The following is a 223,337-nucleotide window of genomic DNA, read 5'->3' as shown; positions in this document are numbered from 1 at the left end:
GGTCGCCCACCATCTTCTTCCCAGACAATCTGCACCGTTTCGGACCGCTGCCCAGGCTATTTTGTGACCGGCGCGAAAGACAGCGACATCGTCTCGTCCTTGGCAAACCGGTAAGGGGCGGTAAACGTGACGATGCGGGCCGGATCAACGTCTTTCGGGGCTTTCCGGTCCGCCTCCCACACGCGCAGGACCGGGGCCGACGGCTGCATTCCGCGTTCGTTATAGATCGCCCAGTCGGGGGCCAAATAGGCCATGTTTCCCGCCAGCCAGTTATGGGCAACGATGGCGCTGCCGGGTGGGGCGTGATCCAGAATCTGAGGAGTCAGCGCGGCGAAGGGTGCGGCGCGCTTGGCGTCGGCGGCAAGGTTGTGGTGCAGCATGGCGGCGATGATCAGAGCGGCAAAAGCGGCGCTGATCTGGGCAAAGCGGCGCGCGCCGATGGCCCCGGTCTTGGGCAGCAGCCAGAGGGTCAGGGCCGGACCTGCGAATATGAGAACCGGCTGCAGCCAGCGATCCTTGAAATTGGTGCTTCCGCTGGCGACCACCAGAACCGCCAGCAGGACCACCGCCCAGAACAGAAGCCGTTGCATGAAACGCAGCAGGTCTTTTTCAGCCACAACCGCGCCATGATGCCGATAGAGCAGCCAGAGCGCGCCCAGAACCAAGGCCAGCAACGACACGAAACCAAGCGCGGCCAACGCCAGTTCGGCAAGGCCCTGCGCCACAATCAGCGCTGCGGGGCCGTCGCTGGTCATGTCCAGCTTATGGGCGCTGCCAAACGCCATATCCGGGTGATTTACGATCCAAAGCACAGGCCCCGCCAGCAGAACCGCCGCGATCCCGAGCGAGATCAGCAACTGCGGCGACCAGATCGATGCGCGCGTTTCCGCATTGCTGAAGACGGCCAGCAGCATCGCCGCAAGCGCGATGAGGTAATTGTATTTCGACAGCCCTCCCATCGCGATCACGATACCCAGCAGGACAAAACCCGCTGTGGTCGGCTTGCGGATCAGACCCCACAGAACCGCAAAGGTCAGGACCGAGCACAGATTGGCCAGAACCGTATGGGTCAGAGCGCGCTGCGCCTCCCAACTGATCTGATAGAGCATTAGCAGCGACAGGACCGACAGCCCGGCCAGTACCGGTGTCCATCGGCTGCGGAGTGTCCCGTAGAGCGTCAGCGCCGTCGCCAGCAGCAACCCGTTCTTCAGCAGCGACAGGCCCAGAATTCCGGGGCCGGTGATCTGAAACACCGCCCATTGCAGCCAGGCATAAAGCGGCAGTTGCGGGCCGTAGCCCCAGTCGAGGTGACGGGCATCCAGCAGGATCTCGGCCTCGTCCAGACCCAGCGCGCCGCCGGTGGCAAGCCGCAGGGCGACGTGCAGAAGGAAATATCCGGTAAAGAGCCACAGCCAAAACCGATCGGTCGCCGCCAGCCCCTGCACATCGGATAGGGGAGAAGGGTACGGACCCGTCTGGATGTGGTTCATGGCGCGCCCCGATCCGACCGGCGCGCCCTCTTCCCGCAGGGCCGCCGGATTGCTTCACTGGGCGACTCTAGACCCCATGCGGGGAAACGAGTCCAGCTTTTTCACAATTCCGTGAGCCCACGAGGGTCGGTCGCGGTGTGGCTTATGCGGTGCGCTGTGCGCCGGTCTGCGCGACGGTGTCCAGCCAGTCGGTCAAGCTGCCGAGGTCAGGCGCGAGCGCATCCGCCATACCGCCGGCGAAGTCCTGAAACCGGTCGATGTTCAGTTGGTTGAGGCCGACGAGTACGGGAATGCCACGCTCCAGCGCGTCGGCGATCAGGGGGCGGAAACCGCGGCCGTCGGCCTCGTGCTTGCCGAACTTGTTGATGATCAGCAGGTGCGGGCCTTTGTCCAGCGATTGCGTGACCAGCCCCACGGCGCGCTCCAGTTCACCCGTGTCCAGACGGCAGCCGCGCGCGTTTTTGCCCAGCGATTGCGATATCCGGATGGTCTCGCCCGAGGGCAGCACCTTAAGGTCCATATCGCATTTGTAGCCTTCAGCGCATTCGGTATTGGTTTGCACCACGCCGGCCAGCGGGGTGCCCGCATCCGTCAGAGCCTCGGCAAAGGCGCTGAGCAGGCGGTCGGTCGCGCCGCGATCGGTGGTTGTGACATAGGCCAGATGCATTTTGGGACCTCAGTTCTTCGGTTATGACGTTTCAGATAGCACGGGTTTGCTGGTTCGACCACTCTGCCCGCCTATGGCAGCGGGGACAGTCCGATCACAGCTTCGTGCAGGGACAGGAGAGCCGCCCAGACGGCGATGGTTGCAAGCCAGACCCAAAGGCGCGGCCATGGGCGTGGTGCGTGCAGAGACAAGCGAGCGGTGTTTTGGGACAGGCGATGCCATTGCGCCCCCATCTGCCGCGCGGTGCGGCGGTCGATCAGGGCCATGCCCATCGCGGCGAACCCTGCGAACAGGCCAAACAGGATGACATGCGACAGGCTGCCATTGGCCAGAAGATGCGCGACGGCCCACAGCATCAGCGCCACAAGGATCGGATGGCGGGTGGTACGCAGGATGCCGGGGTTGTCGGGATCAAAGGGGCGGTTCCCCAGTCCGCCGAAGGAAAACGGGTTCTGGATCGACAGGCCCGCAATCACCAGCCAGCATACGATGGGCATGATCAGCAGCGGGGCCCAGCGGAAGATTGTGAGCGGTGGGATAACCTCGACATAAGGCGCGTTGGCGGCGGCGATGATCAGCCAGCCCAGCACGGCCAGTGAAACCAGCGAATAGGTGGCGAAATAGCCGGTGCGGCCCAAAGTGCCGATCAGCCAGCCGCGCACCACCGGGCGGGCCGGGATCATGTGGCTCAGCAGGAACGTGGCGAGTGCAGCGAGGAAGAGGCCCCAACCGGTCATGAGTGTCTCCGAACGTGTTGCGTCCGGTTTAGGCCTTGGATCGGCGTTGGTCTTTGTCCGAAATCAAGTGAGGGCACAGGGGCGGCTGCCCGCCCCTGCTCTGTTTCATAGGCCCAGCGCCTTGCGGCGTTCCTCGGCAAAGCCCTGCACCATGCGATCGGCGATCAGCGCCAGAATCGCCATCGCTGCCCCGGCAGAAATGCCCAAGCCCACATCCGCCTGACCCAGCGCCAGATAGATCGACTGGCCCAGACCAGTCGTGCCGATCAGCGCGGCGATCACCAGCATCGCAAAAGCGTATAGGATAGTCTGGTTCAGCCCCAGCAGGATGGTCGGCGCGGCATAGGGCGCGCGGACGTCGCGCATGATCTGCCACTCGGTCGCGCCGCTGGAGATTGCAGCCTCCATCATCTCATCCGGCGTGTTAACCAGCCCATGCCGCGTGTAGCGGATCATCGGGACAATGGCGTAAGCGCAGATGGCGAGGAAGGCCGAGAACTCGCCGATCTGAAAGACCATCAGCACCGGGATTAGGAACACGAACAGAGGGATGGTCTGCAGCATGTCGCAGATCGGGCGCACGATGGTCCAGACCGGTTTCCAGACCGCGCTGGCCAGACCGATCAGCCCGCCGACCACAGCGCAGGAAAACACCGCCGCACCGCTGAGGTAGAGCGACAGCAAGGCGCGTTCCCACAGGCCCGAGACAAGGATGGTGCAAAGCAGACCCACCGACAGCGCCGCCAGACGCCAGCCGCCCGCGACCCAGCCTAAAGCGGCAGCGCCGGTCAGGACGAAGGGCCATGGCAGGTTGGCGATACCGGTTTCCAGCATGCCGATCAGGATCAGAACGATCAGCCCTCCGGTCAGATGCCCGCGCCATGCCATCAGCAGCGCGATGGTAGCACCGGCGGCAAAAAGGCCGTAGCTCATTGCCGGCGTCCACGCAAAACCCCAAGTGAAGGGCAGCACCGCCTGATCCAGCCCGATCCTTAGCGGCAGCAGCACGTAGAACAGCGAGTTGTTCTTAAGCGCATCCAGCCACGGCCCGTTAGCCTGCGTAAAGGCGGTCAGGCCGCTGTCGATGGCCGCAGCCATCGGGTCGAGCACAGTCAGCTCGGACGGGTTCGGCAGCCACGCCCAGAAGGCGGCGGTGAACAGCACCGCAAAGCCCAGCATCGCCCAAACGACACGTTGGTCATAGCGTTTGCGCTCGGTCGCCAGTGTGCCGCTCATCCGGTCGATCACCACCGCAAAGACCACGATGACCAAACCCGCCATCAGAGATTCGCCGAACTGCGCCTTGCGCATGGTCAGCAGGACCTCCCACCCGATATCGTTGAACCCCCCGATGACGGCAGCGATGATCACCATCGACAGGGCGGCCATCAGGCATTGGTTCACGCCGACCATGATCTGCGTCGTGGCGGCGGGGATTTCGACCTGAAACAGCTGTTGGAACCGGGTGCCGCCGGACATGATGGCGGCCTCTTTGATCTCGGGCTCGACCCGTTCCAGCCCCAGCATCACGTTGCGCGCCATCGGCGGGGCGGCATAGATGGCCGAGGCGATCAGGCCAACCACCGGACCAAAGCCAAAGAGCAGCAACAGCGGTGTCAGATAGGCAAATGTCGGCACGGTTTGCATGATGTCCAGCACCGCCTGCACGAACGCTTTCACCCGCGGCACTTCGTTTGCGAGAATGCCAATCGCGCCGCCCATGATCAGCGCCACGGGCACGGACACGGCGACGAGGGCCAGGGTGTTCATGCTCTCGGCCCAATAGCCCGAGGCCAGCACAAAGCTGAGCCCCAGAAAGCCCAGCGCCGCCATCGGCAGCCCGCCCAGATACCAGCCCAGCGCGGTGACGATGCCGATCAGGATCGGCCAGGGCGTGTTGCCCAGCACATAGTTGGCGGCATTCATCGGATAAGTCATCAGATCCGAGAACAGCCGCATCGCCGGTTTGATGCCGTTCAGGAACCAGTCGAGAAACGCTCCGACCCATTGAGTTGCGGGCAGTTCCCATGCGGCGGGCCATTTGACCAGCCACGGGGCGACACCCTCCAGCGCGAGGCAAACCGCACCAACGATCAGGGTGATCAGTGCCGCCTGCGCCCCTGCGGTCAGGCGCGCTTGCTGCGCAGGGATATCCAACGCCGTCATGCGTCGTCCACCTGCAACGCAGCCGCCAGATCAGAGGGGTGCACGGTACCGACAACATTACCCTCGGCATCCCGAACCGGCACGGGTTCATACAATTCCATGCAATGGGCCAATGCCGCGTCCAGCGTCATTGAGGTCGTCAGACCGGGATCATCCGGGCCGCATTCGGCCTCATCCCGCATCACCGAGGCAACTTTGGCGTGCTGACCTTTGGCCACGTCCTTCGAGAATTCACGCACATAGTCGTCCACCGGGCGCAGCACGATATCCGTGGGCGTGCCGATCTGAACGATCTTGCCGTCGCGCATGATGGCGATGCGGTCGGCCAGTTTGAGCGCCTCTTGAATGTCATGTGTGATGAACACGATGGACTTCTTCAGCGTCGCCTGAATGCGCAGGAATTCATCCTGCAATTGGCGGCGGATCAGGGGATCCAGGGCCGAAAACGGCTCGTCCAGAAACCAGATGTCCGGGTTTACGGCAAGGCTGCGGGCGATCCCCACGCGTTGCCGCTGACCACCCGAAAGCTGCCGGGGAAAGCTGTCTTCACGGCCTTCAAGCCCGACCAGTGAGATCACTTCTTGCGCGCGAGCCAGACGTTCTTTTTTGCCAACACCTTGCACGCGCAGCGGATAGGCCACGTTTTCGGCCACCGTCATATGCGGGAACAGGCCGAAATGCTGGAACACCATGCCCAGCTTTTTGCGCCGCAGATCGGTCAGTACCTTTTTGGACGCACCCATGACATTCTCGCCATCGACACGAATCTCGCCACCCGTACCCGGCAGCAGTTGCGAGATGCAGCGGATCAGCGTCGATTTGCCCGAGCCGGACAGGCCCATGATGACGAACAACTCGCCTTCCTGCACCTCGAAATTCGCATCCTGAACGGCAGGGATAAACCCACCTTCACGCAGATTGGCGGCGGCTTGGTCGGCATCATTCCCTGACCGAGACAGCGCGTCGGTCAAGGCCTTCTCTGCGCCGGGGCCAAACACCTGCCAGAGATTCCGGCAGGCGATGGCTGGCGTGTTTGCGTCAGTCACTGATGTCAGCTCACTGGGTTGCCGCGTCAACGACGGGGCGCCATTTGCCCTCGTTCTCGGCCATCCAAGCCGCCACGACTTCCTCGACCTTGCCACCGTCGACATCAATCGCGCCCATCATCGGCTGCTGGTCTTCGACCGCCAGTTGGTAGTTCGACAGGATTTCATACGCAGCAGGCCATTTATCTGCCATACCGCTCCAACCGGCCTTGAAGATGCGCGAGGGCGAAAAGTCGCAATCGTTCACCGCGTTCGGGTTCGGGCCCCAGGCCGGATCATTGAAACACGCCTCTTCGCCAACGGGCAGATCCACGAACTGCACATCATAAGCCGACATCGCCCAATGCGGCTGCCAGAAGGTGATCAGCAGCGGCGACTTGCGCTCGGTCGAGGCGCGGAGTTCAGCGATCAAAGCGCCCTCAGAACCCGCGGGAACTGCTTTGAACGGCAGCTCAAGGCCGGTCATACGGTCCGCTCCGGGCGTGCCCCAATCGGCGGGGTAATCGACCAGACGGCCTCCGGGCAGGGTTTCCGCCGTGGCGAAGACCTGCGCGCAGTCTTTCAGCGCTTCCCATGCGGGCAGGCCCGGGCACAGGTCGGCCACGTGCGCCGGGTAGGCAATGCCTTCCTTGGCGTCGAGGCCCAGATCACCAATCTCGACCACGGTGCCTTCGTCGATCTTCTTGGCATACTCATCGGAGACGTTGGACGACCAGATTTCCAGCGTCGCGTCGATGTCGCCATCGGCCAGCGCCTGGAACTGGTTCATCATCCCGGCGGTGACATATTCGACGTTGTAACCTGCGGCCTTCAGCATCTCACCCGCGACATGGGTGGTGACGTGCTGACCGGTCCACTCGTTGATCGCCAGTTTGATCGGCTCGTCCACCGCGCCCATGTCGGCGGCGTGGGCCGGCCCGGCAACGGCGAGGGCCAAAAGGCTTACGCTTAACTTTTTCATGATTTTACTCCCTGTTTTATTCTGCTTGTCCCTGCCCGGACGCGACGGCCTAGGTGGGGAAATTCATGGTGACGGCACCTGTCGCAACATGCACACATTCGGACGGAAAGGAAAAGGGAACCGTCTCTCCGGCCGCGACATTCCGCGCCGGTTCTGGTTCTGCCCTCCCTCCCGGTCCTGTTTGCGGCGTGTCCTCAGCGCCCGGTACCGTTCATCCGGTTAGGTTAGAGATATTGATTGACCAGTCAATTATAAAACACCGCCACCGCAGCAACGTCACGTTCGCCCTTGCCAGACAGGCCCAAACCAGCCCAACCTTGCACAACGGAAGGATCAGACAATGCATCACTTCGACGATATCTTTGCGATGGCAGCCAAACGCCATGGCGGTGCCGAGCCACTGGAGGCCAAGCTAGAGCGACCCAAACCAGTCGCCGAGCTGGCCGAAATGCCCGAAGATCGGTGGCTGTCGACCATCACCAAAACCGTATTTCAGGCGGGCTTCAACTGGAAGGTCATCGAGGCGAAATGGGACGGTTTCGAAACCGCCTTTGACGGGTTCGATGTCGGGCGCTGCGCCTTTATGGATGACGAGAAATTCGACGCTCTGCTGCAGGACACACGAATCGTGCGCAACGGCACCAAGATCGCTGCCGTGCGCGACAACGCCGCCTTTCTGCTGGAACTGCGCGAAGAAGGCGGCGCAGGGCAGGTTCTGGGCGGATGGCCCTCGTCTGATTACATCGGCCTGCTGGCGATGCTGGGCAAGCGCGGGTCGCGGCTGGGCGGGGCCTCGGCGCAATATGCGATGCGCTTTGCCGGGCGGGACAGTTTCATCCTGTCGCGCGACGTGACCGCGCGGCTGATCGCCGAAGGGGTGATCGACAAGCCTGCGACCTCGAAAAAGGCGATGGCGGCGGTTCAGGACGCGTTCAACACGTGGATGGATCAGTCCGAGCGTTCGTTGACGGAAATCAGCCGGGTTCTGGCGATGAGCCTCTGAAAACGGGTTGCAGAGCGCAGCGGGCGCTTTAGGTTTTGAGATATGGCCCGACCTCTGCTGATTTTGATCCTGTTGTTTTTTGCATCCTGCGGTCGCCCCCTGACCGAGCATGAACGCGCTTTTGCCACGAGGCTGCATGGAGACACGTTGAACCTTGATCGGGTGCGTCTGGTCGAGGGGGCTCCGGTTGCGGCGATCACCTATACGCGCAAGGCCCGGCCCCGGCTGGCATGCCGGGAACGCATCCTGCCGCCGGTGAAAGAGGAAACGGTGACCGGCAAACCCGCCGGTGTGGCGCTGTTCAACCGGGTCTATTTCACCCGCGACTGGTATCTGGACGATTACATGGCGCAGTACCCCGAGCGGGTGAATCTGATCGCAGCCATGCTGCTGGCGCATGAACTGACCCATGTGTGGCAGTGGCAGAACCGCAAGACCACCGGCTATCACCCGCTGCGCGCAGCGGCCGAGCACGGCCGCACGGACGATCCCTATTTGTTTGATCTCAGCACCTCGCCCGACTTTCTGGCCTACGGGTTCGAACAGCAGGGCGCGATTGTCGAGGAATATGTCTGCTGCCGCGCGCTGGACCCCGACGCGCCGCGCACCAAGCGCCTGCACGATATGCTGAACGTGCATTTTGATGTGGCGACCCTGCCGGGCAGCCGACGCGAAAACGAAGTGCTGCTGCCCTGGGCGGGGGCCGAGGTCGAGGGGATTTGCCGCTGAGGCTCAGCCCTGTTGCAGGGTTTTCAGATAGGCGACCAGATCGGCGATCGGCTTGCTGGTCAGGATCGGCTGCCCGGCAGGCGTCTTGATCGCGGTGTCGTCGCCTTCGAAATACGGCCCATAGACCGGCATCGGGCTGCCATGGCTGACCAGAGGGTCGCGCCCGTCGATCCGCGCCACCACGCGGGCGGTGGGGAAGACACCATCCGCGTCCGCCAGCGCCTTGAGGTTCGAGGGTTGGATCACCAGCACTCCGGCCATTGGCCCGTGCCCCGTGGCATCCAACCCGTGACAGGTGGCGCAATAGTGTTGATACAACTCGGCCCCGGTTTCGACATCCTGCGCCGCTGCGTTCTGCGGCAGAATGCAAACGGCCAGCCAGACTGCGCCAAGTATCGACCGTAACATCGCTTTTCTCCCTTCCGCCTTGCAGATCAAGACTTGCCCGAAGGGCCTGCGGGCGCAATGATCCAGATCAACGGAACCGGCGCAGGGGTACACGTCCATGACACAATATGCAGCCATCATGCTGGCCGCCGGGATCGGCGTGCCCATCCTCGCCGCGCTGAACGCAGCACTTGGTCGGCTGATCGGATCGCCCAACGCAGCGGCGGTCATTCTGTTTGCCATCGCTTTTGCCGCCTCGGCCCTTGCGCTGTTGGTGCTGGGCGGAGGTGATGCGTTCGCAAAACTCGCTGAGGCCCCCAGGCATCTGCTGTTGGGCGGGGTTCTGATTGCGTTTTACGTGCTGTCGATCACCCATGTCGCCCCGCATTTCGGGGTCGGCAATGCGGTGTTCTTCGTGCTGTTGGGTCAGTTGATCAGCACGGCAGCGATCGACCATTTCGGCCTGTTCGGCGCGCAGGTCACACCGCTGACGCTGATGCGCGCGGGCGGCATCGCAGTAATGGCGCTTGGCGTGGCGATCACGCAACTGGCCTGAGCACGCCCCCGTCCAGCCTCACCACACGGTCCATCCGCGCCGCCAGATCAAGGTTGTGCGTGGCGATCAGCGCTGACAGCCCCTCATCGCGCACCAGCGCCATCAGCGCGGCAAACACCTGATCCGAGGTTTCGGGGTCCAGATTGCCCGTCGGCTCATCCGCCAGCAGAACACGCGGTCTGTTGGCAAGCGCCCGGCAAAAGGCAACGCGCTGCTGTTCACCGCCGGACAGAGCAGCCGGTCGATGACCTGAGCGCGCAGCGACGCCCACCCGGTCAAGCAACTGCATCGCGCGGTCCTGTGCGGCTTTCTCTGGGGTGCCATTCGCCAGTTGTGGCAATACGATATTTTCCAGCGCGGTGAACTCGGGCAGCAGGTGGTGAAACTGATAGACGAACCCGACATCGCGCCGCCGGATCGCCGTGCGGGTGCGGTCACCTTTGTCGGTTGCGCCCTGCCCCGCGATCTCGACCGTTCCCGTGTCGGGCGTATCCAGCAGGCCCGCGATATGCAGCAGCGTGGACTTGCCCGCACCCGAGGGGGCGACCAGCGCCACGGCCTCACCTGCGCGCAGTTCCAGATCGGCCCCGCGCAACACCTGAACCTCGCCCGGAGTGCCCTGCAGGTAGGTCTTGGTCAGGCCGTCGAGCTTCAGTGTCACATCACTCATAGCGCAGCGCCTCAACCGGGTTCAGCCGCGCCGCGCGGCGGGCTGGGAAATAGGTGACAAGGAAGGACAGGCCCAGCGAGAGGGCGATGGCCTTGAGGACGTCGGACAGGTGCAATTCGGCTGGCAGGGCATAGATGCCGCGAATGGACGGGTCCCAGACGCCGCCGCCCATGACGTAGTTCACGAACGAGAAAATCGGGTCGATGTAGATCGCGAAGAGGCAGCCCAGAATGACGCCCATCGCCGTCCCGATGATGCCGGTGAAGGCCCCGCAGATGAAGAACACACGCAGCACGGACCCTTCGCTCAGGCCAATGGTTCGCAGGATGCCGATATCGCGCCCCTTGTTCTTCACCAGCATGATCAGGCCGGAAACGATGTTCATCGCCGCGATCAGCACAAGGATCGACAGGATGATGAACATCACGTTGTCCTCGACCTCCAACGCGCGCAGGAACCCGCCCGAGGCGTCCTGCCATGTCCAGATCTGACTGCGTTCACCAGCGGCTTCAAGGATCGGGATCAGGATCGGCGACAGATCCTCGGGGCGCTCGACCATGACTTCGATTTCGTCAGCCACGCCTTCGCGGTTGAAGAAACTCTGCGCCTCAGCGAACGGCATATAGACGCGGGTGCGGTCGATGTCATAGCGCCCGGCGGAAAAGACATAGACCACCTCATACGCGTTCACGCGCGGGGACGTCCCGAAGGCGGTCTTGACCCCGTTAGGCGAGGTCAGCTTGACCCGATCCCCCACCGTCGCCCCGATGGACCGCGCAACGCCCGAGCCGATGGCGATGCCATCCGCGAACCGCGACAGGTCGCCATAAGCCTCATCACTTTCCGCAATACCCGGCAGATCGGCCAGATCGTCGGGGCGGATGCCGAACACCTGCACCCCGGCGCTGCGGTCGGCATTAGTGATCAGCACCTGCCCTTTGACCAAAGGCGCGGCACGTTCGATCCCCGGCACCTGCGCGATCCGATCCGCCATGCCGTCGAAATCGGCGATGGTGCGATCCAGTCGTCCTTGCGCGTTGACCTCTCCGGCTGAGAACACGGTGACATGAGCGTTGGCGCCCAGAATGGTGCCCACGAATTCCGAGCGGAACCCGGACCGGACCGCAAGTGTGGCGATCAGCGCAAACACCGCCAGCGTGATCCCGATCAGCGAGATCCATGTCATCACGCTGACACCGCCCTCGACGCGGCGGGCGCGCAAATAGCGCCAGGCGATCTTCCATTCGAATGGAGCAAAGGGCGGGGGTGTTTTGGCCATGGTGCCTCGGGGGTATCGGTTTGGCGCGACCCTTTCGGCATTTCGCCCGAGGGTCAAGCCGGTTATCGCGCTTGGGGCCGGTGTCGGCAGATCAGCGGGTCATGAGGCCGCGGGCGCGCACCGAATCGATCAGCCAGCTCTGTCAATGCGCGAATGGCAGAAACCACAGCACCACCAAGGGTTGTGATGCGTTTCACAGACACGGCCTTATTGTTTCAGCTATGAAGTCAATGTGAATGGTTAGCGTCCCAACTGAGTCACAACGGCAACATTAGGTGCGCAATATTATTTCGCAAATTGATTAGTGCAGGAAATATTGTACCCTGTTTTTGGGGGACACATTTTGTGAGTAAGAGCGGAGGTACGCTCAATGGGTATTCAGGAACACATGGAAGGGTCGGGCCCTATTTTGGCCCGTCAGGCATCAACGGAACTGGATTGCGAAAGCGCTGCATTGTTGCGCGCAGCGATCCGGCCCTTGTTCAGCAGCGCAGTCAGCTGGGCCAATCTGGCAGATATTCTGAAGGACAAAGGCTATCACCTGGCCTTTCGTCAGGGACGGCTGTGCATCACGGACCACACGACCGGAGAACGCATCTGCGGATTGCGCTTCCTCGGCTTCGAACTGCGCGACCTTGTCCGGCGCATGGGACGCCCCATCGTTGTCGCACGTGGCAGCGACGCAGACGGGGACATCCTGACCGCACGTCCGACATCCTGATTTCAAGGTGCCAAAGCTGCATCGCCCGGATCAGGCGATGCCCTCATAGATTTCTGCGACTTTAGTCACGGCGGCCTCGGGGCTGAGTTCCTCGCTTTCGCCGGTGCGACGGCAGGTCAACTCGACCACACCGTTCTTCAAACCGCGCGGGCCGACAGTGATCCGCCACGGCAGGCCGATCAGGTCCATGGTGGCGAACTTGCCCCCTGCCCGTTCGTTGCGATCGTCATACAGCGGCTCCAGCCCCAGCGCGGTCAGCGCGGCGTAGAGCTTGTCGCAGGCCGCATCCGCCTCATCATCGCCCTGCTTCAGGTTGACGATCCCACAGTGGAAGGGCGTCACGCCTTCGGGCCAGATGATGCCCTTGTCGTCATGGCTGGCTTCGATGATCGCACCGATCAGACGGCTGACGCCGATGCCGTGGCTGCCCATATGGACCGGAACCGGCTTACCATCGGGGCCTTGGACCGTTGCGCCCAGAGGTTCGGAATACTTGGTGCCAAAGTAGAATATCTGCCCCACTTCGATCCCGCGCGCGACGCGACGACGGTCCTCGGGGATCTGGTTGAACAGCGCCTCGTCGTGGGTTTCGTCGGTGCGCGCGTATTTCGAGGTGAACTCTTCGAGGATCGCCTGACATTGCGCGCGGTCATCATAGTCGATCTCGCGGTCGCCGAAGGTCAGGTCGGTGACAGCGCTGTCATAGAAGACCTCGGATTCACCGGTATCGGCGAGCACAAGGAATTCATGCGTGTTGTCGCCGCCAATGGCACCTGAATCGGCGCGCATCGGGATGGCTTGCAGCCCCATGCGTTCGTACGTCCGCAGATAGCTGACCAGGTGGCGGTTGTAGGCGTGCAGCGCATCCTCTTCGGTCAGATCGAAATTATAGCCGTCCTTCATGTAGAACTCGCGGCCGCGCATCACGCCGAAACGCGGGCGGATTTCATCGCGGAACTTCCACTGGATTTGGTAGAGCGTCAGCGGCAGGTCTTTGTAGCTGCTGACATGACCCCGGAAGATATCGGTCACAAGTTCCTCGGCGGTCGGTGTATACAGCATCTCGCGCCCGTGGCGGTCCTCCATGCGCAACATTTCCTGACCGAAGGCGTCATACCGCCCGGATTCGCGCCACAGGTCCGCCGATTGCAGGATCGGCATCTGGATCGCGATGTGACCGGCCTTGGCCTGTTCCTCGTGCACGATGTTTTCCAGCTTGCGCAGAACTTTGAAGCCCAGCGGCAGCCAGGAATAAATACCGGCTGCGGCCTGCTTGATCATACCCGCGCGCAGCATCAGCCGGTGGCTGACGATCTGAGCCTCTGAGGGGTTTTCCTTGAGAACGGGCAGAAAGTAACGGCTAAGGCGCATGGTTTAACCTTCAAAGGTGAATTTGGACGTCGAAAGGTGATTATGCCAAAGCCCCGCCGGGGGCAATCATGCTTTGGCGTTTTTGCGACGGCTGGCACGTCGCAATTTTTGTTGACCCGTCAGTCAGGAAAATAAAATGTGTCGGAAACTTAGAAACCTGAGGCGTCGATGCAAACTATATCCGAACCCGCCCGGCAAATCCCGGTTGTTCACCAAACCGATATTCTGGTCGTGGGCTCCGGCCCTGCCGGACTCGCTGCTGCGTTGGCCGCCGCCCGCGCAGGGGCCGAGGTGACGATCATGGACCGTTTCGGCTGCATGGGCGGCAACATCACCGCCGTCGGCGTCGAAGGCTTTGCCTGGTATCGCCACGAGCAGACGGTCGAGGCGGGCGGCATCGGTATGGAGTTCGAGACCCGCGCCAAGGAGATGGGCGCGGCGGTGCCGGAAAGCCAATCACTCAGCTATGAGCTGGACAGCGAAGGGTTCAAGCTGGTCGCCGACCGTCTGATCGAAGAGGCTGGCGTGCATCCCATGCTGCACCGTCAGTTCGTCGCTCCGATTATGGAAGGGGATCGGATCACCGGCGTCATTACCGAATCCAAAGCCGGACGCGAGGCGATTTTGGCCCGCGTTGTGATCGACGCCACAGGCGATGCCGATGTGGCCCACCGCGCGGGCGCCCCGACGCATATGACTGCGCCGGAACAGATGATGGCGGCCTCGGTCATGTTCCATCTGGCCGGTGTCGACAAGCGCGCCTTTATGGAGGGCGTCAAGGCTGATCCGCAAACCTACAAGGACTGGGGTGGCGGGGGCGAGTGGAATATCGAGACCTCGGGCAAAGAGGACGATATGTTCTCGCCCTTCGTCCACAAGCCGTTCCAGCAGGCCATCGATCAGGGCCTGATCCCGCCGCATCTGAACACCATCGCGGGGACTTGGGGCGCGATGCATGATACCGGAGAGCTGACCTATATGAACCTGATCCATCTGGATCAGATCGACGGCACCGATCCCGACAGCATGACGCGCGGCGAGATCGAAGGGCGGCGTCAGTCCATGCTGGCCATCGAGGCCTTGCGCCGCTTTATGCCCGGCTGCGAAAATGCGCGTCTGCGGAATTTCGGGATGACCATCGGCATCCGCGATACCCGCAAGATCGACGCCGTTTACAACATGACCGAAGATGACGCCCGCCATCAGGGCCGGTTCGAGGATACGATCGGCATCTACCCCGAATTCATCGACGGCTATGGCATCCTGATCCTGCCGACGACGGGGCGGTACATGCAGATACCGTACCGCTCAATGCTGCCCAAGGGCATCAAGGGGCTGCTGGTCGCGGGGCGTTCGCACGGGGCGGATCGGGTGGCCCACGCGGCGACGCGCAACATGGCCTGTTGCGCGGTCATGGGTCAGGGTGCGGGCATCGCTGCTGCCGTGTCGCTGCACAGCAATCAGGAGCTCGACCGCATGAACCTTGCCCCGGTGCATCGGGAACTTGAACGCCAAGGGGTCAGGATCGCCTGATGCAGCATATCCCGACCATCGACATCTCGCCGCTGGCCGATCCCGCTGGCGCATCCTATGACCAGACCGTCCGGCAGATCATGGAGGCCTGCACCGGCATGGGGTTTCTGTCGATCACCGGTACCAGCATATCTCGGCAGACTGCAGATCAGGTCCGGCAGGTCGTCCGCGCGATCTTCGATGTCGAAGAGGCGCGCAAATGGGATCAGGCGATCACCCGCGAGAATTATCGTGGCTATATCCCGATGGGGTTTTTCTCGCCCAATGATGGCTCGGGTACGGCGGATAAATACGAAGGCTACAAACTGCATCATGAGGTGGCCGAGGATGCGCCGATCCGGCAGGACTGTGCACTCTATGGCCCGAACCTCTGGCCCGCCGAGGTACCGCAGGCCCGCGAGACCATCCTTGAGTATTGGCAACGGTTGGACGGGGTCGCCGATCTGTTGTTGGGCGCGCTTGAGGCCGGATTGGGCCTGACGCCGCGCACGCTGCGCGATGCGTTCCGGGACCCGATGACCAACATGACGCTGCTGCACTACCCTCCGCAGGCCCCGGATGAACGCGGCTATGGCATTCACCCGCACAAGGACACCGACGCCCTGACCATTATCGCTCCCGACCCTGTGGGCGGGCTTGAAGTGCAAACGCGCGAGGGCGGCTGGATCACGCCCGACTGCCCGCCCGGAGGCTTCGTCGTCAATATCGGCGACATGCTCGAGCTGTGGTCCGGCGGGCGGTTGAAATCGACGCCGCATCGCGTGGTCAATCGCTCGGGGCGCGAGCGCTATTCCTTCCCCTATTTCGCCGTGCCCCGCCATGACGTGGTGGTCGCGCCTTTGCTGCCCGCCCTGCCCGGCTTTGACCGGCCATCGGTGCATTGCGGCCATTGGTCGGCCGAGATCTGGCGCACCAACTGGCCCGACGAGGCCGCCGACCGCAACACGCCGGAACTGGGAACGCTGCACGATTGAGGCGCAAAAACCCGCAGCCCATGAACCGCTTGCATCGCGCGCTGTCATGGGCCAAGAACGCGGCAACGCTGTGCAACAAGGGAACGCGCCATGGCTTTGCCGGTGAAGGATCAGCTCAGATACTGGGGCATTGCCGCCGCGGTTTTTGTGGTGCTTCTCTACCTGTTGGGCGACGTGCTGCTGCCCTTTGTCATCGGCGGGGCGATTGCCTATTTCCTCGACCCCGTCGCCGACCGTTTGGAAAAGCTGGGCCTGTCGCGCATGGCCGCCACCGGCATCATCACCGTGATCGGCGTGCTGGGCTTTGTGCTGATGATCCTGATGGTCGTGCCCGCTCTGATCACGCAGCTGCTGGATCTGATCGATGTCTTGCCAAGCCTTTTCAAGGAATTGCGTGCGTTTGTTGAGAAACAATTCCCCGCACTTCTGGACCGCGAATCCAATACGCACCAGATGCTGGTCTCTTTCGGAGATACGCTGAAATCCAAGACCGGAGATGTGCTGCAAGGCGTCCTGGCCTCGCTCGGCTCAGCCATCAACGTGGTCGTGCTGCTGGTCATTGTGCCGGTTGTCGCGGTTTATATGCTGATGGACTGGGACCGCATGATCGCCCGCATCGGAGAACTGCTGCCCCGCGACCACGCCCCCACGATCAAGCGTCTGGCCGGTGAGATCGACGCGGTTCTGGCCTCATTCGTGCGCGGCATGGGCACGGTCTGCCTGATCCTCGGCACCTATTATGCCGTGGCGCTGATGCTGGTCGGCCTGCAATTTGGCCTGATCGTCGGCTTCATCGCCGGGCTGGTCACCTTCATCCCCTATCTGGGCGCGCTGATCGGGGGCACGCTGGCCATCGGTCTGGCGCTGTTTCAGTTCTGGGGCGATTGGGCGCATGTGGGGATGGTCGCGGGTATCTTCGCCATCGGACAGGTGACCGAGGGCAATTTCCTGACCCCGAAACTGGTGGGCAGTTCGGTTGGCCTGCACCCGGTCTGGCTGCTGCTGGCGCTGTCGGTGTTTGGCGCGCTGTTCGGTTTTGTCGGTATGCTGGTCGCCGTTCCGGTTGCCGCCGCTCTGGGCGTCTTGGCGCGGTTCGCGACCGAGCAATATCTGGGCAGCCGGCTGTATACCGGGCTGGAAGGGCTGCAGCAGGACGACGAATAAATGGCCACGCAGCTAAGCTTTGACCTGCCATCCATCACCGCGCTGGGGCGCGAGGATTTCTTTGTCTCGCCCGCCAATGCGCTGGCGGTTGCGATGATCTCGGCCACGTCGTGGCCCGGCAACAAGCTGGTGCTGAGCGGCCCTGCGGGGTCGGGCAAGACCCATCTGGCCCATGTCTGGGCGGCTGAAACCGGGGGGCGGATCGTGCAGGCCGCAGCCCTGCGCTATGACGATGTGCCCGATCTGGCGCACGGGCCGGTCGCGGTCGAGGACGTGCCGGTGATCGCCGCCGATCCCGAGCAGCAGAAAACCCTGTTTCACCTGCACAATCTGGTTCTGGCCGAGGGGCACACCCTGCTGATGACCGGGCGCGGCGCGCCTCGGCACTGGGGCCTGCCGCTGGCCGATCTGCAAAGCCGGGTCGAGGGCGCGCATCACGTGGCGCTTGAGGGGCCGGATGATGCGCTGCTGGGGGCGGTGCTGGCAAAGCTCTTTACCGACCGGCAGCTGAGCCCGGGGCCGGATGTGATCGCCTATCTGGTCAAGCACATGGATCGCAGTTTCGAGACCGCCGCGCAGGTTGTGGCGCAACTGGACACGATCGCGCTGACCGAAAAGCGCGACATCACCCGGGCGCTGGCCGTGCGCCTGCTGAACACGGAACCTGAACATTCGGATGCCTGCAATTGACCGCACAGGGGGTGATCCCGCATCCTGTGGCGCAAAACATCTGGGGACACCATGACCGAGACCGCCGATACTGATTTCCCCAACCAGGGACTTTTGGGCACGCCCCTGTTTCAGGATCCCGGGGCCCGGGCGCTGTCGCGTGTGGGGGTGGTCGATATCGGCTCGAACTCGGTCCGGATGGTGATCTTTGACGGCGCGGCGCGGTCGCCTGCCTATTTCTACAATGAAAAGGTGATGTGCGAGCTGGGCGCGGGCCTGTCCGAGACCGGGCGCCTGAACCCGCAGGGGCGCAAGCGGGCGTTGTCGGCGTTGCAGCGGTTTCAGTATCTGGCGCGAAATCTGGGCCTCCCCGCGCTACACGCGGTCGCCACCGCAGCGGTACGCGAGGCCAGCGACGGCCCCGAGTTCTGCGCCAAGGTCAAAGCGGAAACCGGCCTGACCATCAACGTCGTCAATGGCGAGGAAGAGGCACGGCTGTCCGCGCAGGGCGTTCTGCTGGGCTGGCCGGGTGCCTACGGCCTAATGTGCGACATCGGCGGGTCCTCGGTCGAGCTGGCCGAAATCGGCGGTGGCGAGGTCGGCAAGCGCATGACGTCTCCGCTGGGGCCGCTCAAGCTGCGCGACATCAAGGGCGGGCGGCGCGCACGCAAGGCGCATATCAAGGCGGCGCTGGAAGAGATGTGTACCAAGATGGGGCCCCAGCGCGACCGTCTGTTTCTGGTTGGCGGCAGCTGGCGCGCCTTTGCGCGGCTGGACATGCTGCGCCGGGGCTATCCGCTGAATGTTCTCCATGAATACCGCATGAGCCATACTCAGATCCACGAAACCATCCGCTTTGTCGAAAAGAACGACCCCGAAGAGCTGCGGGTGCTGGCCGGGGTATCGGGATCGCGGATGGCGCTGATCCCTTATGCGATGGATGTGCTGTCGCGGCTGATCCGCACCTTCAAACCCAAGGACATCGCCGTCTCGAGCTATGGCATCCGCGAGGGGTTGTTGTACGAGCAGATGCCGCAACGCCTGCGCGACCGCGATCCGCTGATCGAGGCCTGCCGCTTTGCCGAGGCCAAGGATGCGCGCCTGCCCGGGTTCGGTCGACATCTGTTCGATTTCGTCACGCCCCTGTTCCGCTCGGCCCCCGGCTATCGCGTGCGGCTGATCAAGGCGGCCTGTCTGCTGCACGACGTCAGCTGGCGCGCGCATCCCGATTACCGGGCCGAGGCCTGTTTCGAATATGTCACCCGCGCCAATATGAGCGGTATCAAGCATTCCGAACGAATTTTCATCGGGCTTGCCCTGCAGCACCGGTATCGCAACAAGCGCGAGGGGAACCGGTTCACGGACCTTTATGATCTGCTGGACGAAAAGAGCCAGATACAGGCCGAGGTTCTGGGCAAGGCCCTGCGGTTCGGCGCGATGTTGTGGATGCAGAATGACGCGCCGATGGGCAAGCTGCGCCTTTATCCCAAGAAACACCTGATCGAACTGCGCCTGCCCAAAGCCGCCAAACCGCTGTTCAACGAGGTCGCCGAGGCCCGATTCAACTCGCTGGCCGCCACGCTTGAGGCCACGCCGCGCGTCATCCTGCGCGGCTGAACCTGCCCCGGTCAGATATCGGTATACCCCTCGGGCGGGGTCTCTTGCGGATCGGGTGTATCGGGTTGGTCATGCCGGGGTTTTCTACGGATGATGATGTCGCCATTCGGCAGTATCTCGGGCGGTTCATAAACGCTCCAGTCCTGAACCTGATCTGCCAGTTCCGCCAGCGCCGGGCCCATTTCCTGCATAAACGTCTGCAGGGCCGGGCCGAACTGGTCGACCATAGCGCGCAGGTCATCCATGGTCGGCTCCATCTCTTGCCGCAGACCTTCGAGGAAAAGCTCGGCCCCCCGCTCCATCAGCGATTTGCCATTGTCCTCCTGCGCTTGGACAGGCAGGGCCGTTGCGGCGCAGACCGCGCAGATCAGCATCAGGTGTCGCATGATCAAAGTATAGGCGATGGCCGCCCTGGTTGGAAGGTTACAGGTCGATATCCAGCGTCACCGGAAAGTGGTCGGATGCGGTCAGCAGCGCCTCGCGCAGCTCGGGGTTGCCCCAGCAAGCGGTGTCACGAAACGGATGCCAAATGCGCCAGGTCGGGCCATGCGCGCGCAGGTCGTCGCTGATCATGATGTAATCCAGCAGCGCCTCGAGATAGCGCCCCTCCTTGGGGCGGGCAAAGCGGGCGGTGGCCGGAACCGAACCGGCGCGCGGTTCTAGCGCCCGCGCGGCATGGGGATCGTAAAGCCCCGCCTGCAGCAAAATCTCGACCGAAGAGCGCCCGAACAGATGTTCGAATTCATCCAGCCCCGGCCCGTCATTCAGATCACCCAGCAGGATCACGGGCTGTTGCGCCGCAATATGATGCCCGATCCGCCGAGACAGCCAGATCGCCTGCGCCAGTTGCTTGCGGCGGTTGGCGATCGAAATCCGTATCATCTCGTCCCGCGACCCGGCCCCGTGGGGCGCTTTGGATTTCAGATGCGCCCCGATCAGGCGAAATGCTTGCCCCGAGGCCGTTTCGACCGCCAGTTCCATCGGTGGTTTAGAGAACCTCACCTGATCCTCGGTCGCGTCTACATCCAGATCAATGCGGAATTCACCATCAAAACGCGGTGCATCGGCGGCCTGCTGCGGGTCATGACGGACCTTCAGCACCCCGGGATCATAGAGCAGCGCAAGCTCCTGATGGGTGTCGTTCGCAAAGCCCATCGCGGCATGATTGGTGCGCAGATCAAACGCCTCGGCAAAGCGTTGCAGGGCGCGGACGGTGTTTTGGACCTTGCCGGTATTGGGGGCTTCGACGATCAGGATCGCTTCGGCATCCAGCGCGGTCAGAACCTTGGCAATCGCTTCGATCTGCTGCACCTTTGTGACGTCATGACGCCCTGACCAGCTGTCATCGGCGATCAGGGTGTCATCCCGATCGAACAGGTTGGCGAACCATTCGATATTGTAGGTCGCCAGCCGCATGGATCAGACTTTGGCGCCGTTGATCTCGTCCCAGGCGCGGTTGATGTCGATCATCTTCTTCTCGGCGAGGCGCACCGCCTCTTCCGGGACGCCGCGGGCCATCATCGAGTCCGGGTGGGTGTCACGCACCAATTGCCGCCAGACCTTGCGAATCTCGGGCAGCGGCATATCGCGCGCCACGCCCAGCACGGTATAGGGGTCCTTGGGCGCATCGGGCACAAAGCGTGCGCGCAGGGCCATGAACTGCGCATCGGTCTGGCCGAAGATGCGGCTGACCTCTTCGAGGAATTCGTTTTCGTTGGGGTGATAGAACCCGTCCGCCATGGCGATGTGAAACAGCCCCTCCATCAGATCGCAGAGCGTGGTGCTGTCGTCGGCGAACATGCGGGCGATGCGGCGGGCATAATCCTGATACCCGGCAACATCGGTGCGGGCCATGTCAAAGACCTTGGCCGCGCCGTCCTCATCCTCGGGCGCGATCTGAAAGACCTCGCGGAAGGCGGTGACCTCGTCCCGGGTCACCTGACCGTCGGCCTTGGCCATCTTCGCCCCCAGCGCCACAACGGCAATCGCAAACGCCACCGAGCGTTCGGGCGGCGTGCGCAGTTTCTCGAACACTGCGGTCAGGCTTTCGCCTTGGGCGAGCGCGTTCAGCGCATCGGCTATTCTGGTCCAGATCGACATGGGCGCACCCTAGCGCGCCCCGGCCCGCCTGTCAGGTGCGACAGATCACAGCGGGGTCAAAATTTTCTGCATCAGCACCAGGTCCAGCCGCTGATCCCATTTGAAACCGACCTCGGGCATCAGGCCAACCCGAGCGAAGCCGATTGCGGAATGAAACGCGATGGCCGCCGGGTTGGCCGACGAGATACCGGCGACCAGAACATGCAGGTTCTCGGCCCTTGCATTGGCCTCCAAGGCTTGCATCAGCGCACGGCCCAGCCCCTGCCCCTGCGCCTGTGGCGTCAAAAGGATCGAATGCTCGCGGCATTGCGCATATCCGGGGCCCGTGCGAAAGGGGGCATAGGTTGCAAAGCCCGTGACGGTGCCTTCGCTCTCGGCCACCAGAAAGGCGGGGCCGCGGGTTTGGATATCAGCGGCAACGCTTTCGATGCTGCGTTCGTCGGTGGTGAAGGTGACCAGCGTATCGCGAATGATCGCGTTGGTGATCGCGGCAACTGCGGGTGCGTCTTCGACTCTGGCCCGCCGGATGGTCATTCCAGCACACGCAGCCCATGAGGTGTTTCAATTTCCGCGCGCAGCGCCGCCGGGCCGCTGTCGAACACCACATGATCCAGCGCGCCCAGCCCCTTGGCCAGTTCCAGCGCGTCCGGGTGACACACAACCAGACGCCGCAGACGGCAACCACTGTCCTGCAGCATCTGCGCCGGATGCAGATCGCCCTGCCACTGGATCAGCGCAGGAAACAGATTGTCAAACGGCAGCCGCCCGCTGGGCGGCACCGCCATCCGCCAGCGCAGAGCCCCGCGGGTCAGGTCAATCGGCTGGCCCACGCCGTCGGGAAAGACGGTCAGCGCGGCCTCGATATCCGGGACGCGGCAAATCCAGTTGGTCAGGCGCGGCGTACCTTTGAACCGGTCCAGATCAAACCAGCGGGTGCGCTGCGGGTTGGGGGCATCGGGATCAATGGCGATGGCCTCGAGATACAGCCCGTCGCGCAGGCCCAGAAGCCGGTTATGGGTGCCGAAGGTCTCGTGCTTGCCACCGGCTTGCAGGTGCACACCCAGCGCCTGTTCGAGATGGGCCGAGGCTTCTTCCAGCGTTTTGCCTGCGACCGCTAGATGATCCAGTTTCATACGCATCCTCCCGGCTAGAAAATCTTCATCGAAGATTTTCTAGCACAAGATTTTTCGACGAAAAATCTCGGGTTCACGCCCGGGCTTCGCCGATCAGACGCAGGATGTCCTGCGCGGCTTCGGGGATGTTGGTTCCGGGGCCGAAGATCGCCTTAACGCCGTGATCATAGAGGAACTGGTAATCCTGCTGGGGGATAACGCCGCCGCAGATGACGATGATATCCTCGGCTCCTGCCTTTTTCAGTTCTTCAACCAGTTGCGGAGCCAGTGTCTTGTGGCCCGCCGCCTGCGAAGAAATTCCGACCACATGCACATCGTTATCCACCGCATCCTGAGCGGCCTCGGCAGGCGTCTGGAACAGCGGGCCGACATCCACGTCAAACCCGATATCGGCAAAGGCCGTGGCGATCACCTTGGCCCCCCGGTCATGCCCGTCCTGACCCATTTTCACGACCAGCAGACGCGGGCGGCGGCCTTCGGCCTCGGCGAAACCCTCGATGGATTTCTGGATCGCCGCGAACCCCTCGTCGCCCTCATAGGCCGCGCCATAGACGCCGGCCAGCGTTTTGACCTCGGCGCGGTGGCGACCGAATTCTTTCTCCATTGCCATGCTGATCTCTCCTACGGATGCGCGGGCGCGGGCGGCCTCGACGGCGGCGGCCAGAAGGTTGCCGCCCTCGCGGGCGGTGGTGGTCAGTTCGTCCAGAGCCCGTTGGCAGGCCGCATCATCACGGGTCGCGCGGATACGCTCCAATCGAGCAACCTGCGCCTCGCGCACGGCGACGTTGTCGACATCCAGAATATCGATCGGGTCTTCCTGTTCCTTGCGGTATTTGTTGACGCCGACGATCACCTCATCGCCTTTGTCGATCATGGCCTGACGGCGTGCGGCGCTTTCTTCGATCCGCAGCTTGGGCATACCCGAGGCAACGGCCTTGGTCATGCCGCCCATCTCCTCGACCTCTTCCATCAGGGCCCAGGCCTTCTCGACCAGTTCATTGGTCAGGCTTTCGATGTAGTAGGAACCGGCCAGCGGATCGACCACATCGGTCACGCCGGTTTCCTCCTGCAAAACCAACTGCGTGTTCCGCGCGATACGGGCCGAGAAATCGGTGGGCAGCGCAATCGCCTCGTCCAGAGCGTTGGTGTGCAGGCTTTGCGTACCGCCCAGAACCGCGCTCATCGCCTCATAGGCGGTACGGATCACGTTGTTATAGGGGTCCTGTTCTTGCAGAGACACGCCAGACGTTTGGCAATGCGTCCGCAACATCTTGGACCGCTCGGATTTTGCCCCGAAATCCGTCATCACCCGGTGCCAGAGGGTGCGTGCCGCGCGCAGCTTGGCGATTTCCATGAAGAAGTTCATGCCGATAGCAAAGAAGAAAGACAGACGCCCTGCGAACTTGTCCACATCCATCCCGGCCTGCGTCGCGGCGCGGACATATTCGCGCCCATCGGCCAGCGTATAGGCCAGCTCCTGCACCAGGTTCGCCCCGGCCTCTTGCATGTGATAGCCCGAGATCGAGATCGAGTTAAACTTGGGCATCTCGTTCGAGGTATAGTCGATGATGTCCGAGATGATCTTCATCGACGGCTCAGGCGGATAGATATAGGTGTTGCGCACCATGAACTCTTTCAGAATGTCGTTCTGAATGGTGCCAGACAGGACAGATTTGTCGTGCCCCTGCTCCTCACCCGCCACGATGAAATTCGCCAGAATCGGGATCACCGCACCGTTCATCGTCATCGAGACCGAGACCTTGTCCAGCGGGATGCCGTCAAACAGGATCTTCATGTCCTCGACACTGTCGATGGCCACGCCTGCCTTGCCGACATCGCCCACAACGCGCGGGTGATCACTGTCATAGCCGCGGTGCGTCGCCAGATCGAAGGCCACCGAAACCCCCTGCTGGCCGGCGGCCAGATTGCGGCGGTAGAAGGCGTTCGATTCCTCGGCTGTGGAAAAGCCCGCATATTGACGGATCGTCCACGGACGCCCCGCATACATCGTGGCCTTGACCCCGCGTGTGAACGGACCAAACCCCGGCAGCGAGCCCATATGCGGCAGATCAGCGGTATCGGCCTGCGTATAGAGCGGTTTGACGTCGATGCCTTCCAGCGTTTCCTTGGTCAGATCGTCAAGGGGGCGTCCGCGCAGCTCTTTTTCAGCAAGCGCTTGCCAGTCCTTTGTGTCGGTCATTTCGATGTCCTCTCGTCCATTCGGATTTCGGCGGGGCGTACCCCGTCAACATAGGTGTTGGTTTGTTGCAGAAGCCGCGCCAGCCCGTCGGCCCCCGACGCAAGCCAGGTCAGGTCATCCGCATAATCACCCCACAGCTTGAGGGAATGACTGGCGGTGAAGCTGTGCTTTCGGGACCCGCGCACCGCGTTTTTCCACGTGTCGCTGTGGTCGTGCGGGGCAATGCATCCGGTTGTCAGATGCAGTTGATCGTCGGGGCGTCCGGCAAAATCCTCGAACGGGAAGACCAGCAGCGAGGCGTCGGGAAACGCGCCCGCGATATCGTTGATGACATCCTGCCAGCGCCGTCCGCTGCGGACGATCTGGTTCCAAACTGCAGGCGAAACCGGCGCGTGGCCGCGTTTGTTCAGATAGGCCCCGGCCGAACTCCAATAGGTATCCAGCGCCCTGATATTGATTATGATCTTGACCACGCGCGCGCCCAAAGCGTCCGCCAGAAACTGCGCCCGCTCGCGCGCCTTGGGATAAAGCGCCTTGTGGCGGAAATTCCCGCTCATGGTGCCGACGAAGTTTTCCTGGCTGATGATCAACTGACTGATCCCGCGTTGTTCGTACCGGGACAGGTCGTCAAAAATCCGCTCGCAGACTTCCGGCGTCAGGTTGCGCAGGCTGTCCAACCCGATCTCGCGCGTGCGCTTCGGCCCCCAATAGCCGATCCCTTGCTGTTCAAGGCTTGCGACATTGGACATCATGTAGTCCTGAAAACTCGACGAGGCACAGCGATGCGCGCCGAAATGGAGGATCACGTCCAAAGGCCCGCCCTCCTGATCCGGCTTATGCCCGATGCCAACGGGGCGCGCATTTTTTTGATGATCAGAGGCATTTCGCCGGTCGCATTCATCAGCACAGCAGCTATATTCAATGATACAGGAGGCCACATGACACGCACGCTTGCCCTTGTTTTCTTGGCACTATTCCCGCTGGCCGCGCTGGCCGCGGACGGGTCTGCCCCTGCGGACGATGCCTTTGTGCGCTCCGCAGGCGACAGCACGCTGGACGAGTTTTTGTGGGTCAACCGGCCCATTGTGGTCTTTGCCGACACCCCCGCAGACCCCCGGTTCCAGCAGCAGATCGACATGCTGACCGAAGGCGAGGCGGCCATGCGTGATCGCGATGTGGTCGTTCTGACCGATACCGATCCTTCGGCACGGTCCCCGATCCGGTCACAGTTGCGCCCACGCGGGTTCCAGATGGTGTTTGTGGACAAGGACGGGGTGGTCAAGCTGCGCAAACCCAGCCCCTGGAGCGTGCGCGAGATTGGCCGATCCATCGACAAGACCCCCCTGCGCGAACGCGAGATTCGCGAACGGCGCGAGGGCGGCTGAGCGCTTTCGTCACGCCCCCGGCCCCCGGCGACATGCGCCGGGAAACAACAGGGATATGACAAAAGCGCGGTCATGATCACTCGAACTCGATGATCACATCGTCCACGGCAAGACTGTCGCCTGCACCGGCGTTGATCTTGGCGACCTTGCCCTTCTTCTCGGCGCGTAGGATGTTTTCCATCTTCATCGCCTCGATGGTGCAAAGCGCCTGCCCTTCCTGCACTTCCTGACCGACTTCGACATCGACCTTCACAACAAGGCCGGGCATCGGGCAGAGCAGCATTTTCGAGGTATCGGGCGGCAGTTTCTCGGGCATCAGCCGAGCCAGTTCGGCCTGACGCGGGGTGCGTACATGCACTTTCATATCCGCGCCCCGGTTGCGGATGCGGAACCCGCCGGAGACCTTGCCCACCTTCAGAACCAGCGGGCTGCCATCGACATCCAGAACGGCCAGTTGATCACCGGGCGTCCAGTCGGACGCGACGCGCGAGGTACTGCCATCCGCAAACGTGACCGTTGAACCATCCTTGTCGGCGTCGATGGCCACCGCGAACTCATGCCCTTGCAGGGTCACGACCCAGTCTTCGCCAACCTTGCGTTCGTGGTTATCCATGCGCCCCGACACACGGGTGCGACGGATTTCTGCCACCCGGTGCATGGCCGCGCATGAGGCGGCGATACGGCGCAGATCACCCTCGGGCAGTTCAACGCCTTCGAACCCGTCGGGATATTCTTCGGCGATGAAAGCGGTGGTCATGTCGCCCTTGATGAAAATCGGGTGGTCCATCACCGCCGACAGGAAGGGCAAGTTGTGGCCGATGCCTTCGACCTCGAAACTATCCAGCGCGACACGCATCGCCTCAATCGCCTGCTCGCGGGTCGGGGCCCACGTACACAATTTGGCGATCATCGGGTCATAATACATGCTGATCTCGCCGCCCTCATAGACGCCGGTATCGTTGCGCACCGCCGCAGGCCCTTCGGGCGCATCGCCCTGCCATTTGCCATTGACCAGCATCGGGCCAGCGGCAGTTTCCTGCGGCGGGCGATAGCGGGTCAGACGACCGATTGAGGGCAGGAAGCCGCGATAGGGGTCCTCGGCATACAGACGGTTTTCGATGGCCCAGCCGGTCAGGGTCACGTCGTCCTGCGTGATGGTCAGCTTTTCGCCAGCGGCCACCCGGATCATCTGTTCGACCAGATCGACACCGGTGATCAGTTCAGTGACAGGGTGTTCCACCTGAAGGCGGGTGTTCATTTCAAGGAAGTAGAAGTTCTTTTCGCCATCGACGATAAACTCGACCGTCCCGGCGCTGGCGTAATCCACCGCCTTGGCAAGCGCGACCGCCTGTTCGCCCATTGCCTTGCGGGTCTCGGGGTCAAGGAATGGCGAAGGGGCCTCCTCGACAACTTTCTGGTTCCGGCGCTGGATCGAGCATTCGCGCTCGCCCAGATAGATGCCGTTGCCATGGCTGTCGCACAGAACCTGAATTTCGATATGTCGCGGCTGGGTTACGAATTTCTCGATGAAAATCCGGTCGTCACCGAACGAGTTCGCGGCCTCGTTCTTGGATGACTGGAAGCCTTCGCGCGCTTCGTCATCGTTCCACGCGATCCGCATCCCCTTGCCGCCGCCGCCAGCGCTGGCCTTGATCATCACGGGATAACCGATGTCGTTGGAGATTTTCACGGCCTCATCGGCATCCTCGATCAGACCCATATAGCCGGGCACGGTCGAAACCCCTGCATCCTGCGCGATCTTCTTCGAGGTGATCTTGTCCCCCATGCTTTCAATCGCACCGACAGGCGGACCAACAAAGGCAACGCCCTCGGCGTCCAAAGCCTCGGCGAATTTCGAGTTCTCGGACAGGAAGCCGTAGCCGGGATGCACCGCCTGCGCGCCGCTTTGGCGGATGGCATCCATGACCTTGTCGATCACGATATACGACTGGTTGGCGGGCGGTGGGCCGATATGCACGGCCTCATCCGCCATCGAGACATGCAGGGCGTTCTTGTCCGCATCCGAATAGATTGCGACGGTGCCGATACCCATCTTGCGGGCGGTCTTGATGACCCGGCAGGCGATCTCGCCCCGGTTGGCGATCAGGATCTTGTTGAACATGGAACGTCCTTTGTCTTGGTGTTCTGGAAACGCATCACGCCGCCGCGGGGCGGTGACCCCACGACGGCGTGATGCGCGATGGCGGACGGGGCTTTGGCGGCCCCGATAAATTCAGCGTTAGTTACAGTTGTTCTGCGTCTTGCAATACAGCACGTTGCCCGCAGCCCCGACCGCAGCCCCGAACAACGGGTCGGCATTGAGGACCGCAGCCCCGATGGCCCCGGCACCGCCGCCCAGGATGGCCTGTTCGCCGGTCGAGTCGCCGCAGGCCGCAAGGCCCGCGCAGGTCGCAAGCGCGAGAAGAATTCGTGAGTTTCGCATGGGTACTGCCCTTCCAGGTTTCTTGACGTCTTTGCCGCCAAATGCCGAATACCGGGTTTGATATGCAATAACACAGGCACAAAATCCGCAATATGCGCAGCTTTTTGCCGTTTTTCGACCGCAGGGGCCGAAAAGAAAAACGCGGGCAGGACCATGTGGGGAACACAAGCCTGCCCGCGGAAGGAAGGGGTACGGAATAGTAGGTGCTTGTGCGACGCAGGCAAAGTAGAGCCGCACGGCCCATTCACCATGCACGTTACAATTCCGCGCGCAAACCCAACATTGTTTCCATTTGAATTTCCGGCTGAAACCTGCCCATTCGGCAAAAAACCGCGCAGATTCGCGCCCATATCCGGGCCGCTGCGAACGCCGGGTGCGGCCCGCAAATCTGTCACGATACCGTTACAAATTGTGCCCTTCCGACTGTGTCCGGCGTCGGATTGATCACAGCCCCCCCTGCCCGCACACGGAAAGTTGTGTCCAGTGTTCAGCGCATTAGAGAGGCCGATCACCGGCCCGTGAAAATGCGGCTGCAGAGGCACACATTTGCTTGAGGAATCCGGGCAGTTTCCTCCCGATTTGGTGATTTCCCTCACACACGCTGGCGTGAAACGGTGTGCCTGCACACTCGCACACAAGGAAGTATCCCCATGATATTTAAGGGTAAAAGAGCCAGCCTGCTTGCTGCCAGCGCGCTTTGCGTCAGCGGTTTGCCAGCCTTGGCGCAAGATGCACAAACTCAGGCCGAACTGGACGCGCTGCGCGCTCGGGTCGAAGCGCTGGAGGCCTCCACGCCCGGATCGGGCACCGGAGATCTGCAGATCGGAAACACGTCGCTGGACGTTTACGGTTATGTCAAAGCCGACTTCTTTTATGATTTCGACTTTGATCAGGGCGACACCGCGTTCGTGAACGTGGTGGGTGAGCCCTCGGCAGCCACCAGCGGCACCTTCGGTGCCACGGTCCGTCAGTCGCGGATCGGATTGCGCACCAATACGCCCTCGGGAATCGGTGACATTCAGGGCCAGATCGAGGTCGACGCGTTCGGCTCGAACGGCACGGCTGAATTCCGCATCCGCCACGCGAACATCAGAATCGGTGAAGAGTGGCTGATCGGTCAGTTCTGGACCAACTTCCAGCCGCTGGACACCTATCCGACCTCGGTGGAATTCAACGGCCCCGTTGGTATCGCCTTCGCGCGTGTTCCGCAGGTCCGCTACACCAACAACTCGGTCCAGAACACCAGCTTTGCGGTCTCGATCGAAGAGAATGTCGGCGGGTCGAATTCTGACGATCCGGTTTTCACCGCGTCGGCCGAGTATAACGACGGCAAATACATCGCCCGCGGCGCTCTGCTTTACGGTAAGGCCGAAAGCGGCGGAACCGAGGTTGACCAGACCGGTCTGACTCTGTCCGGTTCGGCCCGTCTTTGGGAAGGTGGCCTGTTTCAGGTCAACTATGTCACCGGCGAAGCGCTCGGCCCCTGGCTGATCGGTCTGGGTGACGCGGTTGTCGGCGGCGAAGCGAATGACGTTGACGGTTTCACCGTCGAACTGCGTCAGCAGCTGGGCGCCAAATGGAATGTCGGCGTGGCCTATGGTTACGAAGACTATGACCTGCCCACCTCGACCGGCACGTTGTCGTTCACTGAGCTTGAGACGATCCACGTCAACGCCTTCTATCAGGCGACCGACAGCCTGACGCTGAGCGCCGAATACATCTATGGCGAGCGGAACGACACGATCTCTGGCGACGATTTCGACGCCAGCCGTATTCAGGTTGCCGCGCAGCTGAACTTCTGAATCATGCACCGACCCCTGCCCGTTCGCGGGCAGGGTCACACCGCCATGACCCGGCAGGGCGTTATGTGCGGCAGCGCCAAACACGATCAGCCCGCACCATCAAAAATGTCCGGAAACGACTGACGCGCCGCGTCCAGGTCAATCACCAGCAAAGCGTCATAGCTTGCCGGATCGAACGGATCCTCTGCCGCCACAACCTCGCGCCCGAACAGCCAGCTGAGCCGCCCCGCATCCAGATTGCCGCGCTCGAACGGCTGGTCGCCAAAATGTGCCCACAGCGCCTCGATAAAGGCGGCGTCTGCGCGCTTGTCGGCAGGTTTCCGGTCACGGAACCGTTCCCGCCGAGTCAGCGGCGTCACGCCCTTGGGATTGGCGCGGCGGATGGTGAACTGAAAATCGGTACCGGCCAGACGGCCGGGAAAACCACGATGTTTTAACATGGTCGACCCCTTTGCGTCAGGGTGTTGAAAAGACAGGGAAACCGGCGATCCTGCCGGGGCAGAGCAATCATGTGCGCCTCCGAAACCGTGGGGTTGGATTGGGATGCCCTGAGGGGATGTGTCATGCTCAGAGCGCCTCCCAGATACACATGGATTGCTCCAGCCGGTAGACCTCGAAATACTGGGTGGCGTCGGGTTCCGAGGTGCCGAATTCCAAGGGCCGGTCCGAGAATGAAATCACCACGCGGGCCGGATCCAGCGCGTGCCGGGCCACGTAAGGCACGGCCAGCGTCTTGCACAAATGCTCCATGTCGATCACGGCGACATCGTGGCTGATGCGCCCCGCCGTCGACCCGATCCGGGGCGCAACGAAGCGGAACCGCAACCAAAGCTCGCCCGGATTGTTGTCGAGCAGCACATTGCTGAGTTCCACCGGCTGGCCCGAAGGCACCGGCAACAGGTTATCAGCCTGCGCAGGGTTGATCATGCCCGCGGCCACGGCAGAAAGGGCCAGACCCCGGACCCGCCAATGGCGGGCTCCTCCCTCCGGGGTTGGCCGCACGGAGCGAAGGGTCCGTGCAATCTTATGTCTGGCGACGTGCATCATGAAACACCGGCAGTTGGCAGTCTCTTGTTCTTACAGCGGAATATTGTCGTGCTTTTTCCACGGGTTCTTCAACTGCTTGCCCCGCAGGCTCGCAAAGGCGCGCGACACCCGGCGGCGGGTGGATTGCGGCATGATGACCTCGTCGATGAAGCCGCGTTCGGCTGCAACGAATGGATTGGCGAAACGGTCCTCATAATCCTGCGTGTGCTGCGCGATCTTCTCGGCATCGCCCAGATCGGCGCGATGGATGATCTCGGTCGCGCCCTTGGCTCCCATCACCGCAATCTCGGCGGTGGGCCAGGCATAGTTGAAATCTCCGCGCAGGTGCTTCGAGGCCATCACGTCATAGGCCCCGCCATAGGCTTTGCGGGTGATCACGGTGACCTTGGGCACAGTTGCCTCGCCATAGGCAAACAGCAGCTTCGCACCGTGCTTGATGACACCGCCATATTCCTGGCTGGTCCCCGGCAGGAAGCCCGGCACGTCCACCAGCGTCAGGATCGGAATTTCAAAGCAATCGCAGAACCGCACGAACCGCGCCGCCTTGCGCGAACTGTCGATATCCAGACACCCCGCCAGAACCATCGGCTGATTGGCCACAATGCCCACCGTCTGGCCTTCAAGCCGGATAAAACCGGTGATGATGTTCTTGGCATAATCCTCTTGGATCTCATAGAAATCACCCTCATCCGCGACCTTGGTGATGAGCTCTTTCATGTCGTAGGGCGTGTTCGGATTGTCCGGGATCAGCGTATCCAGCGAGGTTTCCACCCGGTTCGGTTCGTCGAAGAACGGGCGCACGGGCGGCTTTTCACGGTTGTTGAGCGGCAGAAAGTCGACCAGACGGCGGACCTCGGCCAGCGCCTCGACATCGTTTTCGAACGCACCATCCGCGACCGAGGATTTCTTGGTATGGGTCGAGGCCCCGCCCAGTTCCTCGGCGGTGACAACCTCGTTGGTGACGGTCTTCACCACGTCGGGGCCGGTGACGAACATATAAGACGTGTCCTTGACCATGAAGATAAAGTCGGTCATCGCCGGGCTATAGACCGCGCCACCCGCACAAGGCCCCATGATCACGCTGATCTGCGGCACCACGCCCGAGGCCATGATGTTGCGCTGGAACACCTCGGCATATCCGGCCAGCGAGGCGACGCCTTCCTGAATCCGCGCCCCGCCCGAGTCGTTGATCCCGATCACAGGCGCGCCGTTCTGCACCGCCATATCCATGATCTTGCAGATCTTCTGCGCATGGGTTTCCGACAGTGAGCCGCCGAAGACGGTGAAATCCTGACTGAACACATAGACCATGCGGCCATTGATCGTGCCCCAGCCGGTAACGACGCCATCACCCGCAGGCTTTTGATTTTCCATCCCGAAATCGGTGCAGCGGTGGCTGACGAACATATCGAACTCTTCGAAACTGCCTTCATCGACCAGCAGCTCGATCCGCTCGCGCGCGGTCAGCTTGCCGCGGGCGTGCTGCGCGTCGATCCGTTTCTGCCCACCGCCAAGCCGGGCGTTGGTGCGGCGGTCTTCTAGCTCGGAAAGGATATCTTTCATGACGGTCGTCCCCTATGGAATTTTGCGGGACCATAGCGGGGGTGGGCCACAGGCCAAAGACATTTTCGGCAAATTTGCAAATCTTCCGCAACACATCTTGCAAAAAATGCAAAATTGCTAATTAACACAACAAACCAAAACAGCCGATGGATATTTGAGCGCGCAGGCTCTAAGGGTGAACCATGCAGTTCAGATCATCTTCAATCGGGCGCACGCCGCCCACGCTTGCAACCCTTGTGTTGCTGTCGGGCCTGTCGGCGCTGAGCATGAACCTGTACTTGCCCAGCCTGCCTTTCATGGCGACCTATTTCCAGACCGACTACAAAATAATGCAGCTGTCGATTGCGCTGTATCTGCTGGTCAACGCGGTGCTGCAAATCCTGATCGGCCCGCTTGCCGACAAGGCCGGGCGCAGGCCTGTCCTGCTGTGGGGGTTGGCCCTGTTCCTGCTGGCCACGCTGGGCTGCATCTATGCCCCAACGATCGAGATTTTCCTGGCCTTCCGCATGAGTCAGGCGGTGATCGTGGTGGGCATCGTCCTCAGCCGCGCCGCCGTGCGGGATATGTATGCTCAGGACAAGGCGGCCTCGATGCTGGGGTATGTGACCATGGGCATGGCCGTGGTTCCGATGATCGGGCCGGCGGTCGGCGGCTTGCTGGAGGAAGCGTTCGGCTGGAAAGCCAATTTCTGGCTACCCTTCGGGCTTGCGATTCTGGCCCTATGGCTGACCTATCAGGATTTCGGCGAAACCGCCGCTACCAGCGGCAAGACATTGGTGCAGCAATTCCGCGAATACCCCGAATTGCTGACCTCCCCGCGCTTTTGGGGCTATTCGCTGTCGTCGGCCCTGTCCTCGGGGGCCTTCTTTGCCTATCTCGGCGGCGCGCCCTTCATCGGCACCGAGGTGTTCGGCATGACCGCGGCGGAGGTCGGTATATATTTCGGCGCCCCCGCACTAGGGTACTTTTTTGGTAACTTCATCAGCGGGCGCTATTCGGTGCGCTTTGGCGTGAACCGGATGGTCCTGTGGGGCTGCTGGCTAAACGCCGCCGGAGTGATGATCTCGGCCATCCTGTTCCTGATCGGCTGGGGCACGGCCCTCAGCTTTTTCGGGCTGATGACCTTTGTCGGGCTGGGCAATGGGATGTCGATCCCCAATGCCACCGCGGGGGCCTTGTCGGTGCGCCCGCATCTGGCCGCCACAGCGTCGGGGCTGAGCGGGGCGATCATGCTGGGCGGCGGCGCGGCCCTCAGCGCCTGGGCGGGTGCCTTGCTGACGCGTGACACCGGGGCCATGCCTCTGCTGTGGCTGATGCTGGCAACCTCGATTCTGGCGATCTGCGCCATCAGCAGCGTAATCTGGCGCGAGAAGCAACTGGGCCTCTAGGCGCTTGCACAGACGGGTTTGCAAAGTTAGCCTGCGATTTCAGGAAACCTGCAAAGAACCACCATGGCCACCCAAAAACTCTATGCGGGCGCCAAGCTGCGCGAAGTGCGTACGCGCCTGACCCTGACGCAAAAGGAATTCGCCACAAAGCTGGGCGTGTCACTCCCGTATCTGAACCAGATGGAGAACAACAACCGCCCGATCTCGACGACGGTTGTTCTGGCGCTGGCGCAGGAATTCGGCATGGACGTCACCGAGCTCAGCACCGGTGACAGCGAACGGCTGGTCTCGGACATGCGCGAGGCGCTGGCCGATCCGGTCTTCGCCGACATGATACCGCCACTGGCCGACTTGCGCCTGACCGCGTCAAACGCCCCCGCGCTGGCCCGGGCCTTTATCGAACTGCATCGCAGCTATCGACAGACCCATGAACGGCTCGCCTCGCTGGACGAAGCTCTGGGTCGCGAAGACGCCCGCATTCAGGCCAGCCCATGGGAAGAGGTCCGTGACTTCTTCCACTATTGCGACAACTATATCGACGCCGTGGACCGCGCCGCAGAACGCTTTGCCAGCCGGGCGGAAGAGGTCGGCAGCATCCGCCAGGCCGCCCTGAACAGCCTGTCGGAACGCGGCATTCACGTGACTTTTGCCGATACCGAAACCCTGCGCAGCTACAGCGCCCCGGACAAGACCCTGCGCCTGTCTTCGCGCGCGGCACCGCAGACACAGGTGTTTCAACTGCTGTTGCAGGTGGCGCTGATCAGCCAGGACAAGCTGCTTGAGGCCACGCTCGACTTCGCCCGTTTCCAAAGCGACGAGGCCCGCGCAATCGCCAAGATCGGCCTAGCCAACTACTTCGCCGGGGCCTCGCTGATGCCCTATGCCGCGTTCCTGTCAGCTGCGCAGGACTATCGCCACGATCTGGAACTGCTCAGCAACCGGTTCGGGGCCTCCATCGAACAGATCGCCCACCGCCTGTCGACCCTGCAACGCCCCGGGGCCAAAGGCATCCCGTTCTTCTTTGTCCGCGTCGATCAGGCGGGAACCATCACCAAACGCCACTCGGCCACGCGGCTGCAATTCGCCCGCTTCGGCGGGGCCTGCCCGCTGTGGAACGTCCACCGCGCGTTTGAAACGCCAGGTCATTTCCTGCAACAACTGGCGGAAACGCCCGATGGCGTCCGCTATATCTCACTGGCCCGCGATGTCTCAAAATCCGGCGGCTCGTTCGGCGCACCGGTGCGCCGCTACGCCATCGCTCTGGGCTGCGAAATCCGCCATGCCGAGGCGCTGGTCTACGCCGACAACCTCGACATCACCAACGCCAGCGCGTTCGAGCCCATCGGCATCTCGTGCCGCATCTGCGAGCGCCAGACCTGCCACCAGCGCTCAGTCCCGCCACTTGAACGCCGCCTAACCATCGACGCCCATACCCGCGGCACCCTGCCTTACGAGGTCACCTGATCTTCTTCTGTTCAAAAATACTTCGGGGGAGTCGCCAAAGGCGACGGGGGCAGAGCCCCCGCCCAGCCCTCAGCTTTTTGTCAAAATCGTCCAGATTTCGTCCTTGAGTGCCGCCCGCTTTTTCCGCAACTCGATCTCCGCCAGACCATCAATCGGATCGACATTGATTTCGGCCCGGTGCACGGTACGGTTAACCTCGTGATATTCGTCTGAAAGCCGTGCGAAATGCGCATCGGTTTGCTTGAGCCGGCTCATCAAATCAATCTTGTCGGGGAACTCTTCAGCCAGCTCATGCGGGGTGTGGGTCATCCTGTGCGCTCCTTTGTTGGCGTTACGCCCGAAGACTAAAGAAAGCGGCCGGAAATTGCATTGACAGCGATCAAGTCCGCGGCGAAATACGCCTGTAATTCAAGCTCTTTTGCCGACCCCCGGCCTCAGCGTTGCGCCACCGCCCAGTCCGGGTGAATCCATGGCCGGTCATTGGCTTTGGGCAGCGCGTCATTGCCCAAAAGATGATCCGACATCTTCTCGCCCACCATGATCGAAGGCGCATTCAGATTGCCATTGGTAATCTGTGGAAAGATCGAGCTGTCTGCGACGCGCAACCCGTTCACCCCGATCACGCGCCCGGTCGGATCGACCACCGCATGTTTGTCATCCGCCCGCCCCATCCGGCAGGTTCCGCAGGGATGATATGCGCTTTCGGCATGTTCGGCGATGAAAGCGTCCAATTCCTCGTCGGTCTGGGCCGCGTCGCCGGGCTGGATTTCCTTGCCTGCGAAGGGCTTGAACGCCTCCTGCCCAAAAATCTCACGGGTCAGGCGGATACAGGTCCGGAAATCCTCCCAATCCGTTTCATGGCTCATGTAGTTGAACCGGATCACCGGCGCGTCCTCGGCCCGCGCCGAGCGCAAGGTCACCGCGCCGCGTGACGGGGATCGCATCGGTCCCACATGCGCTTGAAACCCGTGCCCCTCGGCCGCCGCCTGCCCGTCATAGCGCACCGCCATGGGCAGGAAGTGATACTGAATATCGGGATATTCCACACCCGGCTTCGAGCGAATGAAAGCCGCGCTTTCGAATTGGTTCGAGGCCCCGAGACCCGTCTTGGTAAACAGCCACTGGGCCCCGATCATCCCCTTGCTGAGCAGGTTCCAGTGTTTGTAGAGGGTGATAGGCTGCAACGAAGCCTGCTGAATATAGAGCTCCAGATGGTCCTGAAGGTTCGCCCCAACACCGGGCCGATCCGCGACCACCTCAATCCCATGCTCGGCCAGATGCGCCGCCGGTCCGATGCCCGACAGCATCAGCAGCTTGGGCGAATTGATCGACGAGGCCGCCAGAACGACCTCGCGCCGCGCCCGAATGAGCTCGCGCTTGCCGCTGCGGATCAGCTCGACTCCGGTGGCCCGCCCATCTTCTATGACGACACGCGACGCCAAGCCCCGGACAACCTCGCAATTGTCCCGCTTGAGCGCGGGCTTGAGATAAGCATTGGCCGCTGACCAGCGCCGCCCTTTCCAGACGGTCTGCTCCATCGGGCCAAAGCCCTCCTGCTTTTCACCGTTATAGTCGCCGGTCACCTCATATCCGGCCTGCTGCCCGGCATCGACAAAGGCCTTGAACAGAGGATTCTCGCGCGGACCGCGAGAAACATGCAACGGTCCGTCGGTCCCGCGCCACGTGGCATCGCCCCCGTGGCCGCCATCGTGCCAGGTCTCCATCCGTTTGTAGTAGGGCAGCACGTCGGCATAAGACCATCCATCCGCGCCCATCTCAGCCCAGGTGTCAAAGTCGCGCGCGTGACCACGCACATAGACCATCCCGTTGATCGAGGATGACCCGCCGATCACCTTCCCCCGGGGACAGGCCAGACGACGGTTATTCAGATGCGGTTCGGGCTCGGATTTATAGCCCCAGTCATAGCGTGACATATTCATCGGATAACTGAGCGCGGCGGGCATCTGGATGAACGGCCCCGCGTCGGTGCCACCATGTTCGACCACCAGAACCGAGGCACCGGCCTCGCTCAGCCGATAGGCCATCGCGCAGCCAGCGGACCCTGCGCCTACGATGACAAAATCTGCTTCCATGCTCGTGTCTCCGGTTCCGCGCGGGGCAAGATTTTTCGTCGAAAAATCTCTGCGCCTCCGGCGGGAGTATTTTTAAAAAGATGAAGAAGTTATTCGCCACGCGGAAAGCGCTGGCTTTCCTCGACGGTGTTCAGGTCCATGTGGTTGCGCATGTAGCGTTCCGACGCTTTCTGCAGCGGCTGGTAGTCCCACGGGTAATAGCCCCCTTGCCGCAGCGCCTCGTAGACCACCCAACGTCGGGCCTGGCTGGCGCGGACCTCAGCATCAAAGCGGTCAAGGTCCCAACGGGCTTCAGACTTGGCGCGCAGGGTTTGCAGGGTGCCTGCGTGTTCGGGGTGGTCTGCAAGGTTGGTCAGTTCATGCGGATCGGTCTCGAGGTCGAACAGTTGATCCGGGTCCAGCGCGCAGCGGTTGTATTTCCACTTGCCATAACGCAGCGAGACCAGCGGGGCATAGGATGCCTCGGCGGCATATTCCATGGCCACCGGCGCGGTGCGTTCCACGCCCTGCGCCAGCGGCACAAGGTCTTCGCCATCCGTCCAGGGGGCGATTTCCCCCATGTCGACACGGGCCAGCGACCCAAGCGTGGGCGTTACGTCGATAGTGGACACCGGCGTATCGACGCGACCCGCTGGCAGGTTCGGGGCCGAGATCATCAGGGGCACCCGCGCCGAACCTTCATAGAAGGTCATCTTGAACCACAAACCGCGCTCCCCCAGCATGTCGCCATGATCCGAGACGAAGAGGATGATCGCCTCTTGCCGCGTGGTCTCCAGCACCTCGAGTATCTCTCCGATCTTGTCATCCAGATACGAGATATTGGCGAAATAGGCGCGGCGGGATTTGCGGATGTCTTCCCTTGTGATGTCAAAGCTGCGCCAGTCATTGGCATCGAAAATCCGCTTGGAATGCGGGTCCTGATTGTCATAGCCGAGGTCCGCGACCTCAGGCTCCAGATGCGCGCACTCCTCATAGAGGTCCCAGTATTTGCGCCGCGCCACGTATGGGTCATGCGGATGGGTGAAGCTGACCGTCATGCTCCACGGGCGACCGTCCTTGCCGCGCGCCAGATCATAGAGCTTGGCCTTGGCGTGATAGGCGACCTCGTCATCATATTCCATCTGGTTCGAGATTTCGGCAACACCCGCGCCGGTGACCGAACCCATGTTGTGATACCACCAGTCGATCCGCTCACCCGGCTTGCGGTAGTCGGGCGTCCAGCCAAAATCGGCGGGATAGATGTCGGTGGTCAGGCGATCCTCAAACCCATGCATCTGGTCGGGGCCGACGAAATGCATCTTGCCGCTGAGGCAGGTGTAGTATCCCGCACGACGCAGGTGGTGGGCGTAGGTAGGGATATCGCTGCGAAACTCGGCCGCGTTGTCATAGACCCCGGTGCGCGAGGGCAGCTGGCCGGACATGAAACTGGCCCGACCGGGCGCGCACAGGGGCGACGCGGTGTAGGCGTTGACAAAACGGGTCGATCGCTCGGCCAGCTTCTTCAGGTTCGGCGCATGCAGCCAGTCTGCGGGACCGTCGGGGAAAAGGGTTCCGTTCAGCTGATCCACCATCAGGATCAGAATGTTTGGTTGTGTCATTTTTCGGCCTCGAGAAAGGTCGTCAGGACGCGCAGGGCGTGGTTTACGGCCAGTTGCGGCTCTTGCGGGGCGTTCAGGGCGGCATGGATATAGAGCCCATCGATCAGCGCGATCATGTCTTCCGCCGCCTCGACCGGATCCCGCATCAGCGGGCGCAGGGCGTGGATCAGGTTCGACCGGATGCGGCCCTGATAAATCTGCCAAAGGCGCAGCGCGTCGTCGTTGGTTTGCGCCAGCACGTAAAAGGTCATCCACGCGGCGATTACGTCTGGCGTGAAGCAGGACGGGGCAAAACAGGCGCGGATGATCGCCTGTGCGCGCTCCTTCGGTTCGGCGGCATCAAGCTGAACCCGCGCCTCGGCCCCGAAATCCGACAGGATACGGCGCATTGCGGCCAGAAAAATCTGCTCTTTCCCGCCGAAATAGTGATGGGCCAGCGCGCTGGACATGCCTGCGCGTTTGGCGATCTGGCTGACGGTCACGTCGAGGGATTTCTGCACGCCAAGCTCGGCAATCGTCGCCTTGACGATCGCATCGCGCCGGATCGGTTCCATTCCCAGTTTCGGCATCTCTGCCCCTCTGCCACATCTGTTGATGCAGAAAAGCTAAGGCGTTTTTATTGACCCGTCAATCAATAACCTTTTTCAACGCGCAGCGGGCGGGCTTTCAGACCCTTGCGCGGGTGTCGGGGGCCTGCGCATGATCCGGGCTTCGCGCCAGGTGATGAAGCTGAGCGCGCCCAGGATCAGCGTACCTCCGGCGATCACCCAGATGTCGATACGTTCGTGGAACACCAGCGTGCCCAGCAGCGTCGCCCAGATCAGTTGCAGGAAGGTCACCGGCTGCGTCACCGCCACCGGAGCCGCCTGCAGGGCCAGCGTCATGAAGTAATGCCCGGCGGTCGCAAAACTGGCGACGACGAACAAAATCCCCATGTCGCGCAGGCTGGGCGGCTGCCACACGGCGATGGCGAAGGGGATCAGCGCAAGCGTCACCCAGATCGACAGATGCGCCACCACGACCGAAGGCCGGATGTCGCGCACCAGCACCTTGGCCAGCAGGTAGGACCCGCCCAGCGCCAGCGTTGTACCCAGCATCGCAAGATGGCCGGGCAGCACCTCTTTGAAACCGGGGCGCAGGATAATGAGCACTCCGATCAGGGCCACACCGATGGCGGCGATCCGGCGAAAGGCCAGTTTTTCGCCCAGAAACAAAGCCGCGCCCAGCGTCACGTAAACCGGGGTCAGGTAGTTCATCGCCGTCACCTCGGCCAGAGGGATGCGGGTCATGGCGAAGAACCACAGCATGACGGCAATGGCGTGGATCACCCCGCGCAGGCCGAACAGCGCCAGGCTGCGGCGCGTCAGAGGGGTGTCGAGGATCGCGCGCAGGGCGGGCAGCAAGAAGACCAGCCCGAACACATAGCGCAGGAACGCCGCTTGTATCGGGTTCATGCTGGTCCCGAGGATTTTCACCAGCGCATTCATGCCCACAAAAGACAGACCTGCCGCCAGCATCCAGAACATGCCGGTCAGGGGGCGATAGCTATGGTCGGGTGACGTCATACAGAAGGTTGAACACCGGATTCCTGCCGGGAACAACCCTTCACATGATAACAAGTTTCGCAGCGATCAGCAGCATGACCACGCCGATCACCACATCCAGCACCTGCCACGCGCGCGGGCGGGTGAACACAGGCGACAGAATCCGCGCGCCGTAGCCCAGCGAGAAGAAAAACACAAAGCTTGAGGTCACCGCCCCAATTCCAAAGGCCAGCCGGTCATCATATTGCGCCGAGATCGAGCCGATCAGCACAACCGTATCCAGATAGACATGCGGGTTCAGCCAGGTGAAGGCCAGCACAGTCAGCAGTGCCGCGCGCAGGCTGGTGACTTGCCCCCCGCCCAGCTCCATCGCCGCGCCCCCCTGCAGTGCGGACCGGAAGCTGCGCAGGGCGTACCATGTCAGAAACAGTGCACCGCCATAGCGCATCACGGTCTCAAACCACGGCACCGCCTGCGCCAGCGTCCCAAAGCCCGAGACCCCGGCGGCGATCAGGATCGCATCCGAGACCGCGCAGGTCAGGCACAGCACAAAGACATGCTCGCGCCGCAGCCCCTGCCGCAGAACAAAGGCGTTCTGGGCCCCGATGGCAAGGATCAGGCTGAAGCCCAGGGCGAACCCCGCGATCATGGATGGGAACATGCGACCTCCTTATGTGTCTGCACCGTTGACTACAGGCCGCGGGAAGCCCTATCAAATTAAAGATATTAACTGATATTAAGCTTTGCTAATGCTGCTCGACCCGCATCACCTGTCCGCCCTGTCCGCCATCCTGCGCAATGGCAGCTTTGACGCGGCGGCGGCAGAACTGGCGGTGACGCCCTCGGCCATCTCGCAACGGATCAAGGCGCTCGAGGATCGGGTGGGTGCCGCCTTGATCAATCGCGGCACGCCCTGCACCGGGACCCCTGTGGGGTTGCGCATTGCCCGGCACGCCGAGGATATCGGCCTGCTTGAAGCGCAACTGTCGCGCGAGATCACGTTGGATCAGCGCGCGGGCTCGGCGCGCGTGCGGGTGGCGGTTCCGGCTGATGTTCTGGCCACGTGGTTCGTCTATGCCATGGCGCAGACCGACGAAATGCTGTTCGATCTGGTCATCGACGATCAGGACCATTCCGCCGACTGGTTGCGGCGGGGTGAGGTCAGCGCCGCGATCACGGTCGGCGGCCAGCCGGTCACGGGATGCGACGCGCTGGCGCTTGGAACGTTGCGCTACCTGCCAACCGCAAGCCCGGACTTCATGCGTAGGTGGTTTGCCTACGGTGTCTCGGACCACACCCTGTCCCGTGCGCCGTGCCTGATTTTCAACCGCAAGGACAATCTGCAAAAGACATGGCTGGCGGCGCATACGGGCAGCCGGATCTCTTCGCCCTCGCATTTCCTGCCCTCATCGCAGGGCTTTGTCGAAGCCGCCATCGCCGGGCTGGGATGGGGCATGAACCCCGAGGGGCTGGTGCGTGCCGCAATCGCGGATGGGCGGCTGGTCGAGGTCCTCCCCAACGCCCCGCTGGATGTCGCGCTGACATGGCAGATTGGCCGTGTGCTGGCCCCGGCGCTGGCCCCGCTGACACAGGCGGTGCGGCGCGCGGCGGCTGACGCGCTGATCCCGCCGGGTTAGGCCTGCGACACCGCAGGTTTTGGCGGCTGCACGATGCGATAGCAGGCAAAGGCCGCCCAGAAACTGACCAGCACGATGAACACGATGGCCGAGGCGACCTCGTGCAGATGCGCCACGCCCGCCATCGCCGCCGACAGGATCACCCCGGCCAGCCGGCAGATCGCCTTGATCGCCGCCGCCCCCTGCACGCGCTGATCCTTTGGGGCCACGTCCAGAAAATACAGCTTGCGCGCGCTGGCGATCCCGGTGGCCGCGACCGAAACTACGAACAGCGAGATGGCGTGCAGATGGATCGCGTGATCGAGGTTCAGATAGTGAAAACTCAACAATACGATCCCAGTCACGGCGACCATCAGGTTGCCAGTCACCATCACCGCACGATGGGATTTCAGGTTCACGACCTGCCACAACGGGGCCGAGACCAGATAACCCGACGCGGATGAGATGATCATCGCGGTCAACCCTTTGGCTGACGTGTGATGCGCCTCGGCCGCGATCAATGCGAAGAACGGAACGGATAGGGCGACAACGACCAGCGGCAGGCGCATCACCATATAGCGCCGGAACCACTGCTGTTCGAACATGCTGACGATGCCCGAGATGATTTCGCGCAGGGATTGGCGGGGTCTCTTATCCGGTTGCGAGCTTTTGTCCTTGGGCGCGATTTCGGCCATGCCCAGAATGCACAGCGCCGAGAACAGGAAGAACACAACCGATGCGATGATCACTGCCGAATGACGCGAGAAGGGCGGGTTCTCTTTGGTGATCTCGTGCAGCAGCAACGCCAGCCCGATCGCACCCAGCCCCCCTGCCCCAAGCTGGACGTAATGGATGATCATCCGGGATTTCGACTTCAGGTGATCTCCGAACAGGTCGGACAGCATCAGGGATTGGCTTTCTTCGATCAACCCGATCAGGAAGAAGGCGGCCACAAAGGCAATCGCCGTTAGTGTCACGCTGCCCGTGGCCGCGATCAGCAGGGCCATCAATAGGCAGCCCCCAATGCCTATTTCAGTCAGTGCAATGCCGCGTTTCTTGCGCGCCTGCGCGGCGATGGGGCGGGCAAAGACTACGTCCGAGATCATGCTGCCGACCATGCGGATCGACACCAGCGCCCCGGCCAGAAACATCGGCAATTCCAGAGACACCGCCAGAAACGGCAGCACGACCGAGGGGCTGCCCAGCGTCCACGCCACCTGCGACAGGATGCTTTGCCCGGCCAGAACCGGCACATTGCGCCGCCCCGGATCAGTTGTTTTGGATGCCATCTGCGTTTGCCCTATGCCGCGTGGATCGCGGTGTTTTCCCTGTTGGAAAGAACTGTATAGGGGCAAACTTTGCGGGCCAAGCCCCCCTGAAAACGCAAAAACCCGGCTCGGGGGCCGGGTTTTCTGGTTTAGGTCTGGCGCCACATCAAAGCTGCGCCATGACCTCGTCCGTGGCCTCGAAGTTCGTGGTCACGCGCTGCACGTCATCGTCATCTTCCAGCGCGTCGACCAGCTTCATCAGCTTTTGCATGTCTTCCAGACCCAACTCGGTCGTGGTGGTGGGTTTCCAGACCAGTTTGGTGGATTCGGATTCGCCCAGCGCCTCTTCAAGCGCGTTGGACACATCGTTCAGGTCGGTATCCGCACACCAGATAATGTGACCATCTTCCGAGCTTTCGACATCTTCGGCCCCGGCCTCGATCGCGGCTTCGAAAATCGTGTCCGCGTCACCGGCATCCGCCTGATAGACAACCTCTCCCTTCCGGTCGAACATGAACCCGACCGAGCCTGTCTCACCCAGATTGCCGCCATTCTTGGAAAAGGTAGACCGTACGGTCGAGGCCGTCCGGTTGCGGTTGTCGGTCATCGTCTCGACGATCACGGCGACGCCGTTGGGGCCATAGCCCTCATACCGGATTTCTTCGTATTCGTCGCCTTCGCCCGCAACCGATTTCTTGATCGCACGGTCGATCACGTCCTTGGGGACCGAGTTCGACTTGGCCTCTTTCACCGCCAGACGCAGGCGCGGGTTCTTGTCGGGATCGGGGTCGCCCATCTTGGCGGCCACAGTGATCTCTTTCGACAGCTTGGAAAACAGTTTGGACCGCGCGGCGTCCTGACGTCCCTTGCGGTGCTGGATATTGGCCCATTTGGAGTGGCCTGCCATGGTGCGTCCTCGTCATCATGTTTGCGTGTTCGGCGCTCATATAGACGTTTGCAGGGGATGGGATCAAGAGACCGGCTTGCCCGACCCGCGCCGGAGGCTATGGTGGCGGTATGACGACAGATCAGATCATTCTTTTTTCCCTTTTCATCGCTGTGTTCGGAATGCTCCTGTGGGGGCGCTTCAGGTACGACCTTGTGGCCTTCACCGCACTGATGATCGCGGTGACGCTGGGCGTGGTGCCCGTAGACAGTGCCTTTGCCGGGTTTGGACACCCCGCCACGATCATTGTCGCCTTGGTGCTGGTGGTTTCGGCCGGTCTGGTGCGCTCGGGCGCGGTGTTCATGATCACACGAACGCTGGTCGATGCCTCGCGGGGGCTCGGCGCCCACATCGCGCTGATGGGCGGGATCGGAGCGGTTCTGTCGGCCTTCATGAACAACGTCGCGGCGCTGGCTCTGTTGATGCCGGTCGATATCCAGACCGCGCGCAAGGCGGCCCGCCCGGTCGGGCTGTCGCTGATGCCGCTCAGCTTTGCGACGATCCTTGGGGGGATGGCGACGCTGATCGGGACGCCGCCGAACATCATCATCGCCTCGATCCGGGCGGAAACGCTGGGTGAGCCGTTTCATATGTTCGATTTCGCCCCTGTAGGCGGGATTGCGGCCATCTCCGGTCTGGCCTTCGTCGCGCTGATCGGCTGGCGTCTGATCCCTAATCGCGGCGTGCAGCAGGAAACATCCGAGGTGCTCGCCGAGTACATTGCCGAGTTGACCATCCCGCCCGAGTCGCCCCATATCGGCAAGCGGGTCAGCGAACTCTATGAGGCTGCCGAGAAATCCGACGTCGCGATCATCGGCCTGATCCGGGACGGCAAGCGCCGTTATGGGCGCTCGACCCACGCCACGTTGCACGAAGGCGACGCGCTGGTGCTTGAGGCGCGGCCCGAGGCGCTGGATGAATTCCGGGCCGCTTTGAACCTCAATTTCTCAGACACCCGCAGACAGGAAGTTCTGACCGCCGAGGGCGACGGGCTTGAGGTGATCGAAGTCGTCGTCCCCGAAAGCGCCCGCATCACCGGGCGCACGGCGCAGGCGCTTGGGCTGGCATGGCGGCAAAGCACCGTGCTGATGGGCATCTCGCGTCAAGGGCAGCGCATCACCAAACAGGTCCGCAAGACCGAGGTTGAGGCCGGGGACATCCTGCTGCTGCTCTGCCCACGCGACCGAAGCGCCGATGTGACCGAGTGGCTGGGCTGTTTGCCGCTGGCCGAACGGGGCCTGAACGTGACGGCCAATGACAAGGCGTGGCTGGCGATTGGCCTGTTCGCCGCCGCCGTACTGGCCGCCAGTATCGGGCTGATTTATCTGCCCATCGCTTTGGGTCTGGTGGTGGTGGCCTATGTGCTGACCAAGATCATGCCCATCGCCGATATCTACAATCACATCGAATGGCCCGTGGTGGTTCTGCTTGGGTCCATGATCCCACTGGGCAGCGCCTTGGAGACCTCGGGCGGGACCGAGCTGATCGCCAACGCGCTGATCCAACTGACAAACGGCCTACCCGCATGGGCCATCCTGACCGTGCTGATGGTGGTCACCATGACCCTGTCGGATGTGCTTAACAACACCGCAACCGCCATCGTCGCTGCCCCCGTGGGAATCCAGATGGCCCGCACGCTTGAGGTTTCACCCGATCCGTTCCTGATGACGGTGGCCGTGGCGGCTTCGGCGGCGTTCCTCACGCCCATCGGGCATAAGAACAACACGCTGGTGCTTGGTCCCGGAGGCTATCATTTCGGTGACTACTGGCGCATGGGCCTTCCGCTTGAGGTTCTGATCATCGCGGTCTCGATCCCCTCGATCCTTGTGTTCTGGCCGCTTTGATGGGTAAAGGCAGCGCATGAAACGCTTTCTGATCCTGCAACTACGTCCGGAAACCGATGCCTCGGATGCCGAATATGCCTCGATTCTGGACAAGACCGGCCTGACGCCTGCGCAAACCCACCGCATCCGACTGGATTGCGAGGACCTGCCCGAGAGGCTGGACGTCACCGACTATGCCGGTGTCATCGTGGGAGGCGGGCCGGGCTGCGTCAGTGACGATCCGGCCGGCAAATCTGCGCTGGACGCAAAAATCGAAGGAGCGATCATGGGGCTGATGCCGCAGATCACTGGGCAAGATCATCCATTCATGGGCTGCTGTTATGGTTTGGGCATCCTGACCGCGCATCTGGGTGGCGACGTGAGCAAGCGGCAATATGGCGAGCCGGTTGGACCATCCGATTGCCGCCTGACCGACGAAGGCGCGCAAGACCCGCTGACCGCTGGCCTGCAGCCGGAATTCGAGGCCTTTGTCGGCCATAAAGAAGCCGTGCAATCCCTGCCCGATGGCTGCGTACATCTGGTGGCCTCGGACCCCTGCCCATTCCAGATGATCCGCTGGGGGCAGAACGTCTATGCCACCCAGTTCCACCCCGAGGCCGATGCGCATGATTTCGAAGAACGCATCCATATCTACAAGGATCACGGCTATTTCCCACCCGAAGATGCGCAGTCGCTGATTGATATGTGCCACGCCGCCGATGTCACCCAGCCAGGCGAAATCCTGCGCCGGTTCGCGCAACGCTACGGGTGACCTAACGGAGCGGTTGCCTGATCCACAACCCCTCGCATAGGCTGGCCCGAACGGCCTTGGGAGGAGTTGTTTTTGGACCTGCTAATCAATGTTGGCCTGCCGCTGTCGCTGGCCATTATCATGCTGTCTTTGGGCGTCGGGCTTGAGGTCGCCGACTTTCGCCGCGTCCTGACCCGAGGCTACCCCTTTGCCATCGGCGCAATCAGTCAGGTGCTGCTGATCCCGCTGGCCGCGTTTGTCACCGTCAAACTGTTCGCCCTGCCGCCCGAGATTGCCGTGGGGGTCATGCTGCTCAGTTTCTGCCCCGGTGGGGTGACAAGCAACATCTTGGCGAAATTCGCCAAAGGCGATGTGGCCCTATCGGTCAGCCTGACCGCCGTCATCAGCCTGTTGTCCATCGTGACCGTCCCGGTACTGGCTGCGTGGTCCATCGACCATTTCATGGGTGAGGCGGCACCCGATGTATCTATCAGCGCACTGGCGACAGCACTGTTCCTGATCACCACCCTGCCCGTCGCCATCGGTGTCAGCATTCGCCGCTTTGCGACAAGCTTTGCAATACGGATCGACGGCCCGCTGTCGACGCTTGCGTCGGTTCTGTTCGTTCTGATCGTTGCCGCCGCGCTGGCTGGCAACTGGCAGTTTTTCATTACCAATCTCAGCTCGATCGGGGCGGCCCTGATCACGTTGAACATATTCCTGTTGCTGGCCGGATTGGGACTGGCACGCGCAGCCAAGCTGCCTTGGGGTGAGGCCAAGACCATCTCGGTCGAAACCGGCATTCAGAACTCGGCGATGGGGATCACGCTGGCGGCGCTGATCACCGGCACGACCACCGGTTTCAGCCCCTTGGCCGTGCCGGCCGCTGTCTACGGGATCACCATGTATGTGGTCGTCACCCCCTTCATCCTCTGGTTCCGCAGCCGCTGAAAGGACAGCCCATGACCAACAACACAGCAGACGCGATTGTGGTCGGCGGCGGGCTTGCCGGTCTGGCGGCGGCGGCAGAGTTGGGTGATCGTGGCAAGCGAGTGATCATCGTGGATCAGGAGCCCGAGCATTTCCTCGGCGGGCAGGCGTTCTGGAGCCTTGGCGGTCTGTTCATGGTCGACACCCCCGAACAGCGCCGCATGGGCATCCGCGACAGCCACGATCTGGCCCTGCGCGACTGGATGGGCAGCGCGCAGTTCGACCGGGACGAGGACACATGGCCCCGCAAATGGGCGCAGGCCTATGTCGAATTCGCCGCCGGAGAGATGCGCCCGTGGCTGCATGAGATGGGCCTGCGCTGGTTCCCGGTCGTGGGCTGGGCCGAGCGCGGCGGGTCTTATGCGGATGGTCACGGCAACTCGGTCCCGCGGTTTCACATCACCTGGGGCACCGGTCCGGGTGTGCTGGAACACTTCATTCGGCGGGTCAAAGAACACGTCAGCGCCGGGCTGATCCAGATGAAATTCCGCCATCAGGTTAGCCATATCATCATGCAGAACGGCTGCGCCAAAGGCGTCTCCGGAGAGGTTCTGGCCGATGACACCGCCCAGCGCGGCGGCAAGACCAACCGCGATGAGGTGGGCGAGTTCGAGGTCTACGCGCCCTCGGTCATCGTCACCTCGGGCGGGATCGGCGGCAATTTCGAGATGGTGCGCAAGAACTGGCCCCGCGACCGGCTGGGTGAGCCGCCCAAGGACATGGTGGCGGGCGTGCCGTTCCATGTGGATGGCCGCATGATTCCGATCACCGAAAAGGCGGGCGGGCATGTAATCAACGGCGATCGGATGTGGCACTATACCGAAGGCGTGCGCAACTGGGATCCGATCTGGCCTGCCCATGGCATTCGCATCCTGCCCGGCCCCAGTTCCATGTGGTTCGATGCGCGCGGCAATCGGCTGCAACCGCCCTGCCTGCCCGGGTTCGACACGCTGGGCACGCTGCAGGAAATCCTGAAAACCGGCCATGAATACAGCTGGTTTGTCCTGACGCAGAAGGTCATCAAAAAGGAATTCGCCCTGTCGGGGTCTGAACAGAACCCCGATTTCACCTCGGGCAGTTGGAAAGAGGTGATCCGTCAGCGCATCCTGTCCGGCTCAAAGGCCACGGCCCCGGTCGAGGCGTTCAAGGAAAAGGGCGAGGATTTCGTCGTCGCCCGCACCCTGACCGAGCTGGTCACCGGCATGAACCAAATGGGCGGAGGCCTGATCGACGAGTCACATCTGCGCGCCCAGATCGAGGCGCGGGATTCGCAGGTCGACAATCCGTTCTCGAAAGACGCGCAGATGATGGCGATCCTCGCGGCGCGCAACTATCGCGGCGACCGGCTGATCCGCACGGCCAAGCCGCACAAGTTCCTCGATCCGTCAAACGGTCCTCTGATCGCGGTCAAGCTGCATGTGCTGACCCGCAAGACGCTGGGCGGGTTGCAGACCAACCTCGACAGCCAGATGATCGGTGCCGACGGTCAGGTCGTCCCCGGCCTGTTCGCGGCCGGAGAGGTCGCGGGCTTTGGCGGCGGCGGCTACCATGGATACAACGCACTTGAGGGCACGTTCCTAGGCGGCTGCATCTTCTCGGGCCGCAACGCAGGGCGCTCGCGCGCCGTGGCCTGACTATGGCGTGCGGATAAATTTCAGAACCGGCTCACCCAAGGCATCCAGCAGGACCAGACTGTCACCCGCCACCGCATAGGTGGTCACGCCCTGAAGGGCGGTAAAGAACTGATCCTCGACCTCTTCCATTCCGGGCGGGCAGGCCATCAAGGTGGCAGCCATGTTATCCGGGAATTCAAGACTGTCACCCGACAACTCGGCCTGCCCCATGAACCGGTTGCAGCCGCCGAACCCGTTGAAGGCTCCGCCCTGCGTGAACGACAGTTGCGGCGGCCGTTCGGCGTTGATGATACCACCGTTGATGCCGATTGCGGTCCAGTTGGTGTCTTCCAGCGTGGCGGTGCCCTGACCGCTGACCTGTACTAGCACAAGATCGGTCTTGTCACCGGCCCCACGGGTCAGCACCGGATGAACGGTGTCAGTGGTGAACAGCAGTTGATCCCCACGCACAATCGAGGCGCGGACGGCGTAGGTCATGCCATCGCGGATCAGGGCGTCATCAAAACTCAGTTCGAAATCAGTCGGCACGCCGGTCAATGCATAACGCTGCGCGGCCAACGTAACCGCAGGCGCATCAGCCAGTGAGATATCCTGAAGCTCGACATACAGCGTTGCGTCCTCCGGCACGGCGATCCGTTCGCGATAGGTCGCTGTTCCGCTGACCGATCCGGCATGGCTCTGGCTGCCCAGAAGGGCCAGCACGACGGCTCCGGCCACGATGGCCTGTCCGAGTTTGGGAAACGGCATGATCCGATCCTTTCACATTCGTCTTTCACGAAAAAGATTGTGACCGGATCATCATTTACAAGACCCAAGCCCCGCAAGTCGGCGATTCCGCGCCGGTTGCTACAACGGCCAGATGAACGGGATCAGCAGCGAAGCCAGCAGACCCACGGTCAGGTTCAAGGGTACGCCGACCTTGAGAAAATCGGTAAAGCGGTATCCGCCGGGGCCATACACCATCATGTTGGTCTGATAGCCGATGGGCGTCGCGAACGAGGCCGAAGCCGCGACCATGACCGCCACCACCAGCGGGCGTGGATCGATCCCCACCGCCTGCGCCAGTGAAATCGCGATGGGTGTGACAACCACGGCGACCGCGTTGTTCGACACCAACTCGGTCAGGACCGAAGTCAGCAGATACACCGCCCAGATGATCAGGAAGGGCGGCAACATGCCCAGCGCAGGGGCGACCGCTTCGACAATTAGCGACACCGCCCCGGACTTGTCCAGCGCGGCACCGATGGCCAGCATTGAAAAGATCAGCGCCAAAAGGCGGCCCTCGACGAACGAGAACGCCTCGTCCGCGTCGATACATCGGGTCAACAGGACCACCGCAACAGCGATGACCGACAGCAGCAGGATCGGCGCAACCCCAAGCCCGGCCAACGCAACAATCCCGATCAGTGCCCCGATCGCAATCGGTGCATGACTGCGCCGAAACGCCCGCGCCGAGGGCTGGGTGACATCGACCATATCCATGTCGGCGGCCAGCTTCTGAATATCTGCGGGCGAACCTTCCAGCAGCAGCGTATCCCCCACGCGCACAGTCAGCGCATCCAGTTGACGCCCGATATTCTGGTTCCGCCGATGCACCGCGAGAACGTAAACACCATAGCGCCGCCGCAGACGCATCGCGCCCAGCGTCCGCCCGACCATCCGACATCCGGGCGTGATCAGCACCTCGACCGTCTTGGTCTCAACCGCCGAAACCTGATCGACGCGCTTCAGTTCCTTGTTGCTCTGCAAGCTCAGAAGTTCGGTCATCTCGGTCCGCAGCACGACCCGGTCGCCCACCTGCAACTCGACCCCTTTGAGGTTGCGCCGCAGCGAGTCATCGCCGCGGATCACGTCGATCAGCCGCACACCGGGGCGTTTGAACAGCTGAACGCCAGTGACCTCGCGCCCAATCAGGTTGCTTTCCGGGGGGATAACCGCCTCGGTAAAGAACTTCATCTTGGACCGGTCGCTGAGCATCTCGGCCATACTGCCGCGATCAGGCAGAAGGCGGGGCGCGATAAAGCGCAGATAGACCATGCCATAGATGACCAGCGCGATGCCCAGTGGCGTCACTTCGAAAATGGTAAACGCCGTCATACCCTGCGCACGCGCCACACCATCAACCAGCAGGTTGGTCGACGTTCCGATCAGAGTCAGCGTACCCCCCAGTATCGCGGCGTAGCTGAGCGGGATCAGCAGCTTCGAGGCCGGAACGTCCAGCGTCCGCGCGATCTGGATGAAGACCGGGATCATCACCACCACCACGGGCGTGTTCGACACAACCGCCGAGGCGATGACCACAAAGCCCATCAGCAGCGCGATGGCAATGCGCGGATTAACCTGCGCCTGTTTCTGCGCAGTCGTGGTGAACGCATCAAGCGCACCCGTTCGCACCAACGCTCCCATGATGATGAACATCGCCGCAATCGTCCATGGGGCCGGGTTCGACAGGACCGCAAGCGCGCTTTGATAGGGCAGAATGCCGGTGGCCAGCATCAGCGCGGCGCCACCAATGGCGACGACCTCGGTCGGGTAAACCTCGCGCAGGAACATGATGAACATGCCCGCGACGATCATCAGCGCAAGTACCGCGCTGCCCGTTTCTGTCAGCTGAAGGAATTGCATTCTTGGTATTCTGTCCGAACCCTGACCTGGCTTGCGCGCCCGACGCTCAGTGTCTCGCATTGCGCGCGGCAGAGCAAGCCTGACTTGTTTTTCAGAGACCTGCCTGCTGCAACCGCCCGCCCACGCGGACCATCTGCACAGATTTTGCGCGCCCGTCCCGGTCGTCGGTTTCGACAAACACACCGCTCAGTGTGGCCTCGCCATTGGCCGGCGTGAACCGCGCCTTGGGCATTCCGGTGATAAAGCGGCGCATCGGCTCTTGTTTATCCATGCCGATGACCGAGTCATAATCTCCGCACATCCCAGCATCGGTCAGATAAGCGGTGCCACCGGGCAGGATCTGGGCATCTGCCGTGGGCACATGGGTATGCGTGCCCACCACAAGGCTGGCGCGTCCGTCGCAATAATGGCCCATCGCCATCTTCTCGGAGGTCGCCTCGCAATGCATATCGACGATGATCGCATCCGCCTGCCCGCCCCGTGGATGCGATTTCAGGATCGGTTCGACGCCCGAGAACGGGTCATCAAAGGGCCGCTTCATGAACACCTGCCCCAGCACCTGCACCACCAGAACCTTGCGCCCGCCCGGAGCCGTAAACAACCGATGCCCCCGCCCCGGCGCACCCTTGGCAAAGTTCACCGGGCGCACGATGCGTGGTTCTTTCTCGATGAATTGCAGCATGTCCTTCTGGTCAAACGCATGATCGCCCAACGTGACGCAATCCGCCCCTGCATCCAGCAACAGCTTGGCGTGATCCCCGGTCAGCCCCATCCCGTTCGAGGCATTCTCGCCATTGATCACAACAAAATCCAGCCGCCATTCGTCGCGCAGACGTGGCAAATGCTGCTGTACGGTCGCGCGCCCCGCGCGCCCCATGACGTCACCCAGAAAGAGAATTTTCATGCAAACCGTCCTATGTCCGGCACCGCCCGAGCGCAAGCAATTCCGGAAAGACCTTGCAGACGCGACCAGCATTTGCGTCAACCCCACATGAACAATCATGGATCACACCCGCAAATTGTTCACGATCACCTGCCGAAGGCCTGCCGGGATAATTCGACACGGCTGAAACAGTTGACACCCGACTTCGCTCGGCGGCACAGTTTGTCATAACAGCAGTATTTTAATTTGATTGTTAGGTCGTGTGTTATGCCCTCTCCTGTCCTTGCCCTTGATCCCGAAACGCTTTTGTTGCCGACAAAGGACGCCCGGGCCGCCGCGCAGAATATTTCCGAAGATTACCAGTCGAAGAAGCCCTTTCCTTACGGTGGCTACGACAATTTTCTGGACCCTGCCATTCTGGAGCGTGTTCTTGAGGATCTCGAACAGCTTCCGCAGGCCGAAACCAGCTTTGACCGCGCGCAGGAGAAGCTGAAAGCCAGCTATCAGCCCGAACGCCTGCCGCCTTATACGCGGCAGCTGTTCTATGCGCTGAACTCACGCCCCGTTCTGGCCTTCCTCGAAGAGCTGACGGGAATCAAGGGACTGATCCCTGATCCGTATTTCGCCGGTGGTGGCATTCACGTGGTATCCAACGGGGGACATCTCGATATCCACGCGGATTTCAACCATCACGGCGGGATGAACCTTGAGCGCCGCGTCAACATGCTGATATATCTGAACAAGGATTGGCGCGAGGAATACGGCGGCTCGTTCGAGGTCTGGAACGAGGACATGACCGGCAAGGTCGCGGGATTTGTCCCGCAATTCAACCGGATGTGCATTTTCAACACCAGCTCGACCAGTTGGCATGGCAACCCCGAGACGGTGAACCATCCCGATGGCGAGCCGCGCAAGTCCATTGCGCTATACTACTACACAGCGACGTGGGACAGTTCGCGCAAATCCCACACGACCCTGTTCAAGCCCCGTCCCGGCACCCATGACCAGCGGGACAAGCAGGTCGCCCGGCGCGCCTTGCTTGAAGATATCCTGCCGCCAGTGATCCACCGGAAGGTGGCGGGGCGGCTTTATAAGCTTGGCTTCTAGGGCCGGAAACTCAGTACACGGCTTTCCGTAACTACCATGTCCAGCGGCTGGTCTGTCGGCTCCAGCGGCAGGCCTTCGTCTTCCTGCGCGTCAAAGGCAAAGCCGATAGCCAGTGTCGGGCGCTTGGCGCGTAGACCTTGCAGGGTCCGATCGTAGAAACCCCCGCCATAACCTAGGCGCCCGCCTTTTGCGTCGAAGGCCACGAGCGGCACGATCAGGATCTCTGGGTCGAAATAGTCATCAACCTCGGGGACCTTGGCACCGAAAAGGCCATCCTTCAGTACGCCCTCGGGCGTCCAGCGCGAAAAGCGCAGCGGTTGGCCTGCGGCCTGAATGACCGGCACGCCGACCGGGCCATAGGCTGCGGCCTCGGCCATTGCGGGCAGCGGGTCGATCTCGGTGCGGATGGGCATGTAACCCGAGATCGGGACGCCGCGGTGCCCGGCCAGAACCTCGGACAAACGTCCTGCCATGCCGGGTGGGCGGGCGTCAAAGGCGGCTTTGCGGCGGGCAAAGGCCGCTTTACGCGCGGCAGCTTTGATTTCAGTCAGATCGGTCGTATCGGTCACAGTAGCACCACGCTGGCCAGTCCCAGAAAGATGAAGAACCCCATGACATCCGTTGTTGTGGTCACAAAGGTCCCCGACGCCAGCGCCGGGTCAACGCCCAGACGGTCCAGCACCACCGGTACTACCGTACCAGCAAAGCCTGCGATGATCATGTTCACGACCAAGGCCGACCCGATCACGACACCCAGCAACGGAGACTCGAACCACATCATTCCCACCGTGCCCAGCACGATGGCAAAGCACAAACCGTTGAGCATCCCGACCAGTAATTCCCGCCGGATCACACGCCCCACATTCGAGCCCGTCAGGTCACGCGTCGCCAAGGCGCGCACCGCAACCGTCAGCGACTGCGTGCCCGCATTACCGCCCATTGAGGCCACGATGGGCATTAGGATCGCCAGTGCAACAAGTTGATCAATTGCCGCTTCAAACTGCGAAATCACCAGCGACCCGCAGATCGCCGTGACCAGATTGACTGCCAGCCACGGCAGCCGCCGTCTGCTGGTCGCCGCCACACTGTCCGAGATCGAGCTTTCGTCGGACACACCGGCAAGGCGCAGCATGTCCTCTTCATATTCTTCGTCCAGAACCGCCATCGCATCGTCGATGGTGATCACCCCGACCAATCGCCCATCCCCATCCACAACGGGGGCCGAGATCAGGTGGTACTGATTGAAGGCATAGGCCACATCCTCTTCGTCCTGATCAACGGGGATACTGTGCAGCTCTTCATCCGCAATCTCGTGCAGCGGCACGTCGCGCCGTGCCGCCATCAGCTTGCCCAACGTGACCTGCGCCACCGGTTTCAGACGCGGGTCGATCAGAATGACATAATAGAACTGCTCGGGCAGATCGTCATTGGCCCGCATGAAATCGATCGCCTGCCCCACGGTCCAATGTTCGGGCGCCATGACGACCTCGCGCTGCATCAGGCGGCCCGCCGAGTTTTCGGGGTAGGACAGCGCCTGTTCCGCCGCGATGCGTTCGGAATCCTCCAGCGCGTCCAGAATGGTCTCCTGTTGCGGCTCTTCGAGGTCTTCCAGCAGGTCGACGACGTCATCGCTTTCCATGTCACGGACGGCTTCGGCCAGAACGTCCGGTTTCAGAACGCTGATCACCTCTTCCCGGACGGATTCGTCCAGTTCCGACAGGATATCGCCGTCGAATTCCTTGTCGTACAGACGGATCAGCCGGGCGCGGTCATAGGGGTTGATCTGTTCCAGAAGGTCGGCGATGTCGGCGGCGTGCAGCGGCTCCATCAACTCGATCAGCTTGTCACGATCCTCGACATCCAACGTATAGAGGATGGCCGCAACGGCCCGCGGATCCAGCGCATAGGCGTGTTCATCCCGGGGCTGATCGTGTCCGGCTTCGTCGATGCCTGTGGTCATGCTCTGCCCCTTCGTTCCGCGCGATTGCTTCTAGATAGAAGAAGCAGCTACCGGAAAACAATGACAATGCTTGGATTTACCCGCAAGTTTCGCCCCCCTATGCTGCTGAGCGGTCCCAAACAGGCGGAGAATACGGCAAATGGCGCAAAAGACGCTTTTGAAAGGGCGCGTACTGAGCTTTGATAGCTCGCCATTCGAAGGCGAGCCGACCGAGGCGGCAACGGTGCATGAGGCGCTGGTGATCGAAGGCGGGCGCATTGCGGCGGTGGGCACGGCCTCCGACCTCTTGCGGGCGCATCCTGAGGCCAAGGTGACCGACTATGGCAGCCATCTGATCATGGCAGGTTTTGTCGATCCGCATGTGCATTATCCGCAGACCGCGATGATCGCCAGCTGGGGCAAACGTCTGATCGACTGGCTGAACAGCTATACGTTCCCCGAAGAGATGAAGTTCGGCGACCCGGCCTATGCCGCAGAGATCGCCAACCGTTATCTGGACCTGACCGCCGCCCATGGCACCACGACGATGTGCAGCTTTTGCACCATTCACCCCGAGAGCGTTGATGCATTTTTCTCGGCGGCCCAAGCGCGCGGCCAGCGGGTGGTGGCGGGCAAGACCTGCATGGACCGAAATGCGCCCGAGGGGCTGCGGGACACCGCGCAGACGGCTTATGATCAATCAAAGGCCCTGCTGGAGAAATGGCACGGGCTCGACCGGCTGTCTTATGCGATCACGCCGCGGTTTTCGCCGACATCGACGCCCGAGCAGCTGGAGGCGATGGGCGCGCTGTGGGGCGAGCACCCCCAGTGTCTGATGCAAACCCATCTGTGTGAGCAGACGGACGAAATCGAATGGGTCCGGTCCCTTTTTCCCGACGCGCGGGACTATCTGGACACCTATGAGCAGTTTGGACTGCTGCGCAAAAACGGGCTTTACGGCCATGTCATCCATCTGGAGCCGCGCGAGCGGGACCGGCTGCGCGAGATGGAGGCTGCGCTGATCCATTGCCCGACCTCGAACACGTTCATCGGCTCGGGCCTGTTCGACATGGAGGGCCTGATGCGCGAGGGCCATCGCGTGGGGTTGGCGACCGACACCGGCGGCGGTTCCAGTTTTTCGATGTTGCGGACGATGGCGGCGGCTTATGAAATCGGGCAGTTGCGGGGGGCTCCGCTGCATCCGGCGCAGCTGTTGTGGTTGGGAACCGTTGGGTCCGCCCACGCGCTGCATTTGGACGACCGCATCGGCAATGTCGCGGTGGGGATGGAGGCGGATCTGGTTGTGCTTGACCTCGCCTCGACCCCGGCGATTGCCCAGCGCGAGGCGCGCGCGGATGCGCTGTGGGAAGCGGTGTTCCCGACGATCATGATGGGGGATGATCGGGCTGTGGCGGATGTCTGGATCGGTGGCGCTCGGGCGGCTGCGTGAAGGGAATGCGCCGGGGGCGCATGCCTCCGGCGGGGATATTTTTGGCCAGATGAAGGGCGGACCCGCTAGGCCGCAAGGATGCGCGCGAGGCGGTTTTGGGTTTCGATCACTTTGGGCAGGTCGATTGTGGTGATCTGCCCATCGCGGACGATTTGGCGGCCTTCGATGAAAAGGTGTTTGGCGCGTGTTGGCCCGGCAAGCAGCAAGGCTGCCGGGTCCCAACTGCCTGCGGTTTCGATACCGCTTATGTCCCAGATCGCGATATCCGCACGTTTGCCCGACATCAGGCGACCGCAATCGGGGCGGTTCAGCACATCTGCGCCGCCGCGCGTTGCGATCTCAAGCGCTTCGCGGCCGGACATGGTATTCGCGCCGTTGGCGACCCGTTGCAACAGCATGGTCTGCCGCGCCTCGGCCATCAGATTGCTGCTGTCGTTGCTGGCAGAGCCGTCGACGCCCAAGCCGACCGGAACGCCTTGGTCACGCATCGCGCGGATCGGGGCGATGCCCGAGCCGAGGCGGCAATTGGAACAGGGACAGTGGGCGACGCCGGTCCGGGTACGGGCGAAAAGATCGATCTCGGAGCTGTTCAGCTTGACGCAATGGGCGTGCCAGACGTCAGGGCCAGTCCAGCCGAGGTCTTCGGCGTATTGGCCGGGGCGGCAGCCGAAGTTGGCTTGCGAATAGGCGATGTCTTCGTCGTTCTCTGCCAGATGGGTGTGCAGCATCACACCCTTGTCGCGCGCCAGCAGCGCCGTATCGCGCATCAAATCGTGGCTGACCGAGAAGGGAGAGCAAGGGGCGAGCCCGACACGGCACATGGCGCCTTCGGACGGATCGTGGAAGGCGTCGACGACGCGGATCATATCGTCGAGGATGGCCGCTTCGGCCTCGACCAGTGCATCGGGTGGCAGGCCGCCTTTGCTTTCGCCGATGCTCATCGCGCCGCGTGTCGGGTGGAAGCGCAGGCCCAGTTCGGCGGCGGCGTGGATCGTATCGTCGAGCCGCGCGCCGTTGGGGTAGAGGTAGAGGTGATCGGAACTGAGCGTGCAGCCCGACAGCGCCAGTTCCGCGAGGCCGATCTGGGCCGAGACGAACATCTCTTCCGGGCCGAAGCGCGCCCAGATCGGGTAGAGCGTTTGCAACCAGCCGAACAGCAGCGCGTCCTGCCCGCCGGGCACGGCGCGGGTCAGGGTTTGGTAGAGGTGGTGGTGGGTATTGACCAAGCCGGGCGTCACGACGCAGCCCGAGGCATCGTGAACCTCTCCGCTGGTGGTCAGGTTCTGGCCGATCTGTGCAATCTTGCCATCTCGGATCAGCAGATCAGCGCCCGCAAGCTCTTGCCGCGTGTCGTCCATGGTGACGATCAGATCGGCGTTTCGGATCAGGGTCTCGGTCATTTTCGCACTCCCGCACAGGCCCGTCTCATGCGTGAAGTGCGGGGCTGGTGGAAAACGGGCGTAAGAACCAGCCGGGTACAGTTTACGTGTGCCGCAGGCGCGCGGCAAGTCGGTCAATACGTGCGCAGGATCTCGAGCGCGGCAGCGTGGAGTTCGGGGGTGGCGGCCGCCAGTGCGCGCCCGCCCTCATGCGCGGGGTTGCCCTGCCAATCGGTGACGATGCCGCCTGCGGCTTCGATCACGGCGATTGGGGCTTGGATGTCATAGGCGTTCAGGCCGGCCTCGATCACCAGATCAATCTGCCCGGCTGCCAGCAGCGCATAGGCATAGCAGTCCATCCCATAGCGTGTCAGTTTCGCTTGCGATGACACGGCGCGAAAGGCTTGCCCTTCGGCCTCGGTTCCCACCTCAGGGAAGGTGGTAAACACAATCGCCTGATCCAGCCTGCGTGTATCGCGGGTGCCCAGCTTGGACTGGCCCACGGGGCCTTTGACAAAGGCCTGCCCGCCGCCGCCAACGAACCGCTCGCCGATATAGGGTTGATCGATCACGCCCAGCATCGGGCCGGTTTCGGTGCTCAGGGCGATGAGAACGCCCCAGGTCGGCGTGCCGCTGATAAAGCCACGCGTGCCGTCGATCGGGTCCAAAACCCAGACGCGTCCACTGGTGCCTGCGCTCTGCCCGAACTCTTCACCGAAAATGCCGTCGTCGGGACGGTGCTTGACCAGAACGGCGCGCATGGCCTGTTCCGCCGCGCGATCCGCAACGGTGACCGGATCGAACCCGCCATCGAGCTTGTTGTCGGTTTCCAGATTTGTCTGGCGGAAAAAAGGAAGAATGGCCGCTCGCGCCGCGTCGGCCATTTCTTCGGCAATCTCTAGGTCGCTGAGTGGGGAGTGCTGCATGGCTTACCCGTGCGGTCACAACCCCGCGAAGTCAAGTCGATTATCTCAGGCGACGTCGCTGAGCACGCGCGCCAGTTCGAACAGGCGGCGACGCTGATTTTCCGGGATCGCGTAATACGACCGCACGAGATCGAGCGCTTCTTTGTCGCCCATCAGATCTGCGGGAACCGATTTCTTGTCGGCGTCAGATTTCTGCGCCTCTTCCAGGCCTTCGAAAAAGAAGCTGACCGGAACATCCAATGCCTCGGCAATGTCCCAAAGGCGAGACGCGCTGATCCGGTTGGCACCTGTTTCGTATTTCTGGATTTGCTGAAACTTGATACCAACTTGCTGCGCCAGCTGCTGTTGGGTCATGCCAATCAGCCAGCGGCGATGCCGGACGCGTTTGCCCACATGGACATCGACGTGATGGGTCATTGGTAGTCTCCTTTACACAAACACCTGTCCGGGAAAACGCGACAGCAGCCGTCTCCGCCCAGTTAGCGGGTCGCTGCTTAAGAACTCCCTAATTCGGATCGTGCCCCCCGAACAGCACCATAAGGCAATATTGCCGCATTGGAATTTTTTTTCAAGCGGGTTGAGTGGCCGAATGCAGACAGGGCTTTGTGGTTGTACGGCCTGATACGCGCGGTGAAGCTTCCAGTACGGAAACAGTTGCGGACCGCCCCTGACGGCATCCGGGTTTGGAATTGACAAGCCCGCGTCGGGCGCAGCTTATGTGCCCAGCAAACCGGAGAGCGTTGATGCTGGCATATCGAATAAAGACCAAGGGCGCCCCGGCAAGGCTGTGCGAAATCAACCCAGCCGAGCCTTCGGACGGCCAGATTCGTGTGGCGATTCATGCCTGCGGCCTGAACTTTGCCGACCTGCTGATGCAGAAGGGTACCTATCAGGACACGCCGGATGCGCCTTTTACGCTGGGCATGGAAACAGCCGGGATTGTTGAGAAAACTGGAAACAATGTCGCGAATCTGAGGCCCGGGGATCGCGTTGCAGTCTTTTCCGGTCAGGGCGGCCTGGCCGAATCAGGTGTATTCGATGCTGAACGCGCGGTGCACCTGCCCGCGTCCATGAGTTTCGAGGATGCAGCCGCGATCCAGATCGCCTATGGCACAAGCCATATCGCGTTGGAACATCGGGCGCGTCTGCAGCCGGGCGAAACGCTTCTGGTGACGGGAGCTGCTGGCGGGGTCGGACTGACCGCGGTTGAAATCGGCAAGCTGATGGGCGCAACGGTGATTGCTCAGGCGCGTGGTGCAGACAAGCTGGCGGTCGCGCAGCAGGCCGGAGCCGATCATCTGGTCGACGCGGGCGAGGATCTGCGCGAGCGGGTTCTGGCGCTTGGCGGGGCGGACGTCGTCTATGACGCGATTGGCGGCGACGTGTTCAAAGCCGCCTTCCGCGCCACCAACCCCGAAGGCCGCCTGCTGCCGATCGGCTTTGCCGGTGGAGAGGTTCCGCAAATCCCGGCCAATCATCTGCTGGTCAAGAACCTCAGCGTGATTGGGGTCTATCTGGGCGGCTATCTGAAATTTCGCCCCGCCGTCGTCCGCGACAGTTTCAGCACCCTTTTCCAGTGGCACAGCGACGGGCGGATCAAGCCCCATATCAGCCATGTCCTGCCGCTGCAGGAGGTCGAGCGGGGGCTGGACCTGCTGCGCGAACGCAAATCCACCGGCAAGGTTGTGATCAGGATGCGCTGACCACCTTGAGCGGCTGCCCACCGGGGCGCGCAAAGTTCTGCCTGATCAGGCTGGCCAGTTCGGCCACATATTCCTCGCGCACACGCTCGGCCCCGTATAGGTTGATGAACTGCGCGGGCAGGTCCGGCAGGGCTCCAGCATGGTCGATCAGTTCCTGGTGGCTGGGTTGCGTACCTTCCAGCAGGACACCCACCGCCAGATCCGCACTGACTGTGGCCTCGACCGTGCGGTCCGAATCGCTGTCGATGCTCATGTCCCACTCGATCCCCGCATCATCCAGCGCCGAGGTGGCGACGGACCGGAAGATGCAGTTCCGACAGAAGCCCAGCCGCAGCGGCCTTTGCCGCCACGCCGATCCGTTCAGCGCTCCGACCCAACGCAGCGGCATATGAAGCAGCGTTTCCGCGCCCTCGCCCGCGCCGGATTCGGTGGTGACGATCAGGTCGAACGCACCGCGCGCGAATTCGTCTTTCAATTGCCGCGTATTCGAGGTGACAAGATTGACCCGGACCCGCGGAAAGCTGGCGTTGAACCGTTGCAGCACGCGCGGGATGAACGGATGCACCACGTCATGGGGCACACCCAATGCCACCTCACCCTCAAAGGCCTGATCGGTCAGACGGCCCATCACCTCGTCGTTCAACGCAATCATGCGCCGGGCATAGGCCAGCAACTGCTCACCCGAGGCGGTCAGTGCGATGGTGCGGCCTGATCTGTCCAGCAATTCCAACCCCAGCAACTCTTCCAGACGCTTAAGCTGCATTGAAACCGCCGATTGGGTCAGGTGCAGAAACCCCGCAGCCCGCGTCACGCCGCCATGATCAGCGACCGCAACGAACGAGCGCAATGTGGTGATGTCCAGATTTCGCATCTTCACGATTCCTTATGGAGTTCGTCAAAAACATTCATTTTCAAAATATGTCAGACTGCGCCATATAGATCAAGGAAATTGATTGAAACGCCATGTTTCATCAGAAAACCAGGAAAGGGTAAATGTCATGACCCATATCGTCATTCCAACTTCTCATCACGCGCCCCGCTTCTCGGTGCTGCAATGGGTGCACAACATGCTGAGCCTCGCCCGCCAACGACGCGCGCTTGCAGGCTTGGATGACCGGGGTCTTGAAGACATCGGCATCACCCGCGCCGAAGCCCATACCGAGGCTGCGCGGCCGCCGTGGGATGCGCCCGACAACTGGCATAAACACCTTTACTAATTCAAAAAAGACGACAGTTTGGCGACCTTTTTGCCCGGGTCGCCAAATTTACTGACAGTTTTGCTGAGTTTTGGGCGCAAAACTCTTGAAACGAGGGCTCCACTCTCCGATATTTGCTGGGAAACCGGCCTGCTATCACAGGCTGCACACAGAATATTGAAGGGAGACCCTTTATGGCACAATTCGACACGATCCGGACGGCGTCTGGTGCGCGCGCTGCCGAGATTGATGAGGGCCTGCGCGCCCACATGAACAAAGTCTATGGCACAATGTCCATCGGCATGCTGATCACCTTTGCGGTGGCCTGGGCCGTTGGCACCAGCCCGCAGCTGCTGTCGGTGTTCCGCGATCCGGTGACGCTGAGCCCGAACATTCTGGGCTGGATCGTCATGTTCGCCCCGCTGGGTATGGTTTTCGCCTTTGGCGCCGCCATCAATCGCCTGTCGGCTGCGGGCGCGCAGCTGTTCTTCTATGCTTTCGCAGCGGTCATGGGCCTGTCGATGAGCTGGATTTTCGTCGCCTTCACCGGCATCTCGATTGCACAGGTGTTTCTAGTAACCTCGATCGCCTTCGCAGGCCTGTCGCTGTATGGCTACGTCACCAAGAAGGACCTGTCTGGCATGGGCACCTTCCTGATGATGGGCGTGATCGGCCTGATCGTGGCGATGGTCATCAACATCTTCCTGCAGTCGCCTGCGATCATGTTTGCAGTGTCGATCCTGGGTGTTCTGATCTTCGCGGGCCTGACCGCCTATGACACCCAGAAGATCAAGACGACCTACCTGCAGATGGCCCATGCGGGCGATCAGGAATGGCTTGGCAAAGCCGCCATCATGGGCGCGCTGAACCTGTACCTGGACTTCATCAATATGTTCATGTTCCTGCTGCAGCTGCTTGGCAACCGCGAATAACGCGAGCGCATATCACAAGCCACAGGGCGGGTCCGAAACGACCCGCCCTTTTTTATGGATACCGGTAATGACCATCACCAGACTTTGCCCCAATCAGGTCGATCGAGTTCTGCCGCTGCTGCATCAGGTTCATGATCTGCACCTGCAACATCAGCCCGAACGCTACGCGCCGCTGCCTCCGGACACCGAGATGGCGGCCTTTCTGCACGACTGGCTCAAGCAACCCGATCTGTTCGGACTGATCTATGAGGAGAGCGGCGCGGTTCTGGGCTATGCGGTCTATGAGATCGAGCGCAGAGACGCCTCTCCGTTCCGCCGGGCAGAGATTCGGGCGATGGTGCATCAGATTAGCATCGACAACCGCCACCGCCGACGCGGGATCGGTACGGCCTTGATGGCAGAGGTGCGGGCGCATTTGCAGCGAGAAGGCGGGCAGGTTCTGGCCGCCAGCTACGCGATTTTCAACACCGCGTCTGCCAATCTTATGGCCAAGGCCGGGCTGCGGCCGGTGATGAGCTTCGCAGAATGGCGGGCGGATGGCCCGTAACACAAAAAAACCCCCGCCGCATAGGCAGGGGTCTAACTTGATCTGGTTTTTGCTGGATCAGCTGCAGTTCAGCGGAACCGCGAAGCCGGAACTGCGCTCGGACGATCCTTTGCGGAACACGTCCCCAGCGGGCAGGCAGCCGGTGAAGCGTTCGGTCTGATTGCCAAAGGCGGTGCCGATTGAATTGTCGACCTTGGTGCTGTTATTCGGCGTCCGCAACACGCCGAACAGCTGCCCATTCACACTTACGGTGCTGAGGAACAGGTTGGTGGCGCTGCCTTCCAGCAGAACTGCACTGGTATCGGTGCGACCGCCATTGTCAATCGCGACCCCGGCCACCTTGCCCGGCTCGCTCTTATCGGATGAGACCTGAACCGTCGGCAATTCAGCCAGTTCTGCCGGAATATTGGTTGCGCGGGGGGCGAAAGCCACAGCACCTTCCACGTCCGAAACGGTACGCGGTTCTCCGTCGATGCCGGTAAAGCCGACACCTTCGCGGTTGAACGGGTCTTCGCAGGCTGACAGGGTCAGAACGGCAAGGGCGGGCAACAAGATTTTTTTCATGGCGGTCAACATTTTGGAAAGCGTTGCTGAAGCGTAGCGGCAGGGGATGCGAAAAAGCAAGCCGCTGCCCGAAAGAACACCCGCAGGGCTGATGCGCCCCTGCAACGCCTCGGATCCGGGCCGCACAACGAAAAAGGACCCTGCCTGGGGCAGAGTCCTTGTTCTGATCTTGGATCAGAAGGCAGATTACTTGATCTTGCCTTCCTTGTACTCGACATGCTTGCGAGCGACCGGATCGTATTTACGAACGGTCATTTTCTCGGTCATGGTGCGCGCGTTCTTTTTGGTCACGTAGAAGTGGCCCGTGCCCGCGGTCGAGTTCAGACGGATCTTGATTGTCGTCGGCTTCGCCATGGTTATCTCCTGCGTCCGAAAAGGCAGGGGCCTTTCGGTTGAATCCTTATGAGCGTGCGCTTTTACCTGCTCGCGCGCCCGAGTCAACCGGAATCAAGCCATTCGGCAAACAATTCACGGCACCCGTCGCGGCGACCGGTTTGGCACGATCACGGGTCTGTGATAGAGTGCCCGAAATTCGCAGGCCTCTTACGCTCGCCCCGGACGGCGAGGGCCTCGCGCACCAAACCGCTCACATCAAAGTTTTGACCGGACGCACCACCGACCGGCGTCGTTTCGCGTTTGCGCGCGGGAATGGCCCTGGGACCGGCCGGAGCACGGGTCCCCATAACAGAGTTCAAATGGAGGTACTCATGCCAATTTTCATCACCTACGCATCCTATTCCGAGGCCGGCGTCAAAGGGATGCTGAAGAAACCGGCGGACCGGACGGCACCGGTCAAGGCGTTGCTGAAGAAGGTCGGCGGTCGGCTTCTGGCCTTCTACATTACCACCGGCGATAACGATGTGGTCGTCGTCAGCGAAGTCCCGGACGACACCGATGCGGTGGCCGTCGGCATGGCCGTTGCGGCCTCGGGCGCGGTGTCCCGGATCGAGACCGTGCGCGCCTGGAAAGCCAAGGACTTTGCTGCAGTTGCTAAAAAGGCCGCCAAGCTGACCGGTGCCTATACGCCGCCGGGCCGGTGATCGGGAACAGTTGCGCGGAGGGCCTGTAAGCCGGATCCTGTTCCGGGGTTACCCCCTTCGATGACCATTCCTCTAGGCCGTGCATTGCTGCGCGGCTCGAGCTGCCAACCCGGTCCCTCTCGGCCAAGGCGAGCCTAGCGGCGGTATCGGTTTGCACCGACCGGCCCGCGCGGGGACCCTATTCGGCATTGCTCCTGGTGGGGCTTGCCGTGCCGCCGCTGTTGCCAGCGGCGCGGTGGGCTCTTACCCCACCGTTTCACCCTTGCCCTTGACCGAGATCGCAGGCGGTCTGATTTCTGTGGCGCTATCCGTCGGGTTTCCCCGCCCGGGCGTTACCCGGCACCGTTGCCTTGTGGAGTCCGGACTTTCCTCTCGGGTCTTGTGACCCCAGCGGCCATCCGGCCCTCCGCGCGAGGGGTGGGGTATGCGGTGGATCAGGCGGCGTCAAGGGTGGAGAGCGGGTTGAAGGGGCCAGCCCCTTCTTGACCTGCGGCCAATTCATCCCCGGGATATTTTTGGCCAGATGAAAGGTGGATCAGGTTGGGGTGTGGGGTGAACCGAGTGCCTTGAGGTCGTCGGGGTGTACCGGCCCTGTTGCCCAGGGGCGATAGCGCAGGCGAGTGGTGGTGAGCAGTGTGGCCTCATCCGTCGAGGCCGTGTAGCCGCGGGTTTCCGCGAGGGTGCGCAGGGTTGTGCCCGTTGGCGTTGTGGTGCCGCGTGGGGCGGCGAGGTGCCGGCGTTCCAGTCTTTGCCAGTCGAACCGGGGGCCGGGGTCGGACTTGCGGCCCGGGGCCATGTCGGAATGACCGATCACACCTTCGGCGGGGATGGCCCAGCGTTGCATGATCTGTGGCAGGAGCCGTTCGAGCATTCGCATTTGCAGCTCGGAGAACGGGTGATCGCCGCGATTGTCCAGTTCGATGCCGATCGAGCGGGAGTTGATGTCGGTTTGCCCGTGCCACTCTCCCGCCCCGGCGTGCCAGGCGCGGTCTTCTTCGCGCACGAGTTGCCAGAGCGTGCCATCGCCGCCGATCAGGTAGTGGGCCGAGACTTCGGGGCCGGGATTACAGAGGCGCTCGAGGGCGGCGGAGGCGCTCTCCATCGCCGTATAGTGGAGCACGATCAGCGAAGGCTTGAGCCCATCTCGGCGGGGGCCGAAATTGGGCGATGGGTGCCAGATCGGCGCGAGGTCAGTTGTTGACGGCACTGCGGAACGCGCTGGGGTCCCAGCCGCAGGCATAACCGTCGCCATCGGGGTCCAGCCCCTTGCGGTCACGCTGCGGGCCGCCGTTTGACAGGAACTCGATCTGGGCCTGATCGGGAGAGGCGAATTGCGCGCAATTGCGTTCGGCTTTGGCCTGCAGATTGAACCCGGCGCGGCTGTAGAGCGGGGTGCCGACGGGGTTTGAGGTGCTCAGCGCGTATTGCACGATGTTGGGCTGCCCGTCCGCGCCGCGCTGGGGCACAGCGGTCGGGGCGACGATCTCATAGGTTTGACGGTTCTGCTCGATCCGGGCCGCGTCATCGTCGATGCTGCGGCGATTCGAGACGGCTTCGAAATCCTGCTCGTCCGAGATGGCGCTGTTGTTTGCCGCCGTCAGAGGCACCGCGGGCACCGTCTGGTCAGAGGTGTTTGCCAATGCAATGGCCGTCTGGTTTGCGATATCCGAAGCATCGCCCACGGGTGCGCCATCAACCGTTCCCTGCGCCGAGAGCGGCTGTTCCGAGATCACCTCGGGCGGGGCAAAGGGATTGCCGGACAGGCCCTGCCCGGCCAGCTGCGCCTCGCGCTGGGCCTGGTATTCCGGCGTGTTGAAACCGGTGCCCGAGACGGGGGCAACGGTGTCGCAGGCCGCAACCAGCCCGAAGGCCGGGATCAGAAGCAATTTGCGCATGTGGCTGCTCCGGTTGTTTGACGCTTTGACTGGCCTGAGGCTTACCACCATTTGCCGGGCTTGGCCACAAACCCCGCCGCGCTTTCCAGCGCATAGGCGGTGTTGAGCAGATCGCCCTCGTCCCACGGGCGACCGATCAGTTGCAGACCCAGCGGCAGGCCCTGTGCGTCCAGACCCGCGGGGACCGAGATGCCAGGCAGACCGGCGAGGTTCACCGTCACCGTGAAGACGTCGTTGAGGTACATCTGAACCGGATCGGCCTCGGTCATCTCTCCCAACCCGAACGAGGCGGACGGCGTGGCCGGGGTCAGGATCGCGTCGATACCTGCGGCGAACACATCCTCGAAGTCTTTCTTGATCAGGGTGCGGACCTTGCGGGCGCGGTTGTAATAGGCGTCATAGAAGCCCGCCGACAGCACATAGGTGCCGATCATGACACGGCGCTGGACCTCGTTACCGAAGCCCTCGGCACGGGTCTTTTCGTACATCTCAGTGATGCCATCGCCCTGCGCCAGATGCGCGCGGCGGCCATAGCGGACGCCGTCATAGCGGGCGAGGTTCGAGGACGCCTCGGCGGGCGCAATCACATAGTAAGCAGGCAGCGCATATTTGGTGTGGGGCAGCGAGATATCGACGATCTCGGCGCCCGCGTCTTTCAGCATGGCGGCGCCGTCAGCCCACAGTTTTTCGATCTCGGCGGGCATACCGTCCATGCGGTACTCTTTCGGGATGCCGATCTTCTTGCCCTTGATGTCACCGGTCAGCATCGCCTCGAAATTCGGGACTGCCAGTTCGGCGCTGGTGGAGTCCTTAGCATCATGGCCGCACATCGTTTCCAGCATGATCGCCGCGTCACGCACGTTCTTGGTCATTGGCCCTGCCTGATCCAGCGAGGAGGCAAACGCGATGATGCCCCAGCGCGAGCAACGACCGTAGGTGGGCTTGATGCCGGTGATGCCGACAAAGGCGGCAGGCTGGCGGATCGAACCGCCTGTATCGGTGCCGGTTGCGGCCAGACACAGATCAGCGGCCACAGCCGAAGCAGACCCACCGGACGAGCCGCCGGGTGTCAGTTGCGCATCATCATTGCCGCGCCGCCACGGGCTGACGGCATTGCCGTAGGTTGAGGTTTCGTTGGACGAGCCCATCGCGAATTCGTCCATGTTCAGCTTGCCCAGCATCACCGCACCGGCATCGGCCAGTTGCTGCGAGACGGTGGATTCGTATTCCGGCTTGAACCCATCCAGAATTTTCGAGGCTGCCTGCGACGGCACGCCCTTGGTGCAGAACAGATCCTTGATGCCGATGGGAAGACCGCACATCGAGGGCGCGTCACCCGCCTTGATCCGCTGGTCCGCTGCCTTGGCGCGCTCAAGCGCAAGCTCGGGCGTCTTGTGGACGAATGCGTTCAGCGCATCGGCGTCATCGATTGCCTTGAGACAGGATTCGGTCAGCTCGACCGAGGTCACATCACCGGCCCGCAGCGCGTCGCGGGCCTCGGCCAGGCCCAGTTTGTTTAGATCGCTCATGTCTTACTCCACCACTTTGGGGACTGCGAAAAAGCCCTCGCGCGCGTCAGGGGCGTTGGCCAGAACCTTGTCTTGCTGGTTGCCATCGGTGACCACGTCCTCGCGCCGTTTCAGGCGCATGGGCTCGACCGAGACCATCGGCTCGACACCGTCCACATCGACCTCGTTCAGTTGCTCGATAAACCCAAGTATGGTGTTGAACTCGGACGCCAGCGCGGGCAGCGCGTCATCCTCGACCTTGATCCGGGCCAGTTTGGCCACCTTGGCGGCGGTGCTTTGGTCAATCGACATCGGAAAACCTCATATACGCTTAGACAGGGCGTTTACCCGTCTGCCGCAGCACCCGCAAGACCAGTGCGCGCATGGGCGTTTCAATTCGCCTTTGTCCTCATCGAATAGCCGATATGCGAAAAAGTAAACCGATTAGTTCATTTTGTCCTTGAAAAACCAAACTGAACGGTTCATTTCATAATGGCGCAACACGCAAACCGGAGAAATCCAATGAAAACCTTCGTGACCGCCCTTGTTTTGTCTGCAACCGCGCTGGCCGCCCCGGCCATGGCGCTGAGCTTTGACATGAACCCTCTGACCCGGACCCTCACTTTCCCCGAACCGGTGCCCGAGCCTGCGACCAAGGGCCTGTCCGAGGCGGGCAAGTAACCTTGCCTGACGCGCCGGATCAACCCCCTCACCCCCTCACCTGATCCGGCGCGTATGCAATTGACTGCTGCACAGGCAGTAACAAGCCGTTAGCATGGTTCCGAAAATCAGCCGAACCGCCCCACGCAGTTCAGGTAAGCCAACGGAGCCAAATATGAGCACTCGCAAGCAAGTCGTTCTGGACGCAATCGATGCGGCCAACGCGCAGGACCCCAACCTCGAAGACGGCCAGCCCGAAGCGCTGCTGTACGGCCAGCGCATGAGCGCCGAGCTTGACCGGCTGTTCCCCGACGCCTCGGACGCGCTGCAGATCGCCGCGCGGGGGCAGCATGTCGAACGCTGGAAACTGAAGCGGGCGGAATATCTCGAAGGTCGCGCCGGTTATCTGGCCTGGCGCAAGGCACAGGGAGTGTTTCATGCCGAGGTGGTCCGTGGCCTGATGGAGCAGGCCGAATACGGTGCGGATCAGATCGAAGCCGCCGAGCAGATGCTGCGCAAGCAGGGAATCAAGCGTAACCCGGAGGTTCAGGCGCTTGAGGATGTAATCTGTTTCGTATTCCTGAAATGGTATTTTGCACCCTTCGCGGCCAAGCATTCGGCCGAGAAAATCCAGCGCATCGTCGAAAAAACCGCCGTCAAGATGTCAGTCGAAGGGCGCGCCCGGGTTCTGGACGAGTTCGATCTTCCCGATCATCTAGCGGCGGCGTTCCGCGACTAGGCGCGGCGCATCAGGTGCCGCCGATAGACCTCGATCATCCAGCCCAGCATCGTGGCGTTCAAGATGTGCCACATGAAGTGCGTGCCCATTGGCAGGTGGGTGCAGGTCGGCTCATCCAGCGCGCGGAAGGTGATCGAGGCGATCAGGATCATCGCTCCGATCGCCAGTCCGCGTGCTGTGTCTGGCACTTTGCGGCGGAGCAAGGCGGCATAGATGAGAATCAACACGGGCACCGGCGCATAGGCGGCTGAGCCTCCCAGCCCGGACACCCACTGAAACATGGGGACGGTGAGGGCCGCATAGGGAAAGAACAGAGCGGTCAGCCCAAGTGCGTATGCCGGACGCATCCCCCAGACATCACGGTTCACGGCGAAGATATAGATCAGGATGAACAGCAGGATCGGCGCGACATCGGCCAGCGCGGCCCAGACCTGCGCATGGGTGTGGAACAGGTAACTGCCAATACCGATCAACGCCAGCACCGCCACCAGAGCCATCGCCAGCGGCATCCCCTGCCCGCGCACGCGCCGCCACATGATGAACGCCGCGACCAGAAACGCGGCGTTGGTTACGGCGTTTACCGGCTCGGCCCAATAGGCGGGCGACAGGCGCTCGCAATAGCCATCGATTTCCTGCGTCCAATCCATGGATTTTTACATAGCCGATGCTAGGCTGGCTCCAAGCCTAAATTGGGAGGATTTTTCATGAATATCATCTGGCTGGGACATGGCAGCTTTCGCATTGAAACCGCAGGGCAGGTTCTGCTGATCGATCCATGGCTGACCGGCAACCCGGTGCTGCCCGAAGATCAGCATGATGCGGCGGTGTCGGGGGTGACGCATATCCTGCTGACCCACACCCATTTTGACCATGTCGCGGACGTTCTGCCGCTGGCCAAACATCTGAACGTGCCCGTCGTCGGGCAATATGACCTGATGGGATACTGGGCCGAGGCCGAGGGAATCGAGACCGTCGGTTTCAACAAGGGCGGCACGGTTGATCTGAATGGCGTGAAGGTCTCGATGGTTCCGGCCTCGCACAGTTCGACCTTTTCCACGCCGGACGGTTTGCGGGCGGGCGGCACCGAGGTTGGCTATATGATCGCCGCCGAGGGTCGCATGGTTTATGTCTCGGGCGACACAGACATCATGGCGGATATGGAGTGGATGGGGGACTACTACAAACCCGACATCGGCATCCTGTCGGCGGGCGGCCATTTCACCATGGATATGAAAGGCACGGCCTATGCGGCCAAGCGCTATTTCAACTTCAAGACCGTCATCCCCTGCCACTACAAAACGTTCCCGATCCTCGAGCAATCCGCCGATGTTCTGAAAAGTAGGCTGCCCGGGGTCGATGTGATCGAGCCTGAGGTGATGCAGGCCATCACACTCTGATGCCGGCCTCGGATTTCAGCAAGACGGAGTATGCGGACCGTCTGGCCAAGACCCGCGCGGCCATGGCCCGACGCGGGATCGAGACCCTTCTGATCACAGATCCGTCGAACATGGCGTGGCTGACGGGCTATGACGGGTGGAGCTTTTACGTGCCGCAGATGGTGATCCTGCCCGCCGAAGGCGCGCCGCTCTGGTGGGGGCGCACGCAGGATAAGGCGGGCGCGGCGCAGACCACGTGGCTGGAAACGTCGGACCTGCTGGACTGGCCAGAGGAGCATGTGCAACACCCCGATCACCACCCCGTTGATGCGCTTGTGCTTGCCCTGCGCGAACGGGGCTGGACCTCGGGACTGGGTGTCGAGATGGACAACTACTACTACTCGGCCACCAGTCACCGCATTCTCGAACACGCTTTCGGCGCGTTGGCCGATGCCACCGGCCTTGTGAACTGGCAGCGCGCGGTCAAAAGCGAGGCCGAGATCGGGATGATGCGCAAAGCGGGCAGGTTGACCGCACATATGCACAGCGTCCTGTGCGACGCGTTTCGCGAGGGCCTGCCGAAAAACCAGCTTGTCGCCGAAGTCCAGGCGGCAGGGATCGCAGGTTTACCCGGCCTCGCCGGGGATTACCCCGCGATCGTGCCGATTGCGCCCTCGGGCCCAGAGGCCTCGGCCTCGCATATCACCTGGAATGACCGCCCTCTGACGCGCGGCGAGGCCACCTATTTCGAAATCTCGGGCTGCTATCGCCGTTATCACTGCCCCGCCAGCCGCAGCCTGTTTCTGGGCGATCCACCGGAGGACATCCGCCGGGCCGAGGCCGCCGTTCTGACCGCCATCGACGATGCCTTGACCGCCGCGCGCCCGGGGACCACCTGCGAAGAGGTCGCGACCTGCGTCTACGACAGCTTTGCCCGCGCCGGGTATGTCAAAGCCAACCGGACCGGCTATCCCATCGGGCTGAGCTATCCGCCCGACTGGGGCGAACGCACCATGAGCCTGCGACCCGGCGACAAGACAGAGCTGCGGGAGAACATGACCTTCCACCTGATGCCCGGCCTGTGGACCCCGGACTGGGGGTTGGCAATCACCGAGAGCTTTGTGGTGACGCCCGAAGGTGGTCAGCCGCTGGCAAACATCCCCCGCGACCTTGTGGTGAAAGCCGGATGACCCAGCCCATCCGCCCCTCGCCCGAGTTGATTGCCGTCGTGCAACGCTGGAACGATGCAGTTCGCAACAAAGACAGCGCCACGCTGTCCAACATGCTGTCGACCTCCGAGCATGTTCGGTATCAGGGCTCGGCGGACCAAGAGTTCTGGTCTGGCGCGCTGTTCCGGCAGGGGTTTCCCGACCATGTGGCCGAAATCCCGAAATTCGACTGGCAGGAACACACGCTCGAGGCGTTTGAATGCGGCGCGGTCGGTTGGGCCAATTGCGTTGCGACGCTGCGCTTTGACAATACCTCGAACGCCATGGTGCACAGGTTTACTTTTGTTCTGCACCTCGAAGATGGGGTGTGGAAGATGGTGCATGCCCATGTCTCGAACCCGACCCCCAATCTGGAGAAAATGGGGGTTGAGCACAAGGCACTGGACGCTTTGATCGCAGCCGCCCGCGACGGGTTTCGGCAGGATCAACGCGAAGGCATGGCGTCGGTCATGTTTACCGACATCGTCAATTCTTCGGCTATTGCCGAAAAACTCGGGGACCGGGTGTGGATCGATACCATCCACAAGCATTTCGACCTGGCGCGCCAGATGATCGAAGCCCAAGGCGGAACGCTGGTGAAATCGCTGGGCGACGGAACCATGTCCAGCTTTCCCTCGGCCGGTGCGGCGTTGATGGCTGCCGCCGAATTGCAGCAGCACAATGCGGCAGAACCGGGTGAACCGCCGCTACGTATTCGCGTTGGGATCCACACCGGGGACGTCATTCAGACCGATGACGATTTCTTTGGCACGGTGGTGAACAAGGCCGCGCGGATCGCGGCAACAGCTGCCCCAGGCGAGGTCTGTGTCTCTGACGCAACCCAGCTTTTGGTGGACGGGCAGGATGATCTGACCTTTGGCACCCCCAGACGGGTCACGCTGAAAGGCCTGCCCGGCGATCACACGGTCTATAGCCTGACGTGGTAGCACGCTATCGTCGCCCGGCGAAGAAGTCTTTGAGCAATTTCTCGGCTTCCTCGGCCCCGATCCCATCGTAGATTTCAGGCCTGTGATGCGCCTGCGGGTGCGAGAATACCCGCGCGCCATGGGCGACGCCGCCGGATTTCGGATCGGATGCCCCGTAATAGATGCGCCGGATACGTGCCGCCGCCAGCGCCGCCGCACACATCGCGCAGGGTTCCAGCGTGACATACAGATCATGATCCGGCAGTCGTTCCGACCCGGCCGCTGCACATGCAGCACGCAGAGCCAGAATCTCGGCATGTGCCGTGGGGTCGTTCATCTGGCGTGTGCGGTTGCCGTCTGCGGCCACAACCTGCCCATCCGGCGCAATGATCACCGCGCCGACGGGCACCTCGCCTCGGTCTGCCGCCACCTGCGCCTGTTCCAGCGCGAGTTTCATGTGGGATCGGAACTCCATGCCTCTGACTGCCTCAGAAACCTGTCTTTCGCAAGCCGCCGGGATGCGCTATGGCCGGGGGATGACAAAGACCCCTCCTCCCGGCGACCGGATCGCCAAAGTGCTGGCCCGCGCCGGTGTCGCCTCGCGCCGCGAGGCGGAACGCATGATCGAAGCCGGTCGTGTGACCGTGAATGGCAAACCCATCAGCAGCCCCGCGCTGAATGTGACCGCCAAGGACAAGATTACCGTCGATGGCAAACCGGTGTCCGAGCCGGAGCCCGCGCGCCTGTGGCTGTATCACAAACCGCCCGGTCTGGTGACGACCGCGCGCGACGAAAAGGGCCGCAAGACGATCTTTGATGACCTGCCCGAGGATATGCCGCGCGTGATGAGCGTCGGGCGGCTTGACCTGAACTCGGAAGGGTTACTGCTGCTGACCAATGATGGCGGCATCAAGCGCAAGCTGGAACTGCCCTCGACCGGGTGGCTGCGCAAATATCGCGTGCGGGTCAACGGACGGCCCAAGGACGAGGATTTTGAGCCCCTGCGCAAAGGTCTGGTGATTGACGGTGAACGCTTTCAGCCCATGACCGTGACGCTGGATCGTCAACAAGGGGCAAATGCCTGGCTGACCATCGGCCTGCGCGAAGGCAAGAACCGCGAAATTCGGCGCGCCATCGAAGATATCGGCTATGTGGTGAACCGTCTGCTGCGGGTCTCTTATGGCCCGTTCCAACTCGGCGACCTGAAATCCGGCGCGGTCGAGGAAATCCGTCGCCGGGTCATGCGGGATCAGCTGGGTCTGGAGACCGAGGATGGCCAGAAATCACCCTCCAAACGCCCCGCCCGGCCACAGCGCAAAAGACCGGCAATCGGCAAGAAATCTCGCAAGTGATGCGGGTTATTCAACCTTCCCCCTAGCGCCAAGCCCGCGCATCGCCTAACTTTTCTGTGATAGCCACAGTTGGGGGGCACCATGTCCGGGACCGGAGTGCAAAAATTGGCCTATGCGGCCTTGCTGGTGCTGCTGTTCGGCGTCTGCAGCGGATTGCTAGGGGGCCTGTAGAGACATGGCCAAGCGGTACGGCGGCAAATTCAGCCCTCAAGGCGATGCGTCCGCGCAGGATCAGGCTCAGCGCGGTCAATTCGACGGCGCCCGGGTCGAACCCGCAGGTGCGCGGGCGAATGTGCTGTTTGTACCGGCGATCCCGCTGGTGTTTCTGTCCCTGAATGATGGTGCCATCGGCATGACGGTCGGCTTGGTCGCAGCCGGGCTTCTGACCGCCGCCGCCTTCCTGCTGCGCGAAGGGTTGCGGGCCGAAGCAGCCTATAACGAGCGCCGCACCGCGCGCAGACCGGCCTTTCCGCGCAAGATGTTTTCAAGCGTTCTGACCGGGTTAGGTGCCGCGCTGGCCTCATACCGAACCGAGTTTCTGGACGCTGAGACCGCCGCGCAGGCCAGCCTGCTGGCCCCGGTGCTGTTTGGCGTCGCGGCAACGGTTTTGCACTCGATCTCGTTCGGAATCGACCCGCTGAAGGACAAGGGAATGGAAGGGATCGACACCTTCCAGCAGGACCGTGTTGCGCGGGTGGTTGAGGATGCCGAGACCCATCTGACCCAGATGACCGACGCGATCAAACGCGCAGGTGATCGCCGGATCGAAGCGCGGGTTGAGCGCTTTCAAGACACCGCCCGAGATCTGTTCCGCACGGTCGAGGAAGACCCCCGCGATCTGGCCGGGGCCCGGAAGTATCTGACGGTTTATTTGCAAGGTGCGCGCGATGCGACGGTGAAGTTCGCGGACGTCTACGCCCGTACCCGCGATGCGCAGGCGTTGGAAGATTACACCGCGCTACTGGACGATCTGGAACAAAACTTCGCAGCGCGAACGCGGAAAATGCTATTGGATGACCGCAGTGATCTGACGGTTGAAATTGATGTGCTGCGCGACCGGTTGCAGCGCGAAGGCGTCCGGTTGGACTGACCGGCCACTATTTGAGCGAGGATTATCCCCATGTCCGATGAGATCAAGAACAAAGCCGTCGAGGCCGAAACGCTGGTACAGGAAGTCACCGCCGTAGCCCTGCCCGAGCCGAAAGCCGAAATCGTTCCCCTGGAGGAGGCCGACGAACCCGTCGGCGCGGAAATCCGCAAGCGGATGAACGAGATCGACATGGACAACACCAACTCGATCGTGTCCTTCGGGTCTTCGGCGCAGGCCGAGTTGCAGGAGATCAGCCAGGCGATGCTTGCCGATGTGCGCAATAAGGATGTCGGACCCGCGGGCGACAGCCTCCGCAATATCGTGACCACGATCCGCGGCTTTTCGGTCAGCGAGTTGGACGTCCGGCGCGAGCGCAGCTGGTGGGAAAAACTGCTGGGTCGCGCCGCGCCCTTTGCCAAGTTCACGGCGCAGTATGAAGAGGTCCAAAGCCAGATCGACCGGATCACCGATGATCTGCTTGGGCACGAGCATACGCTGCTGAAAGACATCAAATCGCTCGACCTGCTTTATGAAAAGACGCTGGAATTCTACGACGAACTGGCGCTCTATATCGCGGCGGGTGAGGAAAAGCTGACCGAGTTGGACAGCCACGACATCCCGGAAAAAGAGGCCGAAGTGCAGGCCGCGCCCGAGGACCAACAGGTGATGAAAGCGCAAGAGCTGCGTGACCTGCGCGCTGCCCGCGATGATCTGGAGCGCCGGGTGCATGACCTGAAACTGACCCGTCAGGTGACGATGCAGTCTCTGCCCTCGATCCGCCTAGTGCAGGAAAATGACAAGTCGCTGGTGACCAAGATCAACTCGACGCTCGTCAACACCGTGCCGCTGTGGGAAACGCAGCTGGCGCAAGCCGTCACCATTCAGCGCAGCGCCGAAGCGGCGGCGGCGGTACGCGATGCTAATGATCTGACCAATGAGTTGCTGACCTCGAACGCGGCCAATCTGCGCGAGTCGAACAAAACGATCCGCCAAGAGATGGAGCGTGGGGTCTTTGACATCGAGGCCGTCAAACAGGCAAACGCGGACCTGATCGGCACGATCAACGAAAGCCTGGCGATTGCAGACGAAGGCAAAGCCAAACGCGCCGCAGCCGAGGAAGAGTTGCAGAAGATGGAAACCGAACTGCGCGATACGCTCGCCGCAGCCAAGGCGCGGCAGGACGGGACCGGCGACAACGCCGGAACGGCTGTCCCCGGATAAAGGAACAGACGGGCGTGCGGCCATCTCTCAGAATCAATTACGCACTGCTTGGCCTCTCGCTGCTGGTGTTGGCCGGTTGCGACGCGGCGTTGACAAGCTCGGTGGTACCGGAACCCCGCCCGGCGCAGCCGCAAGGCCCCAGCAACGCCTATGTCGCACCGTCGGCGGCAAGTCTCGATCTGGCGCGGTACTACCAAAGCGTGCAGAACAACCTTCTGACACGCGGGCTGCTGCGCACCGATGGCGGCGGGCCGGATACGCCCTATGATGCGGACGATCTGGCGCGCAATTTCGAGGCCATCGCCTTTTACAGCGAATACCCTTCACAAAACGTCTCGGCCGGAGCGCGCCGGACCAGCCGTCAACTCAGCCGCTGGTCGAGCCCTGTGCGGATCAAACCCGAATTCGGCCCCTCGGTCGCGCCAGAGATCCGGCAGTTGGATGCGGCCCAGATCGGGGCCTATGCCAATCGGCTGTCGCGGCTGACGGGGCATCCGGTTTCGACCGTCAGCCGCAATGCGAACTTTCACGTCTTTGTCGCGGGCGAGGATGACACGGCCTATGTGCAGGCGCGGTTGCGGCAGTTAATCCCGGGTATCGGGCAGGCGCAGCTTGATCTGTTCGATAAGCTGCCGCGGTCCTTTTATTGCTTCGTCTTTGCCTCGGCCTCGACCGGGTCGCCGCAGACCTATACGCGGGCGGTCGCTCTGATCCGGTCCGAGCATCCCGATCTGGTGCGGCTCAGCTGCATTCACGAAGAGATTGCGCAAGGGTTGGGCCTGCCGAATGACAGCCCTCGGGCGCGGCCCTCGATCTTTAACGATGATGACGAGTTCGCCCTACTCACCAGCCATGACGAAAAGCTGCTGACCATGCTTTACGACCCGCGCCTGCAACCCGGCATGAGCGCGGATGAGGCCCGCCCGGTGGTCCGTATCATTGCACGCGAATTGATGGGGCAGTCGCTCTGACCCCGAAGACAGGAGAAATCCAATGGGAATTTTTGATTTTCTGACCGGCGAATTTATTGACGTCATCCACTGGGTCGACGACACCCGCGACACCATGGTCTGGCGGTTCGAGCGTGAGGGGCACGAGATCAAATACGGCGCCAAGCTGACCGTGCGCGAGGGCCAAGCGGCGGTATTTGTGCATGAGGGGCAATTGGCGGATGTGTTCACGCCGGGTCTGTATATGCTTGAGACCAACAACATGCCGATCCTGACGACGCTGCAGCATTGGGATCACGGGTTTCAGTCTCCGTTCAAGTCCGAGATCTATTTCGTCAACACGACCCGCTTCAACGACCTGAAATGGGGCACCAAGAACCCGATCATGCTGCGCGACCCCGAGTTCGGGCCGACCCGTATCCGTGCCTTTGGCACCTACACTGTGCGCGTGAAGGATGCGGCGAAGTTTCTGGTCGAGATTGTGGGCACTGATGGTGAGTTCACGATGGATGAGATCAGCTTTCAAATCCGCAACATCATCGTGCAGGAATTCAGCCGCGTCATCGCAGGGTCAGGCATCCCGGTTCTGGACATGGCCGCGAACACCGCCGATCTGGGCAAGCTGATTGCGGCCGAGGTCTCGCCCGTTCTGGATGGCTACGGGCTGGAGATGCCCGAGTTCTACATAGAGAATATCTCGCTACCGCCTGCGGTCGAGGCGGCGCTGGACAAGCGCACATCGATGGGGCTGGCCGGAGATCTGGGCAAGTTCACCCAGTATTCAGCGGCTGAGGCCATGACGGCGGCGGCCAACAACCCCGGTCAGGGGGGCGGCATGGGCGCCGGTCTTGGCATGGGTATGGGCATGGCGATGGCGCAGCAGATGTCGAACATGGCAGCGGGTCAGCCGAGAGGCCCGTGGGGCGGTTCCACCCCCGCTGCCCCGCAGCCTTCGGCGCATGCGGCACCGCCCCCTCCTCCGCCGGTTGAGCATGTGTGGCATATCGCGGTGGATGGGCAGACCAGCGGGCCGTTTTCCAAGGCAAAGATGGGGCGCATGGCCGCTGACGGAGAGCTGACGCGCGAGACCCATGTCTGGACCGCAGGGCAAGACGGTTGGAAAAAAGCGGGCGACGTGCAGGAATTGGCGCAATTGTTCACGATCCTGCCGCCGCCTCCGCCGGGGGCTTGATCTGACCGTCACGAACCAGAGATCGAGGGCAGGTATGGCCAAGGACGAACACCGCTTTCCCTGCGACCAATGCGGGGCGGACTACCGGTTCAACCCCGATGACGGGACGCTGACCTGTGATCATTGTGGTCATTCCGAACCCATCGGTGCGGGCCCCTGGGGCGGCGCGAGCCTGCGCGAGCTGGATTTTGACGCTGCGATAGCGGAACGTCTGCCGGACAGCGAGATCGAAGAAACCCGCGTTCTCACTTGCCCGAACTGCGCTGCGCAGGTCGAATTCGACCCGAACACTCATGCCGCCGAATGCCCGTTCTGCGCCACTCCGGTCGTGACGGATACCGGTGTGAGCCGTCATATCAAGCCGCGTGGCGTTCTACCCTTTGCGCTGGATGAGCGCAGCGCGCATAAGGCGATGGGCGACTGGCTGGGGCGACTTTGGTTCGCCCCCAACGGCCTTAAGGAATACGCCCGCAAGGGGCGCAAGATGCAGGGCATCTATGTGCCCTACTGGACCTTCGATGCTGACACCAAGTCCAGCTATCGGGGGGAGCGCGGCGTCGTTTATTACGAAACCCGGACCGTCATGCGAGATGGGAAACGCGTGCAGCAGCAGGTACCCAAGGTACGATGGAGCCCAAAATCCGGACGCGTGGCACGGTTCTTCGACGATGTGCTGGTGCTGGCCTCTCGGTCGCTGCCGAAATCCTACACCGACGCGCTGGAGCCATGGGATCTGCCCGCGCTTGAACCCTATCAGCCGGAATATCTGGCCGGTTTCCGGGCCGAGGCCTATACGGTCGAGTTGCGAGAAGGATACTCCGAGGCGCGCGCGCATATGGCCCGGGTGATCGAGCGCGACGTCCGGTTCGACATTGGCGGTGATCGCCAGCGTATCCATGCGGTCGATACAGATGTGCGCGATGTCACGTTCAAACACATTCTTCTGCCGGTCTGGATGGCGGCCTACAAGTATCGCGGCCAGACCTATCGCTTTGTGATCAACGGGCGCACCGGCCGCGTTCAGGGTGAGAGGCCGTGGTCCGCGATCAAGATCACCATCGCGGTTGTGCTGGGCCTTCTGGTTGCTGCCGGCATTGGGTATCTGGTGGCAACCGGCCAGCAATAGCCTTGCGCACCGCGCGCCCCGGCGTCATCTTCGCGGCGACCAGACCGGAGGGCCCTTGTGACACTCACAGCGTTGAACCAGTTGCTGCACACGCGCCATTCCTGCCGTGCGTTTCGGCCCGATCCGGTGCCGCGTGATCAGATCGAACAGATCGTGTCCAGCGCCAGCCGTGTGCCCAGCTGGTGCAACGCGCAGCCTTGGCAACTGACGATAACGACCGGACCCGAGACCGACGCGTTCCGCGCGGCCCTTCTGCACGAGGCGACCAGTGGCACCCCGGCACCTGACCTGCCCTTCCCCACCGGCTATTCCGGTGTTTATCAGGAACGCCGCCGCGCCTGCGGATGGGCGCTGTATGACGCGGTGGGGGTTGAGAAAGGCGACCGCGCCGGTTCGGCCCGGCAAATGATGGAAAACTTCGCGCTGTTCGGCGCCCCACATTGCGCGATCCTGTCCAGCCCGGCAGAGCTGGGCGCCTACGGCGCGATGGATTGCGGAGGGTTCGTGACGGCGTTCGCTCTGGCGGCGCAGGCGTTGGGCGTGGCCACCATCCCGCAGGCCGCAGTTGCGTCGTATGGCCCGTTTCTGCATCGCTATTTCGACATCCCCGACGATCGCCTGATCCTGTGTGCGATTTCATTCGGCTATCCCGATCCCGACCACCCCGCAAATGCGTTTCGCACCGAACGCGCCGAGGTGGACCAGATTATTGACTGGCGCGAATAAACCCGCCCAACACTAAGCGAGAAACACAATCATGCGCGCTTTGCTTCAACGAATTTCCCGGGCCTCGGTGACAGTCGACGGCGCGGTCATCGGTCAGTCGGGACCGGGATTGATGATCCTTGTCTGCGCGTTGCAGGGGGATGGCGACGCTCAGGTCGTGCAGCTGGCGGAAAAGGTCGCAAAGCTGCGGATTTTCAAAGACGAAGCGGGGAAAATGAACCGTTCGATTCTGGACGTTGGCGGCTCGGCTTTGGTGGTCAGCCAGTTCACGCTGGCCGCGGATACGTCGCGGGGCAACCGGCCCGGATTTTCCGCAGCCGCCCCGGCAGCTGAGGGCGAACAGTTGTACGAGGCGTTTGCGCGTAAACTCGCGGCTCTGGGTATTCCGGTGGAAACCGGAGCGTTTGGAGCAGATATGGCGGTGGAACTGGTCAATGACGGGCCGGTTACGATTTGGATGGAAAGCTGATGCAAGCGTCACAACTGGCTTTGGAATTCTGGCGCGCTGGCGTTGCAGCCGTTGACGGCTATCACGCAACGCTGGAGGCCACGCAAAACATGGACCGCCCCGACCAGATATTGGCTGTGGGCAAAGCCGCAGGCGCGATGGCGCGCGCTGCGGCTGAGCGGTTCGGCAATGTGCCCGCTCTGGTCGTGACCAAGGATGGCCATGGCGACGGGCTGCCTGCGCATATTCGCGTGATCGAAGCATCGCACCCGGTTCCAGATGCCCGCTCACTGACCGGGGGCCGCGCGCTGCGCGAAGCCGTTGAAGGCATGGCCCCGGGCAGTCACTTGCTGCTGCAGGTTTCGGGTGGCGCGTCGTCTTTGGCCGAAGACCTTGTGCCCGGGAAAACTCTGAACGATCTCGCGGCACTGAACCGTCAGCTACTGGCCGATGGGCTGGATATCGGCGCGATGAATGCGGAACGGCGCAAACTGTCCCGGATCAAGGGCGGAGGGTTGTTGTCGCATTTCTCTGGCGGAAAGGCGACGGTACTGGCGATCTCGGACGTGCCCGGTGACGATCTGGGCGTGATCGGGTCCGGTATCGGAGCGCTGCCGGATGCGCCTGCGTTTTCGGCACAGACCTCGATCATCGCATCCAACGCCCACGCGCGCGACGCGGCTGCAGGGGCGGCGCAACAGGCCGGGCTTGAGGTTCTGGCCAATGAAGAGGCGATGCATGACGACTATCTGACCATCGCGACCCGCATCGGCGCGCGGCTGCGTCAGATGCCCAAAGGCGTGATGGTATTTGGCGGAGAGCCCACGGTTGTTCTGCCCGCCTCTCCCGGTCGCGGCGGGCGCAATCAGGCGCTGGCGCTGGCGCTGGCGCGTGAGATTGCGGGGCAGCCCGGGTTGACCGTGATCGTCGGCGGCACCGATGGCACCGACGGGCCGACCGACGCCGCCGGGGCCATTGTGACCGGAACCACGTGGAAACCTGAGGCCAACGATTATCTGCGGCGCGCCGATAGCGGCAGTTTTCTCGACACGGCGGGCGCGTTGCTGGTCACGGGGCCGACCGGAACCAATGTCATGGATCTGGTGATTGCAATCCGGGACTGATCTGACATCTTGGCCGGGTCCCTTTTCGGCCCGGAGATCAGACACATGGCGCAGCCCCCCAACACACTTCGCGAGATCGAGGACATCGCCGATATGAACATCACCATGCCCGACGGCTGCCGTCTGTCGGCGCGGGTCTGGCGGCCTGTCGATGCGCTAGACCATCCTGTTCCCGCGATTCTGGAACACCTGCCCTATCGCAAACGCGACAGCACCGCGACCCGCGACGCGCTGACCCATCCATGGTTCGCCAAGCGCGGCTATGCCTGCATCCGCGTCGACATGCGCGGCAATGGCGACAGCGACGGGCTGATGGAGGATGAATACACCCAACAAGAGCTGGACGATGCTGTCGAGGTGATCCGCTGGCTGGCCGATCAGCCTTGGTGTAATGGCTCGGTTGGGATGATGGGGATCAGCTGGGGCGGGTTCAACTCCCTGCAGGTGGCCGCGATGCAGCCAGAGGCGCTAAAGGCGATCATTACGCTGTGTTCGACGGCGGATCGTTATGCCGATGACATCCACTATAAGGGCGGCTGCCTGCTGAACGAGAATCTCGGCTGGGGCGCGACGATGTGGTCCTATTCCTCACGCGCGCCGGACCCTGCGTTGCGGGACAACTGGCGCGATCTCTGGCTGAAGCGCTTGGAAAACGAACCCTTCCTGCCTTCGGTCTGGCTGCGCCATCAGGCGCGGGACGCCTATTGGCAGCATGGCTCGGTCTGCGAGGATTTCAGCGCCATTCGTGCCGCCACGCTGGCGGTCGGCGGCTGGGGTGACGCCTACAAGAACACTGTGCCTTTGCTGGTTGAGGCGCTCGATGCGCCGGCGAAAGGGATCGTCGGCCCTTGGGTGCACAAATACCCGCATTTCGCTGTGCCCGAGCCCCGCATCGGCTTTCTGCAAGAGGCGCTGCGCTGGTGGGATCATTGGCTAAAGGGCGAGGATACCGGGGTTGCGGATGATCCCGACTATCGCGCCTATGTCATGGACGGCGTGCGGCCCGCACGCTGGTACAATGAACGGCCGGGACGATGGATTGCCGAGGCCGAGGGGGCGACCTCCCACCTGCCCACAACGGCGCTGCGCCTGACGGGCAATGGTCTGGGCGGCGCTGGGCTGCTGGATACACGCATCCGGTCGCCGCACACCTGCGGGATGGAGAGTGGCGAGTATTGCGCAATCTGGCTTGGCCCCGACATGCCCGGCGATCAGCGGGGCGACGATGCTTTGTCGGCCTGTTTCGACGGCCTGCCCCTGGAAACAGATACCGAGATCGTTGGCGCTCCGAAAATCCGGCTGCGGCTGAGCGCCGACAAACCGCAGGCGCAGATCGCAGTTCGGCTGAACCATATCCACCCTGACGGAGCCTCGACCCGGATCACCTATGGTGTGCTGAACCTGACCCACCGTGACAGCCACGCCGAGCCAACTGCCCTGACGCCCGGAAAGGTTTATGACATTGAACTCGACCTTGATCACATCGCCTATCGTGCGCCCAAGGGGCATCGACTGAGGGTGGCGATCTCAAGCGCCTACTGGCCGCTGGTCTGGCCTTCGCCCGAAACCGCCGAACTGCATCTGACAGGGGGGGAGATTATCCTGCCAACCCGCGAACTGGGCCATGGCGACGAATGCGCCTTTGCCCTGCCTGACGCCGAAACGCCGCGCCCGGTCACAACCCTGCGCGAGGCGCGGAATAACCGCCGGGTCGAGACCGATATGAACACCGGCCAGACCCAACTGATCATCGAGGATGACTTCGGCAAGCTTCGCGACGAGATGCACGGGCTGATCACCGGCAGCACCGCGTATGAGAAATGGTCGATCCATCCCGACGATCCACTGTCGGCCCGCGGCGAATGCCGCTGGACGCAGGAGATGCAGCGCGACGATTGCCAACTACGCACCAAGACCGGCTGCGAAATGTGGTCGGATGCCTCGCATTTCTATCTGCGGACCGATATCAAAGCCTATGAAAACGGAACCGAGGTGTTCTCCAAAACCGTCGAGGACGCCATCCCGCGCAACCAGATGTGATTTTCCGCACGGTCCGACCGGACATTAAACCTTGCCCGGTGCCCCGAAATGGGCGTAACTTGACTCGTGCGTCAATAAAAAAGCCCGCCAACGGGCAGACCATCCAACCAATTGGGAGATTATCCGGATGAACGAACAACTCACTCACATGGCCGGTCAGGTCACAGCCGGAAAGCTGACCCGCCGCGAATTCATGGGGAAAGCGGCCGCTCTGGGTGTATCCGCGGCGATGGCCAGCACCATGTTCGCCGATGCCGCCCGCGCGGCAGGGCCTAAGAAGGGCGGCGACCTGAAATTCGGCCTGCAGGGCGGCGGTTCGACTGACTCGCTGGACCCGGCGACCTATGCCAGTTCGGTTCCCTATATGAACGGCAAGCAGTTCGGCGATCAGCTTGTCGAGGTCGCGCCCGACGGAACGATCGAGCCGCGTTTGGCAGAAAGCGTCGAGGGCTCCTCGGATGCGAAAGTCTGGACATTCAAACTGCGTCAGGGGGTCGAATTCCACAACGGCAAGACCATGACCAGCGAGGACGTGCTGAAGACCATGCAGCGTCATTCGAACGAGGATTCGAAGTCCGGGGCGCTGGGGGTCATGAAAGGCATCGAGTCGATGAAGGCCGATGGCGACAACTTTCAGATCACACTGACCGAGTCGAACGCCGACCTGCCCTACCTCATGGCCGACTATCACCTGATCGTACAACCTGACGGCGGTATGGAGGATCCAGGCGCAGGCATCGGCACCGGCCCCTACCAGTTAGAGGTCGACGAGCCGGGTGTGCGCCATGTCTTCAAGAAATTCGAGAACCATTGGAACAGCGATTTTGGCAACTTTGACACCGTTGAAATGGTCGTCATTAACGATGCGACGGCGCGAACCGCCGCGCTGCAATCCGGTCAGGTCCATGCCATCAACCGGGTTGAACCCAAAGTCGCCGATCTGCTGGGTCGTGCGCCCAACCTGACCGTACATTCCACCGCCGGCCGCGGCCATTACGTGTTCATCATGCATTGTGACACCGCGCCGTTTGATGCCAACGAACTGCGTATGGCGTTGAAATACGCCATCAACCGCGAAGAAATGGTGGACAAGATTCTGCGTGGTTATGGCTCGATCGGGAATGATATGCCGGTCAATGTTTCATATCCCTTGTTTGACGAAACCATCGAACAACGCGAGTTCAGCCTCGAAAAGGCGGCTGAGCACTACAAGAAATCGGGCCATGACGGCTCGCCCATCGTGCTTCGGGTTGCGGATGCAGCCTTCCCGGGCGCCGTGGACGCGGCTGCGCTGTTCCAACAGACTGCCGCGCAAGCGGGAATTCCCTTGGAAATCAAGCGTGAGCCGAATGACGGCTATTGGTCCGAAGTCTGGAATGCTCAGCCGTTCTGCGCGTCCTACTGGACCGGACGCCCGGTGCAGGATCAAATGTACGCAACCGCCTATCTGTCGAGCGCTGACTGGAATGACACCCGCTTCAAGGTGCATGCCTTCGACGACATGCTATTTGCGGCACGCGCCGAACTGGACCCTGAAAAACGCAAAGGCCTATACAGCCAGATGGGCCGGATGGTTCGCGACGAAGGCGGCCTGATCTGCCCGATGTTCAACGACTTTGTCGAGGCGGTCAGCAACCAACTGGACGGTTGGGAAACGGATCCGAACTATGAACTGATGAACGGCAATATGTCGCGCAAGATGTGGTTCGTGTAATACGGGCCACGGATAATGCATCCTATCATCAAACTGGTTTCCCAGCGCCTTGCGCTGGGACTCCTTTTGCTGTTTGGTGCTTCGGCCCTGATATTTGGCATGACCGAAGCCCTTCCCGGAGACGCCGCGCAAGCCGTCCTGGGGCAGTCCGCAACCCCCGAGGCCCTGGCCAATCTGCGCGAAGAGATGGGTCTGAACCGCCCTGCCCTGACCCGCTATTTCGAATGGCTGGGCGGTATCGTTCAGGGTGATCTGGGGCAATCCCTGACCAACAAGCTCGACATCGCAGAATCCATCGGCGGCCGTCTGAGCAACACGCTTTTCCTGGCCTTCTGGGCGGCCATCGTGTCGGTCCCGCTGGCCATTTTTCTCGGTCTGCTGGCGGTGCGCTATCGCAACCGTTGGCCCGACAAGCTGATCTCGGCGGTGACGCTGACGACCATTTCGATCCCCGAGTTCCTGATCGGCTACGTGCTGGTCTACTTCATCGCGGTGAAGCTGGGCCTGTTCTCACCGCTGGCGATGATCAACGACAGCATGTCGCTTGGGCAAAAGCTGAATTCGATCGCCCTGCCCGTTCTCGTGCTGACCATGGTGGTTCTGGCGCATATGATGCGCATGACGCGCGCCGCGATCCTGAACGTGATGCAATCGGCCTATGTCGAGACGGCGGAACTGAAGGGCCTGAATAACTTCAAGATCATCTACCGCCACGCGCTTCCCAATGCGGTCGCGCCGATCGTCAACGTGGTGATGCTGAACCTGGCCTATCTGGTTGTCGGCGTTGTCGTGGTCGAGGTGGTGTTCGTCTATCCCGGCATGGGGCAGTACCTTGTGGACCACGTGACCAAACGTGACGTTCCGGTGGTTCTGGCCTGCGGCGTGATCTTTGCCGCGATCTATATCGGGCTGAACATGGTCGCTGACATCGTTGCCATTCTGGCCAACCCGAGGCTGAGGCATCCGAAATGAAGAATATCCCAATCTCTGCAATGATCGGGCTGGGCTTTACCGGCTTGTATTTCTTCATCGCGATCTTCGCGCCTCTGCTGGCCCCTTACGGCATGGCCGAGGTGGTCGGCGACGTGTGGGAGCCGTCAAGCTCGCAGTTCTGGCTGGGCACCGACAACATTGGCCGCGATCTTCTCAGCCGCATGATCTATGGCGGGCGCACGACGATCTTCATCGCAACGGCGGCGACGATCCTCAGCTTTGTCACCGGCTCGATCCTGGGCTTTCTGGCCGCCGTGCTGGGCGGCTGGGCCGATCAGGTCATGTCGCGGACCGTGGATCTGATCATGTCGATCCCGACACTGATCAGCGCCTTGGTGGTTCTGGCCATGGTGCCGGTCACCATCCCGGTTCTGATCATCGTCATGGGCCTGCTGGATTCGACCCGTGTCTATCGTCTGGCCCGCGCGGTCGCGGTGGACATCGCCGTGATGGACTATGTCGAAGCCGCCAAGCTGCGGGGTGAGGGCCAGTCGTGGATCATCTTCCGCGAGATTCTGCCCAACGCCCTGTCGCCGCTGGTGGCGGAACTGGGGCTGCGCTTCATCTTTTCGGTTCTCTTCGTCTCGACCCTGTCCTTCCTGGGTCTGGGCGTTCAGCCGCCGCTGGCGGATTGGGGCGGTATCGTGAAGGAAAACAAGGACGGTATCGTCTATGGCATTGGTGCTGCGCTTTATCCCGCGGTCGCCATCGCGACGCTGGCGATCTCGGTCAACCTTGTGGCGGACTGGGTCCTGAACCGCACCACATCGCTGAAAGGAGGCCGGGGATGAGTGATACCCTTCTCAAGGTCCGCGACCTCAAGATCGGCGCGACCGTCTATCCGCCGGGTGAGAAACCCCATGACATCGAAATCGTGCACGGGGTCAGCTTTGACCTCGAACGCGGCAAGGTGCTGGGGCTGATCGGCGAATCCGGGGCCGGTAAATCCACCATCGGTCTGGCGTCCATGGCCTATGGCCGGGGTGGTGTTGAAATCACCGGGGGCGAGGTCTGGGTCAATGGGCGTGATATTCTGAAAACGTCCCAAGGCGATATCCGCAAACTGCGCGGGGGTGAAGTCACTTATGTGTCTCAATCCGCTGCGGCGTCTTTCAACCCTGCCAAGAAGATCATGGATCAGGTGGTCGAGGCCGCGGTCGAACAGAAGAAGTTCAGCCGCAAAGAGGCCGAAGCCCGCGCCCGAGAACTGTTCGCCAAGCTGGGTCTGCCCGACCCTGACAATATCGGCGAGCGGTACCCGCATCAGGTCTCGGGCGGGCAGTTGCAGCGCTGCATGACGGCGCTTGCCTTGTGCCCTGAACCCGATCTGGTGGTGTTTGATGAACCCACCACTGCGCTGGACGTGACCACGCAGATCGACGTGCTGATGGCCATCAAAGAGGCCATCGCGGATACCGGTGTTGCGGCGCTCTATATCACGCATGACTTGGCGGTCGTGGCGCAGGTCAGCGACGACATCATGGTGCTGCGCATGGGCGATACGGTCGAATACGGGACCACCGACCAGATCATCAACAACCCGCAAGAGGACTATACCAAGGCGCTGGTCTCGGTCCGGTCCATCGAGCATGAAGAAAAACAGCCGACACCGGAACCGGTGCTGCAGGTCGACGGCATCACGGCGCGCTACAAGGGGCTGAATTTCGACGTGCTGCACAACGTCAATGTCGAGCTTCATCCGGGGCAGACCTTGGCGGTTGTGGGCGAATCCGGCTCGGGCAAATCCACGTTGGCACGGGTGATCACCGGCCTGCTGCCGCCCCGCGATGGTGAGATCACGTTTGCCGGGCGCAAGCTCAGCCCTGATCTGAAGGGACGCACCCGCGAGGACCTGCGCGAGTTGCAGATGATCTATCAGATGGCCGATGTGGCGATGAACCCGCGTCAGACCGTCGGCACCATCATCGGACGTCCGTTGGAGTTCTACTTCAACATGCGCGGCGCCGAAAAGCGCAAGCGGATCATCGAACTGCTGGATGAGATCGAGCTGGGCGAGAAGTTTATCGATCGCTATCCGGCGGAACTGTCCGGCGGCCAGAAACAGCGTGTCTGTATCGCCCGGTCACTGGCGGCCAAGCCCAAGATGATCATTTGTGATGAGGTCACCTCGGCGCTGGACCCGCTGGTGGCGGATGGCATTCTGAAACTGCTGCTGGACCTGCAGAAGATCGAGGATGTGGCCTATCTGTTCATCACCCACGATCTGGCCACGGTGCGCGCCATCAGTGACAGCATCGCGGTGATGTATCAGGGCCGCGTGGCGCGGTACGGTTCGAAATCGCAGGTGCTGAGTCCGCCGTTTGACGACTATACCGACCTGCTGCTCAGTTCTGTCCCCGAGATGCATCTGGGTTGGCTGGAAGAGGTCGTCGCCCATCGCAAGATGGAAAGCGCCGGGAACTGACCCCCGCGCGTAACGGTTTCATGAAACTTCGAAATCCCGGCACATCGGTGTCGGGATTTTGCTATTCCGGGCGTGAACAGGCATCCCTCGGGTCGCGAATCTCCTAGGGTCAGCCTCAGCACTAAATCAGAAGGGCCCAAGGCATGGACCGCAAATTTCTTCTCATCATTCTGGACGGCGTCCCATGGCGCAATTTCCGCCGCCTGTTCGGCAATCTCGAAGGCTGGGTCGACAGTGGAGAAGCGCGGGTCTGGAAGTTGCGCGCGGTTCTACCTTCGACCTCGGCCAGTTGCTATGCCTCGATCCACACCGGGGTCACCCCGCAAGAGCATGGCTGCACCGGCAACGGCAATGTCTTCCGCCTGAGCCATAAGGACGTATTCAGTCAGGTGCGTGAAGCCGGAGGCGTGACCGGGGCCGTCACCCACAGCTATTGGTCGCAATTCTTCAACCGCCACCCCTTCGACTATGTGCGCGACGTGGAATATGACGAGCCCGAGAGCAAGACCATCAACCATGGCCGTTTCCACTCGATGACCGGGTACAACGCGGCGAACCAGATGACGCCTTGCGACGTGGATCTGTTTGCCTCGCTGACCAACCTGTGCCTGCGCTTTGGGCTGGACTACGGCATCCTGCATACCTGCACGTTGGACAGCATGGGCCACCGGTTCTTCCACGACTGCCAAGAGATGGACCACGCCTGTTTCGTGATGGACGAGATGCTGGCCCCCTTCATCCCCCGCTGGCGGCAGTTGGGGTACGACGTGATCGTCACCGCCGACCACGGCCAGGACGAGCGCGGCCACCACGGCGGTCGCAGCGCGCTGCAACAGGAAACCGCGCTGTATTACTTCGGAGACGCCCAAGGCCCCGAGGCGGACGCGGTGATCGACCAGCTACAACTGGCACCGACGATCCTGACGCGCATCGGGGCACCTTTGGCTGGGACAATGAAAGCGGAACCGTTCTTGCGGTGAAGGAACACTCCGTTCGCTTGCACTACAAACAATGCGTTCTTATCAAACAGTTTCTTGCGCATCAATGAGCCCGATGGAAACCGCGCCGCTTAACAGGTCAGGAGCAATGAGGTGACCCAACGATCTGAGTTCCTTCGACGGGGGAATCAGGTCAGGAACCTGAACGGTCGAAGCACCTGAGGCGACGGCTGCGCGCGTTCCCGTGTCGCTGTCTTCGAAAGCAACACAATCCGAGGCGAGATATCCAAGTTGCCTAGCTGCCTTGTGATAGACTTCGGGGTCTGGCTTGCGCCGCGTGACCATATCCCCGCCGATTACAAAATCGAAATATGCAAACAGCCCGGCCGACTTTAGTTGCGCACCAGCTGTCTGGGTATCTGTCGAAGTTGCAACAGCCAAAAGATGTCCCTTGCCGGAAAGCAATTCAGCAAGCGCAAGAGCGCCATGTTTGACTGGAACCTCAAGCGCAAGCGCAGCATCAATTCTCTGGTCCCATTCTCTGTTGAACGCATCAAACCCGACCCTGCCGCCAAGGCTGTCGCGAATAATGCGATCCGGTTCGTCCCCTCGCAGCCCAACACATCGCAGAAATGTTTCAGGACTATCAGGCAATGAGAACGCCCGCCGCGTCGCGACAAAACAATCAAGACAGACTTTCTCGGTATCCAGCAAAAGGCCGTCCATATCGAAAATCACTGCGGGTAAAGTCATGAATGAACCATCCGATGCATATTAGGCGCGTCCGTCCTGTGCTGCTTGGCAAGCAAACTCTCTTTCAACAGAATACGTTGATGTGGACAACGCGCCAGTGTCCCAGAAGCAACCAGAGCCCAAGTGCTAGTCGTAAGACCAGATCCCCTGCCCCAACGCTTCAATCGCTACCGATATCCGCTCAAAGCTGTTTGCGGCGCGTCTGACGGTTGTCCGGGCGCGCAGGTAGCCGTGGATCAGGCCGGGTTCGTTGATCCAGTGCGCCTGCCCTCCGGCGGCGGTGATCTGGTGGCAATAGGCGGGACCGTCATCGCGCAGCGGATCGCAATCGGCAGTCACGACGACCGTTGGGGGCAAGCCCGAGAAATCGTCATCCTGCAGGGGCGCAAATGTCGGGTCGTTGTCGGGCACTTCGCCCGCGCAGCGGAGAGTTTGGTAGAACAGCACATCATCGCGCGTCAGCATCGGCGCGTTGGCGTGTTCAAGATAGGACCCCTGCCCCGTGTCACCGCCCAACCCCGGATAGATCAGCACCTGCCCCAGCACTGTGTCCAACCGCCCCCGAGCATGATGCGCGACAGCGGCGGCGAGGTTGCCTCCGGCGCTGTCTCCGGCCAGAACCAACGGGTCGCCGAATTCCTGCACAGCCCAGTTCGCGGCTGCCCAACTGTCCTGAAACTGCGCCGGGTGGACGTGTTCCGGGCAGAGCCGGTAATCCACCGAAACAACACGGTATCCCGTCTGCGCGCATATCTCGGCGCAGACATCATCATGGCTGTCCAGACCACCGACAACAAACCCTCCGCCGTGGAAATAGACGACGCTGCGGGTTGGAACACCTGCTGAGTAGATGCGCACGGGTACGCCATCTGCGTCGCTGTCCTGCGCCTCGACCCCCGGTGGCCGGGGTTGGCGAAAGTCCTGACACATTGCGTCATAGACGCGGCGCTGATCCGCGATGGACATGCCCACCGCGTCGTCGGGATAGCTTTCGGCGGTACGACGTATGAACGCCCAGGTTTCTTCGTCGATCAGGCGTTCATAGTCCATTGTCCCTCCGGAGGTTTACTCAGACCACTCCCACGGCCGGGTGAATGATCCCAGCACCTTGGCGACATCGTCCTCGGAAGACCCGTTCGCGTCAAGCTGCGCGACAAGGCCGCGTTTCTTGTCGTCGATGACAGACACGACACGGGCACCAACGCCTGCAGTTTCCAGCGCGCCGTTATAGATGCGGGTGATCGCCTGCTTGCGCAGGTCGGGTTTGAACACCTTGCCCACTGCAGTCTTTGGCAACTCATCCAGAATGGTCATGTGCTTGGGCTGCGCCGCGCGTTCGTGGACGTGGACTTTGCAATAGTCCATCAGCTCTTTTTCGGTGACCGACGCGCCATCGACCAGTTCGACAAATGCGCAGGGCACCTCGCCCGAATGCGCATCCGGCTGGCCGATAGCTCCGGCAAAGGCGACGGCTTCGTGACCCAGCAAGGCCTCTTCGATCTCGGCCGGGTCGATGTTGTGACCGCCGCGGATGATCAGATCCTTGGCGCGCCCGGTGATCCACAGATAGCCATCCTCGTCAAACCGGCCCAGATCGCCAGTGCGCAGGTATGTGTCGAAATGGTAGAGATTGGTGTTCTTGTCAGCCTCGGTATAGGTGTTGCCCGGGAAGACACCGGGGTTCGAGATGCAGATCTCGCCGATCTCGTCCGTGCCGCATTCCTTGGGTCCGTCCGGGCCATCCTGCAGGATTTTGACATCTGTGTAGGGGAAGGGAATGCCTATCGAACCAATTTTCTTCTCGCCATCCACCGGATTGCACGAGACCAGACAGGTGGCCTCGGTCAGGCCGTAGCCTTCTACGATGGTCACGCCGGTGGCCTCTTCAAAACGGCGGAACAGTTCCACCGGCAGCGGGGCCGAGCCCGAAAACGCGGTCTTGACGCTTGAGATATCCGCATCCACCGGACGCTGCATCTTGGCCGAGATTGCCGTCGGCACGGTGATGATGAACGAAACCTTCCAGCGTTCGATCAGTTTCCAGAAGTTGTCGAACACCCCGTCGCCGCGATAGCCCTGCGGGGTTGGGAAAATCACATGCGCACCCGAGGACACGGCCGCCATCACGATCACATGCACCGCAAAGACGTGGAACATCGGCAGCGGGCACATGATCACGTCGTTTTCGTCAAACAACAGCGTCTGGCCCAGCCAGCCATTGTAGATCAGGCCTGAATATTTGTGCTGCGCCACTTTCGGCATACCGGTGGTGCCGCCGGTGTGAAAGTAACACGCGACGCGGTCTTCGGTGCTGTCTTCGAATGTCAGTGTTTTAGGCTGCTTGTTCAACTCGGCATGGAAATTCTTGTAATCCGCATGGGCCAGTTTTTCCTTATCGCCCATCTTGGGGCGCAGGAACGGGACCAGCCAGGATTTGGGCGGCGTCAAATAGCGGTTCAGGTCAATCTCGAGGATGGTGTTGACCCGGGGCGCGTGGCGCACGGCTTCTTCAACCTTCTGAGCCACATCGGTCTTGGGGAAGGATTTGAGCGTGACCACCACTTTGGCCTTGGTCTCGCGCAGGATCGCCGCGATCTGCTCGGGTTCGAGCAGCGGGTTGATCGGATTCACGATCCCCGCGACCGCACCGCCCATCATGGTGACCAGCGTCTCGTTACAATTGGGCAGCACATAGGCAACCACGTCCTTCTCACCCACACCCAAGGATCGGAACAGGTTGGCCGCCTGATTGACCTGCCCCAGCAGTTCGGACCATGTCAGCGTCTCAGCCTTGTCAGTCGGGCCCGAGAACAACTGAAAGCTGATCGCCTTGTGGTTCGGGAATTTGCCCGCCGTCCGGGACAGCAATTGATGAAAGGTGACGGGCACATCCCGGTCCTCCCACGCCATCTCTTGCTCGATGCGTGCCTTGTCTTCGAATCCCACAAAGGCCATGTGGCTCCTCCCCTATGTCTCCCGTGTTGTGCACGGGCTTATGTCTCGCCCCAAGATGGAAGCAAAACCGTATCCGCGCAAGCAAGGGCTTAGCGGTCAGGTCAGGGAAAATGTAGAATGACGCTACGGCGAAACGCGATGTGCCCGCACGTCACTTTATTCAGCGGCCACCCCGTCGGTGAACTGAAGACGGGCCAGACGGGCATATAGACCGTCCTGCGCAACCAGATCGTCATGGGTGCCTTGCGCCACGATGCGGCCCGCCTCCAGCACGATAATCCGGTCGGCCTTCTTAACGGTCGCCAGCCGGTGCGCCACGATCAGGGTCGTGCGCCCAGCCCGCATGGTATCAACGGCCCCCTGCACCGCCCGTTCGCTTTCCGCGTCCAGCGCCGAGGTCGCCTCGTCCAGCAGCAACACCGGAGCGTCCCGCAAGATGGCCCGCGCGATGGCGATGCGTTGCTTCTGACCGCCCGACAGCATCACGCCGCGCTCACCGACAAAGCTGTCATAGCCTTCGGGCAGGGCCGAGATGAACTCATGCGCTGCGGCGGCCCGGGCAGCGGCCTCGACCTCGGCATCCGTCGCGTCGAGGCGGCCAAAGCGGATGTTCTCACGCGCCGAGACGGCAAAGATCACCGGGTCCTGAGGGACCAGCGCCATGTGCTGTCGGAATTCGGCGCGGTTCAGGTCGCGCAGGTCCAGCCCGTCAAGGCTGACCTGACCCGCATCGGGGTCATAGAACCGTTGGATCATCTGGATCACGGTTGTCTTGCCCGCGCCCGAGGGGCCGACAAAGGCCACGGTTTCCCCCGGTTTGATCTGCAGCGAGAACTGATCCAGCGCCACGATATCGGGACGCGCGGGATAGTGGAACGTCACATCGTCAAAGCGCAGTTCGCCGCGCAAGGGCGCAGGCAGGGCTGTGGCTTGTGACGGATCGTTGACCGTGTCCTGCGCGTTCAGCAGTTCCACCAGACGCTCGGTGGCCCCCGCTGCACGTTGCAATTCGCTCCAGATTTCCGACAAGGCAGCGACCGAGCCCGCCATGATGATCGAATAGATCACGAACTGGATCAGCACGCCTTCGGTCATGATCCCGTTGCGCACATCATTCGCGCCCATCCACAGGACGCCGACGATGCCCGAGAAAACCAGAAAGATCACGATCACGGTCAGCACAGCGCGCGTCTGGATGCGGCGCAGAGAAACTTCGTACGAAGTTTCTGTCATCGCGGCGAACTGGGTTCGGCTGGCCTGTTCATGGGTAAAGGCCTGCACGGTCTGAACCGCGCCCAGCGCCTCGCCCGCATTGCCCGAGGAGGCAGCGATCCAGTCCTGATTTTCCCGGCTGATAACTCGTAGTCGGCGGCCCAGCACCAGAATCGGTACGATTACCAGCGGAATCAGCAGCAAGACCATCCCGGTCAGCTTGGCCGATGTCAGCAGCATCAACACCAGCCCGCCCACAAACATCAGAAGGTTGCGCAAAGCGATCGACACCGACGAGCCCAGCACTGACTGGATCAGGGTGGTGTCGGTGGTGATGCGGCTCAGGACCTCTCCGGTCATGATGCGTTCGTAAAATTCGGGGCTCATCCCGATTACGCGGTCGAACACGGCTTTGCGGATATCAGCCACCACCCGCTCGCCCAGCCGGGTCACCAGCGCATAGCGGATGCCGGTGCCGATGGCGAGGATACCGGCGATGCCGAGGGCGGCCAGAAAGTACCAGTCCAGAAGCTCACCGTCTTCGATGCGGAAATTGTCGACCACGCGGCGCACCGCCAGCGGCAGCGTCAGCGTCATGCTGGCCGTCAGGATCAGCGCCAGCGTCGCGCCGAACATCAGCAGCCGATAGGGCTTCATGAACGGCCAAAGCGATCTGAGGACGCCGATTTTCTTGGACGCGGCCCGTTCTTCATTGGCACCGGGCGCCGGTGTGTTCGCTGGACTGGCGGAGCGTGTTCTTGCCATGTCTGGCCCTTGTGTCGTGGTCGTCGCCCGGATCAGGCATCAATCCACGCTTCTTGGCGGCACAGGCCCCTGGGGTCAAGCTTTGGGCGCAACTCGGGCAGCAATCCGGGCCTTTTGACGCAATCATCTTTGGGGGGAAAGAACTGGAGCGGGCGGCGGGAATCGAACCCGCGTCATTAGCTTGGAAGGCTAAGGTCTTACCACTACACAACGCCCGCTCAACACTAGGGCTGACTATTCGATGCGCCAGCAGGCGTCAAGAAGCGAAATCACCCGTTTGCCCGCTTTTGCCGTCTCGGGTTTTCCCGCTCCCGGCAGCGATCACGAAAATGTGTTATGGTGCGGAAATCCGCGCACCTGGGGTGCATAGGCGGAGTTATTGTGGGGGATTTGAAATGACTGACTTTGACCTCGGCACCTATCGCCGTGCCATTACCACGTCTTCGACGGACGCTCAGCATCACTTCGATCAGGGGCTGATCTGGCTGTTCGGCTACAATCACGAAGCGGCTGCCACTTGTTTCGAAAAAGCCATCGAACATGACCCGGGCTGCGGCATGGCACATTGGGGTGTCGCCTATGCCATTGGCCCCAACTATAACAAGCCATGGGAATTTTTTGAGCCTGACGAGAGGGTTGCAACGCTTGAGCGGGCCCACAAGGCCATCGCCGACGCCATGGCCCTGCGCGGCACGGTGACACCGGTCGAGGCTGCTATGATTGAGGCGATCTCGCACCGGTTCCCCACCGATCCCGAGATCGAGGATTATGGCCCGTGGAACGACGCCTTTTCGGATTCGATGCGCAAGGTCTATGCCGATCATTCCGGCGATCTGGACGTTGCCGCGGTCTTTGCCGAAGCCATGATGAACCGCACACCCTGGCAGCTTTGGGACCTCAAGGGTGGTGTCCCGGCCGAGGGGGCCTCGACCACCGAGGCGCAGGCGGTGCTGGAAACGGCGTTCGACACCCTGCCCGGCGCGTGGGATCACCCCGGCCTGTTGCATATGTATATCCACCTGATGGAGATGTCGCCGACACCCGAAAAGGCGTTGCGGCATGGCGACCGGCTGGTCGATCTGGTGCCCGAAAGCGGACATCTGGTGCACATGGCCACGCACATCGATGTGCTGTGCGGCGACTATCAGAACGTCGTCTGGCGCAATCACCGCGCGGCCCAGGTCGACAAGAAATACGAGGCAATAGCGGGGGGCGAGAACTTCTATACCGTCTACCGCGTCCACAACGTGCATTTTGAGGCTTACGGTGCCATGTTCCTCGGCCAGCCGGACAAGGCGCTGGCTGCGTCCGAGGAACTGATGCGGATGCTGCCCGACAACGTGGTCCGGTTCTTTCCCGACCTGTTCGAATCCTTCTATGGCAAGAAGATCCACGTCATGGTTCGGTTCGGCATGTGGCAGCAGATACTGGACGAACCGATGCCTGCGGATGCCGAGCTTTACAGCTATACCACCGCCGCCATCCACCAGGCGCGCGCGGTGGCGCTGGCCAATCTGGGCCGCGAAGCCGACGCCAGGGCCGAGCGTGAACGGGCGGTTCAGGCCCGCAAAGCCGTGCCCGAAAGCCGTCTGGTGTTCAACAATACCGCCGATGACGTTCTGCTGATTGGCGAGGCGATGATGGATGGTGAGATCGCGTTCAAATCCGGCGACCAAGAGGGCGGTCTGGCGCACCTGCGCCGCTCGGTCGAGCTGGATGACAATCTGGTCTATGACGAGCCTTGGGGCTGGATGCAGCCCACCCGGCACGCACTTGGCGCGCTGCTTATGGAGGCCGGGCAGCTCACCGAGGCCGAGGCGGTCTATCGCGCCGATTTGGGGCTAGACGATACGCTGGCCCGCGCCTGTCAGCACCCGGGAAATATCTGGAGCCTGCACGGCCTGCATGAATGCCTTGTCCGCCGCGGCGAAGACACCGAGGCCCGGCACATCAAGCTGCAACTGGATCAGGCCGCCGCGCGCGCGACGGTGCCAATTCACGCCTCATGCTATTGCCGCAGCAAGGCGCAGGCAGCCTGACACCGCATGGGTCAAGCGATAAGTCGCTTGGCCCATGATCCGATCCCTCCGGCTGTTATTCTCCTGTCATATTTCCGCCCTAGATGGTCCGAAGGTTTCACTTCAGACAGCGCGGAGCTATCCATGAACGACATCGACCCCACCACATTGTCCGCAGACGATTGGGACGAACTGAACTTCCCCCGCCCCGAAGAAAACGACTTTGACCGCGTGGTCGAAAGCGCCATCTCACGCCGGGGCTTTCTGGCCGGTGTTGTGGCCTTTGGCTCTGGTGCTGCAGCTATGGGAGCGGGCCTTATGGGCTCGACCTCGGCACAGGCGCAGGCGGCGTCGCGCTTTGCGTTCACCCCGATCCCTGCCCAGACCGATGGCACCGTGCATGTGCCGGAAGGCTATGAGTGGAAGATGCTGATGCGCTGGGGCGATCCGCTGTTTTCTGAGGCCGATGGCTATGACCTGACCGATGGCGGTGCGGTCGAGAACTCGGACAAGGTCTTTGGTGAGAACACCGACGGGATGGAAACCTTCTCGTTCCAGGGTCACGAGCTGATCGCCATCAACCATGAATACCCGAACCGCAAGATCAACCTACCCGCCGCGCAGGAAGGCGTTCCTGCCAACGCCGGAGACGTTCTGAAATTCCAGAACATTCAGGGCGTGACCGTGATGGAAATCGCCGAAGGCCCCGAAGGCTGGTCCGTCGTGAAAGACAGCCCCTTCAACCGCCGCATCCACCATAACACGCCGATGAAGATCGTCGGCCCCGCCGCCGGTCATGATCTGCTGAAGACCGAGGCCGACCCGACCGGTACCGCCTCGCTGGGCACCATGAACAACTGTGGCTCGGGCAAGACGCCGTGGGGCACCTATCTGACCTGCGAAGAGAACTTTAACGGCTACTTTGGCTCGTCGGACGAAAACGCCAGCTATGACCCCAAGGTCGCGGACGGCATGAAACGCTATGGCATCAACGCCGAAAGCTGGAACGGGTATGAGTTGTTCGATCCGCGCTTTGACATCTCGAAAAACCCCAACGAGCCGCACCGTGCGGGCTGGATCGTCGAGATTGACCCGACCAAGCCAGACAGCACGCCGGTCAAGCACACCGGTCTGGGCCGCTTCAAGCACGAAAATGCCGAGGTTACGCTGGCCGCAGACGGTCGCGTGGTGGTCTATATGGGCGACGATGAGCGGGGCGAATATCTGTATAAGTTCGTCTCGAACGCGGCCTATGCCCCCGGTGTCGATACTGAGGCGCTGCTGAACGACGGCACGCTCTATGTCGCGAAGTTCAACGACGACATGAGCGGTGAGTGGCTGCCCCTGACGCCGGAAACCACCGGCATGGACCCGGCCGAGATCCTGATCTTCACCCGAATGGCCGCGTCGGCAGCAGGCGGCACCACCATGGATCGCCCGGAATGGGTGGCCTCCAGCCCCGTCGCGGTCGAGGCCTATTGCTGCCTGACCAACAACAAGAACCGTGGTGTAAAGCCGAATGCGGGTGGCGACGATACCTCGGCCAACGGCCCCAACCCGCGCGATGCCAACAAATACGGCCAGATCGTGCGCTGGCGTCCGGCTGAAGATGATCACGCGGCCACCGGTTTCGACTGGGATCTCTATGTCATGGCGGGCAACCCGACCGTGCATTCGGACGACAAGGCCGGATCCGCCAATGTGAACGAGGGCAACCTGTTCAACTCGCCCGACGGCATGGCCATCGACTCGACCGGTTTGGTCTGGATCCAAACGGACGGCAATGACGACAACGAGGAAGACTTCGCAGGCAACGGCAACAACCAGATGCTGGTTGGCGACCCTGTGACCGGCGAGATCGTGCGCTTCATGACCGGCCCGAACGGGTGCGAGGTCACTGGTCTGGCGTGGTCGACCGACCTGCGAACCATGTTTGTCGGCATCCAGCACCCGGGCAGCAACTGGCCCGATGGCGGCACGCCGCGCTCGTCGGTGATCGCGATCAAGCGCACCGATAACGGGCTGGTCGGCTAAGCACTTCGCATCTTAGGACGCCCCTGAACGCGGGTTCGGGGGCGTTTTTCGTTTCGGGTCAGATATCCTGCCCCGGCGGATCAAGCAGCCCACCGGGGGCAAGCAACGCGCGCTCAGCCAGCCACGGGTTCAGCTCAAGTGCATAGGTCAACGCCTCCCGCGCCTCCTCCAACCGCTTCAGCCCCAGCAACGACAACGCCCGCCCGCTCAGCGCGGCCACATGGTTCGGCGACAGCGCAATCGCCCGGTCCAGATCGACAAGGGCCGCGCCATAATCCTGCTGCAGATAATGGGCAAAGGCCCGCTGGTTATACCCTTCGGCATAGTCGGGGCAGTAGGCGACCAGCGCGTCAAACTCGGCCAACGCACCGGCCAAATCCCACGCCTCGCGCAGCGCCATGCCGCGATCCAGCAGGGTTTGCGACCGCGCATCCGGCGCATCGGTCCACAGCTGCCACATCTGACCGGAGATACCGCGCGCCTCGCCCTCGGACGTCGCCCCCTGCGCCTGCGCGATCAGGGCGTCGATGCCCGAGATATGATCCGGGGCTGCCGGACACTCGGCAGACGCCTGTGTTGCGGCGAGCATAAGAAAAAGAGCGGATGCAAGTTTCATCCCCTCTAACCTGATCCCCGGCGCGTTCAGGTCAACCGCTTTCTAACGGACCAAGCAACCCGGCCTCTTTCACCGCCTCCATCGCCACGAAGGTCGACGTACTAGCCACATGCGGCAGGGATGAGATTTTCTCGGCCAGTACAGCACGGTATTCCGACATAGAACGCGTGCGGATTTTCAGCAGATAGTCGAAATTGGACGCGATCATATGCGCCTGTTCGATTTCACCGATACGGCGCACCGCTGCATTGAACTCGGCCAGTGCCTTTTCGCGGGTATCGGTCAGGCGCACCTCGACGAAAGCCACATGATCCAGCCCCAGACGGATCGGATCCAGCATGGCGCGATAGCCGGTGATGACCCCGTCCGCCTCAAGCCGCTTGAGCCGCGCTTGCGTGGGCGATTTCGACAACCCGATCCGGCGTGCCAGATCTGCCACCGAAATCCGGCCATCTTCGGCCAGCGCGGTCAGGATCGCCTGATCGAAACGATCCAGGCCGGATAAGTCCTTTTGCACTCCATACCTCCCAAAAATCAGTCCATCCGACCATACAGGTGGAAATTTCAGTCCATTCTCCTGCTGAGCCATAGATATATTAGACAAAACCTCCGGAGTATATATGTCACACAGTCTGCGCACCAGAATCGACACCCAAACCTATGCCGACCCGGCCATCGTTCTGGACGCCCTGATCGCCCAGGCCGATCTCGCGCCAGCCGACCGCACGGCCATCTGTTCGGCCGCGGCCCAGTTGGTGCGTGATATCCGCTCCAGCACCTCGCCCGGCATGATGGAGGTGTTTCTGGCCGAGTATGGCCTGTCCACCGACGAAGGCGTTGCGCTGATGTGTCTGGCCGAGGCATTGTTGCGGGTGCCCGATGCCGATACCATTGATGCGCTGATCGAAGACAAGATCGCACCCTCGGACTGGGGCAAGCATCTGGGGCAGTCGTCGTCGTCGCTGGTCAACGCCTCGACCTGGGCACTGATGCTGACGGGGCGGGTTCTGGACGAAGACAAAGCCTCGCCCGTCGGCGCGCTGCGCGGTGCGATCAAGCGTCTGGGTGAGCCGGTGATCCGCACCGCGGTCAGCCGCGCGATGAAGGAAATGGGCCGCCAGTTTGTGCTGGGCGAAACCATCCAATCGGCCATGAAGCGCGCCAAGGGGATGGAGGACAAGGGCTACACCTATTCCTACGACATGCTGGGCGAGGCCGCCCGGACCGAGGCCGACGCCGCCCGCTATCACCTGTCCTATTCCCGCGCCATTGCCGCCATTGCCGAGGCCTGCATTCACAAGGACATCCGCGAAAACCCCGGCATCTCGGTCAAGCTGTCGGCGCTGCATCCGCGTTACGAACTGGCGCAGGAGCAGCGGGTGATGGACGAACTGGTCCCCCGTCTGCGCGCGCTGGCGCTGCTGGCCAAGGCGGCGGGCATGGGGTTGAACGTCGACGCGGAAGAGGCTGACCGCCTGTCCCTGTCGCTGCAGGTCATCGAAGAGGTCATGGCCGAACCTGCGCTGTCAGGCTGGGACGGGTTCGGCATCGTGGTGCAGGCCTACGGCCCGCGCGCCGGGCTGGTGCTGGACACGCTCTATGAGATGGCTGAACGTCATGACCGCAAGCTGATGGTGCGGCTGGTGAAGGGCGCGTATTGGGATACCGAGATCAAGCGCGCTCAGGTCGAGGGTGTAGATGGTTTTCCGGTCTTCACCCAAAAGGCGGCAACGGATGTGTCCTATATCGCCAATGCCCGCAAACTGCTGGGCATGACCGACCGCATCTATCCGCAATTCGCCACCCATAACGCCCATACGGTCAGCGCTATCCTGCATATGGCCGATGACCAGCCGTTCGAATTCCAGCGCCTGCACGGGATGGGTGAGACGCTGCATCAGATCGTGCGCGATCAGCAGACCTCACGCTGCCGCATCTACGCGCCCGTTGGCGCGCATCGCGACCTGCTGGCCTATCTGGTGCGGCGTCTGCTGGAAAACGGGGCGAATTCATCCTTCGTGAACCAGATCGTGGATGAGGACGTCGCCCCCGAAACCGTTGCCGCCGACCCGTTCCTGTCGGTGCAGACACCAGCCGCACCGCTGCCAACCGGGCCCGAGCTGTTTGCGCCAGAGCGCCCGAACTCGAAGGGGTTCGACCTGCACCACACGCCGACGCTGGACCGGATCGACATCGCGCGCGATGCGTTCCGCGCGCATCACTGGTACGCACGGCCGTTGTTGTCTGATGACGCTCAACCCTTGGCCGACGTCCCGGTGATCAACCCCGCGCAACCGCAGGACCGTCCCGGCTCGGTCGCCGCAGCTAGCCCCGAGGATGTGGAACTGGCGCTGGCCAGCGCCTGCCCGTGGCAAGCCCCGGCTGAGACACGCGCCGCAGCGCTCAACAAGGCCGCTGATCTGTATGAGGCGCATTACGGAGAGCTGTTCGCCCTGCTCGCCCGCGAGGCTGGAAAGTCCCTGCCCGATGCGGTGGCCGAGCTGCGCGAAGCGGTGGATTTCCTGCGTTATTATGCGGCCAACATTCCCGCCGCCAAACCCGCCGGAATCTTCACCTGTGTCAGCCCATGGAACTTCCCGCTGGCGATCTTCACCGGGCAGATTTCGGCGGCACTCGCCACCGGCAACGCCGTGCTGGCCGCCCCGGCCCCACAAACGCCGCTGATCGCGTACCGCGCTGTCCAGTTGCTGCACGAGGCGGGCGTTCCACGCGATACGCTGCAATTGTTGCCCGGCGGTCCGACTGTGGGTGCAGCACTGACATCGGACGAACGCGTCTCGGGCGTGGCCTTTACCGGCTCAACCGCGACGGCATTGAAAATCCGTTCGGCCATGGCCCAGCATATGCGCCCCGGCACCCCGCTGATCGCCGAAACCGGTGGCCTGAACGCCATGATCGTCGACAGCACCGCCCTGCCGGAACAAGCCGTTCAGTCGATCATCGAAAGCGCTTTCCAATCCGCAGGCCAGCGCTGCTCGGCCCTGCGCTGCCTCTATCTGCAGGAGGACATTGCCGAGGATGTTCTGACCATGCTGCAAGGCGCAATGGACGCCCTGAACGTCGGTGAGCCGTGGCTGATCTCAACCGATTGCGGCCCGGTCATCGATGAGCAAGCCCGACAAGGCATCGCGGATCACGTCGCCAAAGCCCGCGCCGAGGGCCGGGTTCTGAAAGAAATGCCCACACCGCCCGAGGGCACGTTCATCGCACCCACCCTGATCGAAATCCCGGACATCTCGGCGCTGGAACGCGAGATCTTTGGCCCGGTGCTGCATGTCGCGCGTTTCAAGGCGCAGGAGATCGACAAGGTCATCGCGGATATCAATGCCACCGGCTATGGCCTGACCTTCGGCCTGCACACCCGCATCGACGACCGGGTCCAGCATGTGACCGAGGCCATCCACGCAGGCAACATCTATGTCAACCGCAACCAGATCGGGGCGATCGTGGGCTCTCAGCCCTTTGGGGGCGAGGGTCTGTCGGGGACCGGCCCCAAGGCGGGAGGGCCGAACTACATGGCTCGGTTCTGTGCACCGGATCGGCAGACAAGTTCGACAAACTGGGAAACTGCGGCAGAACCCGGCGCGCCCGAGGGGCATCCCGTGCCGCCGCTCACCCAGTCTCTGCCCGGCCCCACCGGGGAATCGAACCGCCTTACGGAATACGCCCGCGCGCCACTGTTATGCATGGGCCCGGGGGCAGAGGCCGCGCAGGCGCAGGCCGATGCGGTCAAGGCTTTGGGCGGGACGGCGATCCGGATGACCGGAGCATTGGATCTGCACCGGCTTGAAAACCTGACCGGATTTGCGGGCGTTCTGTGGTGGGGGGATGACGAGACCGCCCGCCAGATCGAACAGCATCTAGCCCGGCGCGACGGCCCGATCATCCCGCTGATCCCCGGCAAGCCCGACCGCGCACGGGTTCTGGGAGAGCGCCATGTCTGCGTCGACACCACCGCCGCCGGAGGCAACGCCGCCCTTTTGGGAGGTGCGGCATAACCGGACCTTGACGCTGGGCGGCGAAAGGCCCAGCGTCGCGCCATGTTTCCGATCCGTGACCATAACCCCTCGGGGCGTACTCCGTTCGTTGTTTACGCCCTGCTGGCCGCCAACATCCTGATCTTCCTCAGCTATGTGGGGATCATGGAGGATGCGCGGCTGCTCAACCGGTTCTATTTCGACTATGCCGTCATTCCCGCGCGCATCTCGGACGGCTTTGCGCTTGAAACGCTCGTCACCTCGATGTTCCTGCACGGGGGCTGGATGCATCTGGCCGGGAACATGCTGTTTCTGTGGATTTTCGGCGACAATCTCGAAGACGAGATGGGGCACATGCCGTTTTTGCTGTTCTATCTGCTGGCCGGTATCGGCGCAGGGCTGATCCATGTTGTCTCGGCCCCCGGTTCTGTGGTTCCCACGATCGGAGCATCAGGTGCGATTGCCGGGGTAATGGGCGGCTATCTGCTGCTGTTCCCGAAAGCGCGTGTGGATATTCTGCTGATCCTGATCGTCTATTTCCGCGTCTTCACCATCCCTGCTTTTGTCATGCTGGGCGTCTGGCTGGGTCTTCAGTTCATGGGCAGCCTATCCAGCGACCCCGATCAGGGCGGCGTCGCCTATTGGGCCCATACCGGAGGGTTCTTTGTCGGGCTGATCCTGTGCATTCCGCTATGGCTCAGGCGCGGCGGTACAGGGTTCTGGAACCGCACGCATGGCCATCCGCCGCATCCCGAGCAAAAATACAAACTGTCCCCGTCGCGCATCCCGAAAGTGCCCCGACGCTAACGCGCCGGAGAGCGAGCCGCGTAGGGACCCGGGGCGTATCAGCCCCGGATCACCTTGGCGAAGTTTTCAAAGATGGGTTCGTTGGCGCAGATCAGTTCGCCGTCTTCAAGCACGCTGCCCTCGGGGTTCAGCGCCTGAACAAAGCCACCGGCCTCTTTGACGATGATGATCCCGGCGGCGACGTCCCAAGCGTTCAGGCGACGCTCCCAAAAGCCTTCGTAACGACCGGCGGCCACGTATGCCATATCCAGCGCCGCAGCCCCCCAGCGACGCACACCGGCGCAGGTCGGCATCAGCCGCGCAAGATCCTGCAGGGTGGCAGGCAGGTCTGACCGACCGCCAAAGGGTAGCCCGGTTGCAAAGATCGACTCGATCATGCGGTGACGGCCCGACACACGGATGCGGGTGTCGTTCATCCACGCCCCTTCGCCCTTTTCGGCAAAGAACATCTCGTCCTTGGCGGGGTCATAGATCACGCCCGCGACGATCTTGCCTTTATGTTCCAGCGCGATGGAGATCGCCCAATGCGGCAGACCGTGCAAGAAGTTGGTGGTGCCATCCAGCGGGTCCACGATCCAGCGGCGGGTCGGGTCCTCACCATCCTGTCCGCCGCCTTCCTCGCCCAGCCAGCCATAGGTCGGGCGCGCACCCATCAGTTCTTCTTTCAGGATGTTTTCGGCGGCGATATCGGCCTTGGACACAAAATCGCCCGCGCCCTTCATCGACACCTGCAGATTCTCGACTTCACGGAAATCCTTGACCAGAGACCGCCCCGCCTTGCGCGCGGCCTTGATCATGATGTTGAGATTTGCGCTGCCAACCATTGTTTCTGGGCTCCTGTCCGGTCAAGCTGCGCGTATACTGCTGCAATTCAGCCTTGCCAAGAGCAATGATGCACAAGACCGCCTGCTACTGGGCCTGCAGCTTGCGCGCCTCGGTCCGGGCCAGTTTGACCAGCTCCTGCACAAAGGGCTTTTCAAGATCTTCGCGGCGCACCGCCGCATAAAGCCGGCGGGTGATCCCCTCTTTGGTCAGCGGACGGGTGACATAGTCGGAATTGTACTTCACCTCGCGCACCACCCAGTCGGGCAGCACCGAGATACCGCGGTTCGAGGCCACCAACAGCAGGATCACGGCGGTCAGCTCGACCTGCCGGATCGTGGCCGGTTCGACCCGGGCGGGGATCAGCAACTGGCTGAACACGTCCAGACGGGTGCGTTCCACCGGATAGGTGATCAGGGTCTGGCCCCGGAAATCCTCGGGCTCGATATAAGGTTTTTCAGCCAGCGGGTGCGACGAGGCCGCGACGAAGACGGCATTGTAGTCGAACAGTTCCACGAACTCGACGCCCGGCAGGTCCTCGGGGTCGGATGAGACGACCAGATCAACCTCCTCCTTCTGCAGGGCGGGCAGCGCGTCGAAAGCCAGGCCCGGGCGAATGTCCACGTCTACATCCGGCCAGGACTTGCGGAACCCCTCGAGCACCGGAAACAGCCATTCGAAACAGGCATGACATTCAATCGCGATATGCATCCGTCCCGTGCGGCCATCGCGCAGGGATGAGAACTCGTGCTGCATCGCCTCGACCTGCGGCAGGATCTGATCCGCCAACCGCAGCAGGCGCAGACCGGCTGCAGACAGCTTCATAGGCTTGGACCGGCGCAGGAACAGTTCAACCCCGGCCTGATCCTCTAGCCCCTTGATCTGGTGGCTCAGCGCGGATTGCGTGATGTTCAGCTGGTCCGCAGCGCGCGCCAGCCCGCCGCATTCGTGGATGGCCTTGATCGTACGCAGATGACGGAATTCGATATGCATATCTCATGCAACTCATGTTGTTCTTGAATAATATGAGTTTGTCTCACAATGCATCTGATGGCACAAGTGCAGAAACGACAGATACAGAGGCCACGATGACCCAGCCTGAGATTTCATTCGAATTTTTTCCGCCCCAATCGCTGGAGGCCTCGTTCCGTCTGTGGGACACCGTGCAGACGCTGGCCCCGCTCGAGCCGCGTTTTGTATCGGTCACCTATGGCGCGGGCGGCACCACACGCGAGTTGACGCGTGATGCGGTTGCGACGCTGCATAAATCCTCGGGCCTGCCGGTTGCCGCTCATCTGACCTGCGTCGACGCAACCCGCACGGAAACCTTGGCGATTGCCGACACTTTCGCCGAGGCTGGCGTGCGCGACATCGTGGCCTTGCGTGGCGACCCGCCCAAAGGGCAGGACCAGTTTGTGCCGCATCCGGACGGATTCGCTGACTCGGTCGAGCTGATCTCGGCCTTGGCTGAAACCGGCAAATTCAACATCCGGGTCGGGGCGTATCCTGATATCCATCCCGAAGCGAAATCCGCCCGTACCGATGTGGATTGGCTGAAGGCCAAGCTGGACGCAGGCGCGGACGAGGCGCTAACGCAGTTCTTCTTCGAGGCCGAGACCTTTTTCCGCTTCCGCGATGCATGCGAAAAAGCAGGGATCGACAAGCCGATCGTGCCCGGCATCCTGCCGATCGAGAACTGGAGGGGGGCACGCCGCTTTGCCCAGCGCTGCGGCACGCGCATTCCGACCTGGGTCGAGCGTGCCTTTGACAAGGCCGTCCGCGATGACCGCGAAGACCTGCTGGCCACCGCGCTGTGTACCGAACTCTGCTCCGAGCTGATCGACGGCGGCGTGGACAAACTACATTTCTACACGCTCAACCGTCCCGAGCTTACCCGGGATGTCTGTTTTGCCCTCGGCATCACGCCCCGGGCCGATTTGCAGAACGTGGCCTGAGCACCGGCCCGAAGACGCGGGGCGTGAGGCGAGATTTTATACCCGGCGGCGATGCGACCATCGCCGCCGTATCTGTTTGAGGACAATTGCGACAACCGCCCGAAAACTGTTGCACAGCCCAGCACTAATACCCCGTAAAATTTGACAAAAAAGTGACCGGCGGCAAACTGGGATCAGTGTAGTTCTAACGAGTATTTTGAGTATGCAGCCAGTGAGCAAAATTCAGGCTCGGGTCGATGCCTTGCGGGTGCTTGGCCTATCCCAAAACGCAGATGCCGACGAGATTCGGGCCGCATGGCGAAACATAGCCTTTCACGACCATCCCGATCATACCGACGGAGATCACTCGGGTTTTGCGCAGGCCAAGGCCGCATATGACCTTCTGCGCAAGGACGGGCTGACGCGCAAGGGCCCGGCGCAGCCGCGCCGCCCCCGTCTTCGGAAACGGGTGATCGACCTGGCCGAGGCTGAAATCGAAGCGTGCCGCGATCTGCTGAACCCCGGACGGACCCTCAGCGATTTGTCGGATGCCGATGGCGCGGGGGCACCTAGGCCGCCCGCGGAATCTGATCATGTGCCCGACGCAATCGGGTGTTTCGGACGCGATCTGACCTATTTCGTCGCCACGTCGGTCTGCGAAGGGCCCAACCGTGTGGCCCTGCCGACGTCGGTTCTGACCGGTGGCCGCAGGTCGGATACAGAAATCCTATCGTTCCAGTCCAAAAGCGCGGGCTCGGGCGAGATCGTCGTTCCCGATCCCATCCGGGAACGGAAATTCCCGGGCGCAAGAAGCGTCAGAATACGCTTTGAGGCCGATCAGAACATGCGGGATATGTTCGAACTGGCAGGCTGAGGGGGCGTGTCAAAAAACCCGGCCAGATTGGCCGGGTTTTCCGTTTCCACAAGGTCAGTTCGTGATCGGGCCTTCCGACGTGAACTTGGGGATGACGCTGGTCGAGGCCGCATCAGGTTCGATCCCCGGCCAGTTGCCCTCGGCCAGGTTGATGTTGCCGGGGATATCCTCTTCGAAGAAGCCGACAACAACATCGGTGATGTTCAGATACAGCTTGTCATCCACGATCCGCCACAGGTTCGGGTTGGCCGGAACCTTGCCGCCGCGCGATACGCCATAGGCACAATGGCCATCATATTGCGGTGCGTAATAGGCAGGGTTCTCAAGGAACTTGTCGCGGTTTTCTTCCGACGCAAACGCCCATGTCGCGCCGTTATAGTCGGCAGTGATGTCGGCGCGTCCACGCACCGCATCGGGCTGTGACTGGCCGACAGGGGCCTGATCCAGGCTGCGATAAGCAACAACATCATATCCCGACACGGCAAAGCCGGTGCCGTCCACATATTGATCACCAGCGAAGGCGGGCATCGCAAAGGCCATCGTCGCGGCAAGGGTCAGCGCAAAGCGTTTCATGTGATTGGTCCTCATGTCCTTACAGTTTCCGGGAACCCGGGCTTGTTGGGTCTGGTCAGACAATAGGCGATTCTACTGCGGCGCGAAGACCCGCTCGCGCCGCTGTGACATCACAGGGCGATTCGTGAGCCGAACCGCGCCGAATGTTACAAAGATCGCCCTGCACCCGGGGTTGGACTTTGAGTTCTGCAATATTAGCTGTGGATGCAGCGGCCCTTTGGCCGGTTCTGAAGGAAAGGCACGAGATGAGCGAACAATCCACCTATACCCCTCCGAAGGTCTGGACATGGGACAGCGAAAGCGGCGGGCGCTTTGCCGATATCAACCGGCCTATCGCCGGGGCCACCCATGACAAGGACCTGCCGGTCGGCAAGCACCCGATGCAGCTGTATTCGCTGGCCACGCCTAACGGCGTCAAGGTCACCGTGATGCTAGAAGAGCTGCTGGCGTTGGGCCACGAGGGGGCGGAATACAACGCCTGGCTGATCAATATCGGCGAAGGCGATCAGTTCAGCTCGGGCTTTGTCGGGGCCAATCCGAACTCGAAAATCCCAGCACTTTGGGATCGGTCGGGCGAAACTCCGATCCGCGTGTTTGAAAGCGCCTCGATCCTGTTCCATCTGGCCGAGAAGTTTGGGGAATTTCTGCCCGCAAGCGGGCCTGAGCGTACCGAAGCGATGAATTGGCTGTTCTGGCAGATGGGCAGCGCGCCCTATCTGGGCGGCGGCTTCGGCCATTTCTATGCGTACGCGCCCGAAAAGTGGCAATACCCGATTGACCGCTTCGCCATGGAGGCGAAACGCCAGTTGCATGTGCTGGATCTGGAGCTGGCCGAGAAGCCCTATATCGCCGGCCCCGACTATACCATCGCCGATATGGCGATCTGGCCGTGGTATGGGCAGTTGGTTCTGGGCCGCCTCTATGACGCGGCAGAGTTTCTGGACGTCGAAAGCTATGAAAATGTCATGCGTTGGGCCAAAGAGATCGACGCCCGCCCGGCAGTCCAGCGCGGCCGTATGGTCAACCGCGCCTTTGGTGAGCCGCACACGCAGTTGCACGAGCGTCACGACGCCAGCGATTTCGAGACCCGCACGCAGGACAAGCTGGCCCCGGCGGATTAACCGCTTCGCCGACTATTTCAGAATGGGGGGCCGTTCGGGATCAGAACCCGGAGCGGCCCTTTCCATTTGCGGGGCCTGCGGTTGCGGCAGATCGAACCGCAGCCCGACCTTCGCCAATGCAGCGGCGGCAGGGTCGTCTGGCGCGAAGAACCCCACATCCAGCGCCCCGGCTTCGATGCCCGAGAAAGTCAGAGCCTCGGACACCGCTCGGGCCAGAGCGGATTGCGCGCCCTCAACTGCAGCGACAAAGCCCAGAAGATGCCCCTGTCCACCGTCCTGCGTTCTGGTCCCCACCAGAAACGCCGCAGCGGCGAGCCCTGCAGCGGTTGCCAGCTTGGTATCCAACGCCGTCAGCAAGACATCAGGCAGGCCCGCAGGCGGCGTGAACTCGGCCAGCCGTTGCTGCACTTCTTCGGGGCTGTGTTGCAGCGTATCGGCCAGCCAGCCCAGCGCCTCGGCCGGGATCAACATCGAGGATGGCGCGGCCTCAAGGTTCAGCCCCAGCCCGATCCCCTCCCCCGACAGCATCGTCGACAGAACCCGACCCGATAGCGCCACATACGGCACCGGACGGCCTGCAAACCGCGCCAGCCGTTCCTCAAGATCAAAGGCCAAAACAAAGCGCCCGTCTGCCACGTCGAAAAGCTCGGGTGAGATATTCTCGGCGCGCGCCTCTTCGGTCAGCATCAGGAACAGTTCGCTATCGGCCAACCGTTCGAAGAACCGCAACCTTGCGGCATCGTCCTGCGGGGATGCCTCCATCGCGGCATGGGCGGCATCCAGCGCCGTGGTTTCAGCCATTCATCACCTCTTGCACCCGGGCGCGCAGGACCGGCAGCAGGTCGGCTTCAAACCACGGGTTCTTCTTCAGCCAAGCCGTATTGCGCCACGACGGATGAGGCAAGGCAAAGACCCGCGGCGCATGGTCTCGCCAGCGGCTGACGGTCTCGGTTACGGGCGTCTTGGCCCCAAGGTGATACTTGTGCGCATGACCGCCCACCAGCACCGTCAGCGGCACGTCCCCAAGCTCGGCCATCACCTTAGCATGCCATGTTTTGCCGCAGATCGGCGGCGGCGGCAGGTCCGACTTGCTGGCATTGTAGCCGGGAAAGCAAAACGCCATAGGCACGATGGACACGCGGTCTCGGTCATAGAAGGCAGCCTCATCCACCCCCAACCAGTCGCGCAGGCGGTCCCCTGACGGGTCGGTGAAGGGCCTGCCGGATTCGTGCACCCGCGCGCCAGGAGCCTGCCCTGCGATCAGAATGCGGGCTCCGGGGCGGAACCATGCCACCGGGCGCGGCTGGTGCGCGGTTTCGGTCTGGGCAAACTTGTCTGCGCAAATACGGCAGGCGCGGATATCTTCGATCAGTGAAGTCATGCGGCCATCAGGCGCCGCGAATTCCACCGGGTCAAGACGGCGGAACCCCGCGTCCGCACCGATGCGGCCACCCGCTGCAACACTTCGTCGTCATGGCCTCGGATGTGCATTGATCATTTGTTTCATATTTCGACATAATGTGGCCAACATGGATCGGTAGCACCCACGCTTTCAAACCGACAACATTTCGAGCGATCTACAGGCCGCGCATGCTGGAATTTGACAATGTCAGCAAGTCTTTCTGGACCGGAACCCGCCGCAAGGTGATTCTGGATCAGGTCTCGTTCCGGGTCGAGCTTGGCACCTCGCTGGGTGTGTTGGCCCCCAATGGCACCGGCAAGACCACCCTGATCAACATGATGGCGGGGCTGGAAAAACCTGACGAAGGTGTGATCCGGCGTGACTGCCGGGTATCGTTCCCCATGGGCTTCACCGGCGGAGTGGCCAAGCGGCTCTCGGCTTTGGAGAACGCACGATACATCGCAAAAATCTACGGCATGGACCCCGATTACGTCGAAGCCTACTGTAGCTGGCTGTGCAACCTGGGTGAATATTTCAACCAGCCGCTGGGCACTTATTCCGCCGGGATGCGGGCGCGATTCACCTTTGCGCTGATGCTGGCGTTGGATTTCGATATGTATCTGATTGATGAGGGGATGCCCTCGACAACGGATGTGGAATTCAACAAGAAGGCCGGGGACATTCTGCAAGAACGCCTGCGTACCACGACGCTGGTGATTGTCTCGCACAACCCAGCGGTGCTTGAGAAATTCGCGCGGCAGGCGGCGGTGCTGCTGGATGGCCAGCTTTACATGTTTGAAACCTTGGAAGAGGCGAAGCAGCTTTATGACTACCAAACCCAAGGCTAGGAAATACAACCCCGACCGCTCTCCCAGCGGCGAGGGTACGGCAGAGGCGCGCGCCGATGCCATGGCCCGCATCCGTGCGGCAACGCAGACGCCCGAGGCGGTGAACGATCCGCAGCCGGGAACCGAGCTGGAGGCCATCAAGCAAGAGGGACTGACCGGACGCCAGCTGCGCGTGGCGCGACGCTTGGCGCAGAAAAACGGCTTGGCAGCGACCTCGGATTATGACGCGGTGCGCCTGCTGCGTCTCAAGGGGATCGATCCGTTTCAGCGGGCCAACCTGCTGGACCTGGCCGCGGTCGAGTCGACGAGACAGGACGCGCAGGACACCATCAAGATCCAACTGCCGCAGACCGCAAAAGAGTCGCAAAAGAACCTGCCCGGCCCAGAGCTCAGCCCGGCTCAGCGGCGTGAATTTGAAATCGGCAAGATTCAGAAGGACATCGCGCGCAGGCGTCGCCGCAAGCTGATGGGGCTGTTTGCGCGGCTGGCCGCCTTTGTACTGCTGCCTACGTTGATCGTGGGCTTCTATTTCTACCGTATTGCAACCCCGATGTACGCCAGCAATTCCGAATTCCTGATCCTGCAGGCCGATGGCGCGCCGGGCAGTATCGGAGGGCTGCTGGCCGGCACTCAATTCGCCACGACACAGGATTCGATCTCGGTCCAGTCTTTTCTGGAATCGAAAGAGGCACTACTGCTGCTGGATCGCGACGCGGGCTTTACCGATGTGTACAAACAGGACTGGATTGACCCGATCCAGCGTCTGGCCCCAGACGCAACGCTGGAAGATGCCTACAAGACCTTCAAGCACATGATCACGATCGGATATGACCCGACCGAGGGCGTGATCCGGATGGAGGTCGCCGCTCCTGACCCGGCGACTTCGACCTTGTTTTCCGAGCGGCTGATTTCCTACTCCGAGGACAGGGTGAACTCTCTGTCCGAGAAGAAACGCGAAGACCAGATGCGCGACGCGCTGGAGAGCTTCGAGGCCGCACAAGACGCCCGCAGGCAAGCGCAGGAGGACTTGATCGAACTGCAATTGCAAGGCGCGATTCTGGACCCCGAAAGCGTGATCGCCAGCCTGCGTGGGCGCATTGATCAGTTCGAGGTCGAGTTGCAGGACAAGGAACTGCAACTGGCCGCCCTGCTGGACAACTTGCGTCCCAATCAGGCCAAGGTCGACGGGACCCGCGCGGACATCGCGCGACTTGAGGCCGTGCTTGAGGAACTAAATGCCGAGATGCTGGATGTTTCGGCAGGCGAAAACTCGCTGGCGCGGCTCAGCGTGCGCATCCAGATGGCGCAGGCCGATCTGGTAGCCCGGGACATGATGCTGCAAACCGCTATGCAGCAAATGGAAGCGACCCGGACGGAGGCCAACCGCAAGGTGCGCTATCTGACCGTCTCGGTGAACCCGGTTCCCAGTCAGGAACCCAGCTATCCGCGCAAGTTCGAAAATACGATTTTGGCTTTCCTGTTATTTGCTGGTATCTACCTGATGATCTCGCTTACCGCGTCGGTCCTTCGTGAACAGGTATCCTCGTAAAGACCCATGAAACATATAAAAATCGCCGACCTGACAGTTGGCAACGATCTTCCGCTGACGATCATCGCCGGCCCCTGCCAACTTGAAACTGCCGATCACGCCCAGATGATCGCAGGCACCATGAAAGAGGCCTGCGACGCCGCTGGCGCGCAGTACGTATTCAAGGCGTCCTATGACAAGGCCAACCGCACCTCGCTATCGGGCAAGCGCGGCATGGGTATTGAGGCTGGGCTGAAGGTGCTGGACGACATCCGCAGGACGATGGACATCCCGGTTCTGACCGATGTCCATACCGAAGCCCAATGTGCAATCGCAGCCGAGGCTGTCGACATTCTGCAAATCCCCGCCTTCCTCTGCCGTCAGACGGATATGCTGCTGGCGGCGGGTAGTACCGGCAAGGCCGTCAACGTGAAGAAGGGTCAGTTTCTGGCCCCTTGGGAAATGCCCAACATCGTCACCAAGATCGAAAGCACCGGCAATCAGAACATCCTGCTGACCGAGCGCGGGACATCCTTTGGCTACAACACTTTGGTTGCCGATATGCGCTCGCTGCCGCAAATGGCCAAAACCGGGTATCCGGTGGTCATGGACGCCACCCATTCGGTGCAGCAACCGGGCGGTCAGGGCGGATCCTCTGGTGGGCAGCGGGAGTTTGCGCCGGTCATGGCGCGAGCGGCCGTCTCGCTGGGTGTTGGTGCGCTGTTCATCGAGACGCATCAGGACCCCGACACCGCGCCCTCGGATGGGCCGAACATGATCCCACTGGATCAGATGGGCCATCTGATTGACACATTGATGCGCTTTGATGCGCTCGCCAAAGAAAACCCAATTCAGATTTAACGATTGAGATTTGTAATGACCAAACCCCTTGCCGAGGTGACCCCGAACACCTGGAGCTTTCTGCGTGACCCGATGATCAAGCCCACCGGTTTTCGCGAATATGACGCACGCTGGAAATACCCTGACGAAATCAACCTGCCGGGCATGACCGCTCTGGGTCTGGGTCTGGGCACCCAGATGCACAAACGCGGGATCGAACCAGTGATCGCGGTAGGTAACGACTATCGCGACTATTCGCTGTCCATCAAAAACGCGCTGATCGTGGGGCTGATGCAGGCGGGCATTCAAGTCAAGGATATTGGCCCGGCGCTCAGCCCCATGGCCTATTTCGCGCAGTTCCATCTGGATGTGCCCGCTGTGGCGATGGTCACCGCCAGCCATAATCCAAACGGCTGGACCGGCGTCAAGATGGGCTTCGACCGCCCGTTGACACACGGCCCGGATGAGATGTCGGAATTGCGCGACATCGTCGTGAACGGTGAAGGCGTTGCACGATCGGGCGGGTCCTATGAATTCGTCGACGGCGTAAAAGAAGCGTATATCGACGATCTGGTCGGTGACTTCAAAATGTCTCGCCCGCTGAAGGTTGTCTGCGCCACCGGCAACGGCACCGCCGCCGCCTTTGCGCCCAAAATCTTTGAGCGTATCGGCGTTGAGGTTGTGCCCAGCCACACGCGGCTGGACTATACCTTCCCCAACTACAACCCCAACCCCGAAGCCATGGAAATGCTGCACGACATGGCCGATACGGTCAAAGCCAGCGGTGCCGATTTGGCGCTGGGGTTTGACGGTGACGGCGATCGCTGCGGGGTCGTGGATGATGAAGGCGAAGAGATTTTTGCCGACAAGGTTGGCGTCATTATGGCGCGCGATCTGGCCAAGATTTACCCCAACGCGACTTTTGTCGCAGATGTGAAATCGACCGGTCTGTTCGCCAGCGACCCTGAACTGCAGGCGCATGGCGTCAAAGCCGATTACTGGAAAACCGGCCACAGCCATATGAAGCGCCGGGTCAAGGAAATTGGCGCGCTGGCTGGGTTTGAGAAATCCGGTCACTACTTCTTGGCCGAACCGGTTGGGCGTGGATATGACTGCGGCATGCGCGTGGCGGTTGAAATCTGCAAACTAATGGACCGCAACCCTGATCGGAGCATGTCGGACCTGCGCAAAGCGCTGCCCAAGACCTGGTCGACCCCGACGATGTCACCCTATGCCGCCGATACCGAGAAATACGATATCCTGCAGCGGCTGGTCGACAAGCTGGTCGCCAAGGCCGACGCGGGTGAGCCTCTGGCGGGCCGTGCGATCAAAGAGGTCGTCACCGTCAACGGCGCGCGCGTCATTCTGGACAATGGCAGTTGGGGGCTGGTGCGCGCATCGTCCAACACCCCGAACCTTGTTGTGGTGTGCGAAAGCAGCGAGAGCGAAGCCGAGATGCGCGCGATCTTTGCCGATATCGACGCCGTAATCCGCACCGAACCCGGCGTTGGCGACTACGATCAGACGATTTGATGATCCGGGGGCGTGATGCGCCCCCGATCAATCGCCGCCGAGCAGTTTCAGAAGACCTTTCTTCGCCTCTTCTTCGAGCTTTTTCTTCAGCGCATCCTCGACCTGCCCCGTGTCGGTGATGGTCGTATCCAGCTCATCGCCGACCTTTTTCAAAACCTTGCCTTTGGCGTCATCTTCAAGGTCCTTGAGCTTACCCTCTGCCGCCGCCTCGATGACCTTGGTGAGGTCGGGTTTGATCGACGGATTGCTCCACGGTCCCACGATCCGCACCGGGACAGAAATGCCCTGACCAGAGTTGGCCCGCAAGGCGACGGGTGTGAACAGGTAGTCAATGTCGCGCGCGCCCAGCCCCACGCGGCCCGCGCCATCGGCGCGGAAATTGTCTAACTGCATCAGCAGGTCGTCATTCCTCAGATCGCCGTTTTGCATCGTGAAACTGGCCGTCAGGCTGTTGAACACGGTCGTCCCGCCCGCGCCTTTCCGCCGCCCCATCAGCCGGTCGAGATCAAGCCCCGAGATTACACCCTTGCCGACCTCGAGCCCGCCTTTCCCGCTGAGCGAACGCATGATCTGATCCTCGGTCTGCCCCACGCCCAGAAATTCCAGCGTGCCCGAGCCGGTGCCGGACAGGCGCGTGATATCACCCAGGGTGGTCAGTGCCTCTTTGATGTCGATATTGTCGGCCTTGATATTGCCGCCAACTGACAGACCGTTGCGATTATTGGCAACGACCTGCCCGTTCAATTGCCCCGAAAACAACGAGGCCGGCTGCATCCTGAGCACCGCGCGCGACCGGTCGAGGTCAAGTGTCAGATCGCTCTGACCAAACTGCATCCCCGGCACCGAAATCGAGTCGGCCTGCAGCCGGATGGTCCCATTGGCCAGCGCCAGAAACGACGCATCAATCGGCTGTTTTGACCATTCGTTGGCCCCCGAACTGCTGCCTGACGTGCCTTCGCCTGCAACCTTGGACAGATCAAGGTCTCCGGCCTTCAGGCGCGCCGTGATGTGCGGTGGATTCGCGATCTGGATATCCGCCTCTCCGTCCAGCCGGTTGCTGTCGAGCACGGTCGTCATATCGCGCAGTGAAATCCGGCCATCGCTGGTATAGGTCATCTGCCCAGACACCGAGGCCACCTGTCCCAGACCCTCGGGCACCGACACGCCGCCCTGTCCGAAGGCGGCCAGCATCTTATGCGTATCGCGCGCCGTGACCGTGGTCTTGCCATCCATTTCTCCGGCCAAATTCACTCGGCCCGAGAACTGAACATCTCCGCCCGGCGCGGTCAGGCTCAGGTCCAGCGGCGTGACCACCCCGCTGGAAAAGGCGGGCAGATCGGGGATCGTCAGGTCGACCTCAACGGCACCGCCGGGCACGGGCATACTGGCCTGCATCTGCATCGGATCGGTGATATCTGGCCACCGCGCGGACAGGTCGACATTGGCGAAATCCATGCTGACCGCGCCGTTTTCAAGGTAAATCAGCCGGGCTCCGGTCAGTTCCAGCCGTTCCAGCGTGATCGGACGGCTCTCGACCGCTTGCGCCGATGCACCAGAGACCTCCGCGTTTCCGGGCTGGTGCAACTCCCAGTTTCCGCGCCCGTCTGTGCGTTCGAGCCGCAGAACAGGGCGATCGGCCAGCACCCGCTTGATGCGGATGTCGCCGGACATCAAGGCCGCGGCATCAACCCCAACCGCCAGACTTTGCGCGCTGACCATCGGCTCGGACCCGGCCCAGGGGGCGTTGCCGAAGGTGACGGGGCCAGTCTCCATGCCCAAAACCGGCCAGAAGGATAACCGCACATCGCCCGACAGGGTCAGGTCGCGGCCTGTCTGCGCCTTGACCTGCTCCGCCAGAATGGTCGCCAGCTTGTCACCCGGCATCAGCAGCAACGCGCCAATCACCAGCCCGAAGGCCGCAACCAGAAGAAAAACAATACGAATGAGCCACTTCATGGGTCTGCCTTTCCGGCTTGTCTGCTCTGCTGCAAGTCAGCCCTGTGCGGGCGGCATTTGCAAGGGGAAGCTTTCCCCTCTATATGCCCGGCCATGAGTACGAACCCGCCCAACCTCCGCCCTGATCTGGCCCCTTCGGCGCAGATCACCGACACGGCCCGCCGCGGCCAGCCCACCCTTGGGATGGTGTCTTTGGGATGTCCCAAGGCGCTGGTCGACAGTGAGCGTATTCTGACCCGGCTGCGAGCGGAAGGATATGGCATTTCGCCAGATTATGCCGGGGCCGATGCCGTGATTGTGAACACTTGCGGGTTTCTGGATAGCGCCAAGGCGGAATCGCTTGAGGCCATTGGCGAGGCGCTGGTCGAAAACGGCAAGGTCATCGTGACGGGCTGTCTGGGGGCCGAGCCTGACTATATCCGTGAACATCATCCGCGCATTCTGGCGGTCACCGGGCCGCACCAGTACGAACAGGTGCTGGACGCCGTCCATGCCGCCGTGCCGCCCGATCCGAACCCATATGTCGATCTGCTGCCCGCCTCGGGCGTGAAACTGACCCCGCGCCACTACAGCTATCTCAAGATTTCCGAGGGCTGTAACCACAAGTGCAAGTTCTGCATCATCCCCGATATGCGCGGTAAGTTGGCCAGTCGCCCGGCCCATGCTGTGCTGCGCGAGGCCGAGAAGCTGGTGGATAATGGTGTGCGTGAGCTTCTGGTGATCTCGCAGGACACCTCAGCCTATGGGCTGGATCGCAAATACGATGTGAACCCATGGAAAGATCGCGAGGTGCGCAGCCACATCACCGATTTGGCGCGTGAATTGGGTCAGTTCGATGCTTGGGTGCGGCTGCACTATGTCTATCCCTACCCCCATGTGCGCGAGTTGATCCCGCTGATGGCGGATGCGGGCTGCAATGTGCTGCCTTATCTCGATATCCCGTTCCAGCACGCCCATCCGGATGTGCTGAAACGCATGGCGCGCCCGGCGGCGGGGGCCAAGACGCTGGATGAGATCGCAGCATGGCGCGCGACCTGCCCCGATATCACCCTGCGTTCGACCTTCATCGTGGGCTATCCCGGCGAGACCGAGGCCGAATTCCAGACCTTGCTCGACTGGATGGACGAGGCGCAACTGGATCGCGTCGGCTGTTTCCAGTACGAAAACGTCGATGGGGCGCGCTCAAACGACCTGCCCGATCACGTCCCCGCCGAAGTCAAGCAAGAGCGTTGGGATCGTTTCATGGAGAAGGCGCAGGCGATCTCCGAGGCGAAGCTGGCCGCCAAGGTCGGTCAGACGCTGGACGTGATCGTGGATGAGATCGATGACGAGGCCGCAACCTGCCGCACCAAATCCGATGCGCCCGAGATCGACGGGAACCTGTTCATCGACGAAGGGTTCGAGGGGCTGAAACCCGGTGACATCGTTCGGGTCGAGGTGGATGAGGCCGGGGAATATGATCTGTGGGGGCGTCTGCTGCCCACGGCCTGAGCGCTCAGAACAACCCGATCAGCGCAAACACCCACGCCGCACCTGCCGCAATGGCTGTCAGGGCGACGGCGGCGCTGGCCGCGTCTTTGGCTTGCCCGGCCAACGGGTTATGGTCGGTCGAGGTGTGATCCACCGCACGTTCGATGGCGGTATTGAACAGCTCAGCAACCAGAACCATGACGCCCATGATCAGGACCAGCGCACGGTCCGTCGCGCCCAAGGGCAGCAGAAATGCAAGCGAGCCCGAGATCAAATTGGCCCAGCCCCAGCTGCGAAAGGAATACTCGTCGCGCCACGTGGCGCGCAGGCCCTGCCAGCTCCAGCGGGTGCGGTCTTTCAGGCGGTTGAAGAAATTGCGCATATGTCTTTCCGGTCGAAACTCTGCCCCTCAGGTTCAGTGAGGGCGACAGAAAGGCAAGAAAAAACCGCCCCCAAGGGCGGCATCCATGCGGCAGAGATGCAGACGGCCCCAACCGGGACCGCCTGCGAATGGCTTATTGGGTGACCGGATTACAGACAGTCTGACCCGCTTCGGTGGTGGCCAGCTCATAACCCGCCGCACAGCTGGGCGCGCCGAACTTGTCATAATCGGGCTGGATGTAGACCGGGGTCGGTTCTTCCTGCTGCGAGCACGCAGTCAGAACAACAGCTGTGGCGCAGATGGCAGCAAATTTCAGTTTCATGTCCGTCAATCCTCTATTACTTTTCTGATATTGCCCAATTTTTCGGGGCCAGTATCAGAATAAGACCAAGAGTTTCATCTGGCAACCATCTCGATCACGTTGCTGTGATTAAAGGCGAAACAACGCTGGCGGCACGACCCTGCGGATACGGGCTACCCTTTTGTCAGACCTGCCCTAAACTCAACACCTGACATCAGCCAATGACGGAGAAGCAAAATGTCCGACGCGCCAATCATCGCCCAGAATACCCCATATCCGGTCGAGGTGACCGAGGGTAAGACCTATTTCTGGTGCGCGTGCGGCAAATCCCAGCGCCAGCCCTTCTGCGATGGATCACATAAGGACACCGGGTTGGAGCCCGTGAAATACACCGCCGAGGTCAGCAAGAAAGTGTTCTTCTGCGGCTGCAAGCACAGTGCGAACCCACCGCTATGCGACGGATCGCATGGCAAACTCTGACGGAAGTTTACGCCAGTTCGTTTAACGCTTGCGCATTGGCGCAGAAATCGGGGGCGGCTGTGGCGCGTGCCTGTTGTGAGGCCAGCCAGATCAGGCATCGTTCATTGCAGCCCGATGCGCGGCAGCGCGTTACCATCTGGGCATAGTCATGCTCGGTCAGCTTGCCCTCGGCCATTGCCTCGGTCAGCGAAACGCCCATGCAGCGCGCCACAGATCGCGTCAGCCAAAAGTGCTTTTCGATCTCGCCAAGCGGTATCTGTGCCATCTGTTCACCTTACGTGTTTCCGGCTTTCAGCGCGGCGAACCGGGCCCGGTTGGGGCAGGTGCACGGCGCCTGTTCAGCGGTTTCATTCTCATTCAGCCAGTCGGGACAGGCCCGGGCCCATTCACATCCACGGCAGAGGGCGACCATTTCGGCCCATTCCTCTTGTGTCAGCCGTCCTTCGCGATGCGCTGACACGATGTCGGTTCCGGTCACCCGGCCCATCCGCAGGACCAGACGAAGATGAGTCATGATCTGTCCCAATCGCGGCATGACGGCACCTTTCCCGTTACGGCATCAGCCTGTTCAACAATTCCTGGTTGCGGCAATATTCCGGTGTGCGGGCCGCCTCTGGCTTTCCGGCCAGAAACGCCTCGCAATGCCCCGGATTTGCACATTCCGTACAGCGCAGGACTGCATCCGATATCTCGTCCAACCGCACCGCCCCGCTGATGGAAGCCTCCTGCAGATCAACACCCAGCGCTGTGGCCATCTCGTCGACGAGGCCTGCGTGATGTCGCAGCTTTTTGCGGTGGGACATACGGTTTCCTTTCCCCTGCACACGTGCCGGGAACCTAACCGATTTGGCCAACGCCCCCCTTGACTCAGGTCAATGCCCGGCCCGCGAGGTGATCAAGATAGGCCCGCGTCGCATCCTGCACCCGGCGGAAGCGATCACCGCCCAGTTTCTTGCCGCCATACCAGCGGGTTACGATGATGACGTGATCGGACAGTTCGGCGCGCTCCATCATCCGCAGGATCACCATCGCCGCGCCGGCCTCGCCATCATCGGCTTTCAGCGCACCGGTCGGCAAGACGGCGGCCCAGGTATTATGGGTCGCCTTCGCGTAAGCCTTGTCAGATTTCAGCGCGGCCAGAACCGCATCCACCTCGGCCCGGCTGGTGGCGCGCGCGCCTGTCACGGCATATTTCGAGCCGCGATCGCTCAGCACCACGCCCAGTTGAGTGAGTTCGGGCATTATCGCAGTCCCAACTGACGGGCGGTCTGCAGAACCGCCTCGACCCGTTTGGCGTTGGGCGGGTGTGTAGCCAGAAAGCGATCCCCGGGATCCGGGATGCGCTGAAAGAAATTCATGCCGGTCAGCGGATTATACCCTGCCGAATAGGTGATAACCGTGCCCAGCCGGTCCGCTTCCAGCTCGAACTCTCGGGAATAGGTCTGCGCGCCGACCTTGGCGCCCAGTTCCTGCGCCCGCTCGACCCCGGCCGCATCCTGCCCCTGATTGCGGGCCAGTTCGCCAAAGATGCGGGCGCTGTCCTTGGCGTTCTGGGCCTGCCGGGCGATGTGGCCCAGAATGTGATGCGCCGCCTCATGCCCCATGACAAAGGCCAGCTCGTCCGCGTTCTGCGCCGAGCGGATCATCGGTTGGGTGAAAATGATCAATGGACGGCCATCCTCGTCCACGGTCTGAAACGCATTTGCCGGGGCGCGGGGGTCGAGATCGACCAGTATGACAAAATCGCAATTGGCCGAACGCGCCCGGCGGCGGCACTCCCGACCCGCCGCCTCGCCAACCGCGCGGCTGACTTGTTCAAAGCTGCGGGCGGTGGCCTTCTGGTCGGATGACGATGGCTGCCACCTCTCGGCCGGAACGGCAACCAGCGAGGGGGGCTCGCACGCCGCCAGCAACAACACCAGCATCAGGGCAAGACGGCGCATTCGGGTTCCTTTCAGTCACTTTGACCGCGGGCAACCATAGCGCGGCTTATCCGAGGGAGCCATATTGGATTCCGTCCCTGCCGGGTTGCATTACGGCCTCGTGATCGGCACTCTGCGGATATGTTTTCAATCGAACACGAATTCGACTCGACGGTCATTACGCTGGTGGATGAAGGCCCCAAGCCTTTGCAGGAAGATATTGTGATCAACAGCTTCGCCGAATGCGTCACCATTGAGCAACTGGATCCCCGCACCGATCAGGTTCAGAAAATCACCCTGTCACCCGAACAGGTGCGCGACCTGGCCGCCGCGCTTGACCTGCCCGAAGGCGTCTATCAGATTCGCGAGACCGACGGCCCAAGGGAATAATCCCGCTGCCCCACCCGGACCCCTGATCCCAGACAGCATTTCCGATTGAATTTGTCACCCTTTCGGGGGCAGTTTGCCCTTGAAAGAGGACGGCAGGTCTCCGACATACAGACTGCCTATGTGAAGGAAGTTAACATATGTCTCTTAAGAACCAAGCCGCGCTGGATTTCCTGCACGCGCGCCGCTCGCGCCCGGCCAAGACACTGGTGGCCCCTGCCCCGACCCGGGACGAGTTGGTGCCGCTGCTCACCGCCGCCGCACGCAGCCCGGATCACGCCAAGCTGGAACCCTGGCGGTTTATCGTGATCGAAAAGGGCGCCATGCCACGTCTGGCCGAGCTGACCGAAAGCCGCGGTCAGGCGTTGGGCAAACCCGCGGAAGAGATCGCCAAGGCCCGCAGTCAGTTCGACATGGGACATCTGGCGGTTGCGGTGATCGAGGTACAGAAGCCCTCGGAAAAGGTGCCCGCGATTGAACAGACCTACTCGGCCGGGGCGGCCTGCCTGGGCCTGCTGAATGCGGCCTTGGCGGCGGGCTGGGGGGCCAACTGGCTGTCCGGCTGGCAGGCCCATGATCGCGCGTTCTGCCGGGATGCGCTGGGTTTGGCCGAGAACGAGCGCATCGTCGGCTTTGTTCACATTGCAACCGAGGGCAAAGCCCCGCCCGAACGCCCGCGCCCCGATGTTGCTGCGCTGACCCAATGGGTTTCCGAATGATCATCATCCAGTCCTTCCTGCAGGCACTGGGCCAGATCGGAGACCCCCGGTTCCGCAAGGTTCTGCTTCTGGGTGTCGGTCTGACCTTCGCCCTGCTGGTGGCGGCCTATGCTGGGTTCTTGTGGCTGATCAACGCCTTGGTCGGCGAACAGGCCACCTTGCCGATATTGGGTGAAGTGACGTGGCTGAACGACCTGCTCAGCGTGTCGTCGTTCCTGCTTATGATGGTGCTGTCGGTGTTTCTGATGGTGCCTGTCGCATCGGCCATTACCTCGATGTTTCTGGACGAAGTGGCGCAGGCGGTCGAGGATAAGCACTATCCCGGCCTGCCCCCCGCCCAGCGCATTCCCTTCGGCGACGCGTTGCGCGACACGCTTAGTTTTCTGGGCGTGCTGATCGTGGCGAACCTACTGGCGCTGATCCTCTATGCGTTTTTCACACCGTTTGCGCTGTTTATTTTCTGGGGCATGAACGGTTTTCTGCTGGGGCGAGAGTATTTCACCCTCGCCGCCATGCGCCGGTTAGGGCGCGAGGGCGCACGAAAGCTGAGGGCCAAACACAGCATGACGATCTGGGCCGCAGGGATCCTGATGGCCGTTCCGTTATCGGTGCCGCTGGTGAACCTGCTGATCCCGATCCTCGGGGCCGCGACCTTCACCCATATCTATCACGGTCTGTCCGGGAAGCGGACCTAGGCGCTATTCCCGCGGCTCCAACTGGTTCAGCCAGTCGAAATCCCGCACCGAGATCACGCCCGAGATGATGATCCCAGCAATAATCGCCCACAAGATCACCGTGATACCGGTGGTGATCCAGAGCTTTTTCTTCATGTGATGCACTTCCGGCGCGCCCGCATGGGTGCCCGGAACGATATCACCCAGATCGCCCTGCGTCTTGATCCGCACCGGCAGCACGACCAGCAGGGTCAAGAACCAAATGACTGCAAACAAAACCAGCGCGGCCGTGATCGTCATCTGCGTCAGACCTGTTCCAGTTCAACAAGGCAACCGTTGAAGTCCTTGGGGTGTAGGAACAGAACCGGCTTGCCGTGCGCGCCGATCTTGGGCTCTCCGGTTCCCAGAACGCGCGCACCGGTCTCTTTCAGGTGGTCGCGCGCGGCGATGATATCCTCGACCTCATAGCAGACGTGGTGGATGCCCCCGGCGGGGTTCTTTTCCAGAAATCCGTTGATCGGGCTGTTCTCGCCCAAAGGATACAGCAGTTCGATCTTGGTGTTGGGCAGTTCGATGAACACGACGGTAACCCCGTGATCGGGCTCGTCCTGCGGCGCGCCGACCTTGGCACCCAAGGCGTTGCGATACTGGGCCGAGGCGGCTTCGAGGTCCGGTACTGCGATGGCAACGTGGTTCAGGCGACCGATCATCAAACTCTCCTTCCGTTCTGCGTTGCAGCGGTTATGGGGGCTGACCGGTGAAAGGGCAAGTGCGCCAAAACGCGCGTTAACCCTGTATTAGCCGGAAGTTCCTAGCGTGAAGCATCTGCTAATCAGGAGTTCTGCCATGGACGATTCGGGACCTTTCGCCCCTCAGACGCTTGCCACCAAGATGCGGCCGCTGCTGGGCCAGACGATCCTTGTGGTCGAAGACAGCCGCTATGCCTGCGACGCAATAAGACTGATGTGCCTACACAGTGGCGCGCGTATCCGGCGGGCGGATTGCCTGCAATCAGCGCGACGGCATCTGCAGATCTACCGCCCCTCGGTCCTGATTGTCGATATGGGGTTGCCGGATGGATCAGGGGCCGATCTGATTGCCGAACTCACCCGTGCGGTGCCGCGTATCGGCGTTATTCTGGGGCTGTCGGGTGACGATAACGCCAGATCGACCGCAATGCGTGCCGGGGCAGACGGTTTCTTGGCAAAACCACTCAGCTCGGTCGCTTATTTCCAGAAAACCATCCTCGAACTCTTGCCCGAAGACCGCCGCCCCGGCGGGCTCGAGGCCGTGCGGGATGAGGTCGTCCACCCCGATCCGCTGGCCTATCAGGATGACATGGCCCATATCGCCGACCTGCTGACCGGCCCGACCGATCAGCGCACATTCGACTACGTGGCGCAATTTCTGCAAAGCGTGGCGCGGGATGCGCAGGACACGGTGCTGGCCGACGCTGCGCGGCAGCTTGCCCAATCGCGGGTGCACGGCGCGCCAATGACGGCGCAGGCGGCACGGGTCGCCGGGCTGGTGCAAGAGCGACTGGAACGGCAGGAGGCGATCTGAGATGCTGACCGCCTATTTCGTGACGGCAGGCCTTCTGTGCATCTGGGCTTATCGTCAGACACGTCTGACGGCCAAAAGCATCCGCAGCAACCGTCGGGACATCGCAAACCCGTTGGGGTGATCGCTGCGGTTGCCCCAAACGAAAACCGCCCGCACAAGGCGGGCGGTTTCGATCAGTCTTGCGGGATCAGACGCAGGCCCAGCTCCATCAACTGATCCGAGGTCGGATCAGAGGGCGCGTCCATCATCAGATCCTCGGCGCGCTGGTTCATCGGGAACATCATGACCTCGCGGATGTTGGCCTCATCCGCCAGCAGCATCACGATCCGGTCGATCCCCGCAGCACAGCCCCCGTGCGGCGGCGCGCCATAATGGAAGGCGCTGAACAACGCACCAAAGCGGGATTTCACCTCGTCCTCGCCGTAGCCCGCCAGTTCAAAGGCCTTCAGCATGATCTCGGGCTTGTGGTTCCGGATCGCGCCCGAGACCAGCTCATACCCGTTACAGGCCAGATCATACTGATACCCGCGCACGTCCAGAGGATCGCCCTGCAGCGCCTCCATCCCGCCCTGCGGCATCGAGAACGGGTTGTGTTCAAAGTCAATCGCGCCGGTTTCCTCGTCCTGTTCGTAGATCGGGAAATCCACGATCCAGGCAAAGGCGAAGCGGTCTTTCTCAGTCAGGCCCAATTCCTCGCCAATCACGTCGCGCGCTTTGCCAGCCACCTTTTCAAAGGCTTTCGGTTTGCCACCCAGGAAGAACGCCGCATCACCCACATCCAGGCCCAGTTGCTGGCGGATCGCCTCGGTACGCTCAGGCCCGATATTCTTGGCCAGCGGTCCCGCGGCCTCTCGCCCTTCGCCCTGATCGCGCCAGAAGATATAACCCATCCCGGGCAGCCCCTCTTTCTGGGCAAAGGCGTTCATGCGGTCGCAGAACTTGCGGCTGCCACCGCTCGGCGCTGGGATGGCACGGATTTCGGTGCCGTCCTGCTCCAACAGCTTCGCGAAAATCGCGAAGCCACTATCGCGGAAGTGGTCGGAGACCACTTGCATTTTAATAGGATTCCGCAGGTCGGGCTTGTCGGTGCCGTACCACAGGGCCGAGTCCCTATAGGAAATCTGCGGCCATTCCTGATCGACTTCGCGACCACCACCGAACTCTTCGAATACGCCGGTCAGAACGGGTTGGATCGTGTCGAACACGTCCTGCTGTTCGACAAACGACATCTCCATGTCGAGCTGGTAGAAATCGGTGGGCGAGCGGTCAGCCCGCGGGTCTTCATCGCGGAAGCACGGCGCGATCTGGAAATACTTGTCGAAGCCCGACACCATGATCAGTTGCTTGAACTGCTGCGGGGCCTGCGGCAGCGCATAGAACTTACCCGGATGCAGGCGCGACGGCACCAAGAAGTCGCGCGCGCCTTCCGGCGACGAGGCCGTGATAATCGGCGTTTGATACTCGCGGAACCCCTGATCCCACATGCGTTTACGCATGGATGCCACAACGTCCGAACGCAGGGTCATGTTCTGCTGCATCGCCTCACGGCGCAGGTCCAGATAGCGATAGCGCAGGCGGGTTTCCTCGGGGTATTCCTGATCGCCGAACACCATCAGCGGCAGTTCATCGGCTGCGCCCAAGACTTCCAATTCCCGCACATAAACCTCGATCTCGCCAGTGGGCAGTTTCGGGTTCACCAGTTCGGGGTCGCGCGCTTTGACCGTTCCGTCGATGCGGATACACCATTCCGAGCGCACTTTCTCGAGCTCGGCAAAGGCGGCGCTGTCACCGTCGCACAGAACCTGCGTCACGCCGAAATGGTCACGCAGGTCGATGAACAGCACGCCGCCGTGATCTCGGACACGATGCACCCAGCCGGACAGGCGGACGGTTTCACCGACATTGGCGGCGGTCAGAGCGGCGCAGGTGTGGCTGCGATAGGCGTGCATGAAAATATCCCTTCGGGCGCAGAATTCGTCGCGCCGATACACCCTGTCAGGCTTGGAAAGTCAAGGCAGGTCGGGCGGTCAGAACGGTCTTTGCACGTTGCCGGAATAGAAATAGACGCCCAGACCGGCAGCAAAGATGATATTGCCCGCAATCGCATGCAGCAGAACCGCGTACAGGAACGACCCGCGCTGGCGATAGGCCCATGCAAACAGCAACCCTCCGGCGAAGGTCATCGCAGCGACGATCCAGCTCCAGTACATCAGATGCGCCAGCGAAAACAGCGTTGCATTCCAGAGATATGCAGACCGCCCGTCGGGCAGGATCGCATGGTAGCGGCGGAAGAACAGGGTGCGAAACAGCAGCTCTTGCGGCAGGGCCGAGGCCAGCGGGTAGCCGATCCAGATGAACGCCAGTAACTCGGGTCGGTGTTTCAGCAGCCCAAAGGCCGCATCGGGCCGCGCGTTCAGCACAAGCGCCGAACAGAAACCCGCCATCGCAATCGTGAACAGCAAGACCTCGGCCCAGGACCAGTTGCGCCAGCCATAGCGTAGCTCGGCCCAGGAAAACCCGGGCGTATTGTGCAGTAGGACAATACCCAGCCCGGTGAACGCAAAGAGCGCGGGAAACATCCAGTCCGGCGGGAACAGCACCGCGATCAGAACGGGGACGGCGATGTAGAACAGCCCGAATTCCATCCTCAGCCGCTGCACCTGTGCAGGGCGCGCGGCCCAGTCGCTTTGTCTGCTCACGGTGTTACAAGCTCCGCCCGGATCAGTCCCCGCAGGGAGTTGCCGATATGGATGGTTTGCGCGTTTTGCAGGTCGGTCAAGGTCAGTACGGTTTCAATCGCGGCTTTCTGATCCAGCATCTCTTGCCGCAGGACCCCGGGCAGAACGCCGCTGGACAGCGTGGGCGTCAGGCGGCGGCCATCGGGCATATCAAGAAACAGGTTGGTGATCGTGCCTTCGCACAGCTCATCCCGTTCATTCAGGAACAGCAGTTCATCCACAGCTTCGGGCAAAGCCGCCCGCGCTTTATCATAGACCACGCGGCGGGTGGTTTTGTGGCGCAGCCAGATATCCGACGACGATAAACGCTGTTCCGCCACGCTTACGCGCCAGAGCGACGGGTTCGCCGCGAGTGCTCCGGTGGTCAGCGCGAAACCGCCGCCTGTGTCCAGCGTCAGGCGGCAGCGCAGCGGGGCATCGCCCGAGGCCGCGTGCAATACCGTCAGCGCCGCAGCCCGGTCGAAGGCAATGCCAAATGTCCGGGCAGAACGCGCCATACGCGCCAGATGGCTGTCCAGCCGCACAAATCCTTGCCCCGACCGAAAAGCAAGCGTTTCAATCAGGCGGAAATTAGGGTCAGCTGGTGGGCGAAGCGGGCTTTCCATAGCGCCTCCTCATATTCCGATGGGGCGGTGCTGTCCCAGACCAGCCCGCCGCCCACGTTCAGGGTCGCCTTGCCGTCTTCGACCATGAGGGTGCGGATGGCCACGTTGAACTCGGACCGCCCGTCCGGCGCGGCCCAGCCGATGGTGCCGCAATAGACGTCGCGGGGCCACGGCTCCAGCTCCGACAGAATTTCCATCGCGCGAATTTTCGGCGCGCCGGTGATTGAGCCGCAGGGGAACAGCGCCGTCAGGATATCCGACAGCCCCACCCCAAGGTGCAACTGCGCCTGCACCAGCGAGACCATCTGGTGAACGGTGGCATAGGATTCCACCTTGAACAGTTCCGGCACCTTGACCGACCCGGCCAGCGCGACGCGGCTGATATCATTGCGCAGCAGGTCGACGATCATCAGGTTCTCGGCCCGGTTCTTTTCGTCCGTGGTCAGAAATGCACGGCGGCGTTCATCCTCGACCGGATCTTCGCTGCGCGGCTGGGTGCCCTTCATCGGGCGGGTTTCGATCCGGCCCCCGGCATCGGTGCGGAAGAACAGCTCGGGCGAGCGGCTCAGCAGGTCGGGCAGCCCGTCTTGTTCGACCAGCGCACCATGACCAACGGGCTGGCCCGCAGCCAGCGCGGCATACAGCGCGGCGCTGTCGCCGGTGACTTCGAGGTCGATGGGGAAGGTCAGATTCGCCTGATAGATATCGCCCGCACTGATGGCGTCATGCACCTTGCGGAAGGCGTCCGTATAACGCGCCTCGTCCCAACGGGGCTGAAACGCGGTCACGCCACCGGTATCGGCAGACAGTCCAACGCGGTCGGGCGCATCGAACACGCCAAAGCACAGCAGCGGCAACCGACGCCCCTCGGGCAGGCGCTCCGCCAGACGCGGCTCCAGCACATAGCCCAGCTCATAGCTTGCATATCCCGCCAGCCATGCGCCATCCACGCGCGCCTGATCCAGCGCCGCCAGGGCCTGGGGCACCTCATCCGCGGTGTCCGCGCGGATGATCTGAGAGGGACGGTCAAACCGGGTACCACGCCCGGCTGGTCCTTGATCGAAACGAATACGCAAGTGCATCCTCATTTGCCGTGCTGCGCGATATAGAGGATACGCCAGCAGGGGAAAGGGGGGAAAGCGGCAATTTCACCCTTGTTTCCGATACCTCTTGCACCTTTTCGCGCGGTCCCTATAACGCAGGACAATTTGGGCGCTGGGGCGGTGCCCTGACTCGCGGACAATCGAAGGAACGTGGCCATGCCGAGAAGAACCGACATCCAGTCGATCATGATCATCGGGGCGGGGCCCATTGTTATCGGTCAGGCCTGCGAGTTCGACTATTCCGGTGCTCAGGCCTGTAAGGCGCTGCGCGAGGAAGGCTACCGGGTCATTCTGGTCAACTCGAACCCCGCGACGATCATGACCGATCCGGGTCTGGCAGATGCCACCTATATCGAGCCGATCACCCCCGAAGTGGTCGCTAAGATCATCGAGAAAGAGCGCCCCGATGCCCTGCTGCCAACCATGGGTGGTCAGACTGGCTTGAATACATCGCTCGCGTTGGAAGAGATGGGCGTGCTTGACAAGTTCGGTGTCGAGATGATCGGCGCCAAGCGCGACGCCATCGAAATGGCCGAAGACCGCGCCCTGTTCCGTGAGGCGATGGACCGGTTGGGTATCGAAAACCCCAAGGCCGAGATTGTGACCGCCCCCAAGGATGAAGACGGCAAAAAAGACCTCGACGCGGGTGTCGCGTTGGCTCTGGACACGCTTGAAACCGTGGGCCTGCCAGCCATCATCCGCCCTGCCTTTACGTTGGGCGGTACTGGCGGCGGAGTGGCCTATAACCGCGAAGATTATATCCATATTTGCCGCTCGGGCATGGATGCCTCACCCGTTGGTCAGATCCTGATCGACGAAAGCCTGCTGGGCTGGAAGGAATACGAGATGGAGGTGGTGCGCGACACCGCCGACAACGCCATCATCGTCTGTTCTATCGAGAACGTGGACCCAATGGGCGTGCACACGGGTGACTCGATCACCGTGGCCCCTGCCCTGACGCTGACCGATAAAGAATACCAGATCATGCGCAATCACTCGATTGCCGTGCTGCGCGAGATTGGCGTCGAAACTGGTGGATCGAACGTGCAGTGGGCGATCAACCCCGTCGATGGCCGCATGGTCGTGATCGAGATGAACCCGCGCGTGTCGCGCTCGTCCGCGCTGGCGTCCAAAGCGACCGGTTTCCCGATCGCCAAGATCGCAGCGAAACTGGCCGTGGGTTATACGCTGGATGAGCTGGACAATGACATCACCAAGGTCACGCCCGCCAGCTTTGAGCCGACCATCGACTATGTCGTGACAAAAATTCCGAAATTCGCCTTTGAGAAATTCCCCGGCTCGGAACCCTACCTGACCACCGCGATGAAATCGGTGGGAGAGGCCATGTCCATCGGCCGCACCATTCACGAATCGATGCAAAAGGCGCTGGCCTCGATGGAATCGGGTCTGACCGGCTTTGATGAGATCGAAATCCCCGGCCTGAATGTCGGTGTTTGGGACGAAGCCGACGACAAGGCCGCCGTGATCAAGGCGATCAGCCAGCAGACGCCGGACCGGTTGCGCACCATCGCGCAGGCGATGCGTCATGGTCTGACTGACGACGAAATCTTCGGCGTCACCAAGTTCGACCCGTGGTTCCTAGCCCGCATTCGCGAGATCATCGAGGCCGAGCGTCAGGTCCGCAAAGACGGTCTGCCGATGACCGAAGAAGGCATCCGCAGGCTAAAAATGCTGGGCTTCACCGATGCGCGTCTTGGCAACCTGACCGGTCGCGACGAAGCCAACGTCCGCCGCGCCCGCCGCAATCTGGGCGTCAATGCAGTCTTTAAACGCATCGACACCTGCGCCGCCGAATTTGAGGCACAGACGCCATATATGTACTCGACCTATGAAGCGCCGATGATGGGTGAGGTCGAGTGCGAGGCGCGCCCGAGCGACCGCAAGAAGGTCGTCATCCTCGGCGGTGGCCCGAACCGGATCGGTCAGGGCATCGAGTTCGATTATTGCTGTTGTCACGCCTGTTTCGCGCTGACCGATGCCGGGTATGAGACCATCATGGTCAACTGCAACCCCGAGACCGTCAGCACCGACTACGACACCTCGGACCGTCTGTATTTCGAGCCGCTGACCTTTGAGCACGTCATGGAAATCCTGACCACCGAGCAGGAAAACGGCACCCTGCACGGCGTCATCGTTCAGTTCGGCGGCCAGACCCCGCTGAAACTGGCCCACGCGCTCGAGAACGAAGGCATCCCGATCCTCGGCACCACGCCCGACGCGATTGATCTGGCCGAAGACCGCGAACGGTTCCAGGCGCTGGTCAACGAGTTGGGCCTGAAACAGCCCAAGAACGGCATCGCCTCGACCGATGAGCAAGCACTGGAGATTGCCGAAGAGATCGGCTTTCCGCTGGTCATCCGTCCCTCATACGTGCTGGGCGGACGTGCGATGGAAATCGTCCGCGATATGGACCAGCTGAAACGCTATATCGCCGAGGCGGTGGTGGTTTCAGGTGATAGCCCTGTGCTGCTTGACAGCTATCTGTCCGGCGCGGTTGAGCTGGATGTCGATGCGCTCAGCGACGGAACGGATGTGCATGTCGCAGGCATCATGCAGCATATCGAAGAGGCGGGCGTGCATTCGGGCGACTCGGCCTGTTCGCTGCCGCCCTATTCGCTCAGCCCCGAAATTCTGGCGCAGATCGAGGATCAGGCGCATAAACTGGCCCGCGCGCTGAACGTGGTCGGCTTGATGAACGTACAGTTCGCGGTCAAGGATGACGAGATCTATCTGATCGAGGTCAACCCCCGCGCCAGCCGCACCGTTCCCTTCGTGGCCAAGGCCACCGACAGCGCCATCGCCTCGATCGCCGCGCGGGTGATGGCGGGCGAGCCGCTGTCGAACTTCCCGCAGCGTCCCGCCTACAACAAGGAACAGGACCACAAGGTCGTTGACCAGATGACACTGGCCGATCCGAACATGCCGTGGTTCTCGGTGAAAGAGGCCGTGCTGCCCTTTGCCCGCTTCCCCGGCGTCGATACGATCCTCGGCCCCGAGATGCGCTCGACCGGTGAGGTGATGGGCTGGGATCACGACTTCCCGCGCGCCTTCCTCAAGGCGCAGATGGGGGCTGGCATGGTGCTGCCCGCGACCGGTCGTGCCTTTGTGTCGATCAAGGATGCCGACAAGGGGCCCGCAATGCTCGAGGCCGCGCAGACGTTGTCGGCGCAAGGCTTCTCGCTGGTGGCCACACGCGGCACCCAAAGCTGGCTGGCGGCGCAAGGCGTGGCCTGTGATGTGGTCAACAAGGTCTACGAGGGCCGCCCGGATGTGGTCGACATGCTGAAGGACGGCCAGGTGCAACTGGTGATGAACACCACCGAGGGCGCGCAGGCGGTCGAGGACAGCAAGGCCATCCGGTCCATCGCGCTGTATGACAAGATCCCCTATTTCACCACGGCTGCCGGGTCCCACGCGGCAGCGCTCGCCATCAGGGCGCAGGCCGAGGGAGAGGTTGAGGTTCAGTCCCTACAGGGCTGATCCGAAAGCAAAACGAGACAAGCCCCGGTCGCTGACCGGGGCTTTTTTGTGTCGTCGACGAAGCCCCTTCTGGCGTCGGGAAAACCGGCAGACTTCGCACTCAGGGCAAGCGTCGACCGGCATGGGGCTCAACCTATAAAAACGTCACGCCCACAGGGTTGCATTCCCTTAGGTCAAGACACCTTGATCAAAACCCACCGGGACTGCATTTTGTGCAGATCATGAAATCAGGACCCGCCATGTATACTCCTGCCATCACCGGAACCGGTGTCTATACACCCGAAAACGTCATCACCAACGCCGAGTTGGTTGAGGCCTTCAACGCCTATGCCGACCGGGTCAACGCCGAGAACGCCGACGCGATTGCGGCAGGCCAGATGGAGCCGTTGCAGCATTCCTCGGAAGAGTTCATCGTCAAGGCGTCGGGGATCGAGAACCGGTTCGTGATGGACAAGACCGGCGTACTGGACCCTGAAATCATGCATCCATCGCTGCGACAGCGCCGCGATGACGAGCCGGGGATCATGACCGAAATGGCAGTGGATGCCTGCCGCAAGGCGCTGGCGCAGGCCGGACGGTCGGCGGACGAGGTCGATCTGGTAATCTGTGCCGCTTCGAACCATGAACGCGCCTATCCGGCGATTGCGATTGAAATACAGGATGCGCTGGGGATCGATGGGTTCGGGTTCGACATGAACGTCGCCTGTTCGTCGGCCACGTTCGGCATTCAGGCGGCGGCGGATATGGTGCGCTCAGGCTCGGTCCGGGCGGCGCTGGTGGTCAACCCCGAGATCTGCTCGGGCCATCTGGAATGGCGCGACCGCGATTGCCATTTCATCTTCGGCGATGTGGCGACCGCAACGCTGGTGGAACGTCTGGACGACGCCAAGGGCCCGCATTTCGAGATCGTCTCGACCCGATGCGCCACCGCGTTTTCCAACAATATCCGCAATAATAACGGCTTTCTGCGCCGGTCCCGCCCCGATGGAGTCGTCGACCGCCGCGACATGCAGTTCATGCAGAACGGGCGCAAGGTGTTCAAAGAGGTCCTGCCGATGGTCAGCAAGCATATCAGCGACCACATGGATGCCGAAGGCGTGGCGAGCAGCGATCTGAAACGCCTATGGCTGCATCAGGCCAACAAGACGATGAACGATTTCATCGGCAAGAAGGTTCTGGGCCGCGAACCCGAGCCGGGCGAGCAGCCCAACATCCTGCAGGACTATGCCAACACGTCGTCGGCGGGGTCGATTATCGCCTTTTCGAAACACTCCGATGATCTGAGCGACGGCGATGTCGGGTTGATCTGTTCGTTCGGAGCGGGCTACTCGGTGGGCTCGGTGATTGTCAAACGGCACGGATGACCGCTTTCTCAAGCTTTCTTCAGACAGCCTAAACCGCTTCTTCATGTCAGGGCCCCACATCGGGATCGGATGCCCAACGCATTCGAGTGATGGAGCCGAGGGAGCACCCTGTTATGCAGCGAAATATACGAGTTGGAATGGCCGCGCTGGTTGCCGCGCCGTTTCTTGGGTTCATGGCAACCGAGGCCGCAGCGGCCGCGCCGCAAGTCTGCACCGTCAACACCGCGCGAGCGGCTGCAAATGAGGGCGACTACGGCACGCTTTGCGGCTGCTCGCATGTGACGCCAGGGTTCGTTTCCTATCTGCAGAAGCGGACGGATTTCGACGCCATCCTGCAAAACACCGCGACGCAATGTGTGGGGCTGGCAGAGCTTCTGACCGATCTGCCGACCGCTTCGATCTCGGACGCTGGCCTTGGCGAGGATCGCAACAGCGACGCGCCCTTGGGATCGTCGGGCGCGGGCAGCGACGGAGATTCCGGCGATGACGGTGGCAGCCCCCCGGGTGGCGGAGGCAATCCCGGCGGCGGCTCTGATCCCGGTGAAGGTGGCGATCCGGGCGACAACAGCGATCCCGGCGATGGCGGCGGCACGCCCGGTGATGGTGGCGGCAAGCCGGGTGGTGGTGGCAAACCCGGCCATGGCGGCGACAAGCCCGGCAAAGGTGGCGATAAACCCGGTAAAGGTGGTGGCAAAGGCGGTCACGGCGGGGATAAGCCGGGCAAAGGCGGCGGCAACGGTCACGGCGGTGCCAAGGGTAACAACGGCGGTGGCAATGGTGCCGAGGGGGCCAGCCCCGGACGCGGCAAAAACGCCAATGACGATGAAAGCTGATCGGGGTCAGCCAGCCCGGGCCAGTACAAGGAAAAGGCGGCCCTCGCGCCGCCTTTTTGTCAGAACCTTCGGGCCTGTCCCGATCGAAGCCTCTTGTGAGCCGCGTCAGCTGACGCTTTCCTCTTCCAGATGCAGCTTCATCTCGATCAGGACCTGCTGCAACATGCTGGTTTCCTTTAGCAGGCGCTTGGCCTCATTCACGGTGATAATGCCATCCTCGATGGCTGACTGATATTCGGTCATCAGCATCGCAAACCGCTGACTCAGCGCGATGACATCCGCATTCACCCCACCGGTGCGTGGGCTGTCCGAGTTGCGACCATCGTATGACAACGTGATGTTCTTCAGATCTGCAAGGGCTGCGGTCACATGTGGGTAGGTTGCGGCATTTTCCAGGCGCGCGACGGCATCGACCGGCATGAACCGATCGGCATGTTCGGCATTGTCGGAATAGTACCGCCCCAGCGTCGCCTTGGATTTTCCGGTAATCTCGCACGCCGCCTCGATTCCGACATCCTTAACCAATGCCTCGGTATGCTTCTTCAGATAGGCCCCGATATCCGCCATTTTGCTACCCTTGTTACCTGCGCTCCTGGCCCCCTGCCTGTCCGTGCCGGGGGAAAGGGAAGGGAAAGTTCCCATATCCGAGTCATAATTGAAATGCCATTAATTGACTATCCCTCAGAATTGCTGGGATTTTGTGAGTGAGTGGCGGCCGTTCGTGCCGGTAATGAGTGAAGGCAGGGCACCATATTCGCCCTGTAGTGTATAGGCCGTATGTAGGCCGACGACGCTGCTGTTGAGGGCGCGGGGCTCTCCATCCCCAAGAGCATCTGCTCGGCCCCGGCAGCCGCAACGGCGGCGTCGCTTTCATTTGCGCATTGATGGTCTTGCCCCTGCTGTTTGCTGGTTTTAGACCAACGCCATGGCAAAGCTGTATTTCAACTATTCCACCATGAACGCGGGCAAATCGACCGTGTTGCTGCAGGCCTCGCATAACTATCGCGAACGCGGCATGGACACCTATCTGCTGACAGCGCATATCGATGGGCGCGCCGGGGCTGGGCGGATCGCCTCGCGTATTGGAATCTCGGAACAGGCAGACACGTTCCGGCCTGACGACGATGTTTTTGCCATGATCGAAAGCCGCCTGTCTCAAGGCCCGATCGCCTGCGTCTTTGTGGACGAGGCGCAGTTTCTGTCTGAAGATCAGGTCTGGCAACTGGCCCGCGCGGTCGACGACCTGAAAGTGCCGGTGCTTGCCTACGGGCTGCGCGTGGATTTTCAGGGCAAGCTGTTTCCCGGCTCTGCCGCCCTGCTGGCGCTGGCGGATGAGATGCGCGAGGTCCGCACCATCTGCGAATGCGGACGAAAGGCGACGATGGTGATTCGTCAGGACGAAAACGGCAACACCATCACCGAAGGCGCGCAGGTCCAGATCGGCGGGAACGAGACCTACGTCTCGCTCTGCCGCAAGCACTGGCGCGAGGCGGTCGGGGCCTAGACCGGGTTGGGCAAAGGACGGCCCGCGACAAACGCCGCGACATTGTCCAGCGCCATATGGCCCATATCGGTCCGCACCTCCTCGGTCGCCGTTCCAAGATGCGGCAGCAGGGTGACGTTCTGCATATCGCACAGGGCCTGCGGCACCGTAGGTTCGAACTCGTAGACATCCAGCCCGGCACCACCGATCTGGCCGGCCTGCAAGGCCGCGATCAGGGCGGCCTCATCCACGACCTCGCCGCGCGCGATGTTGATCAGGATCGCCGAGGGGGCCATGGCCCCAAGCACCTGCGCGTTGATCAGGTGCCGGGTCTCGGCCCCGCCCGGAACGGCCACCACAAGGAAATCCACCCCTGCCGCCAGTGCGGTAAGGTCAGGGAAGTATTCAGCCGCGAAGTCCAGTTGTTTGGCGCTGCGGGATTGATAGGCGACGCTCATCCCGAATCCGAAGTGGCAGCGCCTTGCAATCGCCTGGCCGATCCGTCCCATGCCAACAATGCCAACGCGCTTGCCCGAGACGTGATGGCCCAGCATCTGGGTCGGGTGCCAGCCTTGCCATTGGCCTGCGCGCACCAGTCGCTCGCCCTCGCCCGCGCGACGGGCGGTAGTCAGCAGCAGGGTCATGGCGATGTCGGCCGTGGCATCCGTCACCGCACCGGGCGTGTTGGTGACGGCAACGCCCGCGGCATGGGCAGCGGCGGCGTCGATATGATTGTAACCGACGCCGAAATTGGCCAGCAACTTGCAGCGCGGTTCAGGCACCTGCGCAAATATCCGGGCCGAGAACAAGTCGCCCAGCGTGGGCACGACCACATCAAATTCGGTCAACGCGCGCAGCATTTCATCCTGCGTCAGCGGCAGGGTTTCATCGCGGATTTCCACGTCGAATTCGGCACGGGCGCGGGCCTCGACCGCAGCGGTCATTGGGCGGGCGATCAGAAGTTTCATCAATGCATCCTTCCGCCGATGGGAACTGCGCCGTCGGGCCCGATCAGAACGATCTCTCCGTTTTCATCGGGCAGGCCCAGCACCAGAACCTCGGACATGAATTTGCCGATCTGGCGTGGGGGGAAGTTGACCACCGCCATCACTTGTTTACCCACCAGCGACGCGGGATCGTAATGCGCGGTGATCTGGGCCGATGTCTTGCGCTCGCCAATCTCATCGCCGAAATCGATCCACATCTTGATCGCAGGCTTTCGGGCCTCTGGGTATGGCTCGGCGCGGGTCACCTCGCCCACGCGGATGTCGACTTTGAGGAATTCGTCAAATGTAATCTCACTCACGAGACAGCTCCTTCGACCGGTTGGTGGCGGCCTGAACGGCGCGGTGCAACAGATCGGGAAAGCCCTGTTCTTCGTGCATCAGCACCTCAAGTGCAGCCTGAGTCGTACCGTTGGGCGAGGTCACGTTGATGCGCAATTGCGAGGGGTCCTCATCCGCGGCCATGGCCAGTGCCCCTGCCCCGGCCACGGTGGATTTAGCCAGCTTCATCGCCAGTTCGCGCGGCAGGCCGTGCGCCTCGCCCGCTTGCGCCAGCGTTTCGATCAGGTGAAACACATAGGCCGGGCCCGAGCCGCTGACGCCGGTGACCGCATCCATCTGCGCCTCATCATCCAGACGCACCGTTTCACCTATTGCCGACAGCAGGTCCTCTGCCAGCACCATATCCGCGTCCGAGGCCGCGGCATTCCCAACCAGCGCCGTGATCCCCTGCCGCACCGCCGCTGGCGTGTTCGGCATGGCCCGGATGATTGGCGTATCCGCCCCCAGCACGTTTTCAAAAGTAGCCAGAGACGTGCCTGCGGCGACCGAAATGAACAGGCTACTACCGCCGCCCAGCGCCTGAATGGCAGGCAGCGCTTCCCCCATCATCTGGGGTTTGACCGCTACCAGAACCACCGCCGGGGATTCAGGCAAAGCTGTGTTGATGTTGACGCCCTGCGCCTTCAGCCAGTCCGAGGGGTGAGGATCGATCACCCAGACCGAAGCAGCAGGCAGACCATGATCCAGCCAACCCGCCAGCATTGCCGAGCCCATCTTGCCGCATCCCAGCAGCACAAGGCCCTGTTCCGCGACCCGCGAGATATCCATGATTGCCCCTCCCCCTATTTGGTTCGGGGCAAAGCTTTACGCGCGGCCATAGGCCTCTGCAATGGCGACTTGCATCGCCTCTTCGGGGGTGCGGTTGCCCCATGTGACCAATTGGATCGCAGGGTAATAACGCTCGGCACTCAGCACCGCGGCGTTGATCATGGTGTCGATCTGTTCGGGGCTGGCCGTCTGGCCACCGGACAGAACCAGACCATAGCGATAGACCATCAGCTTCTGGTTGGCCCAGTAGGTAAAGGCCCCGGCCCAGCACTGGTCATTCATTTTGTTCAGCAGCTCATACAGCTCTGTTTCACGCTCGGCCGGAGGTTCCATTTCAAACGAACACACCATGCGCAGGGTCTCGTCATAGTTCGACCAGGCCAATGTAATGGAATAAGTGCGCCACTGGCCTTCGACAGCCATGGCGATCTGATCATCCCCGATCCGGTCAAAATCCCAGTCGTGATGTTCGGCAAGATGTTCAACAATGTCGATCGGATGAAGGTCTTCTTCGAGATACTGCTCGGAAAGGGCCATAATGCCACCTCACTAATCTCTAGCATTTGGGGCTGGCAGCGCCCCAGCGCTAGTTGCCTGCTCTACAAGCCGGGCTTCCCCAGTCTGTCTATACTAAATATGGTGCGATGTGGGTGGGTCTCTGACAACCCCCATTTTTGGGGATAACAGCAATAAGTTGTGGACAGTTGGCAACGCAGCTCAAAATATTGTCGCCGGTTGCAGCTTTGCCTTGATTAATTTCTGCAAGACGCCAGAATTCACCTCGCCGCACAAACCAGAGGTTGGATTGCGCGGCAGAAACGTCTTACCGAAAGTCTTGGATTTGATGGGCGTTACTTGTCCAGCTTCGCCTCGAGCGCTGCGATGCGCTGTTCCAGCGCCGCGTTCTCTTCGCGCGCTTTCTGCGCCATGGCGCGGACGGCATCGAATTCTTCGCGGGTGACGAAATCACGGTCAGCCAGCCAGCGATCCATCATCGATTTCATCGCATTCTCGGCCTCTTCCCGCGCCCCTTGTGCCACGCCCATGGCGTTGGTCATCAGTTGAGACATATCGTCCAGAATCTTGTTGCGGGTTTGCATGGGCTTTCTCCGATTTCGCGATTGCCTTCTATATGGGTAAAGAATGGCCCGGGCTCAAGGTTGACTTGCCCTGCAAACCCCGGGCAATGAGACGCACATGCAGGCTGTTCTGAATTTCCCCGATCTGTCGCCCGAATTGTTCTCGATCTCGCTGTTCGGGATGGAATTCGCGCTGCGGTGGTATGCGCTGGCGTATATCGTCGGCATCCTGATTGCGTGGCGCATGGCGTCAATGGCGCTGCGGCGGCCTGCATTGTGGTCCGGCCAGACGCCGCCGATGAAGCCTGAACAGCTTGAGGATCTGATCACATGGATCATCCTCGGCGTGATTCTGGGCGGGCGTCTTGGCTTTGTCCTGTTCTACCAACCGGCCTATTACCTGTCGCATCCGATTGAGATTCTGATGGTCTGGCAAGGCGGCATGGCCTTTCATGGCGGGCTGCTGGGCGTGGTCATCGCAACCTATCTCTATGGCCGCCGCCATCAGGTTCCGCTTCTGTCGCTCGCTGATCTGGTCGCCCATACTGTTCCCCCCGGCCTACTGCTGGGACGGCTCGCGAATTTCTCCAATGCCGAGTTGTGGGGACGTCCCAGCGATCTGCCATGGGCCGTGATCTTTCCCGGCGCGGCGGCGCAGGATTGCCCCGGCGTGGTCGGGCTGTGCGCCCGTCATCCCTCGCAACTATACGAGGCCGCGCTAGAGGGGCTGCTGCTGGGCGCGGCATTGATCTGGCTGGCCTACCGACGCGGAGCCTTCAAGAAACCCGGCCTGATCATGGGCGTCTTTCTGGCGGGCTATGGCGCATCGCGGTTCTTTGTCGAGTTCTTCCGTCAGCCCGACGCGCAGTTCATCTCCCCCGGAAACCCGTTGGGGCTGGCGTGGCAGATTGGAGGCTATGGCCTAACCATGGGGCAGTTGCTGTCCCTGCCGATGATCGCGCTTGGGCTGTGGTTCGCTCTGAGAGCCCGGCGCGCGTCATGAGCCTGAAGGACCATCTGCTGGCGCGTATTCAAACCGATGGACCCATGACCATCGCCGATTACATGACAGAGTGCCTGCTGCATCCGACCCATGGTTATTACACGACACGCGATCCGCTTGGCGCGCAGGGGGACTTCATCACCGCGCCCGAGATCAGCCAGATGTTCGGCGAGTTGATCGGCCTGTCGCTGGCGCAATGCTGGATGGATCAGGGTCAGCCCGACCGGTTTGCGCTGGTCGAGTTGGGCCCGGGGCGCGGCACCCTGATGGCCGATATCCTGCGCGCCACCCGGCAGGTTCCGGGTTTTCACGATTCTGCACAGATCACCCTGCTTGAAGCCTCACCCGCCCTGCGTCGGATACAGGCTGACACACTTTGCGCGCATGCGCCTGACTGGATCGAGCAGATCAGCGATCTGCCTGATCTTCCGCTATTTCTGGTTGCCAATGAGTTCTTCGATGCCCTGCCCATCCGGCAATTCCTGCCCGACGGCGCAGAATGGCGCGAACGGCTCGTCGGCATTGACGGGGATACGCTGACCTTTGGCCTTGGTCCGCAAATGGCGCAGTCGGCTCTGGACGATCGTTTGTCAGACACCAAGGACGGCGATCTGATCGAACTCTGCGATGCAGCCATTCCCTTTCTGGCCCCCATCGCCGCGCAAATCGGGCGCAAGGGCGGATCGGCGCTGATTATCGACTATGGCGACTGGCGCTCGCTGGGGGACACGCTGCAGGCGGTGCAGGCGCACAAGATGGTCGATCCCCTGGATACACCAGGGCAGGCAGACCTGACCGCGCATGTGGATTTCGAACCGCTGGCCCTTGCCGCCCGGGCCGCAGGCTGCGCACATACAAGGCTGACGCCTCAGGGCGTGTTTCTGGAGCGCTTGGGTATCACCGCGCGGGCGCAATCACTTGGTTCGGCGCTGAGCGGCCCTCAGCTTGATGCGCTGATTGCCGCACATCGACGGTTGACGCATCCCGATGAAATGGGAAACCTGTTCAAGGTGCTGGGACTCTACCCGCCGCACGCCGCGCCGCCACCGGGACTGGAACCATGACGCTGGAAATTCTGACCTCAGACATTCTGTCCCCGGTTCGGCACGGGTTCTTCAGCCGCCGGGGTGGTGCGTCTTCGGGCATCTTCTCAGGGCTCAACTGCGGCCCCGGCTCCTCGGATCTGGCTGAGGCGGTCGCCCTGAACCGCAAACGCGTCGCCACTGCGATGGAGGTCGCCCCCGAGGCGCTGGTCGGGGTGCATCAGGTGCATTCGCCAACCGTGATCACCGTCGACGCGCCGCTTTCAGGTGACAAGCCCAAGGCTGATGCCCTGGTTACGGCCACCCCCGGTCTGGCCCTGACGATTCTGACCGCCGACTGCCAGCCGGTTCTGTTTGCCGATCCTGACGCAAATGTGATCGGCGCAGCCCATGCCGGATGGCGCGGTGCACTGGACGGCGTTCTAGAGGCAACACTGGATGCGATGGAGGCGCTGGGGGCCCAGCGCAAGAACATTTCTGTCGCCATCGGCCCTACCATTTCGCAACGTGCCTATGAGGTCGGCCCCGAGTTTCTGGACGACTTCCTTGCCGCCTCACCCGACAATGCGCGCTTCTTTGCAAACGGTCAGGGCGACCGGTTGCATTTCGACCTGCCCGCCTTCGGCCTGCAGCGGTTGCGTGAGGCCGGCGTGGGTCAGGCGGAGTGGACCCGCCATTGCACCTATTCCGATCCCGACAGATTCTATTCATACCGTCGCGCCACACACGCCAAAGAGGCCGATTATGGCCGCCTGATTTCGGCGATCAGGCTGTAACAACGGGCTGAAATAAGGCAACTCTGCCCCGTTTTCGCCACATTCTTTGTGTTTATCTGAATCAGAATCGTATCAAATTTTCGCTGGTACTCAGGTGGTTACCCATTTTCTTGGCACCCTGGGGCTGGCCGTACCAACAAAGAGGTGTCTCGAACCTTCATTTGTCCTCAATTCATCCCGGATCAGCCTTATGGGTGCCGCAAATTCGCATCAGGCTGGGGTCATGGACGAACAACCGGGGCATTAGGCCCTGTCGAAGCAGGACAAAGAAATGAAAACGAAATCGCGCTTTCTCAATGCCGTTTTTGCGGCCGTCAGAGATCAGGAACCGGAAATGCCCTGGAAGCGGGTTTCAAGCCATTCTGTCCGAGTCGCGCGCCGTCTGGCCGCACGTCGCTGACAAATAATCCCCACGAGACCAGCTGCCGGTCTCGCAGGGCAAGACGCATACCGGATAAGGCTCCGGTCCGGTGTGTGCGGTCGCAGATGGGTTTGCGGCCATGGTTCGGAGTTGTGTCTGCAGCAGGCAATTGCCGCCTGCGGTTAACGAGTTTGTCTTGGGGGGTCATGAACTTGGCCGAAATACTGTTGTTTTCTCTCGCGGCGTGGGGCCTGTTCGGTGCCCGTCCAGCGTTTGCCCATATTATTAAAGACAAAGAACAAGATCGTCTGACGGGACTGTACGGGGGTTCAACCCGTTCGGGCGAATTTTAGAGGGGACGGAATACATATGGCTATTCCAAATTCACTGGCCCGCGCGGCCAGAAACGCGGTTGAAACATCTGCGCTGCTGCGTGATGCGCCGCGTCCAACGACGGCACCCAAGGCGCAACTGCGGCGCTACGAAGTCAGCACGTTGCTGGAAAACGGAGATGTTTCGCAAACGCGTCACATCGCACCCGCCCTGCCGATGTTCGAGGACGCCTTCTGCGCCTTCACACGCGGCTCGCTGGTCGAAACACCGCAAGGACCGATGGCAATCGAGGACCTGCTGCCCGGAGATGAGGTTCTAACGCAGGATGGCACATCGGAAACCGTGCTGTGGAAAGGCTCGGTCACCTTGATCCCCGGGCGCGAGGATTCGCGGGGACGGACCCGCCCCTTGACCCGGATCATGGCCGACACGTTCGGAATGCAGAAGCCCATGTCGGGCGTTATCGCAGGCCCTGCGGCACGGCTGCTTGGGTCACCCGCGCATCTGCGGCATCTGAATGACGGTCAGCCGATCCTGACGCCGGTGCATGAATTCCAGGACGGGATGGGCGTTATCGAAACATTGCCGCCCACACCGGTGGAATTGTTTCACATCTGCGTCGCCCGCCATTCGGTCATCCGTGTGGATGGGCTGCAGTTCGAGACCTATCATCCAGGCGTAAATGCGGTGCGGATGATCAGTCACTCTTTGCGTTCGGTCTATCTGAATCTATTCTCACATATCGAATCGCTGAATGATTTCGGCCCGTTGCTGTTGCCGCGCGCCGGAGATGGTGAGGTAGACGCGATTACGGCCTAAAATGTTAACGATTGCTGCAAATGTGGGGGCATCATGCAGATATTACTAAGTTGGATCTTCTCGCTGGCTTTGGCGGCCCTGTTGCCGCCCTGTCCTGCGGGCCAGAACACGTCCAGGCTCAGGCGGTCCGGTTCATCCGGTCTTCCAGCACGTCAAATGGCACGCCTGGCTCGTCTTTTGCGCCTCGGATAACCAATGAGGTCTTGACGCTGGCCACGTTCGGCGTGGTCAGCAGATCGCCGGTCAAAAACTGCTGAAAGCTGCTCAGGTCAGGGGCGACGCATTTGAGGATGAAATCCACCTCGCCGTTCAGCATGTGGCATTCACGAACCAGCGGCCAGTCCTTGCATCGGGTTTCGAACGCGCTGAGCTCGGCTTCGGCCTGGCTTTCCAATCCGACCATAGCAAAGACCTGAACTTCGAACCCAAGCTCGCGGGCGTTGACCTCGGCATGATAGCCGCGGATATAGCCCGATTCTTCCAGCGTGCGCACCCGCCGCAGGCAGGGCGGGGCCGAGATTCCGACGCGCTTGGCAAGTTCCACATTGGTCATGCGACCGTCGGCCTGTAGCTCTGCCAGAATTTTGCGGTCGATTTCGTCCAGCCGGGTTGTGACCATCGAATGCTCCTGAGTTTTCAGTTCTTATACCAGTAGCACCGGCAGGCGCAATAATATTTCACACCTGCGCAATATTCGTCATTTTGGATATAGGTTAGGCCGCGTACAGCTCTCTGAAACGCAAATCCGGCTTGCGGCAGGAAGGGGCTTTAAGCGCCGCGCCGCGGTCGCTATATCGATCCGCACCGGACACTTGTCCGGACGAGCAGATTGAGTTGGGGGTACCATGGCCGAAACACGACACACCAAGGTTCTGATCATCGGATCGGGACCGGCCGGATATACTGCGGGCGTCTATGCCAGCCGCGCCATGCTGGAGCCGATTCTGGTACAGGGGATCGAGCCTGGCGGGCAGCTGACCACGACCACGGAGGTTGAAAACTGGCCGGGTGACACCGAGGTGCAGGGCCCCGATCTGATGGTGAGGATGCAGGACCATGCCAAAGCGATGGGCTGCGAGGTGATCGGCGATATTATCAGCGATCTGGACCTCAGCCAGCGCCCCTTCACCGCAAAAGGTGACAGCGGCACCGTTTATACGGCGGATGCGGTGATTCTCGCCACAGGCGCGCGCGCCAAATGGCTGGGTCTGCCGTCCGAGGAGAAATTCAAGGGCTTTGGCGTCTCGGCCTGCGCCACCTGCGACGGGTTCTTCTACCGCGGTCAGGAAATCGTGGTCATCGGCGGCGGCAACACAGCAGTCGAAGAGGCCCTATTCCTGACCAACTTCGCCAGCAAGGTCACTCTGATCCATCGCCGTGACGAATTGCGGGCCGAGAAAATCCTGCAGGACCGCTTGCTCAAGAACGAAAAGATCGAACCGCTGTGGTTCCACGAACTGGATGAGGTCGTCGGCACCGATGCCCCGCTGGGCGTGGAAGGCGTGCGGGTCAAGAACGTAAAAACAGGCGAGATCACTGAGATCCCTTGCAAAGGCGTCTTTGTTGCCATCGGTCACGCGCCCGCCAACGAACTGGTCAAGGACACGCTGGAAACCCATATGGGGGGCTATGTCGTGACCAAACCGGGCACCACCGAGACCTCGGTTCCCGGTGTTTTTGCAGCCGGTGACCTGACTGACCACGTTTACCGTCAGGCCGTCACCAGCGCCGGGATGGGCTGCATGGCCGCGCTGGATGCAGAACGCTTCCTGGCAGAGAACGAGTGACGTGATCACGGAATTCTCCGGCCCGGCCTGGAGAATTCTGTTTCGCTCTCGCGCAGACGCACCGCTGGCCCCTGCCCGCGCGCCCGAGGGGCGATTTCACCATTCTGGCCAGTTCGCACTTTATGCCTCGCTGAGTGCCGAAGGGGCCGGGATCGCCATTCGACGCTATGTTCAGGCCAGCGACCCGGCGCGGATTATTCGGCGGTTCCAGGTCTCTGGTGCTCGGATGATGGATCTTCGCGGACGTCCCGAAGTGTCGGTGGTCTGGCAGGACGCTTGGGACCTCGGGCATCCCTCTCCGACATGGCAGTATTCCGACCAGGCCCGCGCGCAAGGCGCGGACGGGTTGCTTTACAGTTCGCGGTCCCGCCCCGACCTCAGCCATCTGGTGCTGTTTGATGTGCGGCCCGGTCTGATCGCTCCCGCAGGCCCAGCCTGTGACTGGCTCCCTGAAAGGTGACGCGCGCCGCCTTGACCGCAAGACAGCGCCCGGTCAGAATCGCCCAAGGCAAGGCGAAGAACGGGTGAGCTTTTGGATAACGCTCTTTGGCGCGGCGGGTGGATAAGCCGGCTCAGGATCGCAAGCGGTCTGGTGCTGTTCGTCTTTGCGTTTTTTCATTTCATCAATATCGGCCTGGGCCTGTTTGATACTCATCTGCTGCACGGGATGCAGGATGGGCGCAAAGCCGTTTCGCGCCATGATTTCATCAGCCTTGCCCTCTATGTCTCTCTACTGGTCCATGCCGGGCTGGCTTTGGTGTCGATCGCCCAGCGCCGCACCTTACGGATGCCATTCAGCATGGCGTTGCAGGTGATCTTGGGGCTGCTGATCCCGCTGCAACTGATCGCGCATGTAATTCAGACCCGATATGCCCACGAAGTTTACGGTGTGAATGACGAGATGGGTTATATCATCCTTCTGATGTGGCCCAGCACCGCCATCTGGATGCAGAGCTTGCTGTTGTTGCTGGTCTGGGTGCATGGCTGCATCGGGCTGCATATGTGGCTGCGCATGACGTGGTGGTGGCGCAGCGCGGTCCCCTATCTGATCGGCCTTGCCGTATTTGTGCCCGGCTTTGCGCTGGCCGGTGTCCTGACCGAAGGGCGGCGCATCTGGGCCGATTTCGCCGATCCCGATCTGCGGGCACAGTACATCGAACATTACAACTGGCCTTCGCCCGAGGCATTCCAGTCCATGTTCACCGTCAAGGACTACACGCTGATGGTGTTCTGGGCGGCTCTGGGATTGACCGCCGTGATCTATCTGGGGCGCAAGCTATGGCGGCGGCGGCACTCGGTTCGCATCCGCTATGTGAATGGCCCCGAGGTGGTGTCGGAAAAGGGGATGACCCTGCTTGAAATGTCGCACGCCAACGGTATCCCGCACACCGCCTTGTGCGGCGGTAAAGGCCGCTGCACCACCTGCCGGGTGATCGTCGCAGAGGGCGCCGACACCCTGCCCCCACCGACCGATATCGAGGCGCGCAGTCTCAGGGCTGTCGGTGCCCCTGACGGAACAAGGTTGGCCTGCCAGATGCGCCCCACCGATCCGATGACGGTCTTCCGCGTCTTCCGCCCCGACGGTGCACGCAACCGGGCCCATGCAAGTCAGGGGCAGGAACGGCAATTGGCGGTCCTGTTTCTGGACATGCGCGGCTTTACAGCCCGAACCGCCGGGCAGTTGCCTTATGATATCGTGTTCCTGCTGAACCGCTTTTTCGATGCAATCGTGCCCGCAATCACCGCACAGGGCGGCGTGGTCGACAAGTATATGGGCGACGGTCTGCTGGCGATGTTTGAAACCGCGGATGCAGCAAGCTCGGCCCGCGCGGGGCTGAATGCCGCTACCGATGTGGGCCGCGCGCTGGAACGGTTCAACCAACAGCTTGAAGCCGAAGGCAGCCCACCGATCCGCATTGGCATGGGGCTGCACTTGGGCGATCTGGTTCTGGGTGAGATCGGCGCGGCAAAGCACGCGCCCCGCACGATCATCGGCGATGCGGTGAATGTCGCCAGTCGTTTGGAGAGCGAAACCAAGGCGCTGCGCGTGGAACTTCTGGTGTCCGACGATGTCCTGCAGGCAGCGGGGTTGCAGTGTGACCCCGGTGAACTGCACGATTTCCGGTTGCGCGGCGTCACCGCGCCAGTCCCCGCTCTGCCGGTCAAGCGCGCCTCGGAGATTGAACATCAGATCAAGCAGCAAGAACAGATCGCCTGAAAACGCGACCTTGGACCGTCTAGGTCAGGACTTTCGCCGCAATTCACCTTAGAAACCAGAACAGTTTTCCAATCGCAGGAAAAACCGCACATATCGTTCTTTGTTCCCGCGGACCTCTGGACTTCGCCTGCGGACCGGGGCAAATGCCCATGTAAACACCCTTGAAACACAAGCAAAACACCACCCTGCCAAGAGTTTTCCGATGACGATGCTAGCCAATCTGGCCCCGATCCCCGAACTATATGTCTCATACGAGTCTGCCCAGAAACTGAAGGTCGAGGCCGCCGACCTGACCAGCTGGGACCTCAGCCCGCGTCAGATCTGCGATCTGGAACTGCTGATGAATGGCGGCTTCAACCCGCTCAAAGGGTTTCTGAGCGAGGCCGATTACGACAATGTCGTCGACAACATGCGTCTTGCCGACGGTACGCTCTGGCCGATGCCGATCACGCTGGATGTCAGCGAAGCGTTCGCCGAGACGATCGAGCTGGGTCAGGACATCGCCCTGCGCGACCAAGAGGGCGTGATCCTCGGCACCATGACCGTGACCGACCGCTGGACCCCCGACAAGGCGCGCGAGGCCGAGAAGGTGTTTGGCGCCGATGACGATGCCCATCCCGCCGTGAACTACCTGCACAACGTCGCAGGCAAGGTCTATCTGGGCGGCCCTGTGGTCGGCATTCAACAGCCCGTCCATTACGATTTCCGCGGCCGCCGCGACACGCCGAACGAATTGCGCGCGTACTTCCGCAAGCTGGGTTGGCGTCGCATCGTGGCCTTCCAGACCCGCAACCCGCTGCACCGCGCGCATCAGGAACTGACCTTTCGCGCCGCCAAGGAAGCACAGGCCAACCTGTTGATTCACCCGGTTGTCGGCATGACGAAACCGGGCGACGTCGACCACTTCACCCGTGTCCGCTGCTATGAGGCGGTGCTGGACAAGTACCCGGCCTCGACAACCTCGATGAGCCTGCTGAACCTCGCCATGCGCATGGCTGGCCCGCGTGAGGCGGTCTGGCACGGGCTTATCCGCGCCAACCATGGCTGCACCCACTTCATCGTGGGCCGCGACCATGCCGGACCGGGCAAGAACTCCGCGGGTGAGGATTTCTATGGCCCCTATGACGCGCAGGACCTGTTCCGTCAGTTCCAGGACGAGATCGGCGTCGAGATGGTCGATTTCAAACACATGGTCTATGTACAGGAGCGCGCCCAGTACGAGCCCAATGACGAGATCGAGGACAAGGACAACGTCACGATCCTGAACATCTCAGGCACCGAACTGCGTCGCCGCCTGTCAGAAGGTCTGGAAATCCCCGAATGGTTCAGCTTCCCCGAGGTTGTCGCCGAGTTGCGCAAAACCAAGCCGCCGCGCAGCCAGCAGGGGTTCACCGTGTTCTTCACCGGCTTCTCGGGCTCGGGCAAATCCACCATCGCCAACGCGCTTATGGTCAAGCTGATGGAGATGGGCGGTCGTCCGGTGACATTGCTGGATGGTGATATCGTGCGGAAAAACCTGTCCTCGGAACTGGGTTTCTCGAAAGAGCATCGCGATCTGAACATCCGCCGCATCGGCTATGTGGCCTCTGAGATCACCAAGAATGGTGGCATCGCCATCTGCGCGCCGATTGCGCCCTATGGCACCACCCGCCGCGCCGTGCGCGAAGAAGTCGAGCAATTCGGTGCCTTCTGCGAGGTGCATGTCGCAACCTCGATCGAAGAATGCGAACGCCGCGACCGCAAGGGCCTGTACAAGCTGGCGCGCGAGGGAAAGATCAAGGAATTCACCGGGATTTCTGACCCCTATGACGTGCCCGCAAACCCCGAACTCAGCGTTGAGACCGAGAATGTCGAGGTCGACAACTGCGCCCATCAGGTTCTGCTGAAACTGGAAAGCATGGGCCTGATCGCAGGCAAGTAAGCCTACACAAGTCAAACAGCCCCCGGTCCTCCCGGGGGCTGTTTTCGTTTGGGCCCCCGCATTGCCGCCGCTGGTTGAAACAGATAATAGCTTGGGCAGGGGTACTTGCAGGCGCGATCAATCCATGGGGCAAACTCTGCCGACTATCGCCGGTTTCTGGTACGGCTCGGATCTGTCCTGGCTTGAGGTCCTGTGCATCCGCTCGTTTCTGGACAACGGGCATACGTTCGCTCTTTACACCTCCGATCACGTAGGCGGCGTGCCGCGGGGCGTCGATATCCGCCCCGCTTCGGACATCCTGTGGCCACCGCCGTTTGACTTGCAGCAGAGTATCCGGCTGCGCGTCGCGGTGTTCTCGGATATTTTCCGCCTGCGCCTGCTGCAGAAAACGGATTTCATCTGGGTCGATCTGGATGCCTATTGCGTGCGACCTTTCGATTTCGACACCCCTTATGTGTTCGCCCCAACAGGCGACGGGTCCTACCCGAACGGCGTCCTGAGGCTGCCGCCCGACTCACCAACGCTGGTGCAGATGCTGGAATTCATCACCTCGGAGAACCCGAGCCAGCCGTGGCGCGGATCGCGCCTGCACCGGATCAACCGGGAACGCGTTCAGAACGGCGAAGCCTGGGGGATCGAGGCGCTGTCATGGGGCTGCTCCGGCCCCAAAGCGCTGAGCCATTTCCTGCGCAAAACCGGAGAGGATCAGCACGCCTTACCGTCCAAGGCGCTCTACCCGCTGGCGGTCGAAGAGTTATGGAAGCTGCATGATCCCAGAGTTCGGATCGACCAGATCGAGCGTCCGGGCGTCCACTCTGTCCATATCTACGGTCATCAGAAAAAGTGGCTGGCCACGCAGCGGGCCGGGCTGCCGTTGCCCGGCTCGTATTTGCAACGGCTCTGCCAGCGGCATACAATTGACCCGGCCCAAAACCCCATCGCACAGCTTGAGTGGATGAAACCAAGGGCCTAAGCGGGTCAGTTTGGTAAATTCACCTGCCCGCGCATCAGAATATGGCCGCGCCCGGCGACCTTGATCCCGGTCATCGCGTCCGCAGGCCCGACGCGCGTCACACGCGCCTGCCCGGGGCGGCCCATGTCATGGCCCTGTTCGGCGATGAAGGTCTCTTTGTCCATCAGGCCGTGGCTCCACAAATACGCCGCCATCGCGCCGGTGGCCGATCCGGTGAACGGGTCTTCGGGCGGGCTGGGTGGGGCCATCAGCAGGCGAGAGAAGGTATCACCCAACTCAGTTGCGCCCTGAAGCGTGACCAGAAACGGCTCGGCCATGTCATTCCCCAGGAAACCGGCCTTCTCAGAGATTTTGCCCAACGCCGTCGTATCCAGCTTTGCAGCCCGCAACGCCGCATGATCGCGCAGGACGGTGATGCAGAAGGGCAAGCCCGTCGACACGAATTGCGGGGGAGAAATAATGTCCCCGGGCGAAAGATTGGTGGCTGCGGCAACCAGTTCTATAGGCACATAGTCGCCAAATTGCGGGGCGACTTGTCTCATCTCGATTTCGTCACCATTCAGCCTGATCGACACGATCCCCGCGCCGGTCTCAAGCGTCAGGGCATCGCCCTGAAACAGACCGCGAGACCGCATCGCGGCGACGGTGGCAATGGTCGGGTGCCCGGCAAAGGGTATCTCGCGGCTGGCAAGGAAATAGCGGACCCGGATATCCGCCACGTCAGAGGGCCCGGTGAATGTGCATTCCACCAAAGAGGTCTCGCGCACATAGGCCATACAGACTGTATCCGACAGCCCCGCCCCGCCATGCACCACCGCGCAGCCATTGCCGCCAAAGGCCCGGTCACTGAAGGCGTCCACCCAATCGAAATCATACCAGCCCACGCGCGTCCTCCAACAAAAAGCGTCGCCGCATGTTTCACCGGCAACGCATCAAATGTCACGTTATTTAGGCTGAACGCGGGGCCGTCTAGTGTACGGCCACCGGGGACAGGTCATGTTCGCGTGCCAGCACAAAGGCCAGCTTGCGGTCGGCGACCAACGCCAGTTGCTGCCCATCAGAATCGTGGACGGCGTATAGCTGATCCAGATCGCCCGCCTGCTCGCGTACATCACGTGGCAGGTCAGCCACATCGACGGCCTTGACGTAAACGATCCGATCCCCTTCGGTGTTAAGCTCAATCGGCGTATTCATTGCTCTTACCCCTTCCGTATGTTGATTGTCTGAACCACGGTTTCAGGCACGGCGCGGGTCAGGTCCACATGCAGCAGACCGTTTTCCATGATCGCCTCGCCCACCTCGACCCCGTCAGCCAGCACGAACATGCGCTGGAACTGGCGTGCCGCGATGCCGCGGTGCAGGAATATGCGCCCCTCGCTGTCGTCGCGTTGACGGCCCCGGATCACCAGTTGGCGATCCTCGATGGTTATCGACAGGTCCTCTTCCGCGAACCCGGCCACGGCCAGGGTGATGCGATAGGAAAAATCCGAGGTCTGCTCGATATTATAGGGCGGGTATCCTTCGTTTCCGGCCTTTGCAGACCGTTCAAGAAGGCGTTCCAATTGCTCGAACCCCAAAAGATGCGGGTATGAGCCCAAGGTAAGTTTCGACACGTATTTTCGTCCTTCATTGTCAAAGCGACGTATTCTGCGGCCCCATCATCGGCAACCGCGTGGTATAGAATATGGGAAGATGCAGGGATGTCCACAAGGTCTGGCCGGATAAACCCTGACACACTATCTTGTGTCACAAGCACCACTTGAAACACTGAGTCGCCCATGAACGCGCCCACCGATCTTTCGATGAAAACCGATGAAGTCCTGCGGGTGGAGCTGGAGGTCTTTCGCCGCCAGCACCGCGATCTGGACGAGGCGATCGAGGCGTTGCAGGCCACCGGAACGTCCGATCAGTTGACGATCAAGCGGCTGAAAAAGCAGAAATTGCGGCTGAAAGACATCATCCGCCTGATCGAAGACCGCCTGACCCCCGATATCATCGCCTGAACGGTGCGGAACACATTGCCACATATGCGGATTTGGCTATAGTGCGCGCTCTTTCCGAAGGCAGGGGCGTAAGCGGATGAGCGATGTGAAAGTAGGGATCATCATGGGCAGCCAATCGGATTGGCCCACGATGAAAGAGGCCGCCGATATTCTGGATGAACTGGGCGTTGCCTATGAGGCGCGTATCGTGTCCGCCCACCGCACACCCGACCGCCTGTGGGACTACGGCAAAACCGCCGTATCGCGTGGCCTGCAGGTCATCATCGCTGGCGCAGGCGGGGCAGCACATTTGCCCGGCATGATGGCCTCGAAAACGCGCGTGCCGGTGATTGGTGTTCCGGTGCAGACCCGCGCGCTGTCGGGTGTGGATTCGCTTTATTCCATCGTGCAGATGCCCAAGGGCTTTCCGGTCGCCACCATGGCCATCGGGTCCGCCGGAGGGGCCAATGCGGGGCTGATGGCAGCAGGCATTCTGGCGCTGCAGGACGCCGCGCTGGCGGACCGGCTGGACGCATGGCGCGAGGCGTTGTCGGCCTCGATCCCCGAGGCACCACAGGGATGAGACGCATCGGCCTGATCGGCACTGGCCATATCGCGGCCCCGATCGCGCGGCTGATGGCTGCAAAAGGCCATGACATCTGGGTCACCGAGCGCAATATGCAGGTCTCCTCAGCCCTGCAAGCCGAGCTTGGGGTCAGTGTCGGCACCCCACAGCAGGTGATCGACGCGTCGGATATCGTTTTCCTCTGCCTGCGCCCTCAGGTCGCCACAGATGTGCTGACCCCGCTGACCTTTCGCGCCGATCAACAGATCGTTTCGGTGATGGCCGCAGTCTCAGAGGCGCAACTTTCGACGCTCTGCGCGCCTGCATCGGATTTCGTACAAACCATCCCGCTGGGCTTTTTGCAGACCGGAGGTTGCCCTCTGGCCGCCTATGGCAATGACCGCCTGCTGGCAGAGTTGTTCGAACCCGAAAACCCCGTGGTGAAGGTTGCGGATGAGGCGGCGTTGAATGCACATTTTGCCATCTGCGCCATGGTACCGGGTCTGCTGGACCTGATGGCAACCGGGGCCGAGTGGTTGGCCAATCAAACCGGCGACAAGGACGGCGCAGAGTTTTATACCACACAGCTCATATCTGGCTTTCTGGCAGCGATGCAAAAGGGGCAAGCAGGTCAGCTTGCAACGGAACGCGACGCGCTGGCGACCGAGGGCACGCTGAGCCTTCAGATGACGGATACCCTGCAGTCCGAGGGCGCGCATGATGCGCTGCGCACCGCTCTGACCGCGATTGGCAAACGATTGGAGACGTGACGATGGCAGATATGCTCCCCCCCGGCGCAACGATCGGGATCTTGGGCGGCGGTCAGCTGGGCCGGATGCTGTCGGTTGCAGCGGCCCGGCTGGGGTTCAAGACCCATATTTTTGAGCCCGGCGCCAACCCGCCCGCTGGTCAGGTTGCAGATCGCGTCACAACCGCTGCTTACGATGACGGGCAAGCGCTGAAGGCCTTCGCGGATGCGGTCGATGTGATCACCTATGAGTTCGAGAACATCCCGACACAGGCGCTGGATATCCTTGAGGCGCACCGCCCGATCCGTCCGGGCCGTGAGGCGCTGCGGGTCAGTCAGGACCGGTTGACCGAGAAAGACTTCCTGCAAGGGTTGGGTCTTAGAACCGCAGCTTTCGCGGATGTCACCGATCTGAACAGCCTGCGCGGCGCGATTGATCAGATCGGTACCCCCGCCATTCTGAAGACCCGTCGGTTCGGTTATGACGGCAAGGGACAGGCTCGGCTGCGCAGCCCCGAAGATGCTGAGGCCGCTTTGGCCGATATGGCGGGCGCGCCGTCCATTCTGGAGGGGTTTGTGGAGTTCAGCCACGAGGTCTCGGTCATAGCCGCGCGTGGTCTGGACGGTCAGGTGGCTTGCTTCGATCTGGGTGAGAACGTGCACCGGGACGGAATCCTGCATACGACCACGGTTCCGGCGCGGCTGTCTCCGGCGCAGCGCACAGATGCGGTGCTGCTGGCGGCCAACATCCTGAATGCGCTGGACTATGTGGGTGTGATGGGGGTTGAGTTGTTCGTGACCCCTGAGGAGCTGATCGTCAACGAGATTGCGCCGCGGGTGCATAACTCGGGCCATTGGACGCAAAACGGCTGCGCCGTGGATCAATTCGAACAGCACATCCGCGCCGTGGCGGGCTGGCCTTTGGGCGACGGGCAGCGGCATTCGGACGTGGTGATGGAGAACCTGATCGGTCACGATATGGACCGTGTGCCTGATCTGGCACGCGAGCGCGACATAGCGCTGCATCTGTATGGCAAGGCCGAGGTCAAGGCGGGCCGGAAGATGGGGCATTTTAACCGGGTTCTGCGCTAAGAAATCGCGCTGACGCGCGATGCCTCCGGCGGAAGTATTTTTGAACAGAAGAAGGACTGGCGCGCTCAGGCCAGGAAGCGCGCGGCGATATCGCCGGACATATAGCTGACGCGGCCTGCGGCCAGCGTTGCGGCGACGCGGTGGGTGGTGGCATCGAGGATCACCAGATCAGCGCGTTTTCCTTCGGTGAGCGTGCCCCGGTCGGTCAGACCCAGCACACGGGCGGGGCCCGACGAGACCAGCGCCCAGGCACCTGCCATATCCAGCAGGCCGGATTTTGCCAGCATCAGCGCGGCGCGGCGCGGGCTGGGATAATGATAGTCCGAGGCCAGCGCATCGCAAAGCCCCATCGCAATCAGGTCCAGCGCGCTGGCGTTCCCCTTGTGCGAGCCTCCGCGTACGGCATTCGGCGCGCCGAGGATGATGTGATCTCCGGCGGCCCGGGCGGCCTCGGCGGCTTCGAGCGTTTCGGGAAACTCTGCGATCGACGCGCCGCGTTGCCGCCACCATTCACGGGTTTCAGCCGTGGCATCGTCATGGCTGCCCATGCGGACGCCCTGCCGGGACAGGTCCGCACACAGCCCCGAAAGTGCGGATGGAACTTCGGCCTTGCGGGCATGCATGGCCTGCAACATCGCAAGATGTGCTTCGGGGTTGCGGCCCGCCTTCAGCGCCTGCCCGGTCAGGCGGGGCGGTGTGCGACCTTGCGCCAGCCGGTCATGCGGCAGGTGGTCGTTGAAGACCACGTAAGGTATCTGCCAGTTGGCCACGCGATCGGGTAGGCCCTGATAGTCGTCCAGCATATGGGTTTCGAACCGCAACTGCGGGATCAGGTCGGTCACGACGTCGTCTTTGACCGCGGCGATAGCACCAAAAACCTGACCGGCGAAATCCGGGCCACGCACGCCGCCCTCCCAACTGTAGAATTGCGCCAGAATGGCCGTCGTGATGCCATTGGCTGCCAGTTCCGCCTCGACCGCCAGAATACCCTGATCCATCTGCTTCATCGCCCCGCGGCGCGGAGCAATGTGGCGTTCAAAGCCGTCCCCGTGCAGGTCCACGATGCCGGGCAGAACGATGTAGCCTGACAAATCGATCTGCCGATTTGCGCGCTCAGTCCTGATGGTGCCGTCGGCGATGGTCAGATCGGCATTGGTCATCCCCTGATCCGGCAACAGAATCTCTGCCCCGGTAAAGGTCAGCTCCAGTCTGTTCATTGCGAGGGCTCCGAGGCGGGTTCCGAACAATCCTGCCCGATGCAGATCTGATCAATGATATCCTGCACCCCATCAAGCCACGTGATCTCGGGGTCGAACCGGCCGAATTCGATGAAATGAAGGGTCTGCGCCATGACCTGCGGGTTGTTCATCATGAACGTGTGCGTCACCGGCAGCACGATATGATCGGCCATGCCGTCGACCTTGGTCGTCTCGACCGAGACCTTTCCGTCGTCCGGACCGTCAATCAGCGATGAAAACAGCGGGTTCAGAGAGTTTTCGCCCGCGATCACACCCAGCTCGAAGTCCACCGGCGGCAGCTTGCGCGGAATGCCCTCGGGGCCGGTGCCCAGCGCCAGCCCGGCGGGGCCGTTCAACAGGCCGAACACCTCCCACGCGCCCAGCTCGTCGACCAGTTGGCTGCCCTGATTGGGTGGGCCAAGCATGACGACGCGGCCCAGGTTCTCGGGGTGGTGTTCTTGCAGCCAATAGCGCAGCAGGATGCCGCCCATCGAATGCGCCACCACGTTCACAGGCTCATCGCCGCAGGCCGCAAAGGTGTCCGGCAATGTCTGGTTGGCAAGATCCGGGATCGGCAAATCGGTCGACGGATAACCGGGGCGCACAACTGAATACCCATGCGCCTTGAACAACTGATCCATGACGGAAAAAGACGCCTCAGTTCGTGCAAGCCCATGCAGCAGGATCACGCATTTGGCCTGCGCTGCGGCGGGAACGAGGAACAGGCTCAGGGCGAACAGAAGTCTCATGCGGGCCAGATAAGACCTATCGCCGCGCGATGAAAGCCCCCGGGCGCAGCACCGCCAGCGCAATCCCGCCCAGAACCAGCCCCGCACCCAGCAACAGCCTCAGACTGGTCGTCTCGCCCAAAAGCGCGACGCCGGCAGCGATGGCGATAACCGGCACGCTTAGCTGCACAACCGCGGCAACGGCGGGTGTTAGCCGGGGCAGAACCCGATACCAAAGCGCATAACCCAACCCCGAAGTCACACCGCCTGACAAAGCAGCCAGCAGATATCCCACGCCTGTCATGTGCCAATCGCCACCCATTGCGAACAAGATCAGCGCCGTGGCCGGCAACGCCACGGCAAAATTGGCCGCAGTCCCGGCCAGAGCATCCGGCTCGGACCGTCCAACCAACGAATAGACGGCCCATCCAATCCCCGCGGCCGTCATGAACACGGCCCCCACCGGATCAACCTGAACCGTGCCCGTCGGCCACAAGACATAGGCCAACCCCGCCAGAGCAATCCCCGCCCCCGCCAGTTGACGACCGGTCGGGGCCACGCCGCCCAAGGCGGTCACCGCAAACATGGTGATCTGCACCACTCCGAACAGGATCAACGCCCCCAACCCGGCATCCAGCGTCAGATACGCCACCGAAAACCCGATCATATAGAGCGACAGCGCCCCGGCTCCCGCAAGCCGCCGCCTGTCACGCAGCGGTAAAACCCCGCCTCGCGCCAGAACCAGAGTCGCCAGCACCAGCGCACCGGAGGCAACCCGCACCACCGCAAAACCGGTCGGATCACCGGCACCGCTGTCAATTGCCAGCCGGTTCAGGATCGAATTTGCCGCAAAGGCACACATGGTCAAAGCAGTAAGCAGAAACAGTCGCATATCAACGGCATAGCGATTTCGACGGAGTTTGCACACTCACTTTCCCGCAGGCAGGATCAGCCCACCCTTCATCTGTTCAAAAAATACCTCCGCCGGAGGCATGACCGCGCAGCGGGCATTCCAAACGAAACGGGGCCGCCCGAAGGCGACCCCATCCATAAGCACAAAAGAAGGCTTAAGCAGCTTACATCATGCCGCCCATGCCGCCCATGTCGGGCATGCCGCCTGCAGCAGGTGCATCTTTCTGCGGCTTGTCGGCAACCATCGCTTCGGTGGTGACCAGCAGGCCAGCGACCGATGCCGCATCTTCCAGAGCGGTACGGACAACTTTGGCCGGGTCGATCACGCCGAACGAGAACATATCGCCATATTCTTCGGTCTGCGCGTTGAAGCCAAATGCTGCATCGGCGGATTCACGGACCTTGCCCGCGACAACCGCACCATCAACACCCGCGTTTTCAGCGATCTGGCGCAGCGGCGCTTCGATTGCCTTGCGAACGATGTTGATGCCTGCGTTCTGGTCAGCGTTTGCACCTTCCAGAGTTTCCAGTGCTTTACCGGCCTGAACCAGAGCAACACCGCCGCCCACAACAACGCCTTCCTGCACAGCAGCGCGCGTTGCGTTCAGAGCATCGTCCACACGGTCCTTACGCTCTTTCACTTCAACTTCGGTCATGCCGCCGACGCGGATAACGGCAACACCGCCTGCCAGTTTGGCAACGCGCTCTTGCAGCTTCTCACGGTCGTAGTCCGACGAGGTTTCTTCGATCTGAGTGCGGATCTGAGCAACACGTGCTTCGATCTCGGCTTTCTCGCCAGCACCGTCGACGATGGTGGTTTCGTCTTTGGTGATTTCGATTTTTTTGGCGGTGCCCAGCATGTCCATGGTCACGGACTCGAGCTTCATGCCCAGATCTTCCGAGATGACCTGACCGCCGGTCAGGATCGCGATGTCCTGCAGCATGGCTTTGCGGCGATCGCCGAAGCCCGGTGCTTTGACAGCAGCAATTTTCAGGCCGCCGCGCAGTTTGTTGACAACCAGAGTCGCCAGCGCTTCGCCTTCAACATCCTCAGCAATGATCAGCAGCGGCTTTTGCGACTGGATCACCTGCTCGAGCAGCGGAACCATCGGCTGCAGCGAGGACAGTTTCTTTTCGTGCAGCAGGATCATGCAGTCATCGAGGTCTGCGATCATCTTGTCTGCGTTGGTGACGAAGTAAGGCGACAGGTAGCCACGGTCGAACTGCATACCTTCGACAACATCGGTCTCGGTTTCCAGACCTTTGTTTTCTTCGACGGTGATGACGCCTTCGTTGCCAACCTTCTGCATCGCGTCTGCGATTTGCTGGCCGATTTCTGCTTCGCCGTTGGCCGAGATGGTGCCGACCTGAGCAACTTCTGCCGAGTCTTTGACTTCGCGCGAAGCCGACTTGATGCCTTCAACAACCTTGGCAGTTGCCAGGTCGATGCCGCGCTTCAGGTCCATCGGGTTCAGGCCAGCAGCAACCTGCTTGAGACCTTCGCGCACGATGGCTTGCGCCAGAACGGTCGCGGTGGTGGTGCCGTCACCGGCTTCGTCATTGGTGCGGCTGGCGACTTCTTTCACCATCTGCGCGCCCATGTTTTCGAACTTGTCTTCCAGTTCGATTTCCTTGGCAACCGAAACACCGTCTTTGGTGATGCGCGGCGCGCCAAAGGATTTGTCCAGAACCACGTTGCGGCCTTTGGGGCCCAGGGTCACTTTAACCGCGTCGGCCAGAACATTTACGCCTGCCAGCATGCGGTTACGGGCATCGGTGTCGAACTTGACGTCCTTTGCAGCCATGTCGTTTCTCCTTGAGAAAATGTATTGGAATGAAGATCAGAGAAAGCGGGTGCGCTTACTCGATGATCCCCATGATGTCGCTTTCTTTCATCATCAGCAGCTCTTCGCCGCCAACCTGAACCTCGGTGCCCGACCATTTGCCGAACAGGATCTTGTCGCCGGCTTTTACAGCCATTGCGATCAGTTCGCCGCTGTCCTTGCGTGCGCCTTCGCCGGTTGCAACGACTTCGCCTTCGCTGGGCTTTTCTTTTGCGCTATCGGGAATGATCAGACCACCAGCGGTTTTCTCTTCGCTTTCTACGCGACGAACCAGCACACGGTCATGAAGCGGTTTCAATGCCATCTTTGCAGCTCCTTAGGCTCAAAGTTTGTTAATCCTCCCCTCGCCTGTCGACGAGGCGTTAGCACTCATGCTTGCCGAGTGATAACGCGGCATAGCTAGGGAGTCCAAATCCCCGAGTCAACAAGCTGTGAAGGATTTTTCCGGCCTTGGGCCTCAATCAGGCTGATCCCAGCTATAGGCCCAGTGTTTCAGGCCCTCCTGCCCGGCTTCGGTCAGGCAGTAGACGCCCTTGTCGACCTTATCGAACCAACCATAGTGATTGTCATACATCACCCGGGTCGCTGTGCTGACACCTGTGGCTTGCGCCACCGCAGCCCCCTTGGTCGCACCATGCTCGGCCAGATGGGCGGCACATTTCAACGCATCCTGACGATAGGCGGTCACGATCCCGTGCCGGGTCGCGCCACCGGCATTCGGATCACCCTGCAGCCGCTCGAACTCGCGCAGCAGCCGCTGGGTTCGGGTCTTGCTTTTGCGGGGCGCGTAGGGTCCCGGATCGCACTGCACCTCGACCACGCCATCAGCGCGCACCGTGATCAGCCCCAGACCCAACCGGCGGCACAGCGCGAGATTGTCCTTCAACGCCCGGCGCGCGCTGCGCCCCGTCGGCTTGCTCACCCCAAGATAAACCTGATCGGTCACTTTCAACCGCGTGATCGCCTGATGAAACAGCGCGAGACTGAACCGCAGCTTAAGCTCGACGATCACCGGTTCCTCATCATCGCGAATAGCGACGATATCGGCAGCCCCCACCTCACCCTTGACGGTATAACCCTGCCGTTCCAGCAGGGCTTTGATCGGGGGGTATAGGTCCTGCTCGCGCTTCATGCCGCCATGCTATGCGGTTTCACACGGATTGCCAGCCGTCAGACACAAAGATAAGCCTTATGCCAGACGCCTGCCCCACGAAAGAGACCCAATGCGCCTTATCAGCCTTTGCATTTGCCTTCTGCTGCCGCTCACCGCCCACGCCGCTTGCGAAGGGCGCGACCTGAGGCTGGACCTGTCGCCCGGGATCAGGGCCGAGCTGGACCAGACCGTCAACGCAATTCCCTTCGCCGAAGGCAACCACTGGATTGCGCGGAAGGGTGATACGGTCCTGCATCTGATCGGAACCCTGCACACCAATGACCCGCGCATGGGGGCGGTGATCGACCGGCTCACCCCGACCCTCAGCACCGCCGATGCCTTCTATTTCGAAGTCACGCAGGCCGAGATGGAGGCGTTCGAGCGCGATCTGGCCAATGATTTCAGCCCGGTTCTGATCACCTCGGGGCCCACTCTGATTGACTTGATGCCCGAAGAGGAATGGGCCGCGCTTTCTGCCACACTCGCCGAACGCGGCATCCCGGGCTGGATGGCCGCCAAGATGCGCCCATGGTTCCTAAGCATGATGCTGGGCATCCCGCCCTGCCTGATGGATACCCCCGATTTCGACCGCGGCATGGACACCCGCCTGACCGAACTGGCCGAACAGCACGGCATCCCGCAATTCTCGCTCGAGCGAATCGACGATCTGATCGCCATGTTCGACAGTCACTCGCTTGAGGAGCAGGTTGCCTCGCTGACCCGGCTGGCCGGGGCGTTGCAGGCCGGCGATGATCAGATGATCACCATGGCCAACACCTATCTCGACGAACAACACGCCCTGATCATCGAGCTTGCCAAGCTGCAGGGCCTTGAGGCATCCGGGTTAACGCCCGAAGAATTTGACGCCGAATGGCAAAGCTTCGAGGATCAATTGTTGGTGCAGCGAAACGCCAACTGGATGCAGAAGATTCTCGCCATGAAAGATCAGACAGTCGTGATTGCGGTCGGGGCTGGACATCTGAACAATGAGTACGGGTTGCTGAACCAATTGCAGAACGCCGGATACACGTTGGAACGCGCCCCTTTCTAAGATTTCAGACCAAGGGTCGCAGCAGGAAGCCTTGCGGGTGACAAGCCCGATTGACCGCCCTATAAGGCGCGCAAATCCACATTCCTCAAGGCACAGACATGACAATCCAAGTTCTTGGTCACAAATCCCCCGACACCGACTCGACCGGCTCGCCCATCCTCTGGGCCTGGTATCTGAACGAGATCAAAGGCGAGGCAGCCACTCCGGTTCTGTTGGGCGAACCCAACACCGAAGCCAACTTCATGCTGCAACGCTGGGACCTGCCCAAGCCGCAGATCATCGAAGACGTGGCCGAGGGCGCTCCGGTTGTCATCGTCGACACCAACAACCCGGCGGAACTGCCCGCCAGCATCAACGGCGCTGACATCCGCGCGATCATCGACCACCACAAGCTGGTCGGCGGTCTGGAAACCAAAGGCCCGATCGATATCACCGTGCGCCCGTTGGCCTGCACGGCAACCATCATGATCGACCTGATCGGCGACGATGCGGCCAAAATGCCCGACGCCGTCAAAGGCGCGGCCCTGACTTGCATCCTGTCGGACACGCTGGAATTCCGCTCGCCTACCACCACCGCGCATGACCGCGCCGTGGCCGAGAAGCTGGCCGCCGATCTGGGGCTGGACGTATCGGCCTACGCCGCCGACATGTTCGCCGCGAAATCTGATGTATCGTCATTCTCTGATGCCGAACTGATCCGCATGGACAGCAAAGAATACGAAGTCGACGGCACCAAATTCCGCGTCTCGGTCCTGGAAACCACCGCACCGGGCGTTGTGCTGGACCGCAAAGACAGCCTCGCCGCCTCGATGGTCGACGTTGCCGCAGAGGACGGCGTGGATCAGGTTCTGCTGTTTGTCGTCGACATCCTGAACGAAGAGGCCACCTTGCTGGTGCCCAACGATCTGGTGAAAGGCGTTGCCGAAAAGAGCTTCGGCGCATCCGTCGATGGCGATGCCGTCGTCCTGCCCGGTATCATGAGCCGGAAAAAGCAGATCATCCCGAACCTCAAGGTTTGATCCCAATCCCACAGGGCGTCCCAAGCGGACGCCCTTTTCTTTTTGCGAGGCTCTGCCTCGCGCTCCGGGATATTTTTAGCCAGATGAAGTGCGGATCCCCTGCTTCATCTGGCCCCAAATATCCCGGGGGAGACGCGGCTTGCCGCGTCGGGGGCAGAGCCCCCTCTGGCCAAACAAGGCCAGCTCTGCCATAGGCTTGGGTATCTCACAGCAATGCCACATGAGGGGCCTATGACCCGGATCATCTCTTCCCTTGCCGAAATCTCAGACAACTACAAAGCGCTGTTTGTCGATCTCTGGGGCTGCGTCCATAACGGCATCACCGCTTACCCCGAAGCGGTTGCCGCCTTGCGGGCCTATCGGCAAGGCGGCGGTATTGTCGTGCTGGTCACGAACTCTCCCAAACCGCGCGCCGGGGTGGCTGAACAGCTTGCGCAGTTCGGTGTTCCCAAGGACGCCTATGACACGATTGCAACCAGCGGCGACTCGGCGCGCTCAGCGATGTTTCGAGGAGCGGTCGGCGAGAAGGTCTACTTCATGGGTGAGTGGCAGCGCGACGCAGGTTTCTTTGAACCCTTAAAAATTCTGGATCATCCAATTCACATCGAGCGCGTGCCGCTGGATGAGGCCGAAGGCATCGTGTGCTGCGGCCCGTTTGACCCGATGGCCGATCCGGCGATGAACCGGCCCGACTTTCTGTTTGCCAAGCAAAAAGGCATGAAACTGCTCTGCGCCAATCCCGACATTGTCGTGGACCGGGGCGAGACCCGGGAATGGTGTGCGGGGGCGTTGGCGCGGCTTTATACTGAGATGGGTGGTGAGAGCCTGTATTTCGGAAAACCGCACCCTCCGATCTACGATCTGGCGCGCCGAAGGCTGACGGCGCTGGGCGTCGATATCGGTGATTCCGAGATTCTGGCCATCGGGGACGGGCCCCAGACCGATATCGCTGGCGGTATGGGCGAAGGGATTGATACCCTGTTCATCACCGGCGGGCTGGCAGCGGCAGAGACCAAAACGTCGCACCACCCGGATGAAGATGCCTTAAGGTACCACAACGAAAAGGAAAATATCAGCCCGACCTTTTCGATCGGCCGGTTGCGCTAGACAGAAAAAACTTGATTTTCTGCAGTTGCGAAGTAATAAAGTTGCCGAAGGGTGACTTCTGATGGTCTTTTGTTGCCCGCAAGATCTCGAATGAGGGCGACATGTTGGACAACCTTCCGCGCGGAACGATTTGCATCGAAGATATCGAAATGGGCATGTCCCGGCACCTGCGTAAGGTGGTGACAGACGAGGATATCGAGATGTTTGCCCAGGTCTCGACGGATCGCAATCCGGTGCATCTGGACGATGATTACGCCCGCGACACGATCTTTGAGGGCCGCATTGCGCATGGGATGCTGACCGCGGGCCTGATCTCGGCCGTGATCGGTGAGCAACTGCCGGGACATGGCACCGTCTATATGGGGCAGTCGCTGAAATTTCTTGCCCCGGTGCGCCCCGGGGACATGGTTTATGCCGAGGTCAAGGTGATCGATATCGACTTTGCGAAGCGCCGCGTGAAGCTGGATTGTCACTGTGCGGTGGACGGTAAAAAAGTGCTGGTGGGCGAGGCGATGGTGCTGGCCCCAAGCCGCAAGTTCGACTAAGCGCACGACCACCCCGATCTGCGGCTTGAACCTGCCGGACAGTCCCGCTAGGCAATCTTCATGCAGATCATACGTGACTTTCAGTTTGTCGAGCCTGAAGACCGGGGTGCCAGCGTCGCCATCGGGAATTTTGACGGCGTCCACCTTGGGCATCAATCGGTCATCGCATTGGCGCGTAGTGCCGAACCCGAGGCTCCGCTGGGCGTTATGACCTTCGAGCCGCATCCACGAGAGTACTTCGCGCCCGACACCCCCCCCTTTCGCCTGATGCGGGGCAATGCGCGTGCGCACCGACTGCAGAAGCTCGGGGTGAAAAAGCTTTATGAGCTGCCATTCAACGCCGCCCTGGCCGGTCTGACGCCGGAAGAATTTGCGCGAAACGTGATCTGTGACGGATTGGGGCTCACCCATGTGGTCGTTGGTGCCGATTTCTGCTTTGGCAAAGGGCGTAGCGGGACCCCCCAGGACCTGCAGCGGTTCGGCGATGAGATGGGCTTTGGTGTCACGATTGCCCCCCTGATGGAACGGTCCGAGAATGTGGTGTCGTCCACCGCGATCCGGACGGCCTTGTCCGAGGGGCGACCGCGCGATGCCGCGGCAATGCTGGGGCACTGGCATCGTATCGAGGGCAAAGTTGTCGGCGGAGAACAGCGCGGTCGCGAACTGGGTTTTCCAACAGCCAATATGTCGATTGAAGGGTTGCACCCACCGAAATTCGGGGTTTATGCCGTGTTGGTCGACGTGCTGGACGGCCCGCATCGGGGCAGCTATCGCGGTGCGGCTTCGGTGGGGACACGGCCCATGTTCAACGGCGAGGTCCCCAATATCGAAACCTTCCTGTTCGATTTCTCGGGCGATCTGTATGGCGCGACACTCTCGGTTGGGTTGGTAGAATATCTGCGCCCGGAGATGACCTTTGATGGCCTCGACGGGTTGATCACCCAGATGAACGACGATTGCACGCGCGCACGCGCGCTTTTGGCCGCACAATGAGCAAAGACCCCATCGACCGCAATGGGCTGAGCCCGCGTTTTTGGGAGCGTAAGCCGCTGCAGAAGATGAACCCGCGAGAGTGGGAGGCGCTGTGTGATGGGTGCGGCAAGTGCTGCCTCAACAAGCTAGAAGATGAAGATACGGGTGAGGTCGCCCTGACCTGTGTCGCATGCCGTTTGCTGGATGACGAAAGCTGCCGCTGCACGCAGTATGACATTCGGCATCAGTTCGTACCTGAATGCATCGTGATGCGCCCCGACAACATCGATGGCCACGCCTATTGGCTGCCACAGACCTGCGCCTATCGGCTGTTGTGGGAGGGCAAGCCCCTTTACGACTGGCATCCGTTGATATCTGGTACGCCGGACAGCGTTCATGCCGCAGGCATATCCGTGCAGGGGCGCACCGTGTCCGAATTCGAGACCCCCTTGGAAGAGTGGGAAGACTACATCATCGAGGAGCCGAGCTGATGCATTTTGCCTCTGACAATTCCGGGCCTGTCCACCCCGAGGTTCTCGCCGCTTTGGCCGAAGCCAACCAGGGCTATCAGATGGCCTATGGCGCGGACACTCTGATGAACGAGGTCCGCGATCGCATCCGAGGTATTTTTGAGGCCCCCGGCGCGGCTGTGTATCTTGTGGCGACGGGGACGGCGGCGAATTCTCTGGCCTTGGCCACGCTTTCGCAACCGTGGGAGACGGTGTTCTGTTCCCCCGTGGCGCATATCCATGAGGATGAATGCAATGCGCCCGAGTTCTACAGCGGGGCCAAGCTGACCCTTGTGCAAGGTGGTGACAAGTTGAGCCCCGACGCGCTGCGTCAGTCCATCGAAGGCGAAGAAACCCGCGGCGTGCACGGGCCGCAGCGAGGCCCGGTTTCCATCACGCAGGTAACCGAGCGCGGGTCGGTCTATACGCTGGAAGAACTGCAGGCGCTGTGCGGGGTGGCCAAGGCCTATGATCTGCCTGTCCATATGGACGGGGCGCGGTTTACCAATGCTTTGGTCGCTCTGAACTGTTCTCCGGCAGAGATGACGTGGAAATCCGGTGTCGACGCCGTCAGTTTCGGCGGGACCAAGAATGGGTTGATGGGTGTCGAGGCTGTGGTGTTCTTCGATGAAAGCAGGGCCTGGGAGTTTGAATTGCGCCGCAAACGCGCAGCGCATCTGTTTTCCAAGCACCGTTATCTGTCGGCTCAGATGGCGGCCTATCTGCGGGACGATCTGTGGCTGCGCTCGGCGCGGCAGGCGAATGCCAGCTGCGCCCTTTTGGCAGAGGGTTTGCGCGCGGTCGGGGCGAGTTTCCTGCACGAGCCGCAGGCCAACATAATCTTTGTCCGCTTCCCCCGCCGTCTGCATCGCAAGCTGCATGAGGCAGGCGCGGTTTATCACCTGTGGGGCGATACGCTGGATGGTCCGGACGAGGATGAGATGCTGGCATGCCGTCTGGTTTGCGACTGGTCTACGCCGGCAGATCAGGTCGATCGGTTTTTATCCTTGCTTTAGGCGATTGGGGGCTCTGCCCCCGCCCAGCCCTGCGGGCTGGGCTCCCCCGGGATATTTCTGGCCAGATGAAGCAGGGGATCTGCTCTAGTCTCTGAGCGTTGCGAGGTGGCGGTCGAGGTCGTCCAGGCGGTCCTGCCCCCAGAACCTCTGATCATCGGGCGTGATATAGAAGGGGGCGCCGAATACGCCGCGGTCTACGGCTTCTTCGAGATTGGCCGAATAGGTCTCAGCGCCAGTGAGCAGGCCGCTGTCAGCCAGGTTCGGGTCAAACCCGGCCCGGGTCAGGCAATCACGGATCACGCTGTCCTCGGCGATGTCTTTCTCTTCTGCCCAGCAGGCGCGCAGGAAGGAATGACAGAGCTGTCCCACATCGCCCGACCCGTCCTGAATGGCCGCGATGATCGCATAAGACGAGGGCGCGGCATTGGTCGGCCAATGTGCGGGCTGCAGGTTGAAAGCCATCCCCAGATTTTTCGACTGACGCAGCAGTTCCTGTGCGCGGTATTCGATGCGCGAGATATGGCGGTCCTTGGGCGGGGTGCCCCCGGTCCGGCTGAACAATCCCATGATGTCCAGAGGTTTGTAATTGATCGTCGCCCCGTGCTTGGCTGCGACCTCCTCTAGCCGTGTGCCCGCCAGGTATGTGAAGGGCGAGAGTGTCGCAAAAAAGTAGTCAATCTGGGTCATCTGCACTTTCTCCGCTGCGTTGCCTTTGCGGGACTGTAGACCCGTGCTAAGCGGTGTGACCATCACGAATCTGTCATATTGCCATTGCTGCCCGGGGATAATCAGCCGATGCCGACACTTCACGAACCCAAGCTTATCGCTGGGAACGCCAATCTTCCGCTTGCCGAAACCATTGCCCGCCGCATGAGCCTGCACCGCGGCGTCGATCAGGGTCTGGTCGATGCCCGGGTCGAACGGTTCAATGATGGCGAGATTTTCGTCGAGGTTTTCGAGAACGTACGCGGCGAGGATATGTTCATCATCCAACCGACCTCGAACCCGGCCAATGACAACCTGATGGAGCTGCTGATCATCGCCGACGCCCTGCGCCGGTCCTCAGCGCAGCGGATCACCGCCGTGATCCCCTATTTCGGCTATGCCCGTCAGGATCGCCGCACCAAGGCCCGCACGCCCATCAGCGCCAAGCTGGTGGCCAACATGCTGACCGGTGCGGGGATCGAACGTATTCTGACCATGGATCTCCACGCGGCCCAGATTCAGGGCTTTTTCGATATGCCGGTCGACAACCTCTACGCCTCACCGATCTTTGCGCTGGATGTCAAAAAGCAGTTCAAGGATCAGATGGATGATCTGATGGTTGTGTCGCCCGATGTCGGCGGCGTGGCGCGCGCGCGCGAGCTGGCCAAGCGCATCAACGCCCCGCTGTCGATCGTCGACAAGCGCCGCGAGAAAGCTGGTGAAGTCGCCGAAATGACCGTGATCGGGGACGTCAAAGACAAAATCTGCCTGATCGTTGATGACATCTGTGATACCGCAGGGACGCTGTGCAAAGCGGCTCAGGTGCTGATGGATAATGGTGCCAAAGAGGTGCACTCGTACATCACCCATGGCGTCATGAGCGGCCCGGCGGTCGAACGTGTAACGAAATCCGTGATGAAGTCTCTGGTTCTCGCCGACACGATCCAGCCGACGCCCGAGGTGGCAAAAGCCCCCAACATCCGCATCGTGCCCACCGCGCCGATCTTTACTCAGGCGATTCTCAATATCTGGAACGGGACAAGTGTCTCATCGCTGTTCGAGGACAAGACGCTGACGCCAATCTATGAGTCGCTCTACCATATGGACTAATCCAGAGCGGGCGTCCCGCGCCCTGCCCTAAGATAGTTTCCAAACCGCAGAGCTATCTGCACAATGGGCCTGAAACTTTGAAAGTTTCAGGCTCGGTTTCTTTTCAAGAAACCGTTTACGAACGATCCTGGAAATTATCAGAAAACACCGGATGTTTTGTCGCGTAACCGGGTTAGGAAATCACCCAGTCATCCTCATGAGCCAGTTCGCCGATTGCCGTCCATGCGACCCGGATGCGTGCAATCCGCGTGTCGGACCACGTGCGAAACACCGCATCAAAGCCCTGAGGTGTGATGTTCTCGGCCTGTACCTCTGAACGCATGGCCGAGGATGTATCTACATCCCAGAGCGACACGCCGATCTGCACAACCGGAACCGACCGGAACGCCTCGCTGAATCGAATGGCCGCACGCCGCTCCCGCGGCCCGTCACCGGTCCACATTTCCCCGCCGTCGGCGAAATCCGAGAATAAGACAGTCTCGCCCTGATCAATTCCGATGGGATGGGTGTGAAACTTCTTCATTTTGTCGTCTTTTCATTCAATTCCGGCAGCTTACCCCGCGCCTTTGACAAAATCACGACAAAAAAACGGCCCCGCAATGCAGGGCCGTTTCGAATAGATTGAACTGAACCCTTACAGGCTCATATGCGTTCCAAGAGCTTCCATATCGGCCAGCAGCTTGGCTGCATCGTCGACGATGGTCTGATCGTCACCCGCTTGGGCGGCCTCGTGCGAGGCACGCGCTTCGGCGATCAGGTCATCCAGATGCGACCGGGTCACTTCGGCAACCGGAATGGCCTTTTCGGCCAGAACCGAAAGGCTGTCGCCGTTGATCTGGGCAAACCCGCCGGTGACCAGGTATTCGCTGGCCCCTTCGGGCGCCTCAACCTTCAGCAGACCGGGGCGCAGCGTGGTGATGGTAGGGGCATGGTCGGGCATTGCCGTCATGTCCCCGTCCGCGCCGGGAATCTGGACCGCGGTGGCCTCGAGCGAAGCAAGGCTCCGCTCGGGGCTGACGAGGTCGAATTGCATCGTGTTTGCCATCAGGTGTGCTCCTTAGGCGGCTTCTGCGGCCATCTTCTCGGCTTTGGCGATCACTTCTTCGATGCCGCCAACCATCAGGAAGGCCGCCTCGGGCAGGTGATCGTATTCGCCGGCGACAACGGCCTTGAACGACGAGATGGTGACATCCAGAGGAACCTGAACACCCGGCGAGCCGGTGAAGACCTCGGCCACGTCGAACGGCTGCGACAGGAAGCGTTCGATCTTACGGGCACGGGCCACGGTCAGTTTGTCCTCTTCCGACAGTTCGTCCATGCCGAGGATGGCGATGATGTCCTGCAGCGACTTGTAGCGCTGGAGGATCTGCTGAACATCGGTCGCAACCTTGTAGTGTTCTTCACCAACGATGGCCGGGTCAAGCAGACGCGAGGTCGAGTCGAGCGGGTCAACGGCCGGGTAGATACCCTTTTCCGAGATCGCACGGTTCAGAACGGTGGTCGCGTCCAAGTGCGCAAACGAGGTTGCCGGCGCAGGGTCGGTAAGGTCGTCCGCAGGCACGTAGATCGCCTGCACCGAGGTGATCGAACCAGCTTTGGTCGAGGTGATGCGCTCTTGCAGCGCGCCCATGTCGGTGGCCAGCGTCGGCTGGTAACCCACAGCCGAAGGAATACGACCCAGCAGAGCCGAAACCTCGGAACCCGCCTGCGTGAAGCGGAAGATGTTGTCGACGAAGAACAGAACGTCGGTACCGGACTGGTCGCGGAACTGCTCGGCCAGGGTCAGACCGGTCAGGGCAACACGTGCACGCGCACCCGGAGGTTCGTTCATCTGACCGTAAACCAGCGCAACCTGCGAGTCCGAAAGGTTGTCGGGCTTGATCACGTTCGATTCGATCATTTCCCAATACAGGTCGTTGCCTTCACGGGTCCGTTCGCCAACGCCCGCAAACACCGAGAAGCCCGAGTGCACTTTCGCGATGTTGTTGATCAGCTCCATGATCAGAACGGTTTTGCCCACACCGGCACCGCCGAACAGGCCGATTTTACCGCCTTTGGCGTAGGGGGCCAGCAGGTCCACAACCTTGATGCCGGTCACCAGAATTTCCGACTCGGTCGACTGTTCGTCGAACTCGGGCGCGTCCTGGTGGATAGCGCGGGTTTCGGTTGCTTCAACCGGGCCTTTTTCGTCGATCGGTTCACCGACCACGTTCAGGATGCGGCCCAGGGTGGCGTTGCCAACCGGAACCGAGATCGGTGCGCCGGTGTCAGTGACGGGCTCGCCACGGACCAGACCTTCGGTCGCGTCCATCGCGATGGTACGGACGGTGTTTTCACCCAGGTGCTGAGCAACTTCCAACACCAGGCGCTTGCCGTTGTTGGTAGTTTCCAGCGCGTTCAGAATTTCAGGCAGCGCGTCATCGAACTGGACGTCAACGACGGCCCCGATGATCTGTGTGACTTTGCCTTTTGCATTCGCCATGTTTCGTCTCCGGTATGTCTCTACAGCGCTTCGGCGCCGGAAATAATTTCAATCAGCTCGTTGGTGATCACGGCCTGACGCGAGCGGTTGAACTGGATCGTCAGCTTGTCGATCATCTCACCCGCGTTGCGTGTCGCGTTGTCCATTGCGGACATCCGTGCACCCTGTTCAGACGCTCCGTTTTCGAGCAGAGCCGAGAAGATCGCAGTTGCAACCCCCTTGGGCAGCAGGTCGGCCAGGATGGCCTCTTCACTGGGCTCGTAGTCGAAAATGGCACCGCTGTCGTCCCCTTGCGTGTCCTCAAACGAGGCAGGGATGATCTGCTGTGCCGTCGGGATCTGCGTCACGACGTTCTGGAACTTCGAGTAGAAGATCGTGGCAACGTCGAACTCACCCCCGTCAAAGCGGGACAGGACGTCCTTGGCGATGTCCTGCGCGTTGTTGTAGCCAATGCGCTTGACCTCGCTCAGGTCGATATGTCCAACGAACAGATCGCCAAAATCACGCTTGAGCGCGTCGCGGCCTTTCTTGCCGACGGTCAAAACCTTGACCGTCTTGCCTTTGCCACGCAGCTCTTCCGCCTTGGCGCGGGCGAGCTTGGCGATGTTCGCGTTGAAGCCGCCACACAGGCCGCGTTCAGCTGTCATCACAACCAGCAGATGGACATCATCGCTGCCCGTACCACGGAGCAACTTGGGGGCGCTGTCGCTGCCCCCGACCGACGCCGCCAGCCCCGCCATCACGGCATTGAACCGCTCGGCATAGGGGCGTCCGGCTTGGGCAGATTCCTGGGCGCGGCGCAGTTTTGCAGCCGCGACCATCTGCATGGCCTTGGTGATCTTGCGGGTCGATTTGACCGACTCGATCCTGTTTTTAAGGTCCTTCAGACTAGGCATCGGAACCCCCTATCAAGCGAAGGTCGCGGCGTATTCGTCGATCGCTGCCTTAAGTTTGTCTGCTGCGTCACCTTTGATCTTCGGATCTTCGTCGGTGATCCATGTCAGCAGGTCAGCGTGCTTGCTGCGCAGGTGCGCCAGCAGGCCGGCCTCGTAGCGGCCAACGTCAGATACGTCGATTTTGTCGAGGTAACCGTTGGTGCCTGCGAAGATGACGCAAACGATTTCCGCGTTGGTCAGCGGCGAATACTGCGGCTGTTTCATCAGCTCGGTCAGGCGCGCACCACGGTTCAGCAGCTGCTGGGTCGCGGCGTCGAGGTCGGACCCAAACTGCGCAAACGCAGCCATTTCGCGGTACTGAGCCAGTTCCAGTTTCACCGGACCAGCAACCGATTTCATCGCATCGGTCTGAGCCGAAGAGCCCACACGCGAAACCGACAGACCAGTGTTCACAGCAGGACGGATGCCCTGATAGAACAGTTCAGTTTCCAGGAAAATCTGACCGTCGGTGATCGAAATCACGTTGGTCGGAATAAACGCCGAAACGTCGCCACCCTGCGTTTCGATAACCGGCAGAGCGGTCAGCGAACCTGCACCGAAATCTTCGTTCAGCTTCGCCGAACGTTCCAGCAGACGCGAGTGGAGGTAGAAAACGTCACCCGGGTAAGCTTCACGGCCCGGCGGGCGGCGCAGCAGCAGGGACATCTGACGATAGGACACGGCCTGTTTCGACAGGTCATCATAGATGATCAGCGCGTGGCGGCCATTGTCACGGAAGTACTCGGCCATCGCAGTCGCGGCGTAGGGTGCCAGGAACTGCATTGGCGCCGGGTCGGACGCGGTTGCGGCAACAACGATCGAGTAGTCAATCGCGCCGGACTCTTCCAGCTTCTTCACCAGCTGCGCAACGGTCGAACGCTTTTGACCGATGGCGACGTAAACGCAGTACAGTTTCTTCGACTCGTCGTCGCCTGCTGCGTCGTTGTAAACTTTCTGGTTCAGGATGGTGTCCAGAGCAACGGCGGTTTTGCCGGTCTGACGGTCACCAATGATCAGTTCCCGCTGGCCACGGCCAATCGGGATCATCGCGTCAACCGATTTCAGGCCGGTTGCCATCGGCTCGTGCACCGATTTACGCGGGATGATGCCCGGGGCTTTGACGTCTGCAACGCCACGCTTGGTTGCATTGATCGGGCCTTTGCCGTCCAGCGGGTTGCCCAGACCGTCAACAACGCGGCCCAGCAGTTCGTCACCGATCGGAACGTCCACGATCGAGTTGGTGCGCTTGACAGTGTCACCTTCTTTGATGTCACGGTCGGACCCGAAGATAACGACACCGACGTTGTCGCTTTCCAGGTTCAGCGCCATGCCCATGATGCCACCGGGGAATTCGACCATCTCACCCGCTTGCACGTTGTCAAGGCCGTATACACGGGCAATCCCGTCACCGACGCTCAGCACGCGGCCGATCTCGGCCACTTCGGCTTCCTGACCAAAATTCTTGATCTGGTCCTTCAGGATTGCAGAAATCTCTGCAGCTTGGATTCCCATTTATCCGACCTCTTTCATTGCATTCTGTAGGGAGTTCAGCTTCGAACGGATCGAGGTGTCGATCATCTTCGAGCCCACTTTAACGACAAGACCGCCGATGAGGCTTTCATCCACGGTCGCATTGATTGTCACGGTCTTGCCCACACGCTCGGACAGCGTTTTGGACAGTTTATCCATCTGGGTCTTGGTCAGCGCCTTGGCCGAGGCGACATCGGCGGTCACTTCGCCACGCTCTTCGGCCAGCATGTCGCGCAGAACCTCGATCAGGTTGGGGACAACGAACAGACGCTGTTTCTGCGCCATCAGCGCCAGCGAGTTACGCAGCACCGGAGACAGGCCCATCTTGTCGGCGATTGCGGTAATCGCGCCTTCCTGCTCGGCCCGCGACACCAGCGGCGAAGCGATCAGGTCGCGCAGATCGGCACTTTCGCCCAACGCAGCAGCCAGATCGGTGATACCGGTTTCCAGACCCGCAAGGTCCTTATTCTCTTTGGCGATCTCGAAGATCGCGGTGGCATAGCGCTCGGCGATGCCTGTGGAAATCGAAGCTGGTTCGGACACGTCCACCCTTCCGATATTTGAGGCCCCGATTTTGGGTAGCGGCCGCTACCTTGGGGCGTGAGGAAACCCCGTCCTTGAAGGGCGGGGATCAAAATCACCGGGGATGTAGCAGAGCCTTTCCAACCTCGCAATATGCTATAGCGGTAACAGACTTATCCACAAATCTTTAATTTTCAAATACTTACACCAAGTGCGACCCTTTGGACCGGTTGGGGCAGTTGAAAAATGTTACGAATATGCAGGTTTTTGCGATTCCTGTGACTTTTTTCCCGCATTTTTGCCGCCTCGGGGGCGCATATTGTCACGCGGGCTTCAGCAGGCCATCCAATGCCTTAATCGGGCGTTTCGCGGCATCTTTGGTGACGCTCCCGCTAGGTGGGCGCACCAGCTTGCTGACCTCGACCATCAGAACGCCGCCGGCCATGATCGTCGGGATGCGCTGGCCCGTTTTCTCGATCAGGTTGCCGGATTTCAGCCAGAAGCGGCGAAACGACGGAGGTAAATAAAGCGCCGAGCAATGGCTTTCGGGAACGAAATGATGCGCCCGCAGCAGCTTCTCCAGTTGGGTCATCGAATAGGGATGGCCGAAGCCAAACGGCGTACGGTCGGACCGCGACCAAAGGCCCGCCCGGTTCGGCACCACAAACAGCGCCCGGCCACCCGGCCCCAGCACCCGCCAGCATTCCTTTAGCACCATGCTGGGGCGCTCCGAGGTCTCAAGCCCGTGCATCACCACCAGCTTGTCCACATGGCCGGTCTCGATGGGCCACAGCGTCTCTTCGGTCAGAACCGAGACATTGGGCAACCCTGCGGGCCACGGCATCACGCCCTGCGGGCCGGGCATCAACCCGATGACGCGGCGCGCATCGGCCAGATAGGGGCGCAACAGCGGCACTGCGAATCCGAATCCGGCCACGGTCTGTCCCTTGGCCTCGGGCCACAGGTCGACCAGCCGCCCGCGGATCGCGGCCTGCGCTGCACGGCCCAGCGTGCTGCGGTAGTAGAAATTCCTCAGATCCTGCACATCAAGATGCATTGCGGACACCCGGTCAATCGGCTTAGCTGGGCGCAGTCTAGCAATGAAAGGGTAAAAGGCCATGCCTCTTGAGATCGTCACCATCCCCTGCCTCAGCGACAACTATGCCTTTCTTGCCCACGACCCTGTCAGCGGAGAAACCGCGCTGGTCGATGCCCCCGACGCGACCCCCATTCTGGCCGAGCTGGACGCGCGCGGCTGGACGCTGAGCCACATTCTGCTGACCCACCATCATGACGACCACATCGCCGGAGTGCCCGCCCTTCTGGCCCGTCATCCCGCGCAGGTCATCGGGGCCAGCGCCGATCAGCACCGCCTGCCCAAGCTGGACCGCGCCGTGGCCGAGGGCGACAGCTTTGCAATCGGCGCCGAGATGGTGCAGGTGCTGGATGTGTCCGGCCACACCCTTGGTCATATCGCCTTTTACATGCCCGACACCGGTGCGGTTTTCACTGCCGACAGCCTGATGGCGCTGGGATGCGGCCGCCTGTTCGAAGGCGAGGCGTCGCAGATGTGGGCCTCGCTCAGCAAGCTTGCGGCCCTGCCCGATGAAACAATCGTGTATTCAGGGCATGAATATACGCAGTCAAACGCCAAATTCGCCCTGACCGTGGACCCGGAAAACCCTGCCCTCAGGGACCGTGTGGCCGATATCGACCGTGCCCGCGCCGCCGGAAAGCCCACTGTTCCCTCCATTCTGGCCCTGGAAAAGGCCACAAACCCGTTTTTGCGGGCAAATGACCCGTCGATTCAGGCACATCTGGGCATGGCGGGGGCTGACCCCGCGTCAGTTTTTGCCGAAATCCGCGCCAGAAAAGACCGGTTTTAGGCAGGTTAGGCCCCTCTTCACGGCCACGGTCACAGGAAATTAGACTGTCAAGTGCAAGAAAACCCTTGAAGCCGCGCCGGGATCAACCAAACTCTAATAGTATGAGGACATGGTTTGGATGGGGATCCGGCCGACGCCTGCCCCCTTCCTGCCCAATACAGAGGAGCACCCGCGTGCCTTCATTCTCGAGCACACTGGAACAAGCCATTCACGCGGCCCTTGCGGCGGCGAACGAACGGCGACACGAATTCGCAACGCTGGAGCATCTGCTTCTGGCGCTATTGGAAGAGCCCGATGCGGTGCGCGTCATGAAAGCGTGCAGTGTCGATCTGGATGAACTACGCCGTACTCTGGTCGAATTCATCGACGAGGATCTGTCGAACCTTGTGACCGATATCGACGGCTCTGAAGCCGTACCAACGGCGGCCTTCCAACGTGTGATCCAGCGGGCTGCGATCCATGTCCAAAGCTCGGGCCGGACCGAGGTGACCGGGGCCAATGTGCTGGTGGCGATTTTCGCAGAACGCGAAAGCAACGCGGCCTATTTCCTGCAAGAACAGGACATGACCCGCTATGACGCGGTGAATTTCATCGCCCACGGCGTCGCTAAAGACCCGGCCTATGGCGAAAACCGTGCCGTGACAGGCGCAGATGAAGTCGAAGACGAGGCGCAGGCCCCGTCCGGAGAGTCGGACCAGAAAGAAAGCGCGCTTGGAAAATACTGCATTGATCTTAATGCCAAGTCGCGCGCCGGCGACGTCGATCCGCTGATCGGCCGCTCGGACGAGGTGGAACGCTGCATCCAGGTGCTCTGCCGCCGCCGCAAGAACAACCCGCTACTGGTGGGGGATCCGGGCGTTGGCAAGACCGCCATTGCCGAGGGTCTGGCTCATAAGATCGTCGCGGGCGAAGCCCCGGATGTTCTGTCGGAAACCACTATTTACTCGCTCGACATGGGCGCGCTGCTGGCCGGCACCCGCTATCGTGGCGATTTCGAGGAACGACTGAAAGCAGTCGTGACCGAGTTGGAAGATCACCCCGACGCGGTGCTGTTCATCGACGAAATCCATACTGTGATCGGTGCCGGTGCCACTTCGGGCGGCGCTATGGACGCGTCGAACCTGCTGAAACCTGCCCTGCAGGGCGGCAAGCTGCGCACCATGGGCTCGACCACGTATAAAGAGTTCCGTCAGCATTTCGAGAAAGACCGCGCACTGAGCCGCCGGTTCCAGAAAATCGATGTAAGTGAGCCCTCGGTCGAGGACAGCGTAAAAATCCTGCGCGGTCTGAAACCCTATTTCGAGGAACACCACGCCATCAAATACACCGCGGACGCAATCAAGACCGCGGTCGAGTTGTCGGCGCGTTACATCAACGACCGCAAGCTGCCGGACAAGGCCATCGACGTGATCGATGAGGCCGGTGCCGCGCAACATCTGCTGGCCGAAAGCAAACGCCGCAAGACCATCGGCGTGAAAGAGATCGAGGCCGTCGTTGCCAAGATCGCGCGCATTCCGCCGAAGAATGTGACCAAGGACGATGCCGAGGTTCTGAAAGACCTTGAGACCTCGCTGAAACGGGTGGTGTTTGGCCAGGATGAAGCGATTGAAGCGCTGTCAAGTGCGATCAAACTGGCCCGCGCGGGTCTGCGTGAGCCTGAAAAACCCATCGGGAACTACCTGTTCGCAGGTCCGACCGGTGTGGGTAAAACCGAGGTCGCCAAACAGCTGGCGGATACGCTGGGTGTGGAACTGCTGCGGTTTGACATGTCGGAATACATGGAGAAACACGCCGTTTCCCGTCTGATCGGCGCGCCTCCGGGCTATGTCGGGTTCGATCAGGGCGGTCTGCTTACCGATGGCGTCGACCAGCATCCGCACTGCGTGCTGCTGCTGGACGAGATCGAAAAGGCGCATCCGGACGTGTTCAACATCCTGCTGCAGGTGATGGACCATGGTGAGCTGACCGATCACAACGGCCGCACGGTGAATTTCCGCAACGTGGTGTTGATCATGACCTCGAATGCGGGCGCGCAGGAACAGGCCAAGGCCGCCATCGGCTTTGCCCGTGACCGGCGCGAGGGCGAGGATACCGCCGCGATCGAACGCATGTTCACGCCGGAATTCCGCAACCGTCTGGACGCCGTGATCTCGTTCGCGCCGCTGCCGAAAGAGGTCATCCTGCAGGTGGTCGAGAAATTCGTCCTGCAGCTTGAGGCGCAGTTGCTGGATCGCAACGTGACCATCGACCTGACACCCAAGGCCGCCGAATGGCTGGCCGACAAGGGCTACGACGACAAGATGGGGGCGCGTCCGCTGGGCCGAGTCATTCAGGAACACATCAAGAAACCGCTGGCCGAAGAACTTCTGTTCGGCAAGCTGGCCAAGGGTGGCGTGGTGCGTGTCTCGGTCAAGAAAGGTGATCTGAACCTTGAAATTCTGGGGCCCGATCAGCCTCGCATTCCGGGTGATAAACCGCCGCTGCTGACAGCGGATTGATTCAGAGACCTTAGAAATAAACAACGCCCGCCCTTTCGGCGGGCGTTGTTGTTCAGCGCTCAGTCAGTTTCAGCTCGATCCGGCGGTTTTGGGCGCGGGCTTCGGGGGTGTCGGCGGGATTGACCGGTTGGAACTCGCCAAAGCCGTTGGCTGCCAGCCGATTGGGCGGGATACCCAACGCATCCACCATGAACCGCACCACCGACAGCGCGCGCCCCTGGCTAAGCTCCCAGTTGTCGCGATACCGCCCGCTGCCCGCCAATGGCACGTTGTCCGTGTGCCCGTCGACCCGAATGACCCAATTCAGACCCTCGGGGATTTCCGCAGCGACGGTTCGCAAAATCGCGGCCACCTTCGCGACCTCCTGACGACCTTCGACAGAAAGCGTGGCAGAGCCCGTGTCAAACAAGACCTCGGACGAAAACACAAAGCGGTCACCTTCGATGCGCACACCCTCCTGATCACCCAGCACATCGCGCAGTCGCCCGAAGAACTCGGATCGGTAGCGTTGCAAATCTTCCGCCTGCGCAGTCAGTTCCTGATTTTGCCCGGCAAGCCTTTCCGCCTCGGCCTCGAGCCGGACGCGTTCTGCCTCTTCCAGCAGGCGGCGACGGCGCTCTTCCGAGGCGGCGCGGGCAAGCGCTGCGTTCAGGTCCTGGCCCAGCGACTGAATCTGAATCTCGGCCGCCGCGTTGCGTTCCTCATAATCGTCCAACAGCGCCTGCAACGATCCCAGCTGGCCGCGCAACGCAGACATCTGCTGGTTCAACAAAGCTGTCTGCCGTTGCGCCTCGGTTGAGATTTCTTTCTCTGACGCAAGTGCCTCCTGCGCCACAGCCAACAAGGCCGCACGCTCTTCAGCCAGTGAACTTTGCTCATCTGCCTGCGCCTGCGACTGCGTCTGCGCGTCCAGTGCCGCTTGCAATTGCGCCTTCAGTTCATCGGGGTTCAACTCACCGAATTGCCGTTCAAGCTCGGCCTTGGCTGCCTGTGCTGCGGCCAGTAATGTCAGGGTTTCTTCCGCTTCCTGTCGCTGCGCCTCGAGCGCCAATGTCATAGCGGTCAGCTCGGCATCCGCATCCTGAAGCCGGTTCCGCAGAGTTTCGGCGGCGGCGGCTTCCGCCAGACGCGCGGCTTCCTCATCGGTCAGTTGTTGCTCCAGTTCCGCGATCTGGTTTGCCTGCGTGGCCTCGCTGGCCTCAAGATCGGCCACCAGCGCCTCAAGCGCCTCGCGACGGGCCGCGGCAAGGCGGGCGGCTTCGGTCTGCGCATCAATCTCGTTACGGCTTTGGGCCAGAGCGAGGTTCAGGGCCTCCTGCTCGTCCAGTAGTGCTGCGCGCTCTTGTAGCAAGGCATCCTGCTGATCCGCCAATGCGACGATATCGGCGCGCGCGCGTTCCTGATCGGCCAGCAATGCTGCAACCTGTGCCTCAAAACTCGTGATCTGCGACTGCGCCTCAGACAATTCGTCCTCGACCTGTCCGAGTGTTGCGTTCAGTGTGCCCAGCCGTGCCTGCAGGCGGCTGTTTTCGCGTTCTTCCAATCCCAGCGCCCCGGCCAGGGCTGCGACCTCATCCGACAGCGCGGTCAGTTCGTCCTCTTGACCCGAAATAGTTTCGCGCAAAACAAACTGAACGATCATGAAGATGGTCAGCACGAAGGTGAGAACCATCAACAGCCCCGTCATCGCATCGACGAAGCCGGGCCAGACCGAGCCCGAGAATCGATGACCGGTGCGGCGCGACAGGGCCATCTTTTACTCCCCGTCCGAAGGTGTGCGCACAGCCCCGCGCGGCAGGGTCAGGGCCTTGACCAGCAGCTCAAAATCCTTGCGCAGCTCGTTCATGCTGTCCTGACGACCGGCGGAAATCTCTTCCAGAATGCGCAGCAACTGCACGTCCATAGAGCGTAGGCGCATACGGCTTTCGGCATCAATCCCCTCGCCCGCGCCATGTTCGCGCATGTGATCCAGCAACGCGTCCTGCCCCAGCGCCACACGTTCCAGCGCCGCGGCGACACCTTCCGTCTGGGCTTGCCTCTGGTTCATGTCGGTGATCGCATCCACCAGATGACCCAGCTTGGCCGAGACCTCGGTGCGATCCTGTTCCTGCGCCGAAAACAGGTCCTGCAGCGCATCCATCTGTTCGGACATCGCATCCAGCACTGGCGTCAGAACCGCCAGCTCCGCGCCGCCTTCATCCCCCGCGGCAAAACCCACACGGGTGATCGAGGACAGCCATTCCTCTAACTCACGGTAAAACCGGTTCTGGCCGTGACCCGCGAACAGTTCCAGCAGGCCAACGATCAGCGACCCGGCTAGCCCCAGCAGGGACGAGCCAAACGCAACGCCCATGCCCTGCAACTGAGCCTCCAGCCCGGTCATCAGGCGGTTGAACACCGCCAGCCCTTCCTCACCTTCCTGCGGGTTCAGGCTGCGGATGGTGTCGACGATGGCCGGGACGGTGGTCGCTAGACCAAAGAATGTTCCCAGCAGACCCAGATAGATCAGGACGTTGGTGATATAGCGCGTGATCTCGCGTTCTTCCTCGACCCGTTCAGCCACAGAGTCGAGGATCGACCGGGTCGAGCTGGAACTGATCTGGGACCGCGCCCCACGTGCGCGTAGCAGCGAGGCCAAAGGGGCCAGCAGTTGCGGCGGGCGCACGTCGTCGCGTTCAACACCGCCGACGAAAGCCTCAATCCAGCGCACAGAACCGATCAGTTGCGTCACCTGCAGGAAACAGGCCGCCACACCAATGACAAAGACCAGCAGGATGAATCCATTCAGGTACAGGTTGGCCTGAATCACCGGCAGCACGTAGGGCAGCGCCATGAACACGCCAAGGCCTGACAGCCCGATTGCGATCAGCATCATGAGGATTTGACGGATCGGCTGCGAGAAATGCGGTCTCACGCCCTGTTGTGCCTGCGCCATGCGCGTGGCTCCCGGTATTGTCTGCTCTGGGCTGAACCTATCGAAGTTCCGGGCACGACGCCAAGGGTTTATGCGTTGATTGCGCGCACCCGTTGCGCCAACCACTCAAGGTCGGGGTCATGCAGGCCGATCTCGGTCAGATGTGAAGCGGTGTTGTAGAGGTATTCGTCGTTTGGACCGCGCCCACCGACGGCATGCGCGATGATCTGGGCCTGCTCTTCCAGTGGTAGGCCACCGCAATACTGCACATGATGCGCGTCGATCACGTATGTCACCGCGTTGACGACCTCACCCGCGTCCAGATGCACGTCCAGCATTCGCTCAAGATAGGCGGATGAAATCAGTTCGCGCTCGCGCAGTTCGGCCAGTGTCCGGTCTTCATGTCCGGCCTCGACCGCAAGCGCCAGACCGGTGCAGCGGGCCTCGGGCTGTTCGTCCAGGGCCAGCACCAGACCCGGGTCTTCCTCGGTGCCGCGATGGTGGATCGAGCGCATGCAGAACGATCGGGCATAGCCGTGCAACGTGGCGCGTTCGCTGCGGGCCACCGGAAAGCCGGGATTCCACAGCAACGATCCATATCCGAAAACCCACATCGTCATAGCTCTGGTCCTTGCCCGTTTAGCCCTGTAAACACCAAATCCGGGGCAGGAAAAAGGGCCATTCATCATGCGGCGTCTGATACGCGTACTTGTCTTCGTGGCCCTCGCGTGGAGCGCCTATTGGTTTGTCGCAGGCTACGGGCTGCGCAATGCGATCACCGGGTGGTTCGATCACCAGCAGGAACTGGGCTGGCAGGCCGATTATTCGGATGTCTCCACCGCCGGGTATCCGCTGCAGCACATCACACGCCTGAACAATCCCGCGCTGGCCGATCCGGTGAACGGCACCGCCTGGAGTGCCGACTGGATCGAGTTCGAAAGCCCGGCGATCTGGCCGGGCCGGCAGATGCTACGCTTTGCCAGCACACCGCAGCGGCTATCCTATTTCGATCAGACCACCACCGTTCAGGCCGAGGGGATGCAGGCCGAGTTGCATCTGCAACCCGGCGTAGCGCTCGTTCTAGAGAGAATGGCCCTGACCGCCGGGCGCTGGCTGATCTCGGATGAGCAGGCCCCGCAGGCTGGCGGGCAAAGCCTGAGCCTGATCATGGCGCAATCCGGCACGCCCGAAAGCTACAGCATTACCGCAAAGGTCGACGGCTTCACGCCGGGCGAAGAGTTGCGGCGGCTGATGCGCTCGGCCTCGTCGCTGCCTCAGTCGTTTGAAACACTGGAACTGGACACGTTCATCATCTTCGACAAGCCATGGGATCGCAGCGCGTTGGAACAAGGCCGCCCGCAACCGGTCGCGATTGACCTGCGGCTGGCCGAAGTGAAATGGGGCGAGTTACGACTGTTCGCAACCGGCGAACTCGATGTTGACGAGCAGGGCATTCCTACCGGAGAGATCGCGGTCAAAGCCGAGAATTGGCGCGACATGGTCGCCATGGCCAACGCCGCCGGGGCGCTGCCTGATCAGGCGGTTGATCCGGTGACGCGGGCGCTGGGGTTCATGGCCGGTCTTGGTGGCAATCCCAACGCGCTGGATATGCAATTGAACTTCCGCGATGGATTTGTGGCTTTGGGGCCATTGCCGCTGGGCCCAGCCCCACGGCTGATCCTGCGTTAACGGCAGTAGGGGCCGGTGCGATAGCGCGCCGTATCCAGATGGAAATGATCCCGGTGATACCGGTCCGAGTTTGGTCCGAGCACTGTCCCAAACGGCCCGCAGGCCCCGCGCCAGACCTTGACCAACTGCTTCTGCGAAGGGTTTTTGCGCCATCCATCCAACACGGTCACCATCTCTCCATCCGCCATACGGAACCCCGAGATATCGATGGCCCGCCCCTTGCCATGCTCGGATATCCGCGCACCCTTGCGGTTGTTCCGGGTCCGGCAGGCGTAATGCGCCGCCACCTGTATCTCGACCACCGGGCCGCGCCGTTTGAACGTCGGTTTCACGGTCTTGTCGACCCATTTGTTCAGCGCCTTCGCCGTGCCGCAATCCATGGTCGAGGGTCGGCTCAGCTTCACTCCGCCGACCGAGGTGATCTGAACCGCGTCCTTGATCCCGCAGGCCTTGATCTTGCCGTTCACGCGACCCACCGGCTTGCCCTGAATGTCGATATCTCCGCACACCGAGGTTTTGCGCAACTTGCGTTTCTTGAACAGAATCTGCTGCTCCATCTCCTCGGATCGCAGATAGGGGCGGGGCGAATTTTCCGGGCCCAGCAACGGCAAGCCTGCCGGTCGGACAGCTGCCGCCGTTACCTGCGGTGAGACAGGTCGCAATGCGGGGCGTATTTTTGCCGGCACGATGATCGCGCTCGTGTCAGACGATGTGGGGCGCTTCAACGGGACAAGAGAGGTTTCGGGCGCGGCCGCATTCAGATGCGTCGCCAGAATGACGAAACCGATCGCAAGACAGCCGCTCAAACCCCTCATGTGGACGTTTTCCCCCGTCCGAAATCCGGCGCATCCGTGTCTTGGCCTGCGTCGATGATGCCGCGGCGGATCGCACGGGTGCGGGTGAAATAATCGAACAGCTGCTCTCCGTCACCGGTGCGGATCGCCCTTTGCAGGGCAAAGAGTTCCTCGGTGAAACGGCCCAGAATTTCCAGCGTTGCATCCTTGTTTGTCAGGAACACATCGCGCCACATGGTCGGGTCCGAGGCTGCGATCCGGGTGAAATCCCGGAAGCCAGCCGCCGAGTATTTAATAACCTCGGTATCTGTCACCCGCCGAAGATCGTCGGCAACACCAACCATCGTGTAGGCAATCAGGTGCGGCGCGTGCGACGTCACCGCCAGCACAAGGTCATGGTGATCGGCATCCATCTCATCGACATTCGAGCCCATGCCTTCCCACAACGCACGCAGGCGGGCGATGGCATCCGGGTCCGACCCTTCGACCGGCACCAGCAAGGACCAGCGATTGTCAAACAGTTCAGCAAACCCGGATTCCGGCCCGGAATGCTCGGTCCCGGCTAGCGGGTGCGCCGGGATGAAATGCACGCCTTCGGGTATGTGAGGCGACACCGCCTCAATCACATGACGCTTGACCGAGCCCACATCCGAAACCGTCGCGCCCTGCTTCAGGACGGGTGCCATCTGTTCTGCAACCGCACCCATCGCACCGACGGGCACGCAGAGCACGACCAGATCGGCCCCCTCAACGGCCTCTTGCACCGTGTCACAAACGCGGTCGCACAGACCGATGCGGCGCGCGGTCTCTCGGGTCGCATCCGAGCGGGCATAACCAGTGACCTCTCCGGCCAGCCCTGCGCGTTTCATCGCCCAGAACATGGACGAGGCGATCAAGCCCAGCCCGATCAGCGCCACACGGTCATAAATCTGGCTCATGCAGCGCCCCCTTTGAACGCGGTAATGGCTGCAACCACACGGCGGCAGGCCTCTTCATCGCCCACGGTGATCCGCAGCGCGTTTGGCAGGTTGTAGCCCGCAACCCGCCGCACGATCAAACCCTGAGTTTTCAGGAACTCATCACAAGCCTCGGCCTCGGCCCGATCCGTAAAACGGGCGAGGATGAAATTGGTGCAGGACGGGTCCGACGGCACACCGATCTTGGTCAACTCCTCCGACAACCAGACCCGCAGACGCGCGTTTTCGGACTGGCAGAACCGCAGGTAGTCTTCATCCTGCACGGCAGCCTCAGCGGCCGCCAAGGCGGTCAACGACAGGTTAAAAGGCTGGCGAACGCGGTTCAGCACATCGATGATCTCTTTCGCCGCATAGCCCCAGCCCACACGCATCCCGCCAAGCCCGTACACTTTTGAGAACGTCCGGGTCATGATCACTGTCTCGAACCGATCCACCAGCGCAGCCCCGCCGTCAAAGCCATCGACAAACTCGGCATAGGCCCCATCCAGCACCATCAGGCAGTTGCCGGGCAGAGCCTTGGCCAGACGCTCCAATTCGGCCTCGGGGATCATGGTCGAGGTCGGATTGCCCGGGTTGGTCACGAACACGATCCGCGTCTTGTCGGTCACAGCGCTCAGGATATTGTCGACATCCACCTGCCGGTCCCGCTCGGGCACCATAACCGGCGTGGCCCCCGCCATGCGCGCGATGATCGGATACATGGAAAAGCCATGTTCGGTATAGATCACTTCATCGCCAGGCCCGGTATAGGCTTGCGCCACGAACTGCAGTACCTCATCGCTGCCGACGCCACAGATCAACCGATCCGCATCCAGCCCGTGCCGCTGAGCGATCGCCGCCCGCAGGCTGGCGTGATCGGTGCTGGGATAACGGTGCAAGGTAGCGGCACTGTCGCGCACGGCCTCAATTGCCTTTGGACTTGGCCCAAACGGGTTCTCGTTCGAGCTGAGCTTGATGACCTCGGCCACCCCTGCCACATGGGACTGACCGCCCTGATACAGCGCGATGTCCATAATGCCGGGTTGGGGTATGGGTTTGGTCATGAGGGGCTCCGTTCCTTGCGCCCCTCATACCTGTCTCAACGGGTTGAGAAAAGCGGCAATTCCCTCAGGCCGCCTTGAAGCGGGCCGTCGCCGGATCGGCGTCATAGAACGGCGCATATTCCTCGGTCCGGCGCGACAGGTCATTGACGCTGTCGATGATGAACTGAACCGTCTCTTCGCTCATAAGATACGAGAAATTCAGCCGCACCCAGCCGGGTTTCTTCATCTCTTCTCCGGCGGACAACGCCGCATGCAACTGGTCCGAGGTTTCGCGATCAATCCCCAGCAAACGGTGCGCATAAGGCCCCGCGCAAGCGCAACCACCCCGCGCCTGTATCCCGTAGATATCGCTGAGCATCCGCGTAAACAGCTGCTGATGCACGGGCTGCCCGTCGCTGTCCCGTACAAGGAACGAGAAGATCGGCAGACGATGCGCATTCTCGGTCCCCAGCAAGGTCAGGTGCGGATTGTCCGACCAACCCTCGATGGCCATCTTGTTGTAAAGCGCTTCGCGCCGCGCGATTTCGTCGGTTCCGACCGCATCCTTGACCATAAACGCCAGCGCCGCGCGGATGTCGCCGATGACATTGGGCGTGCCCGCCTCCTCCCGCGTCGCAAGATCGGTGCTGTAATCATGCCGCCAGGGCGAAACAAAGCTGACGGTGCCCCCACCCGGCCAGCTCGGGCAGTTACGCTGAACCGCATTCTGATTGACCACCAGCACCCCGGACGCCCCGGGCCCGCCCGGAAACTTATGCGGCGAGACCACGATCGCATCCTTCCGCGCGCCGTCCGCCCCCATATCCATCGGCAGGTACGGCCCACCACCCGCATAATCCCAAACCGCCAACGCCCCATGCGCCTTGAGCAGCCGGGTCACCGGATCTGGATCGGTGATGATACCGGTCACGTTGGACGCCGCCGAGAACGATCCGATCACAAGATCAGCACCCGCGTGTTCAACCAGAGCCGCCTCAAGCGCCTGCATATCCGGCCCACCGTCCGCCGCCTCAGGGATTTCCACCACCTCAGCCTTGCTTTCACGCCACGGCAGGATGTTTGAGTGATGCTCATACGGCCCGATCAGCACAACCGGTCGGTCAGCCTCTTGCACTCCCAGCAGACTGACCAACCGGTTGAGACCCGCAGTAGCACCGGACCCGGTGAAGATCACCGCATCCTCTTCCCTGGTACCAACTATGCGGGCGATCTCAGCCCGCGCCTCGCGGCGCAGACGGGTCATGTAAGACCCACAATAGGAGGCTTCGGTGTGGCTGTTGGCATAGAACGGCAACACATGCGCCGCCACAAAATCCTCAACCTGCCGCAACGCCCGACCCGAAGCGACGTAATCCGCATATACAAGCGGCACATCCTGATGCAGACCCGGGATGAGTACCCCCTCACCAATCAGCCCGTCGCGCAGAGTATTTCCGTGAATGGCAGATTGAATATCCGCGCGAAAGATGGACAGGGTCATTGCACAATCTCCGTATTGCTAAACTCAATGTGATTGATGCGCCGCGCGGAAACCTCACCTATTTTTGTATCTTGTTGGTATTTTTTGTGTCATATGATCTCTTATGGAAGATAAAATCGATCAAATAGACAAACGCGTCCTGAAAGAGCTGCAGAAAGACGCCACTCTGTCCCAACGTGAGCTGGCCGATCGGGTCGGCCTGTCCCAGAACGCCTGCTGGCGGCGGCTGAAGGCCCTGAACGATAACGGGGTGCTACAAGGCTCATCCGCCCGGATCGCGCGTGAGAAACTGGGGCTGAACCTCGTGGTCTTCGTCATGCTCCGCACCCGCCACCATTCGGCCGAGTGGCTGCAGGCCTTTCGCAGCCATGTGCTGACCATACCCGAGGTGGTAGATTTCCACCGCATCGGCGGCGATTATGACTATCAGCTCAAGGTCGTCACACAGGATATGACCTCATATGACAAGGTCTACCAACGCCTGATCGAAAAGGTCGAACTCGACAGCGTGACCTCCTACTTCGCCATGGAGGCCATTGCCGAAGGCCGCCCCCTCCCAATCTGATCCAGATCTTCATCTGGCCAAAAATATCCCGGGGGAGTCGCAAAGCGACGGGGGGCAGAGCCCCCATCAAAACAAAAAAGACCGCGCTGAAAGCGCGGCCCTTGTTTTCTCGATATCGGCGAAGATCAGTTCTTCGCGTAGAATTCGACGACCAGGTTCGGCTCCATCATCACCGGATACGGCACATCGCCCAGACCCGGTGCGCGCACGAAGGTCGCTGTCATCTTCGAATGATCGGCATCGATGTAATCAGGCACATCACGCTCAGCCAAACCGACAGCTTCCAGAACAACGGCCAGCTGCTTGGACTTGTCACGCACTTCGATGACGTCGCCTTCTTTGACACGGTAGCTGGGGATATTGACCCGCTTGCCGTTCACCTTGACGTGGCCGTGGTTCACGAACTGACGCGCGGCGAACACGGTCGGCACGAACTTGGCGCGGTAAACAACGGCGTCCAGACGGCGTTCCAGCAGGCCGATCAGGTTTTCACCGGTGTCGCCTTTGACGCGCTCAGCTTCTGCATAGATGCGGCGGAACTGCTTTTCGGTCAGGTCGCCATAGTAGCCTTTCAGCTTCTGCTTGGCGCGCAGCTGCAGACCAAAGTCCGACAGCTTGCCCTTGCGGCGCTGGCCATGCTGGCCGGGGCCGTATTCGCGACGGTTGACCGGGGATTTCGGACGACCCCAGATGTTTTCGCCCATCCGGCGGTCGATTTTGTACTTGGCAGACGTGCGTTTGGTCACGGCTGATCTCCTTCTTTAGGTCGAGGCCCGTTCAGGCCACTATGAAGGGCGTTGTCCTCTTGAGGTTTCCCCCATGACAGGCATCCCCTTGCGGGGGCCACCAACACCAATGAAGCCGCGCTTATATCCAGGCCGGACCCAGAGTCAACACAGCACGGCACCCAATCAGGAAAAATCCGACATCAAAGGATAAAGGCCTATTCAGCCGCGAGCGCAACCGCTCCGGGCATCACCTCCGGGGCCTCCCGGCTCACCGATGGGAACGCAACGATCTTGTGATCGTCCTCGCGACCGACACAGACGGGCTCGATCATTTCGGGGGCCGCGCTGATCCAGAACTCCTGTCCCGGGGGGGGACATCCTTCCGCAAAGACCAGCATCGGCGTGGTCTCACCGGCGACGCGGATCACTTCCGCAACAAACCTCTGTGCACCGTTGGAAAACTCCAGTCGGGCGCAATCGTCAATCGCCAGCCCCGCCCTGGTCACCTCGGCCCGTGCCGTCAAAAGCGAAAGGAAACTGCCGTGTTCGACACTTTGCCCCTCGTGCTCCGTCAGCTTCACGCCGCGTCCGCGCCAGGACCATGCCGCGCCGATTATCAGATCGGCAAGAGGCGCCGCCTCAAGCCCGTCAACTTCCGTCTGAGTCAAAGATATGGCTATCTGACCGTTGAAACCGGTTCTCATCTGCCCGCCCGTAACTATTACACATCCCACCTGTAACGCGACCTGTGTATCAACGATAAAATGGGCAGAAAAGAGACCGAATTGCAGCATTCACAAAAATGTTGCTTAGGAACAAGATCAGATTGAGACTTCGGGCAGCGCGTACCCCATCACCGCTGCTGGATCACCCGCATTTCGAATGTCCGCAACTGCGGCAGGTCATGCACCCCTCGATCATCACCATGTCAAACTGGCCGCAGGACGGGCACGCCTTGCCACGCGGGGCATCCATATTGACCACCTGCGCCTGCGGATCGGATTTCAGGCCCATGCCCTCACCTTCCAGAAAGCCGATATTGATCATGTGCTGCTCGATCACCCCGCCGATCGCGGCCAAAATCGACGGAATGTACTTGCCCTTCACCCAGGCCCCGCCCCGCGGATCAAAGACAGCTTTCAGTTCCTCAACCACAAAGGACACATCCCCGCCCCGCCGGAACACCGCCGAGATCATCCGGGTCAGCGCCAGCGTCCAGGCATAATGCTCCATGTTCTTCGAGTTGATGAACACCTCGAACGGACGCCGCCGCCCGCCGATGACAATGTCGTTGATCGTCAGATAGATCGCATGTTCGCTATCGGGCCATTTCAGCTTGTAGGTCGACCCTTCCAGCGACTGAGGCCGGTCCAGCGGTTCGGACATGTAGATGACGTCGCCGCCATCGACCTCCTGCGGTGCATCCGCGCTTTCGCCGGGCGCTTTGTCGGCGCTCTCGGACACCGTCAGCACCGAGCCGGTGACGTCATTCGGGCGATAGGTCGTGCAGCCCTTGCAGCCCTGATCCCAGGCCTGCATGTAGACATCCTTGAACGCGTCGAAACTGATATCCTCGGGGCAATTGATCGTCTTGGAAATCGAGCTGTCGATCCATTTCTGCGCCGCCGCCTGCATCTTCACGTGATCGGACGGGGATAGCGTCTGCGCATTGACGAAATAGTCCGGCAACTCGGTATCGCCGAACTTGTCGCGCCACATCTGCACGGCATAGTCGACCACCTCTTCCTCGGTGCGCGAACCATCCTTCTGCAGCACCTTCCGCGTGTATGCATAGGCAAAGACCGGTTCGATCCCCGAAGAGACGTTGCCGGCGTACAAGGAAATCGTCCCCGTCGGCGCAATCGAGGTCAGCAGCGCGTTGCGGATACCATGTTCGCGGATCGCGTCGCGCACATCGTCATCCATCCGCTGCATGGTGCCGCTGGCCAGATATTTCTCGGCGTCGAACAAGGGGAACGCCCCTTTCTCCTTCGCCAATTGCACCGACGCCAGATACGCGGCGCGGGCGATGCTGTGCAACCAGCGCTCGGTCTGACGCGCCGCTTCGTCGGACCCATAGCGCAGGCCCAGCATCAGCAGCGCATCCGCCAGCCCGGTCACGCCCAGCCCGATGCGACGCTTGTCTTGCGCTTCGGCTTCTTGCTCGGCCAGCGGGAATTTCGACGCGTCCACCACATTGTCCATCATCCGAACAGAGGTTGCGACCAATTCCTGCAGCGCCGCCTCATCCAGATGCGCGGCGTCCTCGAACGGTTCGGCCACCAGACGCGCCAGATTGATCGAGCCCAGCAGACAGGCACCGTAAGGCGGCAGAGGCTGCTCACCACAGGGGTTCGTGGCCGCGATGGTCTCGACATAGCTCAGATTGTTGGCCGCATTGATCCGGTCGATGAAGATCACGCCCGGTTCGGCATAGTCATAGGTGGCCTGCATGATCTTGTTCCACAGATCACGGGCCTGAACCGTGTGATAAACCTTGTCGCCGAACACCAGTTCCCACGGGCCATCGGCCTTGACCGCTTCCATGAACGGGTCGGTCACCAGCACCGACATATTGAACATGCGCAGCCGTGCGGGGTCGGACTTGGCGGTGATGAATTGTTCGATATCCGGGTGATCGCAGCGCATGGTCGCCATCATCGCCCCCCGGCGCGAGCCTGCGGACATGATCGTGCGGCACATAGCGTCCCACACATCCATGAACGACAATGGCCCCGAGGCATCTGCCGCAACCCCTTTCACATCTGCGCCACGCGGGCGGATGGTCGAGAAATCATAGCCGATCCCGCCGCCCTGCTGCATGGTCAGCGCGGCCTCTTTCAGCATGTCGAAAATGCCGCCCATGCTGTCGGGCACAGTCCCCATGACGAAACAGTTGAACAGGGTCACCTGACGCGCAGTCCCCGCTCCTGCGGTAATGCGACCGGCGGGCAGGTATTTGAAATCTTCCAGCGCGGTATAGAACTTGTCCTCCCAATGCGCTGGGTCCTTTTCGACCCGCGCCAGATCACGCGCGATGCGGCGCCACGTGTCCTCGACCGTCTGGTCAATCGGCGTGCCATCCGCCTGCTTGAAGCGGTACTTCATGTCCCAGATCTGCTCGGCGATGGGGGCGGCAAAGCGGCTCATTGGTGATTCCCTGTGCTGAATGAGATCGCCAGCCTAGCACCCACTAAACCTTGATGAAAGCGAATACAGGACTACAATATCAAGCAAGGCCTTGGGACGACTCTGTGGGAAAGCTGTGGATAAGTACGTAAACCTGATCAAACTGTCGGTCGGCTCGGAAAGCGTCGAGACGCTGATGGCATGGCAGGATAGCCGCAGGCCGCTGTATGAGGACGACTGCCCGCGCCACGTCACCCGCATGTGGCCCAAGCGCGAGGCCGAGATTCTGAACGGCGGATCAATCTACTGGGTGATCAAGGGTGTCGTGCAATGCCGCCAGCGCATCCTGCGGCTGGACGAAGTGCGCGGCGAGGATGGCATCCGCCGCTGCGCCATCGTGCTGGACCCCGAAGTGCATCGCACCCAGACCGCCCTGAAACGCCCCTTCCAAGGCTGGCGCTATCTGAAACCCGAGGACACCCCCGCCGATCTGCCCAAGGGCCGCGCACAAGACGATGCCCTGCCCGACGACCTGAACCGCGCGCTGGCGGAAATCGGAGTGCTTTAGGCGGCCCCCAGCCGATCCATGATCTCGGACAGAACCGCCTTATCCGCCGCCTCATAACTGGCCACCCGGCTGCGCCACAGCGTCGCCTGCGAGCGCAGGATCAGCCCGTCAGACAGTGGCCGCAGGTGGTTGGCCCGCAGGGTTTCCCCGGTCGAGGTAATGTCGGCAATCGCCTCGGCGGTTTCGTTCACCACCGTGCCTTCGGTCGCGCCCTGACTGTCGACCAGCGTGTAATCGGCGACCCCGGCATCGGTCAGGAACTCACGCACCAGCCGGTGATACTTGGTGGCAATCCGCAGGCGATGCCCGTGCGTCCGGCGGAACGCCGCTGCGGTGGCGTCCAGATCGCCCAGTGTTTCCACGTCGACCCAACACGCCGGGGTGGCGATGATCAGATCGGCCTGCCCGATCCCCAGTTCCGCAATGCTTTCCACCTGCTGTTCCCAACGGGGCAGTTTTTCATGCACCAGATCAATGCCGGTAACGCCCAGATGAATACGCCCCGCGGCCAGTTCGCGCGGGATTTCCCCCGCCGACAGCAGGATCAGCGAAACCCCGTCGATCCCCTCGACCTTGCCCGCATATTCGCGATCGGACCCGCTGCGCGACAGGGTGATGCCACGCTTGGCAAACCATCCAAAGGTCTTCTCCATCAACCGGCCCTTCGAGGGCACGCCGAGTTTCAGGCTCATCGCGCGCCCTCCTCAATCTCCAGCATCAGGTCGGGCCGGATCACGCCGCCGACGGCGGGGATTTTGGCCCCCTGCCCCAACTGCCGGGTCAGCGCGTCATAGCGCCCGCCGGTGGCGATGGGCGGCAAATCGGGGCGGCGTTCGGCATAAAAGCCAAAGACGAACCCGTCGTAATACTCCATCGAGGTACGACCATACGAGGCCTCGAAATCCAGCCCCGACGTATCGACCCCGCGCGCCTGCAGCGCGGCAATCCGCGCCTCCAGCCGGTCGAGCGCCGGGTTGATCTGAGGCAGATCCACCGCGATATCCCGCAGTTGTTCCAGCGCGAAGGGCATCGTCTCGCGCACCGTCAGCAGCGATTCCAGCCCAACCATTTCGGTATCCGAAATCGGCGGCGTCTCGCGGTCTTCGCGCAGGATCGCAATCCGTTCCTCGATCTCAGCGGCGCGGCGTTTGCCGATCATCGGCGCGTCAAACGCCATCGGATCATCGGCATCCAGCAGCGCGGTGCGGCTGGCCGGGTCCGCCACGCGCCCGGCAAAGCGGTCCAGCAAAACGCGGAATCGGCGCGGGCGCCAGAGATGCCGCATCAGCGCCTCTTTGCGCCGGTCGGACGTGCGCAGGCCCTGAACGGCCGCGGTCAGAATACCGATGTCCCCGGTTGCCGCGCGCAGCGGCAAGCCGCGCAGTTGCAGGGCAAACAGCGAGAACACCTCGGCATCCGCCCCGGCCGGGTCGTCACGATCGAACACCTCGTATCCGACCTGAACATATTCGTTGGATCGGTCCGGGTCATGCTCTTGCCGCCGGAAGACCTCGCCCGAATAGGTATAACGCGCGGGCTCAGCCCCTTCGTGCATATGCATCTGGACCACGGGCAGGGTGAAATCGGGGCGCAGCATTTGCTCACCCCGCAGCGCGTCCGAGGTCACATAGGCGCGCGCGCGGATATCCTCGCCGTAGAGATCCAGCAGGGTGCCTGCGGGTTGCAGCAGCGGCGTATCGACCACCTGTGCGCCTGCCGCCTCGAACCGGACACGCATCATCGCGGCGCGGGCCTGTATCTGGGAACGGTTCGGCATGGGTCAGTCCTGACTGTCCAGAATTTCGCGCACCTTGGCGACCAGATCACCGCGCGGCACCTCGAACTGGCTGGGACGTTCTTTCCATTCCTCAAGAGTGGCGCTTTCAGCGATCTTCGCGCCAAGGATCAGGTCCTTGATCTGCACGATGCCATTGGCCTTCTCGTCACCGCCTTCGATCACCGCGATAGGCGAATTCCGCTTGTCCGCATATTTCAGCTGATTGCCAAAGTTCTTGGGATTGCCCAGATAGACCTCAGCCCGGATGCCTGCATTACGCAGCTCGGCCACCATCGCCTGATAGTCGGCCATGCGGTCTCGATCCATCACCGTAACGACCACGGGGCCTGTCGCCTGCGCGGTGATCCGGCCCTTTTCGCGCAGGGCCGCCAGCAGGCGGTCCACGCCAATCGAGATACCGGTCGCAGGCACTTCCTGCCCGGTGAAGCGCTTGACCAGATCGTCATAGCGCCCGCCGCCCGAGACCGACCCGAACTGCCGCTTGCGGCCTTTCTCGTCGAAAATCTCAAAGGTCAGTTCTGCCTCATAAACCGGCCCGGTGTAATAGCCCAAGCCCCGCACCACCGAAGGATCAATCTCGATCCGGTCCGCGCCATAGCCGCCTGCATCCAGCAGCGCACCGATCTGTTCCAACTCGGCAATCCCGTCCGCGCCAATCTTGCTGCCGCCCACGGCGGCACGCAGGTTCGCCAGAGTCCCGGCGGTATCGGCGGCCTTCGAGGTCAGGAAAGCAATCACCGGTTCTGCCTGATCATCGCTCAGTCCCACCCCGTCGATAAACGCACCCGAGGCATCCAGACGCCCCTTGGTCAGCAGCTCTCGCACACCGGCCTCGCCCACCTTGTCGAACTTGTCGATGGTGCGCAGGACATTATCGCGGGCAGCGGCGTCTTCGCCCAGACCCATCGCCTCAAGGACGCCGTTCAGAACCTTGCGGTTGTTGACCCGCACCAGATAATCGCCGCGCGGAATCCCCACGGTCTCCAGCGTGTCCGACAGCATCGCGCAAATCTCGGCGTCGGCGGCCATCGAGGCCGTGCCCACCGTATCCGCATCGCATTGATAAAACTGACGATACCGTCCCGGCCCCGGCTTTTCGTTGCGCCAGACCGGACCCATCGCATAGCGGCGATAGGGCGTCGGCAGGTCGTTGCGGTGTTGCGCGTAGACGCGGGCCAGAGGCGCGGTCAGGTCATAGCGCAGCGCCATCCAGTCGCCGTTGCCGCCCTCGTCAAACTCCTGCCACGCAAAGACTCCTTCGTTGGGGCGGTCCACATCGGGCAGGAACTTGCCCAGCGCCTCGACGGTCTCGACCGCGCTGCTCTCTAATGCATCGAACCCATAGCGATGATAGACGCCCGCAATCGTCCGCAGCATCTCGGTGCGCTGCGAGACTTCCTGGCCGAAATAGTCGCGGAACCCTTTCGGCGTGACGGCCTTGGGGCGGGGCTGTTTCTTGGGCTTGGCCATGTGGGGCGTCCTTGGGGCTTAGTGTTCCGCGCGCGGTCTATCCCATGGCCCGCATCGGGGCAAGCGCGGCGCGCGGTTTCTCTGGTCATAGGGGCACTTGGCCGCTATGACCGGCGCAAGCACAGGAGCCCCGAATGCAGCATCTGGAAGAACAGATCGCCCACCTGACCCGCACCGTCGACGAGTTGAATACGATCGTCACCCGGCAACAGGACGAGATCGACCGTCTGACCCGCCGCGTCGAGATGCTGTTCCAGCGCGAGGCGGAACGGGCGCAGGAAGGATCAGGCGGAATCGTCTACGGCGACGAACGCCCGCCGCATTATTGAATAACACCAGCCGTCACGTCAGACTCAGGATTTTTCGATGTTCCAAACCGGTCATCGACCAGTCCATTTTGCCGCGTGCACGGGCTGCGAACCCGTCCAGAGCATCGCCAAGCTGATCATCAAACCAAAGGGCCAACGCCGTGCGCGGCAGCATGGCCTTGTTGTGCTGTGATGCGGTGACAAAGGTGCCCCCTTTACCATCCGGTTCCAGCGTCACATCGAACTCACCATCCGTCAGACGCCGGTTTTTCGCGTTGATGTTACCTGAAAAGCGATAGCGGTAATGGTTCGGCGCCTCGCTTTCCAGCACGGTGTGACGCTGTTGCTGGAAAATGGACGGCCCCATCAGGTATGAGATGTCGAAACTGTCCGGCTCATCAGGGACCGGCCGGGAGTCATGCAATATCTGCTCCCAATTCGCCTCCGGGCCACAATCGGCAAGCGCAAAGGCGGGCCAGACCTGTTCAATCGGACGCCGGACGCGTACCCGACGCTTGGACTTCCAGTCCAGACCAAAGCGAAATCCGTCAAGTACGGTGCCGTAAACGATCGAAACAAAAGTCAGCAAAAATGCAAGGGTTATGAGTGCCGTAAATACGTCAGAAAGGTTGAATTGCTCTGCTAAACGCTCTGCGGGCTTGAGCGTAACATTGAGAAAACCCCAGAATGTTATCATTTCAACCATCATTCGCGCACGGCGGAAGACCAGAACAAACAGCGCCAATCCGGCAAAAACAATGCCGCTGATCAATAGAATGGTCAGGCCGAGTGCTAGCCATGTGATGAACTGTCCAGAAGCCGTCACCATATCGGCAAACTGTTCGTCAATTTGCTCCCACTCCTGAGCGGCGACAGTCATCATCAAAAAGAATGTTCCAAACAGCAGTCGGCGGCGTTGTCGGTAAATCAGTCGAAACATGCTTTGCACACTTAAGTAGTAGTTCTCAAAGCAGTTTATCGTTCAGGATGTTGTCCAGAATAAGACAGCCCCGGCATTCTCGGAAATACTCAGGCCGGGGAAGGCGACTTCTACGGGCTGCGCGATCACAACCCCAGCGTCGATTTGACTGCGCTATCGACCACACCCCCCAAAAGGGCATTCTTGTCCGCAGCGCAGCCCTCGGATAGCGCAGCTATGAAGGTCTCTCGCAGTTGCGCCTTTTCTTCGTCCGTGGTGGCGTGATCTTCGATATTGATCTGGCGGTTATAAAGCGACAAGGCCGTCATTTTTTCCACAACGGCCACCACAAAGGCTTCGTCGCCATCTGCTTCTTCAGCGATCGACGCGCAGGTATAGTGCATTACGGGCAAGGCGTCCTGAACCATCTGTTCGGCAGCTTCATCTGCGAATGTGGCCGCGGGCAGGATCAAAGAAAAGCCTGCCAATGCTGTTTTCATCATCATCTTCATCGCGCTCACTTCCAGTTATGTCCGATGATTGCCCCGGCCACGCCGCCGATGGCTGCGCCCTTGCCGTCTCCGATCAACGCGCCCACGCCCGCGCCGATCAACGCCCCTTCGATGGTTTGCTTCTTTTTCTTCTTGTCATCCGCCAGCCCTGCCGACGCCGAGACCAGCACCAGCGCGGCAGCAGCCGCAAAAGTCAGTGTTCTGAACCCAATCGTTGCGATGGACATGAAAGAATCCTCCTGAAAACCCCTTTGGTTCAGCCTAACGCGCGCCATGTTTTCTGGCAATAAAAGCAGAGAGGTGTCAGATTTCCTCGACCGACATCACGCCATCCAGCGATTTGATCGCGCCTTTGATCTGCGGATTGATCGGGAAGTCCCGGCCAAGATCCATCTCGACATCGCCGGGCAACGCCGGGTCCAACAGGCACAGATGGATCGGCCCCTTGCCCGAACCTTTGGCCGCCGCGCCCGCATCCTCGAGCACCTTGGCAACAGTCGGCAGGACCTCTGGCTGATCCAGATAGATGCGCAACCCCGTCGCCCCGGCTTCGGCCACAACCGCGTCGACCGGACCGACCGAGCGCCCCAGCAGCTTGAGCTGATCGGCCTCCATCGTCGCCTCGGCGGTCAGAACCACCTGCGCTCCGGTCTCCAGAAACTCGCGCGATTTTTCCAGCGTTTCCGAGAACAGCGTGACCTCATACGCACCGGTCGGGTCAGACAGTTGCGCAAAGGCAAAACGGTTGCCCCGGGCCGATTTGCGCTCTTGCCGCCCGGCGACGACGCCCGCCATCTTGGCGATCAACGGGCCTGAACGGGCCTTCTCCATGACCTCATCCAGCGTCAGAACCTGCTTACGCTTGAGCGCGGGCATGTAGTCGTCCAGCGGGTGGCCGGACAGGTAGAAACCAATCGCCTTGAACTCCTCGCTCAGACGTTCCGCGGGCAGCCAGTCGGGGCTGGGCGACAGGCGCGGTTCGGGCAGGTCGTCGCCAGCCTCGCCGAACAGCGAAACCTGGTTCGAGTTGCGTTGTTCGTGAATCGCGCCCGAATAGCCCACCAGCGCATCAAGGCTTTCAAACACCCGGCGGCGATTTCCGTCCAGCTGATCGAAGGCCCCGGCCCGCGCCAGCATCTCGAGCGGGCGTTTGCCGACCTTCTTGAGGTCAACCCGGCGGGCGAAGTCATAGAGGTTGACGAAGGGTTTACCGTCCCGTCCCTCGACCACGAGGTTCATCGCCTCGACGCCCACATTCTTGAGCGCGCCCAGCGCATAAACCAATTCGCCGTTCACCACGTCGAAGGTGGCCAGCGAGCGGTTCACGCAGGGCGGCACATAGGGCAGGTCCAGCCCCTTGCGGACCTCTTCGAAATAGACGGCCAGCTTGTCGGTCAGGTGGATATCGCAGTTCATCACACCGGCCATGAACTCGACCGGGTGGTTCGCCTTCAGCCAGCCGGTCTGGTAGCTGACCACCGCATAGGCCGCCGCGTGGGATTTGTTGAAGCCGTAGTTGGCGAACTTGTCCAGCAGGTTCCAAACCTCGGTCGCCTTAGCCTCGTCCACATCGTTCTCGGCGGCACCTTTGAGGAATTTGGGACGCTCGGCATCCATCGCCTCTTGAATCTTCTTACCCATCGCGCGGCGCAGAAGGTCCGCGCCGCCAAGGCTGTAACCCGCCATTTCCTGCGCGATCTGCATCACCTGTTCCTGATAGACGATGATGCCCTGCGTCTCGTCCAGAATATGATCGATGGACGGGTGAAGTTTGTCCCGTTCGCTGAGCTTGTTCTTTACCTCGCAGAACTTGGGAATGTTCTCCATCGGGCCGGGACGATAGAGAGCGACAAGCGCGATGATATCTTCGATACAGTCCGGCTTCATCCGCTTGAGCGCATCCATCATGCCCGAGGATTCCACCTGGAACACCGCAACCGTCTTGGCCGCCGAATAGAGTTTGTACGTTGCCTCATCATCCAACGGGATGGCGTTGATCTCATTCACCGCCCCTTCGGCAGGCTCGTAAAGCTCGGTCCCATCGGGTGCGATGTGCAAATCCCGCCCGGACTTGAAGATCAAATCCATCGCGTTCTGGATCACTGTCAGGGTTTTCAAACCCAGAAAGTCGAACTTCACCAACCCGGCCTGTTCCACCCATTTCATGTTGAACTGGGTCGCAGGCATGTCCGAGCGCGGGTCCTGATAGATCGGCACCAGCGCATCCAGCGGGCGATCTCCGATCACCACCCCGGCGGCGTGGGTCGAGGCGTTGCGCAGCAGCCCTTCGACCTGCTGACCGTAAGTCAGCAGACGGTCCACAACCTCTTCATTCCGCGCCTCTTCCCGCAGGCGGGGTTCGTCTTTCAACGCCTTCTCGATGGAGACGGGTTTGACCCCCTCAACCGGGATCATCTTGGACAGGCGATCTACCTGCCCATAAGGCATCTGCAAGACCCGTCCGATATCGCGCACGGCAGCCTTCGACAGCAAGGCACCAAAGGTGATGATCTGCCCCACCTTATCGCGGCCATACTTCTGCTGCACATAGCGGATCACCTCTTCACGGCGGTCCATGCAGAAGTCGATGTCGAAGTCGGGCATCGACACCCGCTCGGGGTTCAGGAACCGTTCGAACAGCAGCGAATAGCGCAGCGGATCAAGGTCGGTGATCGTCAGCGCATAGGCAACCAGAGAGCCAGCACCCGAGCCCCGCCCCGGCCCTACCGGGATGTCATGATCCTTGGCCCATTGGATAAAGTCCGCAACGATCAGGAAGTAGCCGGGGAACCCCATGCCTTCGATGATGCCCAGCTCAAAATCCAACCGTTCCTGATACTCCTCAGGCGTCACCGCATGGGGGATAACCGCAAGACGTTTCTGCAGGCCCTCATTGGCGATGCGTCGCAGTTCGGCAACTTCATCATCGGCAAATTTCGGCAGGATCGGATCGCGGCGATAGGCCATAAAAGCACAGCGCCGCGCGATCTCAACTGTATTCTCAATGGCCTCGGGCAGATCGGCGAACAGCGTCACCATTTCCTGCTGCGACTTGAAATAATGCTGCGCAGTCAGGCGACGACGGCCCTCTTGCTGATCCACATAAGCTCCTTCGGCGATACAGATCAGCGCGTCATGCGCTTCGTACATATCCGAAGTCGGGAAATAGACGTCGTTGGTGGCGACCAACGGCAGGTTCTTAGCGTAAGCCATCTCCACATGGCCGCGCTCGGTCAGACGTTCGGCCTCGGGCTGGCCATCCTCGCCCGGATGGCGCTGCAGTTCGACATAGAGCCGATCCGGAAACATTCCGGCCAACCGGTCCACCAAAGCCTCGGCCGCCGGGCGCTGCCCCTGCTGCAACAGCATCCCCACCGGCCCGTCCGGCCCGCCGGTCAGGCAGATCAACCCATCGGACCTCTCGGCCAACTCGTCCAAGGTGACCTGCGGCAGTTGCCCGCCTTTGTCCACGTAGAGGCACGAGCTCAGCTTCATCAGGTTCTCATACCCGGCCTCGGACTGCGCCAGCAGCACCAACGGCGCGGGCACTTTCGGTTTCTCACCCGGCTGCGCCTGCACGAACGCCAGATCGACCTGACAGCCCATGATCGGCTGAATACCGGCCCCGCTGGCGGTCACGGAAAACTCCAGCGCCGAGAACATCGAATTGGTGTCCGTCACCGCAACGGCGGGCATCTCGGCCTTCTCGCAAAGCCCCGGCAGCTTTTTCAGCCGCACAGCGCCTTCCAGCAATGAATATTCGGTGTGAACGCGGAGATGAATGAATCGAGGGGTACTGCTCATGCCACTACGCTATCCCAGCCGGGGGCGCTGCAAAAGCGCGAACCGACGCTTTGGGATGCTTAAAAAATCAGCTCTGATTATTCGGCTTTTTCAGAAGGTGCTTCGGAAAGACGCAGACCCGAATGACAGAAAATACTTTAGTTTCAGGCGGCTGAATACCAAACAAACGCGGCAATTCTTGGCTTACCCCGTGCAATGGTGCATTCCGCAGGTAGTTTTTCTTGCCAGATCGGCTGCGCTGTTTCTAACATCAACCGGCAAGCACTCCGCCCGCCACTCTTTCTACGTCGCATCGAAGGAGGGCCCGACGGGCGCAACAGGGTAACGCGACGGGTTTCTCGAATGGATATCACGTTTCTTCTGAACGGAGAGACAGTGGAACTGGCGGATGTCGATCCGACAGCAACCCTGCTGGACTGGCTGCGCGAGGATCGCGGCCTGACCGGCACCAAGGAGGGCTGCAACGAAGGCGATTGCGGGGCCTGCACGGTCATGGTCACCGAAGACGGCACGGCCAAAGCCTTGAATTCCTGCATCCTCTTCCTGCCGCAACTGCACGGCAAAGCGGTCCGCACGGTCGAGGGCGCAAGCGGCCCCGATCAGGAACCACACCCGGTGCAACAGGCGATGGTCGATCTGCACGGCTCGCAATGCGGCTTCTGCACGCCGGGCTTTGTGATGTCGATGGTCGCAGGCCACGCCAATGGCGCAACCGATCACGACACCCAGCTTGCAGGCAACCTGTGCCGCTGCACCGGCTATGCCCCGATCATCCGCGCGGCCAAGGCGGTCGAGATGCACCCCGTTCCCGAGTGGATCAAGGACGCACCGGCCAAGGTAACGGAAACCGATCCGATGTTGCCGAGCTCATCCGATGAGTTGGCACGGGTTTACGCGGACCGCCCTGACGCCACGCTGGTTGCGGGTGCCACCGATGTTGGTCTCTGGGTCACCAAGCAACTGCGCGACCTCGACCCCGTGATTTTCCTCAGCCGCTGTGAGGACCTGAAACAGATCACGATCACCGAAGATGAAATCCGCTTCGGAGCGATGGTCGACATGAACCGCATGGGCGAAGCTCTGGCAGGCCATCACCCGTCCTATGCCGAGATGATCCGCCGCTACGCCAGCGTTCAGGTGCGCCACGCCGCCACCGTCGGCGGCAATATCGCCAACGGCTCCCCCATCGGAGACAACCCGCCCGCCCTGATCGCATTGGGCGCAACCCTGCATCTGCGCAAGGGCGACACACGCCGTTCCATCCCGCTCGAGGATTTCTTCATTGACTACGGGAAACAAGACCGCGCACCCGGAGAGTTCGTCGAGGCCGTCAGTTTCCCCCGGCAGGCAGACCGATTGAAATGCTACAAACTCAGCAAACGTTTCGATCAGGATATCTCAGCCGTCTGTGGCTGTTTCAACATCACCGTCTCGGACGGCACCGTCACACAGACGCGCATCGCATTTGGCGGCATGGCGGGCATTCCGAAACGGGCAACTAACGTCGAGGCCGCACTGATCGGCAAACCCTGGACGCGCGAGACAATCGACGCCGCGCTGCCCGCCTTTGCCGACGACTACACTCCACTCACGGACATGCGCGCCTCGGCCACCTATCGTCTGGAAACGGCCAAAGCGATGCTGGAACGCTATTTCCTCGAGGATCAGGGTGAAGTCACCAACGTGTTGGAGGTGTCGGCATGAGCGTATCCAAGCCCCTCCCCCACGATGCCGCTCCGCTGCATGTGTCCGGCACCGCGCGGTATGTGGATGACATCCCGACGCCTAAGGACTCGCTGCATCTCGCATTCGGCCTCAGCCCGATTGCCAAAGGCAAAATCATCGCGATGGACCTTTCAGCAGTCAAATCCGCCGACGGCGTTGTCATGGTGATGACCGCAGACGACCTGCCCTTTGCCAATGACGTTTCCCCGTCCATTCACGACGAACCCTTGCTGTCGGACGGCACGGTCAACTATATCGGCCAGCCGGTGTTTCTGGTTGTCGCCACCAGCCATCTGGCCGCCCGCAAAGCCGCACGATTGGGCAAGATCGACTATGCGGAAGAAGCTCCGATCCTGACGGTCGAAGACGCGTTGGCCGCAGATAGCCGGTTCGAGGACGGCCCCCGCATCTATGCCAAGGGAGACGCCGATGCCGCCATCGCCAGCGCGCCCCACGTGATCGAAGGCACGTTCGAACTTGGTGGGCAGGAACATTTCTATTTGGAAGGTCAGGCCGCTCTGGCGGTGCCGAATGAGGGTGCCGATATGCTGGTGCATTCCTCGACCCAGCACCCAACCGAGATTCAGCACAAGGTGGCTGATGCTCTGGGCGTTCCTATGCACGCCGTGCGCGTCGAAACCCGCCGCATGGGTGGCGGCTTTGGCGGTAAGGAAAGTCAGGGCAACGCTTTGGCCGTCGCCTGTGCCATCGCCGCGCGCGCGACAGGCAAAGCCTGCAAGATGCGCTATGACCGCGATGATGACATGATCATCACCGGCAAGCGCCATGCGTTCCGTATCGCTTACAAGGCCGGGTTCGATGAACATGGGCATATTCAGGGCGTCTCTTTCCTGCACCACGCGATCTGCGGCTGGGCGCAGGATCTGTCCCTGCCCGTCGCCGACCGTGCGATGCTGCATTCGGATAACGCCTATCTGCTACCCAACGCCCGGATCGAGAGTCACCGACTGCAGACCAACACCCAATCCGCCACCGCCTATCGCGGGTTCGGAGGCCCGCAGGGCATGGTCGGAATCGAACGCGTGATGGACCACGCCGCACATGAGCTGGGACTGGACCCGGTCGAACTGCGCCGCAGGAACTATTACGAACCGGCGCATAAAATTGCCGAAACCGAGCCTGCGGAGAAACCGCTGGGCCATCCCGACCCGCGTGAAGACCTGACCAGCCGGGGTGCGGTGGAAACAGGGGATGCCCCGGTTCGCCCTCTGCCCTCAGGGGGCAACACCACGCCCTATGGCATGGAGGTTAGCGATTTTGAGCTGCACGGCATGACCGAAGCACTACTGGAATCCAGCGACTATGCCGCGCGGAAAGCAGCGATTGCAAAATGGAATGCCGAGAACAGCGTGATCAAGAAGGGCATCGCTTTCTCTCCGGTCAAATTCGGGATTTCCTTTACGCTGACCCACCTGAACCAGGCAGGCGCGTTGGTGCATGTGTACCAAGACGGCTCGGTCCACCTGAACCATGGCGGCACCGAAATGGGACAGGGCCTGTTCCAGAAGGTCGCTCAGGTCGCCGCGTCGCGCTTTGGCATTCCGCTGGAGATGGTGAAGATCACCGCAACCGACACAGCCAAAGTGCCCAACACCTCGGCCACAGCGGCATCCTCGGGTAGTGACTTGAACGGCATGGCGGTCAAAGTCGCCTGCGATACGATCCGCGACCGGATGGCCGACTATCTGGCCGAACGGCATCAGGCCGATCCATCGGCGGTCACATTCGCGGACGGCCACGTTTCAATTGGTGAAGAGCGCTATACCTTCGCCGAAGCCGCCGCACTGGCCTATCAGGGCCGTATCAGCCTGTCGGCGACCGGGTTCTACAAGACCCCCAAAATCGAATGGGACCGGATCGCAGGCCGGGGCCGCCCGTTCTTCTACTTCGCCTATGGCGCGTCTGTCACCGAAGTGGCGATCGACACCCTAACCGGCGAAAACCGCATTCTGCGCACCGATATCCTCCATGACGCAGGCGCATCGCTGAACCCGGCGCTCGATATCGGACAGGTCGAAGGCGGCTACGTGCAGGGCGCAGGCTGGCTGACGACCGAGGAACTGGTCTGGGACGGTAAGGGCAATCTGCGCACACACGCGCCTTCGACCTACAAGATCCCCGCCTGCTCGGACCGGCCCGATATCTTCAACGTCGCGCTTTGGGATGGCCAGAACCGCGAGGACACGATCTATCGCTCGAAAGCGGTGGGTGAGCCGCCATTTATGCTCGGTATTTCCGCCTGGCTTGCGCTGTCGAATGCGGTTGCGGCCTGCGGTGATGCCTATCCCGCGCTGGATGCTCCTGCCACGGCTGAAGAGGTCTGGCGCGGTGTCCAACGGATGAAGGGAGACATCTGATGGGATTTGACGTGGAGGCTTTGAGAGAGGCGGTCAGAATCCATGGGCGCGTAGTCCGGATTGTCATCGCAGGGATCAAGGGATCGTCCCCGCGCGAAGTGGGCGCCGCGATGCTGGTCTGGCAGGATGGTCAAAGCGGCACCATCGGCGGCGGCACGCTGGAGTATCAAGCAGCCGAAGCCGCGATGTCCCAAACGACCCCGGCCCGCCTGACCCATCACGCGCTTGGTCCGGATATGGGCCAATGCTGCGGCGGTGCTGTATCGCTGCTGAGCGAGGTCTATGACTGGGACACCGTCAACGTTCTGGACGACGCTGTGATCGCGCGTGCTCCGTCCGGCGGAGACATGCCCCTGTCGGTCAAACGACTGCTGGCGTCGGCCCGCAGTCAGGGCATCGCACCCGAGCCGCAACTGGTCGACGGCTGGATGATCGAGCCAGTCCACAAACCGACCCGCGACCTATGGATTTGGGGCGCAGGCCACGTCGGTCGTGCCTTGGTCGATGTTCTGGCACCGCTACCTGATCTCGCGATCACATGGGTCGATACGGGCCCTGAGCGTTTTCCCGATACCGTCCCCGTCGGAGTGACCGTGGTTCCAACGGCCAAACCGGCCGAATTGGTGCGCCATGCGCCGACGGATGCCGAGCATCTTGTGCTGACTTATTCGCACAATCTGGATCTGGAGCTGTGCAACCGGCTGCTTTCGCACGATTTCCGCTTTGCCGGGCTGATCGGCTCGGCTACGAAATGGGCGCGATTCCGGTCGCGGCTGGCGGCCCTTGGGCACTCGCCCGAACGGATCACCCAGATCACCTGCCCGATCGGCGATCCCGGTCTGGGTAAGCACCCACACATGATCGCCGTCGGCGTCGCCGCGCAGCTCTTGCGCCCGGCCCGACAGACCGAGTTGAAGAAGGACCTGAGCGCGTGACCACTCCTCTCTTAAGCCTGCAAGGGCTGACCAAGGCCTATCCCGGCGTCGTGGCCAATGATCAAGTGTCTTTCGATATTGGCGAAGGCGAGGTGCACGCCCTGCTGGGCGAAAACGGCGCGGGTAAATCCACGCTGGTCAAGATGATCTATGGTCTGGTGAAACCCGACAGCGGCACGATGCTGCTGCGCGGGCAGTCTTTCGCACCGCCCGAACCCCGTGCCGCCCGCGCGGACGGGATTGCGATGGTGTTCCAGCATTTCTCGCTGTTTGACGCGTTAAACGTGGCCGAGAATATCGCGTTGGGGATGGAGAACCCGCCCCCGATGGGTGATCTGGCCTCGCGTATCCGGGAAGTTTCGGAAACCTATGGCCTGCCGCTGGACCCTTATCGCACGGTGGGTGACCTGTCCGCCGGTGAACGACAGCGGGTGGAGATCATTCGTTGCCTTTTGCAGGACCCCAAACTTCTCATTATGGACGAACCAACGAGCGTGCTGACGCCTCAGGAGGTTGATATCCTGTTTGAGACGCTGAACAAATTGCGATCCGAGGGGACCTCGATCCTCTATATCTCACACAAGCTGGAAGAAATCCGCACGCTTTGCGATCACGCCACGATCCTGCGGTTGGGCAAGAATGTGGGCGAATGTGTTCCGGCTGAGACCTCGGCGCGGGACATGGCCGAGATGATGGTAGGTTCGACCCTGCAGACGCCTGAACGCTCGGGGCGCGCGTTCGGTGAGGTCGCGCTGGATGTCAGCGGATTGTCAGTGCCGTCGCCATCCGAATTCGGCACCGCCCTAAAAAATGTCCATATGACTGTTCGCAAGGGCGAGGTTCTGGGCATTGGCGGCGTCGCCGGGAACGGGCAGGACGAATTGTTGGGCGTGTTGTCCGGTGAAATCACGACGGCTGCCGATGCGATCAAGTTCAACGGTCAGCCGATTGGCAAACTCGGACCCACCGCACGCCGCAAACTGGGTGTGTTGACCGCGCCCGAAGAACGATTGGGCCATGCCGCCGCACCGGATATGAGCCTGACCGAAAATGCCTTGCTGACCGGATCGGTCCGCGAAGGGTTGGAGAACAACGGCTTCCTCAAATGGGCCGACACAAAGAGTTTTGCTGAGAAGATCATCAGCGCTTTCGACGTACGCACGCCGGGGCCTGAGAACGCGGCACGTTCGCTATCGGGTGGAAACCTGCAGAAGTTCGTGATCGGTCGCGAAGTGCTGCAGAACCCCGATGTGCTGGTGGTGAACCAGCCCACATGGGGTGTGGATGCCGCCGCCGCGGCTTCGATCCGGCAGGCTATTCTGGATCTGGCGGCTAAGGGGACAGCAGTCATCTGCATTTCGCAGGACCTCGATGAGCTGATGGAAATCTCGGACAGTTTTGCGGCGTTGAACGAAGGGCGGCTGAGTGCGCCGCGCGAGACCACCGGCCTGACCGTTGATGAAATCGGCCTGATGATGGGTGGGGCGCATGGCATGGAGGTGGCGCATGTTTGAGCAGTCGCGTCGCCTTCGGCGAGAGTATTTGGAAAAAGATGAAGACGGGCGGGGGATGAGCAGATGATTGTGTTGGAGAAACGGCCTCAGCCGTCGAAGGCGTGGTCATACGCGACGCCTTTGGTCGCGGTGATTGCCACGATGGTCTTTGGCGGCATCCTGTTCGCCATTCTGGGTAAGAACCCGGTTGAGGCCATTGGCACAATCTTCTGGGAACCGTTGTTCGGCGAGTTTGCGTTCTACTACCGCCCGCAGCTACTGGTGAAGGGCGCGCCCTTGGTGCTGATCGCCATCGGCCTATCGCTTGGGTTTCGCGCCGGTATCTGGAACATCGGGGCCGAGGGGCAGTACATCATGGGTGCCATTTTCGGTGCCGCCGCGGGGCTGGCCTATTATCCTCTGGACGCGTTTTACATCTTTCCGATCATGGTGATTGCCGGAGCCTTTGGTGGTTGGCTTTGGGCGATGATCCCGGCCTTCCTGAAGGTACGGTTCGGGACCAACGAAATCCTTGTGTCGCTGATGCTGGTCTATGTGGCCGAGCAGATGCTGGCCTCCGTATCATTGGGCCTGCTGAAAAACCCCGAGGGCTTTGGTTTTCCCGGCTCGCGCAACCTGCAATCCTATGACAGCGCGCATAATGCCGAACTGATTGCTGGGTCCGGAATGCACTGGGGCGTCGTGACGGCGCTGATTGCGGTGATCTTTGCCTATGTCCTGTTGAACCGGCATATGCTGGGCTTTCACATCCGCCTGACGGGTGAAGCGCCCCGTGCGGCGAAGTTCGCGGGTGTGAACCCGGCCCGACTGATCCTATTCTGTCTTGGCCTGTCCGGAGCTCTGGCCGGTCTGGCGGGGATGTTCGAGGTCTCGGGGCCTTCTGGCGTGGTCAGCATCGACTTCAACGTAGGTTACGGCTTTACCGCGATCATCGTGGCCTTTCTGGGCCGCCTGCATCCGGTGGGTATCCTGCTGGCCGGTGGTCTGATGGCGCTGACGTATATTGGCGGAGAAATCGCGCAGTCGCAACTGGGCCTGCCTGCCGCCGCCATTCAGGTGTTTCAGGGGATGCTTTTGTTCTTCCTGCTGGCCTTCGATCTTCTGACAAACTACCGCATCCGTGCGGCCCGTAGCGAGGTAGCGTGATATGGACCTTGGTGAAATCAATCCCGTCCTTCTGGTCGCCTCGTTGATGGTGGCCGCAACCCCCCTGCTGCTGGCCGCGATCGGAGAGCTGGTCGTCGAAAAAGCGGGCGTGCTGAACCTTGGTGTTGAGGGGATGATGATCGTAGGCGCAATCAGCGGTTTTGCAATCTCGGTTGAAACCGGATCACCCTGGCTGGGCTTTGTTGCGGCAGCTATCGGCGGCGCAGTTCTGTCGCTGCTGTTTGTGCTGCTTACACAGGTCGCATTGGCCAACCAGGTGGCAAGTGGGCTTGCGCTGACCCTGTTCGGCCTCGGCTTTAGCGCCCTGATGGGACAGAGCTATGTTGGTGTGAAACCGCCCGATATGCCTGACATCCATATCCCGGTGATCAGTGATATTCCGGTGATCGGTCCCATCCTGTTTCAGCATGACCCGATCCTCTATGTCGGTATCGCGCTGACCGCCGCTGTCTGGGCCACCCTGAAATACACTCGTGTTGGCCTGATCCTGCGCGCGGTGGGCGAAAACCACGATGCGGCACACGCGCTTGGCTACAAGGTCATCAAGATCCGCATCATGGCGATCCTGTTCGGCGGGGCCTGTGCGGGCCTGGGCGGTGCGTATATCAGCCTGATCCGCGTGCCCCAATGGACCGAGGGCATGACCGCCGGTGTCGGCTGGATCGCGCTGGCGCTTGTTGTCTTCGCCAGCTGGAAACCATGGCGCGCCTTGCTGGGTGCCTATTTGTTCGGCGGCATCACCGTTCTGCAGCTCAATTTGCAGGCAGCGGGCGTTGCCATTCCGGTCGAGTATCTGGCAATGTCGCCCTACATCATCACGATCCTTGTGCTTGTGATCCTTTCGGCCGACAAGAGCAGCGCACCTGCCGCATTGGGCCGGACCTTCCATGCCTCACACTAGGGGCCAACTGTACCAACTTGGGGAGTAACACATGAAATTCACAACACTTCTGGCAAGCGCCGCCATGGCGCTGGGTCTGGCCTCGGGGGCCATGGCTCAAGACAAGACCAAGGTCGGGTTCGTCTATGTCGGCCCGGTGGGCGACGGCGGCTGGACCTATGAGCACAACAAGGGCCGTCTGGCCGTCGAGGAAGAGTTCGGTGACAAGGTCGAAACCGTCTTTGTCGAATCTGTGCCCGAGGGCCCGGACGCTGAGCGCGTGATGACGCAGATGGCACTGGAAGGAGCCGATCTGATCTTCACCACCTCGTTCGGCTATATGGACCCAACGATTAACGTGGCCAAGAAGTTCCCGAACGTGAAGTTCGAACACGCGACGGGGTATAAAACCGCGCCGAACGTGTCAGTCTATTCGGCCCGCTTCTATGAGGGCCGCGCGGTTCAGGGCCATATCGCGGGTAAGATGACGGAATCGAACATCATCGGCTACATCGGGTCCTACCCGATCCCCGAGGTGATCCGCGGCATCAACTCGGCCTATATCCACGCCAAGAAGGTGAACCCGGATGTCGAGTTCAAGATTGTCTGGGCCTACACTTGGTTCGATCCGGCGAAAGAAGCCGACGCTGCCACCGTTCTGATCGAACAGGGCGCGGACGTGATCCTGCAGCACACCGACTCGACCGCGCCGCAGGCGGCTGCACAAGAGGCCGGTAATGTCGTCACCTTCGGTCAAGCGTCTGACATGAGCGAATACGCGCCCTTCCCGCGCGTCAGCTCGATCATCGACAACTGGGCGCCCTACTATATCGCGCGCACTCAGGCCGTGATGGACGGTACCTGGGAAACCGTGAACACCTGGGACGGCATCCGCGAAGGCATGGTCGAAATCGGTGAGATTTCCGACCGCGTTCCGGCTGAGGTCAAGGAAGAGGCACTGGCCATGAAAGCCGCCATGGCCGCGGGTGAATACCATCCGTTCACCGGTCCGCTGAAAAAGCAGGACGGCAGCGACTGGCTGGCCGAGGGCGAAACCGCCGATGACGGTACGCTGGCAGGCATGAACTTCTATGTCGAAGGGCTGGAAGGCGAAATCCCGCAGTAAGCGGACCCTCGTTGACCAAGAAGGCCCGCCTCTCATAGGCGGGCATTTTTTGTCTCTGGCCTACAGCCGTCAGCCGCAGGTCAACAAAGGGGTAGCGATTATTCCGCCTCGGGTGTATGGCCGTAATACTCGTAGGTCCGCCGCAGAATCTCTGTATGCAGCCGGATGATATCTGCCCCGTCCTGTTCCGTCCGAAACTGACCGCTTTGGTCCAGGCTGGCGATCGAGATCACGCCCGACATGAACTCGATCCCGGCCTTGTTGATGGGGCACAGCATCATCGCACCGTCCCCCTGAATCTCACCATGTCCGCCTGATTTGACCGTACCGGGACCGGGCAGACCGCCATATCCGCCGGTCAGACCAACCGCTGCAAGACCAGCCGGAGCAATCGGCACGGTGACCCCGGCGCTCGACTTGGCCTGATACCGGATCACATATGCCGCCTTGGCCTGCAGAGCGTTCAGGTTCAGATGCCTGAAATTCGTCGATGCCAGCTGCAAAGGATAATCCAGCTGCGTGTCAACAAAGGCAATGGCACCGGCCAGACCAGCCTGATCCAGCTCATCTACATATTCCGTCGCAACCTCGCGGATCGCGCGGTGCATGGACTTCTGAAGCTTCGGATCGGTCACAACCTGATTCCACTGTGCGACCTGCGCGTTTGCCGCGCCGATCCCCGCCATCTGCAGCGTCATCACGGCGGTCATCAGAACCGCCAGCCGATTTACAAGTCCCATTGCCTCTGCTCTCCCTGTCATTGCGCGCCGGTTTGCCCGGCGCGCTACAGGACAGACTATGAGTGCAATCAAGCGCCGCGTAAATCCTGCGGCGCATTAAGATTTGTAGGATCAGTGCCCACTCAGCACCAGCGTATTTACCGGCATCAGGATCAACCGCAGGCGTAGCCCCGCCGCATGAACCACACCAATCGTGTCGACCACATGCAGGAACGCACCTTCCCAGAATCCCAGATCCTCATGCTCCAGCCGTTCATGGTTGTCGGTATAGACATTGGCCAGACAGTTGCTGCCGGGCGGCACATCGTCTGCCATGCTCTTGTAGAGCGGTTCCAGATAGACAAGGATCGACCCTGGATTGGTATTGTTCTGAACATCCCGCAATTCATCCGAGGGACGGAACTGACCCGAGGGGATCACATCCTGCACCTCGACCACAACCACCGGGATCACCGTGAAAGGTTTGGTCATGCAGCCCAGCTCGCCAATCATGCCGGGCTTGATGACCTGCGCAGACAGTTGGTTGAAAGCGGCCTGAAACCGGTCGCGACCCAGATTCGAGGGCACCAGAATACCGGCCGGGCGCAGCAGCGGGCTGACATAGTCGCCAACCTGCAGGCCGAACTGTTCGATCCGACCCGTCACACCGGCATTGATCACGGTCTTATCCAACTCGGTCAGAGCCGCATCCAGCTGCGCGTTTGCGCTGGCCAATTGCGCCGGGATCAGTTCTTCGATCTGCTGGACAACAGCGGCCCGCTGTGACTGAGCCGCAACCACCTGCGCCTCACGTTCCTCGACAAGGTTCTCAAGCCGCTCAATCTCGGCCAGACGCACCGCGCTGGAGCCTTCATCCCGCAGGGTGGTGTTGCGCTCCAGATCCTCCAGCGCCTGATCCAGCGCGGCGCGGGCACCAGCAATCCCGGCGTCAGCCTCGGCCAGATCGGTCTCGGCCACTTTCAACGAGGCCTGAACCTGCGCGATCTGCGCATGCGCTGCCTCGACCTGTGCCGTCTGGCTGAAATCCTCGATCCGAAAGATCGGCTGCCCGGCGGTCACCTGCTCGTTGTTGCGCACATAGACCTCGGACACGCGTCCGCCCAGTTGGGGCAGGATCGTGACGGTGCGGAAATAAGACGCCGCGGTCGAGCTGGACGGGTGGAAATAGAACAGCGTGGTGATCACCGTCAGCGCCAGAATGGCACAGGTCGTCAGGCCCCAGCGCAGTTCGTACCACATGGTGAACAGCGTAATCTCATGCCCGATCCGCTTGCCTTGCACAAAGCGGCGGAACAGATAGTCGGGAAGCACCGTAATCAGGGCGCACAGCATCGTCTCGATCATGGTTCAGTGTCCCTGTGCCGCTGTTTCGGTTGGTTCGACCTCGGGTTCCGGTTCGGGCGTGGGATCCGCCTCGCGCCCGGGGGCCAGCGATCGGATCGCGTCAGCTATCGACCGCAGCGGAGCCGCAAAGTCCGGGAACTGGAAGCCCGCGACCAGAACGGCAGCGACCCAGAAGATGCCGTTATGGGTGAACAGTGCCAACAGGGCCAGAATGCCAACCAACTGAAACTGCGGATGATTGGTCTCGTGCGCCATCTTCTCCGGAATGGAATGCAGCGTGAAATAGGCCACCCCGATCAACACCACCACCCCGACGGTGAAAATCAGCATGAACGTGAACAGATAGTCGCTGCCATCTGCCTGAACGATGTAGGACGGGATATGGCCCGTAGCCATGGGGTGAAGGTCTGCCGTATCCACGTCTGTCTCCGAATCCGTTGTTATCTGCACTAAAAGCAGGCCGCTGGCTTTGGATCAAGTTCCCATTACCTTCTGCTTGAGGCTTTTCGCGCAGGTCTCCTCATGCAATGGTCGGCCGGTGACGCAGATTCAGACATCCGCGCGCTTATGTCCGGAGGCCAGACACCAGCGATGATCGACTTTCTTGTTATCGGCGGCGGTATTGCCGGGCTGAGCACAGGCGCACGCCTGTCGGAGCACGGCACAGTTACCGTGCTGGAAGCTGAAGATGCGCTCGGACACCACAGCTCGGGCCGCTCTGCCGCGATGTTCGAACAAGGCTATGGCCCACCTTCGGTTGTCGCGCTCAACAAGGCCAGTGCGGATTTCTTTGAAACGGGCGGCTACCTGTCGGCCCGCGGCCTGATGCTGATCGGTGCGACAGATCAGGCCGATCAGTTCCGACAGGACGTCGCCGCGCTTGGGGTACATCAGATCTCTCTCGACGAGGCCCGGCAGCGGGTGCCTATTTTGAAGCCTGAGGCTTTGGGCTTTGCGGCAGTCAGCGAAGCGGCCTTCGACATCGATACGGATCGGGTTCTGCAAGGGTTCGCTCGACAAATCCGCCACAGCGGGGGAACTATCCTGACCCGCCAGAAAGTCAGCGCCATCCGGAAATCCGGCCACTGGGTCGTCCACGCAGCCGAGGTTTTCGAAGCACGGCATGTGGTCAACGCCGCGGGCGCATGGGTCGACGAGATCGCGCAGATGGCCGGGATACCCCCCATCGGAATCGTACCCCGCCGCCGGTCGATGGCGCGTATCCCCGCGCCCGGGGGGCACGATCTGCGCGCCTGGCCCATGATGCTGGGTGTCGGAGAAAGCTGGTACGCAAAACCGGACGCGGGCAAGCTGCTGGTCTCACCCGCCGAGGCTGACCCGACAACACCCCATGACGCCTATGCCGATGATCTGGTTCTGGCCGAGGGCGTGGCCCGGTACCAAGAGATGGTCACCGAACCGGTGACCCGGGTCGAGGCGAATTGGGCCGGTCTGCGCAGTTTCGCCCCGGACGGCACGCTGGTGCTGGGGCCGGACCCCACCGATGCATCCTTTATCTGGTCTGCCGCACAAGGTGGCTACGGGTTCCAAACCGCGCCCGCCGCGGCGCAGATGGTCTCTGATCTGGTGACAGGCTCAGCCCTGGATCTCGACCGCCAAAGCGTCGCTGCACTGACGCCCGAAAGGTTACGTACATGAACAACCGCAAACTTCCGTCAAATGCCAGCGTTGCGACCGAAGGCGAAGACGGCAAGCTGATCGCCCCCGCTGCCAGCCGCAATTCGACCGCCCTCTGCGACCTTCTGGCCCGTGTCGCGCCCCGGTCGGGCAACGCCCTTGAACTGGCCAGCGGCACCGGGCAGCATGTTCAGGCCTTCGCCCAACGGCTGCCCGATCTCCACTGGCAGCCCAGTGAAATCACCGACGAGCGCCGCGCCAGCATCAGCGCTTATACCAAAGCGCTGCCGAATGTTGCGACGGTCGCGCATCTGGATGCAACCGAACCGGGCTGGCACACCGATTTTGGTGGGAAGGACTTGATTTTTCTGATCAACTTGCTGCACCTCATCAGCTGGTCCGAGGTCCAAAACCTGGTTCACGAGGCCGCATTGGCGCTGAACCCCAATGGGCGGGTGGTGCTATATGGCCCTTTCATGCGCGCGGGGCGACTGACCAGTGACGGAGACCAGCGGTTTCATGATGCACTGATCCAACAAGACCCCGAGATCGGTTACAAGGACGACGCCGACATGCGGGGGCTGCTGCACGACAACGGCCTTGAACTGATCGAAATCGCCGAGATGCCGGCGAATAATCTGGCCTTCATCGCAAAACGACCCGCCACCTGATCGAGATCAAGGCCGATCCCCGCCTTCTCAATTCATATGCGATTAATGATATGTATTAAGAAGGACACAACCATGACCTGGCAGGACACTTTGACCAAAACCCGCAGGGGCCTGAGAAATCTCAACGGCGCGCTCCCCGACGCCACCCGCGCCTTTGGTGCACTGGGCAAATCCGTCAAGGAAGGCGGGACGCTGGATTACAAGACCAAGGAATACATCGCTCTGGGCATGTCCATCGCCATCCGATGCGAACCCTGTATCACGCTGCATACCGAAGCGCTGGTCAAAGCCGGAGCCACCCGGGAAGAGGTCTCGGATGTGCTGGCCATGGCCATCCAGATGGGCGGGGGCCCCTCGATGATGTATGCCGCCAAGGCGCTGGAGTGTTTCGACGAACTGAGCGCTTGAAACGGAAAAGCCTGCTAACGCAGGCTTGCCTCCGGCGGAAGTATTTTTGAACAGAAGAAGGAACGGTTTCTTAACCCTTCTCGGCGCAGAATGGCATTGCGGTACAGGCGGAAGCGCCGATGGCTGTAACAGGAGAAGGCCCCCTTGCCAAAAGCAAGGGGGCTGGATCATTTGACCAGCCCCCGCTTCTTCTGTTCAAAAATACTTCCGCCGGAGGCATGTGCCGCCAGGGGCGGTGCATTCTTTGCGCGCCGCCCGCAATCTATCCAAGTTTACCCGTCCTTGCGGATGGTTTCGTTCTTGGGATCGTAGGGGCTGTCGCAGGTGACCACGGCATCCCACAGCTTGTCCTGAATCTTGACCTTCAGCTTGGTGCCCTCAACGGCCAGTTCAGGCGTCACATAGCCCATGCCGATGGATTTCTCGAACGCCACCGAGTAGCCGCCCGAGGTCAGACGACCAACGCGCTGACCTTCGGGCGTATACAGCGCCTCGCGGCCCCACGGGTCGGCATCGTCCGGTCCGTCGATCAGCAGGGTGCAGCACTTGAAGCGCACGCCGGTCTCTTCCAGCTTCGCCTTGCCGTAGAAGTCTTTCGACAGGTCGACAAAGCGCGGCAGGTCGGCCTCCAACGGGGTCGCATCGCGGCCCAGTTCGGTACCGAAAGCGCGATAGGATTTCTCCTGACGCAGCCAGTTCTGGGCGCGCGCACCGACCAGCTTCATACCATGCTTCTCACCGGCTTTTTCCAGCAGGTCGAACAGATAGTTCTGCATTTCGATCGGATGGTGCAATTCCCAACCCAGCTCACCGGTATAAGCCACGCGGATCGCGTTCACTGGGCACATACCCAGTTCGATCTGACGGGCCGACAGCCACGGGAAGCGCTTGTTGGACAGCGCGGTGTCCGGATCGGCGTCTTTGATGACCTCTTTCAGAACGTCGCGCGACTTGGGTCCGGCGATGGCAAAGACGCCCCACTGAGTGGTCACGTCCTGGATTTCGATGTAACCGAACTCCTCCATCTTGTCCTCGGCCGCCTTACGCAGATAGTCGGCGTCGTACTCGGTCCAGGCACCGGCGGAGACGATGTAGTAGTTGTTCTCGCCGTTGCGGACGATGGTGTATTCGGTGCGGGTGGTACCGTGCGAAGTCAGCGCGTAGGTCAGGTTGATACGACCGATCTTGGGCAGCTTGTTGCAGGTGAACCAATCCAGAAACTGGGTCGCACCGGGGCCTTTGACGACATGCTTGGTAAAGGCCGACGCGTCGATCAGGCCAACGCCTTCGCGGATCGCTTTGGCTTCTTCGACGGCATATTGCCACCAGCCGCCACGGCGGAACGAGCGGGCGTCATGGTCGAAGTTTTCGGGTGCATCAACCGGGCCATAGTAGTTGGGACGTTCCCAACCGTTCACCCAGCCGAACTGAGCGCCGCGCGCTTTCTGGCGGTCATAGGCCGGAACAGTGCGCAGCGGGCGGCAGGCCGCGCGCTCTTCGTCGGGGTGGTGCAGGATGTAGACGTGCTCATAGCACTCTTCGTTCTTGCGCGCTGCAAACTCGGTGGTCATCCAGTTGGACGAATACCGCTTGGGGTCCAGCGAGGCCATGTCGATCTCGGCTTCGCCATCGACCATCATCTGTGCCAGATAATAGCCGGTGCCGCCCGCGGCGGTGATTCCGAACGAGAAGCCCTCGGCCAGCCACATATTGCGCAGACCCGGAGCCGGACCAACCAGCGGGTTGCCGTCCGGCGTGTAGCAGATCGGGCCGTTGAAATCGTCCTTCAGTCCGGATTCGGCGCAGGAGGGCACGCGCTCGGCCATCGCCATGTACTGATCCGCAATCCGGTCGATATCCAGTGGGAACAGGTCAGCGCGGAAGCTGTCCGGAACGCCATGTTCGAAACGTGCAGGCGCTCCGTGTTCATAGATGCCCAAAATCCAGCCACCGCGTTCTTCGCGCGCATAGGATTCATTGTCGGCGTCACGCACAACGGGGTGCTCGGGGTTACCGGCTTCACGCCATTTGACCAACTCGGGGTCTTTGTCCATGACGATGAACGTGTGCTCAACCGGGATCGCGGGCATCTTGATGCCCAGCATCTTGGCGGTGCGCTGTGCGTGGTTGCCCGATGCGGTCACGACATGCTCGGCGGTGATCACCACCTGCTCATCAGAGGGAACAAGGTTGCCGCCTTGTTCGACCATCTTGGTACAGGTGACTTCCCAATGAGTGCCGTTCCAGTGGAAGGCATCCGCCTGCATCTTGCGAACGATGTCGACGCCGCGCTGACGGGCACCTTTGGCCATCGCTTGGGTTACGTCAGCAGGGTTAATATAGCCATCTTCGGTGTGATAGATCGCACCTTTCAGGTCGCCCGTTTCGATCAGCGGCCAGCGTTCCTTGATCTGCTCGGGTGTCAGCCATTCATAAGCCACATCGCAGGTCTCTGCGGTCGAAGCATAGAGCATGTATTCGTCCATACGCTCTTGCGTCTGCGCCATGCGCAGGTTGCCGACAACGGCGAAGCCCGCGTTCAGGCCGGTCTCTTCCTCAAGCTGCTTGTAGAAATCGACCGAGTATTTGTGGATGTGAGTTGTCGCGTAGGACATATTGAACAGCGGCAGCAGGCCAGCTGCGTGCCAGGTGGAGCCGGACGTCAGCTCATCGCGTTCGATCAGCATCACATCGTCCCAGCCCGCCTTGGCCAGGTGATAGGCAATCGAGGTGCCGACGGCGCCACCGCCAACGACCAGTGCTTTGACTTGGGTTTTCATAGCCGGGTGTCTCCCCCCTTGAATTCAGTTGACACCATATGGCGCATTTGCGGCCCCGGGCGCGACATTCATCCGACCAGTGATATAAAAAAAACGACCCGCAGATGCCGCAGGTCGTCCTTTGTCGATGTTTGATGACTCAGTTGTCGCCGATCGAGCACCGTTTGAACGAG

221 protein-coding genes, 2 tRNA genes and 1 other RNA gene (2 of these 224 cut by a window edge) are annotated in these 223,337 nt (G+C 61.4%); 104 read left to right on the top strand and 120 right to left on the bottom strand.

The features are described 5' to 3' along the window. A tRNA-Tyr gene (locus ACR1XV_RS11010) sits at positions 1-12 on the top strand (it extends 72 nt beyond the left edge of the window). A gap of 44 nt (positions 13-56) precedes the next feature. On the opposite strand, the gene ACR1XV_RS11005 is transcribed toward ACR1XV_RS11010, so the two are convergent. The 6 genes from ACR1XV_RS11005 to ACR1XV_RS10980 form a co-directional block, all read right to left on the bottom strand. Then, positions 57-1,490, bottom strand: a complete 1,434-nt coding sequence (locus ACR1XV_RS11005; protein WP_480531199.1) for a glycosyltransferase family 39 protein — start codon at positions 1,488-1,490, stop codon at positions 57-59. A gap of 142 nt (positions 1,491-1,632) precedes the next feature. Next, entirely contained in the window at positions 1,633-2,157 is a 525-nt protein-coding gene (locus tag ACR1XV_RS11000; protein WP_480531197.1) for a DUF2478 domain-containing protein, read from the bottom strand. Positions 2,158-2,228: 71 nt separating this feature from the next. After that, positions 2,229-2,894, bottom strand: a complete 666-nt coding sequence (locus ACR1XV_RS10995) for an NnrU family protein (RefSeq protein ID WP_480531195.1) — start codon at positions 2,892-2,894, stop codon at positions 2,229-2,231. 105 nt (positions 2,895-2,999) lie between these two features. Then, positions 3,000-5,060 carry an ABC transporter permease gene (locus tag ACR1XV_RS10990; protein ID WP_480531193.1) on the bottom strand — a complete coding sequence of 687 codons (2,061 nt, stop codon included), beginning with the start codon at positions 5,058-5,060 and terminating at the stop codon, positions 3,000-3,002. Continuing rightward, the gene (locus ACR1XV_RS10985; RefSeq protein ID WP_480531191.1) at positions 5,057-6,106 is read right to left on the bottom strand and encodes a quaternary amine ABC transporter ATP-binding protein; all 1,050 of its coding nucleotides are present in this window, start codon (positions 6,104-6,106) and stop codon (positions 5,057-5,059) included. The genes ACR1XV_RS10990 and ACR1XV_RS10985 overlap by 4 nt, the downstream gene beginning before the upstream one ends. A gap of 10 nt (positions 6,107-6,116) precedes the next feature. Then, positions 6,117-7,067: an ABC transporter substrate-binding protein gene (locus ACR1XV_RS10980; RefSeq protein ID WP_480531189.1), complete on the bottom strand. Its 951-nt coding sequence runs from the start codon at positions 7,065-7,067 to the stop codon at positions 6,117-6,119. 340 nt (positions 7,068-7,407) lie between these two features. Between ACR1XV_RS10980 and ACR1XV_RS10975 the strand changes: the two genes are divergently transcribed. Further along, positions 7,408-8,070: a DNA-3-methyladenine glycosylase I gene (locus tag ACR1XV_RS10975; protein ID WP_480531187.1), complete on the top strand. Its 663-nt coding sequence runs from the start codon at positions 7,408-7,410 to the stop codon at positions 8,068-8,070. Between the two features lie 42 nt (positions 8,071-8,112). Continuing rightward, positions 8,113-8,799, top strand: coding sequence for a hypothetical protein (locus ACR1XV_RS10970; RefSeq protein WP_480531185.1), 687 nt, complete (start codon positions 8,113-8,115; stop codon positions 8,797-8,799). Positions 8,800-8,802: 3 nt separating this feature from the next. Here the strand turns inward: ACR1XV_RS10970 and ACR1XV_RS10965 are convergent, their stop codons facing one another. Then, positions 8,803-9,207 carry a c-type cytochrome gene (locus ACR1XV_RS10965; RefSeq protein ID WP_480531183.1) on the bottom strand — a complete coding sequence of 135 codons (405 nt, stop codon included), beginning with the start codon at positions 9,205-9,207 and terminating at the stop codon, positions 8,803-8,805. Between the two features lie 97 nt (positions 9,208-9,304). On the opposite strand from ACR1XV_RS10965, the gene ACR1XV_RS10960 reads away from it, so the two are divergent. Then, complete coding sequence (locus tag ACR1XV_RS10960; protein WP_480531181.1) at positions 9,305-9,742, top strand: DMT family transporter; 438 nt, start codon at positions 9,305-9,307, stop codon at positions 9,740-9,742. On the opposite strand, the gene ACR1XV_RS10955 is transcribed toward ACR1XV_RS10960, so the two are convergent. Beyond that, complete coding sequence (locus tag ACR1XV_RS10955) at positions 9,726-10,412, bottom strand: ABC transporter ATP-binding protein (protein ID WP_480531179.1); 687 nt, start codon at positions 10,410-10,412, stop codon at positions 9,726-9,728. The genes ACR1XV_RS10960 and ACR1XV_RS10955 overlap by 17 nt on opposite strands. Then, a complete protein-coding gene (locus tag ACR1XV_RS10950) occupies positions 10,405-11,691 on the bottom strand; it encodes a lipoprotein-releasing ABC transporter permease subunit (RefSeq protein ID WP_480531177.1) in 1,287 nt (428 codons plus the stop codon). The genes ACR1XV_RS10955 and ACR1XV_RS10950 overlap by 8 nt, the downstream gene beginning before the upstream one ends. Before the next feature lie 370 nt (positions 11,692-12,061). Between ACR1XV_RS10950 and ACR1XV_RS10945 the strand changes: the two genes are divergently transcribed. Beyond that, complete coding sequence (locus ACR1XV_RS10945; protein WP_480531175.1) at positions 12,062-12,412, top strand: hypothetical protein; 351 nt, start codon at positions 12,062-12,064, stop codon at positions 12,410-12,412. A gap of 30 nt (positions 12,413-12,442) precedes the next feature. On the opposite strand, the gene proS is transcribed toward ACR1XV_RS10945, so the two are convergent. Continuing rightward, the gene (gene proS / locus ACR1XV_RS10940; RefSeq protein ID WP_480531173.1) at positions 12,443-13,783 is read right to left on the bottom strand and encodes a proline--tRNA ligase; all 1,341 of its coding nucleotides are present in this window, start codon (positions 13,781-13,783) and stop codon (positions 12,443-12,445) included. A 168-nt stretch (positions 13,784-13,951) separates the two neighbouring features. Here proS and ACR1XV_RS10935 point away from each other — a divergent pair, with 168 nt between their 5' ends. From ACR1XV_RS10935 to ACR1XV_RS10915, 5 genes are all read left to right on the top strand, one after another. Continuing rightward, positions 13,952-15,316, top strand: coding sequence for an FAD-dependent oxidoreductase (locus tag ACR1XV_RS10935; protein WP_480531171.1), 1,365 nt, complete (start codon positions 13,952-13,954; stop codon positions 15,314-15,316). Continuing rightward, on the top strand, positions 15,316-16,290 hold the full coding sequence (locus ACR1XV_RS10930; RefSeq protein WP_480531169.1) for an isopenicillin N synthase family dioxygenase: 975 nt from the start codon (positions 15,316-15,318) through the stop codon (positions 16,288-16,290). Before ACR1XV_RS10935 ends, ACR1XV_RS10930 begins: the two co-directional genes overlap by 1 nt. Before the next feature lie 90 nt (positions 16,291-16,380). Further along, positions 16,381-17,454 (top strand): AI-2E family transporter, encoded by a 1,074-nt coding sequence (locus tag ACR1XV_RS10925; RefSeq protein WP_480531167.1) that lies wholly within the window; start codon positions 16,381-16,383, stop codon positions 17,452-17,454. Then, the gene (locus ACR1XV_RS10920; protein WP_480531165.1) at positions 17,455-18,144 is read left to right on the top strand and encodes a P-loop NTPase family protein; all 690 of its coding nucleotides are present in this window, start codon (positions 17,455-17,457) and stop codon (positions 18,142-18,144) included. It abuts the gene before it with no gap. A 51-nt stretch (positions 18,145-18,195) separates the two neighbouring features. Then, entirely contained in the window at positions 18,196-19,740 is a 1,545-nt protein-coding gene (locus tag ACR1XV_RS10915) for a Ppx/GppA family phosphatase (RefSeq protein ID WP_480531163.1), read from the top strand. Positions 19,741-19,751: 11 nt separating this feature from the next. Here ACR1XV_RS10915 and ACR1XV_RS10910 read toward each other — a convergent pair whose 3' ends face one another. The 7 genes from ACR1XV_RS10910 to ACR1XV_RS10880 all read right to left on the bottom strand — a co-directional run bounded on the left by ACR1XV_RS10910 (position 19,752) and on the right by ACR1XV_RS10880 (position 25,979). Then, positions 19,752-20,114, bottom strand: a complete 363-nt coding sequence (locus ACR1XV_RS10910) for a hypothetical protein (RefSeq protein WP_480531161.1) — start codon at positions 20,112-20,114, stop codon at positions 19,752-19,754. A 49-nt stretch (positions 20,115-20,163) separates the two neighbouring features. Continuing rightward, the gene (locus ACR1XV_RS10905; protein ID WP_480531159.1) at positions 20,164-21,156 is read right to left on the bottom strand and encodes an endonuclease/exonuclease/phosphatase family protein; all 993 of its coding nucleotides are present in this window, start codon (positions 21,154-21,156) and stop codon (positions 20,164-20,166) included. Positions 21,157-21,159: 3 nt separating this feature from the next. Next, positions 21,160-21,840: a TerB family tellurite resistance protein gene (locus ACR1XV_RS10900; protein WP_480531157.1), complete on the bottom strand. Its 681-nt coding sequence runs from the start codon at positions 21,838-21,840 to the stop codon at positions 21,160-21,162. 45 nt (positions 21,841-21,885) lie between these two features. Further along, on the bottom strand, positions 21,886-22,374 hold the full coding sequence (locus tag ACR1XV_RS10895; RefSeq protein WP_480531155.1) for an N-acetyltransferase family protein: 489 nt from the start codon (positions 22,372-22,374) through the stop codon (positions 21,886-21,888). Beyond that, positions 22,371-22,973: a VOC family protein gene (locus ACR1XV_RS10890; RefSeq protein WP_480531153.1), complete on the bottom strand. Its 603-nt coding sequence runs from the start codon at positions 22,971-22,973 to the stop codon at positions 22,371-22,373. Before ACR1XV_RS10890 ends, ACR1XV_RS10895 begins: the two co-directional genes overlap by 4 nt. Positions 22,974-23,046: 73 nt before the next feature. Then, positions 23,047-25,173, bottom strand: a complete 2,127-nt coding sequence (scpA, locus tag ACR1XV_RS10885) for a methylmalonyl-CoA mutase (RefSeq protein WP_480531151.1) — start codon at positions 25,171-25,173, stop codon at positions 23,047-23,049. Next, a complete protein-coding gene (locus ACR1XV_RS10880) occupies positions 25,170-25,979 on the bottom strand; it encodes a hypothetical protein (RefSeq protein WP_480531465.1) in 810 nt (269 codons plus the stop codon). The genes scpA and ACR1XV_RS10880 overlap by 4 nt, the downstream gene beginning before the upstream one ends. A gap of 132 nt (positions 25,980-26,111) precedes the next feature. Between ACR1XV_RS10880 and ACR1XV_RS10875 the strand changes: the two genes are divergently transcribed. After that, the gene (locus ACR1XV_RS10875; protein WP_480531149.1) at positions 26,112-26,558 is read left to right on the top strand and encodes a DUF4174 domain-containing protein; all 447 of its coding nucleotides are present in this window, start codon (positions 26,112-26,114) and stop codon (positions 26,556-26,558) included. A gap of 76 nt (positions 26,559-26,634) precedes the next feature. Here the strand turns inward: ACR1XV_RS10875 and ACR1XV_RS10870 are convergent, their stop codons facing one another. Together ACR1XV_RS10870 and ACR1XV_RS10865 are read right to left on the bottom strand one after the other, a co-directional pair. Then, positions 26,635-28,680: an acetyl-CoA carboxylase biotin carboxylase subunit gene (locus ACR1XV_RS10870; protein ID WP_480531147.1), complete on the bottom strand. Its 2,046-nt coding sequence runs from the start codon at positions 28,678-28,680 to the stop codon at positions 26,635-26,637. A 117-nt stretch (positions 28,681-28,797) separates the two neighbouring features. After that, positions 28,798-29,001: a hypothetical protein gene (locus ACR1XV_RS10865; RefSeq protein WP_480531145.1), complete on the bottom strand. Its 204-nt coding sequence runs from the start codon at positions 28,999-29,001 to the stop codon at positions 28,798-28,800. A 650-nt stretch (positions 29,002-29,651) separates the two neighbouring features. On the opposite strand from ACR1XV_RS10865, the gene ACR1XV_RS10860 reads away from it, so the two are divergent. Continuing rightward, positions 29,652-30,803: a DcaP family trimeric outer membrane transporter gene (locus tag ACR1XV_RS10860; RefSeq protein ID WP_480531143.1), complete on the top strand. Its 1,152-nt coding sequence runs from the start codon at positions 29,652-29,654 to the stop codon at positions 30,801-30,803. A gap of 86 nt (positions 30,804-30,889) precedes the next feature. Here the strand turns inward: ACR1XV_RS10860 and ACR1XV_RS10855 are convergent, their stop codons facing one another. The 3 genes from ACR1XV_RS10855 to ACR1XV_RS10845 all read right to left on the bottom strand — a co-directional run bounded on the left by ACR1XV_RS10855 (position 30,890) and on the right by ACR1XV_RS10845 (position 33,413). After that, positions 30,890-31,243 carry a hypothetical protein gene (locus ACR1XV_RS10855; protein ID WP_480531141.1) on the bottom strand — a complete coding sequence of 118 codons (354 nt, stop codon included), beginning with the start codon at positions 31,241-31,243 and terminating at the stop codon, positions 30,890-30,892. A gap of 127 nt (positions 31,244-31,370) precedes the next feature. Next, positions 31,371-31,730 carry a DUF6497 family protein gene (locus tag ACR1XV_RS10850; protein WP_480531140.1) on the bottom strand — a complete coding sequence of 120 codons (360 nt, stop codon included), beginning with the start codon at positions 31,728-31,730 and terminating at the stop codon, positions 31,371-31,373. 150 nt (positions 31,731-31,880) lie between these two features. Further along, entirely contained in the window at positions 31,881-33,413 is a 1,533-nt protein-coding gene (locus ACR1XV_RS10845) for an acyl-CoA carboxylase subunit beta (protein ID WP_480531138.1), read from the bottom strand. A 182-nt stretch (positions 33,414-33,595) separates the two neighbouring features. On the opposite strand from ACR1XV_RS10845, the gene ACR1XV_RS10840 reads away from it, so the two are divergent. Together ACR1XV_RS10840 and ACR1XV_RS10835 are read left to right on the top strand one after the other, a co-directional pair. Then, entirely contained in the window at positions 33,596-34,801 is a 1,206-nt protein-coding gene (locus tag ACR1XV_RS10840) for a multidrug effflux MFS transporter (protein WP_480531136.1), read from the top strand. 63 nt (positions 34,802-34,864) lie between these two features. Next, positions 34,865-36,265, top strand: a complete 1,401-nt coding sequence (locus tag ACR1XV_RS10835) for a helix-turn-helix domain-containing protein (protein WP_480531134.1) — start codon at positions 34,865-34,867, stop codon at positions 36,263-36,265. A gap of 69 nt (positions 36,266-36,334) precedes the next feature. Here the strand turns inward: ACR1XV_RS10835 and ACR1XV_RS10830 are convergent, their stop codons facing one another. The 6 genes from ACR1XV_RS10830 to ACR1XV_RS10805 all read right to left on the bottom strand — a co-directional run bounded on the left by ACR1XV_RS10830 (position 36,335) and on the right by ACR1XV_RS10805 (position 42,161). Further along, positions 36,335-36,574: an HP1242/YdcH family protein gene (locus ACR1XV_RS10830; RefSeq protein WP_480531132.1), complete on the bottom strand. Its 240-nt coding sequence runs from the start codon at positions 36,572-36,574 to the stop codon at positions 36,335-36,337. 125 nt (positions 36,575-36,699) lie between these two features. Continuing rightward, entirely contained in the window at positions 36,700-38,358 is a 1,659-nt protein-coding gene (gene betA, locus ACR1XV_RS10825) for a choline dehydrogenase (RefSeq protein WP_480531130.1), read from the bottom strand. A gap of 89 nt (positions 38,359-38,447) precedes the next feature. After that, positions 38,448-39,956, bottom strand: coding sequence for a choline-sulfatase (gene betC, locus ACR1XV_RS10820; protein ID WP_480531128.1), 1,509 nt, complete (start codon positions 39,954-39,956; stop codon positions 38,448-38,450). Further along, a complete protein-coding gene (betI, locus tag ACR1XV_RS10815) occupies positions 39,953-40,525 on the bottom strand; it encodes a choline-binding transcriptional repressor BetI (RefSeq protein ID WP_480531126.1) in 573 nt (190 codons plus the stop codon). Before betI ends, betC begins: the two co-directional genes overlap by 4 nt. A 75-nt stretch (positions 40,526-40,600) precedes the next feature. Continuing rightward, positions 40,601-41,521 (bottom strand): DMT family transporter, encoded by a 921-nt coding sequence (locus ACR1XV_RS10810; protein ID WP_480531124.1) that lies wholly within the window; start codon positions 41,519-41,521, stop codon positions 40,601-40,603. A gap of 40 nt (positions 41,522-41,561) precedes the next feature. After that, positions 41,562-42,161 carry a LysE/ArgO family amino acid transporter gene (locus ACR1XV_RS10805; RefSeq protein WP_480531122.1) on the bottom strand — a complete coding sequence of 200 codons (600 nt, stop codon included), beginning with the start codon at positions 42,159-42,161 and terminating at the stop codon, positions 41,562-41,564. 88 nt (positions 42,162-42,249) lie between these two features. Between ACR1XV_RS10805 and ACR1XV_RS10800 the strand changes: the two genes are divergently transcribed. Further along, entirely contained in the window at positions 42,250-43,137 is an 888-nt protein-coding gene (locus tag ACR1XV_RS10800) for a LysR family transcriptional regulator ArgP (RefSeq protein WP_480531120.1), read from the top strand. Here the strand turns inward: ACR1XV_RS10800 and ACR1XV_RS10795 are convergent. Both ACR1XV_RS10795 and ACR1XV_RS10790 read right to left on the bottom strand, forming a co-directional pair. Next, positions 43,134-44,405: a permease gene (locus tag ACR1XV_RS10795; protein WP_480531118.1), complete on the bottom strand. Its 1,272-nt coding sequence runs from the start codon at positions 44,403-44,405 to the stop codon at positions 43,134-43,136. The two genes, ACR1XV_RS10800 and ACR1XV_RS10795, sit on opposite strands and share 4 nt — an antisense overlap. 145 nt (positions 44,406-44,550) lie before the next feature. Then, entirely contained in the window at positions 44,551-45,291 is a 741-nt protein-coding gene (locus ACR1XV_RS10790) for a YebC/PmpR family DNA-binding transcriptional regulator (RefSeq protein WP_170352472.1), read from the bottom strand. Between the two features lie 110 nt (positions 45,292-45,401). On the opposite strand from ACR1XV_RS10790, the gene ACR1XV_RS10785 reads away from it, so the two are divergent. The 4 genes from ACR1XV_RS10785 to ACR1XV_RS10770 all read left to right on the top strand — a co-directional run bounded on the left by ACR1XV_RS10785 (position 45,402) and on the right by ACR1XV_RS10770 (position 50,528). Then, the gene (locus ACR1XV_RS10785; RefSeq protein WP_480531116.1) at positions 45,402-47,174 is read left to right on the top strand and encodes an SLC13 family permease; all 1,773 of its coding nucleotides are present in this window, start codon (positions 45,402-45,404) and stop codon (positions 47,172-47,174) included. Positions 47,175-47,190: 16 nt separating this feature from the next. After that, positions 47,191-47,925, top strand: a complete 735-nt coding sequence (locus ACR1XV_RS10780) for a glutamine amidotransferase (protein ID WP_480531114.1) — start codon at positions 47,191-47,193, stop codon at positions 47,923-47,925. A gap of 72 nt (positions 47,926-47,997) precedes the next feature. Next, positions 47,998-48,855 carry a bile acid:sodium symporter family protein gene (locus tag ACR1XV_RS10775; protein WP_480531112.1) on the top strand — a complete coding sequence of 286 codons (858 nt, stop codon included), beginning with the start codon at positions 47,998-48,000 and terminating at the stop codon, positions 48,853-48,855. An 11-nt stretch (positions 48,856-48,866) separates the two neighbouring features. Then, positions 48,867-50,528, top strand: coding sequence for an FAD-binding dehydrogenase (locus tag ACR1XV_RS10770; RefSeq protein WP_480531110.1), 1,662 nt, complete (start codon positions 48,867-48,869; stop codon positions 50,526-50,528). Here ACR1XV_RS10770 and ACR1XV_RS10765 read toward each other — a convergent pair whose 3' ends face one another. The 3 genes from ACR1XV_RS10765 to ACR1XV_RS10755 all read right to left on the bottom strand — a co-directional run bounded on the left by ACR1XV_RS10765 (position 50,529) and on the right by ACR1XV_RS10755 (position 54,057). After that, positions 50,529-51,275 carry a YbaY family lipoprotein gene (locus ACR1XV_RS10765; protein WP_480531108.1) on the bottom strand — a complete coding sequence of 249 codons (747 nt, stop codon included), beginning with the start codon at positions 51,273-51,275 and terminating at the stop codon, positions 50,529-50,531. Positions 51,276-51,374: 99 nt separating this feature from the next. Then, on the bottom strand, positions 51,375-53,153 hold the full coding sequence (locus tag ACR1XV_RS10760) for an SLC13 family permease (RefSeq protein ID WP_480531106.1): 1,779 nt from the start codon (positions 53,151-53,153) through the stop codon (positions 51,375-51,377). A gap of 91 nt (positions 53,154-53,244) precedes the next feature. Further along, positions 53,245-54,057 carry a TIGR00282 family metallophosphoesterase gene (locus ACR1XV_RS10755; protein WP_480531104.1) on the bottom strand — a complete coding sequence of 271 codons (813 nt, stop codon included), beginning with the start codon at positions 54,055-54,057 and terminating at the stop codon, positions 53,245-53,247. Positions 54,058-54,303: 246 nt separating this feature from the next. On the opposite strand from ACR1XV_RS10755, the gene ACR1XV_RS10750 reads away from it, so the two are divergent. Then, positions 54,304-55,143: a 2OG-Fe(II) oxygenase gene (locus tag ACR1XV_RS10750; protein ID WP_480531102.1), complete on the top strand. Its 840-nt coding sequence runs from the start codon at positions 54,304-54,306 to the stop codon at positions 55,141-55,143. Here ACR1XV_RS10750 and ACR1XV_RS10745 read toward each other — a convergent pair. Then, complete coding sequence (locus ACR1XV_RS10745) at positions 55,140-55,712, bottom strand: 5-formyltetrahydrofolate cyclo-ligase (RefSeq protein ID WP_480531100.1); 573 nt, start codon at positions 55,710-55,712, stop codon at positions 55,140-55,142. The two genes, ACR1XV_RS10750 and ACR1XV_RS10745, sit on opposite strands and share 4 nt — an antisense overlap. Beyond that, entirely contained in the window at positions 55,709-57,103 is a 1,395-nt protein-coding gene (mgtE, locus tag ACR1XV_RS10740; RefSeq protein WP_480531098.1) for a magnesium transporter, read from the bottom strand. The genes ACR1XV_RS10745 and mgtE overlap by 4 nt, the downstream gene beginning before the upstream one ends. Before the next feature lie 139 nt (positions 57,104-57,242). Between mgtE and guaD the strand changes: the two genes are divergently transcribed. After that, the gene (guaD, locus tag ACR1XV_RS10735) at positions 57,243-58,532 is read left to right on the top strand and encodes a guanine deaminase (RefSeq protein ID WP_480531096.1); all 1,290 of its coding nucleotides are present in this window, start codon (positions 57,243-57,245) and stop codon (positions 58,530-58,532) included. 65 nt (positions 58,533-58,597) lie between these two features. Here guaD and ACR1XV_RS10730 read toward each other — a convergent pair whose 3' ends face one another. The 3 genes from ACR1XV_RS10730 to ACR1XV_RS10720 form a co-directional block, all read right to left on the bottom strand. Continuing rightward, entirely contained in the window at positions 58,598-59,932 is a 1,335-nt protein-coding gene (locus ACR1XV_RS10730) for an 8-oxoguanine deaminase (RefSeq protein WP_480531094.1), read from the bottom strand. Positions 59,933-60,045: 113 nt separating this feature from the next. Further along, on the bottom strand, positions 60,046-60,837 hold the full coding sequence (hisN, locus tag ACR1XV_RS10725; protein ID WP_480531092.1) for a histidinol-phosphatase: 792 nt from the start codon (positions 60,835-60,837) through the stop codon (positions 60,046-60,048). Positions 60,838-60,882: 45 nt separating this feature from the next. After that, positions 60,883-61,254 (bottom strand): helix-turn-helix domain-containing protein, encoded by a 372-nt coding sequence (locus ACR1XV_RS10720; RefSeq protein ID WP_170343628.1) that lies wholly within the window; start codon positions 61,252-61,254, stop codon positions 60,883-60,885. A 326-nt stretch (positions 61,255-61,580) separates the two neighbouring features. On the opposite strand from ACR1XV_RS10720, the gene ACR1XV_RS10715 reads away from it, so the two are divergent. Continuing rightward, positions 61,581-62,540: an NADPH:quinone oxidoreductase family protein gene (locus ACR1XV_RS10715; RefSeq protein WP_480531090.1), complete on the top strand. Its 960-nt coding sequence runs from the start codon at positions 61,581-61,583 to the stop codon at positions 62,538-62,540. Here the strand turns inward: ACR1XV_RS10715 and ACR1XV_RS10710 are convergent. Further along, entirely contained in the window at positions 62,527-63,411 is an 885-nt protein-coding gene (locus ACR1XV_RS10710; RefSeq protein WP_480531088.1) for a LysR family transcriptional regulator, read from the bottom strand. The genes ACR1XV_RS10715 and ACR1XV_RS10710 overlap by 14 nt on opposite strands. 127 nt (positions 63,412-63,538) lie before the next feature. Here ACR1XV_RS10710 and ACR1XV_RS10705 point away from each other — a divergent pair, with 127 nt between their 5' ends. From ACR1XV_RS10705 to ACR1XV_RS10695, 3 genes are all read left to right on the top strand, one after another. After that, positions 63,539-63,757, top strand: a complete 219-nt coding sequence (locus ACR1XV_RS10705) for a DUF1127 domain-containing protein (RefSeq protein ID WP_480531086.1) — start codon at positions 63,539-63,541, stop codon at positions 63,755-63,757. A gap of 173 nt (positions 63,758-63,930) precedes the next feature. Beyond that, positions 63,931-64,668 carry a Bax inhibitor-1/YccA family protein gene (locus ACR1XV_RS10700; RefSeq protein WP_480531084.1) on the top strand — a complete coding sequence of 246 codons (738 nt, stop codon included), beginning with the start codon at positions 63,931-63,933 and terminating at the stop codon, positions 64,666-64,668. A 67-nt stretch (positions 64,669-64,735) separates the two neighbouring features. Then, positions 64,736-65,215, top strand: a complete 480-nt coding sequence (locus ACR1XV_RS10695) for an N-acetyltransferase family protein (RefSeq protein ID WP_480531082.1) — start codon at positions 64,736-64,738, stop codon at positions 65,213-65,215. Positions 65,216-65,272: 57 nt separating this feature from the next. On the opposite strand, the gene ACR1XV_RS10690 is transcribed toward ACR1XV_RS10695, so the two are convergent. Both ACR1XV_RS10690 and rpmG read right to left on the bottom strand, forming a co-directional pair. Further along, on the bottom strand, positions 65,273-65,779 hold the full coding sequence (locus ACR1XV_RS10690) for a membrane lipoprotein lipid attachment site-containing protein (RefSeq protein WP_480531080.1): 507 nt from the start codon (positions 65,777-65,779) through the stop codon (positions 65,273-65,275). Between the two features lie 186 nt (positions 65,780-65,965). Next, positions 65,966-66,133 (bottom strand): 50S ribosomal protein L33, encoded by a 168-nt coding sequence (gene rpmG / locus ACR1XV_RS10685; RefSeq protein ID WP_005630270.1) that lies wholly within the window; start codon positions 66,131-66,133, stop codon positions 65,966-65,968. A gap of 353 nt (positions 66,134-66,486) precedes the next feature. On the opposite strand from rpmG, the gene ACR1XV_RS10680 reads away from it, so the two are divergent. Next, positions 66,487-66,819 carry a GYD domain-containing protein gene (locus tag ACR1XV_RS10680; RefSeq protein WP_480531078.1) on the top strand — a complete coding sequence of 111 codons (333 nt, stop codon included), beginning with the start codon at positions 66,487-66,489 and terminating at the stop codon, positions 66,817-66,819. Positions 66,820-66,829: 10 nt separating this feature from the next. Here ACR1XV_RS10680 and rnpB read toward each other — a convergent pair. The 5 genes from rnpB to gatC all read right to left on the bottom strand — a co-directional run bounded on the left by rnpB (position 66,830) and on the right by gatC (position 70,534). Continuing rightward, positions 66,830-67,229, bottom strand: an RNA gene (rnpB, locus tag ACR1XV_RS10675) — RNase P RNA component class A. A 125-nt stretch (positions 67,230-67,354) separates the two neighbouring features. Further along, the gene (locus ACR1XV_RS10670; protein WP_480531463.1) at positions 67,355-68,059 is read right to left on the bottom strand and encodes an N-acetylmuramoyl-L-alanine amidase; all 705 of its coding nucleotides are present in this window, start codon (positions 68,057-68,059) and stop codon (positions 67,355-67,357) included. Next, positions 68,010-68,714, bottom strand: a complete 705-nt coding sequence (locus ACR1XV_RS10665) for a hypothetical protein (RefSeq protein ID WP_480531076.1) — start codon at positions 68,712-68,714, stop codon at positions 68,010-68,012. Before ACR1XV_RS10665 ends, ACR1XV_RS10670 begins: the two co-directional genes overlap by 50 nt. Before the next feature lie 41 nt (positions 68,715-68,755). Beyond that, positions 68,756-70,243: an Asp-tRNA(Asn)/Glu-tRNA(Gln) amidotransferase subunit GatA gene (gene gatA, locus ACR1XV_RS10660; RefSeq protein WP_480531074.1), complete on the bottom strand. Its 1,488-nt coding sequence runs from the start codon at positions 70,241-70,243 to the stop codon at positions 68,756-68,758. Positions 70,244-70,246: 3 nt separating this feature from the next. Next, entirely contained in the window at positions 70,247-70,534 is a 288-nt protein-coding gene (gene gatC, locus ACR1XV_RS10655; RefSeq protein WP_039536649.1) for an Asp-tRNA(Asn)/Glu-tRNA(Gln) amidotransferase subunit GatC, read from the bottom strand. Positions 70,535-70,744: 210 nt separating this feature from the next. Here gatC and ACR1XV_RS10650 point away from each other — a divergent pair, with 210 nt between their 5' ends. Next, complete coding sequence (locus ACR1XV_RS10650; RefSeq protein WP_480531073.1) at positions 70,745-70,903, top strand: hypothetical protein; 159 nt, start codon at positions 70,745-70,747, stop codon at positions 70,901-70,903. 154 nt (positions 70,904-71,057) lie between these two features. After that, positions 71,058-71,621: a DUF4202 domain-containing protein gene (locus ACR1XV_RS10645; protein WP_480531072.1), complete on the top strand. Its 564-nt coding sequence runs from the start codon at positions 71,058-71,060 to the stop codon at positions 71,619-71,621. On the opposite strand, the gene ACR1XV_RS10640 is transcribed toward ACR1XV_RS10645, so the two are convergent. Then, positions 71,618-72,268, bottom strand: a complete 651-nt coding sequence (locus ACR1XV_RS10640; protein WP_480531070.1) for a ceramidase domain-containing protein — start codon at positions 72,266-72,268, stop codon at positions 71,618-71,620. The genes ACR1XV_RS10645 and ACR1XV_RS10640 overlap by 4 nt on opposite strands. A gap of 57 nt (positions 72,269-72,325) precedes the next feature. On the opposite strand from ACR1XV_RS10640, the gene ACR1XV_RS10635 reads away from it, so the two are divergent. Genes ACR1XV_RS10635 through ACR1XV_RS10625 form a run of 3 tightly spaced genes read left to right on the top strand, consistent with a single transcriptional unit; the run spans position 72,326 to position 75,152 of the window. Further along, positions 72,326-73,018 carry a metal-dependent hydrolase gene (locus ACR1XV_RS10635; RefSeq protein ID WP_480531068.1) on the top strand — a complete coding sequence of 231 codons (693 nt, stop codon included), beginning with the start codon at positions 72,326-72,328 and terminating at the stop codon, positions 73,016-73,018. After that, positions 73,018-74,187 (top strand): M24 family metallopeptidase, encoded by a 1,170-nt coding sequence (locus tag ACR1XV_RS10630; RefSeq protein ID WP_480531066.1) that lies wholly within the window; start codon positions 73,018-73,020, stop codon positions 74,185-74,187. Before ACR1XV_RS10635 ends, ACR1XV_RS10630 begins: the two co-directional genes overlap by 1 nt. Beyond that, positions 74,184-75,152: a nuclear transport factor 2 family protein gene (locus ACR1XV_RS10625; RefSeq protein WP_480531065.1), complete on the top strand. Its 969-nt coding sequence runs from the start codon at positions 74,184-74,186 to the stop codon at positions 75,150-75,152. The genes ACR1XV_RS10630 and ACR1XV_RS10625 overlap by 4 nt, the downstream gene beginning before the upstream one ends. Before the next feature lie 4 nt (positions 75,153-75,156). Here ACR1XV_RS10625 and ACR1XV_RS10620 read toward each other — a convergent pair whose 3' ends face one another. After that, complete coding sequence (locus ACR1XV_RS10620; protein ID WP_480531064.1) at positions 75,157-75,606, bottom strand: nucleoside deaminase; 450 nt, start codon at positions 75,604-75,606, stop codon at positions 75,157-75,159. Between ACR1XV_RS10620 and ACR1XV_RS10615 the strand changes: the two genes are divergently transcribed. The 15 genes from ACR1XV_RS10615 (at position 75,605) to ACR1XV_RS10545 (ending at position 92,512) form a co-directional block, all read left to right on the top strand. Beyond that, positions 75,605-76,483 (top strand): pseudouridine synthase, encoded by an 879-nt coding sequence (locus ACR1XV_RS10615; RefSeq protein ID WP_480531063.1) that lies wholly within the window; start codon positions 75,605-75,607, stop codon positions 76,481-76,483. The two genes, ACR1XV_RS10620 and ACR1XV_RS10615, sit on opposite strands and share 2 nt — an antisense overlap. Before the next feature lie 175 nt (positions 76,484-76,658). After that, entirely contained in the window at positions 76,659-77,573 is a 915-nt protein-coding gene (locus ACR1XV_RS10610; RefSeq protein ID WP_480531061.1) for a 5-bromo-4-chloroindolyl phosphate hydrolysis family protein, read from the top strand. Between the two features lie 30 nt (positions 77,574-77,603). Next, on the top strand, positions 77,604-78,794 hold the full coding sequence (locus ACR1XV_RS10605; protein WP_480531059.1) for a toxic anion resistance protein: 1,191 nt from the start codon (positions 77,604-77,606) through the stop codon (positions 78,792-78,794). A 14-nt stretch (positions 78,795-78,808) separates the two neighbouring features. Beyond that, positions 78,809-79,765, top strand: a complete 957-nt coding sequence (locus ACR1XV_RS10600) for a DUF2927 domain-containing protein (RefSeq protein ID WP_480531057.1) — start codon at positions 78,809-78,811, stop codon at positions 79,763-79,765. A gap of 22 nt (positions 79,766-79,787) precedes the next feature. Next, positions 79,788-80,936, top strand: a complete 1,149-nt coding sequence (locus ACR1XV_RS10595; protein WP_480531055.1) for an SPFH domain-containing protein — start codon at positions 79,788-79,790, stop codon at positions 80,934-80,936. Between the two features lie 34 nt (positions 80,937-80,970). Continuing rightward, positions 80,971-82,062: a TFIIB-type zinc finger domain-containing protein gene (locus tag ACR1XV_RS10590; protein ID WP_480531053.1), complete on the top strand. Its 1,092-nt coding sequence runs from the start codon at positions 80,971-80,973 to the stop codon at positions 82,060-82,062. Positions 82,063-82,119: 57 nt separating this feature from the next. Beyond that, the gene (locus ACR1XV_RS10585; protein WP_480531051.1) at positions 82,120-82,788 is read left to right on the top strand and encodes a nitroreductase; all 669 of its coding nucleotides are present in this window, start codon (positions 82,120-82,122) and stop codon (positions 82,786-82,788) included. 31 nt (positions 82,789-82,819) lie between these two features. Continuing rightward, complete coding sequence (gene dtd, locus ACR1XV_RS10580) at positions 82,820-83,257, top strand: D-aminoacyl-tRNA deacylase (protein WP_480531049.1); 438 nt, start codon at positions 82,820-82,822, stop codon at positions 83,255-83,257. Next, positions 83,257-84,360, top strand: coding sequence for a glycerate kinase type-2 family protein (locus tag ACR1XV_RS10575; RefSeq protein WP_480531047.1), 1,104 nt, complete (start codon positions 83,257-83,259; stop codon positions 84,358-84,360). The genes dtd and ACR1XV_RS10575 overlap by 1 nt, the downstream gene beginning before the upstream one ends. 45 nt (positions 84,361-84,405) lie before the next feature. Further along, positions 84,406-86,400, top strand: a complete 1,995-nt coding sequence (locus ACR1XV_RS10570; RefSeq protein WP_480531045.1) for a CocE/NonD family hydrolase — start codon at positions 84,406-84,408, stop codon at positions 86,398-86,400. A 127-nt stretch (positions 86,401-86,527) separates the two neighbouring features. After that, a complete protein-coding gene (locus tag ACR1XV_RS10565) occupies positions 86,528-88,114 on the top strand; it encodes an ABC transporter substrate-binding protein (RefSeq protein WP_480531043.1) in 1,587 nt (528 codons plus the stop codon). 15 nt (positions 88,115-88,129) lie between these two features. After that, entirely contained in the window at positions 88,130-89,086 is a 957-nt protein-coding gene (locus ACR1XV_RS10560) for an ABC transporter permease (protein WP_480531041.1), read from the top strand. After that, complete coding sequence (locus tag ACR1XV_RS10555; protein ID WP_480531039.1) at positions 89,083-89,898, top strand: ABC transporter permease; 816 nt, start codon at positions 89,083-89,085, stop codon at positions 89,896-89,898. Before ACR1XV_RS10560 ends, ACR1XV_RS10555 begins: the two co-directional genes overlap by 4 nt. Beyond that, the gene (locus ACR1XV_RS10550; protein ID WP_480531037.1) at positions 89,895-91,532 is read left to right on the top strand and encodes an ABC transporter ATP-binding protein; all 1,638 of its coding nucleotides are present in this window, start codon (positions 89,895-89,897) and stop codon (positions 91,530-91,532) included. The genes ACR1XV_RS10555 and ACR1XV_RS10550 overlap by 4 nt, the downstream gene beginning before the upstream one ends. 143 nt (positions 91,533-91,675) lie before the next feature. Continuing rightward, the gene (locus ACR1XV_RS10545; RefSeq protein WP_480531035.1) at positions 91,676-92,512 is read left to right on the top strand and encodes an alkaline phosphatase family protein; all 837 of its coding nucleotides are present in this window, start codon (positions 91,676-91,678) and stop codon (positions 92,510-92,512) included. Positions 92,513-92,554: 42 nt separating this feature from the next. Here the strand turns inward: ACR1XV_RS10545 and ACR1XV_RS10540 are convergent, their stop codons facing one another. From ACR1XV_RS10540 to ACR1XV_RS10520, 5 genes are all read right to left on the bottom strand, one after another. Next, positions 92,555-93,223, bottom strand: a complete 669-nt coding sequence (locus tag ACR1XV_RS10540) for an HAD family hydrolase (RefSeq protein ID WP_480531033.1) — start codon at positions 93,221-93,223, stop codon at positions 92,555-92,557. Between the two features lie 126 nt (positions 93,224-93,349). Then, positions 93,350-94,273, bottom strand: a complete 924-nt coding sequence (locus ACR1XV_RS10535) for an alpha/beta hydrolase (RefSeq protein ID WP_480531031.1) — start codon at positions 94,271-94,273, stop codon at positions 93,350-93,352. A gap of 15 nt (positions 94,274-94,288) precedes the next feature. Then, entirely contained in the window at positions 94,289-96,178 is a 1,890-nt protein-coding gene (locus ACR1XV_RS10530; RefSeq protein WP_480531029.1) for an acyl-CoA synthetase, read from the bottom strand. 156 nt (positions 96,179-96,334) lie between these two features. Next, on the bottom strand, positions 96,335-98,155 hold the full coding sequence (locus ACR1XV_RS10525; protein WP_480531027.1) for an ABC transporter transmembrane domain-containing protein: 1,821 nt from the start codon (positions 98,153-98,155) through the stop codon (positions 96,335-96,337). 144 nt (positions 98,156-98,299) lie between these two features. Further along, positions 98,300-98,373, bottom strand: a tRNA-Gly gene (locus ACR1XV_RS10520). Positions 98,374-98,550: 177 nt separating this feature from the next. On the opposite strand from ACR1XV_RS10520, the gene ACR1XV_RS10515 reads away from it, so the two are divergent. Together ACR1XV_RS10515 and ACR1XV_RS10510 are read left to right on the top strand one after the other, a co-directional pair. After that, positions 98,551-100,194, top strand: a complete 1,644-nt coding sequence (locus tag ACR1XV_RS10515; RefSeq protein WP_480531025.1) for a hypothetical protein — start codon at positions 98,551-98,553, stop codon at positions 100,192-100,194. 123 nt (positions 100,195-100,317) lie between these two features. Beyond that, a complete protein-coding gene (locus ACR1XV_RS10510) occupies positions 100,318-102,207 on the top strand; it encodes a PhoX family protein (RefSeq protein WP_480531023.1) in 1,890 nt (629 codons plus the stop codon). Positions 102,208-102,265: 58 nt separating this feature from the next. Here ACR1XV_RS10510 and ACR1XV_RS10505 read toward each other — a convergent pair whose 3' ends face one another. After that, positions 102,266-102,823 carry a tetratricopeptide repeat protein gene (locus ACR1XV_RS10505; RefSeq protein ID WP_480531021.1) on the bottom strand — a complete coding sequence of 186 codons (558 nt, stop codon included), beginning with the start codon at positions 102,821-102,823 and terminating at the stop codon, positions 102,266-102,268. A gap of 31 nt (positions 102,824-102,854) precedes the next feature. Continuing rightward, positions 102,855-103,340 carry an Lrp/AsnC family transcriptional regulator gene (locus ACR1XV_RS10500; protein WP_480531019.1) on the bottom strand — a complete coding sequence of 162 codons (486 nt, stop codon included), beginning with the start codon at positions 103,338-103,340 and terminating at the stop codon, positions 102,855-102,857. A 103-nt stretch (positions 103,341-103,443) separates the two neighbouring features. Between ACR1XV_RS10500 and putA the strand changes: the two genes are divergently transcribed. Both putA and ACR1XV_RS10490 read left to right on the top strand, forming a co-directional pair. After that, positions 103,444-106,842: a bifunctional proline dehydrogenase/L-glutamate gamma-semialdehyde dehydrogenase PutA gene (gene putA / locus ACR1XV_RS10495; RefSeq protein ID WP_480531017.1), complete on the top strand. Its 3,399-nt coding sequence runs from the start codon at positions 103,444-103,446 to the stop codon at positions 106,840-106,842. A 42-nt stretch (positions 106,843-106,884) separates the two neighbouring features. Beyond that, positions 106,885-107,628, top strand: coding sequence for a rhomboid family intramembrane serine protease (locus ACR1XV_RS10490; protein ID WP_480531015.1), 744 nt, complete (start codon positions 106,885-106,887; stop codon positions 107,626-107,628). A 38-nt stretch (positions 107,629-107,666) separates the two neighbouring features. Here the strand turns inward: ACR1XV_RS10490 and ACR1XV_RS10485 are convergent, their stop codons facing one another. Continuing rightward, on the bottom strand, positions 107,667-108,452 hold the full coding sequence (locus ACR1XV_RS10485; RefSeq protein ID WP_480531013.1) for an inositol monophosphatase family protein: 786 nt from the start codon (positions 108,450-108,452) through the stop codon (positions 107,667-107,669). An 85-nt stretch (positions 108,453-108,537) separates the two neighbouring features. Next, the gene (locus ACR1XV_RS10480) at positions 108,538-109,443 is read right to left on the bottom strand and encodes a LysR family transcriptional regulator (RefSeq protein WP_480531011.1); all 906 of its coding nucleotides are present in this window, start codon (positions 109,441-109,443) and stop codon (positions 108,538-108,540) included. A gap of 95 nt (positions 109,444-109,538) precedes the next feature. On the opposite strand from ACR1XV_RS10480, the gene metF reads away from it, so the two are divergent. Further along, entirely contained in the window at positions 109,539-110,405 is an 867-nt protein-coding gene (metF, locus tag ACR1XV_RS10475) for a methylenetetrahydrofolate reductase [NAD(P)H] (protein ID WP_480531009.1), read from the top strand. Positions 110,406-110,607: 202 nt separating this feature from the next. Beyond that, positions 110,608-111,258 (top strand): J domain-containing protein, encoded by a 651-nt coding sequence (locus ACR1XV_RS10470; protein ID WP_480531007.1) that lies wholly within the window; start codon positions 110,608-110,610, stop codon positions 111,256-111,258. Positions 111,259-111,312: 54 nt separating this feature from the next. Here ACR1XV_RS10470 and ACR1XV_RS10465 read toward each other — a convergent pair whose 3' ends face one another. Continuing rightward, positions 111,313-111,831 carry a YHS domain-containing (seleno)protein gene (locus ACR1XV_RS10465; protein WP_480531005.1) on the bottom strand — a complete coding sequence of 173 codons (519 nt, stop codon included), beginning with the start codon at positions 111,829-111,831 and terminating at the stop codon, positions 111,313-111,315. A 245-nt stretch (positions 111,832-112,076) separates the two neighbouring features. On the opposite strand from ACR1XV_RS10465, the gene yghU reads away from it, so the two are divergent. Beyond that, entirely contained in the window at positions 112,077-112,952 is an 876-nt protein-coding gene (gene yghU / locus ACR1XV_RS10460) for a glutathione-dependent disulfide-bond oxidoreductase (RefSeq protein WP_480531003.1), read from the top strand. Positions 112,953-112,964: 12 nt separating this feature from the next. On the opposite strand, the gene ACR1XV_RS10455 is transcribed toward yghU, so the two are convergent. Then, positions 112,965-113,753, bottom strand: a complete 789-nt coding sequence (locus ACR1XV_RS10455; RefSeq protein ID WP_480531001.1) for an SseB family protein — start codon at positions 113,751-113,753, stop codon at positions 112,965-112,967. Beyond that, positions 113,746-114,333 (bottom strand): uracil-DNA glycosylase family protein, encoded by a 588-nt coding sequence (locus tag ACR1XV_RS10450; protein ID WP_480530999.1) that lies wholly within the window; start codon positions 114,331-114,333, stop codon positions 113,746-113,748. Before ACR1XV_RS10450 ends, ACR1XV_RS10455 begins: the two co-directional genes overlap by 8 nt. 209 nt (positions 114,334-114,542) lie before the next feature. Between ACR1XV_RS10450 and ACR1XV_RS10445 the strand changes: the two genes are divergently transcribed. The 4 genes from ACR1XV_RS10445 to ACR1XV_RS10430 are packed head-to-tail and all read left to right on the top strand — an operon-like array spanning position 114,543 to position 119,103. Then, on the top strand, positions 114,543-115,202 hold the full coding sequence (locus ACR1XV_RS10445) for an ABC transporter ATP-binding protein (protein WP_480530997.1): 660 nt from the start codon (positions 114,543-114,545) through the stop codon (positions 115,200-115,202). Further along, a complete protein-coding gene (locus tag ACR1XV_RS10440; RefSeq protein WP_480530995.1) occupies positions 115,180-116,751 on the top strand; it encodes a KpsE/RkpR family capsule polysaccharide export protein in 1,572 nt (523 codons plus the stop codon). The genes ACR1XV_RS10445 and ACR1XV_RS10440 overlap by 23 nt, the downstream gene beginning before the upstream one ends. 6 nt (positions 116,752-116,757) lie before the next feature. Beyond that, complete coding sequence (kdsA, locus tag ACR1XV_RS10435; protein ID WP_480530993.1) at positions 116,758-117,591, top strand: 3-deoxy-8-phosphooctulonate synthase; 834 nt, start codon at positions 116,758-116,760, stop codon at positions 117,589-117,591. 15 nt (positions 117,592-117,606) lie between these two features. Then, positions 117,607-119,103 carry a phosphomannomutase/phosphoglucomutase gene (locus ACR1XV_RS10430; protein ID WP_480530991.1) on the top strand — a complete coding sequence of 499 codons (1,497 nt, stop codon included), beginning with the start codon at positions 117,607-117,609 and terminating at the stop codon, positions 119,101-119,103. Between the two features lie 27 nt (positions 119,104-119,130). On the opposite strand, the gene ACR1XV_RS10425 is transcribed toward ACR1XV_RS10430, so the two are convergent. Further along, complete coding sequence (locus ACR1XV_RS10425; protein ID WP_480530989.1) at positions 119,131-121,059, bottom strand: AsmA family protein; 1,929 nt, start codon at positions 121,057-121,059, stop codon at positions 119,131-119,133. A 93-nt stretch (positions 121,060-121,152) separates the two neighbouring features. Between ACR1XV_RS10425 and rimO the strand changes: the two genes are divergently transcribed. Beyond that, positions 121,153-122,550, top strand: a complete 1,398-nt coding sequence (rimO, locus tag ACR1XV_RS10420) for a 30S ribosomal protein S12 methylthiotransferase RimO (RefSeq protein ID WP_480530987.1) — start codon at positions 121,153-121,155, stop codon at positions 122,548-122,550. Positions 122,551-122,554: 4 nt separating this feature from the next. Here the strand turns inward: rimO and ACR1XV_RS10415 are convergent, their stop codons facing one another. Further along, positions 122,555-122,911: a diacylglycerol kinase gene (locus tag ACR1XV_RS10415; RefSeq protein ID WP_480530985.1), complete on the bottom strand. Its 357-nt coding sequence runs from the start codon at positions 122,909-122,911 to the stop codon at positions 122,555-122,557. 133 nt (positions 122,912-123,044) lie between these two features. Further along, on the bottom strand, positions 123,045-123,233 hold the full coding sequence (locus ACR1XV_RS10410) for a hypothetical protein (RefSeq protein ID WP_480530983.1): 189 nt from the start codon (positions 123,231-123,233) through the stop codon (positions 123,045-123,047). A gap of 216 nt (positions 123,234-123,449) precedes the next feature. On the opposite strand from ACR1XV_RS10410, the gene ACR1XV_RS10405 reads away from it, so the two are divergent. Further along, entirely contained in the window at positions 123,450-123,692 is a 243-nt protein-coding gene (locus tag ACR1XV_RS10405; protein WP_480530981.1) for a CDGSH iron-sulfur domain-containing protein, read from the top strand. Positions 123,693-123,699: 7 nt separating this feature from the next. Here the strand turns inward: ACR1XV_RS10405 and ACR1XV_RS10400 are convergent, their stop codons facing one another. The 5 genes from ACR1XV_RS10400 to ACR1XV_RS10380 form a co-directional block, all read right to left on the bottom strand. Further along, the gene (locus ACR1XV_RS10400; protein WP_480530979.1) at positions 123,700-123,957 is read right to left on the bottom strand and encodes a DUF6455 family protein; all 258 of its coding nucleotides are present in this window, start codon (positions 123,955-123,957) and stop codon (positions 123,700-123,702) included. 9 nt (positions 123,958-123,966) lie between these two features. Beyond that, entirely contained in the window at positions 123,967-124,227 is a 261-nt protein-coding gene (locus ACR1XV_RS10395; protein ID WP_480530977.1) for a DUF6455 family protein, read from the bottom strand. Between the two features lie 16 nt (positions 124,228-124,243). After that, entirely contained in the window at positions 124,244-124,495 is a 252-nt protein-coding gene (locus ACR1XV_RS10390) for a DUF6455 family protein (protein ID WP_480530975.1), read from the bottom strand. Between the two features lie 64 nt (positions 124,496-124,559). After that, on the bottom strand, positions 124,560-124,934 hold the full coding sequence (locus tag ACR1XV_RS10385; protein ID WP_480530973.1) for a YigZ family protein: 375 nt from the start codon (positions 124,932-124,934) through the stop codon (positions 124,560-124,562). Further along, positions 124,934-125,635: a M48 family metallopeptidase gene (locus ACR1XV_RS10380; RefSeq protein WP_480530971.1), complete on the bottom strand. Its 702-nt coding sequence runs from the start codon at positions 125,633-125,635 to the stop codon at positions 124,934-124,936. The genes ACR1XV_RS10385 and ACR1XV_RS10380 overlap by 1 nt, the downstream gene beginning before the upstream one ends. A gap of 120 nt (positions 125,636-125,755) precedes the next feature. On the opposite strand from ACR1XV_RS10380, the gene ACR1XV_RS10375 reads away from it, so the two are divergent. The 3 genes from ACR1XV_RS10375 to ACR1XV_RS10365 all read left to right on the top strand — a co-directional run bounded on the left by ACR1XV_RS10375 (position 125,756) and on the right by ACR1XV_RS10365 (position 127,415). Next, positions 125,756-126,004 (top strand): hypothetical protein, encoded by a 249-nt coding sequence (locus tag ACR1XV_RS10375; RefSeq protein WP_480530969.1) that lies wholly within the window; start codon positions 125,756-125,758, stop codon positions 126,002-126,004. Between the two features lie 137 nt (positions 126,005-126,141). Beyond that, on the top strand, positions 126,142-126,720 hold the full coding sequence (locus ACR1XV_RS10370) for a nitroreductase family protein (protein ID WP_480530967.1): 579 nt from the start codon (positions 126,142-126,144) through the stop codon (positions 126,718-126,720). Beyond that, positions 126,717-127,415, top strand: coding sequence for an EI24 domain-containing protein (locus ACR1XV_RS10365; RefSeq protein ID WP_480530965.1), 699 nt, complete (start codon positions 126,717-126,719; stop codon positions 127,413-127,415). Before ACR1XV_RS10370 ends, ACR1XV_RS10365 begins: the two co-directional genes overlap by 4 nt. A 3-nt stretch (positions 127,416-127,418) precedes the next feature. Here ACR1XV_RS10365 and ACR1XV_RS10360 read toward each other — a convergent pair whose 3' ends face one another. Together ACR1XV_RS10360 and mce are read right to left on the bottom strand one after the other, a co-directional pair. Further along, a complete protein-coding gene (locus tag ACR1XV_RS10360; RefSeq protein ID WP_480530963.1) occupies positions 127,419-127,694 on the bottom strand; it encodes a DUF1467 family protein in 276 nt (91 codons plus the stop codon). Positions 127,695-127,699: 5 nt separating this feature from the next. Then, positions 127,700-128,104, bottom strand: a complete 405-nt coding sequence (gene mce, locus ACR1XV_RS10355; protein WP_480530961.1) for a methylmalonyl-CoA epimerase — start codon at positions 128,102-128,104, stop codon at positions 127,700-127,702. A 136-nt stretch (positions 128,105-128,240) separates the two neighbouring features. On the opposite strand from mce, the gene ACR1XV_RS10350 reads away from it, so the two are divergent. Continuing rightward, positions 128,241-128,957 (top strand): response regulator, encoded by a 717-nt coding sequence (locus tag ACR1XV_RS10350; RefSeq protein ID WP_480530959.1) that lies wholly within the window; start codon positions 128,241-128,243, stop codon positions 128,955-128,957. 173 nt (positions 128,958-129,130) lie between these two features. On the opposite strand, the gene aspS is transcribed toward ACR1XV_RS10350, so the two are convergent. The 4 genes from aspS to ACR1XV_RS10330 all read right to left on the bottom strand — a co-directional run bounded on the left by aspS (position 129,131) and on the right by ACR1XV_RS10330 (position 133,382). Continuing rightward, entirely contained in the window at positions 129,131-130,906 is a 1,776-nt protein-coding gene (gene aspS / locus ACR1XV_RS10345; protein WP_480530957.1) for an aspartate--tRNA ligase, read from the bottom strand. 78 nt (positions 130,907-130,984) lie between these two features. Continuing rightward, positions 130,985-131,656 carry a CPBP family intramembrane glutamic endopeptidase gene (locus ACR1XV_RS10340; protein ID WP_480530955.1) on the bottom strand — a complete coding sequence of 224 codons (672 nt, stop codon included), beginning with the start codon at positions 131,654-131,656 and terminating at the stop codon, positions 130,985-130,987. Continuing rightward, positions 131,653-132,300, bottom strand: coding sequence for an aminotransferase class IV family protein (locus ACR1XV_RS10335; RefSeq protein WP_480530953.1), 648 nt, complete (start codon positions 132,298-132,300; stop codon positions 131,653-131,655). Before ACR1XV_RS10335 ends, ACR1XV_RS10340 begins: the two co-directional genes overlap by 4 nt. Then, positions 132,255-133,382, bottom strand: coding sequence for an aminodeoxychorismate synthase component I (locus ACR1XV_RS10330; protein ID WP_480531461.1), 1,128 nt, complete (start codon positions 133,380-133,382; stop codon positions 132,255-132,257). Before ACR1XV_RS10330 ends, ACR1XV_RS10335 begins: the two co-directional genes overlap by 46 nt. 177 nt (positions 133,383-133,559) lie before the next feature. Between ACR1XV_RS10330 and carB the strand changes: the two genes are divergently transcribed. From carB to ACR1XV_RS10315, 3 genes are all read left to right on the top strand, one after another. Next, positions 133,560-136,904, top strand: a complete 3,345-nt coding sequence (gene carB, locus ACR1XV_RS10325; protein WP_480530951.1) for a carbamoyl-phosphate synthase large subunit — start codon at positions 133,560-133,562, stop codon at positions 136,902-136,904. Between the two features lie 239 nt (positions 136,905-137,143). Continuing rightward, positions 137,144-138,268 (top strand): beta-ketoacyl-ACP synthase III, encoded by a 1,125-nt coding sequence (locus tag ACR1XV_RS10320; RefSeq protein WP_480530949.1) that lies wholly within the window; start codon positions 137,144-137,146, stop codon positions 138,266-138,268. 137 nt (positions 138,269-138,405) lie between these two features. Beyond that, the gene (locus ACR1XV_RS10315; protein ID WP_480530947.1) at positions 138,406-139,101 is read left to right on the top strand and encodes a hypothetical protein; all 696 of its coding nucleotides are present in this window, start codon (positions 138,406-138,408) and stop codon (positions 139,099-139,101) included. 105 nt (positions 139,102-139,206) lie between these two features. Here ACR1XV_RS10315 and ACR1XV_RS10310 read toward each other — a convergent pair whose 3' ends face one another. Next, the gene (locus ACR1XV_RS10310) at positions 139,207-139,668 is read right to left on the bottom strand and encodes a hypothetical protein (RefSeq protein WP_480530945.1); all 462 of its coding nucleotides are present in this window, start codon (positions 139,666-139,668) and stop codon (positions 139,207-139,209) included. A 358-nt stretch (positions 139,669-140,026) separates the two neighbouring features. On the opposite strand from ACR1XV_RS10310, the gene ACR1XV_RS10305 reads away from it, so the two are divergent. Then, positions 140,027-140,605, top strand: a complete 579-nt coding sequence (locus ACR1XV_RS10305; RefSeq protein WP_480530943.1) for a thymidine kinase — start codon at positions 140,027-140,029, stop codon at positions 140,603-140,605. Here ACR1XV_RS10305 and ACR1XV_RS10300 read toward each other — a convergent pair. The 5 genes from ACR1XV_RS10300 to ACR1XV_RS10280 form a co-directional block, all read right to left on the bottom strand. Next, positions 140,602-141,552, bottom strand: coding sequence for a 2-hydroxyacid dehydrogenase (locus tag ACR1XV_RS10300; RefSeq protein ID WP_480530941.1), 951 nt, complete (start codon positions 141,550-141,552; stop codon positions 140,602-140,604). The genes ACR1XV_RS10305 and ACR1XV_RS10300 overlap by 4 nt on opposite strands. After that, entirely contained in the window at positions 141,552-141,890 is a 339-nt protein-coding gene (locus tag ACR1XV_RS10295) for a tRNA-binding protein (protein ID WP_480530939.1), read from the bottom strand. The genes ACR1XV_RS10300 and ACR1XV_RS10295 overlap by 1 nt, the downstream gene beginning before the upstream one ends. Further along, positions 141,883-142,698 (bottom strand): pyrroline-5-carboxylate reductase, encoded by an 816-nt coding sequence (proC, locus tag ACR1XV_RS10290; RefSeq protein WP_480530937.1) that lies wholly within the window; start codon positions 142,696-142,698, stop codon positions 141,883-141,885. The genes ACR1XV_RS10295 and proC overlap by 8 nt, the downstream gene beginning before the upstream one ends. Positions 142,699-142,734: 36 nt before the next feature. Further along, entirely contained in the window at positions 142,735-143,235 is a 501-nt protein-coding gene (locus tag ACR1XV_RS10285; RefSeq protein ID WP_480530935.1) for a type III secretion system chaperone family protein, read from the bottom strand. A 314-nt stretch (positions 143,236-143,549) separates the two neighbouring features. Beyond that, positions 143,550-143,798: an accessory factor UbiK family protein gene (locus ACR1XV_RS10280; protein WP_010441801.1), complete on the bottom strand. Its 249-nt coding sequence runs from the start codon at positions 143,796-143,798 to the stop codon at positions 143,550-143,552. 97 nt (positions 143,799-143,895) lie between these two features. On the opposite strand from ACR1XV_RS10280, the gene lgt reads away from it, so the two are divergent. The 4 genes from lgt to ACR1XV_RS10260 all read left to right on the top strand — a co-directional run bounded on the left by lgt (position 143,896) and on the right by ACR1XV_RS10260 (position 148,112). Next, on the top strand, positions 143,896-144,780 hold the full coding sequence (lgt, locus tag ACR1XV_RS10275; RefSeq protein ID WP_480530933.1) for a prolipoprotein diacylglyceryl transferase: 885 nt from the start codon (positions 143,896-143,898) through the stop codon (positions 144,778-144,780). After that, complete coding sequence (locus ACR1XV_RS10270; RefSeq protein ID WP_480530931.1) at positions 144,777-145,844, top strand: class I SAM-dependent methyltransferase; 1,068 nt, start codon at positions 144,777-144,779, stop codon at positions 145,842-145,844. Before lgt ends, ACR1XV_RS10270 begins: the two co-directional genes overlap by 4 nt. Beyond that, positions 145,841-146,599 carry a peptidoglycan editing factor PgeF gene (pgeF, locus tag ACR1XV_RS10265; RefSeq protein WP_480530929.1) on the top strand — a complete coding sequence of 253 codons (759 nt, stop codon included), beginning with the start codon at positions 145,841-145,843 and terminating at the stop codon, positions 146,597-146,599. Before ACR1XV_RS10270 ends, pgeF begins: the two co-directional genes overlap by 4 nt. Before the next feature lie 730 nt (positions 146,600-147,329). Further along, positions 147,330-148,112: a Hint domain-containing protein gene (locus ACR1XV_RS10260; RefSeq protein ID WP_480530927.1), complete on the top strand. Its 783-nt coding sequence runs from the start codon at positions 147,330-147,332 to the stop codon at positions 148,110-148,112. 118 nt (positions 148,113-148,230) lie between these two features. On the opposite strand, the gene ACR1XV_RS10255 is transcribed toward ACR1XV_RS10260, so the two are convergent. After that, positions 148,231-148,731 carry an Lrp/AsnC family transcriptional regulator gene (locus ACR1XV_RS10255; RefSeq protein ID WP_480530925.1) on the bottom strand — a complete coding sequence of 167 codons (501 nt, stop codon included), beginning with the start codon at positions 148,729-148,731 and terminating at the stop codon, positions 148,231-148,233. A 226-nt stretch (positions 148,732-148,957) separates the two neighbouring features. Between ACR1XV_RS10255 and trxB the strand changes: the two genes are divergently transcribed. The 5 genes from trxB to ACR1XV_RS10230 all read left to right on the top strand — a co-directional run bounded on the left by trxB (position 148,958) and on the right by ACR1XV_RS10230 (position 155,011). Then, entirely contained in the window at positions 148,958-149,899 is a 942-nt protein-coding gene (trxB, locus tag ACR1XV_RS10250; RefSeq protein ID WP_480530923.1) for a thioredoxin-disulfide reductase, read from the top strand. A gap of 1 nt (position 149,900) precedes the next feature. Beyond that, positions 149,901-150,359 (top strand): RES family NAD+ phosphorylase, encoded by a 459-nt coding sequence (locus ACR1XV_RS10245; RefSeq protein ID WP_480530921.1) that lies wholly within the window; start codon positions 149,901-149,903, stop codon positions 150,357-150,359. A 72-nt stretch (positions 150,360-150,431) separates the two neighbouring features. Next, a complete protein-coding gene (locus tag ACR1XV_RS10240; protein ID WP_480530919.1) occupies positions 150,432-152,117 on the top strand; it encodes an adenylate/guanylate cyclase domain-containing protein in 1,686 nt (561 codons plus the stop codon). 202 nt (positions 152,118-152,319) lie between these two features. Then, a complete protein-coding gene (locus ACR1XV_RS10235; RefSeq protein WP_480530917.1) occupies positions 152,320-154,038 on the top strand; it encodes a bifunctional sulfate adenylyltransferase/adenylylsulfate kinase in 1,719 nt (572 codons plus the stop codon). A 124-nt stretch (positions 154,039-154,162) separates the two neighbouring features. After that, on the top strand, positions 154,163-155,011 hold the full coding sequence (locus ACR1XV_RS10230; RefSeq protein ID WP_480530915.1) for a glycosyltransferase family 32 protein: 849 nt from the start codon (positions 154,163-154,165) through the stop codon (positions 155,009-155,011). Between the two features lie 5 nt (positions 155,012-155,016). On the opposite strand, the gene ACR1XV_RS10225 is transcribed toward ACR1XV_RS10230, so the two are convergent. The 3 genes from ACR1XV_RS10225 to ACR1XV_RS10215 all read right to left on the bottom strand — a co-directional run bounded on the left by ACR1XV_RS10225 (position 155,017) and on the right by ACR1XV_RS10215 (position 156,624). Continuing rightward, positions 155,017-155,895, bottom strand: a complete 879-nt coding sequence (locus ACR1XV_RS10225) for a PhzF family phenazine biosynthesis protein (RefSeq protein ID WP_480530913.1) — start codon at positions 155,893-155,895, stop codon at positions 155,017-155,019. Positions 155,896-155,980: 85 nt separating this feature from the next. Further along, entirely contained in the window at positions 155,981-156,205 is a 225-nt protein-coding gene (locus ACR1XV_RS10220; protein ID WP_480530911.1) for a DUF1150 family protein, read from the bottom strand. A gap of 5 nt (positions 156,206-156,210) precedes the next feature. Then, entirely contained in the window at positions 156,211-156,624 is a 414-nt protein-coding gene (locus ACR1XV_RS10215) for an Hsp20 family protein (RefSeq protein WP_058275530.1), read from the bottom strand. A 165-nt stretch (positions 156,625-156,789) separates the two neighbouring features. Here ACR1XV_RS10215 and ACR1XV_RS10210 point away from each other — a divergent pair, with 165 nt between their 5' ends. From ACR1XV_RS10210 to ACR1XV_RS10195, 4 genes are all read left to right on the top strand, one after another. Further along, complete coding sequence (locus ACR1XV_RS10210) at positions 156,790-157,014, top strand: YdcH family protein (RefSeq protein WP_037308505.1); 225 nt, start codon at positions 156,790-156,792, stop codon at positions 157,012-157,014. Between the two features lie 76 nt (positions 157,015-157,090). After that, complete coding sequence (gene purE, locus ACR1XV_RS10205) at positions 157,091-157,576, top strand: 5-(carboxyamino)imidazole ribonucleotide mutase (protein ID WP_480530909.1); 486 nt, start codon at positions 157,091-157,093, stop codon at positions 157,574-157,576. After that, complete coding sequence (locus tag ACR1XV_RS10200; RefSeq protein WP_480530907.1) at positions 157,573-158,328, top strand: NAD(P)-binding domain-containing protein; 756 nt, start codon at positions 157,573-157,575, stop codon at positions 158,326-158,328. Before purE ends, ACR1XV_RS10200 begins: the two co-directional genes overlap by 4 nt. 2 nt (positions 158,329-158,330) lie before the next feature. After that, the gene (locus ACR1XV_RS10195) at positions 158,331-159,398 is read left to right on the top strand and encodes a 5-(carboxyamino)imidazole ribonucleotide synthase (protein WP_480530905.1); all 1,068 of its coding nucleotides are present in this window, start codon (positions 158,331-158,333) and stop codon (positions 159,396-159,398) included. A gap of 65 nt (positions 159,399-159,463) precedes the next feature. On the opposite strand, the gene ACR1XV_RS10190 is transcribed toward ACR1XV_RS10195, so the two are convergent. The 6 genes from ACR1XV_RS10190 to ACR1XV_RS10165 all read right to left on the bottom strand — a co-directional run bounded on the left by ACR1XV_RS10190 (position 159,464) and on the right by ACR1XV_RS10165 (position 165,252). After that, positions 159,464-160,615, bottom strand: coding sequence for an alpha-D-ribose 1-methylphosphonate 5-triphosphate diphosphatase (locus tag ACR1XV_RS10190; protein WP_480530903.1), 1,152 nt, complete (start codon positions 160,613-160,615; stop codon positions 159,464-159,466). Next, on the bottom strand, positions 160,612-161,385 hold the full coding sequence (locus tag ACR1XV_RS10185; protein WP_480530901.1) for an alpha/beta fold hydrolase: 774 nt from the start codon (positions 161,383-161,385) through the stop codon (positions 160,612-160,614). The genes ACR1XV_RS10190 and ACR1XV_RS10185 overlap by 4 nt, the downstream gene beginning before the upstream one ends. 16 nt (positions 161,386-161,401) lie before the next feature. Then, positions 161,402-162,256, bottom strand: a complete 855-nt coding sequence (locus tag ACR1XV_RS10180; protein ID WP_480530899.1) for a DMT family transporter — start codon at positions 162,254-162,256, stop codon at positions 161,402-161,404. A 184-nt stretch (positions 162,257-162,440) separates the two neighbouring features. After that, positions 162,441-164,081 carry a chaperonin GroEL gene (gene groL / locus ACR1XV_RS10175; protein WP_480530897.1) on the bottom strand — a complete coding sequence of 547 codons (1,641 nt, stop codon included), beginning with the start codon at positions 164,079-164,081 and terminating at the stop codon, positions 162,441-162,443. Positions 164,082-164,136: 55 nt separating this feature from the next. Continuing rightward, on the bottom strand, positions 164,137-164,424 hold the full coding sequence (locus tag ACR1XV_RS10170; protein ID WP_480521535.1) for a co-chaperone GroES: 288 nt from the start codon (positions 164,422-164,424) through the stop codon (positions 164,137-164,139). 153 nt (positions 164,425-164,577) lie between these two features. Continuing rightward, on the bottom strand, positions 164,578-165,252 hold the full coding sequence (locus ACR1XV_RS10165) for a DUF2161 domain-containing phosphodiesterase (protein WP_480530895.1): 675 nt from the start codon (positions 165,250-165,252) through the stop codon (positions 164,578-164,580). A gap of 91 nt (positions 165,253-165,343) precedes the next feature. Here ACR1XV_RS10165 and ACR1XV_RS10160 point away from each other — a divergent pair, with 91 nt between their 5' ends. From ACR1XV_RS10160 to ACR1XV_RS10130, 7 genes are all read left to right on the top strand, one after another. Continuing rightward, entirely contained in the window at positions 165,344-166,324 is a 981-nt protein-coding gene (locus ACR1XV_RS10160) for a TraB/GumN family protein (RefSeq protein ID WP_480530893.1), read from the top strand. Positions 166,325-166,422: 98 nt separating this feature from the next. Then, complete coding sequence (locus tag ACR1XV_RS10155) at positions 166,423-167,343, top strand: manganese-dependent inorganic pyrophosphatase (RefSeq protein WP_480530891.1); 921 nt, start codon at positions 166,423-166,425, stop codon at positions 167,341-167,343. 231 nt (positions 167,344-167,574) lie between these two features. Then, on the top strand, positions 167,575-168,450 hold the full coding sequence (locus tag ACR1XV_RS10150) for an HAD family hydrolase (RefSeq protein ID WP_480530889.1): 876 nt from the start codon (positions 167,575-167,577) through the stop codon (positions 168,448-168,450). Between the two features lie 101 nt (positions 168,451-168,551). Next, positions 168,552-168,995: a MaoC family dehydratase gene (locus tag ACR1XV_RS10145; RefSeq protein ID WP_074736482.1), complete on the top strand. Its 444-nt coding sequence runs from the start codon at positions 168,552-168,554 to the stop codon at positions 168,993-168,995. A gap of 60 nt (positions 168,996-169,055) precedes the next feature. Continuing rightward, the gene (locus ACR1XV_RS10140; protein ID WP_480530887.1) at positions 169,056-169,988 is read left to right on the top strand and encodes a bifunctional riboflavin kinase/FAD synthetase; all 933 of its coding nucleotides are present in this window, start codon (positions 169,056-169,058) and stop codon (positions 169,986-169,988) included. Beyond that, positions 169,985-170,458, top strand: coding sequence for a YcgN family cysteine cluster protein (locus ACR1XV_RS10135; protein ID WP_480530885.1), 474 nt, complete (start codon positions 169,985-169,987; stop codon positions 170,456-170,458). The genes ACR1XV_RS10140 and ACR1XV_RS10135 overlap by 4 nt, the downstream gene beginning before the upstream one ends. Further along, positions 170,458-171,492 (top strand): threonine aldolase family protein, encoded by a 1,035-nt coding sequence (locus tag ACR1XV_RS10130; RefSeq protein WP_480530883.1) that lies wholly within the window; start codon positions 170,458-170,460, stop codon positions 171,490-171,492. Before ACR1XV_RS10135 ends, ACR1XV_RS10130 begins: the two co-directional genes overlap by 1 nt. Positions 171,493-171,576: 84 nt before the next feature. Here ACR1XV_RS10130 and ACR1XV_RS10125 read toward each other — a convergent pair whose 3' ends face one another. Beyond that, positions 171,577-172,179: a DsbA family protein gene (locus ACR1XV_RS10125; RefSeq protein WP_480530881.1), complete on the bottom strand. Its 603-nt coding sequence runs from the start codon at positions 172,177-172,179 to the stop codon at positions 171,577-171,579. 108 nt (positions 172,180-172,287) lie between these two features. Between ACR1XV_RS10125 and ACR1XV_RS10120 the strand changes: the two genes are divergently transcribed. Further along, on the top strand, positions 172,288-173,307 hold the full coding sequence (locus ACR1XV_RS10120; protein ID WP_480530879.1) for a ribose-phosphate pyrophosphokinase: 1,020 nt from the start codon (positions 172,288-172,290) through the stop codon (positions 173,305-173,307). Between the two features lie 172 nt (positions 173,308-173,479). On the opposite strand, the gene ACR1XV_RS10115 is transcribed toward ACR1XV_RS10120, so the two are convergent. The 7 genes from ACR1XV_RS10115 to ACR1XV_RS10085 form a co-directional block, all read right to left on the bottom strand. Then, the gene (locus ACR1XV_RS10115) at positions 173,480-173,830 is read right to left on the bottom strand and encodes an H-type lectin domain-containing protein (RefSeq protein WP_480530877.1); all 351 of its coding nucleotides are present in this window, start codon (positions 173,828-173,830) and stop codon (positions 173,480-173,482) included. A 111-nt stretch (positions 173,831-173,941) separates the two neighbouring features. Beyond that, positions 173,942-174,352 carry a F0F1 ATP synthase subunit epsilon gene (locus ACR1XV_RS10110; RefSeq protein ID WP_480530875.1) on the bottom strand — a complete coding sequence of 137 codons (411 nt, stop codon included), beginning with the start codon at positions 174,350-174,352 and terminating at the stop codon, positions 173,942-173,944. A gap of 12 nt (positions 174,353-174,364) precedes the next feature. Beyond that, positions 174,365-175,789: a F0F1 ATP synthase subunit beta gene (gene atpD / locus ACR1XV_RS10105; RefSeq protein WP_480530873.1), complete on the bottom strand. Its 1,425-nt coding sequence runs from the start codon at positions 175,787-175,789 to the stop codon at positions 174,365-174,367. A gap of 20 nt (positions 175,790-175,809) precedes the next feature. Then, positions 175,810-176,685: a F0F1 ATP synthase subunit gamma gene (locus ACR1XV_RS10100; protein ID WP_480530871.1), complete on the bottom strand. Its 876-nt coding sequence runs from the start codon at positions 176,683-176,685 to the stop codon at positions 175,810-175,812. Between the two features lie 12 nt (positions 176,686-176,697). Then, complete coding sequence (atpA, locus tag ACR1XV_RS10095) at positions 176,698-178,236, bottom strand: F0F1 ATP synthase subunit alpha (RefSeq protein WP_480530869.1); 1,539 nt, start codon at positions 178,234-178,236, stop codon at positions 176,698-176,700. Continuing rightward, positions 178,237-178,797 (bottom strand): F0F1 ATP synthase subunit delta, encoded by a 561-nt coding sequence (locus ACR1XV_RS10090; protein ID WP_480530867.1) that lies wholly within the window; start codon positions 178,795-178,797, stop codon positions 178,237-178,239. A gap of 301 nt (positions 178,798-179,098) precedes the next feature. Then, positions 179,099-179,833, bottom strand: coding sequence for a class I SAM-dependent methyltransferase (locus ACR1XV_RS10085; RefSeq protein WP_480530865.1), 735 nt, complete (start codon positions 179,831-179,833; stop codon positions 179,099-179,101). 61 nt (positions 179,834-179,894) lie between these two features. Between ACR1XV_RS10085 and gloB the strand changes: the two genes are divergently transcribed. Together gloB and clpA are read left to right on the top strand one after the other, a co-directional pair. Then, positions 179,895-180,662, top strand: a complete 768-nt coding sequence (gloB, locus tag ACR1XV_RS10080; protein ID WP_480530863.1) for a hydroxyacylglutathione hydrolase — start codon at positions 179,895-179,897, stop codon at positions 180,660-180,662. A gap of 173 nt (positions 180,663-180,835) precedes the next feature. Next, on the top strand, positions 180,836-183,160 hold the full coding sequence (clpA, locus tag ACR1XV_RS10075; protein WP_480530861.1) for an ATP-dependent Clp protease ATP-binding subunit ClpA: 2,325 nt from the start codon (positions 180,836-180,838) through the stop codon (positions 183,158-183,160). 52 nt (positions 183,161-183,212) lie between these two features. On the opposite strand, the gene ACR1XV_RS10070 is transcribed toward clpA, so the two are convergent. The 3 genes from ACR1XV_RS10070 to ACR1XV_RS10060 all read right to left on the bottom strand — a co-directional run bounded on the left by ACR1XV_RS10070 (position 183,213) and on the right by ACR1XV_RS10060 (position 186,694). Then, positions 183,213-184,913: a peptidoglycan -binding protein gene (locus ACR1XV_RS10070; protein WP_480530859.1), complete on the bottom strand. Its 1,701-nt coding sequence runs from the start codon at positions 184,911-184,913 to the stop codon at positions 183,213-183,215. Between the two features lie 3 nt (positions 184,914-184,916). After that, positions 184,917-186,095, bottom strand: coding sequence for a biopolymer transporter ExbB (locus tag ACR1XV_RS10065; RefSeq protein ID WP_480530857.1), 1,179 nt, complete (start codon positions 186,093-186,095; stop codon positions 184,917-184,919). 68 nt (positions 186,096-186,163) lie between these two features. Then, the gene (locus ACR1XV_RS10060) at positions 186,164-186,694 is read right to left on the bottom strand and encodes a gamma-glutamylcyclotransferase (RefSeq protein WP_480530855.1); all 531 of its coding nucleotides are present in this window, start codon (positions 186,692-186,694) and stop codon (positions 186,164-186,166) included. Positions 186,695-186,761: 67 nt separating this feature from the next. Here ACR1XV_RS10060 and ACR1XV_RS10055 point away from each other — a divergent pair, with 67 nt between their 5' ends. Beyond that, complete coding sequence (locus tag ACR1XV_RS10055; protein ID WP_480530853.1) at positions 186,762-187,763, top strand: DUF2125 domain-containing protein; 1,002 nt, start codon at positions 186,762-186,764, stop codon at positions 187,761-187,763. On the opposite strand, the gene ACR1XV_RS10050 is transcribed toward ACR1XV_RS10055, so the two are convergent. The 4 genes from ACR1XV_RS10050 to ACR1XV_RS10035 form a co-directional block, all read right to left on the bottom strand. Beyond that, entirely contained in the window at positions 187,760-188,578 is an 819-nt protein-coding gene (locus tag ACR1XV_RS10050) for an extensin-like domain-containing protein (protein ID WP_480530851.1), read from the bottom strand. The genes ACR1XV_RS10055 and ACR1XV_RS10050 overlap by 4 nt on opposite strands. Beyond that, positions 188,575-189,495: a prephenate/arogenate dehydrogenase family protein gene (locus ACR1XV_RS10045; RefSeq protein WP_480530849.1), complete on the bottom strand. Its 921-nt coding sequence runs from the start codon at positions 189,493-189,495 to the stop codon at positions 188,575-188,577. Before ACR1XV_RS10045 ends, ACR1XV_RS10050 begins: the two co-directional genes overlap by 4 nt. Next, on the bottom strand, positions 189,492-190,577 hold the full coding sequence (gene hisC / locus ACR1XV_RS10040; RefSeq protein WP_480530847.1) for a histidinol-phosphate transaminase: 1,086 nt from the start codon (positions 190,575-190,577) through the stop codon (positions 189,492-189,494). Before hisC ends, ACR1XV_RS10045 begins: the two co-directional genes overlap by 4 nt. Positions 190,578-190,641: 64 nt before the next feature. Continuing rightward, on the bottom strand, positions 190,642-192,057 hold the full coding sequence (locus ACR1XV_RS10035; protein WP_480530845.1) for an aminotransferase class V-fold PLP-dependent enzyme: 1,416 nt from the start codon (positions 192,055-192,057) through the stop codon (positions 190,642-190,644). A 103-nt stretch (positions 192,058-192,160) separates the two neighbouring features. Between ACR1XV_RS10035 and ACR1XV_RS10030 the strand changes: the two genes are divergently transcribed. Continuing rightward, positions 192,161-192,622: an Lrp/AsnC family transcriptional regulator gene (locus ACR1XV_RS10030; protein ID WP_480530843.1), complete on the top strand. Its 462-nt coding sequence runs from the start codon at positions 192,161-192,163 to the stop codon at positions 192,620-192,622. A gap of 125 nt (positions 192,623-192,747) precedes the next feature. Here ACR1XV_RS10030 and rpsD read toward each other — a convergent pair whose 3' ends face one another. The 3 genes from rpsD to ACR1XV_RS10015 all read right to left on the bottom strand — a co-directional run bounded on the left by rpsD (position 192,748) and on the right by ACR1XV_RS10015 (position 196,500). Then, complete coding sequence (rpsD, locus tag ACR1XV_RS10025) at positions 192,748-193,368, bottom strand: 30S ribosomal protein S4 (RefSeq protein ID WP_480530841.1); 621 nt, start codon at positions 193,366-193,368, stop codon at positions 192,748-192,750. Between the two features lie 197 nt (positions 193,369-193,565). Beyond that, positions 193,566-194,018: a hypothetical protein gene (locus ACR1XV_RS10020; RefSeq protein ID WP_480530839.1), complete on the bottom strand. Its 453-nt coding sequence runs from the start codon at positions 194,016-194,018 to the stop codon at positions 193,566-193,568. Positions 194,019-194,217: 199 nt separating this feature from the next. Continuing rightward, positions 194,218-196,500 carry an adenosylcobalamin-dependent ribonucleoside-diphosphate reductase gene (locus ACR1XV_RS10015; RefSeq protein ID WP_480530837.1) on the bottom strand — a complete coding sequence of 761 codons (2,283 nt, stop codon included), beginning with the start codon at positions 196,498-196,500 and terminating at the stop codon, positions 194,218-194,220. Positions 196,501-196,615: 115 nt separating this feature from the next. On the opposite strand from ACR1XV_RS10015, the gene ACR1XV_RS10010 reads away from it, so the two are divergent. Beyond that, positions 196,616-197,047, top strand: coding sequence for a DUF1489 family protein (locus ACR1XV_RS10010; RefSeq protein WP_480530835.1), 432 nt, complete (start codon positions 196,616-196,618; stop codon positions 197,045-197,047). Here the strand turns inward: ACR1XV_RS10010 and hisG are convergent. Genes hisG through hisS form a run of 3 tightly spaced genes read right to left on the bottom strand, consistent with a single transcriptional unit; the run spans position 197,044 to position 200,315 of the window. After that, the gene (gene hisG, locus ACR1XV_RS10005) at positions 197,044-197,739 is read right to left on the bottom strand and encodes an ATP phosphoribosyltransferase (RefSeq protein ID WP_480530833.1); all 696 of its coding nucleotides are present in this window, start codon (positions 197,737-197,739) and stop codon (positions 197,044-197,046) included. The two genes, ACR1XV_RS10010 and hisG, sit on opposite strands and share 4 nt — an antisense overlap. After that, entirely contained in the window at positions 197,736-198,824 is a 1,089-nt protein-coding gene (locus ACR1XV_RS10000) for an ATP phosphoribosyltransferase regulatory subunit (protein WP_480530831.1), read from the bottom strand. Before ACR1XV_RS10000 ends, hisG begins: the two co-directional genes overlap by 4 nt. Before the next feature lie 3 nt (positions 198,825-198,827). After that, complete coding sequence (gene hisS, locus ACR1XV_RS09995; RefSeq protein WP_480530829.1) at positions 198,828-200,315, bottom strand: histidine--tRNA ligase; 1,488 nt, start codon at positions 200,313-200,315, stop codon at positions 198,828-198,830. 134 nt (positions 200,316-200,449) lie between these two features. Between hisS and ACR1XV_RS09990 the strand changes: the two genes are divergently transcribed. Next, entirely contained in the window at positions 200,450-200,644 is a 195-nt protein-coding gene (locus tag ACR1XV_RS09990) for a SlyX family protein (protein ID WP_480530827.1), read from the top strand. Positions 200,645-200,657: 13 nt separating this feature from the next. Here the strand turns inward: ACR1XV_RS09990 and ACR1XV_RS09985 are convergent, their stop codons facing one another. The 4 genes from ACR1XV_RS09985 to dnaE all read right to left on the bottom strand — a co-directional run bounded on the left by ACR1XV_RS09985 (position 200,658) and on the right by dnaE (position 205,858). After that, entirely contained in the window at positions 200,658-201,563 is a 906-nt protein-coding gene (locus tag ACR1XV_RS09985) for a hypothetical protein (protein WP_480530825.1), read from the bottom strand. 125 nt (positions 201,564-201,688) lie between these two features. Further along, positions 201,689-202,042, bottom strand: a complete 354-nt coding sequence (locus ACR1XV_RS09980; protein ID WP_480530824.1) for a hypothetical protein — start codon at positions 202,040-202,042, stop codon at positions 201,689-201,691. A 17-nt stretch (positions 202,043-202,059) separates the two neighbouring features. Continuing rightward, on the bottom strand, positions 202,060-202,281 hold the full coding sequence (locus ACR1XV_RS09975; protein WP_480530822.1) for a YMGG-like glycine zipper-containing protein: 222 nt from the start codon (positions 202,279-202,281) through the stop codon (positions 202,060-202,062). 76 nt (positions 202,282-202,357) lie between these two features. Further along, a complete protein-coding gene (gene dnaE / locus ACR1XV_RS09970) occupies positions 202,358-205,858 on the bottom strand; it encodes a DNA polymerase III subunit alpha (RefSeq protein ID WP_480530820.1) in 3,501 nt (1,166 codons plus the stop codon). Between the two features lie 342 nt (positions 205,859-206,200). Between dnaE and xdhA the strand changes: the two genes are divergently transcribed. The 7 genes from xdhA to ACR1XV_RS09935 all read left to right on the top strand — a co-directional run bounded on the left by xdhA (position 206,201) and on the right by ACR1XV_RS09935 (position 215,583). Then, entirely contained in the window at positions 206,201-207,562 is a 1,362-nt protein-coding gene (xdhA, locus tag ACR1XV_RS09965; protein WP_480530818.1) for a xanthine dehydrogenase small subunit, read from the top strand. Further along, a complete protein-coding gene (gene xdhB, locus ACR1XV_RS09960) occupies positions 207,559-209,961 on the top strand; it encodes a xanthine dehydrogenase molybdopterin binding subunit (RefSeq protein WP_480530816.1) in 2,403 nt (800 codons plus the stop codon). Before xdhA ends, xdhB begins: the two co-directional genes overlap by 4 nt. After that, positions 209,961-210,896, top strand: a complete 936-nt coding sequence (gene xdhC, locus ACR1XV_RS09955; protein WP_480530814.1) for a xanthine dehydrogenase accessory protein XdhC — start codon at positions 209,961-209,963, stop codon at positions 210,894-210,896. The genes xdhB and xdhC overlap by 1 nt, the downstream gene beginning before the upstream one ends. After that, on the top strand, positions 210,893-212,410 hold the full coding sequence (locus ACR1XV_RS09950) for an ABC transporter ATP-binding protein (RefSeq protein WP_480530812.1): 1,518 nt from the start codon (positions 210,893-210,895) through the stop codon (positions 212,408-212,410). The genes xdhC and ACR1XV_RS09950 overlap by 4 nt, the downstream gene beginning before the upstream one ends. A 63-nt stretch (positions 212,411-212,473) precedes the next feature. Further along, positions 212,474-213,556, top strand: a complete 1,083-nt coding sequence (locus ACR1XV_RS09945) for an ABC transporter permease (RefSeq protein ID WP_480530810.1) — start codon at positions 212,474-212,476, stop codon at positions 213,554-213,556. Position 213,557: 1 nt separating this feature from the next. Continuing rightward, positions 213,558-214,478, top strand: coding sequence for an ABC transporter permease (locus ACR1XV_RS09940; protein ID WP_480530808.1), 921 nt, complete (start codon positions 213,558-213,560; stop codon positions 214,476-214,478). A 31-nt stretch (positions 214,479-214,509) separates the two neighbouring features. Next, complete coding sequence (locus tag ACR1XV_RS09935) at positions 214,510-215,583, top strand: BMP family ABC transporter substrate-binding protein (protein WP_480530806.1); 1,074 nt, start codon at positions 214,510-214,512, stop codon at positions 215,581-215,583. Between the two features lie 98 nt (positions 215,584-215,681). Here ACR1XV_RS09935 and ACR1XV_RS09930 read toward each other — a convergent pair whose 3' ends face one another. The 3 genes from ACR1XV_RS09930 to ACR1XV_RS09920 form a co-directional block, all read right to left on the bottom strand. Beyond that, positions 215,682-216,323 carry a hypothetical protein gene (locus ACR1XV_RS09930; protein WP_480530804.1) on the bottom strand — a complete coding sequence of 214 codons (642 nt, stop codon included), beginning with the start codon at positions 216,321-216,323 and terminating at the stop codon, positions 215,682-215,684. A gap of 111 nt (positions 216,324-216,434) precedes the next feature. Next, positions 216,435-217,667 (bottom strand): HlyD family secretion protein, encoded by a 1,233-nt coding sequence (locus ACR1XV_RS09925; protein WP_480530803.1) that lies wholly within the window; start codon positions 217,665-217,667, stop codon positions 216,435-216,437. Between the two features lie 3 nt (positions 217,668-217,670). Then, positions 217,671-218,087 carry a hypothetical protein gene (locus tag ACR1XV_RS09920; protein ID WP_480530801.1) on the bottom strand — a complete coding sequence of 139 codons (417 nt, stop codon included), beginning with the start codon at positions 218,085-218,087 and terminating at the stop codon, positions 217,671-217,673. Positions 218,088-218,258: 171 nt separating this feature from the next. Here ACR1XV_RS09920 and ACR1XV_RS09915 point away from each other — a divergent pair, with 171 nt between their 5' ends. The 3 genes from ACR1XV_RS09915 to ACR1XV_RS09905 all read left to right on the top strand — a co-directional run bounded on the left by ACR1XV_RS09915 (position 218,259) and on the right by ACR1XV_RS09905 (position 220,384). After that, a complete protein-coding gene (locus tag ACR1XV_RS09915) occupies positions 218,259-219,326 on the top strand; it encodes an NAD(P)/FAD-dependent oxidoreductase (RefSeq protein ID WP_480530799.1) in 1,068 nt (355 codons plus the stop codon). Next, positions 219,323-219,976 (top strand): DUF938 domain-containing protein, encoded by a 654-nt coding sequence (locus ACR1XV_RS09910; RefSeq protein ID WP_480530797.1) that lies wholly within the window; start codon positions 219,323-219,325, stop codon positions 219,974-219,976. The genes ACR1XV_RS09915 and ACR1XV_RS09910 overlap by 4 nt, the downstream gene beginning before the upstream one ends. A 72-nt stretch (positions 219,977-220,048) precedes the next feature. Next, positions 220,049-220,384, top strand: a complete 336-nt coding sequence (locus ACR1XV_RS09905; RefSeq protein ID WP_480530795.1) for a carboxymuconolactone decarboxylase family protein — start codon at positions 220,049-220,051, stop codon at positions 220,382-220,384. Positions 220,385-220,656: 272 nt separating this feature from the next. Here the strand turns inward: ACR1XV_RS09905 and ACR1XV_RS09900 are convergent, their stop codons facing one another. Both ACR1XV_RS09900 and ACR1XV_RS09895 read right to left on the bottom strand, forming a co-directional pair. Continuing rightward, complete coding sequence (locus ACR1XV_RS09900) at positions 220,657-223,164, bottom strand: GcvT family protein (protein WP_480530793.1); 2,508 nt, start codon at positions 223,162-223,164, stop codon at positions 220,657-220,659. A 139-nt stretch (positions 223,165-223,303) separates the two neighbouring features. Further along, a protein-coding gene (locus ACR1XV_RS09895) for a hypothetical protein (protein WP_480530791.1) crosses the window boundary here: on the bottom strand, positions 223,304-223,337 show its 3' end. The gene runs 1,193 nt beyond the window's last position; only the last 34 of its 1,227 coding nucleotides appear in the window; its start codon lies beyond the right edge, outside the window; its stop codon occupies positions 223,304-223,306.

Source organism: Ruegeria sp. AD2(2025) (assembly GCF_056542385.1).
The sequence above is the reverse complement of the archived record's forward strand: the minus strand, read 5'-3'. Positions and strand labels throughout refer to the sequence as shown.

Excerpts from the sequence above, each read along its gene's own strand:
- ACR1XV_RS11005 (WP_480531199.1), bottom strand. The coding sequence starts at position 1,490 with ATGAACCACATCCAGACGGGTCCGTACCCTTCTCCCCTATCCGATGTG.
- ACR1XV_RS11000 (WP_480531197.1), bottom strand. The coding sequence starts at position 2,157 with ATGCATCTGGCCTATGTCACAACCACCGATCGCGGCGCGACCGACCGC.
- ACR1XV_RS10995 (WP_480531195.1), bottom strand. The coding sequence starts at position 2,894 with ATGACCGGTTGGGGCCTCTTCCTCGCTGCACTCGCCACGTTCCTGCTG.
- ACR1XV_RS10990 (WP_480531193.1), bottom strand. The coding sequence starts at position 5,060 with ATGACGGCGTTGGATATCCCTGCGCAGCAAGCGCGCCTGACCGCAGGG.
- ACR1XV_RS10980 (WP_480531189.1), bottom strand. The coding sequence starts at position 7,067 with ATGAAAAAGTTAAGCGTAAGCCTTTTGGCCCTCGCCGTTGCCGGGCCG.
- ACR1XV_RS10975 (WP_480531187.1), top strand. The coding sequence starts at position 7,408 with ATGCATCACTTCGACGATATCTTTGCGATGGCAGCCAAACGCCATGGC.
- ACR1XV_RS10970 (WP_480531185.1), top strand. The coding sequence starts at position 8,113 with ATGGCCCGACCTCTGCTGATTTTGATCCTGTTGTTTTTTGCATCCTGC.
- ACR1XV_RS10965 (WP_480531183.1), bottom strand. The coding sequence starts at position 9,207 with ATGTTACGGTCGATACTTGGCGCAGTCTGGCTGGCCGTTTGCATTCTG.
- ACR1XV_RS10960 (WP_480531181.1), top strand. The coding sequence starts at position 9,305 with ATGACACAATATGCAGCCATCATGCTGGCCGCCGGGATCGGCGTGCCC.
- ACR1XV_RS10955 (WP_480531179.1), bottom strand. The coding sequence starts at position 10,412 with ATGAGTGATGTGACACTGAAGCTCGACGGCCTGACCAAGACCTACCTG.
- ACR1XV_RS10950 (WP_480531177.1), bottom strand. The coding sequence starts at position 11,691 with ATGGCCAAAACACCCCCGCCCTTTGCTCCATTCGAATGGAAGATCGCC.
- ACR1XV_RS10945 (WP_480531175.1), top strand. The coding sequence starts at position 12,062 with ATGGGTATTCAGGAACACATGGAAGGGTCGGGCCCTATTTTGGCCCGT.
- proS (WP_480531173.1), bottom strand. The coding sequence starts at position 13,783 with ATGCGCCTTAGCCGTTACTTTCTGCCCGTTCTCAAGGAAAACCCCTCA.
- ACR1XV_RS10935 (WP_480531171.1), top strand. The coding sequence starts at position 13,952 with ATGCAAACTATATCCGAACCCGCCCGGCAAATCCCGGTTGTTCACCAA.
- ACR1XV_RS10930 (WP_480531169.1), top strand. The coding sequence starts at position 15,316 with ATGCAGCATATCCCGACCATCGACATCTCGCCGCTGGCCGATCCCGCT.
- ACR1XV_RS10925 (WP_480531167.1), top strand. The coding sequence starts at position 16,381 with ATGGCTTTGCCGGTGAAGGATCAGCTCAGATACTGGGGCATTGCCGCC.
- ACR1XV_RS10920 (WP_480531165.1), top strand. The coding sequence starts at position 17,455 with ATGGCCACGCAGCTAAGCTTTGACCTGCCATCCATCACCGCGCTGGGG.
- ACR1XV_RS10915 (WP_480531163.1), top strand. The coding sequence starts at position 18,196 with ATGACCGAGACCGCCGATACTGATTTCCCCAACCAGGGACTTTTGGGC.
- ACR1XV_RS10910 (WP_480531161.1), bottom strand. The coding sequence starts at position 20,114 with ATGCTGATCTGCGCGGTCTGCGCCGCAACGGCCCTGCCTGTCCAAGCG.
- ACR1XV_RS10905 (WP_480531159.1), bottom strand. The coding sequence starts at position 21,156 with ATGCGGCTGGCGACCTACAATATCGAATGGTTCGCCAACCTGTTCGAT.
- ACR1XV_RS10900 (WP_480531157.1), bottom strand. The coding sequence starts at position 21,840 with ATGTCGATCTGGACCAGAATAGCCGATGCGCTGAACGCGCTCGCCCAA.
- ACR1XV_RS10895 (WP_480531155.1), bottom strand. The coding sequence starts at position 22,374 with ATGACCATCCGGCGGGCCAGAGTCGAAGACGCACCCGCAGTTGCCGCG.
- ACR1XV_RS10890 (WP_480531153.1), bottom strand. The coding sequence starts at position 22,973 with ATGAAACTGGATCATCTAGCGGTCGCAGGCAAAACGCTGGAAGAAGCC.
- scpA (WP_480531151.1), bottom strand. The coding sequence starts at position 25,173 with ATGACCGACACAAAGGACTGGCAAGCGCTTGCTGAAAAAGAGCTGCGC.
- ACR1XV_RS10875 (WP_480531149.1), top strand. The coding sequence starts at position 26,112 with ATGACACGCACGCTTGCCCTTGTTTTCTTGGCACTATTCCCGCTGGCC.
- ACR1XV_RS10870 (WP_480531147.1), bottom strand. The coding sequence starts at position 28,680 with ATGTTCAACAAGATCCTGATCGCCAACCGGGGCGAGATCGCCTGCCGG.
- ACR1XV_RS10865 (WP_480531145.1), bottom strand. The coding sequence starts at position 29,001 with ATGCGAAACTCACGAATTCTTCTCGCGCTTGCGACCTGCGCGGGCCTT.
- ACR1XV_RS10860 (WP_480531143.1), top strand. The coding sequence starts at position 29,652 with ATGATATTTAAGGGTAAAAGAGCCAGCCTGCTTGCTGCCAGCGCGCTT.
- ACR1XV_RS10855 (WP_480531141.1), bottom strand. The coding sequence starts at position 31,243 with ATGTTAAAACATCGTGGTTTTCCCGGCCGTCTGGCCGGTACCGATTTT.
- ACR1XV_RS10850 (WP_480531140.1), bottom strand. The coding sequence starts at position 31,730 with ATGATCAACCCTGCGCAGGCTGATAACCTGTTGCCGGTGCCTTCGGGC.
- ACR1XV_RS10845 (WP_480531138.1), bottom strand. The coding sequence starts at position 33,413 with ATGAAAGATATCCTTTCCGAGCTAGAAGACCGCCGCACCAACGCCCGG.
- ACR1XV_RS10840 (WP_480531136.1), top strand. The coding sequence starts at position 33,596 with ATGCAGTTCAGATCATCTTCAATCGGGCGCACGCCGCCCACGCTTGCA.
- ACR1XV_RS10835 (WP_480531134.1), top strand. The coding sequence starts at position 34,865 with ATGGCCACCCAAAAACTCTATGCGGGCGCCAAGCTGCGCGAAGTGCGT.
- ACR1XV_RS10830 (WP_480531132.1), bottom strand. The coding sequence starts at position 36,574 with ATGACCCACACCCCGCATGAGCTGGCTGAAGAGTTCCCCGACAAGATT.
- betA (WP_480531130.1), bottom strand. The coding sequence starts at position 38,358 with ATGGAAGCAGATTTTGTCATCGTAGGCGCAGGGTCCGCTGGCTGCGCG.
- betC (WP_480531128.1), bottom strand. The coding sequence starts at position 39,956 with ATGACACAACCAAACATTCTGATCCTGATGGTGGATCAGCTGAACGGA.
- betI (WP_480531126.1), bottom strand. The coding sequence starts at position 40,525 with ATGCCGAAACTGGGAATGGAACCGATCCGGCGCGATGCGATCGTCAAG.
- ACR1XV_RS10810 (WP_480531124.1), bottom strand. The coding sequence starts at position 41,521 with ATGACGTCACCCGACCATAGCTATCGCCCCCTGACCGGCATGTTCTGG.
- ACR1XV_RS10805 (WP_480531122.1), bottom strand. The coding sequence starts at position 42,161 with ATGTTCCCATCCATGATCGCGGGGTTCGCCCTGGGCTTCAGCCTGATC.
- ACR1XV_RS10800 (WP_480531120.1), top strand. The coding sequence starts at position 42,250 with ATGCTGCTCGACCCGCATCACCTGTCCGCCCTGTCCGCCATCCTGCGC.
- ACR1XV_RS10795 (WP_480531118.1), bottom strand. The coding sequence starts at position 44,405 with ATGGCATCCAAAACAACTGATCCGGGGCGGCGCAATGTGCCGGTTCTG.
- ACR1XV_RS10790 (WP_170352472.1), bottom strand. The coding sequence starts at position 45,291 with ATGGCAGGCCACTCCAAATGGGCCAATATCCAGCACCGCAAGGGACGT.
- ACR1XV_RS10785 (WP_480531116.1), top strand. The coding sequence starts at position 45,402 with ATGACGACAGATCAGATCATTCTTTTTTCCCTTTTCATCGCTGTGTTC.
- ACR1XV_RS10780 (WP_480531114.1), top strand. The coding sequence starts at position 47,191 with ATGAAACGCTTTCTGATCCTGCAACTACGTCCGGAAACCGATGCCTCG.
- ACR1XV_RS10770 (WP_480531110.1), top strand. The coding sequence starts at position 48,867 with ATGACCAACAACACAGCAGACGCGATTGTGGTCGGCGGCGGGCTTGCC.
- ACR1XV_RS10765 (WP_480531108.1), bottom strand. The coding sequence starts at position 51,275 with ATGCCGTTTCCCAAACTCGGACAGGCCATCGTGGCCGGAGCCGTCGTG.
- ACR1XV_RS10760 (WP_480531106.1), bottom strand. The coding sequence starts at position 53,153 with ATGCAATTCCTTCAGCTGACAGAAACGGGCAGCGCGGTACTTGCGCTG.
- ACR1XV_RS10755 (WP_480531104.1), bottom strand. The coding sequence starts at position 54,057 with ATGAAAATTCTCTTTCTGGGTGACGTCATGGGGCGCGCGGGGCGCGCG.
- ACR1XV_RS10750 (WP_480531102.1), top strand. The coding sequence starts at position 54,304 with ATGCCCTCTCCTGTCCTTGCCCTTGATCCCGAAACGCTTTTGTTGCCG.
- mgtE (WP_480531098.1), bottom strand. The coding sequence starts at position 57,103 with ATGACCACAGGCATCGACGAAGCCGGACACGATCAGCCCCGGGATGAA.
- guaD (WP_480531096.1), top strand. The coding sequence starts at position 57,243 with ATGGCGCAAAAGACGCTTTTGAAAGGGCGCGTACTGAGCTTTGATAGC.
- ACR1XV_RS10730 (WP_480531094.1), bottom strand. The coding sequence starts at position 59,932 with ATGACCGAGACCCTGATCCGAAACGCCGATCTGATCGTCACCATGGAC.
- hisN (WP_480531092.1), bottom strand. The coding sequence starts at position 60,837 with ATGCAGCACTCCCCACTCAGCGACCTAGAGATTGCCGAAGAAATGGCC.
- ACR1XV_RS10720 (WP_170343628.1), bottom strand. The coding sequence starts at position 61,254 with ATGACCCATCACGTCGATGTCCATGTGGGCAAACGCGTCCGGCATCGC.
- ACR1XV_RS10715 (WP_480531090.1), top strand. The coding sequence starts at position 61,581 with ATGCTGGCATATCGAATAAAGACCAAGGGCGCCCCGGCAAGGCTGTGC.
- ACR1XV_RS10710 (WP_480531088.1), bottom strand. The coding sequence starts at position 63,411 with ATGCGAAATCTGGACATCACCACATTGCGCTCGTTCGTTGCGGTCGCT.
- ACR1XV_RS10705 (WP_480531086.1), top strand. The coding sequence starts at position 63,539 with ATGACCCATATCGTCATTCCAACTTCTCATCACGCGCCCCGCTTCTCG.
- ACR1XV_RS10700 (WP_480531084.1), top strand. The coding sequence starts at position 63,931 with ATGGCACAATTCGACACGATCCGGACGGCGTCTGGTGCGCGCGCTGCC.
- ACR1XV_RS10695 (WP_480531082.1), top strand. The coding sequence starts at position 64,736 with ATGACCATCACCAGACTTTGCCCCAATCAGGTCGATCGAGTTCTGCCG.
- ACR1XV_RS10690 (WP_480531080.1), bottom strand. The coding sequence starts at position 65,779 with ATGAAAAAAATCTTGTTGCCCGCCCTTGCCGTTCTGACCCTGTCAGCC.
- rpmG (WP_005630270.1), bottom strand. The coding sequence starts at position 66,133 with ATGGCGAAGCCGACGACAATCAAGATCCGTCTGAACTCGACCGCGGGC.
- ACR1XV_RS10680 (WP_480531078.1), top strand. The coding sequence starts at position 66,487 with ATGCCAATTTTCATCACCTACGCATCCTATTCCGAGGCCGGCGTCAAA.
- ACR1XV_RS10670 (WP_480531463.1), bottom strand. The coding sequence starts at position 68,059 with ATGCCTGCGGCTGGGACCCCAGCGCGTTCCGCAGTGCCGTCAACAACT.
- ACR1XV_RS10665 (WP_480531076.1), bottom strand. The coding sequence starts at position 68,714 with ATGCGCAAATTGCTTCTGATCCCGGCCTTCGGGCTGGTTGCGGCCTGC.
- gatA (WP_480531074.1), bottom strand. The coding sequence starts at position 70,243 with ATGAGCGATCTAAACAAACTGGGCCTGGCCGAGGCCCGCGACGCGCTG.
- gatC (WP_039536649.1), bottom strand. The coding sequence starts at position 70,534 with ATGTCGATTGACCAAAGCACCGCCGCCAAGGTGGCCAAACTGGCCCGG.
- ACR1XV_RS10650 (WP_480531073.1), top strand. The coding sequence starts at position 70,745 with ATGAAAACCTTCGTGACCGCCCTTGTTTTGTCTGCAACCGCGCTGGCC.
- ACR1XV_RS10645 (WP_480531072.1), top strand. The coding sequence starts at position 71,058 with ATGAGCACTCGCAAGCAAGTCGTTCTGGACGCAATCGATGCGGCCAAC.
- ACR1XV_RS10640 (WP_480531070.1), bottom strand. The coding sequence starts at position 72,268 with ATGGATTGGACGCAGGAAATCGATGGCTATTGCGAGCGCCTGTCGCCC.
- ACR1XV_RS10635 (WP_480531068.1), top strand. The coding sequence starts at position 72,326 with ATGAATATCATCTGGCTGGGACATGGCAGCTTTCGCATTGAAACCGCA.
- ACR1XV_RS10630 (WP_480531066.1), top strand. The coding sequence starts at position 73,018 with ATGCCGGCCTCGGATTTCAGCAAGACGGAGTATGCGGACCGTCTGGCC.
- ACR1XV_RS10625 (WP_480531065.1), top strand. The coding sequence starts at position 74,184 with ATGACCCAGCCCATCCGCCCCTCGCCCGAGTTGATTGCCGTCGTGCAA.
- ACR1XV_RS10615 (WP_480531063.1), top strand. The coding sequence starts at position 75,605 with ATGCCTCTGACTGCCTCAGAAACCTGTCTTTCGCAAGCCGCCGGGATG.
- ACR1XV_RS10620 (WP_480531064.1), bottom strand. The coding sequence starts at position 75,606 with ATGGAGTTCCGATCCCACATGAAACTCGCGCTGGAACAGGCGCAGGTG.
- ACR1XV_RS10610 (WP_480531061.1), top strand. The coding sequence starts at position 76,659 with ATGGCCAAGCGGTACGGCGGCAAATTCAGCCCTCAAGGCGATGCGTCC.
- ACR1XV_RS10605 (WP_480531059.1), top strand. The coding sequence starts at position 77,604 with ATGTCCGATGAGATCAAGAACAAAGCCGTCGAGGCCGAAACGCTGGTA.
- ACR1XV_RS10595 (WP_480531055.1), top strand. The coding sequence starts at position 79,788 with ATGGGAATTTTTGATTTTCTGACCGGCGAATTTATTGACGTCATCCAC.
- ACR1XV_RS10590 (WP_480531053.1), top strand. The coding sequence starts at position 80,971 with ATGGCCAAGGACGAACACCGCTTTCCCTGCGACCAATGCGGGGCGGAC.
- dtd (WP_480531049.1), top strand. The coding sequence starts at position 82,820 with ATGCGCGCTTTGCTTCAACGAATTTCCCGGGCCTCGGTGACAGTCGAC.
- ACR1XV_RS10575 (WP_480531047.1), top strand. The coding sequence starts at position 83,257 with ATGCAAGCGTCACAACTGGCTTTGGAATTCTGGCGCGCTGGCGTTGCA.
- ACR1XV_RS10570 (WP_480531045.1), top strand. The coding sequence starts at position 84,406 with ATGGCGCAGCCCCCCAACACACTTCGCGAGATCGAGGACATCGCCGAT.
- ACR1XV_RS10565 (WP_480531043.1), top strand. The coding sequence starts at position 86,528 with ATGAACGAACAACTCACTCACATGGCCGGTCAGGTCACAGCCGGAAAG.
- ACR1XV_RS10560 (WP_480531041.1), top strand. The coding sequence starts at position 88,130 with ATGCATCCTATCATCAAACTGGTTTCCCAGCGCCTTGCGCTGGGACTC.
- ACR1XV_RS10555 (WP_480531039.1), top strand. The coding sequence starts at position 89,083 with ATGAAGAATATCCCAATCTCTGCAATGATCGGGCTGGGCTTTACCGGC.
- ACR1XV_RS10550 (WP_480531037.1), top strand. The coding sequence starts at position 89,895 with ATGAGTGATACCCTTCTCAAGGTCCGCGACCTCAAGATCGGCGCGACC.
- ACR1XV_RS10545 (WP_480531035.1), top strand. The coding sequence starts at position 91,676 with ATGGACCGCAAATTTCTTCTCATCATTCTGGACGGCGTCCCATGGCGC.
- ACR1XV_RS10540 (WP_480531033.1), bottom strand. The coding sequence starts at position 93,223 with ATGACTTTACCCGCAGTGATTTTCGATATGGACGGCCTTTTGCTGGAT.
- ACR1XV_RS10535 (WP_480531031.1), bottom strand. The coding sequence starts at position 94,273 with ATGGACTATGAACGCCTGATCGACGAAGAAACCTGGGCGTTCATACGT.
- ACR1XV_RS10530 (WP_480531029.1), bottom strand. The coding sequence starts at position 96,178 with ATGGCCTTTGTGGGATTCGAAGACAAGGCACGCATCGAGCAAGAGATG.
- ACR1XV_RS10525 (WP_480531027.1), bottom strand. The coding sequence starts at position 98,155 with ATGGCAAGAACACGCTCCGCCAGTCCAGCGAACACACCGGCGCCCGGT.
- ACR1XV_RS10515 (WP_480531025.1), top strand. The coding sequence starts at position 98,551 with ATGACTGACTTTGACCTCGGCACCTATCGCCGTGCCATTACCACGTCT.
- ACR1XV_RS10510 (WP_480531023.1), top strand. The coding sequence starts at position 100,318 with ATGAACGACATCGACCCCACCACATTGTCCGCAGACGATTGGGACGAA.
- ACR1XV_RS10505 (WP_480531021.1), bottom strand. The coding sequence starts at position 102,823 with ATGAAACTTGCATCCGCTCTTTTTCTTATGCTCGCCGCAACACAGGCG.
- putA (WP_480531017.1), top strand. The coding sequence starts at position 103,444 with ATGTCACACAGTCTGCGCACCAGAATCGACACCCAAACCTATGCCGAC.
- ACR1XV_RS10490 (WP_480531015.1), top strand. The coding sequence starts at position 106,885 with ATGTTTCCGATCCGTGACCATAACCCCTCGGGGCGTACTCCGTTCGTT.
- ACR1XV_RS10485 (WP_480531013.1), bottom strand. The coding sequence starts at position 108,452 with ATGGTTGGCAGCGCAAATCTCAACATCATGATCAAGGCCGCGCGCAAG.
- ACR1XV_RS10480 (WP_480531011.1), bottom strand. The coding sequence starts at position 109,443 with ATGCATATCGAATTCCGTCATCTGCGTACGATCAAGGCCATCCACGAA.
- metF (WP_480531009.1), top strand. The coding sequence starts at position 109,539 with ATGACCCAGCCTGAGATTTCATTCGAATTTTTTCCGCCCCAATCGCTG.
- ACR1XV_RS10470 (WP_480531007.1), top strand. The coding sequence starts at position 110,608 with ATGCAGCCAGTGAGCAAAATTCAGGCTCGGGTCGATGCCTTGCGGGTG.
- ACR1XV_RS10465 (WP_480531005.1), bottom strand. The coding sequence starts at position 111,831 with ATGAAACGCTTTGCGCTGACCCTTGCCGCGACGATGGCCTTTGCGATG.
- yghU (WP_480531003.1), top strand. The coding sequence starts at position 112,077 with ATGAGCGAACAATCCACCTATACCCCTCCGAAGGTCTGGACATGGGAC.
- ACR1XV_RS10455 (WP_480531001.1), bottom strand. The coding sequence starts at position 113,753 with ATGGCTGAAACCACGGCGCTGGATGCCGCCCATGCCGCGATGGAGGCA.
- ACR1XV_RS10450 (WP_480530999.1), bottom strand. The coding sequence starts at position 114,333 with ATGACTTCACTGATCGAAGATATCCGCGCCTGCCGTATTTGCGCAGAC.
- ACR1XV_RS10445 (WP_480530997.1), top strand. The coding sequence starts at position 114,543 with ATGCTGGAATTTGACAATGTCAGCAAGTCTTTCTGGACCGGAACCCGC.
- ACR1XV_RS10440 (WP_480530995.1), top strand. The coding sequence starts at position 115,180 with ATGACTACCAAACCCAAGGCTAGGAAATACAACCCCGACCGCTCTCCC.
- kdsA (WP_480530993.1), top strand. The coding sequence starts at position 116,758 with ATGAAACATATAAAAATCGCCGACCTGACAGTTGGCAACGATCTTCCG.
- ACR1XV_RS10430 (WP_480530991.1), top strand. The coding sequence starts at position 117,607 with ATGACCAAACCCCTTGCCGAGGTGACCCCGAACACCTGGAGCTTTCTG.
- ACR1XV_RS10425 (WP_480530989.1), bottom strand. The coding sequence starts at position 121,059 with ATGAAGTGGCTCATTCGTATTGTTTTTCTTCTGGTTGCGGCCTTCGGG.
- rimO (WP_480530987.1), top strand. The coding sequence starts at position 121,153 with ATGAGTACGAACCCGCCCAACCTCCGCCCTGATCTGGCCCCTTCGGCG.
- ACR1XV_RS10415 (WP_480530985.1), bottom strand. The coding sequence starts at position 122,911 with ATGCGCAATTTCTTCAACCGCCTGAAAGACCGCACCCGCTGGAGCTGG.
- ACR1XV_RS10410 (WP_480530983.1), bottom strand. The coding sequence starts at position 123,233 with ATGAAACTGAAATTTGCTGCCATCTGCGCCACAGCTGTTGTTCTGACT.
- ACR1XV_RS10405 (WP_480530981.1), top strand. The coding sequence starts at position 123,450 with ATGTCCGACGCGCCAATCATCGCCCAGAATACCCCATATCCGGTCGAG.
- ACR1XV_RS10400 (WP_480530979.1), bottom strand. The coding sequence starts at position 123,957 with ATGGCACAGATACCGCTTGGCGAGATCGAAAAGCACTTTTGGCTGACG.
- ACR1XV_RS10395 (WP_480530977.1), bottom strand. The coding sequence starts at position 124,227 with ATGCCGCGATTGGGACAGATCATGACTCATCTTCGTCTGGTCCTGCGG.
- ACR1XV_RS10390 (WP_480530975.1), bottom strand. The coding sequence starts at position 124,495 with ATGTCCCACCGCAAAAAGCTGCGACATCACGCAGGCCTCGTCGACGAG.
- ACR1XV_RS10385 (WP_480530973.1), bottom strand. The coding sequence starts at position 124,934 with ATGCCCGAACTCACTCAACTGGGCGTGGTGCTGAGCGATCGCGGCTCG.
- ACR1XV_RS10380 (WP_480530971.1), bottom strand. The coding sequence starts at position 125,635 with ATGCGCCGTCTTGCCCTGATGCTGGTGTTGTTGCTGGCGGCGTGCGAG.
- ACR1XV_RS10375 (WP_480530969.1), top strand. The coding sequence starts at position 125,756 with ATGTTTTCAATCGAACACGAATTCGACTCGACGGTCATTACGCTGGTG.
- ACR1XV_RS10370 (WP_480530967.1), top strand. The coding sequence starts at position 126,142 with ATGTCTCTTAAGAACCAAGCCGCGCTGGATTTCCTGCACGCGCGCCGC.
- ACR1XV_RS10365 (WP_480530965.1), top strand. The coding sequence starts at position 126,717 with ATGATCATCATCCAGTCCTTCCTGCAGGCACTGGGCCAGATCGGAGAC.
- ACR1XV_RS10360 (WP_480530963.1), bottom strand. The coding sequence starts at position 127,694 with ATGACGATCACGGCCGCGCTGGTTTTGTTTGCAGTCATTTGGTTCTTG.
- mce (WP_480530961.1), bottom strand. The coding sequence starts at position 128,104 with ATGATCGGTCGCCTGAACCACGTTGCCATCGCAGTACCGGACCTCGAA.
- ACR1XV_RS10350 (WP_480530959.1), top strand. The coding sequence starts at position 128,241 with ATGGACGATTCGGGACCTTTCGCCCCTCAGACGCTTGCCACCAAGATG.
- aspS (WP_480530957.1), bottom strand. The coding sequence starts at position 130,906 with ATGCACGCCTATCGCAGCCACACCTGCGCCGCTCTGACCGCCGCCAAT.
- ACR1XV_RS10335 (WP_480530953.1), bottom strand. The coding sequence starts at position 132,300 with ATGGAAAGCCCGCTTCGCCCACCAGCTGACCCTAATTTCCGCCTGATT.
- ACR1XV_RS10330 (WP_480531461.1), bottom strand. The coding sequence starts at position 133,382 with ATGCACTTGCGTATTCGTTTCGATCAAGGACCAGCCGGGCGTGGTACC.
- carB (WP_480530951.1), top strand. The coding sequence starts at position 133,560 with ATGCCGAGAAGAACCGACATCCAGTCGATCATGATCATCGGGGCGGGG.
- ACR1XV_RS10320 (WP_480530949.1), top strand. The coding sequence starts at position 137,144 with ATGTATACTCCTGCCATCACCGGAACCGGTGTCTATACACCCGAAAAC.
- ACR1XV_RS10315 (WP_480530947.1), top strand. The coding sequence starts at position 138,406 with ATGGCCGCGCTGGTTGCCGCGCCGTTTCTTGGGTTCATGGCAACCGAG.
- ACR1XV_RS10310 (WP_480530945.1), bottom strand. The coding sequence starts at position 139,668 with ATGGCGGATATCGGGGCCTATCTGAAGAAGCATACCGAGGCATTGGTT.
- ACR1XV_RS10305 (WP_480530943.1), top strand. The coding sequence starts at position 140,027 with ATGGCAAAGCTGTATTTCAACTATTCCACCATGAACGCGGGCAAATCG.
- ACR1XV_RS10300 (WP_480530941.1), bottom strand. The coding sequence starts at position 141,552 with ATGAAACTTCTGATCGCCCGCCCAATGACCGCTGCGGTCGAGGCCCGC.
- proC (WP_480530937.1), bottom strand. The coding sequence starts at position 142,698 with ATGGATATCTCGCGGGTCGCGGAACAGGGCCTTGTGCTGCTGGGATGC.
- ACR1XV_RS10285 (WP_480530935.1), bottom strand. The coding sequence starts at position 143,235 with ATGGCCCTTTCCGAGCAGTATCTCGAAGAAGACCTTCATCCGATCGAC.
- ACR1XV_RS10280 (WP_010441801.1), bottom strand. The coding sequence starts at position 143,798 with ATGCAAACCCGCAACAAGATTCTGGACGATATGTCTCAACTGATGACC.
- lgt (WP_480530933.1), top strand. The coding sequence starts at position 143,896 with ATGCAGGCTGTTCTGAATTTCCCCGATCTGTCGCCCGAATTGTTCTCG.
- ACR1XV_RS10270 (WP_480530931.1), top strand. The coding sequence starts at position 144,777 with ATGAGCCTGAAGGACCATCTGCTGGCGCGTATTCAAACCGATGGACCC.
- pgeF (WP_480530929.1), top strand. The coding sequence starts at position 145,841 with ATGACGCTGGAAATTCTGACCTCAGACATTCTGTCCCCGGTTCGGCAC.
- ACR1XV_RS10260 (WP_480530927.1), top strand. The coding sequence starts at position 147,330 with ATGGCTATTCCAAATTCACTGGCCCGCGCGGCCAGAAACGCGGTTGAA.
- ACR1XV_RS10255 (WP_480530925.1), bottom strand. The coding sequence starts at position 148,731 with ATGGTCACAACCCGGCTGGACGAAATCGACCGCAAAATTCTGGCAGAG.
- trxB (WP_480530923.1), top strand. The coding sequence starts at position 148,958 with ATGGCCGAAACACGACACACCAAGGTTCTGATCATCGGATCGGGACCG.
- ACR1XV_RS10235 (WP_480530917.1), top strand. The coding sequence starts at position 152,320 with ATGACGATGCTAGCCAATCTGGCCCCGATCCCCGAACTATATGTCTCA.
- ACR1XV_RS10230 (WP_480530915.1), top strand. The coding sequence starts at position 154,163 with ATGGGGCAAACTCTGCCGACTATCGCCGGTTTCTGGTACGGCTCGGAT.
- ACR1XV_RS10220 (WP_480530911.1), bottom strand. The coding sequence starts at position 156,205 with ATGAATACGCCGATTGAGCTTAACACCGAAGGGGATCGGATCGTTTAC.
- ACR1XV_RS10210 (WP_037308505.1), top strand. The coding sequence starts at position 156,790 with ATGAACGCGCCCACCGATCTTTCGATGAAAACCGATGAAGTCCTGCGG.
- purE (WP_480530909.1), top strand. The coding sequence starts at position 157,091 with ATGAGCGATGTGAAAGTAGGGATCATCATGGGCAGCCAATCGGATTGG.
- ACR1XV_RS10200 (WP_480530907.1), top strand. The coding sequence starts at position 157,573 with ATGAGACGCATCGGCCTGATCGGCACTGGCCATATCGCGGCCCCGATC.
- ACR1XV_RS10195 (WP_480530905.1), top strand. The coding sequence starts at position 158,331 with ATGGCAGATATGCTCCCCCCCGGCGCAACGATCGGGATCTTGGGCGGC.
- ACR1XV_RS10190 (WP_480530903.1), bottom strand. The coding sequence starts at position 160,615 with ATGAACAGACTGGAGCTGACCTTTACCGGGGCAGAGATTCTGTTGCCG.
- ACR1XV_RS10185 (WP_480530901.1), bottom strand. The coding sequence starts at position 161,385 with ATGAGACTTCTGTTCGCCCTGAGCCTGTTCCTCGTTCCCGCCGCAGCG.
- ACR1XV_RS10180 (WP_480530899.1), bottom strand. The coding sequence starts at position 162,256 with ATGCGACTGTTTCTGCTTACTGCTTTGACCATGTGTGCCTTTGCGGCA.
- groL (WP_480530897.1), bottom strand. The coding sequence starts at position 164,081 with ATGGCTGCAAAGGACGTCAAGTTCGACACCGATGCCCGTAACCGCATG.
- ACR1XV_RS10170 (WP_480521535.1), bottom strand. The coding sequence starts at position 164,424 with ATGGCATTGAAACCGCTTCATGACCGTGTGCTGGTTCGTCGCGTAGAA.
- ACR1XV_RS10165 (WP_480530895.1), bottom strand. The coding sequence starts at position 165,252 with ATGAAGCGCGAGCAGGACCTATACCCCCCGATCAAAGCCCTGCTGGAA.
- ACR1XV_RS10160 (WP_480530893.1), top strand. The coding sequence starts at position 165,344 with ATGCGCCTTATCAGCCTTTGCATTTGCCTTCTGCTGCCGCTCACCGCC.
- ACR1XV_RS10155 (WP_480530891.1), top strand. The coding sequence starts at position 166,423 with ATGACAATCCAAGTTCTTGGTCACAAATCCCCCGACACCGACTCGACC.
- ACR1XV_RS10150 (WP_480530889.1), top strand. The coding sequence starts at position 167,575 with ATGACCCGGATCATCTCTTCCCTTGCCGAAATCTCAGACAACTACAAA.
- ACR1XV_RS10145 (WP_074736482.1), top strand. The coding sequence starts at position 168,552 with ATGTTGGACAACCTTCCGCGCGGAACGATTTGCATCGAAGATATCGAA.
- ACR1XV_RS10140 (WP_480530887.1), top strand. The coding sequence starts at position 169,056 with ATGCAGATCATACGTGACTTTCAGTTTGTCGAGCCTGAAGACCGGGGT.
- ACR1XV_RS10135 (WP_480530885.1), top strand. The coding sequence starts at position 169,985 with ATGAGCAAAGACCCCATCGACCGCAATGGGCTGAGCCCGCGTTTTTGG.
- ACR1XV_RS10130 (WP_480530883.1), top strand. The coding sequence starts at position 170,458 with ATGCATTTTGCCTCTGACAATTCCGGGCCTGTCCACCCCGAGGTTCTC.
- ACR1XV_RS10125 (WP_480530881.1), bottom strand. The coding sequence starts at position 172,179 with ATGACCCAGATTGACTACTTTTTTGCGACACTCTCGCCCTTCACATAC.
- ACR1XV_RS10120 (WP_480530879.1), top strand. The coding sequence starts at position 172,288 with ATGCCGACACTTCACGAACCCAAGCTTATCGCTGGGAACGCCAATCTT.
- ACR1XV_RS10115 (WP_480530877.1), bottom strand. The coding sequence starts at position 173,830 with ATGAAGAAGTTTCACACCCATCCCATCGGAATTGATCAGGGCGAGACT.
- ACR1XV_RS10110 (WP_480530875.1), bottom strand. The coding sequence starts at position 174,352 with ATGGCAAACACGATGCAATTCGACCTCGTCAGCCCCGAGCGGAGCCTT.
- atpD (WP_480530873.1), bottom strand. The coding sequence starts at position 175,789 with ATGGCGAATGCAAAAGGCAAAGTCACACAGATCATCGGGGCCGTCGTT.
- ACR1XV_RS10100 (WP_480530871.1), bottom strand. The coding sequence starts at position 176,685 with ATGCCTAGTCTGAAGGACCTTAAAAACAGGATCGAGTCGGTCAAATCG.
- atpA (WP_480530869.1), bottom strand. The coding sequence starts at position 178,236 with ATGGGAATCCAAGCTGCAGAGATTTCTGCAATCCTGAAGGACCAGATC.
- ACR1XV_RS10085 (WP_480530865.1), bottom strand. The coding sequence starts at position 179,833 with ATGCATCTTGATGTGCAGGATCTGAGGAATTTCTACTACCGCAGCACG.
- gloB (WP_480530863.1), top strand. The coding sequence starts at position 179,895 with ATGCCTCTTGAGATCGTCACCATCCCCTGCCTCAGCGACAACTATGCC.
- ACR1XV_RS10070 (WP_480530859.1), bottom strand. The coding sequence starts at position 184,913 with ATGGCCCTGTCGCGCCGCACCGGTCATCGATTCTCGGGCTCGGTCTGG.
- ACR1XV_RS10065 (WP_480530857.1), bottom strand. The coding sequence starts at position 186,095 with ATGGCGCAGGCACAACAGGGCGTGAGACCGCATTTCTCGCAGCCGATC.
- ACR1XV_RS10060 (WP_480530855.1), bottom strand. The coding sequence starts at position 186,694 with ATGACGATGTGGGTTTTCGGATATGGATCGTTGCTGTGGAATCCCGGC.
- ACR1XV_RS10055 (WP_480530853.1), top strand. The coding sequence starts at position 186,762 with ATGCGGCGTCTGATACGCGTACTTGTCTTCGTGGCCCTCGCGTGGAGC.
- ACR1XV_RS10050 (WP_480530851.1), bottom strand. The coding sequence starts at position 188,578 with ATGAGGGGTTTGAGCGGCTGTCTTGCGATCGGTTTCGTCATTCTGGCG.
- ACR1XV_RS10045 (WP_480530849.1), bottom strand. The coding sequence starts at position 189,495 with ATGAGCCAGATTTATGACCGTGTGGCGCTGATCGGGCTGGGCTTGATC.
- hisC (WP_480530847.1), bottom strand. The coding sequence starts at position 190,577 with ATGACCAAACCCATACCCCAACCCGGCATTATGGACATCGCGCTGTAT.
- ACR1XV_RS10035 (WP_480530845.1), bottom strand. The coding sequence starts at position 192,057 with ATGACCCTGTCCATCTTTCGCGCGGATATTCAATCTGCCATTCACGGA.
- ACR1XV_RS10030 (WP_480530843.1), top strand. The coding sequence starts at position 192,161 with ATGGAAGATAAAATCGATCAAATAGACAAACGCGTCCTGAAAGAGCTG.
- ACR1XV_RS10015 (WP_480530837.1), bottom strand. The coding sequence starts at position 196,500 with ATGAGCCGCTTTGCCGCCCCCATCGCCGAGCAGATCTGGGACATGAAG.
- hisG (WP_480530833.1), bottom strand. The coding sequence starts at position 197,739 with ATGAGCCTGAAACTCGGCGTGCCCTCGAAGGGCCGGTTGATGGAGAAG.
- ACR1XV_RS10000 (WP_480530831.1), bottom strand. The coding sequence starts at position 198,824 with ATGCCGAACCGTTCCCAGATACAGGCCCGCGCCGCGATGATGCGTGTC.
- hisS (WP_480530829.1), bottom strand. The coding sequence starts at position 200,315 with ATGGCCAAGCCCAAGAAACAGCCCCGCCCCAAGGCCGTCACGCCGAAA.
- ACR1XV_RS09990 (WP_480530827.1), top strand. The coding sequence starts at position 200,450 with ATGCAGCATCTGGAAGAACAGATCGCCCACCTGACCCGCACCGTCGAC.
- ACR1XV_RS09985 (WP_480530825.1), bottom strand. The coding sequence starts at position 201,563 with ATGTTTCGACTGATTTACCGACAACGCCGCCGACTGCTGTTTGGAACA.
- ACR1XV_RS09980 (WP_480530824.1), bottom strand. The coding sequence starts at position 202,042 with ATGAAAACAGCATTGGCAGGCTTTTCTTTGATCCTGCCCGCGGCCACA.
- ACR1XV_RS09975 (WP_480530822.1), bottom strand. The coding sequence starts at position 202,281 with ATGTCCATCGCAACGATTGGGTTCAGAACACTGACTTTTGCGGCTGCT.
- dnaE (WP_480530820.1), bottom strand. The coding sequence starts at position 205,858 with ATGAGCAGTACCCCTCGATTCATTCATCTCCGCGTTCACACCGAATAT.
- xdhA (WP_480530818.1), top strand. The coding sequence starts at position 206,201 with ATGGATATCACGTTTCTTCTGAACGGAGAGACAGTGGAACTGGCGGAT.
- xdhB (WP_480530816.1), top strand. The coding sequence starts at position 207,559 with ATGAGCGTATCCAAGCCCCTCCCCCACGATGCCGCTCCGCTGCATGTG.
- xdhC (WP_480530814.1), top strand. The coding sequence starts at position 209,961 with ATGGGATTTGACGTGGAGGCTTTGAGAGAGGCGGTCAGAATCCATGGG.
- ACR1XV_RS09945 (WP_480530810.1), top strand. The coding sequence starts at position 212,474 with ATGATTGTGTTGGAGAAACGGCCTCAGCCGTCGAAGGCGTGGTCATAC.
- ACR1XV_RS09940 (WP_480530808.1), top strand. The coding sequence starts at position 213,558 with ATGGACCTTGGTGAAATCAATCCCGTCCTTCTGGTCGCCTCGTTGATG.
- ACR1XV_RS09935 (WP_480530806.1), top strand. The coding sequence starts at position 214,510 with ATGAAATTCACAACACTTCTGGCAAGCGCCGCCATGGCGCTGGGTCTG.
- ACR1XV_RS09930 (WP_480530804.1), bottom strand. The coding sequence starts at position 216,323 with ATGGGACTTGTAAATCGGCTGGCGGTTCTGATGACCGCCGTGATGACG.
- ACR1XV_RS09925 (WP_480530803.1), bottom strand. The coding sequence starts at position 217,667 with ATGATCGAGACGATGCTGTGCGCCCTGATTACGGTGCTTCCCGACTAT.
- ACR1XV_RS09915 (WP_480530799.1), top strand. The coding sequence starts at position 218,259 with ATGATCGACTTTCTTGTTATCGGCGGCGGTATTGCCGGGCTGAGCACA.
- ACR1XV_RS09910 (WP_480530797.1), top strand. The coding sequence starts at position 219,323 with ATGAACAACCGCAAACTTCCGTCAAATGCCAGCGTTGCGACCGAAGGC.
- ACR1XV_RS09905 (WP_480530795.1), top strand. The coding sequence starts at position 220,049 with ATGACCTGGCAGGACACTTTGACCAAAACCCGCAGGGGCCTGAGAAAT.
- ACR1XV_RS09900 (WP_480530793.1), bottom strand. The coding sequence starts at position 223,164 with ATGAAAACCCAAGTCAAAGCACTGGTCGTTGGCGGTGGCGCCGTCGGC.